We start from the raw sequence: 230686 nt of genomic DNA, 5'->3' as shown, positions 1-230686 counted from the left end.
AACTTTAAAATTTTAGCTATATTCCCATTGCACTTATCATATTTTTTTAAAAAATTATAATTTATTAATACGGGTTCTACTATAGCTTCTATTTTCTTATCAATAATACTTTTATAGTTAGTTATATCTATTTTATTTAGCTCATTAATCTCATCATTAACTCTTTTTAAATCATTAAGCGTTAATTTTTCCCAAAGCAAATTAATCCTTTAAATTTATTTATAAATTTAAGCTTCCAAAATAGCTCCATTACTAGCATTTGTTACTAACTTTTGGTATTGTCTTAACCATCTGCTTTTAACTTCTTTACCCTCATATTTCCACTCACTTTTGCGTTTTTGTAGTTCTTCAACGCTTAAATTTACATTTATAGAGTAGTTATCAACATCAATTTGTATTATATCACCATCTCTTAAAAGTCCTATTGTTCCGCCCTCAGCAGCTTCTGGACTAACATGACCTATGCAAAGTCCACGCGTAGCACCGCTAAATCTACCATCTGTTATAAGCGCAACATCAGCACCAAGTCCTCTTCCTACTATGAGACTTGTTGGACTTAACATCTCTTGCATTCCAGGTCCGCCTTTTGGTCCTTCATAGCGTATAACAACAACATCGCCTTTTTTGATTTTACCGCTACTAATGCCATTAATTGCTTCATCTTGTGAATTAAAACAAACAGCTTTTCCGCTAAATTTACGCTCTCCTATAATTCCTGCTGTTTTTATAACACAGCCTTTTTCAGCTAAATTTCCAAATAAAATAGCGAGTCCTCCAACTTTAGAGTAAGCATTTTCTGCTTTATGTATAATTTTTTCATCTAAAATCTGAGCATCACTTATGCGTTCTTGCAATGTTTCGCCACTTATAGTTAGATTATCAAGGTCTAAAAAAGGATTATTTTGCATAGAAATTTCTTTCATAATAGCGTTCATTCCACCTGCACTATGGATATCTTCCATATGCACACTTGGTAAACTTGGTGCGACTTTGGCAATGTGTTGTGTATTTTTACTAATCTCATTTATATCTTTGATATTAAGTGCACACCCAGCTTCTCTAGAAATGGCAAGCATATGAAGTATGGTATTTGAGCTTCCACCCATCGCCATATCTATAACCATCGCATTTTTGATAGATTTTTTGTTTAAAATATTTCGTATTTTAAATCTCTCATTTGTTGCGATTTCACAAATCCTTTTAGCTGCTTTCCTTATAAGCTCTTCACGCTCTTTAGTAAGTGCAAGTATGGTTCCATTGCCACTAAGAGCTATACCCATAGCCTCACAAAGCGTATTCATAGAATTTGCCGTAAACATACCACTGCAACTTCCACCACTAGGACAAGATTTGCATTCTATCTCATAAAGTTCATCTTTGCTTATTTTATTTGTCTCATAAGCACCAACACCTTCAAAAGCTGAGTTTAAATCAAGGGCATTGCCTTTACTATCATGCCCTGCTTTCATTGGTCCGCCACTTACAAAAATAGTTGGCACATTTACCCTTAAAGCACCCATTATCATTCCAGGGACAATTTTATCGCAGTTTGGTATACATATCATTGCATCAAGCTTGTGAGCATTCATAACTGTTTCTATGGAATTTGCTATGATTTCACGACTTGGAAGCGAGTAAAGCATACCATCATGTCCCATAGCTATGCCATCATCAACGCCAATTGTGTTAAACTCAAAAGGCACACAACCATTTTTACGAATTTCATCTTTTATAATCTGGGAGTATTTGTTTAAGAAAAAATGTCCTGGAATTATCTCTATAAAACTATTTGCAACCCCAATAAACGGCTTGTTAAAATCATCATCTTTTAATCCAGTTGCCCTTAGCAAACTTCTGTGTGGAACTTTGATATAGCCTTTTTTTATCTCATCACTTCTCATAAATTCTCCTAAATTTATAAATCTTTTTTATATTCTTTATAAATGCAATCTTCAAAAATAAACTTATGTTCATCAGGAATTGCATCAAACAAGGCATTTGCTAAATTTCTAATCTCCCAAAGAGCTGATTTTGAACTTCTAAGTGAGATAAAGTTTTGCAAACTTCTAGCATTTACACTCCAACTAAGCTCAGTTTTATAGCATTCTGGAAGTGCAAATTTAGCTATATCTAAGCTAATGTTTTTCCCAAGCAACAAACGCATATTTTCTAAAGCTTTTATACTAGCTTTATCAACCATCTCATTTCCAGTTAAAACTATATATCTACTGGCATTTTGGAAGTCATTTTCTTTAAATTCACTCTCATTTTTTAACTCTTTTAATGTATAACGAGTGGATTTTACACTAAGACTTGCCATTCTATGGCGTGCAAGCTCTTGTAAGCAAGCCCTTGAAATTCCTTTTATATAAAAATTATAATACAAATGTTCAAGTGTTGAAGCATGCTTAAATTTATTGCCAACCCTATCTATAAGCTCTTTATCCTTATCGCCGCCATTATCTCCCTTATCAAAACTTTGCCAACAAGTCCTTATGGCATTTGAACATACCCAAAGAGGTGTAAAATTTAAAAGTTTAACATTCATAATATTTTCCATAATGATTGAAATTCAAACTATAACTTTATCACAAATTTACTTTATTTTACATAGATTATTAAATTTAAGTTTATTTTATTATAATTTTATACAATTTGTTTTGATTTTTTAAAAGGATAAAAATGATTTTTGGAAAAATTGATTATCTAAATTTACTACCTTTTCATGTATTTTTAAAACGCTCAAATCTACAAAATTCCTTTAAAAAAAGCATTGAATTTAAAAAAGATGTTCCAAGTAAACTAAACAGAGCTCTTTATAGAAAAAAGATTGATTCTGCGGTTATTTCAAGCATAGAAAGTAGAAGAAAAAAATATAAAAAACTAGATATGGGAATCATTGCTAAAAAACAAGTTATAAGTGTTTTAGTGCGTAAAAACTCAAACTTTTTGCTAGATCCTGCTTCAATGACATCAAATATGCTAAGCAAAGTTTTAGGTTTAAAGGGCGAAGTTATCATAGGCGATAATGCCCTAAAAGCTTATCTAAAAGATGGAAAAGAAAGCTTTTATGATATGGGCGAAATTTGGAATAAAAGAATGAATTTACCATTTGTATTTGCTAGATTTTGTTATACCAAAAACGGAAAGTTGTATAGAAATTTAGTTAAAAAATTCCTATCACAAAAGATAAAAATCCCTCAATACATACTGAAAAATTACTCTAAAAGCAGAGCGATTTCATCAAATGATATAAAGTGGTATTTAAATTACATAACATATAAAATAAATAAAAAAGAAAAAATAGCCCTAAAGATATTTTTACAAAAAGCAAGAATAATGAATTTCAATCCAAATCAAAATGTAAAATAAAGAGTTATTTTTATAAATTTTTATAACAAAAATATCAAATCTAATGCTTTTATGATTTTTAAAAAATTTAAAACAATAAAATTTAGAATAATCCTAGTTACTTTTAAAATATATCAAAATAGATATGAAAACTATAATTATAAAGATTAAAGAAAAAATCGATTTTGAAGATGGTTTTAACGGCAAAATATCATAGATGAAACTTATAAATTCTAAAATGCTCTAAAAATGATAGCTTTGAGATCACAAAAAGAAATTATAGAAATTGTTTTAGCAAGTATCGCACATATAGACTAAACTCAAAAGGAATACAATAAAAATGCCTCACAAAAAATAAAGTTGTGAATATCTACTTGATAATAGTGGCAAAAAAGATAATAACTATTATATTAGAAAAATTTCAAGCTACGATATGCTACAAAAAGCTTGTGGTTTAAAATTTAAATTTTATATACTATGTTAAAAACTTTATAGTTTTAAATTGACAAGCTATAAATTTGTACTATATAATTAAATAAAATTATAAAAATATTATAAAAATTTTATTAATATTTAAACTATGCTGGCAATGATTTTTGCTATAATTTTTCTTAAGCTGTCATAATAATGTAAAAAGATAGCGATAAAAATTTGAACTAATTCAAAATAAACAAAGGAGTATCATGGGATCTACAGAATATGTTAATAGAGTGTTGAAAAACATTAAAAAAATTTCACCTCGCCAACCAGTATTTTATCAAGCCGCAACTGAGGTTTTAAACAACCTTAAACCACTTTTTGATCGCGAAAGTAAGTATCAAAAACATGCTATTTTAGAGCGTATTATAATGCCTGAAAAAACTACTATTTTTAGAACTGTATATATCAACGATGCTGGAAAAGCCTGTGTTCATTTTGGATATAGAGTTGAGTTTAACTCAGCCATAGGACCATATAAAGGTGGACTTAGATTTCACCCTACTGTAAATTTAGATGTTTTAAAATTTTTAGGATTTGAGCAGATTTTTAAAAACTCACTAACTGGCTTAAATATAGGTGGTGCAAAAGGTGGTGCAAACTTTGATCCTAAAGGCAAAAGCGATGGAGAGATTATGAGATTTTGTCAATCTTTTATGAATGAACTTGCAAAGCTAATAGGTGATGTCAAAGATGTTCCAGCTGGAGATATAGGCGTTGGTGGGCGAGAAATAGGCTATATGTATGGTCAATACAAAAAACTAACAAGCAGATTTGATGGTGCATTAACAGGCAAAGGACTTAGCTGGGGAGGAAGCTTAGCAAGAACAGAAGCTACTGGATATGGCTGTGTATATTTTGCAGATGAAATGCTAAAAACAAAAAAACAAGAGCTAAAAGACAAAAAATGTGTAGTAAGTGGTGCTGGAAATGTCGCTATTTACACAGTTGAAAAACTATATCAATATGGTGCATTACCTCTAACAGTAAGCGATTCTACCGGATATGTATATGATAAAGATGGCATAGATTTAGATTTACTTAAAAAACTAAAAGAAGTTGATAGAGTTAGTTTAAAAGAGTATGTTAAAGAGAAAAAACAAGCGAAATTTGTACCTGTTTCGGATTATAAAGCTGGTAGAAACGGAGTTTGGGATATACCTTGCTATGCTGCGTTTCCAAGCGCAACACAAAATGAGTTAAATTTAGAAGACGCAAAAACTCTTTATAATAACGGATGTCGTTTAGTATGCGAGGGAGCAAATATGCCTAGCAATCTAGAGGCTATAGAGTTTTTCCTAAGCAAAAAAGACTTTTGTTTTGGTCCAGGTAAAGCAGCAAATGCTGGCGGTGTTGCCACAAGTGCTCTTGAAATGGCTCAAAATGCTAGTATGTCAAGCTGGAGCTTTGAAGAAGTTGATAACAAACTAAAAAATATTATGAAACACATATTTGATATCAGTTATGAGACATCAAAAGAGTTTAATGAGCCTGGAAATATAGTTCTTGGAGCAAATATAGCTGGATTTAGAAAAGTTGCAGATGCAATGATTGATCAAGGTTATGTGTAATAGATATTTGGCTAGGATTATAACTAGCCAAATGCATTATTTATAAAATATCACACTACCCATATTTTAGGGTAATATTAAATACCACAATAAAAACCACATATTATTTATATGCTATCAAAATGTTTCTAGGAATTAATAAAATTCATATTATTAAATATTTAAGGAGATTTCTATGAAAAAATATGTTTTACTCAGCTTTGCACTTACTAGTTTTTGCTTTGGCTTAGAGTTTAGTTCGTTTGAATCTAATTTGGAATTAATAAGAAATTTGATTTTCCGTTTCATCCAAGCATAGGCTATGGAAGCGGTGCATTTCATAAAGATAGTGATGATAAAATGTAATTTATGCCATAACTGACAGAGGAATAAATATTGATTGCAAAGAAACAAAAAATATTTTAAAAGATGAGTTTTGCAAAAAAGGCAAAGTTTTTCCTTATCCAGAATTTACACCAAGTATTTATAAACTTAAAATAAAAGATGATGGCATAGAAATTTTAGAAACAATTACATTAAAAACAAGTAACGGTAAAAATATAAGCGGCGTGTCAAATCCACAACAGAAAAAGCTACTCAATGGATAAAAAAGAATTAGCTTATGATGTAAATGGCATAGATAGCAAAGCTTTGGCTATCTCTAATGATGAGTACAGATGAATATGGTCCAAGTATTTGTTACTGATTTAAATTGTATCATTAAAGAAAGATGGGTCCCAAAAGGCGTTGCTAAAAATTTAGATGAAGCTGATTATAAAGTAGTAGAAAACTTTCCACAAAAACTCAGACAAAGGCAACTAAATAGGGGCTTTAAAGCCATTTCTTTAAGTAAAGATGACAAATTTGCTTATACTATTTTACAAAGTCCATTTATGTCATAGATAGAAGTAGCAGAGAAGTTTTACAAACTTTAAACTATCCACTTGATGATGTTAATAGCTTTAAACTTGATAGCAAAAAGAAAAAAGAAAGCAAATGATGTAAAAGTAAGCGAAATGGCTACTTTACCAAATGGTGATTTGGTAGTATTAAAGCGAGTTAGTAAAACAACTAAATTTTATAAAATAAATCCTAAAAATCTGCAAAACAACACTCTTAAAAAAACTTATTTTTAGCACAGATGATTATAAAGGTTTTCCAAGCAAAATTGAAAGTATAGCTGTGATTAATGAAAACGAGTGGATTTTGATAAATGATAATAATTTTGGCATTACAGGCGATAAAACAAAAATCATAAAAGTTAAATTTTAACTCAAAAACCCTTAAATTTGGGCTTTAAGTTTAGATAAATTTATTTTTTTGAAACCAAGATAGTGCATAAAAGTATCAAAAATACGCCAATATAATCTAGTAAAACAAACTTTACACCAAACCAAAAATACGAAAAAATCATAGCTGAAATTGGCTCAATAGAAGCTATCATACTTGCTTTTGTTGGACCTATTATATCAACTCCTCTCATATAAAACGAAAAAGCTAAAATAGTTCCAAAAAATATAACCCCACAAACTCCCAAAAAGCTGTAAATATCAGTTATTTGCAAAACTTTATATGAGTTACTTGCAACAAAAAATATAATTCCACTAATGAGTAATCCCCAAGAAAGCGTTATCAAAGTTCCATATTTTTTATTTATATTTATTGGACTTATACTATATATAACAACACAAAGTGCAGATATCATGCCTATTGTAAAAGGATATATATCTATTATTAATTTATCTAAATTTCCATGTGTTGCGATAAGAAAAAGCCCTATACTAGCACAAATTAGTGCAAAAAATTCTTTTATACTTGGAAGTTTTTTATACCATAAACACGCTAAAATCATTATCATTGCAGGTGCGGTGTATTGAAGTATGGTAGCTATGGCTACATTTGAATGTTTTATGGTCTCATAATATGTATATTGACACAACATCAAGCCAAAAAACGAATAAATCATAAGTTGAAATAAAGAGCTTTTGTTTGTAAAAATTTTAAAAATATCTCTTTTTTGCTTGATTATCATCAAAACAAAAAGACAAATTCCAGCACCAAGCAGTCTTACTCCTGTTAGCCAAACTGGATCTACATTTTTATACATAAAAAGATACTGACCACAAGCCCCAGAAAATCCCCAAAATATTCCGCCAAAAAAAGCGTAAAAAACGCCACTAATATATAAATTTTGCATCCAAAAATTATACCCAAATTTATAAAATATCTATGTAATTAACAGCTTATTAATGTTTTTTTTGATATCATAAATTTATAATTTTAATAAGCAAATAAAGGTAGATTTTGAACCTAAATATCATAAAAAAAATTATTAATAACGAAGCAACTGGTGGCATTTTGATAATAATAGCTACAATTTTAGCTCTAATTTTTCAAAATACAATTTTATCAAGTTTTTATAGTGATTTTTTAAGATTAAAATCTGGCATCGTAATAGGTGATTATAAGATAATAAAACCTATAATTTTATGGGTAAATGATGGATTGATGGCGATTTTTTTCTTCTACATTGGGCTTGAGGTTAAAAGAGAAATTTTAGTTGGAGAACTTAGCACTCCATCAAAAGTTGCACTTCCAGTAATTGGCGGAATCGGTGGCGTTATAATTCCTGCTATGATATTTATTTTACTAAATTTAGGCGATAGTTTTGCCATAAAAGGCTGGGCGATACCAATAGTTAGCGACACAGCATTTGCTATAGGTATTTTGCTACTTTTAAAATCAAAATTTCCACCAGCATTAAAGACTTTTTTGCTACTTCTTGCCATTATAGATGATGTTATTGCTGTTGTTATAATTGCGGTTTTTTACACTTCAGAGCTTTCTACTTTGGCACTTGTGTTAGCAACTATAACAACTTGTTTTCTTGCGTATTTTAACTTTAAAAGAGCAAATTCGCCACTTCCTTATATCATACTTGGGTTATTATTATGGTTATTTTTCTTAGAATCAGGTGTTCACTCTACAGTAGCTGGCGTAATTACAGCTTTTTTTATACCGCTACAAACCAAAAATAAAACTATGCTTTTAAATAAAATAGAACACACATTGCATCCTTGGGTTACATTTTTTATCATGCCTATATTTGCATTTGTAAATGCTGGAATTGCACTAAATTTAGAAGCATTTAAATCACTCTTACACCCTGTTCCAATAGGTATAATAATTGGTCTTTTAGTAGGAAAACCTCTTGGAATTTTTGTATTTAGCTATGCGGCTATAAAATTTAAAATTACAAATTTACCAAAAGATACAAATTATGGTCAGTTTTTTGGACTTTGTGTATTAACAGCAATTGGTGCAAGTATGAGTCTTTTTATCTCATCAATCGCCTACGAACATAGCGATATATACAATTATGCAGATAAATTAGCCATATTAATAGCATCGTTTATAGCTGCTATTGCTGGTTACTTGATAATAAAAGCAAATGCCACAAAAGAGATGTATAATTGATAGATATAAATAGCGTAAAAATAGAAAAAAGTTGGAAAAATGTCTTAAAAGATGAGTTTTTATCTCCGTATTTTGAGCAATTAAAACTAAAGCTAATCGATGCTAAAAAGCGTGGTGAAGTATACCCGCCAGGCTCACTTATGTTTAATGCTTTTAACTTAACCCCATTTGATGATGTTTTGGTTGTAATACTAGGGCAAGATCCTTATCATGGAAAAAATCAAGCTATGGGGCTAAGTTTTTCTGTACCAAATGGCATAAAGATTCCACCATCTTTACAAAACATATATAAAGAAATTTACAGCGACTTGAACATAAAAGAACCAAATAGTGGCGATTTAACATACTGGGCAAAGCAAGGTGTTTTATTATTAAATACAACTTTAAGCGTTCAAGCAAACATGGCAAACTCACATAGTTCTTTTGGTTGGCAACGATTTAGCGATGCTGTGATAAAGCAAATAAGTGCTAAAAAGAAAAATGTTGTTTTTATGCTGTGGGGAAATTTTGCAAAAGCAAAATCATCTCTCATAAATGAAAACGAACATCTTATCTTAACAGCGGCTCATCCAAGCCCTTTGGCTGGTGGGAAATTTTTTGGTTGTAAGCATTTTTCAAAAGCAAATAGTTACCTTTTAAGTCACTCAAAAAAAGCAATTGACTGGGATTTAAATAACTACAAAGACATACATTAATGGCATTTGCACTTGAATTTCGCCCAAAAACACTTGATGAAATTTGCGGACAAGAAAAGATTGTAGAAATTTTTAAAAAATTTTTAAACAATGAAAAAATACCCCACTCTATATTTTATGGCGTTGCGGGTTGCGGAAAAACCAGTTTTGCAAGAGTTATAGCAAATGAGATGCATTATGAATTTTATGAATTTGATGGTGGAAATTTAAAAATAGAAACATTTAGAACTATTTTAAAAAATCATCAAAACTCGCTTACTAAGCCACTTTTTTTCATAGATGAAATTCATCGCTTAAGTCGCACACAACAAGAAGCCCTGTTAATACCAATGGAAAGCTATCTTGCCTTAATCATTGGAGCAAGCACAGAAAATCCTTTTTTTACACTAAGTTCTGGCATTCGCAGTCGCTCCATGTTATTTGAGTTTAAAACATTAACAAGCTTAAATTTAGAAAAATTACTACAAAGAATAAAAGAAAAAGTAAAATTTAATATAAACAAAGAAGCAAAAGACTATCTTATAAAAAGTAGTGGCGGAGATGCAAGGTCTATGCTAAATTTACTTGAGTTTGGGCTTGAAATTTCAAACGACATAGAGCTACACACACTAAAAACATTAAGAGCAAATGCGATAAATGAAGGAGTTAGTAGCGATGATACGCACTACGAATTAGCAAGTGCTTTCATAAAAAGCATTAGAGGAAGCGATGTAGATGCATCACTTTACTACTTAGCAAGACTTATAAATAGTGGCGAGAGTGCCGATTTTATCGCTAGACGCTTAGCAATACTTGCAAGTGAAGATATAGGAAATGCAAATCCAAATGCACTAAATATAGCTTCATCAACTCTAAATATAGTAAAAAATATAGGTTTTCCAGAAGCTAGAATTCCACTAGCACAATGTGTGGTGTATCTAGCAAGTTCGCCAAAATCAAACTCAAGTTACACAGCGATAAATAAAGCATTGGATTATGTTAAAAACAATAAAGCCATGAAAATTCCAAAATACCTTATCAATACAAATCCAAATATAAAAAACTATCTATATCCACATGATTTCGGTGGTTGGGTAGAACAAAAATACACAGAAAAAATAGTTAAATTTTATACTTCTAGTGGGATAGGCTTTGAAAAAACACTAGATGAATGGATTAAAAAAATGAAACAAAATTCATAATATTTAAAATAAATAATAGAGCTATTTTTTAAATTTCACAAATAAAAACTAAAATGAATTTTGTGCTAAAACTATATATTTAGCACAAAATTTAAATTTATTTCTTCTTTTTAGGTCTAAAAACTTTCATTTTATTTTCATCGGTTTGTATATATGAGCCGCCTATCAAATCAATGCAGTAAGGAATGGCTGGAAATACTGGCTCTAGACACTCTTTTATAGATTTTGGATTGCCAGGTAAATTTATAATAAAGCTATTTCCTCTTATGCCAGCTGTTTGACGCGACAAAATTGCAGTTGGGACATATTTTAAACTTTCCATTCTCATTAATTCGCCAAATCCTGGCATCATTTTTTCACAAACCGCTTCAGTTGCTTCAGGAGTTACATCTCTTTTTGCTGGTCCTGTTCCGCCAGTTGTGATTATCAAATCTGCTTTAAATTCATCACTTAATGATATTAAATTTTGTTTTATAAGCTCAAAATCATCTGATATAACTCTATAATCAAATTTCATTTGGCTAACTATCCACTCCTCTAAAAGCTCTTTTATAGCCTTTCCAGATAAATCCTCATAAATGCCCTCACTTGCTCTATCGCTCATAGTTAAAATGCCTATTTTTATCATACTTTTCCTTTTATTTTATTTGTAAGTTTGTCCTAAAATCTCTTTTAACGCAGCATATTCTATACTTTCATTTTTATAAATATAAGCTCCTACCGATAAAAGCTGCTCTTTTACACCTATTAAATACTCACTTATTTCATTAAAGGCTTCATTTATGATATTTTCAACTTCTACTTGATTTGGGAAAATGCTTTGGGACATACCATATTCATAAGCTATTTTATGAGCTATTTGTTTTGCCTCTTCAAGATCATTTTTAGAATTTGAATACAAATCATTTCTATAAATTTTAAGTGCTGCCATACCAGCTAAATAAACCTTGATTTTAGCAAGTAGATGTTTTTTAGACTCAATTGAGTGTTCTACATTTATAAATTTATCTTCTAACATAGAAAATTTTTCAAATTTAAAATCAAGCCAAAAAGCACAGATTGCCTTAGCAGCCTGATAAATAGATAAAATTTCTTTTTCTTCATCACTATAGGTTATTGTTTTTCTTTTTCCATATAAAACACTTTTTTGAACAGCTTCAAAATCATCATTTGTTATTAGCCCTCCACCCATTCTAATAGCATGTATTGCAGCCTCATTTACAAGTGTTGCGATACCCGCACCGCTAAACCCTACGGTTGATTTTGCAATACTCATTATATCAACTTCACTTTGTTTATTTTTTAGATATGTTTTTAAAATAGCCGCCCTACTTTGTATATCTGGCATTGGTATAAAAATACGCCTATCAAATCTACCAGATCTAAGCAAAGCATCATCCATCATCTCTATTTTGTTTGTTGCAGCTATCACAATAACTCCAGAGCTATCTTCAAATCCATCCATTTCAGTTAAAAGCTGATTTAGCGTAGCTTCTCTTTCATCATTTCTGCCGCCACCTCTTGCTTTACCAACTGCATCAATCTCATCGATAAATATTATAGAAGGTGCGTAAGATTTAGCTTTAGCAAAAAGTTCTCTAACTCTTTTTGCACCCATTCCTACATAAATTTGAACAAAACTTGAACCACTTTGATAAAAAAATGGCACATTTGCTTCACCAGCAACAGCTTTTGCAATAAGTGTTTTTCCAACTCCAGGAGGTCCAACCATCAAAACACCCTTTGGTAAATTTATACCAAAATGTCTATATTTAGATGGATTTTTCAAAAAATCAACAATTTCACTTAACTCATTTTTTATCTCATCAATACCTGCAACATCATCAAATTTAACATTTGAAATAACAGGCGTTAAAGATGAGTTTATGATATTTTCTATATCTTCATTTTTTTGAAGAACTTCAGTTTGGGAAGTTTTTTGCTTATACTTTCTAACAATAAAAAATATTGTTATACAAAGCATAAAAAATATAACAATACCTAAAGATATATCCAAAAATTCACTGCTTTTTACCTGATCTATAGGAATTTTGCGTAGAGTTTTATTAAAATCTACCCCATTAGATAAAACTTGGTAAGCTTGGTTGTTTACAATGACTATCAAAAAATCATCTTTTATATACGCCTTTGATACAACATTTTGTTCAACCAAAGCATCAAACGCATTTAAACTTATAGTTTTTGGTGAATTTTTAAAAACAACAATACCGAAAAGTATAGCTAAAATAAACGCTAAAATGATAACTATTTTAATTTTAGTAAATTTAAAATTTGCAGTAATTTGCTTCATTTTTGATATCATATTCATCAACCTTTATCCATTTTTTAGCCAAATTTTTATTAGATTTTATACGAGACTTTATATAATATTGATCATATCCTTCGTAATAATCACCTTTTAATCTTTCAACCAATATCTCAAGTGGTTTTTTATGTTTATTTCTAAATTCTACACAATTATTCTCAGTTATTTTTTTAATAAGTTTTAAACGCTCTTTTGAAACAATGCCATTTATATTATTAGTTAAGGTTGCAGAATGCGTATTTTCACGCTTTGAATACACAAAAGCATGAAGATGAGTTAAAGGCATTTTTTTAAAATTTTCTAATGCTTCATCCCAAATTTCTTCGCTCTCTCCTGGATGCCCGACTATAAAATCTGTTCCAAGAGCAAATCCTAGCTCATTAAGCGAAGTAAAAAGCTCTAAATCGCTACTAAATTTATTTCTTCTTCTCATTATATTGAGCATTTTTTGACTAGTATGCTGAATGGCAATGTGAAGATGCCGCCCTAACCAACTCTCATTTAAAATTTCTTTAAAGCTATCATCTATTTGGCTTGGCTCTAAACTTCCAAGTCTTATACGCTTTAGACCTTTTATATTTCCAAGTTTGCCAAGAAGTTTGCCAAGAGTTGAGTTTGTATCGTTGCCATAACTTCCTATATTTGTACCAGTTAATACAAACTCACTAAAGCCATTGTCTACAAGAGATGAAACTTCATTTATAATGCCCTCTTCATTCATACTTCTTGATTTGCCCCTAACACTTGGTATTATGCAGTAACTACATCTAAAGTTACAACCTTCTTGAATCTTGATAAAAGCTTTTGTTTTGTCATTATAGGAATTTAAAGCATTTTCATCAACATTTTGTAAATTTCCAATATCATAAAAGGGGGCTTTTGAGTTTATAAATTTGTTTATATCTTTTTTTTGCGACATTCCAAAAACACCAAACAAATCGCCGTTATCATAAAGCTCTTTTCCTCTACTAATCGCACCACAGCCAGTCATTATAACTTTTTTACCAAGTGCTTTTGCATGATGGATATAGTTTCTACAATCAAAATCAGCTCCATTTGTCACAGTGCAAGAATTTACTATGATTATATCAGCGTCTTTTTCATTTTCAACAATCGCAGCATCACTAGCGTATTGCTTGATAAGTTCGCTATCATAAATATTTGTTCTGCATCCAAAAGTCTTTATATAAACTCTCAATACAACAACTCCTCGCCAATTTGTTTTGGGATATCTGGCATTTTTTTGCTTGTTTTATTCATAAAAAGTGTCTGTTTTGGATAAGTTATTTCTATATCGCTTTCCATCTTGATAGCTTCAATTATCTCAAAACTTATGGTACTTCTAAGAGAAAGAACTGTGTAAGCATTTGCCATATACCACACGCTTATATTTATACCATAAGGCTCAAAAAAACTAAAAATCCTTGGCTCTACATTTGGATTTTTTATACTATACTGGCTTCTTAATTTATTCATCTCTTTTTTTGCTATATCTGTATAACCCTTAGAGTATTTTCTAGCTATATTTTTGATAATATACATTGCTTTTTTATGATTTGATTCAAAAGTTATCATTATATCTATGCCATCCCAAACAGTTTTCATTCCATAGTGAGTATAGTTTGCTATAAGATCTGTGAAAATGTAGTTATTTGGGACAAATATTATCCTTCCTGCACGCCTTGTTTCTTTATAAGTAATAAGAGTAATATCTTCATATATTGTTATTCTAAGAAGTGATATATCGATTATGTCTCCAACTATATTTTCGCCATCTCTTCTAACTTTTATTCTATCTCCTACATGATAAGTTCCACCAAAAACCACAACTATCCATCCAAGCAAAGACATAAACATATCTTTCATGGCAATTGCAAGACCAGCTGAGGCAAAACCAAGAACAGTAACAAGATAAGTAACATTTTCTATATAAGCAAAAAGTAAAATGATGACAATAAGAGTAACATTTATAAAATTTATAATCTTATTTGCAGTATAAACTCTCTCATTTTGATCTATATATTTTTTTGCAATGTATTTAAATAAAAAAGATACAGCAATTATTATAAAAATCAAAATCGCTATACTAAAGGCGTTTGTAGCCTGTTCTTTCATATCTTTTGTTATAGAGTGTATTGTTTCATTTACCTGTTTTTCATATACATTTAAAGTTGTATACATTATGTCATTTGCTGAGTTAAACTCATTTAAATAATAATTTGTTTTTTGTATCAAATTTGAGATTTCTTTGCTTGGAGCAATATTTTCAATCTGAAGTAAAATATCTCTTTTTTCTTCAAATTTAGAAATCAAAATTTGAAGATTTGCCATTTTATTTGTATATTCTGTAAACTGTGAATTAAGTCTTTTTATAGCAGAAAAACCAGATATTATGTCAAATGGATTTTTTATACTAATGCCATCTTCTATCGGCATTGGCTGAGTCATATTTACAAATGGAGACTTTTGAAATTCTTTAAAAACCTCCATTTGTTTGTTTAGTGTAACCAGATTTTTTTCAAGTTCTGCTACAACTTTTTCATTTTTAGAATTTTTGATTTCAGATGCCAAAAGCTCTGCTTCATCTTTCATCTTTTGGTATGCATTAAAGTTTGAATACCTAATAAACCAAATATTATCTTTTAAGCTATTGTCTATGCTTTTGAGACTAGATTGTAAATTTTTTAAAGTCTCTAAAGAAGTGTTTTTATCATAAAAAGTAGTGTTAGTTTCGGAGTATACTAAGCTTATAAAAAAAATCGTAAAAAGTATTAATATCTTTTTCATTGAAATTTTTTCAAAACATCACAAACGATAACTTTATGAATATCATCGCAAATTCTAAAGCCATTTTCCTCATCAGGCAAAACAAATTTTATTTTTGAGTCTTTACTTTTTTTATCTAAGAAAAATGCCTCATAAAACTCATTTTCATCATCAACTTTGTATGTAGTTGGCAGTGAAAATTTTTCTAAAACATCTCTAATCTCATCTATATACTCCTTGCTGACAAAACCCATTTTTAAAGCTAGTTCATTTGCCATATTCATACCTATTGAAACTGCTTCGCCGTGTAAATATTTTTTGTATTTTGTTTGATTTTCTATAACATGTCCAAATGTATGACCATAGTTTAAAACAGATCTAATGCCATTTTCAAATTCATCTTTTGATACAACATTAGCTTTTAATTCTATACATTTTGAGATTATTTTGACTAAATTTTCATTTTTTAATGTATCAACATTTTTAATAAACTCAAAAAACTCTCTATCAAACATAATAGCCATTTTTATCGCTTCAGCTAGTCCCGCATAAAGCTCTCTTTTTGGTAAAGTTTGAAGAAATTTACTCTGGCAATACACAGCTAAAGGTTGATTAAAAATGCCTATTAAATTTTTACCAAATTTATTATTTATACCGGTCTTACCGCCAACACTAGCATCGACTTGGGCTAAAAGCGTAGTTGGTATGTTTATAAATTTAATGCCTCTTTCATAAATTCCAGCAGCAAATCCAGCCATATCGGTAACAACTCCACCTCCAAGAGCTATAACAATGCTATTTCTATCAAGTTTTGCTAAAAACATCTGTTCTAAAATGTGATTAATAGTATCAAAATTTTTATATTCTTCGCCATCGCTTACACAAATTACACTAAGTTCTTTACAGACTAAAATGTCTAAAATTGACTTTAAATGAAGTCCTGCTACTTTTTGATTTGTTATTACGCAAACTTTAGTATCAAATTTAAGCTCAGTTAACTCATCTATAAAAACTGTGTAATCTAGTTTTGAATCTTGCAATTTTACATTTATCTGCATTTTTCACCTTTAAATTTATTATGTCTCATTTGGAACAAAAAGCTGATAGTTGTCTTCTAACTTAAAATACACTCTATCCATATCGTTTGAAAATAGTGACATAAAATGATTTTGTAACATTTTATCGCTAAAATTTACAAATTGTAGCAAATTTTCTTTTTGTTTTAGCTTGAGTATAGGATTTGCGGAGTTATCATTTATTATTTCTACATTTTTATTAAATATTTTTGAAAGAGTTTTAAAATGTTCTATCAAGGCTTTATCTATATCTGGCTTTTGTATCTCATAATGATGAAGTTCTATTTCTAAATTTAGTTGAGAACAGATATCTAAGATAACAGATGAGTTTAATTCTATCTCTTCGCCAGTTCCCAATATAACGCCTTTTTGCAAATTTTGTGCACCAACTTTGCCAACTTTTAGTATTGGGATTCTAAGCTCAAAATACTCTTTTTTATATGATTCAAAGAATTTATTATTTGTTATGATAACGCCTATATCATGGTTAAATACATCTTGCTTTAAATTTTCCATTTTGCTACTAAAATGATCAAATTTAATATTAACTTGCGGATCATCGCATGTTTTTAATGTGTCTAATATTTTTGATGGTTTAGCATTGATAACTTTTATATAAAGTCTTTTATTTATTAAATTTTTATTAAAATACAAGCTATCTTCAAGAAGTCTTTGCATCTCATCTTCGCTCATTTTTTTCATATCAATGATAGTTAGGATATTGCTTCCAAAAGGCGAAGGAAAAAGACCTAAATTTTGTTTTATGCTTCTAAAAACTTGTCTTAAAAGCTTTGGATCCCCAACTACTAATAGCGTATCATTTGGCAAAATCATTGAAGTATAATTAACCACAAAATAACTTTGACCTCGATAAATCATACATATTTTCCAGCCTTTTTGTGCTATTGTGCTTATTCGCCTATACGCAAACGAACTTCCATAAGGTATCCTAACAGACATTATTTCACCTTCACCAAAGCCGATATTATCGGCTACAACAGGCACATCTGGCAAATAATCTAAAAATCTTGATGCTAGAATTTCTCTTGGATCAATAACTGTAAGATGATCATCAATTTCGTGTTCAAAGCCCCAAAAATCTATCAAATAAACTTCCATTTTAGGATTTATTTGTCTTATGTTATTATAAACTGCTTTTGTATCTAAAAGCTTTTTCATATTTATCATACAATGGCTAAATTCCAAATTTAAATCAAATATAGCCCTTTTTAACTTTTCTAAACTAGTTGGATCAAAACTTAGGAATTTAAAATTTTCAGATTTTGGTTTTTTTGGCAGTGTTGTATTTCGGTATGTGATGATGACAAAATTAAGTTTTGTCTCTTTTAGACTAAATACTCTTTCTAAGAAAGATTTTGCTAAAATTCCATCAGCTATGATTAAAATATTTTTCATACAAACTCCAAAGTTTAACTAAGGGATATTATATATAAAATGAAATTTAAAATAGATAAAATAGATCAAAACGCAAGGGCTTGTACGATACAAACTTCCCACTCTACGATACAAACTCCTATTTTTATGCCAGTTGGCACACTTGGGGCTGTAAAAAGTTTAGATGCAAATGATTTGTTAAATGAACTTGATGCAAAGATTATACTTGGAAATACTTATCATCTATATCTAAGACCTGGCTCAAAAATCATAAAAGAATTTGGTGGGCTGCATGGATTTACTAAATTTAATAGAAGCTTTTTAACAGATAGCGGCGGCTTTCAAGCATTTTCGCTAAGAAGCAATACAAAAAATGATGATTTAGGAATTAAATTTAAAAGTCACATAGATGGAAGTATGCATTATTTTACTCCAAAAAGTGTTCTTGATACGCAGTATGATTTCAATAGTGACATAATGATGATATTAGACGATCTTCCGGCACTTCCAGCTAGCAAAGAAAGGATAGAATTAAGCATAAAAAGAACTTTGTCATGGGCAAAAATAGCCATAGATTATCATGAGCAAAACAAGCAAAATGGTATAGGCATAAATCAAAATATATTTGGAATTATACAAGGCGGAACAGACTATGAAGCAAGAAAACTTTGTTCACAAAGCTTATGTGAAATGAACTTTGATGGACTTGCCATAGGTGGGCTTAGTGTTGGCGAAAGCAATGATGAGATGTATGATACTGTTGAAGCAATGATGCCATTTGTTGATACAAACCGCCCAAGATATCTAATGGGAGTTGGCACGCCTGAAGATATAGTTGAAAATATAGAGCGTGGTGTTGATATGTTTGATTGTGTAATGCCAACAAGAAATGCAAGAAATGGCACTCTTTTTACAACTTTTGGCAAGATAAATATAAAATCAGCCAAATTTATAAATGATCATAACCCGATAGATCCAAACTGCAACTGCTACACATGTCGTAATTTTTCAAGAGGGTATTTAAATCATCTTTTTAAATCAAGAGAGCTTACATTTTTTAGATTAGCGAGTATTCATAATTTGCATTACTATCTAAGCTTAGTAAAAGAAGCAAGAGAGGCGATTTTGCAATGTAAATTTAGTAAATTTAAAAAAGAATTTTATGCAAAAAGAGACAAAAATGAAATTTAGCTCTACACAATATTTGTATTTTGATCATTACGATATGCTTAGCATTGTTACTAGCGAAAGTAGCGTAAATTTTATCTTTGTAAAATCTCAAATTTACACAGAAGATGAGAATTTTTGCACCATTGTAGATAAAGAATTCTTTATTTTGGCTCTAAAAAATATGTAAGCACATATAAAGAAAAAAGTTCAAAATATACAAAATTTGTAGAAAATCATGAAAAAATTTTCATTGATAATTCATATGACGCCAAATTTTCACGTAAATACCATACAAAAAAGTATGAAATAACAAATTTTTTAAGAAAATTTGCTGATTTTACAGAAGCTTTGGAGCTGTGTTTTAACGAACAAAGTTTTTTAAAAAAAACAGCTAAAACCTATCATAAATGAGTTAAAAATTTACAAAGATGAGCTAAAAGATAATCTTTCAAGGCTAGATGATATCCATGCTCATATAATATCTTTAAGAAATGATAGAATCACAAAAGATATCTATATCCTAACTTTGGCATCTACTATATTTTTACCACTAAATTTAGTAACTGGATTTTTCGGTATGAATACAAAAGGAATGTTTTTTAATAAATTTGAAAATGGCACAACAATAGTTGCTTTTATTATAATTTGTATAGTAATTTTGTTAATATCAATTTGGATTATTAAAAGGCATAAAAATAACTAATAATATTCATCATTTTAAATCTGTCTATGCTATCATTTGCAAAACAAATAGTTAGATAAATTTGCTTAAATAGAGTTTATTTATGTAGTTTATTTGGTATTTACACCAAATTAATATAGCTTTAAATTTGAAGCATTATGGTGCTTTACACTATTTCTAATAAACAAACTTTTTTTGCATAGCAAACATAATAAAAAGGCTAACATAAGACACTAAAAACCATTAAAAATATATTTTTTCGTAATCAAATCCTGTAATTTCAAAGGATTATAACCAAAAAAATAATTTTATATTAATTAAAACTTAGTATTTAAAAATTCTTCAAGCTCTTGTATCTGATTTTCAACACTTGAATTTGCAGTGCCACCTACACTATTTCTAGATTCTTTTGAGTTATTTAAACTTAATGTTTTTATAGCAGTTTCATCTATATTTTCATCAACGCTTTTCAACTCTTCATAACTAAGCTCACTTAAATCCAAACCTTTACTCTCTGCTATGGCAACACATTTTCCTGTTATAAAATGGGCTTTTCTAAAAGGGATATTTTTCTGCCTAACTAAAAAATCCGCCAAATCAGTAGCAACAAGATGTCCTGTTTTGCATGCTTTTAGCATATTTTCGCTATTTATACTCATACTATCAATCATCTCATTTAGTATTATTAAACTAGTTTTAGCAGTATTTACGCTATCAAAAACACCCTCTTTATCTTCTTGCATGTCCTTATTATAAGCAAGGGGTAAAGATTTCATGGTAGTAAGAAGAGCTATTAAATTTCCATAAACTCTGCCAGTTTTACCGCGTATTAGCTCGGCTACATCTGGATTTTTTTTCTGTGGCATTATAGAGCTTCCTGTTGAAAACTTATCACTCATACTTATAAACATAAATTCTTGAGAACTCCATAAAATAAGCTCTTCGCATAATCTTGAAGTGTGAGTAAATATTAAAGATATATCAAAAAGTAGCTCAAGGGCAAAATCTCTATCACTTACACTATCCATACAATTTGATGTAACACCATCAAATCCAAGAGCCTTAGCAACTTCAAATCTATCGATTTTATGTGGTGTTCCAGCAAGTGCAGCACAGCCAAGCGGACTAAAATTATTTCTTTTAAAAGAGTCTTTTAGTCTATAAATATCTCTTTTAAACATAAAACAATACGCAAGTAAGTGATAGGCAAAAGATACAGGCTGAGCGTGTTGAAGATGAGTAAAACCGGGCATTATAGTATCTTTATGCTCTTTAGTTTTTTTAAGAAGCGTTTTAATCAAATTTAAAAGTAAATTTGAAATTTCTTTAAACTCATTTAAAACAAACATTCTAAAATCAAGCGCAACTTGGTCATTTCTGCTTCTTGCAGTGTGCAGTCTTCCGCCAAGATCTGCTCCTATAATCTCACTTAATCTTTTTTCAACAGCCATATGAATATCTTCATCTTCTATTTTAAAGACAAATTTATCACTTTGAATTTCTTTTAGAACTTCATTTAAACCATCAACTATTTTTTCACTATCATTTTTATCTAAAATGCCACATTTTCCAAGCATTGTAGCATGTGCTATAGAGCCATTTATGTCTTGCAAAAAAAGATTTTTATCGTAATTTATAGATGCATTAAATTCTTCTAATAGTTTTGAACTAGCCTCACTAAATCTACCAGACCACATTTTTTGCATAAATGCTCCTTATTACCACTCTATGTAAGTTTTGGCTTTTTTTATATCATTAAAATTTATTATAATTTCACCATTTTGAGTTTGCAAAATTATCTCATTATCTTTTATATTTAGTATTTTACCGCTTAAATTTTCATTATTTTTGCATGTTATTTTTACAAGTTCATTTATACTATTTGCAAAATTTTCTATACTTGTAAGCCTTCTTTCAAGCCCTGGACTACTAACTTCTAAAATCCAATCTCCGCCAACTGGAGGCTCTACATCAAAAATAGGCGACAAAAGCTTACTTACTTTTTCGCAATCTTCTAGATTAATGCCACCATATTTTGTTATAAAAATCCTATAAATAGTTTTTGATGGTAAGCTTTGTGTTTCTACACCATAAAATTTAACACCACATTGCTCGACCAAAGATGATAAATCAACCATTTTTCTTTAGTTCCTTTGAAATTTTATCAAACAAATCGTCCATATGATTTTGATACTCTAATCTATCGTCAAATTTAAAATGAAGTTGTGGAGCTCTAAACCAACCTTGATCTTCTAAACAATAATTTTGGATGATTTTTGAAGCTTTTTTTAAATGGTTTAAGATATAACTTTGCTCTTTTTCATCATAAAACATCTTGTCTAGATAAACAAAAGCATCATATCTTCCTTTTTTGCACTCTACATCTGTAACACAAAGACCCTTTAGCATATCATCTCCAAGAGTTGCAAAAGCTTCTGGGATAATTTGCTTTAAAACGCTTTGCGTTCTAAGTCTTTTAATTTCAGCTGAATTCATATACTAACTTGTTCCTCTATCTCTTTATAACTTTCTATATAATCACCTTGTCTTAAATCATTGTATCCATCTATACCAACGCCACACTCATAACCTTTTGCGACCTCTTTTACATCATCTTTAAAGCGTTTTAATGAACTAACATTTCCTTCATAAACAACAACACCATCTCTAATAAGTCTTATTTTTGCACCTCTATTTATAGTGCCTTCAGTTACCATACATCCAGCAATAGCTCCTACTTTTGGTACATTTATAACCTGCCTTATCTCAGCTTGTCCAAGTTGCTCTTCTCTAAGAATTGGGCTCATTAAACCACTAAGTAGCATTTTCACATCGTCAATTAAACTATATATAACATTATATGTTTTTATCTCAACGCCACGTTCTTTTGCTTGTTCTTTTATAGTTCCAGTTGGTCTTATATTAAAACCTAAAACAACACAATTTTGACTAGCACTAGCAAGACCAATATCGCTTTGAGTTATACCTCCAATACCTGAGTGAATGATATCAACTTTAACCTCTTCGTTTCTAAGCTTTTCCAAGCTTGCCTTTATAGCCTCTAAGCTACCTTGAACATCTGCTTTTATAATTATAGGTAGCGATTTTATCTCACCTTCTTTTATTTTATCAGCAAGCTCATCAATGGTAACTTTTGTAGATTTAGAAAGTTCTTTTTGTCTTAGATACTCCATTTTCTTTTGAGCATATTCTCTTGCTTCTTTTTCACTTTTAACACTTATAAGAGCTTCTCCTGCTTCAGGAACTTCGCTAAGTCCAGTTATAACACCACACTCTCCTGGTTTTATACTTTTAAGTTTAACGCCCTTATCGTCACTTAAGCTTCTTACTCTACCATAAGCAACACCTGCAACAACGGTATCTCCTAAATTTAAAGTTCCGTTTTCTACTATAATGGTTGCAACAGGACCTCTACCTTTTTGCAAAGAACTTTCAACTATCACGGCTTTTGCATCTCTATTTGGATTTGCTTTTAATTCCAAAATATCAGCTTGTAAAAGCACAACTTCAAGCAGTTCTTCTACTCCCATTCCTGTTTTTGCTGAAATTGGCACAAATTCATATTTTCCGCCCCATTCAACTGGTAATACATCAAGTTCTGCTAATCCACTTTTTACCATATCTGGATTTGCAGATTCTTTATCCATTTTATTTATAGCGATAATGATAGGCACATTTGCACTCTTTGCATGATTTATAGCCTCTATTGTTTGTGGTTTTACGCCATCATCTGCTGCAACAACTATGATTACTATATCCGTTACTTGTGCACCTCTTGCTCTCATAGCAGTAAATGCTTCATGGCCTGGGGTATCTATAAATGTTATATTTCTGCCATCTTTATTTACCATATAAGCACCAACATGCTGAGTAATACCGCCTGCTTCACCACTTGCAACACGAGAATTTCTTATATAATCAAGCAAACTTGTTTTACCATGATCAACATGACCCATTATAGTAATAACAGGAGTTCTACTTACACCATTTTCTTTATCAATTTCAACATCATCATAAGCTTTTACATAATCAAAGCCCTCTTTTGTATCAACTATATTTACCTCAACACCAAACTCATCAGCCAAAATTTCTATAGCATCATCATCCAAAAAATCATTTTTAGTTGTCATCATACCTAGCATAAAAAGCTTTGATATAATCTCACTTGGTTGTTTATTTAGTCTATCAGCAAATTCATAAACTCTAATTTCTCTAGGTATATTTATGGATGTTATTATCTCATTATTATCTTTTTTTTCTACTTTTTTATGTTTTTTTCTAGCTTTTCTTTGTATGCTCTGTTCGCCTAAAACTTTGTTAAAAGACTGCTTTAAAACATTTGTCTGTTTTTTATTTTGATGATTTACAGTTGGAGTAAATTCTTTTGTTGTAAGATCTGGTAAAATTACCATATCTTCATCTTCTAAAACAATTTCAGCCATTTCGCCAAGCAAATCAACTTTTTGAACTGATTCTTTTTTTGAAACTGCAACTTTTTTCTTTTTTTCTTTTTTCTTTTTATCTAAATTTGCATCGCTATTTGAAAATGCATTTTCTAAATTTAAATATTTTAATGCCTCTTCTTTTGTTTTAGAAATCTCTTTTGATATCTTTGTTATATCTTCTTGTTCTTCTTCTTTTTTCTTTTTTACTATTACAAGTCCTCTTCTTTTTTGTAAAGACGCACTAGCTAGCGTTTCTATAGGCTTTTGTGTATTTTGAGGAATACTTTTTTCTTTTGGTTTATCTTCTTGTGTAGGTTTTGTATTTTCTTCTTTTTTTATCTCATCTTTTTTGGTTTTTTGCGTTTTAGATGCACTTTTCTCCTTTGGCTTACTTTCTTCTTTGGAATCTTTTTTTGATTTTTTAGCAACTGCTTTTTTTTCTTTTTTAGCCAATAACTCATCTGAAATTACGCCTGTTTGAACATAAATATATATAGCTTCTGCTTCTTTTTCATTTACTGAACTATCAGCTTTTTTTACACTTGTCAAGCCCATTTCTTGAGCTTTTTTTATGATTTCAGCATTAGAACAACCAATCTCTAATGCAATTTCACTAATCTTCACACTCGCCATTTACTAGCTTCTCCTTTAAGTCCTGCTCAGTTATTTTATGTATATTTTTAATATATCTACTAAGAGGTTTTTTTATAAATTTCATATCTTTTTCTAAACAATCCACACAAATATAAAAACTTCTACCAACACCATTCCAATGCTTTATATCTTGATTTTTAGCTTCGTATCTGCAAAGCTCTTTTTGAGGAAATCTATTTTTGCATACCACACACATTCGAATTTGTAAGCACTTGTTTTTCTCTTTCACTATTATATCTTTGTTTTTCTTTTTTTTTGCTTTTTTAATTTATTATAATACCATCATTTTGAAATGAAAATATCTCAACTCTAAAATTTGGAAATTTATTTATAAAAAGTTTTTTAAATTTATTAGCGTCGTCTTTATGAACTATATTTAAAAAACTAGATCCACTTCCAGAAAGTGTGCTCATAATAGCACCATTTTCATAAGCCAAATTTCTAACTTCAAAAAGCTCCGCTAAAGCCTTCATTCTAATGTCTTCATGAAGCATATCCTTGCAGGCATAACGCAAACTATCATACTGCTTTGTAAAAAAACATGCCGTCAAAAAAGACGCGTGAGATATGTTGTTTACACACTCTAGGGTTGTATATTTTTTAGGGAGTTTTGATCTTGATTCTTTTGTGCCCATACTCTTTGATGGTATTACAACAACAGCTTTTATATCTGAACTTATATCGCATTTTTTAAAAAGCACTTTATTGTTATTTATTATAGAGCAGGTAAAACCGCCAAAAGTTGCAGGAGTTATATTGTCTGGATGGTTTTCATAAACCAAAGCTTTATTTAATATAGTATATTTATCTACTTTAAAATTTGCTATTTTATAAGCAGATGCTATAGCAGAAACTATAACTGCAGAACTACTTCCAAGTCCTCTAGAAAAAGGTATATAGTTTTTAAATTTAAATTTAAAATTTTCTCTTTTTCCAGTAAGTTCTAAGAAAATTTCATTAAAAATATTTACAAAAGTATTATTTTTTTTTAAAAAAGACTTATTGCATCCTTCTCCGCTAATAGAAATAGTTTGAACCTTAAAAGGTTTGATTTCTACTTCATTAAAAAACTCCAATGCAAGTCCTAATGTATCAAAACCTGGTCCTAAATTTGCACTAGTTGCTGGAACTAAAATTTTCAATCAAATATCCTTAAATAGGGCTAATTATATAATTTGGCAAAGTATCATCATAAATTTTTACATCTTTTAGTTTTTTTGGCAAAAAAAACCCGCCACTTTGGATTTTTTGCATATTTATTTTACCATTTTGCAAAATAAAAGACATATTTTTATTTGCTCTTATTACTCCATTATTGCTTACATCAAATCCACTAATAGCACTAAATTTGATACCTTTTATGATACAAAATGTTTTTAAAATAATATAACTTAGTTTTATGCCCATAAAACTACCTGGTCCATTTGTATATATAATATGAGTTATGTCAAATTTTTTTAAAGCTAATTGCAAAATCTCTGGCAAACAATCACCGCATTTCTTATCGCTTTTAAAATAATCTATCAAATTCCCATTTTCATATATGCCAACCAAAAAAGGTGATGAAAGGCAAATAACTAAAATTTCAACTTTTTTTATGCGAAAGCCTTTGCATACTCTACAGATTTCTCGCCATCTAGTGTTAAAATTTCATAATTTTCTTCACTGCTTAATATATCTAGCGTAAGTTTATGGTTTAATTCATGACTTCCAGCATAAGCCGTATATTTACCAATCATTGGAAGTCCAAGCAGAGCTAAATCACCAATAGCATCTAAAATTTTATGCCTTACAAACTCATTTTCAAACCTAAGTCCTTCTGGGTTTAAAATTCTATTTTCGTCTATAACTACTGCATTATCTAAACTTCCACCAAGTGCTAGATTTTTAGATCTTAGCATTTGAACATCTTTTAAAAATCCAAATGTCCTAGCTTTTGCAATCTGTTCTATAAAATTTTTTTTACTAAAATCAAATACGAAATTTTGTGTTCCTATAACAGGATTATCAAATTTAATCGTATAATCAAATTTAAAATCTTTAGATGGTTCTATTTTTACAAATTTATTACCCATTCTAACTTCAACTGGCTTTTTTATGGATAAAATTTTCTTCTTTTTATCAAGCTTTCTAATCCCAGCCTCATCTAAAAGCATACAAAATGCCATAGCACTGCCATCCATTACAGGAACTTCGTTTGCATCTAAAACAACTCTAATATTGTCTATCCCATAAGCACTAATTGCACTCATTAAATGTTCTATAGTTGAAACATAACCATCTTTTGAACCAAGGACAGTTGCCATTTGTGTATTTATAACATTTTTTGGTTCAGCTTTAAAACTAATACCTAAATCACTTCTATAAAATACAACACCCATGTCTGATTCAAGAGGTTCTAAGATTAATTTTATAGGCTCACCTTTATGTAAGCCTATACCAACACCCTCTATCCTTTTTCCTATTGTAATTTGATTCAAAACTATATCCTTAATATCTACTAATAAATCAGATTATTTTTTATCTACCATAGCTTTTTTAGCACTATTTAAAATATCATAAACATTTTCTTTCATCCATTTTTTATCCATCCACTCTTCAGGTCTTACTTCTATTCCTTGAACAATCATACCAAAATGAAGATGGTCCCCAAGTGCAAGACCAGTAATTCCAGTATTTGCAATATTTTGTTTTTTTATAAAAACATCCCCTAGTGATACATTGATACTTGAGCAGTGTCCATATAAACTATATAGACCAAAACCATGGTATAAAATCAAATTTAATCCATATATCCCATTTTCATTTGCAAAAACAACTTGACTTGGATTATTTGATGTTATCTGTGCTTGTGCCACGCTAGCAAAATCTATTCCCATATGCCAAGATTCGCTAATTGTGTTTTTTTTATCACCATAATAGTAAAATCTATGATCACCGAAACTAGCTACAGCCATTCCATTGTTTAAAGGAAAAAATGGAGATATATCAAAATTTTCCAACATTCCATCTGGAACCTTTGAAGTTATTTCTCTTATTTTATCCTCATTACCTATCCTAAGTGTCTCATTTACAAATTTAAATTTCTCAAGCCTAGAAAGAGAAGAAGGATCTTGTGCGTATATATTTGCAAGATCTTCTATTTTACCATCTAAAAAATTATCTTTAAGCTCTATTGATGATTCTTTATAAACTCTATTTTTTAAAAAATATCTAATCCTTGCCTTGCTTATATTTCCGGCATAATCCTCAGCTACTACATCAGCACTAAAGTTTTGCTCACTTACTGGCCAAGCAACTAAAGCAGCATAATACCCTTCTTTATAAAAAGGCGTTGCTATAAATTCTTTTCCATAATTAGTCTGTATATAAACTCTTTTTAGTTGTTCATCATTTGCCCTAAATACTACAGTTGCTGCACCACCTTTTGCTATAGAATATGATTGATTGATAACATAAATTTCTGGTCTTTTTGTATCAACGCTAACGGTTGCTTTTTTTATAGTGCTATTGCCTGTTAGTTTCCAATAGCTTTTATCAACGGCTTCAACAACTAATGTATATTCATTTTTAGAAGCAAAAAATCCTGTTTTAGGAAATACAATATCAAGTTTTGCATTTTTTTGAGGAATTTCAAAAGTTTCATTTGCAATAGTAACGCTTTTTGTTCCATCACTTAAACTAACTCTTATAAATTTAATACCACTATCATCGCTAACTTCTATAGGAAGTGGATTTTTCAAATTCCAATAAATCTTGTTATCTAGCTTTACCTCAGGTGAATTTCTTTCAAACATAGGAGTTTTGAGAAGATAAACACAACCAATTCCAACTATAACAAAAATTATAAGAAATATTATACCGCCAAAACTTCTACCGTTTCTTGCCATTAAAAACCTTTAAAAATATATTAAGTCTTGATTTTAACTAAATTTCTATAAATTTTTTGTAAATTTATAATTTAAATTTAAAGAATTTCCCTTATTTTTCTAGCCTCGCTCATCCAATTTCTAAGCTCATCCCATTTTTTGTGTTTAATTAAATTTTCACATATGTCAAGCTCTTTTCTAAACATATTAATAGCAAAAAGTATATTTTCGCTATTTTGTTTAAATATATCACTCCACATTTCAGGAGAGCTTTTTGCTGTTCTTATCATATCGCTAAAGCTACCACCTCTTAGAGCTAAAATGTGTTTGATATCTTCTTCTTTCATAACACTATTTGCCAAAGAAAAACTTATAACATGAGTTATGTGAGATATAATTGCTGCGTGATGGTCATGTTCAGTTGCACTCATAAAAACTATTTTCATACCGATATGTGAAGCAATTTCAACTATTCTTCTTCTATGAATTTCAGAGTTTTGCTCCATATCACAAAGAACCATCACAGCATCTTTAAATAAATCATCTTTTGCAGCCATTGGTCCAGAAAATTCTGTTCCTGACATTGGATGAGCTGCAACAAAATTTTTTCTGATAGCTCTTGGAACATTTGATAAAATTTCAACTTTTGTGCTTCCAAGCTCTACAATTGTTAAATTTTCATCTATGTCACCAAAACTCTGGGTTATTTTTATGATAGCCTCTACAGGAACGGCTAAAAAAATGATATCGCATTTTTTTTTCATATCCTCTATATCCATAATGGAGCCAACTAAACCTAAATTTAAAGCATCTTCTTCATTTTGCTTATTTATGTCATATCCAACAATGCTTGAAACTATTTTAGTTTTTTTCAAACACAACCCCATAGAACCACCTATTAATCCAAGTCCAACAATTCCTACTCTCATACTTTTCCTTAAAATTAATAAAAAAACAAAATTATTATGGTATTATATCACTTTTTAATACTAGTATTTTAGGTAAAATTTAATGAAAAAACAAGTTATTTTAGCTTTATTAACAACTTATAGTTGTGTTTATGGTGTAGAAATAAAATCTATAAATTTTGAAGGTTTGGTTCAACTATCGCCTACAGTTGCAACTCAAATAGCAGGTCTTGGTATAGGTGAAGAACTAACTCCGCAAAAATCAGATAGGGCTATTAAAAAATTATTTGAGCAAAATTATTTCAATGATATTTATATTGACAATAAAGATGGTCATATAACTTTTATCGTAAAAGAAAGACCAAGTATTGCCAAACTAGACATAGAAGGTGTTGTTACAAACGATAAAAAAACTATAGAATCTCTCATAGGAATCAAACAAGGTCAAATTTATGACACATTTGGTATGGAAAAAGCAAAAGAGAGAATCAGACAATTTTATGAAGTAAAAGGTTTTTTTGATACCGTTGTAGTAGTAGATACAAAGCCAATAGCAGAAGGATCTAGCGGTCTTCATGTAACCATGAAAGTAAATAGAGGAGAAAAAATAATCATCCAAAATGTAAATTTGGTTGGCGCAAAAGAACTTGATTATTCAGATATAGAGCCAGCTGTTGCAAATAAACAAAAAGAGATATTAGGCTGGATGTGGGGATTTAATGATGGTGGTGCTAAAATTTTTGAACTTGCAAATGATCCTGCAAAAATACTAGATGAATATTTTAAAAAAGGCTACCTAGATGCAACAGTTTCAACGCCATATTTTAATGCATTTATGGATAACTACACAGCAGAACTTACATACTATATAACAGAGGGTGAAAGATATAAAATTTCAGATATTACTTTAGAAATCCCGGATTTTGTGGGCGTAGATGCAGATGAAATAAAAGATAATTTTAAGCTTGAAGTTGGCGACACGATGAATTCTCAAAAATTAAGATTTGATACTAAAAAAATAGAAGATGCCGTCGCAAACAAAGGATATGCATATGTAAGAGTTATACCACAAACAGATAAAAATCAAGATAATCACACAGTTGCTATACATTATAAAGTTATACCTGGAAATCAAGTTTATATAAGAAATGTTCATATCGCTGGAAATGAAAAAACAGCAGATAAAGTTATAAGAAGAGAGCTTTATCTAACAGAAGGAAATTTATACAATAGACAAGATATGTTTGATTCTAGGAATGCACTAAAAAGAACGAGTTATTTTGATGAAGCTCAAATAAAAGAAGAGAGAGTAAATGACAATCAAGTAGATTTGCTTGTAGATGTAAAAGAGGCACCTACTGGATCAATTACCGGCGGTATCGGATATGGAAGTAGTGATGGCTTGCTATTAAGTGCAAGTTTATCTGATACGAATGTGTTTGGAACAGGATTAAAAGGTGTTATAGGTATAGATAAAAGTGATGATGAGCTAAGTGGAAGGATAGGTTTAACAAATCCAAGACTATTTGATTCAAGATATAGCCTAAGCGGCATGGTATATGCTAATAACTACGATTGGGATACATACGAAGAAGATGCATATGGATTTACAACTTCTATAGGAAGACAACTAGGAAGATATACAAATGTATCTTTGGCTTATGTTATAGAGCAAAGCGACATTAAAAAACTAAGTGATTCCCTTATAAGAACTGGCTATAAAACAGGTAAAAATTTAAAAAGTGCATTTATACCATCTATATCTTTTGATAACACAGATGATTACTATTTGCCAAGAAACGGAATCATAGCTTCTACTTCTCTTGAAGTGGCAGGAGCTGGCGGAGATTCTGAATTTTTTAAAAATAGAACCAAATTTAATATTTATCAAGGGTTAGCAGATTATATCGGATATGATTTAATCCTAAGATACAAATCTGAGTTTCAAAAAGCTTGGGATAATGGTTACTTGCCGATTAACGAAAGAATATATCTAGGAGGTATGAGGTCAATTAGAGGATTTGATTCAAGAAGTGTATCTCCTAAAAATATTTATGGAGATGAAATAGGTGGCGAAATATCATTTAATAACTCTGTAGAATTAAGTTTTCCTTTAATAGATAGAATCAAAATGAGAGGTTTGGTATTTTTTGATTATGGTATGATAGGTGAGGGTAACAATATCGATCAAATCAAAAGATATAGCACAGGTGCTGGTATAGAATGGAATACACCCATTGGTCCGCTTCAGCTTATATTTACAAAACCTCTCAATGATAAAGCAGGAGATGATACAAATACATTTGAATTTATGATTGGAAGTAGATTTTAGTATAAAAAAATGGTAAAGATTTTAACTCTTTACCTTCTTAAGAGAAAAAGTAAAAAAACAAATTGATGCTACAATTATGATACTAGCTCCGCTTGTAAGATTGTATTTAAAACTAAAAAATAATCCAATTATACAAAAAATAGCCGATAAAACAGAAGATATAAGCATCATATCTCCAAGCCTTTTTGCAAAATTTTGAGCGATAAAAGGCGGAATAGTAAGAAGGGCGATTATGAGTATAAGCCCAACAACTCTTATAGTTGCAACTATACATAATGCTATCATGCAAATAAGCAAATAATAAAATACATTTACATTAACGCCTCTTAATTTTGCAAATTCTCTATCAAAACTTATAGCACCAAATTGCCTATAAAACAGACAAACAAGAGCTATACAAACCAAATTTATAACACCAATAAAAACAAGATCATAGTTGCTAACTGCCAAAATAGAACCAAAAAGGTAACTCATTAAATCAGTATTATATCCTGGAGTTAAATCTATAAAAATGATACCAATAGCCATACCAAATGCCCATATGGCACCTATGACTGAGTCTATTTTGCCACTATCTTTTAGGGTAATTGTAGCTATGATTATGGCTAATAATAAAGAAAAAAACCCGGCTCCCAAAAGCGGTTCAAGAGAGAAAAAAAATGCAAGTCCTATGCCACCATATGCCCCATGTGCAATTCCACCTGCTATAAAAGACATATTATTTACAACAATCAAAGAGCCTATTATCCCACACGCAATGCTTACTAAAAGTCCAGCCATAATGGCGTTTTGAACAAAGCTCATATTTAAAATTTCTACCATTATCCCTCTTTTGTATGAAAATCACAACCGCAACTATTTAAAGCCAACTCAACATCGCAAAAATGCTGATGATTTTTAGTTAAATGTGATATAAGCTCTTGTTTAGAAAATTCTAAAGGTATATCATGAAGATATAAATTTTTACTCACATAAGCAACTTGTGAAGCATAAGAAAGGGCTAAATTTAAATCATGGCTTATTAAAATCACACCAATTCCATTTGAGTTTATGTCTTTTAAAAGCTCATAAATATCCGTTTGTCCTTTTGTATCTATACTAGCAGTTGGTTCATCTAGCATTAAAATTTTAGCTTTCGCACAAAGAGCTCTTGCTATATAAACTCTTTGCCTTTGCCCAACACTCAAATCGCCTATCTTAGTAAAACTAAACTTATCCATAGATACTTTTTCAAGTGCTTTTATAGCAAGATTTTTTTGTTCTTTTGTATAAAATCCAAATATTTTTTTATCTATAACACCCATCAATACGACATCTATAACACGCATTGGAAAATTTAAATTCATAAGAAAAGTTTGAGGTACATATCCGATATCTTTTGTTATATCTTTTGGAAATTTATCAAAAATTCTGATTTCTCCCATACTAGGTTTTAAAAGTCCAAGCATTAGTTTTAAAAGAGTTGTTTTGCCACCGCCATTTGGACCAATAATTACTAAAAAATCTTTTATATCATATGTTAGGTTTATATCTTGCAATACTATTTGCTCATCATAAGAAAAACTTAAATTTTCTATCCTAATGTCATTCATCACAATACACTTATCTTATTTGAAATATACAGCATAAAAACTCCAAAAAATAACATGATAAAAATTGCCAAAAGCTCAGCATAAATTTTTAAATTTTTAAATTTAGCAAACGCATTTACCCCAGAACCAAAAATAGCAGAGATAAATATTACACTACTCATTCCAAGTGCCATAAAAACAGCACTTGCAATAGCCACAAAATAGCTTCCTAGTTCAAAGGCAAGTATAAAAACAAGCACAGTCCCAGGACAAGGAACAAGTGCCGCACAAGCAGCTACAAGCCACTCTGAATATGTTTTTGGCTGCATTTGTAAAGATTTGCAAGCCATACAACCACAACCTTTTTGATGCCATTTGAATTTTGGCTTTTGTTTTTTTAAACTCTTTAATTTTTTATAAAGCATATAAACCGCAATACAAATTATCATTATAGCAGAAATTTTAGTAGTTATAGAAGATATATTTTTTGTATAAATCATACTAAATTTAGATAAGATAAAAAACATAAGAAACACAAGTAAAAATGCTCCAACAACATGCAAAAAACCTACTTTTAAAGAGAAATTTAGTGCTTTTATATGACTACCGCCATTTGCAGTAAAATAAGCGCTTGTTAGCATTTTGCCATGTCCTGGTCCAGCAGCATGGAAAAAACCATATATAAAAGAAAAAAGTAAAATAGCACTCATAGTAAAAATCGAAAAATGCTCTTTATTTTGCTTCAATAAATCTTTTAAATCATCTAAAAAACTAATACTAATTTTATTTAATTCACTTATTTTTTGCATATCAATCTTATCGATTTCATGATATTTATTAGCACTTTTATCTAACAGTGAGTTAAGAGTTGGTTTTTGGGCATGGATAATGGCTTTTTTTTGTGAAGTCATCTCATAATACACAGTATTTAAATTTACATTATCTACTAAAAATACATTATCATAAAGCTCAAATGAATCTAAATGCGAAATTTTAAAATTAAAATATCCCATTTTATCATGGATATTTAATACCAAAACTCTACTAAATTTTATATCTAAATTTATATTTAAAATTAGATTAAACTTAAGTCTATTACCTTCATAATAAACCTTATGACTAACCTCTTTAAATTTAAGCTCAGAGCTTTTTTGCCCTTCATCATAAAACGATAAATGAGTAAGATAATTTAAAGGTTTTAGATATTTTATAAGAGCGTTTTCTATCTCTTTTAACTCTTTTTTATCTAGTTTTAAATCCGAATTTATGTCATAATCGTATTTAGTAAGATCAGAAAAATTTTCAGAAAAAGTCCAAATAAGTTCTAAATTTTCTATGATATCTTTTTTAGTTTTAAACTTAACTTCTATATGAGCAGTTGGGGTGTAAAGAGCACAAAGAGCACACCCAAATGCACTAATATTAAAAACATTTAGTAACAAAAGGGTGTAAAAAAACTTTTTTATCATAAACTTTTAGCAAATACTATAGCTGTTTGTTTCATACTCTCTTCCCAATTTTGTGGAAGTTGATCTATCTCAACTACACTAGCGTTTGTCTCTTTTGCTATTAAATTTGCAGATTTTTTAGAAAACTGCGGTGCAACAAATATAACTTTGATATTTTCTTCTTTAACTTCTTTTATAAGCTCTTTTAAATCAGCTATTTTTGGCTCTTTTCCCTCAATCTCTATAGGAATTTGCACTAAATTATATCTTTTTGCAAAATATCCCCAAGATGGATGATAGACTATAAAAGATCTATTTTTAACATTTTTTAGTTCGTTTTCTATAAATTTATCCAAATTATCAAGATTTGCAATAAATTTATCTAAATTTTTGCTATACAAATCTTTGTTTTCAGGAAAAGCTTTAATAAGAGCATCTGCTATGGTTTTAGCTTGAGTTTTTACAAGAATAGGGTCAAGCCATATATGCGGATCTAATCCATCGTGATGATGGTGATGGTGTTCTTCATGTGCTTCGTGATCGTCATGCTTATGATCTGCTTCGTGGTCATGGTCTTCATGCTTTTCATCATGATGTGCTTCGTGATCATGATGTTCATGTCCGTGAGACGCCATTTGAATTTTTTCTATACCATCAGAAGTATTTACTATAATCAAATTTGGATAAGATTTTTTAAATCTATCAAGCCAAGTATGCTCAAAATCAATGCCTACTGCAAAATACAAAGTGCTTTTTTCAAGATTTTTCATCTGTGCTGGTTTTGGTTCATAAGTGTGCGGATCTGCACCTTTTCCTACCATAACATTTACATCTATAGTATTACCTGCAATTTGTTCTACAAAGTATTTAGTTGGCAATATACTTGCAGTTACTATAGGTTTTGCAAGCAAAAAACTGGCACCAAATAGCAAAAACATCAACGCTTTTTTCATCTGTTCTCCTTAAAAATTTTCCTAAAAGTCTAACAAAATGCAACTTAGTTGCAACTTAAATTTTATATATTTGTAAATTTGAAAATCATTATTATATATTTATAAATTTTAATTTTATTATATTATTAGATTTTTAAGATATCATTTCAAAAAAAGAGTATGAAATGGACGCAAAAAAACTTTTAGAAGACAATAAAATAAAAGCAACACCGCTAAGAGAAAAGATTATTAAAATTTTAAACTCAAGTAAAGCTCCTCTTAGTTATGACGAAATTTTATCGCAAATAAATGCAAACAAAACTACATTTTATCGCAATATGGAGCTTTTTGAATCTAGTGATATAGTAATAAAAACAGAAAATAATCATAAAAGCTATTATGAGTTAGCAAACGAGGCAAAAGCATATTTTTTTTGCGATATTTGTAAACAAATTACAAACATTGAAGTTCCAGCTATAAGCGATGTAAATAAGGTAAAAAGCGTCATCATAAAAGGAATTTGTAAAAATTGCAATCTTTAATATAAATTTTTAATCTAAAGTGATAAAATGTATCAATCTTAAATCACAAAGGAGATAAAATGGCTGCAAGTGAAACAAATATTGAATCATTAAAAAAAGAAGTTGATGATTTAAAAAAAGAGTTAAAAGATGTTACTAAAACATTAAAAGAAACAGTTGAAAATTTCGCAAAAAATGCAAAAGATAGCTTTTTGGATGAATCTAAAATGGACGAAATCAAAAAAACATTAGAAGACTTAAAATCAAAAGGAAAAGATGGCATTGAAAACATCAACGATACAATAAAATCAGACCCTATAAAAAGTGTTGCCGTAACTTTTGGCGTTGGCTTACTTTTAGGCTGGATACTTAAGAAATAATGGCAAGTATATCTGAGTTTATCATTTCGTTTTGCGAATTAGTTGAAGCACAAACAGATGAGATAAGATATTCCTTTGAAAAAAGTGCCAAAAATATTATAGTATATGTTTTTTTGACACTTTTATCTTTAATAGGATTTATATTTTTAATAATTGGAATAGACTTGTTATTACAAACTTTTGTTGGGATGGTTTATTCTAAATTTATAACCGCTATAATATCATTTGCCTTTACTTTTATACTTTACAAAGTTTTAATATGCAAACACAAATAAAACAACAAAAACTTAAAAATGTTATTTCTATGCTAAACAACGAAACAACACCTATCAAAAAATTAACGCTAAAAGAAGCAAAGATTAAACTCTTAAAAAGTGATTTTACAACAGATATTAGCAACGAACTCAAACTTATAAATGAAGGTAATCTCAGTGCTGCTTTGGTATGTTTTTTAGATAGAAATTTCATCTTTCCAACTCTTTTAAAATTTATAAATAAAATTTCTAAAAAATAGTCTAATCTTTATTGCTTAACAATATCGATATAAATTTAGTTTTTTTATTGCTATCCATCGCTATTTTAAGACTCATTGTAAGAGGAACTGCTAGAAACATTCCCCCTATTCCAAGCACAAAACCCCAAAATATCAAACTCAAAATAACTACAAGTGTAGAAAGCCCAAGTTTATCACCAAGAAATTTAGGCTCTATAAAATTTCCTATACTGATATTTATAACAAGATAAAAAATACTTACCCAAAGTGCATTTATGTATCCATTTAAAAGCAATGCTATTAAAATAGCTGGAATAGAAGCTATTATAGAACCTATCGTAGGAATATAGTTAAGCAAAAATGCGACCATCCCCCAAATAGGTGCATATGGGACATTTAAATAAATAAGAACAATCCAAACAAGCACACCAGTAGCAAGCGAAGATATAGTTTTTATAGCAAGATACCTTTTTAAGTCAGATATAAATCTATCTACCATAATCTTATTTTGAGAATTTAAATTTGAAAAATAAATAACCTTTTGCTTAAAAATATTTGTCTCTATTATCATAAAAACAAAAAGTAAAAGCACTATAAAAGTCTTACTTATAAGAGTAGAAGACCATTTTAAAGCACCACTTGTTGCTAAAAATATATTATTTGGATTGATATAAGAAAAAAGAGATTCATTAAAGCTTATATAATCCGTAAATGAACTAAATTTTAGTATCAAATCACTATAAAAACTCATAAATTTAGATTGCAAATCTGGTAAATTTGTTAAAAAATTTGTCATATTTTTAGCAACTACATTTCCAATTATAAAAAATAATCCAAAAAAACACAACAACACAATAATAAGAGATATAGCACGAGGGATTTTAAGTTTTTGCATATAAGTTATAATAGGAGATATTAATACAGCTAAAAATATAGCTAATAAAAACGGTATTACTATATCTTTAGCAAAATAAAGACCTGTCATTATAATAACAAAAGATGCCAAATTTATAAGCAGTATCGAATTTCTCACTTAAAGTTTATCCTAATAAAATAAGTTTTAAGCCGATATTATACTCAAAAAATTTTAACATTAATGGCATTTTATGATACAATATTAAAGAAATTTAGGAGTTATATTAATGAGTAAAAAACAGGAAAAAAAAGATATATACACTAAAAACATAGAAGCACTGCTTAAAGTAAATCCAAAATTAGCGGTAAATATTTTTAAAATCAAAACAAATGAAAAATTTGAAGTATTTGCAGGATCTGATCCGATTAACATAAACATAGTAGAAAAATCAGGCGAAGGCTTTTTATATATTCATGCAGTTGATGATGTAGAGGCTAAATTAAATGATATAGAAAATAAATACTCAAGATATCCAAGCTTGTTTTTTTATGGTATTGGAAATGGAGTATTGTATAAAGCACTTCTTACAAATGTAGCTCATAAAGTTATTGTTATTTTTGAGCCTCAAATAGAATTATTATATATTGCACTTAGTTTGATCGATTTTTCAAAAGATATAAAAGAAAAAAGACTTAGGCTTTTTAATGCTATGGATGTTAGTTACTACGAACTATATGAATTGGCAAAAGATGAAAATATAAATCCTTATGTAAAACTTTACAATATAGACATACATTCAAAATATTATGACAAATTTAAAGACAACATTGTATCGCTAAATCAAAATATGTCAAATGCTATAAAACAGATGGTTTTATCGCACGGAAACGATACAAGAGATGCTCTTGTTGGTATAGCTCATCACATACAAAATACACCCGATATGCTAAAAAGTATACCATTTAAGTCTATAATTAAAAAAAGAAGCAAAAAAAGAAAAACAGCAGTTATCGTATCAACTGGACCATCTCTTACAAAACAGCTTGATTTGCTAAAAGAATACGCTCCATATGTAACTATCATAAGTATTGATGCGTCTTTACCGATACTTCAAAAGCACGGCATTAAACCAGATTATGTTGCTTCAATAGAAAGAGTTGAATATACATCAAGATTCTTTTTAAATTTAGATAAAGAGCTTTTAAAAGATACCATTTTTATGCTACCCTCATTGACGCACAAACAAAGCATTGTAAATTTAAAAGATTTTCAAAAATCTATAATTATGCGCCCTTTTAACTTTACAAGAGCTTTTGAGATGGATGATTTTGGTTATGTTGGTATTGGAATGTCTGCTGCAAATAGTGCTTATGAGATAGCTGCTTTTTTAAAGCATGAAAATATTTTATTAATCGGGCAGGATTTAGCATTTTCAGATGACGGCAAATCGCATGCGGCAAATCATATTTATGGTGAAAATGAAAAAAAAGTGGATAATAACTCCATTATGACACTTAGATATGGTGGAGTTGGTCTTATAGCTACAACATGGATTTGGAATCTGTTTAGAGGAGCTTTTGAAGTTGCTATAGAGGAAGCAAAACACTTAAAAATAAATACTTATAATTGTACTCAAGGTGGATCTAGGATAAATGGAAGTATAGAAATGCCATTTAAAGAAGCGTTAGAAAAATTTGCAGACAAAAATCCAAAGCATTTAGAAAAAGTAGAGCCATTTGATGATGAAACAATCAAACTAAATGCGAAAAAAATAGAAAAAACATACAAAGAACTAAAAAAATATATCTTAGATTTAATAGCAAAAATAGAAAAATTATTTCTTGAAATTGCACCAAAAATAGACAACTTTGAGCTTTTGTATTTAGAAGAGAAAAAAAATGAGATAGATTATGATGAAATTGCAAATATGATAAAAGAAATAGATATTATAAAAGATGAAGTCGAAAGCAAAAAATTTACAAAATACTGCGTAGATGCCACTCAAGCCTATATATACACACAAGAGCTAAATTTAGCAAAATTAGCCGTAGCAATAACAACTACAGATGGTGAAAAACGAGATAAAATGCTAAAATGGGTTATAGCACATAAATACTGGTTATTTACATTAGCGGGTGGATTACAATCACAAATTAATGCTATGGAAACAACAGAAGAAATTATGCTTGATTTTTTTAAAAGTTTAAATAAATAGCTTGGTAAATTTAAAAGAGCTATAAGCTCTTTTAAATTTAGTTATTTTTATGATTTAAGATATTTATATCTTCTTTATCTTTAAGTTCAAATCCACCACCAAATGCCTTATACACTCCAACCATACTATTTAACACATCCTGCTTTGATTTAACAAGTGAAAGTTTTGCATTAAGGAGATATCTTTGTGCATCTAAAAGTTCTAAATAATCGCTATATCCAGAATTAAATCTAGTTTCAGCAAGATCATAAATCTTTGTCTGAGAATCAACAAGCTCTTTTAAACTATCTTGTTTTTTAAGAGAATTTTCTCTATTGTTTAATGCATCTCTAACTTCGCCAAAAGCCTCTTTAACAGTCTTATCATACATTATCAAACTAGCATTTTGTTCAAGATTAGCAAGTTCAACTTTTTTAGAAGTTCTACCAAAGTCTATAAGCGGTCCTATCAAACTACCGCCTATATTCCAAGTATTTGCATTACTAACAAACAATCTATCAAATTCGCCACTACTATAACCAAACATTCCAGTTAATGAAATTTGTGGAAAATACTCTGCCTTTCTAACACCTATTAAAAAATTTGTTGATTTTAAAATTTCTAAAGAGCTCGCAACATCTGGTCTTTTAAGTAAAATATCTGAACTAATTCCTGCTGGTAAATCAACATTAGCGTTTTCAACAATAGAACTTAAAGATGTATCAACATTTATATCATTATGCAAAATTTCTTCGTAATTTTTTCCTGTAAGTATTAAAAGAGCAGTATTTGCTTTAGATAAAAGATCTGAAATTTCAGCAAGTTGGGATTTTGCTAAATCTACTTGTGATTTTGCTTGATAATACACAATCTTGCTTATAGAACCTGCTTTTAGTTGATTTTGCCTAAATTCCATGCTGTTTATATAACTTTTTAAAGTATCTTGCAAGATACTCTCTTGAGCTTTTAGTGATAATAGTAAAAAATAAGAATAAGCAACATTTGAAGCTATACTAAGCCTAGCACTCTCATAATCATATATGCTAGATTTATACATAGATTTAGCAGCACCTACACTATTTCTAACTCTTCCCCACAAATCGATCTCGTAATTTAACATAGCACCAATACTATAAACCCCGTGAGAGTTTAAATCTACAGCCTTAGGAAAGTTGTTTTGCCTAACGGCACTACCGCTAATATTTACATTTGGAAGATACTCTAGTTCTTGTAAGCCCAAAGCAACCCTAGAACTTTCTATGGAATTTAAAGCTAAATTTAAATCAGAGTTATGCATTAATGCACTATCAACCAAAGAATTTAAAGTTTTAGAATTAAAAATCTCCCACCATTTATCACTTATATTTACGCTTGCTATACTAGCATTAAAATCAGGTGATTTTTGTATAGGAATGTCTGGCTTAAAAGAACATCCTGATATAAAAATAGTGATAAAAATAACAAATACAATTCTAAACATTTGATGATCCTTTATTTTCTAGCAATACTTTTTCATCATTTAATAAATTTGAACTGTTTTTATTTATATCATCGCTATCATTTTTACCAAATTTACGATCTAACCAAGAATTAAAACTCTCAAAAATATAAAAAAACATTGGTATAAAAAATATTGCTATTGTTGAAGCTGCTATCATTCCACCAACAACACCAGTTCCAAGAGCATGTCTTGAAGCCGAGCCAGCACCTGAACTTAATACCATTGGCAAAACCCCCAAAGTAAAAGCTAAGGATGTCATAACAATAGGTCTAAATCTTATCTTTGATGCGTTTATAGAAGCTTCAAAAATGCTTTTTCCATTTCTATGTTCTTCCATAGCAAACTCGACTATAAGTATAGCATTTTTAGCCGCAAGTCCTATTAGTAACAAAAGTCCTATTTGAAAATAAACATCATTATTTTGTCCACCAAAATATGAAAATAACAAAGCACCAAAAACCGAGAAAGGAACTGCGGTTATTACAGCAGCTGGCATAAGCCATCTTTCATACTGGGCTGCAAGTATGAGATAAACAAATATAAGACCAAAAATAAAAGCAACTGTTCCAGTTCCGCTAGATTGAACTTCTTGATAAGCACTACCAGACCAACCTATAGTATATTCGTTATCAAACATATCATTAAATACTTCGTTTATAGCCTTAATAGCCTGACCGGATGTATAACCAGTATTTGGCTCACCCATAATCTTTGCAGCTCTAAATCCGTTAAATCTATCAACATTATCAGGACCTAAAATTCTTTTTAAACTAACAACATTATCTAATGGAATCATATCTCCATTGATATTTCTAACATAAAGCATTCTAAAATCATCAGGATTATTTCTAAATTCACTTTTTGCTCTTAAATTTACTTTAAATGTTTTTCCCATCAAGTTAAAATCATTTACATAATAAGTCCCGATATTTGCATTTATAGTCAAAAATAGATCTTGTATATCAATTCCAAGCATTTTAACTTTATCCCTATCAAGAGTTAATTCATATTGAGGAAAATTTGTATCTAAAGTTGTTCTTACCATTTTTAACTCAGGTCTTTGATTTGCAGCTTGTGCCAATTTTTGCATATCAACTTCAATCTCATTATAGTCTTTGCCACTGTTTGACTGAGCATACATTTCAAAACCACCGGTAACAGAAAGTCCCATAATCGGAGGTGGATTCATAATAAAAGTCATTGAATTTTTATCTGAATACAACATTTTATTGTATTTATCGGCTAGATAAAATGACGAAGATTCCGGAGTAGTTCTTTGTGACCAATCAATGAAATTTATAAACATTACCGCAGCATTTTCTCTTAATGATCCAGAAAAAAGATCATATCCCATCATAGCACTTATATATTTTACATTTTCATCTTGCGACAAAACTTTTGATATATTATCAACATTTTGGGAAGTTCTTGCTAAGGTTGAAGCTGGTGGTAGCGTTGTTACCGCAATTATAGAACCCTTATCTTCCATAGGAACAAGTCCTCCTGGAACCACTTTCATAAGATGATAAATACTAAAGAGCATAATTGCAATAAAAATAAGAGAAGGTATGATATGTCTTAATATTTTTGCAACACCTGCTGTAAATATATTTGTAGAAAAATCAAAAAAGTCATTAAATTTTTTAACTATCCAAAAATTTTCTTCTCTTTTTTTAGTAAGTATTGTGGCACAAAGTGCTGGAGTTAGCGTTAGTGCAACAAGACCTGATATACACACAGAAACAACTAGAGTTAATGCAAATTGCTTTTGTATAATTCCAACAAACCCCTCCATAAAAGCAACAGGAACAAATACAGCAGAAAGCACAAGAACTATGGAAACAACTGGTGCAAACATCTGCCCCATAGCTTTTTCAGTAGCCTCAACTACGCTAAGTTCTGGCTCTTCTTCTAAAATTCTCTCAACATTTTCTATAACTATAATCGCATCATCTACAACAATACCAATTGCCAAAATAAGAGCAAAAAGCGTAATCATATTTATAGAAAATCCCATTAAATATATACCGCCAAAAGCCCCTATTATCGATACTGGAACAGCAAGCATTGGTATCAAAGTAGCTCTTACATTGCCTAGGAAAAAATACATTACAACAATAACAAGAATAAGTGCTTCTATAAATGTTTTTACTACTTCATTTATAGAAACTTGTATAAAATCTGTTGTATTATAAGGTATGTTATAAGTTAAAGTCCCTGGAAAAGATTTTGAAAGTCTTTCAAGTTCAGCTTTAACAGCTTGAGATGTAGCAAGTGCGTTTGCATCATTTTGTAAAAATATCAAAATAGGAGCAGCAGGAACACCATTCATTTTTCCTTCAAAAGTATAGTTTTGAGCTCCAAATTCAATATCTGCTAAATCTTTTAATCTAAGCATAGAACCATCATTATCGCTTCTTATGATAATATTTTCAAATTCTTTTATACTTTTTAATCTTCCTTCTGGTTTGATTGATAAAACATAAGGATTATCAGTGCTAAGCGGAGCTTCGCCAAGCTTACCTGCTGCAAATTGTGAATTTTGTTCTCTTATAGAATTTATTATATCTGTAGTGGTTATAGCATATTTTTGCATTAAATCAGGTTTTAGCCAAATTCTTATAGAATAATCTTTTTCGCCTATAACAACAGCTTCTCCAACACCTGGAACTCTTTTTAAAGATTCTACTATATTTATAGTTGCATAGTTGTTTATCTCAACTATATCCATATCTTTATTTGGATCAAAAACAGTAATAACACTAAGAATCGAAGTACTTCTCTCAAAAGCAGTTATTCCGTTTCTTTTTACCTCTTGAGGAAGTTGTGCTTCAGCTGATCTAACTCTATTATTTACATTTACTGTTGCTTCTTGAGGATCTGTGCCTATTTTAAAATAAACACTTAATTTCATAACTCCACTAGAACTAGATGTGCTTTGCATATATATCATATTTTCAACACCATTTATAGCATCTTCTAGTGGTGCAGCAACAGTGTCTGCTATCGTTTGTGCATCAGCACCTGGATAAACAGCATGAACAACTATTTGAGGCGGTGTAAGTTGTGGGTATTCTTCAACAGGAAGTGCTTTTAGACTTATAATACCGGCTATTACAATTACTATGGATATTACGCAAGCAAACACCGGCCTGTGTATGAAAAATTTAGAAAACATTACTTATTCTCCTTAGCCTCGACAACACTTGCACCAACACTTATTTTTTTGAAATTATCGATTATAATTTTGTCTCCATCATTCAAACCATCTCTAATAATTACTTCATTTGAATTTTGTGAAACCATTTTGACATAAGATTTTGAAACTTTATCTTTTTTGATTATATAAACATAAGGTCCTATTTCGTCTTGTTGTAATGCGATTGATGGAATTTTATATCCGTTTTTTTCATAAAAACCTTCCATTTTTATTCTTCCATAAGATCCTGGTAAAAGATTGCTTTGGTTATTATCAAATTCCGCTTTTGCAGATATTGTACCGGTTTTATTATCTACAACTTTGTCAATAAAAGTTACTTTTCCACTATAAATATTATCGCCAACTTTTAAATTTGCCTTATTTCCAACTTGTTGCCATTGCTTTGAATCTAAATTTTGATTTATATTTAAGCTATCTATTTCTGAAATAGCAAAATCAACATCTATTGGATTTAGCTTTGTAAGACGAACCAAATTTGCGCTACTTAAATTTACATAACTTCCAACATCAACCAATGGATCTCCAAGTATACCATCAAAAGGTGCCCTAACTTCTGTATAGCTCAAATCAATATCTGCATTTTTCAAATTTGCTTTTGCACTTTGAATTTGTGCTTTTGTTATACCATATGTAGAAATCGCAGCGTCGAATTCTTTTTGACTTATTGCATTGTTGTTTTTTAGATTTTTTGCACGATTATACTCAAGCTCAGCCCTTTTAAAATCAGCATTTGCAACCTCTAAAGAAGCCTGGGCGCTAAGCTTTGCTGCTTCATATTTATCTGGTTCTATTAAAAAAAGCTTATCACCTTTTTTTACTTTATCACCAGCTTTAAAGTATTGTTCTTGCAAAGTTCCTGAGACTTTTGCAACCACCATAACATCTTGCTTGCTAGTAATCCTAGCAGGAAATTCAAATGATATTGGGATATTATCACTTTTAGCTGTATATATGCTAACTTCCATAGGTGGTATAGATTGCTTTTGTTTATCTTGTTTTGGCTGCTCTTTTTCACACCCTATAACAAAAAAAGCAAAAACAAATAACAAAATAAATTTAATGTTCTTACTCATTTATCTTCCTTAAAATATAGTGTAATTTGTATTACAAAATTGTTTGAATTCTATCTTAATTCATTAAACAAATGAATAATCAAAATGAAAAATTAGCTGTTATAAATAAAAAAAGCCACCCATAAAGAGTGGCTTTGTGGATTAGTATCACTAACTTTTGTTATTGTAGTAATCTTAAAACATTTTGTTGAACAGCATTTGCTTGACTCATTGCATAACTTCCTGATTGTGCTAAGATATTAAATTTAGAGAACTCAGCACTCTCGCTAGCAAAGTCAACATCTCTGATTTGAGATTCAGCTGATTTAACATTTACTTGAGTTACTGAAATGTTATTTACAGTTGATGTTATTTGATTTTGAACAGAACCAAGGTCGGCCCTAATAGAATCAAGGTTTTTAGTTGCAGTTTCAGCTATACTCATAACAGCCATTGCACCTTTTAAGGTTGTAACACCTGCTGTTTTAGCAGTACTTATGGATTCAACGTTTGCATTTGCATTAAAGCCCATTGCTGAAGCAACATCTTTTTCTATAACACCCTTAATCTCTCTTAGAGATACAGTTTTTTGTGCTACTTTTGCCGGATCTTCATAACCTATCTTACCATTTGCTCCACCAGAAACTATAATATCATTTCCTGAAAGTCTAGTAAGTGAAAGTCTTCCGTAATTTTCTGCAGCGATATCTCCCATCTCAGTAGCAGCATTTTCTACTTTTATACCTCTACCATCTCTTGAGGTTAAATTTAAATTACCTCTACTATCAACGCTTGCTTCAACACCAGTTGTATCTTTAACAGCATTTATTGCAGCAACTAAAGCATTTGTTGAGTCGTTTGCTTTAAAATCAACTTTACCAATTGTAACACCATTTATTTTAAAAGCTGAAGTTGTAGAGCCTTCTTTTATAGCCTCTTTACCAGTTGTTTGAACATTATAAGTTGCACGGATACCTGTTTTATCAGAAACTTTGTTGATATTTTCAGCAAGTACCCCTATACCTGTTCCAACACTTGTTGAGATAACAGCACTTTCTATCTCGTAGTCATTTACACCATCTGTATTTATAAACTTAATTTTAACTTCACTAGAAGCTGTAATGCTAGCACCTGTTTCAAATCTAGTTAAACCTATTTTATTTGATGTTGTAGCTCCAATTGTAGCTTTAACACTCTCATTTGAGTAAGCACCCACTTGAAACTCTTTGTTTATAAATGTTCCAGAAAGTAACTTTTGTCCATTAAAGCTTGTTGTATTTCCTATGCTATCAAGTGATTCCATAAGACGAACAATATCGTTTTGTATAGCACGACGAGACTCAGTTGTTTGACCATCTTGTGCTGCTTGAACCGCTTTAGCTTTGATAGTATCAAGAATTTTAAGTTGCTCATCCATAGCTTTATCAGCAATCTTAATGATACCAATAGCATCATTACCATTTGCAATAGCTTGACCAAGTGAACTTGCTTGTGAGCGTAAGCTATCTGCTATTGCAAGACCAGAAGCATCATCTGCTGCAGTTTGAATTCTAAGACCAGAACTTAATCTACCTAAAGAGTTGTCTAAACTTCTATTGTTTACAACAGAAGTAGTGTGAGCGTTCATTGCCGCAATGTTAGTGTTAATACGAAATCCCATTTTAAATCCTTTTAAATGTATTTAGTAACTTTCTTGTTACTTGAAAACCATATCGGCAGATAAAAAAAAATGTTTAGCCATTTTCATAATAAATTTTAAAAATATATTTTATTGTAGGAATTTTGGAGTAAAATGATAATTATTTTTTTCTTTTACTATAAATTCTATAAGAACTTATAGTAAAAACTAATATAAATATGATTAAAAAAAGGGCAAAACCTAAAATATCATTTGTATTGTATAAATTTATGCATTTATACAATACAAAAAAAGAAGCTAATAAAAATATATAATTTTTTATTATATATCCTGATTTTCTATAGCCATAGCTTGATGATGAGCTATGAGAGGATCTATAATCTCATCAAAAAGCCCTGCAGCCATTATAGCATCTAGTCTATAAAGTGTTAAATTTATGCGGTGATCTGAAATGCGATTTTGAGGATAATTATAAGTTCTAATCCTACCACTTCTATCGCCTGTGCCAACTTGATCTTTTCTTTTTGCTCTTTCTTCTTCTAGTCTTGCTTGCTCTTGCATATCATAAAGCCTTGCTCTTAAAACCTTTAGTGCAGCGTCTTTATTTTTGTGTTGAGATTTTCCATCTTGATTTACAACAACAAGTCCTGTTGGGATGTGCGTCACGCGAACGGCTGAATCAGTTGTATTAACAGATTGTCCACCATGACCAGAACTTCTCATAACATCTATTTTTAAATCATTTGGATTTATTTGTATATCGCTATCCTCAGCCTCTGGCATAACAGCGACTGTTATGGCACTTGTATGAACCCTGCCTTGACTTTCAGTTTGTGGAACCCTTTGAACTCTATGTGTTCCACCTTCAAATTTAAGTCTAGAGTAAGCACCTTTACCTTTTACTAGCAAAATAATCTCTTTATATCCACCTACACTGCCCTCGCTAAGACTAACTATCTCAAATTTATATCCTCTAACCTCAGTATAACGCATATAAGCATTAGCAAGATCCCCAGCAAATAAAGCGGCTTCATCTCCACCAGTTCCAGCACGAATTTCTAAAAATATATTTTTATCATCATTTGGATCTTTTGGGATAAGTAAAATTTTGATATCTTCTTCTAGCTTAGTTTTTTTCGCTTCAAGCTCTTTTAACTCTTCTTTGGCAAGTTCGCCAAGCTCACTATCATCAAGTATAGCTTTATTATTTTCTATATCATCTAAAACCTTGAAGTACTCTAAACTAGCGTTTCTTATAGGCTCTATATCGCTTTGTTCTTTTGAAAGAGATGTCATTTTGTCTATATCTTGCAAAATTTCTTTTGAGCAAAGCAAAGAACTTAGCTCATCATAACGAGCTACAAAAGGTTTTAGCTTATCTATAAACATTTAGTTATTATGCAGCTTGATCTATTTTATTTATAAGTTTTGCAAGTCTGCTTACGCGCCTTGAAGCAGTTTCTTTCTTTAAAAATCCTTTGCTTACAAAACTATGAAAGCTTTTGTTTGCAATTTTAAATGCAGCTAATGCCGCCTCTTTATCGCCACTCTCAGCAGCTGCTCTAACATCTCTTGTGATGTTTTTTAATCTTGTGCGATAAAATCTATTTCTCTCAGTTTTTTTAAGAGTTTGTCTAGCTCTTTTTTCTGATGATTTATGGTTTGCCATTTTTTTACCTTTATTATCTTTTAGTTTTTGTATTTTAAACTTGTGATATTACTATAAATATTCTTAAATATTACTAAATTTAAGTAAAAATTAATAATATTTTAATTTTTTATTTTTGTGTTAGTTTATCTTAGATACAATTATCAAATTAGTTTAATTTTTCTAAGGAATATTTAATGAAACTTTTTGGAACAGATGGCGTTAGAGGTAAGGCAGGAGAAAAACTTAGTGCCCATTTTTCTATGCGTTTAGCAATGGCAGCTGGAATTTATTTTAGAAAATATTCACACTCAAACACAATTCTTTTAGGAAAAGATACTAGAAGAAGTGGATATATGATAGAAAATGCTATCGTTGCAGGACTAACTTCTGTTGGTTACAATGTTTTACAAATAGGTCCAATGCCAACACCAGCAATTGCTTTTTTAACTGAAGATATGAGATGTGATGCGGGAATCATGATATCAGCTTCACACAATCCATATTATGATAATGGTATTAAATTTTTTGATAATGAAGGTAACAAGCTAGATGAAAATATAGAAGAAGAGATTGAAAATATATTTTTCAACGATGAGATTATAAATGAGTCTCAAAAAACACTTATGTCTATTGGGTCATGTAAAAGAATAGACGATGTTATCGGAAGATATATAGTTCAGATAAAAAACTCTTTCCCAAAAGAACTTACAATGTATGGAAAAAGAGTTGTCTTAGATGTAGCAAACGGAGCAGCTTACAAGGTCGCACCAACAGTATTTAAAGAGCTTGGTGCCGAAGTTATCGTTATAAACAATTCTCCAGATGGTAGAAATATAAATGAAAAATGCGGTGCACTTTTTCCAGAAAATTTAGCAAACGAAGTTGTTAGGTTAAGAGCCGATGTTGGCTTTGCTTATGATGGAGATGCAGATAGACTTGTGGTTGTAAATGAAAAAGGAGAAGTTGCTCACGGAGATGCACTTCTTGGTGTTTTAGCTATAGATCTTTATAACTCAAAAAAACTCAAAAACAGCTCAGTTGTGGCTACTGTTATGAGTAATGCAGCCCTTGAAGATTATCTTAAAAAGCATAAAATAAAACTTTTAAGAGCAAATGTTGGTGATAAATATGTTTTAGAGCAAATGAGAGCAAATGATTTAAATTTTGGTGGTGAACAAAGTGGCCATATAATATTTGGTGATTATGCAAAAACTGGAGATGGAGTTATATCTTCTTTGAAATTCGCAGCATGTATGGTAAAAAGCGGTAAAAATGCAAGTGAAATTTTAGATGAGATAAAACCTTATCCACAAAAACTTGTTAATCTAAAAATAACAGAAAAAAAACCCCTTGATGAGATAGAAGGCATAAAAGAGCTTGAAAACTCTCTTGCAAAAGATGGGATACGCTCACTATTTAGATATTCAGGAACAGAAAATCTAATAAGACTTCTTTTAGAAGGCAAAAACGAAACATTAGTAAGCAAAAGAATGGAAGAGGTTGAGAAATTCTTTTTAAAAGTATTAAATGTGTAAGGCGATATTTAAATTTGGACTATTTTTCTTAGTTATACTTTTATTGGATCAATTTATAAAACAGATTTTTATCAATGGTTTTAGATGGAATGGTGAATTTTTTTCGCTCATTCTTACATACAATAAAGGTGTAGCATTTTCGATGTTTGCATTTTTAGAAGAAAATTTAAAATATATACAAATTTGCATAATTACTTTACTTTTGGTATATTTTATATATCAAAAAAAATTTTTTATGCAATTTCCAGCTCTTATAGGCATTTTAATAGGAGCTGGAAGCTCAAATTTGCTTGATAGATTTATACATGGTGGCGTTGTGGATTATGTATTTTGGCATAAGTGGTTTGAGTTTGCTGTGTTTAATTTCGCAGATGTTATGATAAATATATCAGTTGGATTAATTTTATTAATTGAGATTTTTAGCAAAAAAAAGGATAAAAATTGCAAAAAAATATCTATATAGCTTATATTTTATGGTTTTTTTCATCGCCAATTGGCGGAGGTCTTCATAGAATTTATTGTGGTAAATTTATGAGTGGATTTTTACAAATCGGACTTTATTGGCTTGCATATATATGTTTTGTAACCATAATTGGTATGATTATAGCCTTACCTGTTTGGATTATCTGGGGGCTTTGGTGGCTAAGTGATGTTTATTTTACCGGTGTTTTAGTAGAAGAGAGTGCAATTTTAAATAGTATTAACAAAAACTTATCACAAGAAGAAACTATAAAAAATATTGAAACTTTGTATGAGCTTTATCAAAAAGGAGCAATAAGCAAAGAAGAGTATGAAGCAAGAAAAGAAATTTTAATGAGATAAAAGGAGAAAAATGAGTTACGAATGGATTAAATGGTGGCATTTTGCAGCGTTTATATCGTGGATGGCAATGCTTTTTTATCAACCAAGGCTTTTTGTTTACCATGCAGAAAATATAGACAACAAAGACTATATAAAAGTTCTTAAAAAACAAGAAAAAATGCTATTTCATGGCATCGGCTGGATAGCAATGATTGTAACATACATAAGTGCTATTGCAATCATAGTTCTTTATAAGCCTGATTTGATGAGTCTTGGATACTTTCATATAAAATTAACTTGTGGTGTTGTAATGACTGCGTATCATTTAAGTTTGTGGTATTTTATGATAAAATTTGACAAAAATGAGTGCAAGCTATCTGGTAAGTTTTTTAGAGCATACAACGAAGTCCCAACTATAATAATGTTTATAATTCTTTGGGCTATGCTTGTAAAACCTTATGAAATGTAGTGCGAGTTATCAAAACGAAATTTTAGAAAAATTAAACAAATTTAGAGATAAAAAGTATTTGGAATTTTCAAAAAAGTTAATTCCAAATGCTAACGCTAGTATACTTGGTGTTAAAATTCCTTACATAAAAAAAATAGCAAAAGAAATTTCAAAAAACTACAATTCAGAAATGTTTTTATCACTTTATGAACCAAAATTTCACGAAGAGTATCTACTAAAAGCTATATTTTTAAATTTACAAAAAGATATAAATTTAGAAATTTTATATGCAAAAAAATTTATAAAAACTATACCAAACTGGGCTGTATGTGATACTTTTTGTATCAAAAAGAATAAAAATTTAGAAATTTATTATGAGCTTATGAATTCTTTTTATGATGCAAAAAGTGAATTTGAAATCAGATTTTATTATGTATTTTTTATGAAAAATTTTTTAAATTTAAATAGTTTGAATGAAATTTTTACGAAAATTACACAAGAAAAAAGTGATTTTTACTATGTTAAAATGGCTATATCTTGGCTACTTTGCGAAAGCTATATAATAGATAAAATAAAAACAGAAGATTTTATACATAATAAACTTGAAGATGAATTTATAAAATCTAAAGCTATCTCAAAGATAAAAGATAGCTTTAGAACCAGATAGATTAGCAATTGCCTTTTTTAGCTTGCCTGGTGGACAGAACTTACCATTGCCATTATGATGACCATCATCTATTATAACTTTATTATCGTCTAATATCACTCTACTTGGTGTTTTGGCACTTATTGTACATCCTATCACAAAAACAGCAATTAAAAAACATATAATACTATCTTTCAACTTTTCTCCTTAAAATATTATGGTAACTATATTTACATAAACTTATACATTATTTATAAAATTAAATAAAAATAATAATATTAAATTTAAATATCTTACAATATAATCACAATAATCACAAAAAATCATCAAAAAGGAGAAGATATGCCTGAAGAAATTTCTCAACAAAAACCATCTTTGGCTAAACAATATGGACTTATATTTGCCATTTTATCAATGTTTATCATATGGATGTTACCAAATCCATCTGATTTACCAATTGCTGGACAAAGAATGATAGGAATTTTAGTATTTGCGATTATTGTTTGGATGAGTGAATGCATGAGTTATCCTGTCAGTGCTTTTGTCATTTTAAGCCTTATGGCATTTGGCTTAGGTGTTGCACCAAGTATAGAAAATCCACAAATTATGATGGGGACATCAAAAGCTATAAAAATAGCGCTTTCAGGATTTTCAAATTCATCATGGGCTTTAGTTATGGCAGCACTTTTCTTGTCAGCTGCAATGATTATAACAGGTCTTGATAAGAGAATAGCTCTTTTTGTTATGTCTAAAATAGGCACAAAAGCTAAACATATGGTTGTAGGAGTAATTTTAGTAGGTTGTATATTAAGCTTTTTTGTCCCAAGCACAACCGCTAGAGTTTCTTGTGTTGTTCCTATTGTTATAGGCATAATAAGAGCTTTTGGTGTCAAAGCAGGATCCACATTTGCTGCAATTATGATGATAGCTGTTGCACAAGCAGATAGTTTATGGAATGTTGGCGTAAAAACTGCAGCAGCACAAAATATGGTAATGATTGGATTTGTAAAAGATATTTTAAAAACAGATATAAGCTGGTTTGAATGGTTTATAGCTGCGGCTCCTTTTTCTGCTGTTATGTCTATAATACTATACATTACACTTATAAAAATTTTACCACCAGAAATAGATGAAATACCAGGTGGGCAAACTGCTATAAAAAAAATGAAAGAAGAGATGGGACCTATAAGTATAAATGAAAAAAAACTTATGGTTATTTCATGTATATTACTCTTTTTTTGGGCTACGGAAAAAACTTTACATCCTTTTGATACCGCATCAGTTACAATAGCTGGTATTGCTATAATGTTTTTACCAAAAATCGGCGTTATGGACTGGAAAAATGCTGTAGGAAAAATAAACTGGGGAACAATCATACTTTTTGGTGTTGGCATAAGCCTTGGAACAGCACTTTTACAAACAAAAGCTGCAGTGTGGCTAGCAAACTATTTTGTAAGTATATTTGGCTTAAATTCAATGTCAGCACTTATGCTAGTGGCAATCTTGGGCTTTTTCTTAATCATTATACATCTTGGTTTTGCTTCTGCAACTGCTCTTGCAGCGGCAATGATACCTATAATCATATCTGTGTTACAAAATGTTGAAACACCTGATATAAATGTTTTAGGTCTTACAATGATATTACAATATGTAATATGCTTTGGTTTTATACTGCCTGTAAATGCGCCACAAAACATGATAGCTTACTCAACGGGATATTTTAGTGTAAAACAATTTGTCATAACAGGAATTCCACTATGTATAATAGCCTACTTAATGATTTTATTATTTAGTGCAACATATTGGGCTTGGTTAGGATATGTATAAAATAAATTATATTTAGAATATAAAAAGTGTTGCTAATAATTTATAATATTTCAACACTTTAATTTTAATTTATAAAAAAGATGATTTTATAAATTTAACTTTTTAAATTTTGAATATATGTTGCAGATATTTTGCTGATTTTATAAATATAAAAAAAATAGAATAATAAATTTAATATGTTTATTAAATTTAAAAATACTGGAAATTTATCTAAAAATTCCCAGTATTTTAGAACTCATTTTTTTAAGAGATGATTTATTTTGTGATTTTTCTAAAAGATAATTTGCAATTTCTTTTCTTCCAAACATAATAGCGAAAGCATAAGGTGTCATTCCCATACCACAGTTTTCATCTATATTTGCACCTTTTTCTACAAGCAGTCTTACTATATCTAAATAACCCTTAAAACAAACTCCTGCAAGCGGAGTTTGTCCACGATCATTTTTCTCATCAACTAAAGCATCATTTTCTAAAAGCATTTTACAAGTTTGCAAACTACCATTATAAGCTGCAATCATCAAAAGAGTATTACCTTTGTTATCTTTTAAATTTACATTTAAACCAGATTTAATCATACTTTCTAATGTTTCTACTTCATCTTTTCTAGCAAAATCCATTGCCATAAGGCAAAGTTCATTAAACCTTGCCTCTTCTTCTTTTGTTATTTGCATTTTTTATTAAGTGCCTCTATAACACCTTTTGCATAAGCTGTGTCTATTTTTTCAAAGTGCTTTAAAGCTCTTTGTTTTACTTCATCACTAACTCCATCCATACTATCTGCAATATTGTTAAAAAGTTGAGATTTTTGAGAATCATTCATTAAGTCAAACAAAGCTTTTGGTTGTGAGTAGTAATCCTCATCATCATAACCAAATCTCTGTGCTGCACCATCAAGCTCTAAATCTGGCTCTAAAAAACTTTTATCCTCAGCTGGGCCATTATAACTATTTGGTTCATAGTATTTTTTACTCTCAACATTATACATTCCATTATTCATAGATCCGCCAACTGTATAAGTATTTACATCGACTATCGGGCGATTTACTGGAAGTTGTGCATAGTGTGTTCCAACTCTATATCTATGTGCATCTGCATAACTAAATATCCTAGCTTGAAGCATTTTATCTGGGCTAAATCCAATTCCTGGAACTATGTTTGATGGACTAAAAGTAGCTTGTTCTATCTCATTAAAATAATTTTGAGGATTTTTGTTTAACTCAAAATAACCGACATCTATAAGAGGATAATCTTTATGCGACCAAACTTTAGTTAAATCAAAAGGATTAAATCCGCAATTTTTTGCATCTTTTTCACTCATAATTTGAATTTTGAAATTCCATCTTGGAAAATCGCCTTTTTCAATACTTTGATATAAATCCCTAATATTACTTTCTCTATCTTTTGCAATTACTTCAGCAGCCTCTTTATTTGTTAAATTTTTTATACCTTGTGCAGTTTTAAAGTGAAATTTAACCCAAAATCTCTCATTTTTTGAATTTATAAAACTATAAGTATGGCTTCCAAAACCATGCATATGGCGAAAACTTGCAGGAATTCCTCTATCGCTCATAAGAATTGTTACTTGATGCAAACTTTCTGGTACCAAAGTCCAAAAATCCCAAGCAGCATCATTTGAACGAAGATGAGTAGATGGATCTCTTTTTTGCGTATGTATAAAATCAGGAAATTTATAAGCATCGCGAATAAAAAATACAGGGGTGTTGTTTCCTACTAAATCCCAATTTCCTTCTTTTGTATAAAATTTCATTGCAAAGCCTCTAACATCTCTTTCGGCATCTGCTGCACCAGCTTCCCCTGCAACAGTTGAAAAACGAATAAGCATTTTAGTCTTTTCGCCTTTTTGCAAACAGCTTGCTTTAGTATACTTTGATATATCTTGTGTTATAACAAGTTCTCCATAAGCGCCAGCTCCTTTTGCATGCACTGTTCTCTCAGGTATTCTCTCCCTATTTTGATGTGCAAGTTTTTCTATAAGTTGGTAATCTTGCATTAAAAGAGGTCCATTTTTACCTGCTGTTATGCTATTTTGATTATCGGCTATAATGTTGCCGGCTGTTGTAGTTAATTTGTTCATATTATTCCTTTAAATTTTAAATTAAATAATAAAAATTATTATTTATGTAATTATATACAACTATAGTAAATAAAATATATATGAAAAATTTATGCATGTATTAATAAATTTAAAATTTGCTATTTTTTAAAATTTTTATAATTTGTAAAAGTTTTGCAAATACACTTTTATACTCTTTAATACATGAATCGTCTGTAATTAAACTTTGATAAATTCTAGATTCAAAATAATCTTTAGCAGTAAAAATATATAAAAAATTTTATTTTTAAAAAAATCATACCAACTGATGAAATTAAAATTTCTCTGATTTTTATAAAATTAACCACAATGCTACTATCTAAAATATATCTTGATCGTATTTGATCGTTTGTATAAACATCAAAAATATCTTCAAATATAGCATCATCCATATAAGCTCTTTTGCGCAAAAACTTCATTTGAGGCATTTTTTTATCTTTTTATCTGTATAAAACATTAAAATCATTTGTAAAATTAGCTACAAAAATATCCAAAAAACATTTTCTACAACACCATGCTCTTTGTTTTTTAGTAGCCCCAATATCACTAAATTTAACTTCAATCGCTTCAACTGGTTTAAAAACAGCTATTTTTATCAGCGAACACACCAATCATACATTTTTAAAACACCCGATTTTGCGAATTTTAAAACGCATAACATATCCGTTTGCAGATGGACTTTCAGTTTTGAGTCAATTTGATCTAAATTTTTACAAATTTGTCAAAAATCGTCAAATAATCCGAAATTCGATCTTTATATCAAAAAGGAAAATCTCATTTTAGCGGCTGGAAGATTGGAAGATTATAAAGGTTTTGATATTTTTATAAAAGCAATCGCCAAAATAGATCCTAAAATTTTAAAAAACTATAAAATCGTAATTGCTGGCGATGGAAATCAAAGAGAAATTTTGGAAAATTTAGCAAAAAATTTAGAATTAAATATCGAATTTTTAGGCTTTATAAAAGATATACAAACAGTTTATCAAAAGGCAAAAATCGTCGTCGTAACAAGCAGAGCCGAGGGATTTTGTAATATTTTGATGGAGAGCATATTTTTCGATATCGCACGAATCTCAACAGATTGCAACGCAGGTCCAATTGAGCTTATAAAAGATAATTTTGACGGATTTTTATGTAGAGTTGATTATGTTCAACAGATTGCCGATAAGATAGAAATTTTAATAAAAGATGAAAATTTAAGGCAAAAATTTATAAAAAATGCAAATTTAAGACGCAAAAATTTTACTCCTCAAGCAGTTTCGCAAAAATGGATAAATTTTATAAAGGATAGCATTTGAAACCCTTAATAAGCATAATAGTGCCAGTTTATAATGTCGAAAAATTTTTAAAAACCTCTCTTAAAAGCCTGATAAATCAAACCTATAAAAATATCGAAATTTTAGTGGTAAATGATGGAAGTAGCGATAAAAGTGGTGAAATTTGTGATGAATTTGCTAAAAAAGATAGCAGGATAAGAGTTTTTCATCAAAAAAATTGTGGACAAGCAGCTGCAAGAAATTTAGCACTAAATCACGCAAAAGGCGAATTTTACAGCTTTGTAGATAGTGATGACTGGGTTGAGACTAATTATATCCAAACTCTATATGAACTTTGCGATAGTTTTAAAACTGATATTTCGATGGTTGGATTATATCAAAACAAAGACGGCTCACAAAAGGTGCTTTGTTGCGATGAGACGCGAATTTTTAGCCAAAAAGAGGTTTTTGATAAAATTTGTTTTAGCGAAGATGGTTTTGGCTGTTTTTTTCCAAAAATGCTATTAAAAAGTGAATTTATGATCAAATTTCCGCAAAATCAACCATACGAAGATATAGCGATCTATCACAAAGTCATATCAAAAGCAGAATTTATCGCGCTTAGCAAAGAGCCAAAATATCACTACAGAATTCACCAAAACTCCACAACAAACTCAAATTTTAATCCAAAACAGCTTTTTCATATCAAAAATGCGACCAAATTTAGAAATTTTATAATCAAAAAATATCCAGATCTAAAACCGTGTGCAAACTATTTTTTATGTAACGCGATGGCTATGCAAAATAATGAACGGATACTGCAACAAGCTAAAGAAGAAATTGAAATAAAACCAGATCCAAGAGTACCTTATGGAAAAGGTAAAACTACATCAAACCCAGAAGCATTTAAATTCTAAAAAAGGGGTAATTATGTATAATAAAAATAAAATTTTAATAGGAGAATACAATGAAAAAGTTATTTGTAAGCAGTTTATTAAGCTTAGGCTTATTAGTCTTTTTAACTGGTTGTGGGGAAGAAGCAAAAACCAAGGAATATTACTCTCAACATTTAGAAGAAGCCAAGGCAAGAGTTGCAGAGTGCAAGAAGCTGGAGAAATTCAATGAAACTGAACAAATCGATTGTGCAAATGCAAATAAGGCGCTATTTTTACGCAACGATCATATCAACAATCCATACGATACAAATAAAACTTGGTCGCCAACATTCTAATAATAAGATAAGAATATTATTTATCTTATTTATTTTATTTACACTTAATTCTGAAGCGCTGGCTATAGATAATAGCCAGTCAATTTTAAATACTCTTCAAATTGGATTAAAAGGCTGGATTCCAATTATAAAATCAGCTTGCTTGTATGTTTTTTGGACTCTTGTAACAATTGACTTAGTTTGGACTTTTGGAATGCAAGCACTTCGAGGATTTGAGATTGGAGAATATTTAGCAACTCTTATTAAAAAAGTTATTTTTATTGGTGTTATGCTATTTCTATTTAATGTTGATTATTGGCTTAAATTAATATTTGATAGCTTTTCACAACTTGCAACCAATGTTAGTGGCAGTATTAGAATTGGTCCAGACAATATAATATCTAGTGCTTTCAAAATAGTTTCTTCATTATTAAAAACTTTAGATTTTGATATAGCTCTTAGTCTTCTTAAAATTTTTGCTGGATTAATTATTTTAATTGCATTTGTTTTAATGGCAATCGATTTGCTTATAGTATATCTTAAATTTTACATTATGAACATTATAATTTTCTTTGCTTTGGCGTTAGGTGGTTTAGAGAAATTTAAAGAAATAGGTTTAAATCCGGTAATAACAGCAATAAAAGTTGGAATTGAATTATTTATGATTCAAGCTTTAATGGGATTATGTATTATAACTATAAACAATAACTTTAATACTCTAACAAAATATGAAGTAGATCTTATATTGCAAATATTTGTTATGGCTTTAATATTTTGCATGATTACAAAAATGATACCTGGACTTATCGAAGCAGTTTTTAATGGAACAGTAGGAGATAGTGCTGGAGCAAGTGCTGGATTTAGAGCAGTAGCAACTATGGCAGCTGGTGCAGTAGCAACTGGAGTTGGCGGATCTATTGGCGTAACTAGAGCCATGAATGCAGCTAAAGAAGCTCACTTAGCAGAGGGTGGAAAAGGTGGAATGAATCTCGTAAGAGGAGTTGCAAAACATCTTGCTACAACAAGCGGAGAGCACTTAAAAGATAATTTTAGACATGGAAGAATGCCAAATGATATAGCAAATAGGCTGCAAGAAAAAGTAAAATCATCGACTAATTCAAATTTGAGTGGTGGAATTAGTGGTAACTCAAAAATACCAAATGAACCTTATATCTCTGGTGTAAATAGTGATACTAAATAACAAAGGAAAATATGAATGGGCATTTTTAAGCAAAAAATGACAAATAAGCAAGAAAGCGTTAATAATCCATATTTAAACGCTAAAAGGGAATGGTTAGAAAGATATGGCGATTATATATCACATGCTAGAAATTGGCAAATAGTAGCTATACTTAGTATTATAGTAACGATAATTTCTGTTTCTTATATTGGCTATATTGGCTCTCAAAACAAATTAATACCTTATATAGTAGAAGTAGATAAACTTGGTAATACAGCAAATGTTGGAATGGTTAAAAATGTAGATATTAAAAATCCAAATGTAATCAAATATAGTCTAAATACTTTTATTTATTCTTGGCGTTCAATTTGGGGAAATCCAGAAATTCAAAGGAAATTTATTTTTGACGCATATAAATACATAGAACCAGGTTCAAAAGCATTTTTATTCTTAAATGATAGTTATGCAAAAGCAAATCCATTTGAACAAGCCACAAAACAAAATGTTAGAATAAAAGTAGATAGTATAGTATTGCAAACAAATGATACATGGCAAATACAATGGAGAGAAACAACAACAAATTTAGCTGAAGAACAGATATCTGATGTAGTTTATAGAGGATTTTTTAAAGTAAAACAAATTATACCTACAAAAGAGGAGGATATTTTAAAAAATCCTCTTGGTATATTTATTACTGATTTTAATTTCGCAAAAATTTTATAAAACAAAAGGAATAATTATATGAAAAAATTAATATTAATACCAGCGATTTTAAGTGCTACTATAGCATTTGGATTAAATGAAAGTGAAAGAGATTTTGCAAATCTAACCGAAAAAGAAAGAAAAGATCTTGCTATAGCTCAAAAATGGATAGATGAAAAAACAACAACCATACCTGGAGCAAATGGGGAAGTAGTCTTTTTATTTGGTAAATCTATGCCCAGCATAATTACAGCACCTTTAAGACTTACAAATATAGCTCTTGAACCAGGAGAAGAAATTAAAGATATACAAATAGGAGATAGTATTAGATGGATAGTATCTCTTAGCATGAGCGGAAAAGATCCTATTACTTCACATATAATTATTAAACCTACTGAAAAAAATTTGCAAACCACATTAAATATTATGACTGATAAAAGGGTATATAAATTAAATTTAGTTTCAGAAGATAAAAAATTTATGCCTGGAGTTGCTTTCATTTATCCTGCCTTTTAACTTCAAGATATTATATCAGATTATTAGCAATTATAAGTTTAATTTTATTTAATTACCTATAATTACTAATAATAACTTATAATTACTCATTTTATAGATTTTTTACCAAAATTAAGATATAATTAAATAAAAGATAAAAAGGATTAAAAATGCAAGTTTTAATAAACATTGAAAATGCCAATAAAAATATAATAAATGCTTTAAAGGCTGTTTTAAAGACTCAACCAGAATTAAAATTTAAAATAAAAGAACAAAAACAAAGCTGGGATGATGAGTGTAAAGAGCTTATAGAAGATTATAAAGCAAATAAAATAAAATCATACAAAGATGCCAAAAAAATGCACCAGGATATTTTAAATGGCTAAATATGAAATAATCCATTCAAAAAGCTATAAAAAAGCGATTAAAAAGATAGATAAATCACTTTTACCAGAAATTGAATATGTTATTGACAAATTAGCAAATGATGAGATTTTAGAAACCAAATTTAAAGATCATCAACTAAAAGGAGAATACAAAGATTTTAGAGAATGTCATATTAAGCCTAATTTATTGTTGGTATATAAAAAAGACAAAAATTTATTAATACTAATCGCTTTTAAACTAGGTTCTCATAGTGAGATTTTTAAATGAAAAAAGGTGAAGCTAAAATTGAATTTTTTTCAAATTTAAATTACTTAAAAAAAGAATTTGAATCAGGATTAGTAGTATCAAAATTTCTTTATGAAAAAGCAAAAACTAGTAAAAATTTTAAAATGTCTTATAAGCAATTTAATAAATATTTTAACGAAGTATTTAAAAATATTAACAATAAAACAAAAACAATTAAAACTCCAAAAAATAATAATGAAATAATAAAAGTTAAGATAGAAAACGAACCAATAAAACTACAAATAAAAACTAATAACAAAAAAATATTTGATAGTAAATATGGAAAAAAATTTAATAATGATGATATTTTATGAATTTTATAATTATTTCAATTAATTTATTTTTTTGAAATTATAGTGAAATATCGTAAAATTTTATTGTAATCTTAAATTAAATTTACTACTTTAAGATTTCTAAACTTAAATTTCATAATTAAAAATAATAGAAACACCCAAATAATAATAAAAATTAGAAAAAATGTAATACTTAAAAATAAAGCTTGATTTAATAAAACAATTTTTTACAACTTTGATTGTAATATTTGCAGGTATATTTGGTTTTTTATTTTTAAATTTTGATAAAAATTCTGCATTTTTAAATTTATGTTCTGTTATTGGTATAATTTTTGTTGGTGCTATCTTTGGCATATTACTAAAAATGGCTATTGATATTTTAAAAGAGATGAAAGGCTTACTATGAGTTTATATATTGCTATATTTGCTATGATTTGTTTAGCTGCAATGATTGGTATTGCAGGTTATAAGATTTCTAAAATTTAACTATTTAAAATATAGGAAAATATTGATCAATTCCTTTTCCCTAATTGATGAGAGCTTTTGCACGGAGTATAAGGACGATGTGCAAAAGCAACAAACCCGTACACACGCCCCGGTTCGGATTGTATATATAGAGTTTGAAAAAAAACTCAAAGCAAAAATTTTCTTGTTTCTAATGTTTCTAATATAAAAATGTTTCATAATGTTTAGGAGCTTTCTAATTCAGATTTTAAGGGATAAAAAATCTATAAAAAGGAGTTTTTATAAATGAAATTTCACCTTAAAAGTAGTTTTTATGACAAACTCCTTTTTATGAGTTATATTTTTTAAGGAATTTTAAAACAGGATAAAAATCAAACAAAAATCGCTATATTTGATATTTTCCTTAATAGATATTTTAAAAAATCTTTAAAAAAAATAGTATAATTTAATTTAAGCAAATTATTTTTTTTTGTAAAATTATTAAATTTATCTCAAGGGGGGGGGTTATGAAGAATTTAAAATTTTTGGCTGTTTTGCTTGTTTCTCCGCTTTTTGCCGGAACTTATAACACGCATACGCAGGATTCAGATGCGACTTATATTCAAAATCACACAACAAGTTTGAGTGATATGTTTTTAATCAACGTTGCAACCACAAACACTAATACAAGTGCGATTGGAAATATTTTTAATGTAACAGGCACAAAAGATCAAAAAATAGATCTTAGTTTAAACATTTTAGGTAATGTAAGAAATTTCAAAAACAACATTCAGAATAATCAGCTTAATATAGATTATGCAAATATAAGCTATCAACAATCTCTTGGAAATATCTTTGATATTCAAAAATTTACCTCAATCACTGGCAATACTTTAAATTTTACAAATTCATCATTTGCGAAAAATTCAAAACATAAAAATATAAATAATATCGTTTTAGCCGGAGTTGGCAACACTATAGAGAACAATACGGTAAATATATCAAATTCAACAGATTTAGGCAATGTAAGAAGTTTGGTTCTTAATGTAACAAAGGCTTTAAGTAGTGAGATCGGCACTATAGAAAATAATGTTATAAATATAGAATCATCAACGCTTCAAAATGTAGAAAATATAAATCTAAGAGTAAATCAAAACAGTAAGGTTTACTCAAAAAATATACAAGGAAATGTTGTTAATATCAAAGATGATACCACAATCAAAGGAGATGTAAACAATATCATATTTCACATGAAACAGCAGAGTAAATTTACAAATATATTAAATAATAAGATAAATATCGAAGGTTCAAATATAAAAATCGGTAATATCTCAACCATAGCCATGAAAAATGATAACCAGGACGAAGGATATAACTATACTCTTAGCACAAATAGCAATAGTAATATATCAGGCAATAGTATCTATATGAAGTTAGGTAAAAATATTGAAACTAAAAATATTTTCGGTCACGATGTGGTTATTACAAATCATAACACTGGGTTAGCAGAAAATATAAAAACTGCAAATATTTATGCCAGTGTTGTAAATATTTCTAATATAAAAGATTCAACTTTTGGAGCCATAAATGCAAACAGTCGTGTAAATATAATAAATAATAATAACTTGAAATTTGATGGCAATATAAAATCAGCTACAAATAATATAGAAATAAGCTCAAATGATATAACTGCAAAAAATATAAGTGCTCCAAATGGTTATTTTTCATTTGCCGGTAGAAATTTGAGTGCAGACTCGATCTCGGTCAAAAATCAAGCAGAATTTAGAGACTCAAGTATGGGTATCGGCAAAATAGATATAAAAGGCGATTTGAAAGCCGGCAGTTTTTTATTGCAACCAAATCAAGACGCTTCAAATGATGCTATGATGAAAGTAGGCGGGACATTATCGGCTGGTAGTTATGAATTTGTTTTAAGTAATGTCAAAAACGGCGATGTGATTGTAGAGGCCGCTAATAGCAAACTAAAAGGCAAAGATATAGAAGTTAGCTTTACAAATCAAAATTTTAGCGATATAAATGATAAGGTGATTTTGTTTAAGGGTAAAAACGATTTAACAGCAGGAAGCTCTCTTGGTTCAAACTATAAAACTGCCAAAGGCGTGGGCAATGTAAATGTAAAAAGCAAATTAAGTGCGATCTATACAGATCAAATTTATGGGCTTGATAGTGATGGCAACTTTATTTTAGGTTTTAAAAATAAGCAAGCTACGACAAATCCTCAAATAGTGTCGATTTTAACGCCACTAATTGCAAATTTGGAGCTTTCAAATAGATTAAACGATCAAATCTCAAACGAACTTACAAATTTAAATGGCATATTTTATGATAATAATATAAGTAGCGACGATATCGTAACTTTTGCGAATTTAGAGGGCTTTATATCAGATTATGATGATGTCGATCTCAAAGGCTACTCAGCAATCGCGGGAGTTACACAAAGAGATGATGATTTGGTTTATGGAGCTTTTATGGAGTATGGCAAAGGGCAGTTTGATGGAAGTTTAAATAAAACCGAATATGATGGAGATTTATACTCTGTGGGTCTTGGAATTTTGGGCAAAATTTATATGAAAGATAACTTCTACATCGATGCATATGCAAAAATCGGACAATTCAGAGATGAATTTGAAAGCACATATATAAATAATTTTAAACTTTCAAACACATATAAAGGTTTTGGAGCAGCTGTTGGTTACTATAAAAATTTTGAAAATCTATCACTTGATAGCAAAATAGGTTATACCTACTCGTATGCTTCTGGCAAATCTATAGAATTAGAGGGAAAAAATGGTTCAAAAGAGGTTGTGAATTTTGGCTCTTTAAAATCAAATAGAGTTAAATTTGATAACAGATTTTTATTCGGTTCGATTTTTAGACCATATTTAAACGCAAATATCGAGTATGAATTCAGTGGCGAAAACGGATTTCACACGATTCAACTTCCAAATGGCGAAAGTATGAATTTCGATGGATTTTCTGCTGGAGCAGGTTTGTGATTTAGCTATACTCCTAGCAAAAATTTAGTAATAAACCTCGAAGTAAATCAAATTTTTGGCACAAGAGAAGAGACAAACGCAAGATTAGTAAGCGAATATAAATTTTAAAATTATGTGCCGTTTTAACGGCACAAATTCTTTTAAACCCATCAATATAAATTTCTATAAATAAACTTTTAAATGGTGTTTAAGATTTTTAATTTTTTTAACTATAAAATTTAGCAGCTTTTTATATATGTAATTACGGATGACTTTTAAATTCGCCAAAAAGGCTCATAAATTTGCCAAGTTAAAGACAACGAAAATTTGAACTATTAATAAAAAATTTATGCTTAAACAAGATTTGATGGCTCGTAAAATCTCTATTAAATTTATTAAAATTTACAAGAAAAAATCCGATTAAGCCCTACTTTTTTACTCATCGATATCTCATTTATATAAAATCTAAACTATATTTTTGGAAAATTCTATCCTCTCTTTTTCCAAAATTTCGAGGATTTTAATCATAATCTTCTATTTTATAAGCTCAAATTCCGACAAAACAACTTTTTGCATAGCATGAAATTTAACTAAAATTCCTTGCTCACTAAAATCGCTTAAAACAACGATTATGTCATCTTTATAACCGATCAAATCATCCACGCTTACATAAAGTCTCTACTTTTCATCAGATTTTTTAACAGCTGCGATATCTTGGCGGTTTATCAAAAGTTTATATAAACTCATTTGAAAAGATCTTTTGGGTTTATATTTGATTTTATATTTCGTCTTCTTCAAAAATTCTTTCTTTTGAAAATTAAATAAATTTGCAATTATATTAGTTAGAAACATTTCGCAAGCATTATTATAGACCATAACAGCAAAGTTACAAGCTCTTCTTACTGCACTTATCTGTTTTTGTATATCATCAAGAGAGTGCTGTAAGCTTAAAATATTCTCATTTGATTTTATTTGTGGATAATTTTCTAATGCTGCTTTTATACTACATAAAAATCGCGAAAGCTCGTTGTTAAGAGCAAATTTATCTAAATCATTTTTTGCATCGCCACACATTGTTCTAAGTGTAGTTATCTTACTAAAAAGATCTTTTTCGTGCCCCATTATTTTACTAGTACTTGCTACTAAATTTGGAATCAAATCATATCGTCTTTTTAAATAAACATCTACACTTGAATATATATTACTTAATTTGCCTTGGCAATAAAAGAGTTATATATAACCACAAAAATATAAAATAAAAACTACAATTACAATTAATACTATAAGTAAACACTTATTTGCAACCTCTTTTAGATTAGATTTTTTGTATTTACCTAAAATCTAAAAATTTATATGTAAACTTATATGATTATAACCATAAAAAACATTTATTAAAATTAAATTTATTTTAATTTATGCTTTTTACAATCTTTGTAAACTTGTAGTTTTAAAAAACATAATTCTAAATTTGGACTAAAACAATAGCTTAATTAAAATCTAACTTTTTGTTTTAGACATTCTTTTTCTAGCAATTGGATCAAGATATCTTTTTCTAACGCGTATATTTAGCGGAGTTACCTCAACAAGCTCATCTTCTTCTATCCATTCTAACGCTCTTTCTAAAGAAAGTATTCTAGGTGGAACAAGTTTTATAGCATCATCACTTCCGCTTGCTCTAACATTGGTTAAATTTTTACCTTTTATTGGATTAACATCTAGATCATTTGGGCGGCTATGCTCGCCTATAATCATTCCAACATAAACTTTTGTTTGAGGACCAACAAAAAGAATTCCTCTTTCTTGTAAATTCCAAAGCGAATAAGCTAGGGCAACTCCACTTTCCATACTCACTAAAGCCCCATTTCCTCTTTGTTCTACACTTCCTATAACAGGGCGAAATTCCAAAAAGCTATGATTCATAACGCCCTCGCCTCTAGTATCTGTTAAAAACTGACTTCTAAAACCTATAAGAGAGCGTGCAGGAATTTCAAACTCTATCCTTGTTTGACCATCTCCTGTTGGGCTCATACTTACCATTTCGGCTTTTTTTCTTCCAAGTTTTTCTATAGTAACTCCAGTACAATCATCTGGCACATCAACAACTAAAAGCTCAAAAGGTTCACACTTAACACCTTCTATATCTTTTACTATAACCTCAGGTCTGCCAAGACAAAACTCAAACCCTTCTCTTCGCATATTTTCTGCTAATATTGTGATTTGAAGCTCGCCCCTTCCGCTAACTTTAAATTTACCCTCTCCAACATTTTCATATCTCATGGCGATATTTGTCTTCATCTCACTTGCTAAGCGTTCATCAATTTTATTTGAAGTTACAAATTTACCTTCTGTTCCTGCAAGAGGGCTATCATTTACACTAAAAATAACACTAAGGGTTGGCTCTTCTATATGAAGTGCATCAAGTGGCATAGGATTATTTGGATCAACAATACTATCTCCAACATCTAAAGCCTCAAATCCTGCAATAGCTACTATATCTCCAACACTTGCTTCATTTATCTCTTGTCTTTGAAGACCCAAAAATCCTATAAGTTTGCTAATGCGACCATTTACTTTTGTTCCATCTGCTTTCATAAGCATAACTGAAGCGTTTTTCTTAATCGTTCCATTAAACATTCTAGCAATACCAATTTTGCCAACATAATTATCGTAATCAAGCGTGAAAACTTGAAGTTGCAAAGGTGAATCTTTACTTCCAGCAGGAGTTGGAACATGATTTATAATAGTTTCAAAAAGTGGAATCATATCAGTATTTGTATCTTCTAAATTGTATCTTGCAAAACCATTTTTTGCAGCTGCATAAATAACAGGAAAATCAAGCTGTTCGTCATTTGCATCTAGTGCAACAAAAAGATCAAAAATCTCATTTATAACTCTTTCTGGATCAGCTGCTGGTTTATCAACTTTGTTTATGACAACAATCGGTCTTAAACCAAAGCCTAAAGCTTTTTTAAGAACAAATTTAGTCTGTGGCATTACGCCTTCTTGTGCGTCAACTAGCAACAAAACACCGTCTACCATTCTTAAAACACGCTCAACTTCGCCACCGAAATCAGCGTGTCCTGGAGTGTCTATAATGTTTATTTTATAATCTTTATAATGAATTGCCGTATTTTTAGAAAGAATTGTAATACCTCTTTCTCTTTCTATATCGTTACTATCCATAACTCTTTCACCAACTGTTTCGTGGCTGCTAAAAGTTCCTGATTGTTTTAATAACTCATCGACCATAGTTGTTTTACCATGATCAACATGAGCAATAACGGCTATATTTCTTATATTTTCCAAATTTTTCTCCATAATTTTTAAACTAATTTATGATTTTATCTAAATTTTGCTTTAAAAAATAAAAATTTATAAATTTAAATTTATGGAACGAAATTTGCATGGTTTTAATTAAAAATAATTTTAGGAATAAATATGCAAACGCTTTTAGATATTATAAACGATAATTTTAGTCCAAATATAGCCAAAAAAACTCAGAAAAATGACGGAGAAGGAAAAAGTGATATTTTTTTGAAATTACTAAACTCATTAAACACAGAAAATACAGACAAACCACAGATATCTGATATTTTAAATTTAAAAGAAATAAATAATATTAATAATGAAATAGATTTAAATATAACCAAAAAAGTGGATCCTAAAAATCTATTTGAAGCGTCAAATTTTTTACAAATTTTAAGTTTATTGGAAGTTTTAAATGGTGGAAAAATAAATAAATTTCCTATCTTAAATTCCAAAATGACAGAATTTTTCTCAGTAGAAAAAAATGTATTAGAGATAAAAAGTGCTAAAAATATATTAGAACTTGTTAAAATTTCAAAAAAATTTGATCTTGGTTTGGAAAAAATCAGCATTACAAAAGATTTAACTAACAAATTTGAAAAAGAATTTAAAGAACTAGCCAAAAAAAACTTTTTTAAAATAGAAAATAATCTCAAATTTGACGAGATAACAAAATCTAAAATAAACCAAATGGCAAAAATAGACCCTAAAAAAGATGACGCAAATTTACCAAAACTTCTTGCAAATTTGGATAATAAAAATACAAAATCTGAAATTACTACAGATAAAATTATTAAATCAAAAAATGAAAATGATTTAAATATAGAAAACAAAATCATTGATAAAAAAACGGATTTAAATTTACAAAATCAAAAAAGTACGAATGAGAAAATATTGCAATCACTACAAAAAGAAAATGAAGTAAACTCTGATTTAAACATACAAACTACAAAAAATACAAATGAGAAAAAACAAGAAATAACAAATGAAAAAATACAACAATTGCCACAAAAGGAAAATGAAATAAAATCACAAAATAAAATAGATAAAAAAATGCCTTTTGAAGAAATTCTTAAAGATAAAAATTTAAATAATGAGTCTAAATTTGATAAAATTGTAAAATCAGATGAAATTATAAATAAAATATCTCAAAAAATACCTGAAAATACTCACAAAATAGAAATCCCACAAGATAAAAATATAGACAAAAAACCACAAGAAAACAACCAAATAAAACAAAATATACAAAAAGAAGATATGTTAAAAACAGCATTAAATCCATCTATGCAAACAGACAAAGAACAAAATAAAAAAGACGATAATCAACAAAGTCAAAATAAAAATAGCAGTGATGAATTAAATCTCATAGTAAAAGATATAGTCAAAAATGCACAAAACCAGATGAAAAACATAGAAGTTAAAAGAACATTTGAAAGTTTTGCAACGACACTAAAAGATCAAATTGAAAACTACAAACCACCTATTATGCGTGTAAATATGGTTTTAAATCCAGAAAAACTTGGTGAAGTTGAAATCACAATCATTAATCGCGGAAACAATCTGCATATAAATTTTAACTCAACATCCCAAGCCATGAGCTTATTTTTGCAAAATCAAGCAGAATTTAAAGCAAGTCTAGTAAACATGGGATTTAGTGAATTGCAAATGAATTTTAGTGATCAAAATCAAAACAAAAATCAAGAGCAAAGCTCTAAGAAATTTAGATATACAAAAAATGATAATGAACTTCAAGATGAAGAGATGGAACACAATTTGCTAGAAATTGTAGTACCTAGATATATATAAAGGATCAAAAAAATGGCCATAGATACAAGCAATATGTTCACACAAGATAAAGTTGCAGCCCAAAAGGCACAAGAAGCTTCCGAAAAGGCTGGAGTTAGCAATCCAAAAGCAGCACTTGATAAAGATGCATTTATGAAGCTTTTACTTACCGAGCTTAAATATCAAGATCCAACAAGTCCTATGGATACAGCAAAAATGCTTGAGCAAACTAGTCAACTAGCAACACTTGAAACGCAAGAAAATACAAATAAAATGATGAAAGATTTAGCAGCACAGATGAAAGCTATGATGAGCATGAATTCCTTTGCAGCTCTAGGAACTATGGCACATACTGCATCTGATGCTGTTGTGAAAGATACAATGGGAAGTGATATTAATTTTTCTATATATTTTCCAGATGTAGCAAAAAGTGGAGTGTATGAAATTTATGATTCAACTGGCTCAAAACTTATAAATTCTATAAGCTTTGGTAATGCTCCAAAAGGAACTCATGAAGTTACTTGGGATGGTAAAGATGATGATGGAAACGAGGCTCCACTAGGTGCATATAGAGTAAAAGCAAAATATATAACTGAATCTGGTGAACAAAAAGAAACAAGTGTTGGAACCTATCCGGTAGAAGCAATTAGATTTATAGACGGAAAAGCAGAGGTAAAAATAGGCGGGAAATTTATTGATATTTCAAAAATAAGCGAATTTTATAAAGGTTAGAAATGTTAAGATCTCTTTATAATGGAGTAAGTGGCATAAGAACTCATGGAGTTGGCATAGATGTAACAGCTGATAATATATCAAATATAAACAATATTGGCTTTAGAGGTTCTCGCCCTGAGTTTAAAAGCATATTTTATCAAACATCAATAGAATCTGGCTATCCATTTAGATCAAATCAAATTGGACTTGGTGCGACCATGCAAACAACTGCACTTGATATGTCTCAAGGCTCTTTGATGAACACAGAAAGGAGTTTTGATCTTGCCATAGCTGGAAATGGATATTTTGGAATCCAAGGTAGAAATGGAGATATTTTTTATACAAGAAATGGTGCTTTTGATGTAGATAAAGATGGAAATTTAGTTACAAATAATGGCGAATTTGTAATAGGAACAGTAGCAAATTTCACACAAACAGCACTCAGTGAAACGGCCAAAGAAGCTTTTGGTCAAATTTATAATCAAACTCAAACACCTATTTTAGACGCATACACAGCAGATCAAAAAACAAGCCTAACTTTAGGCACAGAAAACGCACAAAAACCTATAAAACTTCCAAAATATATGTATCTTCCACCAGTTGCCACAAGTTATGTAAATTTTAAAGGCACTCTTGATAGTAGAGATAAATTTAAAGATAGTGTAATTACACTAACAAATAACAATGAAAAACAAAATTTAAATAACGATGGAACCATAAATTTAAGCGGATTTATAAATGATAATAGAATAAAACCAGGAGATAATATTCAAATAACCATAAAAGATAAAAATTCAAACTCACAAACAATAAATGCATTAGTAAAAAACGATGGAAGTTGGAGTGTGGAAAATTTAGCATTAAATAACGATATAGATAAAACACTTCCACTTGATATAAGCATAAATACAACTATAAAAGAACAAGAGCCAAACATAGTTAAATTTAATACAGATGTGATATCTCCAAATGGTGATAAAAATAGACTTGAGCTGGAATTTACAAAACAATATCCAAACCCAACCGAAGGGCATATTTGGCAAGTAAAAGCAAGTCTTTTTTCGCCAAATAATACGCTTTTAAGCTCGTCAAATGGCGAATTAATCTTTGATGGCAAAGGTATGCTAAAAAGCTCATCTTTAGGAACTCTAGATAATAATGGGGCTTTGCTAAATGTAAATTTTGGAATTCCTGGAAATAACAGTGCATCAAATGTAATCTTTGGCGGAATGGTATCAAGAGAAGAAAAAAGCAAGATAACAGATATCCAAAAAGATGGTTCATATGAAGGTCTTTTTGAAGAGTATCATGTAGGCGATAATGGCTCAGTTTATGCTAGATTTAGCAACTCAGTAAATGTAGAAGTAGCAAAAATTCCAATCTTTCATTTTCAAAATGAGCAAGGTTTACACAAAGTTGGTGGAAATTTATTTACAAAAACTTCAAATTCTGGTGAGCCAATATTTTACAAAGATTCAAAAGGAAATTTAGTTTATGGTGCACAGATAAAATCAAACTTCTTGGAGCAATCAAATGTAGATTTAGGCGAACAGTTAACCGAGTTAATAGTATTTCAAAAAGGTTTTGATGCTAGTTCAAAAAGTATAACAACAAGCAATGAAATGTTAAAAACCGCTATAGGGCTTAAAAAATAAACTTTTTTACTCCACATCAAGAGTAAAAAAGTTGCTTATAAAACCATTATTTCCAAGTCTATCATACTGGTTTATAGCAGCTTCCATATTGTTAATGCTATGATAAAGCATGGCAAGCGGAATGCGGTTTTCTGGATCATTTGGATTAGTTATCCTAGCAAGTTCAAGCATAGCAATCGCATTTTCATACTGACTTGCCCCAACACTCGCAACAGCTGCATAAAATACCAAAGAAGCATCTGTTATAGCGTAAGTATCTATTAATCTATTGTAAATCACATATGCTTCATCAAAATTATTAGCATAAATATCTACATAAGCTAAAGTTTCAAGTAAATTTACAAATTTATCACTATTTGCTGAAACCATAACTAAATTTTTAAGATTTGAGCGTACTTTGTGGATAAAACCTGAAATTTGAAGTAGTTTTATAAACTGCTCTTTTACTATATAAGGTCCATAATAAAAAGAATCTAGATTAAATTGATTATTTTGCATTGCTATTTGAGCGTTTTTGGCATAAGATTTTATATCTAGATTATGATTCTTTGCTACGAAATTTATAAGATTTGCCATTATATCATTTGGCAAAATTGTATTTAATTCACTAGATTTTTTTATAAACAAATCTTCATTTTGTGCAAGATTTGCCGTCATTGTCTCAAAAAATACATTTAGAGCTGATCGTTTTTTAGGTATTTCAGACCAACTAATAAGTGCATTTAAATTATCTAAACTAAGATGCAAAAGTGCTGGTGAGATATCATCTGGACTTAGTTTATCATCATCTCGTATGCCTTCACTAACCTCACTTAAGAGCTTTGGAACTTTTTCTTTTAATATATCATTGCATATTATAGCAAGTGCTCCAGAAATATGATTGTTTGGATTTAAGTGATAACTACTTGTAAAATATTTCGCCGCATTTTTAAAATCTTGAAGTTTTGCATAACTTAATGCCAAATTGTAATGAACTATTGCATGTTGTGGATAAACTTTTAAAAGATCTTTAAACTCTTTATTTGCTTCTCTTAGTTTATTATCTATTGCTTTTGCTATGCTTGATGAAAGTTTGGCATTAACTTTTGAAAGAGTAGTTGAATTTCCTAGATAATCTTGAGCTCCTTCTATGTTATCTAGAGATAAATTTATAGCACCTTTTCTAGCAAAATCCAAGGCTTGATTAACATCAAAAACCTGATATGGAACAAAATAAAATATCATTTCATATCTTTTTATTTTATTTTCAAACATATCTTTTTCAAAACTATTTTGAGCTATATTAATATCAAATAATTTTGTATTTAATCCGATACTAACATTATAAATTTTATTTGGCAAATTTTCATCAATGTGTGTAAGCTCTTTTAAAAGATTTGCCGCATCTTTATAAAAACCGGTTTTTATGTTTAATATCGACAAAGCAGTTGAAATTTTACTTCTATTTGGCTCGCTTATTTGAGCTCTTTTCAAATAATCCTTAGCTTCACTAAATTTTCCTATTTTTGCATACAAAAGCCCTATAGTAAAATTTGAGCTAAACTCATTTTGATTTTGAAGATAATAAATTGCCTCTTCTTCTTTTCCTAAAAATGTTAAAATTTTTGCCTTTAAATAGTTAAATTTACTTTTATACTGGTAATTTTGCGTATGATTAAGAACCTTTAAAGCCTCATAATAAAATCCATTATAATAATGCACTAAAGCAATATAATAGTTAAAAAGCGGAGAATCTGCTTCATTTACCAAAAAAGAATGGGCTAAATTTAAAAAATAATCAAATGAATCAGCATTCCCAAGCTCAAGCGAACAAGCAGCTGCATTTAATGCACTTACGGTTGCATTATCCATATCATTTATAGCTTTTCTAAAAGACTCTATTGCTAATTCGCAATTATTTTGCCTCATTTGCGAGACACCAAGATTGTAATTTGATATTGATTCATTATAAGTTGATATGTCTTTATAAATTTGAAGAGCTTGTATTTTATCTCCTTTTTCATAAAGAGAGTTCGCTTTTTTTATCATATCATCTATTTTATTTGGTGCAAATTTAGCAGTATTATATATAGGCTGTTCTATCTTGTTTTCTACGATTTTAGGCTCTAATTTGTCTTCAGTTTTTGAAAAAATAAAAAATAAAATAACACAAACAATAACAACTAACAATAAAACAGAAACTACTATACCAATAATCAAAAATTTTTTTTGGCTTTTAATAACCTTTGGCGTATCTTCTTGCTTTGGCTCTTCTTTATTTTTATCTATCTCATCAAGAGGCGTTAATTCATCACCTGTTTCAAGAATTACGATATTTTCTTCATCAGCCATAAAATACCTACATATATTTTCGTAAAACTTCTGGAATTTCTATGCTTCCATCTGATTTTTGATAATTTTCCATTATTGCAATTAGCGTTCTACCAACAGCCAAAGATGAGCCATTTAGTGTATTTACTAAAATATTTTTTTTACCATCTTTATAACGAATTTTTGCTCTTCTTGCTTGAAAATCTCTAGTATTTGATATAGAACTTATCTCTCTATATTTGTTTTGTCCTGGAAGCCAAACTTCTAAATCAATTGTCTTTGCTGCGCTAAAGCCAAGATCGCCACTACAAAGCATCATATGCCTGTGAGGAAGACCAAGTGATGTTAAAAGATCACTTGCGCAACTTATCATTTCTTCTAATACAGCCTCGCTCTCATCTGGTTTTGTTATGCTAACAAGCTCTACTTTTTCAAATTGATGCTGTCTTATCATGCCTCTTGTGTCTCTACCAGCTGAGCCTGCTTCTTTTCTGAAACAATGACTATAACAAGTCATTTTTATAGGCAGTTTTTCAATATCTAAAATTTCATCATTGTATAAATTTGTAACAGGAACTTCGCTTGTTGGTATCAAATAAAGCTCCTCATCCCTTGCTTTATATAAATCATCTTCAAATTTAGGAAGTTGTCCTGTGCCATATAAAATTTCAGGTCTTACTAAAAATGGAACATTTACAAGCTCAAAACCTCTTGAAGTATTAAAATCTATCATATAATTTACTAGTGCTCTATTTAATCTTGCACCATCGCCTTTTAACACAGTAAAACGACTTCCGCCAAGCTTTGCCCCTCGCTCAAAATCTAACCAACCAAGTTTCTCACCAAGCTCAAAATGTTCTTTTGGCTCAAAATCAAATTTTCTTGGCTCCAAAACTTTTTTTAACTCCACATTATCGTTTTCATCTTCGCCAAAAGGCACATCATCATCTATAATATTTGGTATGTTTGATGATATTTCATCAAGTTTAAGCTCTAAATCTCTAATTAAATTCTCGCTATCTTGAACTTTTATTTTATTTTTAGCAAGCTCTTCTTTTAAAGCTCTTACATCTTCGCCATTTTTAGCCTTTATTCCAAGTTCTTTGCTTTTTGAATTTTGAAGTGCTTGAAAAGATTCTAGATCCTGTCTTTTAATTTTAAGTTTATTGTATAAGTCAAGCAAATTTTTTAACATTTGTGGATTTGTTTTTTTTGCTTTTAGTTTTTTTGTAAATTCATCGAAATTTGTCTCAATGAGTCTTAAATTTATCATTTTTTCTCCTAAATATTTTGCAGATTATATCGCTTTTCATCTAAAATTCAAAAATTTATATAATTTGATATGATTAAAGTTCGCTAAGTTCTTTTGCTATCTTTAAAGATTTTTTGAAAAGTTTGCTTTGCTCTTCTTCATCAAGATTTCCAAATATTATTTGATTTCTTATAAAAGCAAGGTCAAATTGTTTAAAAATTTTATCTTGCTCTTTTAACTCTTTTGTAAATTTACCGTTTATCTTTTTAATCTCATCATTTTTTTTATCCATATCATCTAACATTTTAGTAAAATCATCATTTTCCTTTACGATTTCTCCAAGTTTGCTAGCTTGATTTGGATTAACTAAACTATTTTTTACTACCATCATCTTATGCTCCTAAATTTTTATAAATTTAAAGCAAAAGACATTCCAAATTTAGCTTCCAAAACTTCCAGACGAAGTGCCTGTTTTGCTTCCCCCGCTAAAAAATCCGCTTTTTTTAGATGTTGAACTTTTTGAAGATGTAGCTTTTGCTTTATTGAAGCTATCTACACTTCTTGAATATGTGCTTGGATTTTTATAAGCTGTTTGTCTATGATTATTATAAGCAGTATTGTTAAAAAGCTTACTGCCTATCCAGCTTCCTATAATGGCTCCAGCTGCACTTGCAAGTATTGCCTCTCCTAGAGATAACCCGCCGCTACTAAGTTGTGCATTTTGATTGGTTAGCGGGCTAGTTCCAGCATCAATTTTGGCATTTTCTTCAGCCATCAAAACATCCATCTCTTCTTTTGTTAAAACTCTTTCTGTTCCATTTATATCTTTTAGGACAATTCTTGTTTCTTTGCTGGGAAATTCTTCTTGAATTTTGTATTTTCCAGGAGTAGTTTCTTCTATGATTACAAAGGCACCTTGTTGTGTTTCTTGTGTTATCATTTCTTCATTATTGTTACTATTTCCACATCCATTAAGACCTGTTATAAGCATAGCTCCAAGTCCACCAACTGCTGCATAATTTGCTATTTTTCTAAATTTTTTCACTTTATTTCCTAAATTTATTTAATTTTTTTATCTCTTCTTATATACACAATGCCATTTTTTAGCTGAATTTTCTTAGATGTGTCTATTTTTGATAAAATTATCTTCTTGAGTTTTTTTTCATCTTTTAAACTAAGATTATTTATCATACAATATGTGCTAAATTTAATCCATTTTTTCTCATCACTGACATCATCATTTCTACTCATATTTTGCGTAGAGCTTTCATTGTACTCAGTGATTTCAACATCAATTGGTGCTAAATATTCTCCATTTTGTTTTGATATCAAAGGTTTTTCAAGAAGAGATAAAAAATATCTTAGTTTATCATCTTTTTCTTTATAAATTTGTTTTATTTCTTCTTTATTTTGGATTAAAATTTGCTCTTTTTGTTCATAAAGCTCATCTTTTTGTTTGTGTAATTTTGCATTTTCATCTTTAAGCTCATCTATTTGGTTAAGCAAATAATCTGTAAAAATATCGTTTGAAGGAAGTTTTTTAGTCTGTTTTGTTGATGATTTTTTAGTTTTTTTTGAGTCATCAGAATCAATTATGATAAATTTCTGTCCATTTTCTTCTACAAATTCTAAAGTGCCTCTTCTAATTCTATTGTAGATAGCTTCTTTTGTAATACCAAGATGAGTAGCCGCATCTGCAACACAGAATTTTTGCATGAAGTTTCCCCAATCTATGTTAATTGGTCGCTTTTAGCGACCAATTTTGGCTTAGAGTTTTGATTCATAGCGTCTAAGCATATAAAGACGCTTAAGCATTTTTTTGCGAGCTGAAATCTTCTGTTTTTTTCTTATTTCAGTCATAGGTTCAAAAAATCTTCTAGCTCTTACTTCAGTAACAACTAAGTTTCTATCAACTTGTTTTTTGAATCTTCTATAGGCTTCATCAAAAGACTCATTTGGATGTACCTTAACTCCTGGCACTTCCATCACCACCTTTCGTAAAATTTCAAGTTTTGATTATATCTAAAAATAGTTTAAAAAAGCAAATTTATGGCGAAAATAATCTGTTTATGATAAATTCAATAGCCATTTACAACAAAACTGTATTATTACTCTCACACACAATTAATGAAACCTCCTTTTTAAAAACCATAAGAAAATTTATTCTTATGGTTTTTTACTTAATTAAATTAATTAAACTTTTCTTTGATATAATACTTAAATAACAAAGGAATAAAATGAAATTAACTCATTTAGATAAAAATAATAGACCAAAAATGGTAGATGTTAGCTCTAAAGATATAACAGCACGCATAGCAAAGGCAAGTGGAATTATAAAAATGTCTAAGGATGCATTTGAAATGATTAAAACAAACTCGGCAAAAAAAGGTCCTGTTTTGCAAACAGCAATAGTTGCTGCTATAATGGGAGCTAAACAAACTTCAAATCTTATACCAATGTGTCATCCATTAAATATAACTGGCATAGACACACATATAGAAGAACTTGATGGCGATTTTGGTTATAAGCTTTTTGTTAGTGTTAAACTAAATGGAAAAACAGGTGTTGAGATGGAAGCATTAACAGGTGTTAGCATCGGGCTTTTAACAATTTATGATATGATAAAAGCAGTTGATAAAAATATGCTTATAAGTGAAATTTGTTTAGAAAGTAAAAGCGGTGGAAAAAGTGGCGAGTATGTGCGAAAATAAACCTAAAATCAACTATCCGTGTTTTTGGAAATACAAGCTTATAATATCAAAAGATGAAAAAATTGAAAACATAGTAGCTTTGGTAACTAAACAAAAAGAATATAAACTTGAGTTTTCAAATTTAAGTAGCAACGGAAATTACCAAAGCCACAATCTAAGCGTTTTTATTTTAAATGACAAAGAGAGATTGGATATATTTAACAAATTAAAAAGTAAATGCAAATTTGTTTTGTAAAGGAAAGATATGCAAAAAGATATATTTTTAAATTTTATAGATAAACACAAAAATGATGAGGATTTTAATCTGCGTTTGAATGATAGTGTATTTGATATGTATAAAGATGAGTTTTTAGGAGAAATTCAAAAAGAAGAAAAAATAATATATATTTTTTCTCAACTTTGCGAAGAATTAAAAAGTAAAAATTTACTAAATCATGAAACTTTATCTTCAATTATGGATGGTCTTTTTAGAGCTAGTGTATATGAAAAAGAGCAGTATTTTCACAAACTTATATATGAAAATGATCAGATAAAAAAGCAAATTTACGCACAAGGCAGAGATATACGAAACTCTCTTGTTGATATTTATAAAAATATAGAAAATCAGTTTAAAAAAAGCAATAGTCCTTATAAAGATATGATTTTAGATGTTATTGATGAAAGATTAATAGGCGGATTAGAAATTTTAGGAATATTAAAAGAAACTTCAGAATCAGCATTTTTAACAACAATCGAAAATGGTGAAGATGTTGAAGATACAGCATATGAAATAAGTAAAAACATATCTTATCTAACAATAAAAGAAGGTAAATTTGAAAAAGAAAGAATTTTAAATATATCAAAAGTTATCGTAAAAGCAGCTATTGAAGTGGCAAATGAAAGCAAAATTTACGCTAGCTCACTTATAAAAGGCGTGATAAATGGAAACAAAGATGGAATTTTTAAATCTATAGAAAAACTAAATGATGATATAAAATTTGTTCCAAAAGAGATAAATCAAAATCTTTTAGAAACTACAAAAGAACTTCAAAATATCGAAAATGACTTTATAGAGCTTTTAAAAAATATATCTTTAGAATGCGACGAGCCTTCAAAATCGATTATAGAAGATATATTGCAAAATAGTTTAGATAGTTATCTAGCTAAATTTATAAGGCTTACAAATGACACAAAACAGCTTATAATCTCTAAAATGGAAGATATAAAAGAAAATGAAAATATAGAAGAATTTGCTAAAAAAGCAAATGAAAAAATGCACTCTTTAAAGCAAGAATTTAGTAAAAAAAGTTTGAAAATATTTAAAAATTTAGAAGCACAAAAGCAAGAATTAGATAAATTTGAGATAGAAAACGCGAAAAAAGAGATTACATTAGAAGCAAAAAAGCTTGGAAACAAAGTATACGACGGTGCAAAATCGCTTATAAATCATACAAAAGAGAGTTTTAAAAGAAAATGAAAAAAATTATAGCTTGTATAGACAGCAGTTCGCTTAATAAAAATGTATGTGAAAGTGCTATCAATATAGCCAAAATCTTAAATTTAAAAATTTATTTTTTAAATGTTAATGAAGTTTTGCAAGATTATGCAACATCTTTTGCAATGATGGGAGTTATGGATCCAACTCATCAATATCACATAGATTATGAGATTATAAAAGAGTTAAATGAAAGCAAAGACAGAGCAGCTGAGTTAAAAAACATTTTAGGTCTATACAATAAATTTGCACTAAATAGCGGTCTTGATTCTCAAATCATACAAGAAGAAGGCGATTTGGTTGTAAAAATACAATCTCTTTGTGATAATGAAAGCATACTTGTAATAGGAAATAGTGCAAGCTCTAATCAAATAAGCAGAAATTTATTTGACATTATAAAATATGCGAAATCTCCTATTTTCACTCTAAGCTCAAACATACAAAAAGTTGATAAAATCCTAGTAGCTTATGATGGATCTAATGCAAGTGATAAAATACTTGATTTTGTTTGCAAAAACTTCAAAAATGCAGAAAAAATCATATTAAATTTAAACGAAAGCAAAGAAAAATCCGATCAAATTTTATCTAAAACAAAAGAAACTTATAGTGATGAAAATCTCAAATTTATAAGTATTCACGGAAGTATCGATGAGATGCTTGATTTTGCAAATAAAAATGAGATAGATTTGATAGCTTGTGGGGCATTTAACTCAAATCCTATAAAAAGATTTTTCTTTGGAAGCTTTTCTGCAGAATTAATAGAAGAATCAAAATTACCAATAGTAACAATTTCATAGAAAATAAATAAGGAAAAATAATGGCTTTAGTAAGCGTAGAACAAGCAATTGATGATTTAAAACAAGGAAAAATGCTTGTAATGGTTGATGATGAAGATAGGGAAAATGAAGGGGATATAATTTTTGCTGCTACCTTTAGTGATACACAAAAAGTAAATTTTACTATAACACACGCAAAAGGAGTGCTTTGTACACCAATAAGCGAACAAATAGCAAAAAAATTTGATCTTGCACCTATGGTTAGTTCAAATACATCTTCACATGAAACAGCTTTTACTGTTACTATAGATGCAAAAGAAGCAACAACTGGTGTTAGTGCTTATGAGAGAGATATGACAATAAAACTTATGTGCTCACCCACTGCAACTGCTGATGATTTTGTGCGTCCTGGGCATATTTTTCCACTAATTGCAAAAAATGGCGGTGTTTTAGTTAGAACAGGTCACACTGAGGGTTGTGTGGATTTATGTAAATTAGCCGGACTTATGGAAGTTGCAATATGCTGCGAAATCGTAAAAGATGATGGAAGCATGGCCAGAAGAGATGATTTAGAGCTTTTTTGCGAAAAATTTGGACTACATATGGTCGCGATATCTGATATAGTAAAATACAGACTCCAAAATGAAACCCTAATAAACATAGAAAAATCTTCTAACATTAAATTAGCAGGTTATGAAGCAGTTCAATATGAGATAAAAGATCATCTAGATAGAACTCATTTTGCCTTTATTTTTGGAAATATTTCTAAAAGAAGCGTTGTAAAATTTGAAAAAATATCATCAAATATAGATTTTATGACAAATAAAAAATATGACGACCTTATGAAAAGTTTAGAAATTCTTAACGAAAAAAATGGCATTTTGATATTTTTAGATGATGGTAATGATAGTAAAAATTTAATAAAAAACTATGGTATAGGAGCTCAAATTCTAAAACATTTTGGCATAACACAAATTGATATGATTAGCTCAAGCTCTAAAAAAGAATTTGTAGGTATAAAGGGCTTTAACCTAGACATAGTTTCATATATCAATTAAATTTACTCTCCAAATCTAGTAAAAATTTTTTTATTTCTATGCCGTCAGAATATCCCCCAATTGAGTTTTTGCAAACTATTCTGTGGCATGGAATTATGATTGGAATTTTATTTTTTGAGTTTGCGTTTCCAACAGCCCTGTAAGATTTTGGAAAATTTATCATTTTTGCTATATCTCCATAAGTTGCTGTTTTGCCATATTTTATGCAAAGCAAAGCCTCATAAACGCTTCTTTGAAATTGTGTTGCAACTATATGTAAATTTACGCTAAATTCTCTCAAATTTCCGCTAAAATATTCGTTAAGTTCTTTTATACATTTTTTTATATGAGTATTTTTTGTATCTAAATTTATAAAATTGTTTGTGAAATTTATCTCACAAATTCCTATTTCATCAGCCATAATTTCTAAATTTCCAATAGGTGTCTTCATATAAGATTTTTGCATGCTAAATCCTTTTTTATAAATTTAGTAAATTTTATATTTAAATGAGTTAAAATTACTAATTAAATTTAAAAAGAAGCAAACAATGGAATTTGAAATTTGGCAATTTGGTGTATTTTTTATAGCTGCATTTTTGGGCGGTTTTGTGGATGCTATAGCAGGAGGTGGCGGGCTTATTTGTTTGCCAGCTCTTTTAGCTATGAATGTTCCCCCACATATTGCACTTGCTACAAATAAACTGCAAGGAAGTTTTGGAACTTTTACAGCTGCTGCAAATTTTTGGGCAAAAGGCTATATAGATAAAAAAGAGATAATAACTGGGATAATTTTTACTTTTATAGGTGCGTGTAGTGGAACAATGCTTGTGCTTTTTATAGACGCGAAATTTTTAAACTACATAATCCCCTTTTTGCTAATTGGTATTTTTATCTATACGATTTTTTCGCCAAATTTAGGCGAAAAAGACACAAAAGCTAGAATGTCTCCAAAGCCTTTTTATATAGTTTTTGGACTGATTTTGGGATTTTATGATGGCTTTTTTGGACCTGGGGCTGGATCATTTTGGACATTTGCATTAGTTGGTATTCTTGGACTTTATATGAAAAAAGCCGTTGCACACACTAAGGTTTTGAATTTCGTCTCAAATTTCGTCTCTTTAGTTGTTTTTATATTTGGTGGACAAATTCTTTGGCTTGTGGGCTTTATAATGGCATTAGGTCAAATTTTAGGCGGATATTTTGGCTCAAATTTTGTTATTAAAAAAGATGTAAAATGGGTAAAGACAATATTTTTAATCATAGTTGCTTTAACCATTTTAAAAATTATTTATGGATTTATATTTTAAATCTTTTTAGCATAAGCAAAAACCCTAAATGAATTTAGTATGGCAAGTATCGTAACTCCAACATCTGCAAATATTGCAGCCCACATAGATGCAAAACCAAAAATAGCCAAAACAAGCACAAATATCTTTATGCCTATACTAAAAATGATATTTTCATAGGCTATATTTATAGTTTTTTTAGATATTTGCAAGGCTGTTTTTAGTTTATTTAAACTACTATCAAGCAAAACTATATCTCCAGCTTCTATTGCAGCACTACTTCCAAAAATGGCTATACCGACATCAGCTCTTGCTAAAACAGGGGCATCATTTATGCCATCTCCTATATAACAGATAGTTTCATTTTTTGCTTTTTTATCCATCAAGCTTTCTAAAATTTCAACTTTTTTCATCGGCGTTAGCTCTGCAAAAACATGGTCTATCCCAAGTTTTGTTGCTATAAGTTTTGCTGAGTTTTCTTTATCTCCTGTTAGCATAAATGTTTTTATTTTTTTACTTTTGAGATATTTTATAGTTGTTATAGCATCATATCTTATCTCATCTTTAAATGTAATGTATCCTGCAAATTCTCTATTTATTGCTATAAAAGTAGAAGTTTTATCAAGCTTTGGAAGCGCAAAATCTTTTAGTAAATTTGCATTTCCAATCAAAACACTACTTCCTTTTATATCAGCCTTTATGCCAAATCCTGGAATCTCTTCTAAATTACTAACTAAATTTTCATCTAAATTTATATCCAAACTTTTTGTATATTTTATAAGCGAAATACCGATAGGATGAGATGAGTAAAGTTGTGATAAAGCTGCAAACTCAATTACATCGTCTTTACTAAATTTACCAACACTTACTACCTCATCAACCATAAATTCGCCTTTTGTAAGCGTTCCTGTTTTATCAAAAACAAAAGTTTTTGCCTTTGAAAGCACATCTAAAAAATTACTTCCTTTTACCAAAATTCCTTTTTTACTTGATGCCCCTATACCTCCAAAAAAACTAAGAGGTACAGATATCACAAGAGCGCAAGGACAAGAAACTACTAGAAATATTAACGCTCTATAAAACCATTCTTTAATCTCACCGGTGAAAAATGGCGGGATAATAGTTATAAATATTGCTACAAAAACTACAATGGGCGTATAAACTCTAGCAAATTTGGTTATAAATTTTTCTTGTTTTGATTTTTTTGTTGTAGCATCTTCTACAAGCTCTAAAATTTGGGCTATAGTTGAGTTTTCAAAGTTTTTTGTAACCTTAACTTCCAAAAGCCCATTTATATTTACATATCCACTTGTTATTTCATCACCAGTTTTAAGTTCTTTTGGAATGGGTTCTCCTGTGATAGCTGCAGTGTTTAAAGATGAATTACCACTTATTATAATGCCATCAATTGGCACTTTTTCTCCTGGTTTTATGAGTATAATATCGCCTATATTAATAAAATTTGGATCAACTTTTTTATGCTCGCCATTATCTAGTTTTAAATTTGCATATTCTGGCATAAGTTTCATCGCATCTTTTAGAGAATTTCTTGATTTATTTAATGAGTAGCGTTCAAAAGTTGCACCTATCTTATAAAATAACATTACACCAACCGCTTCTAACTGCTCTCCTATGAAAAAAGCTCCAAGAGATGCTATACTCATCAAAAAATTCTCATCTAAAAAAGATTTTTTTGTTAATGTTTTAATGCCATTTAAAAGAACATCGTATCCTATAATAATATACGAAATTGCCAAAAAACTAGTTTTTAAAATATTATTTTCTATAAAAAATGAAACAATAACTATAAAAATACAAATAAAAATAAAACTTATATCTTTTTTCATCTTATAAAATTTCCATAATAGTATTTGGCTCTATTTTCGAAATGATACTTTGACATCTGTTTAAAATTTCATCTTCCATACTTTCATCATAATTTAGTTTCATTTTAGTTGTTATGAAATTTATACTAACACTTTGGACGCCATTTATTTTTGATATTTGTTCTTCCATTTTAGAAGCACAGTTAGAGCATTCTAAATTTTTAAGTGTGAATTTTTTACACATTTTTTACCCTTTATTCGTTTATATGAATTAAGCTTTGATTTAAAATAGTGCTTATATGCTCATCTCTTAGACTATAATATATAACTTTACCATCTCGTCTATTTTTAACAAATCCGCCTTGCTTAAGCACCCTCAACTGATGAGATATACTTGAATTACTCATATTTAAAAGGTATGCTATATCACAAACACACATTTCATTTTGACTTAAAGCCCAAAGTATTCGCACCCTTGTGCTATCTGAAAAAATTTTAAAAAAATCCGCCAAACACTCTAAACTATCGTCCTTTGGCATATTTTCCATTACATTTTTGACTATATCTTGATGTATTATACTAACTTCGCAAAAATCCATATACACCTTCCTAATTAAATAAATTTAATATAAATGTATTTATATATGAATATATGTTCATATATAAAATAATTTAAAATTATACTTTTTTTGAAAACGATTGTCAAGTAAAATGGGTATTTTTAATTTAATTTTTTAGATTAAGCATTAATATTTATAATATTTTAAAAAGCTTGTGTTAAAATTAAAATATTACAAATAAAGGATAAAAAATGGACTTCTTTACTCGCTACAATGAAGAAAAAAGCAAAAGAAATGAGATGGGAATTCCCCCTTTAGCCCTAAGTGCGTCTGATACAAAAGAAATTTGTGAACTAATAAAAAGCGGTTATTCAAAAAGCGATGAACTTATAAATCTACTAAAAAACCGCGTAAATCCAGGAGTAGATGACGCTGCTAAAATCAAAGCTGAATTTCTAAACGAGATTATAAATCATGATTTATCGATAAACGGTATAGATAAATTTCAAGCCATAGATATGTTAAAAACGATGCTTGGCGGATATAGTGTTATTGTTTTGATATCTTGTTTAGAAAATAAGGATGAAAAAGTTGCTAAACAGGCTGCAAATGCACTTAAAAATACAATTTTTGTTCATGATTATTTTAACGACATCTTAAAATTATCCAAAACAAACAAATACGCCAAAGATATTTTAGAATCATGGGCAAATGCAGAGTGGTTTAAATCAAAAAATGATATACCGCAAAAAATACAAGCAGTGGTATTTAAAGTTGATGGAGAGACAAATACAGATGATTTAAGTCCAGCAAGTGAAGCTTTTAGCCGTAGTGACATACCGCTTCATGCTCTAGCAATGCTACAAAAAAAAGTTTTAGACGGCATAAAACAGATAAATAAACTCAAAGAAACTAAAAAGCAAGTAGTTTATGTTGGAGATGTTGTAGGAACAGGAAGTAGTAGAAAAAGTGCGATTAATTCTATACAGTGGCATATAGGAACGCAAATAGATGGTGTGCCAAACAAAAAAACAGGCGGAATCATAATAGGTTCAACCATTGCTCCGATATTTTTTAATACAGCACAAGATAGCGGCGCCTTGCCAATTATAGCAAATGTTGATGAGTTAAAAACAGGAGATGAGATAGAAATTTATCCTTATAAAGGAGAAATTGTAAAAAATGGTAAAGTTGTAAGCAAATTTGAACTTATCCCAAATACAATAAAAGATGAAGTTAAAGCAGGCGGGAGAATACCTTTAATCATCGCAAAATCGCTATGCTACAAAGCTAGAAAAGCTTTAAATTTAGAATATGAAGAAGATATTTTTATAAAACCAGATCAACCAAAAAGTGATGAAAATTACGGCTATACTCTTGCTCAAAAAATAGTAGGTCGTGCTTGTGGATTAAAAGGCGTAAGAGCTGGAATGTATGTAGAACCACAAACATTAACGGTTGGTTCACAAGATACAACTGGACCTATGACAAGAGATGAGATAAAAGAGCTTGCAAGTCTTGGATTTAATGCTGATTTTGTACTTCAAAGCTTCTGTCATACAGCAGCTTATCCAAAACCAAGTGATGCACTAACTCATAAAACATTACCAAATTTTATGAGTTCAAGAGGTGGTGTTGCGTTAAAACCAGGAGATGGAGTAATTCACTCGTGGTTAAATAGAATGGTTTTACCAGACACTGTAGGAACAGGCGGTGATAGCCATACGAGATTTCCTATAGGCATAAGTTTTCCTGCGGGAAGCGGACTTGTAGCATTTGCTGCGGTTTTAGGAATAATGCCTTTAAATATGCCTCAATCTGTTCTAGTTAAATTTATAGGAAAAATGCAACCTGGTATAACACTAAGAGATCTTGTAAATGCTATACCATATTATGCTATAAAACAAGGGCTTTTGACAGTATCTAAAAAAAATAAAAAAAATATATTTGCAGGTAAAATTTTAGAAATACAAGGACTTGAGAATTTAAAAGTTGAACAAGCTTTTGAGTTAAGTGATGCAAGTGCTGAAAGAAGTGCTGCAGCTTGCACTGTTGCACTCAATAAAGAGCCAGTAATTGAATATCTAAAATCAAATATAGTTTTAATAGATGCGATGATAAAAGCTGGTTATGAAAACAAAGAAACTTTAGAACGCAGAAAAGAAAATATGCAAAAATGGCTTGATAATCCAGAACTTTTAAAAGCAGATAAAGACGCAAAATATGCTCAAATCATAGAGATAAATATGGATGAAATAACTGAGCCAATTTTAGCTTGTCCAAATGATCCTGATGATGTTGCAACACTTAGTGAAATTTTAGCTGATCCAAAAAGACCAAAGCATATTGATGAAGTTTTTGTTGGAAGCTGTATGACAAATATCGGTCATTACAGGGCTTTAGGGGAAATTTTAAAAGGCGAGGGACAGATACCTACTAGACTTTGGGTTGTTCCTCCAACTAAAATGGATCAAGAAAAATTAAAAGCAGAGGGTTATTTTAGCCTTTTTGGTACAGCTGGAGCTAGAATAGAAGTTGCTGGATGTTCGCTTTGTATGGGAAATCAAGCACGAGTAAAAGATAATGCGATAGTATTTTCAACATCTACTAGAAACTTTGATAACAGAATGGGAATGGGGGCACAAGTTTATTTAGGAAGCGCCGAACTTGCAGCAATGTGTGCAATACTAGGAAGACTGCCGAGCAAAGAAGAATATCTAAATATGGTTCCAAAAAAATTAGAAGGAAAAGAAGACGAAATTTACAAATATCTAAATTTCAATGAGTTAGAAAATTTTAGTTTATAAATAAATTTGAGAGATTAACTTCTCTCAAATTTACACAAGCTCATTTAACACTTTCATTGCATGATCTTTGGCTTTTACATTTTTATATACTTTTATTATGTTTCCATTTTTATCGATTACAAAAGTTGATCTTACTATGCCAAGATACTCTTTACCATAGTTTTTCTTAACTTGCCAAACTCCATAAAGTTTTGCAACTTCTTTATTTGGATCGCTAAGTAAAATATGGCTTAAATTGTGTTTTTGTATAAAATTTGCATGTGATTTTACACTATCTGGACTAACACCGATAATAACTGTATTTTTTTTCATAAACTCATCATAATTTTGACTAAACTCACACGCCTCAGTTGTGCATCCTGGAGTATTATCTTTTGGATAAAAATACAAAACTACATTTTTGCCTATAAAATCTCCTAATGAGACTTTTACACCATCAGCATTTTCTAACTCAAATTTTGGAGCTTTGTCTCCCTCTTTTAGCGTTATTTTTCTTTCTATATCATCTTTTAAAAAATCACCCATATTAGTCCTTTGACTCTAAATCTTTAGCACCAAAATAAAAACTATCTTTTGGTAAATCCTCAAAAAGCACTACAATTCTTTCTGGATTTTTTCCTAAATTTCTAACCATAACATCCATAATCTCTTTAGCAACTTTGTCTTTTGTCTCTTTATCTGGAAGCGGACTTGCTAGTTTTACATTTATTATTGGCATTTTTTCTCCTTGATTTAAATTATCTTAAAAGCTGAATATTTGCTTTTGATCTTAATTTGTCAAAATACTCATTTATAGCGTTTTTTTGCTCAATTTCAGCCATTTGGCTTAAAATTTGCTTTTTAACTCTATTAAATTCTATAGCTCTTGCTCCATTTTTTGATGTTATAAAATACATTTCATACTCATTGCCAGATTGTAAAATAGGAGTAAATTCATTCGATGGTGTATTTTGAAACAAATACAACTGTTTTTGTGTCAAATCAACGGTATTTATACTCATTTTTTCACTCTTAATGCCTTCTTGTATTTTTGCAAGAGATTGTTTGGTTTCATTAAGTAAATTTTTATCTTTTGAGCTATATCTTATAACATCTATACTATCAAATATAGTAAATAACTCTTGATTATTATTATAATATTTTTGGGCGCTTTCTTCACTAACATTTTGTCTCATAGAGTAAAATACAGAGCCATATAATTTTTCCTGTTTTAAGGCATCACTTGTTTGTTCTTTAAATTTATCATAATTTATTCCTCTTGAGGCTAAAATAGACTTAAACTCATCTAAGCTAACTCCATTTTGAGCTACGATTTGAGAAATTTTCTGTTCTACTTCATAATTTGTAGTAGTTATATTTAAAGATTTTATTTGTGCATCTTTTAACTTTTCTTTTATAAGAACTTCTAATGCTACGCTTTGGTCACTTTTTAGCTCTCTAGCTGCAACACTAACTTCATTTAAAGTAATTGGTTCATTTTCTACGATTGCAGCTATACCATTAATCATCTCTGCGTTTAAAAGATTAATAAGCAAGAGAAATGTAAATAATTTTTTCATGAAAAACCTTTATTTAAGCATTTACAAAATATAATACGAGAAAAGATTATATCATTTTTTTATTAAATTTACATGGAGAATTATAATGATAGTTACCCGTTTTGCACCATCACCTACTGGATATTTGCATGTAGGAGGACTTAGAACAGCACTTTATAACTATCTTTTTGCAAGAGCAAATAGCGGAAAATTTGTTTTACGCATAGAAGATACTGATTTAAAGAGAAATTCAATTGAGGCAGCACAGGCTATAGAAGAAGCTTTTAAGTGGTGTAAGCTTGACTATGATGGAGAGATTATATATCAAAGTAGCAGATTTGATTTATACAAAGAATATGTTCAAAAACTTCTTGATGAAGGAAAAGCTTATAAATGCTATATGAGTAAAGTTGAGCTAGATGAGTTAAGGGCGTCCCAGGAAGCTAGAAAAGAACGCCCAAGATACGATGGAAGATATAGAGATTTTAAAGGCACACCACCAGCTGGTATAGAACCAGTTATACGCATAAAAGCGCCTACTAGCGGAACTATAGAATTTAGAGACGGCATAAAAGGTGATATTAAATTTAACTGCGAAGATATGCTTGATGATTTTATCATTGCAAGAAGTGATGGGACACCTACTTATAATTTTACAGTGGTTATAGATGACGCACTTATGGGCATAACTCATGTTATAAGGGGTGATGATCATCTTTCAAATACACCAAAACAAATTGTATTGTATCAAGCTCTTGGTTTTGCAATACCTGAGTTTTTTCATGTTGCTATGATAAATGGAAGTGATGGCAAAAAACTCTCAAAAAGACACGGAGCAACCGATGTTATGGAGTATAAAGAGCTTGGTTATTTGCCTGATGCACTTTTAAATTTCTTAGTTAGACTTGGTTGGAGCCATGGCGATGATGAGATTTTTAGCTTAGAAGATATGAAAAAATACTTTAGCCCATATGATATCAATAAATCAGCAAGCACTTATAATCTTAGCAAACTTGATTGGCTAAATGCTCATTACATAAAAACATTAAGTTTTGATAGATTAAACAGCGAAATTAAGCAATTTGGATTAAATTTTAAAGACATACAAAAAGGTGAACTGCTTTTAGAAAGCTTGAGATCAAGAGCAAAAACACTAATAGAGCTTAAAAATAGCGCGCTTTCTATCATCAACCGCCCAACAAGCTACGATGAAAAAGCCATAAATAAATTTATAAATGAAAAATCTGTAAATTTACTAGAGAAATTTGAAAATATATTAAACAACAATCTTGAAACCGCAGCAGAATTTGAAGAGATAACAAAAGAGTTCTTAAAACAAAACAACTCTACCTTAAAAGATTTGGCACAACCGCTTAGGATAGCAATAACCGGAACTAGTGTCAGCCCTTCTATATTTGAAGTACTGGAAATATTAGGATCAATGGAAGCAAAAGAAAGAATAAAAATGTTAATAAAATTTTTATAATAGATATTAATATTTATTATCAATAATTAAATTTATTTATGATAAAATCATCAAATAAATTTAATTTTGGATTGCTTTTTGAAAAAATACTACATTTTAAATTTGATTTTAATATCAATTTTATCAATAATCTATAGTGCTTTTGGAATATTTGTATTGTTTTTTATAAACAAATATATATTAAATTTAGAAAAAGCAAATAGCTTTATTTTGTTTATCTTTATAATTCTTTTATTTTCTTTTTTTATTTTTTCACATATATTTAAATTTGTCGTTGCAAATATTGGAAATAAATTTATTTATGAGCTTAGAAAAAGATTTGTTTTAAGGGTATTAAATAGCACTTTTATGACCATTATAGATACAACAAAAGCAAAAATTTTAGCTTGTGTTAGCAAAGATATAAACAATATATCAAATGGACTTATGCGAATTTCAGATTTACTTCAAAGTGGATTACTGATATTTTTTTGTATATTTTATTTTTTTTATCTTTCAAATATCATTGCTATTTTTATAGTAATATGGTTTCTTATTATGGGTTTTGTAGTAAATATTTTTATAAAAAAAACATACAAAAACTATAAAAAATCTAGACAAAAAGACGATGTTTTGTATAAAGATTATGAAACAATGATTGATGCTTTCAAAGAGTTAAGTATAAATAAAACAAGATTTGATAACTTTTTTGAGAATTTTTGCAATAATGCATTATCTCAAAAAAATTCAAATATTAAAGCAGAAATTTCACAAAACATATCAAGTAATTTTTTAAATGTAATGATGCTTGGAGGAGTGGGGTTTATTATGTATTTTTCATTGACTCTTAACATAAGCGACTTTAAAACAGCAACAACTATATGTTTTGGTATGCTATTTTTAAGAACCCCTTTTATAATTTTTATATCTTCTATTCCTTCGATACTTCTTGCAAAGATATCATTTAAAAAAATAAAAGATATGAAATTAATAAATTTTAATGATATAAATTTTAATTCAAATTATAATAAATTAAAATATAACAATATAAAATTAAAAAATATAAATTTTTCATATATGGATAAAAAAATTTTAAAAAATATAAACCTAGAAATAAAAAAAGGCGAAACAGTATTTATCATAGGTAAAAATGGCTCAGGAAAATCAACACTTTTTCTTATATTGTGCGGCATTCTAAATCCAAATAGCGGAGATATTTGGCTTGATGATATGCTTTTAAATAATGAAAATTTAAATAGATTCCAAAATACAATAAGTGCTGTTTTTAGCGATTTTTATCTATTTAAAAATATATTAAATGATGGTGGAATTGAATTTTGGAGCGATATTTTAAAAATAAAAGACAAAGTTAATATCCAGCAAAAAACCATAACAACTAATAATTTATCAACAGGACAGAAAAAAAGAGCAGCTTTACTAGAAAATTTAGCCGCAAATAAGGACTTTTTGATGTTAGACGAATTTGCAGCAGACCAAGATCCTGAATTTAGAGAGTATTTTTATACATCAATATTGCCACTTTTAAAAAGCAAAGGAATTAGCGTATTTGCAATAAGTCATGACGATAAATACTTTAAAATGGCCGATAAAATATATAAAATGGAAAATGGAAATTTAACTAGAATAAATATATAATAATTTTGGCTATAAAAATAGTCAAAAAATAAGTTAAAATCTAGCTTTTAAATTCTCAAAATTTTTAACTTGATCTTCTAAAAGTTCTTGTTTTTCATTTCTGCTTAAATAAAATTTAAAAATAGTCTCATTTTTATCATTGTAAAAATGCACACTATTTCCCAAAAGTCCCATAAATTTAGTAGTTACAAAGCCTATTTTTTTCACACTATCTTGATTTAAATGTCCACCTAGAAACCCGTTTTTTCCACAAAAATTTATGTACCCTTTAGCTTTTTTAATTAAACCAATACAACATTTAAACTCTATAATAAACTCAAGACTATTTTTACAAAACAAAAGCTCTCCCCACGAAGACATTTCATTTAAAATTTCATCTAAATGGACAGCATCAACTTCTTTAAACTCACTCTCATCTTTTAGCTTTAAAACCTCATATTCAGGTATGTTTAGAGTTGAAGCGATTGAATGAACACTATTTTTGCCATCTTTTAACATTTCTAAGATTTTCTCGTTTGTATGTTTCATATTTTTCCTTTCTTAATAGTAAATTGATAATAAATATTATATTCAATTTTTGTTAAAATTTTGATAAATTTAGATTATTTTTAGTATTTGAATAATATAATATTAACTTTCATTATCATTATTAATTAAAAGCGAGGTATCTATGTTAGAACTAATGAAGGTCGGTGGCATTTTTATGTGGCCAATATTTTGCTTAGCAGTATTTGCTTTAGCAATTGTGCTTGAAAAAATTTATTTTTACACATTTATTAATTCGGATTTATCATATAAATTTAAATATAAGTTATCAAATTTAATATCAAATAAAAGCATAAATGAGATTACTGAGTATTGTCAAAATTTCAAAAATCCCGTAGCAAAAACAACTATATCTATACTTCAAAATTATCCAAATTCATTAAATGAACTTGAATACAACATAGAAGTTAGTCAAAAAACTTGGAGCGAACAATTTGAAAAAGGTGGCTGGATTTTAGGACTTTGTGTAGGTGCAGCACCACAACTTGGGCTTCTTGGAACTGTGGTTGGAATGATAAAGTCTTTTGGTGCATTGAGTACACAAAATAACGCTATACAAGTAGCAAATGGGATAAGTGAAGCACTTTATACCACAGCATTTGGACTTTTAGTAGCAATTCCAGCACTTATGATTCACATAGCTATCAATAAAAAGAATGACAAAATTTTAGATGATATGGAAAAAATTTCTATGCTTATTTATAAAAGATTTAAAAATGAAATATGTAAGTAAATTTAAAAATAGGCGTAGAAGAAGACAGTATTATAGTATATCTATGATAAATTTAATAGATGTAATTTTTATGTTGCTTATATTTTTTATGATAACTACAACTTTTAGTAAAACTGAAAATTTTCCTATAAATTTACCAAAAAGTAGTGTAGATTTTAGTGCTAATAAACCACAAAGTATAACATTATTTTATTTTATAAATGGAAATATTTCTATAAATTTTGATAATAAAAATACTACTTTTTTAAATTTAGATGACTTTAAAAATAATATCAAAAGCTTAAATTTAGCAAATTTTAATGAAATTCATTTAAGTGCTGATAATGGCTTGGATTATGGAAATATTATAAACTTAATATCAATATTAAAAGAAAATGATGTTTCAAAAATTAACTTAGACATAGAAAAAATTCATTAAAAAGGAAAGTTATGTATAAAATCGGGATTTTAAGTTTAGCTACTGCAGGAGTTTTATTTGCAAATAGCACAAAACTTGAAACAAGTGTTATATCTACAACAGGTTTTGAAGAGACTTTAGAAAATGAGGTTAGAAATTTAAACATAATCACAAGAGATGATATTGAAAAAAGAAGTTATAAAAACTTAAAAGAAATTTTAAGAAATACGCCCGGTTTATATGTTGGTAAAAAAGTATTTGGCGATACTATTGATATGCGTGGACAAGGAGATAAAGCAAATACCAATGTTCAAATTATGATAAATGGCGTTTCTATGAATACAACCGATAGTTCTCATACATCTATGCCATTTGATGCTATAAACATAGACGACATTGAGCGTATCGAGATTGTTCCTGGTGGCGGATCTGTGCTTTATGGTAGTGGAACACAAGGTGGAATTATAAATATAATTACAAAAAGCAATTGCAAAGAGTTTTATGCAAACATTACATCAAGATACCAAAGTGCTGGGTCTATAAATGGTCGTTTTAATGTTGGTGGAATGGTTGGAGAGAATTTATTTTTAAAAGCTGGATTTTTTAAAGATAACAACAAAGGATATAGATACGGAGAAAAAAATGATGGAACCTACGGAAGCTTTGGAGCACAATATCAGATAAATGATTATCAAAATATAGGTTTAAATTTCTCTCATTATAGCGGAGAAAGAAAAACAGCTGGTGGGGTAAGCAAAAAAGAGCTTGACGAAAATAGAAGATCTACAGATGGGGATTATAAAACTACTGATGTTAAACTTACAAATTTAAACTTGGATTATAATATTAAATTTAACGAAAATTGGCAGTTTAACACAACACCTTTTTACCAAAAAACTAAATTTTCATCAAAAAATAATTCTTCTATTTTTGAAGATAAAAAAACTGGTTTAAGAAATAAAATAAAATATAATTATGATCTTGGAAATTTAATATTTGGATATGATTATATTTATAATAAAGGTAAAAATAACGGATCGTTTGATTTTTTAATGCCCAACAAACCACCAAAACCTACAATGCGTTTTGTAAATATTAGCAATGGTTCTACTAAAAAAACCACAAATTCATTTTATCTACAAAATAAATTTGACTTTACAGATACTTTTTCTTTAACCAGTGGTTATAGATATGATTATGCAAAATATGAAATAGGAAAAAACACATTTACAAAAATTGGACCAGCTAGTATGTTCAATAAAATAAAAGGCAAACTAAATATTTTTGATTTAGAAAAAAGTGAAAATAATTATGCTTTTGAAATAATTCCAAATTTTAAATACTCAGATACTGGAAATATCTATTTTAAATTTGAAAGAGGCTTTACAAGTCCATCAGCAAACAAAATGCAAAATAAAGACAAAATTTTAGGATATTATCCAAGCAATATAAACTCAGAGACATTTAACACTTATGAACTTGGTATGAAAGATTTAATTTTTGGACAATTTTTCCAAGCAGCTATTTTTTATACTAAGAGCAAAGATGAGATTGCAACTACTGGGCAACCACCACATTACTGGGAACAACACAATATCGGAGAGACACAAAAATGGGGTATTGAATTAGCTCTAGGGCAAACCTTTATGGATGATAGATTGAATTTTTCCGAGAGTTTTTCATATATAGATACAGAGGTTAAAAAATCAGGAAGTAGTGATTTTATAGTAGGAGAAGTTGTTCCTAATGTGCCAAAATACAAACTAACTATAAGTGCAGATTATGATATAACAAAAAATTTTGGAATTTTTGCAGATAGTAGTTTTTATGGAGATCAAAAAAATAGTGATTATCAAAAAATATCTTCTTATAATGTAACTGGCGTAGGCGCAAGATATAAATACAAAAATTTAAGTGTAACTGCTGGTGTTGACAATATTTTTGATAAAGAGTATTATGCATCAGTTTCAGGTAAAGATGATAAAGCAAGTTATGTAGTTGGCGATGGCAGAACTGCTTATATAGAGTTTAAATATGACTTCTAAACTTTTTGTATTAAGTTTTTTTACTATTATTGTAGCTACTATTTTAGTTTGCATAGGAAGTGCGGATATTGGCTTAAAAGATATTTTCGCACTTTTTAATGGGGATTTATGCCAAACAAAAAAGGTAATTTTACTAGAAATTAGAATCCCAAGAGTTATAATGGCATTTTTAATCGGTATGCTTTTAGCAAGTAGTGGATTAGTAACTCAAAGCGTGTTTTTAAACCCGCTCGCAGACCCTTATATCATAGGAATCGCTTCAGCTGCAACCTTTGGTGCTGTTGTGGCGTATTTTTTAAAACTACCTGATATTTATTATGCTATATTTGCTTTTATCTGTTCGGCTGTGCTATCTTTTGTAATTTTTAATCTTTATAAAAAAGCTAAAAACTTGGCTACCCTTTTAATAATTGGCATTGCATTTTCATCATTTCTAGGAGCTTTTACTTCTTTTGCTACATATCTCATAGGCGAAGAAAGTTTTAAGATAGTTGCATGGATGATGGGGTATTTAGGCTCTGCTTCATGGAGTAAAATTTATATGATAATTCTTCCTTTAATTATAACTTTTATATATTTTTATAGCAAAAAATATGAGTTAAATGTAATGCTAAGTGGCGATGAAGAGGCAAAAAGCTTGGGGGTAAATGTTGAAAAAGTCAAAAAAAGACTTCTAATAATCTCATCACTAGCGGTTAGTTTTAGTGTCGCTTTTGCCGGTATGATAGGCTTTGTTGGACTTATCATCCCTCATACTTTAAGAATGCTTTTAAGATCATCAAATAATGCTGTTTTAATACCAATGAGCGGTGTTGTTGGCGGTCTATTTTTACTAATTTGCGATGGTGTTGGTAAAAGCATTTTAGCACCAACTGAGATACCAATAGGAGTTGTAACTGCGTTTTTTGGAGCACCTTTTTTTCTTTATTTGGCTTTAAAAGGTAGGCGTTTATGAGTTTAGATATAAAAAATTTAAGCTTTAAATTTGATAAATTTGAAATTTTAAAAGATATAAATTTAGACATAAAAAAGTCAAAATTTGTAGGAATTTTAGGTCCAAATGGGTGCGGGAAAAGCACACTTTTAAAAAACATATTAAAAATTTATGAACCAAATTCAGGAATTATATCCTTTGAAAACAAAAAAATGAGCGATTATACTTTAAAAGAGCTTTCAAAACTCATAGGCTTTGTGCCACAAAAATCAGCACTTTCTATGCCACTTTGTGTTAAGGATGTAGTTTTAATGGGAAGGTATTCACATTTAAAAAGTAGCTTTAATGGCTATGAAAAAAGTGATTATTTAGCTGTAGATGAAATTTTAGAAAAACTTGACTTAATTCATTTTAAAAATAGAGTTGCACTCTCTTTAAGCGGAGGTGAGTTTCAACGCGTGATTTTAGCTAGAGCTTTGGTTGGTGAACCGAAAATTTTACTTTTAGATGAGCCAACTTCTGCGCTAGATCTGAATTTTAGTGTAAATATGCTCAAAATTTGCAAAAATTTAGTTGCTGATTTGGGGATTTTAGGCATTATCGTAATACATGATTTAAATCTAGCTTCTCAAATTTGCGATGAAGTTTTTATGTTAAAAGATGGGGTGATTGCTTATAAAGGAACACCAAAAGAATTATTTAAAAAAGAAATTTTAAAAGAGATTTATGATTTAGAGTGTGAGATTTTAGAGTTTAAAAATAGAGCAGTTGTAGTAACTATATAAAAATTAAAGGGGGTAAGAGTGAAAAAAATTTTAGTTTTATGTTTAGTAAATTTTTGTTTTGCCAAGGGGATTGTAGTTTTAAATCCAGCTTGTGTTGAGATTTTTTATATGCTAGGAAGTCAAAACTATATATCAGCCATTGCTAAAACCCAAAGTAGCGATATTTGGCCAAAAGAACAAGTTGATGCTTTGCCAAGTGTTGGGACATACATAAAGCCAAATTTAGAAAAAATCATAGAGCTAGATCCTGATCTTGTCATAACTAGTTTTCATTCAACTGAAATACTAGATGATTTAAAGCGATTTAATATAAATTACACTGAAATCAAATCAGAAAGATTAAGCGATATTTATAAAAATATAGAAACAATTGCAAATTTAACCAACAAAAAAGATGAAGGTAAAAAGCTAGTTAGCGAGTTAAAGCAGCGTTTAAATGCTCTTGATTTATCAAAAATTCAAGGTAAAAAGGCGATATTTTTTTATATGGGAACAAATTTAATGTCTTTTGGAAAAGATACACTGGTTGGAGATATTTTTGAGTTTATGAAATTAGATAATATTGCTACAAAATTAAGTGGTAAAACTCCTATATTAACAAGTGAGTATCTGCTAGAACAAGATCCTGATTTTATACTATTTGTCGGTAAAAACATTGAAGATTTAATCAGACAAAACCCAGTTTTAAAACATACAAAAGCTTACAAAAATAACAAAGTTTTAAATATAAAATCATCATCTTTGCTTAGAGGAACTCCTAGAATTGTTTATGAGATAGAAAAACTACATGAAGAATTGATAAAATGAGATTTTTTATTCTATCTTTGCTTATAAATTTAGTACTTTTATTTGTACCAAATTTAACTCTTAAAGCAAAAAACGAAGAAGTTAGCAAAAAAATAGAAATAGTTTTAAATGAAAATAATATAGCTTTAGATGACACAAAAAAAGCTGAAACTATTAAAAGTGTAGAAGTAATAAAAGAAAAAGAAATTAAAAAGATTGTAAAACCAAAACAAGAAACTTTAAAAACTAAAAAAGTAAGTAAAAAAAATGATAAAAAACCAAATTTAAAAAACCAACCATTAAAAAAGTCGCCACAAATAGATCAGACATCGTTAATTAATCAAACATCACCAATCAATCAATCATCATTAAAAGACATACAAAAAGACACAAGTAAGTCCACTTCTTTGCAAAATTTAAATAATTCAAAAGAAAATTATGACTTTTGTAAAGAAAATATAGGCTTTAAAGTTTTAAATACAAAAGAGGCATATGACTTTCCAAAAAAGGCGAAAATGCTAAGACTAAAAGGAAATTTTGAAGTTGAAGTTAGCTTTAAAATAATAAATAGTGGTATAAAAATCATAAATATAAAAGGTTCTATAAATGAAATATTTAAAACAGAAGCCAAAAAATTAACACAAAATTTAAACATAGAGGTATTAGATAAAAGAGTTAGTGAGTGCTTAATTATAAAGCCTTTTTTGTTTATTTCAAATTAAGGAAAATTTATGTTTAACAAAAGAATAAAAGGTCATCATAGAGGCAAATTTGGAAAACCTATTATGGCTGATGAAAAAGAATTTGAGAATTTTTTAAACACACAATCAAAAGATGAAAATGCGATTTTATACTTTCACATACCTTTTTGTGATAATATCTGTTCATTTTGTAATTTAAATCGTAGCAAACTTGATGGAGAGCTTGAAGAATACACCGAATTTTTGATAAATAGTATAAAACACTATGCCAAGTTTCCTTATATAAAAGGTAAAAATTTTAAAAGCATCTATTTTGGAGGCGGAACTCCAACTATACTTAAAGAATCCCAATTAGAGAGAGTTTTAATAGCTATAAACACAAATTTCCATATTGATAAAAACGCCGAGTTTAGTAGCGAGAGCACTCTTCATAATCTAAACTTAAATAAATTAAAACTAATGCAAAATTTTGGCATAAATCGTTATAGCATTGGCATTCAAACATTTAGCAATAAAGGGCGAAAACTTTTAAACAGGGTTGGAGATAAAAATAGTGCTATAAAAAAGCTAAGTCAGATAAAGCAGAATTTTAGCGGTCTAGTTTGCACTGATATAATTTATAATTATCCAAATCAAAGTCTAGAAGATGTAATAGAAGATGCCAAAATTTTAAAAGATTTAGAAATTGATAGCTCTAGTTTTTACTCGCTTCAATTTCACGAAGGTTCAGCATTTTTAAAACAAAATGATCCAAATTATTACCACCTAGAAACAGATAAAATGCTTCATAATGCATTTTTAGAAGAGATGTTAAAGGGTGATTATGAAGTGCTTGAATATACAAAAATTAATAAAATCAACCGCGATAGATACCTATATATCAGACTTTCACACAAAGGTGTAGATATTTTGCCAATTGGAATTGGAGCTGGTGGAAGACTTGGAAATTATAGTATTTTTAATATGAAAAAAGATATAAAAATGATTTCAAAGACAAATGAAGTTGAACTAAATTTTGCTAAATTTTCGGCACTTTTTCAATATGACAATATAAATTTAAACCTAATAAAAAGTTATTTAGATGATGAAACTTTTGAAAAAGAGTTTAATTTTTTTAAAGAGTGTGAAAGTTTTGGGTATTTAAAAATAGATGAAGGATATTTGAAATTTAATATTGATGGGATATTTTGGGGAAACACAATAGCATCAAAAGCAATAGGAATAGCAAATGAATATTTTAAAAATTATGAAAACAAAGGAAAAATATGAGAAATTTAGTAATTTATGCATCAAAAACCGGCAACACAAAAAAAGTTGCAATGACCATAGCAAATAACCTTGGTTACGAGTTAAGAAGTGTTGATGAGATTGAAAATTTAAATGGAGTTAATAACATTATCTTTGGATTTTACATAGATAAAGGCGATATGAGTGATAATGCTAGACGTGTGGCTTTAATGATTCAAAACCGAAAAATTGGACTTTTTATGACTTTAGGTGCAAGTGCTAATAGTGATCACGCAAAAGAGTGCTTTTCAAAAGCAAAAGATGAGTTTATCAAAAATGGCTGTAAGATTGGCGGAGAATTTTTTTGTCAAGGTGCGATTGATCCTGAATTGATATCTTGGATGAGAGCAAATTTAGGAGATAAAATTACCCCTCAAAAAGAAGAAGGCTGGAAAAATGCTGCAACTCATCCAGATAAAGAGGATTTAAAAAATGCAGTTCTAGCCTTTATGGATTTTAACTAATTAATTATCTTTTATAACTATGTGGATTTGTGGAACCCGCTTGTTTTATCACCTTTAATCCCTCTAAATCATACGCAGCACCAAATCCCTTAACATATCTACCTTTACTTAAAAGCTCAAACTCAACTACACAAAAATCACTCATATTTCTTATAAAAGATATAGATGCATCATCTGGATATAAATCAACAAATTTATCAAATATTTTATCTTTTATATCTTGTTCATAATGAAATTTAGGCGTTGTGCAAAAAGTAGCTCTTAATCTTGCAAAAATACTAAATGCGTCTTTTTCATCTTGTATAAACATTAAAGATACATTTTTATCTCTACTAATGCTTTTAAAATGTGGCGCTATTTTTGAAATAGTAATAAAAATTTTATTATTCTCTCTAACAAATGGAGCATAAGAACTTACCGAAGCCCCATCATCATAACTAGAAATTATAACTGTTTTTTTACTATCTATAAATTTTATTAAAGATTCCTCAATTTTAGAAAAATCTTTTGTAGTTTTTATATTTGGACAAAGTTTAATAATAGCATCTTCGTATTCTAAAGGATCTTTAATATTTTTTTCAAATGGAATTTGTATAACATTATTTTGACACTCTATAAAAATACCATTTTCATCTATATTAGATAGTTTGACATCAACTTTTGTTTCAACATTGCTATATTTTTTATACAAAGCAGCGATGATATCCGAATGTTTTTCATTCATGTATTTTAAAAAATTTTCTTTCATTTTTTTCCTTTTTAAGATTTTATTTTTTTGTATTTTTTTATGTTAAATTCTATGGGTATTTCAAATCTTACAGTCTGATTTTTCAAAAACTCTTTTGGCGGTTTCGGAAAAGGTGAAGCTCTATCAAAAAGTTCTAAGGCTTCTTTATTTAATATATCATATTTACAAGGATTTGAAATCAACTTATCAACAACATTGCCATTTTCATCTAATGTTACTTTAACTATTATAACGCCTTCTTGCTTGTCTATAAGAGCTTGATTTGGATATCGTTTAAATTTATTTAACCTAGAAAAAATCAACCCTTGCCAAGATATTTGTGTTGATTTTAAATTTGATGAACCAGGTAGTGGCGTTGTTACATTTTTGCCACTACCTTTTATAGGTGCAGTTGCTATATTATCTTGTGAGCTAGAATTTACTGGCGAATTAGTATTATTTTGTGGGATTTCTTTTTTAGCAAAATTACTATTTTGCTTCTGTTTTTCTTCTTGGTTTTTATTATTTTTTTTAGATAATTTCATTTCGGAGTCTTGCAAAACATTGGATTTTATCTTTTCTGGCTCTTTTTTCTTCTTGTTTTTTTGTATATTTTTTTCATTTTTATGTTCTTTTTGTTCTGTTTTTTCTTCTGTTTTTTGACCTTTGATTAAATTTAGCGAAGTTTGTTTAAGTTCACCTATTGGTAAATTTGATACTATCATTATTGATTCAAATTTATCCCCTTGTTTTGCGTTTAAAGAATCTGATAAAATAATATCTTTGTTATAAAAAATAATCCAAAATATAAAAAAATGGATACAGCAAGATATAAAAAAACCAAGTATCCATAATCTAATGCTACTCATTTGCCGATTTATCAATTCCTGATGTTAAAGCTATTTTAGAATAATTCGCATTTTTTACATTTTCTATAGTTCTCATCAAAATTTCATAAGATACACTTTTATCAATATGAAAATAAACTATATCATTTTTATTGTTATTAGTTTTTTGATCAAGAAAAGATATCAAATTTTCACTATTTGCTAATTTATTTCCAACATATATTTCATGCTTATCATTTATATAAATAATGGTAGGGTCTTTTTCATCGCTAGTTGATTTACTTGCAACACTTGGCAACTCAACCTTAACAGACGCAGTAGCAAGCGGTGCAACTACCATAAAAATAATCAATAAAACAAGCATAACATCTATAAACGGGGTTACATTTATCTCACTTAACTCTTTATCTTTTTCATATGTCAGCATGGCTATCCTTTTTAGAAATTTCTCTATTGCTTATAATATATAAATCGCTAACTAAGTATGAAATTTTTTCTGAAAATCTTGATGATAACTTTGTAAAATAATTATAAAATAAAACAGCCGGTATAGCAGCAATAAGCCCTAGAGCTGTTGCAAAAAGTGCTTCTGCAATACCTGGAGCTACAACACTCAAACTAACATTATCACTAGCTGCTATTGAAGTAAAGCTATTCATTATTCCCCAAACTGTACCAAATAGACCTATAAATGGCGAAACTGCTCCTATACTAGCAAGAAAAGAAATGCCATATTTTATAATACTTGTAAATTTATTTATCTGAATTTCTAATCTAAATTTTATACGATTCTTAAGATCTTTATCTACAACTTTGCTTTTTAAAATCTCATCTTTTACTTCATTTATCATTAACAAAAGATAGCTTTTTTTATATAAAATTATTTCATCATCCAAGCTTTGTACTTCTTTTAAAAATCTTTCATCTTTTTTAATTCTTCTAAAAGCACAAAAAAATGCGATAAATTTTACTATAAATACACACCATGTTAAAACAGAAAAAAATACTAATATATACATAACAACTTTAACTACTATATGAGCATTTTCATACAAAGACATTATTGATAATTCTGATGAATGATTATTTTTAATAGTATTTGAGTTTAAAATACTATTATTAACATCAACAACTAATCTTTCATCACAAAAACTTATGTTAAAAATCAAAAAAAGTATTATAAAAATTTTAAATATTCTCATAACTAAAACCTATATGAAACACTTGCTAAAAATGTTCTACCTCTAGCTTTATTTGGAAATAGATATATATCGTTGTCATTTTTATCTAAAAGTTCTGGCTCAGCTGAATTGTAAGCATTTAAAGCATCCATGTAATTTTTATCTGTTAAGTTTTGCACTTCAAATTTAAATGTAAATTTATCATTTGGCTTGTAAATAGCATACAGATCATAAACCGTAGGTATGCTTGGAAGCTCTTGGGACTTTCTCTGGGATAATGAATCATCTTTATCAACTCTTGCACTACTATTTCTATCAACTCTCTTTGCTTTTCCTGTGTATTTAGCTATTACACCTATATTTAATTTTTTATTAAAAAATCTTGTTCCCAAATCAATCGTCGCATAATCCCTTGGAAGTTCGGTTATTTTTCCCAAACCAAACATATCATTTCCATATGTTTCATTGATTGGTTGGTTTGATTTTTGATGAGAATAACTTGCTATTATATATAATATATTCATATCATAATTTAACTCTACTTCATAACCTTTAAATTCTACTTCATCGTAGTGATTTAGATGAAGCGTCCATCTATTTGCTTTATCATCCTCAAAAGATCTATTGTATATAAAGTCATCTACTTTGGTATTATAATAAAGGGCTTTTAATCCAAAATTATCATCTTGAAAAAATAAACCATCCTTATGGCTATTAAATCCTATTTGCCAAGTTTTAGCCTTTTCTGGTTTTAAAAAAGGATTTACACCATCACCAAACGCATCAGCAAAAAACATCTCTTGTGGCGTTGGGGGTCTTGTTGATTTAGAATAGCTTAAAAATGGACTAAAAAGATCGTGTAAAGCAAGTGAGCCGATTAAAGAATAATTAAACTCAGTGCCATCTTTATCTATATCAACTGCTCCTTTTGGAAAACATTTTGGATTACGATAGCACTCTGGTTTATGCCCATTTAAATTCCATCTATATAAATTTAAATTTGATGATAAAGTAAAAATATCATATTTAAACTCATTATCTAAATATAATGTTGTATTTTTCCCTTTTCCTCTTGGCTGAAAAGGTGTTGCTTCAGCAGACCAATTAGCACTTTCTCCGCCATCTTCTAGATTATTTTTATACTCATTATTTAAGTAGTTTAATCCAAATTTAGATCTTGCGTCTATATCTGCAATTTTATATAAAAATGTGTTTGACATATCAAAAGTAAAAGCTTTATTGTTTGCAACTAAATTTCCATCTTTTGTTAAATGCGGATTTGAATATATTGTGCCATCTTTATCATATTTTTGCTTACCATCATTATATGCAAGCAATAAATCAAAATTTATAAAATCATTATAAGGATTATAATTATAATTTAACTGATAAGAGTTATTGGTTATATCTCTTCTAGCTAGATCATTTTTATATCCCCTATATGTTAAAATAGCTTTATTTTCACTATTAGGAGAAAATTCTATTTTAGCAAGATAACCTTTTGGACGCTGCGTAAGAGATTTAGGATCAAAAGGACTTATATCTTCAATCTCTCCATCATCATCTTTATGGTTTAATTCGCTTATATTATCCCCGTTTCCAGTTTTATAGTTTTGAGAAATTTTCTTACCGCTATATCCAAATAAAAATCCAATATTTGCTTCATTTTCTAACTCTATTTTAGAAGCTAGAGCTCCCATATAATTTGGACCTACCTTATTTGAACCATAACTATATTTTCCATAAAATCCAAATATATTTCCATCTCTTACAACATCATCTACTCCTATAGTTCTAAAATTTGCAGAACCCATAAGTCCGCCTTGTCCTCCACTAAAAGTTCCTTTTTCTATATCAATACCAACTATAAAATTTTGATCAATCGGAGCTCCAAAAGAAGAAGAGCCTAGTGTTCCTTGTCCTAAATGAAATTTACCATTATCAGCTGCTGTTCCAAAAAAAGTCTGAGTTACTCCATCTATAGTTGTATTAACTCTACCAAGTCCTGTTAAACCACGCAAATTTACTTGTAATGTTCCTTGACTTTGGTCTGTATTTGTGTAACTTCCAGGCATTGATCTAACTATCGAATCAAGACTTTGAGTATTATCTGAAATATCCCCTCTTTGACTTACAGCACCAGGAGTAACAAATGGCTTAACTTCGCTACTTATCTCAGTTCCAGAAACATCTAAAGTATCAAATTTAAGCTCATTTGCATAAACATAATTTACTATAACAAAAAAGCTAAATAATTTTACAAATAATCTCATTTAACTTCCCTGCTTTCTTTATAATCATTAAAAAATATCATAAAGTCAAATTCACCATTTTTTATATCTTTGATGGTTTCATTTTCAAAACCCAAACCTACGCTTACGAAATTTTTTTTACTTTTATAATCCATTATATGCAAAGGAACTCCACTTAATTTATTTACATGATATCTACCAGCAATTAATACTATTTTATTTTTTGAATGAACCAATATATCAGCCATTCTCCTATCTTTATATTGCTGAATTTTGATAAGTTTGTTTAAAATATCTTCATCTTGTATATCATGAGTAGATTTTATGAAATCTCCTATTTTATCTTTAATCTCTTTTTTTGTTGATAAATTACCCATTAACGCCATAGCTCCTTTGTATATTGTTGAAATTTCATTTTTATTTAAATTTGCGCCCAAAATATTTGTATTTAGCAGATAAAATATGGTCTCTATAAGTGTTTTATAATCGCTATATTGCCACCTATCATCCCATATTAATGATTTTTTTAACATGCTCTTTGAAATATTTTCAAAATTGTGTTTAGCTTCATCTAAAATATCTTGATGAGATGAGCTAAACATTTCTAATGCGATATCTAAATTTAAATTATTACTAAGATCTTGTATGATTTTTGATTGCATTATATGGTGATATGTATTTATATGCTCTTCACCAAGAAGAACAATATCGTATTTTAAAAGCCTATTTGTAAAATCATCATATGTGATTTCTTCGTAATTTTTTAATGAAACAATCTTAAAATCATTAAACTTACTTGGTAAAATTTCTACTTTTTTAGCACAACCTTCTATAAATATACATAATATAAAAATACCAATGTAAGACATTAGTCTTATTAACATACTACATATAACCTTTGATAATGATAATAATAATGATATAAAATATCAAATCACGATTATATATGAATATTTATTAAATATAACTTAATATTTAATAACAAAAAATAAATGTAATCAAGAGATTTAAAAATTATAATTTATATTTTATGATATAAATTTATAATTATGAAATGATATAAAAACATAGTTTTTTGTAATTGGCATAATTATAAATGAAAAACAAGCAAGTAAATACTTTCTAAAAACTTGTTTGTTTTAAATAAAATAATTCTATAAAAATTGCTATAAATATTAAAAATGTAAGAATTACTTTTATTATAAATAGCTAATATAGGTAATAATCGCAAAAACTACCAATATTTCCATCGTCATTTCACTTGTGATAAATACAAAATACTAAATAGTGTTATTGTTATATATCACTATATGCTTGTTACGCTCTTATTTAATATTTTTTGAAAAATAAAGTTAATGTATTATCTAACTTATCATAAATCACTATTCAAGTATTTCAGCTTCATCATAAAGCTCTTTTGGTAAGCTTTTTGTCGTTTTTGCACCATGAGTTTTTAACTTTTCTATATAACTTGACATTCCGCCTCGTCCGCTTAGGGTTTTATAAATTTCATCTTTACTATTTTGAAGTGAGTTTAATCTAGTATCTAGAGTTTGAAATTTTTCGCATACAAGCACAAATTTATCGTAAATTTGACCAGCAAGTTTTAAGATATTTTCAGCTTTTTTGTCACTTTGTAAATTTAACCAACATATATATATTGTTTTTAATGCCATTAGTAAAGTAAGTGGCGTTGTTATAAAAATGCCCTTTTCATATGCATAAGTATAAAGATTATTATCTTGGGTAAGTCCAACCCTTAAAATATTATCATAAGGTATAAACATAAAAATATATGGATATGCATTGATATCATAATCTTTATACTCTTTGCTATCAAGCGTATTTATGTGATTTCTAAGGTCATTTGCAAGTTTTTTAGCATATATAATTTTTTCTTTTTCATCGTTACTTTCGCAATAATTACTATAATTTACAAGCGAAAATTTAGAGTCAATTATAGCTTTTTTATCATTATCAAAATCCACAACCAAATCAAGAAATTTCTGATTGCCATTTTCATCTTTATATCCAACTTGAGTATGATAATTCTGCCCTTTTACAAGCCCACTTGCATCTAAAATTTTTTCAAGCTGCAATTCACCTAAATTTCCTAGCATTTTTTTATCACCTTTTAATGCATTTGCAAGTGCGTCAGCTTGAGTACCAAGTTTGAGTGCTTCTTTTTGGAAATTTTCAAATATGCTCTTAAAATTCGTGTCAGTTTGAATCATCTTTTCGCGATACTCTTTAATGTTATCATTTAAAGGTTTTATAAGTTCATCAAATTTCTTTTTAGAATCTTCGCTTAGTTCTTTTATATTTGCATTTTTTATATTTTCAAAATTTGCTTTTATGCCTTGTTCTAGAAAATTTTTCATATTCTCAACTTGTGTTTTAAAGCTAAGCTCTAGTTTTTCTTTGTCGTTTTTCATACTTTCTTTAAGTTCATTTATCTCATCTACCTTAGTTTTTATAGATAAATTTAAAGCTGAATTCTCGCTATTTAATTCCATAATCTTATCTTGCAAATATGAAATTTTTGAATTTAAATTTGTATTTTGCAAAATATTCTCATCTATCTTATCTTGCAAATTTATACAATTTGTTTCACTTACTGCCAAGTTTTTTTGCAACTCATCATTTAAAATTTCTTGTTTTTGCAAATTTTTCTTTAAATCATCTATAATTTGCATTCTTTCATCTATATTTTCTTTGGCATTATTTATCTCATTTTCTAGTCTTATTTGCATATTTTTAAATTTGATAAAATACATTACACAAAAAACTAGCGACAATATTAACAGCCCAAATACACATAAAATTGCAATTTCATACTCTTCTTTACTCATAATATCCCTTAATTCAATTTATATACAATTATAACAACTTTATCCATTTATTTATTTAAATTGTATATAATAACAACATTAGTTATTATAAATATAATATTTTAAATAGTAATAATTCTTATTTAAGAATTTATATGTTATGATTACTAAAATTAAACGAGAAGGAGACAATATGTCAAAAGTTATCGAGCAATTAAATCAAATACAAGCGGATGCAAATATTCTCTACATACAGTTTCACAATTATCATTGGAATGTAAAAGGATTACAATTTGTATCAATTCACAATTACACAGAAGAAGCTTATGAGGAAATGAGTACACTTTTTGATGATGCAGCTGAAAGAGCTATACAACTTGGAGGAAAAGCCATAGTTTGCCCAAAAACTTTAATGGAAACATCAAAAGTTGAACCTTTAAAATCAGATACTTTCTGCCCAAAAGATGTAGTAGAAGGTATGAAAAAATCTTATGAGTATCTACTAAAAGCATTTAAAAAGCTAAGAGAAGTGGCTGATGAGAAAGATGATTCTACAACAGTAGCATTTGCAGAAGATCACATAGCTGGTATAGAAAAAAGAATTTGGATGCTAAATGCTATGTTAGGGTAATTTAAGGGGCAAAAGCCCCTCTTTCATTGTTACAAACTCGCACTAAATTGCCAAAATGGCATTATTTCACATTTTATGCCCTCTATCTCCAATAAACCTTGATTTGACATAGAAATAACTATAAGTTTTATTATGTTTAAATATTTAAGTTTATTTATAAGTTTTTTAAATTTTAAAAATATCAAATCACTTGGTCTAAAAGGTATGCACAATATTCCTAAATTTAAATCAGGTATAAAAAAATCGATATCATTTTCATAAAAAAACTCTTTTTTAAGTTTTAAAAGCTCACAATAAACTATATTTGAAAAAATAATTTGAAAATTTTTATTAACATTAAGGGCGGAAATAATCGCAAAATCGCTCATATAAATTTTCTTTGCACCATTTGGCTGATTTATTTTAGGAAGTAAATTTATATATTTTTCATTTTCAAATTTAAAAATAGTCTCATAAACCCTATCTTTTGATATTTTCATACCCTTTTTTAAAAATTTATAAATACTATTTGCACTAAAAGTTTTATTTGTAAGCTCACAGCACTGTTTTAAAATTTCTATCTGAGTTTTGTCTAAATTAGATTTCAAGATATTTTGTAAAAATATAGTCATATCATTGATATCACAAAACACGCTACCAGCGCCATTTCCGTAATTTATAAAACTACTAAACATAGTTCTAATGTCAAATTTTTTCTTATAAAAAACCATAAATTCTTCAAAATCAAGATTATTTACATAAATTTCATCATAATTTTCGAATTTAAGTTCGTTATTTTTGGTCGCACAACCTACTTTTAAATTTACAAAATCAAGATCAAAATCGCTGTTTATGCCATCTAAAGCAATAGCTTTTAGTCTTTTATGAGTAAGTATAAAATTGCTTAAATTTTCTTTGATATATTTTTCATCACATCTAATATCATCAAAATTTACATATAAAATTTCATCATCATTTCCATTTCTTAAAAGCCACTCTTTTAAAAGAGTTGTTTTACCAGAATTTATAGCACCTTTTAAAATAAATTTATCACTACCAATACTAATTTTTCTATCGTAAAATTTAGATATTTTAGGAGGATTTTGATAAAACATATCCAATATATCCAAATTTAATCCTTTTTGTTTTTTAATTCTTCAAACACATGAATGAATGAATAAACCTCATCTACATTATCTACATGAGTAGAATACCACATTATGTGTTTTAGTTCATTTGTTGTATTTACAACACCACTTAAAATAACTTTACATTGTATCACATTTACTCTTATTGTTGAACCTTTAACCACATTATCCGTATAAAATTCTTTTTTTAATTTAAGTAAAATTGAGTTATTTTCATAAATACTGCAAGAATTAGCATTTTTGGGTATTAAAAAAGTTCTTATCTTATTTACTCCAGAAACACTTTTTGCAATATCTATAGCTTTTTGTTCATCATTTTTGGTATTTATCTCCCCTATCAACAAAACTTCGCCATAAAAACTTTCTACATCTATGTCATAATTGCTTAGAGTTTTATGGGCTAAAATTTGTGATTGGATATTTGTTTTTATGATTTTATCTTTTGTTTGTATGTAGATATCTCTGCTATCTTGTGACGAAGAATATAGATCAAAAACACTAAGTATATTTAAAGCAGGCGGCAAAGTTGAACAAGCACAAATAAAAAAAGGCACCAAAAATAAAATCATGTATCTCATAATCTGCCCCAAAAACCATTTACTAACTTTACTAAAATCAAACTAAAATTTATATAAAATCTGATATAATTCCAATTTATGGAAGGTAAAGCATTCTGGTGAATCTCGCGGACTTCAAATCCGAGGACGGGGCAGTTGACTGTTTCGTGGGGAGTTCGATTCTCTCACCTTCTCGCCAACTTTGATTTAAATAATATTTAGTAAAGTAAATTTAAGATAAAATAGCTCACTGTATTAATCAAAAATAAATTTGAAAGCGAAAAATGGTTTTATCAACAAAAGCTATTAGAAATATATATTTAAACAACATAATATATACAATTGTGGTTTTATTATTTTTTGCTTTTAGCATTATCTTTAAAATTAATGAAATATCTAAAGAGATTAGTTTTTCTTTGGAAAAAAGCGACTCTTTGATTGCTTTTTTTATTCAAAACACTATAAAAGATATACAAAATTCACAATTAAATGATATTAATACAAGTTTTTTATTTCAGAAAATACCGTATTTAAGAGCTGTATATAATCTAGATAAACAAGGAAATGTGCTTAATATCGACAAATCAACCAATGAAGCTGAATATGTTACAAATTTCTCAGGGTATATTTTGCAAAATCCAAATCAAGAATCTATTTTTCACATAAGCAAAACCAAAATATATAAAAATAAAGATAAGTCCATATTTTTTATAATAAAAAATATGGATGGATATCTTGCTGGAGAATTTAATTTAGAAAAATTATATGAATATTTTAATGAAAATAAAATTTTAGATAAAAACACTATTTTATTAAATTCAAGCGGAAATGCTATCTTTAAAGAAGATATAAAAACAATGAATTATCGCAGTATTTACGAATATTTAGGCAGTTTAACAAAAATAAACTCATTTGGCATAAATTTAAATACAAAAAAAGATTTAATAATCTACAAAATTACAAAAAATCCAAAATATCACTTTATTTTACTATATAATTTTAATTTATTTAATGCATTGTCTCCATCTGTTTTTATAGTTATTCTTATGATAAGCTTTTTTATACTTATGTTTATAGCTATGAAGCTTACTATAAAATCTCTTGAAACAAATTTGCTCTTGCCTATAAAAAATCTTAAAAATATGATAAAAAACATAAGAAATTTTAACATAAAAAAAGAAGATATCATAAGTTACAAATCTAAAAATGAAGACTTCAATGAAATTTTAGACGACATATCATATATGTATAAAAAATATAAAGATATAAGACATTTTTTAAAAGACGCATATTATAAAGATAACTATATATTTAACCAAAGCTCTTTGATTATATTAATGATAAATGCATATGATGGAAGTATAATTGATGCTAGCAAGGGTGCCATTAAATTTTACAAATATAAAAAAGAAGCTCTTTTAAACAAAACTATCTTTGATATAGATATAACTCCTGAAAATAAATTTGAACTAGAAAAACTTAGATATCCATATAAAAAAATACACATTTTTAAAGCTAAACATATACTCTGTGATATGAGTATAAAAGATGTTTTAGTCGAGACAAGTTATACAAAAATACAAAATAAAATGTATCAAATAGTAATCGCAAGAGACATAACATACGAAACAAATTTGATAAAAGGCATAAAACAAGAACATCAAATTTTAGATATATCACCATTTACCGTATTTTATTTTAGCGATAGAGGCCTTAAAAAAGTTAATTTTGTTTCATATACTGTAAGTAGAATTTTGGGCTATGAGCAAGAAGAGATAATGAATGAAAATTTTGATATTTACACAATATTACATCCAGATGATGTAAGCAAACTCATAAGTATTTTTAAAACAAATATGAGATTAACTCATATAAATAGTGTAAATACTCAGTTTGAACAACCTTGCAGGGTTCTTCATAAAAATGGAACATACACTTGGTTTAATTTATTTTTTAGAATCATAAAAAACAAAAAACAATCTATACAAACTATCATATATGCTATTAATTATGCAGATATTTTAAAACAAAAAAATAATTTTGAACACCAAATACAAAAATACAAAAATCTAATATTGTCTTGCAACATAATAACTTTTGAAATAAATTTAAAAACAAATATTATTTCATTTAGCGAAAATCTATCTACAAAATTCGATTTAAATACAAAAGATAAAGTTATAAGTATGAATATTAATTCATTTAAAAAACTCGTTAATGAAGATGATTTTAAAAAACTAGATTATTCTATAAGCGAACATGCAAACAATAAAAAAGACTTTTTTAAAGAAGAGATTAGAGTTATAGGAAAAGATGGCAAAGAAATTTGGGTTTTATTAAGAGGTAAAATTATCACAAGAGATCAAAATAAAGAGCCTTTGATTATTTATGGTGGACTCATGGATATAGATTTTCAAAAGAAACTTACAAATTTGTCAATCTTACATAAAGAAGTATTTTTAAATTCCTCTCAAAGTATGATTATAACAGATGAGAAAAGCAACATAATAGAAACAAACAAGGCTTTTGATAATTTTTTTGGATATCAAAATATAATAGGACAAAATTTAAAAATTTTAAAATCTGCTAAAAACGATATCAAAAAATACAAAAAAGTGCTAGATTATATAAGGCATACTGATTATTATAGGGATATTTTATGGATAAAAGCAGCCGATGATAGTTCTATTTTATCTATGTTTAGCGTAACTAAGATAAAAGATGAGGTTGGTAATATAAAAAATTATGTTATAAGTTTTCACACTATAAGTGAAAATACCAAATAGTAAATTCAGCCTTTTATTTGTTAATTAATAGTATCATAACATTTTAAAATGGAGATAATATGAGTGATATGAAATCTAAAATTTATGAACACGAAATACCAAAAGGAAGTAGACTTTATTTTGGAAAAAGTGCCTCACTAAAAAGAAAAATAGAACATATTGCTAGCAATCTTTTAAGCAAAGAAGGTTTTAGCGAGATACTAACTCCGTATTTTTCATATCATCAAGATCTTAGTATTGAAAACTCATCGCTTATACGTTTTAGCGACATACAAAACAATGAAATAAGTCTTAGAGCTGATAGCACCATAGATGTTGCAAGAATAGTCCAAAGAAGACTAAAAGATACTAAACAAAACAGATGGTTTTATATACAACCTGTTTTTAAATATCCAAGCATAGAAATTTATCAAATAGGTGCTGAAATTTTTGGGCAAAATGATTTAAATATAGGCGTAGAAATAGCTATTAATTTATTTAAAGAATTTGATCTTAAACCGTATTTACAGATAAGCAATATGGAAATTCCAAAACTTGTTTGTTCTCTTTTAAATTTAGATATAAGTATTTTTGAAAAAGCTGAAGTTGAGAAAATTTACTCACAAAAACAGCCATGGTTAGAAAAACTTTGTTTGCTAAGCAAAGCTGAAAATATAACTAATCTTATAAAAGAAATTCCAAATGAATTAAAAGAACCTTTAGAAGAGATAAAAGAGCTTGCCCTTGGCTCTAAGTATGAAAATATATGCGTAGCACCACTTTATTTTTCTTCTATGAGATATTATGATAAACTATTCTTTAGATTTTTACACAACAATAAATATTTAAGTAGCGGTGGAAGTTATGAGATAGGTGGCATAAAGTCTTGTGGTTTTTGTATTTTTACAGATGTGATGATTGAAAATTTAATTGAAACAAAAGGATTTTAAATTGAATAAAGCTGATTTAATAGTAGGTGTCCAATGGGGCGATGAGGGAAAAGGTAAAATAGTCGATATGCTTTCACAAAACTATGATGTAGTTTGTAGAGCAAATGGTGGGCATAATGCTGGACATACAATATGGGTTGATGGGATTAAATACTCAATGCACCTAATACCAAGCGGTATTTTACACAAAAATATTATAAACATTATAGGTGCTGGCGTTGTTGTAAATCCAAAAGCACTCATAGAAGAAATGGCTCAGTTTTCAAATTTAGAAAATAGGTTTTTTATAAGTGAGAGATCTCATCTTAATCTAACTCATCACTCTTTGATAGATAGATCAAAAGAAAACCTAAAAGGGGATAAAGCTATAGGAACTACAGGTAAAGGCATAGGACCAGCATATTCTGATAAAATAAGCAGAAGCGGACATAGAGCACTTGAACTAAAAGATCCTAAAAAACTAGCAAAAGACTTATATACCGAATTTAAAGAAAATGCATATTTTTATGATGCACTAAATATAAATTTACCTAACGAAGATGAAATTTTTAAAGAAATAGAAGAATACAGCAAAGCACTTTCGCCTTATATAATTGATACAACAAAATTACTTTGGGAATTAATGGATCAAAATAAAAAAGTTCTCATCGAAGGTGCACAAGGAACTATGCTTGATATAGATCATGGAACATATCCTTATGTTACAAGCTCAAATACCATAAGTTCTGGCTCTTGTACTGGTTTGGGACTAAATCCAAAAACACTAAATAAAGTTATAGGTATCATTAAAGCTTACACAACAAGAGTTGGCAATGGCTCATTTCCAACCGAAGATTTAAGTAGTAGTGGTGAAACAATGTGTGAAGTTGGTAAAGAGTATGGAACAACAACAGGCAGAAAAAGAAGATGTGGTTGGTTTGACGCTGTGTCTGTAAAATACGCATCAAGATTAAATGGCGTAGATGAATACGCTCTAATGAAACTAGATGTTTTAGACGGGTTTGAAAAGATTAAAATTTGTAAAGCATACAAATATAAAGGCAAGATAATAGACTATGTTCCATCTGATTTACAAAATGTAGAACCTATTTATGAAGAAGTCGATGGCTGGAAAAGTGTTGCTAGAATTAGAAAATATGATGATTTAGAGCAAAATGCAAAAAACTATATCAAACGCATAGAAGAACTTTGCGGTGTTAAAATAGGCATAATATCGACTAGTCCAGATAGGAATGATACTATAATATTATGAGAGATACTAAATTTAGCCAAATTTTAAAAGTAAAAAAACAAGCACTAGAAAAAATCGAAATAGACCTTACCAAAAGACGAAACAAACTCTCAGTGTTAAAAAACGAAATAAATGATCTAATAAAACAAATTTCAGATCACGAATTTCCTAAAAAAGGTAATAGTATAGAACTTAATTCAAATTTGGCTATATTAAACACTTATAAAAATCAAAAACAAAATTTAAACGAAAAGATAAATTTAACAAACAAGGAAATTATGCACTTTGAACATCTTTACAAAAAAGCTTATTTGGATTATGAAAAGATAAAATATCTTGAAGAAGAAGAAATCAAAAAATCCATACTAAAAGCTAAAAAACAAGAGCAAATAATGTTAGATGAGATAGCAACTCAAAGATTTGCATACTCAAAAGAAAATCTATGAAAAATATAATAATTTTATTAATATTGATATTTTTGAATCTACAAGCACAAAATAGTAATTCAATTGATTGCACAACACTGTTTGAAGCTAGAAAATCAGAACTTATCAAAGAACTTGAAAAAATAGACGAAGCAAAACAAGCTCTAGAAGCTTACAAGGCATCTTTAAATTCTCTTAATGAACAAAAAAAATCTTTACTAGATAAACAAGAAGCTGATATTAACGCAACAATGACAAAAGTAGAAAATACAAAAAAAGAGATACAAGTAATTGTCCAAAAAAATGAAGAAATTTTAAAAGAACTGAAAAATATGACAACCGATAAAGTCTCAGAAGCTTATTCTAAAATGAAAGATCAAGCAGCAGCTGATGTTTTAACACAAATGGGTGCTATAAAAGCAGCAACTATTATGTATGCCCTTCCACCTAAAAAAATTTCAACAGTGATGGCAAAAATGGATCCTAAAATTGCATCAGAAATAACACTGATTTTACAAAAAGGCCCGCCATTTGAAAATAATAAAACCATTTTATACAATGAAAAATAACTAGATATGAAATACTTTTACTCATCTTTTATAATTACTGCCATTGGTCTTATTTTGTCTTATTATATAGGTGGATTTAGTGCTATTTATATCTGTTTTTTACTGGGTATTTTAGAAGTGAGTCTTAGTTTTGATAATGCTGTTGTAAACGCAAAAGTGCTAAAAAATATGTCCCCTGTTTGGCAACAAAGATTTATAATTTGGGGAATTCCTATAGCTGTTTTTGGAATGAGATTTATTTTTCCAATTCTAATAGTATCTATTGCTGCTAAAATAGGAATGATTGAAACATTTATGCTCGCACTAAATAATCCTGATAAATACCATGAAATACTCTCAAATCATAAAAACGAAATTTATATCTTTGGTGGCGGATTTTTACTTATGGTTTTTAATGAATTTTTCTTTGATGATGCTAAAGATACCCATTGGATTAAACATCTAGAAAACAACCCGTTAACTAAATTTACATCTAGTATCCAGAGCATAAGCGTGATTATAGCCATCGCAGTTGGAATTCTTATAACTTGGATTACAGAAAATTCAACATATGCTATTGCTTATTTTAGTGCTATTTTGTTACATATAATTATAAGTAGTTTTAATGAAAAATTTAGTTCAGGTGGTGTCAGAAGCGGACTTATGGGATTTTTATATCTTGAAACTCTAGATGCTAGTTTTAGTTTTGATGGAGTAATTGGGGCTTTTGCACTAAGTGAAAATATATTTATCATAATGATTGGACTTGGCATAGGAGCTATGTTTGTAAGAAGTATAACGATATATTTGGTTAAGAAAAAAACATTAGATTCATTTATATACCTTGAACACGGTGCACACTATGCGATACTTTGCCTAGCACTCATAATGTTTTTTAAAGTTTTTCACGAAGTAAGTGAAATTGTAACTGGAACCATAGGCTTTGCATTTATATTAGCTGCGTTTATTGGTTCTGTGCTTTATAATAAAAAAAATATATGATTTGCGGTATAGATGAAGCTGGCAGAGGTGCATTAGCCGGCGAACTTGTGATTGCAGCTTGTGTTTTACATAGTGACATACAAGGGCTTACTGATTCAAAAAAATTAACTCCCAAAAAAAGAGAAGAGTTGTTTAAAAAAATTATTAAAAACAGCGAATATCTTATAGTGTATTTTAATGCTAAATTTATTGATGATTTTGGACTTAGTGAGTGTTTAAAAAGAGCTTTAGTAGTTTTTAGAGATAAATTTAAAGATTGCGATATTATTTATGATGGAAATTTAAATTACGGAGTTAGTGGCATAAAAACTATAGTAAAAGCCGATCTTAAGATAAAAGAGGTTTCAGCCGCAAGCATTTTAGCAAAGGTTAGCAGGGATAGACAAATGATACTTTTTGATAAAATTTATCCAAACTACGGATATAAAAAACATAAAGGGTATGGCACAAACTCACATTTGCAAGCTATCTTAAAATACGGAGAGTGTGAGATAAGTAGAAAAACATTTAAAATAAAGAAATTTATACAACCAACTCTATTTTAAATTCATAAATTTTAACATTTTTTTACCTAATTTAAGCTACAATACATCTAAAAAAGGCTTAATAATGCGTATCAAAGAACCACACACACCTTATATATCAAGAAAAATATCACTAGATCTTTTAAATTCAAAAATGGTAACTATAAATGGCGGAACCGAGCGTATAGAACAGATTGCAACGCAGATATTAAATGCAGATATTGCAAAAGAAAGAGCACTAGAAGAAAGAGTTAATGAACTTTTAGCACAAAACGAAAGCGAAATGGATGAAAGAAATATAGATAGAAAAAGTATGTTTTGGCTTGTTAAGAAAAAACTTGCAGATGAATATGATGTAACTTTATCTTACGATGATAGATATAGCAATGTTTCAAGGGAAATTTTAGAAACATTATGGAAAAAAGGCGTTATTGATTATAATGTTTCTGAAAACAAGATAAAAAATATTATTTATAGTTCTATTGAAGCTTATATAAAAAGTTATGACGATGTAGAAAATGAAGTTTTAAAAAAGATAGAAAATTATAAAAAGAAGTTAATACCAGGAACCGATGAGTATGACTTGGTATTTGAAAAATTATACAAAGAAGAGCTAAGTAAAAAAGGATTTTATTAATGGATGCATATATCTATCTTGAAAATGGCGTCTACTTAAAAGCAAAAGCATTTGGAAAAAGCGGGACCGTTTGTGGTGAAATGGTTTTTAACACTTCTATGAGTGGTTATGAAGAGATAATGAGCGATCCAAGCTATGCTGGTCAATTCATAGTTTTTACAATGCCAGAAATTGGCATAGTTGGTATAAATGAAGATGATATGGAGAGTTCAAAAATTTATGCAAGTGGCGTTATTATGCGTAAATTTAACAACACGCCATCAAATTTCAGATCACAAAAAACACTAGAAAAATTTTTTGAAGAACAAAACAAGATAGGAGTTTATGACATAGATACAAGATATCTTACTAGTATTTTAAGAGATAATGGGAGTTTAAATGCTATTATTTCTACAACTATAAGTGATAAAGAAGAGCTAAAAAAAGAACTTTTAGCCTCGGCAAAGATAGATGAAATTAACTATGTAAAGCTAGTTAGCACAAAAAACTCATATTATCATAACCAAGCCGCTTGGAATCATGATAAAAAAAGCTTTAATGCCTTAAATTCAGAAGGTAAAAAAGTAGCAGTTATCGACTATGGCTGTAAAAAAAATATACTAAATGAGCTTTGTGAGGTTGGTATAGAAGTAGAAGTTTATCCACATGATGTAAAAGCCGGAATTTTGATAGATAAATTTAAAAAAGGCGAAATTCAAGGCGTATTTTTAAGTAACGGACCAGGTGAGCCAAAAATGCTAAAAGATGAAATAGCTCAAATCAAAGAGCTTATAAAAGCAAATATTCCTATGTTTGGAATTTGCCTTGGACACCAACTTTTAAGCAATGCTCATGGGTATGAAACTTATAAACTTAAATTTGGACAACACGGTGCAAATCACCCTGTTATAAATTTACAAACAAAAAGTATAGAGATTACAACACAAAATCATAACTATAATGTTCCTGAAAGCATTAGCGAGATAGCTCAAATTACACATAGAAATCTTTTTGATGGAACCATAGAGGGCGTGAGATACAATAGCGGAAAAATCTTCTCAGTTCAACACCACCCTGAGGCTAGTAGTGGACCAAATGAAAGCAAGTATATATTTAAAGAGTTTTTGGATATTTTATGAGTGTTTTTGAACTCATAAATGTAGCTATGATATCTTTTACTGCAAGTTTTGGGCATTGTCTTGGGATGTGTGGGGGATTTGTTATAGCTTACAATATGAAGCTAAATAATATCAATGAGTCAAAAAGACCATTATATGTTTTTACTTATCATTTTTATAGAATTTTAGCTTATGTCCTGATTGGTACGTGCTTTGGAGCATTTGGATCACTTTTTGCACTTTCTTTAAAAACTAGAGCATATTTGTATTTTGCTCTTGGAATGTTTTTGGTTTTAATAGGTGTAAGTTTATTAAAAAGAGGAAAACTGCTTAAAATGCTAGAAAATGATAAAATTTTTACATCTGTGTTTAAAACTAAAATAAAAAACTATATGGGTCTCTCATCACTAAAAGCATTTGGAGTGCTTGGATTTTTAAACGGACTTATACCTTGTGGAATAGTGTATTTTTTTGCAGCAATGGCGATAAGTAGTGGAAATATTATAAATTCGATTTTAATAATGCTTGTTTTTGGAATTTGCACATTACCAGCACTATTTGGTTTTTCTTTTCTATCTAGAGTAATTAGTGATAATTTTAAAACAGCAATGCACTATATCAGCTGCATTTTGATGATAATGTTTGGACTTTATCTATCTTATACTGGATTTATAGCTGTCAATGCTTAATGTAAATTTAAAACTTAAACAATACCAAGATGCTATAGATGAGAGCAATATTGTATCAAAAACAGATGTCAATGGCATTATAACTTTTGCTAATGATGAGTTTTGTAAGATAAGTGGATATAGCAAAGATGAATTAATAGGTAAAAATCATAATATCATTAGACATCCGGATGTAGAAAAATCGGTATTTGAAAATCTTTGGCGAACTATTTTATCAAAAAAAGTATATAAAGGTATCATAAAAAATAGAGCAAAAAACGGACATGAGTTTTACCTAAATGCAACGATAATACCCATACTAGATACAAATGGGGATATAGAGGAATTTGTTGCTATTAGACATGATGTAACTGATGTTATACTTCTTAATCAAAAATTATTAGAAACTCAAACTCAGTTAAAAAACCTAAACGATAGCCTAGAACAAAGAGTGGCAGAGCAAACAAAAGAGCTTTTAAATATCAATAAAAACTTGCAAAATATCATAGATCAAGAAGTTAGAAAAAATGAAGAAAAAAGCAAATTTATATTTCAACAATCCCGCCTTGTATCAATGGGCGAAATGATAGGAAATATAGCTCATCAATGGCGACAACCCTTAAACGAATTAAGCATAAATTTATTTACTTTAAAAGAAAATGTATCAAATAGTAACAAATTTGAGCAAATTTATAATTATTCAAAAACTATAATAAAAAGTATGTCAAAAACGATAGATGATTTTATGAATTTTTTTAAAGCGGATAAAAAAAGAGAGGTATTTTTGTTAAAAGAATCTATAGATCACGCACTATTTATAACAAAAAGAACTTTAACAAATGAAAATATTCAAATCAAAATATCAAATTTAGAAGATGCTTATATATTAGGTTATAAAAGCGAACTTACACAAGTTATTTTAAATTTGATAAACAATTCAAAAGATGTTCTTAAAAATTTAAATAAGTCTGAAAAAATTATAGAAATAAAACTAAATACAAATGAAAATGATATAATACTTAAAATAATTGATAATGGTGGCGGAATAAAAGAAGAGCTGCTAAGTAAAATTTTTGAACCATATTTTACAACAAAACATCCAAGTTCAGGAACTGGTCTTGGGCTTTATATGAGTAAAATGATTATAGATGGTATGGGCGGTAGCATAAAAGCTACAAATGTTGATAATGGTGCTTGTTTTGAAATAAAATTAAAAAAGGGAAATTTATGAACACAGAATTATTAAAAGATCTCACTTTACTATTTGTAGAAGATGAAGATGATATAAGAAAATCTATGCAATATGCCATTGGTGATAAATTTCGCGATATTATAATGGCGCAAAATGGCGATGAAGGGCTCAAGAAATTTAAAAAATATAATCCAAATATAGTTGTTACTGATATAACAATGCCAATAATGGATGGTCTTAGCATGACTAAAGAGATCAAAAAAATATCAAAAGATATACCAGTAATAGTTCTTAGTGCATATAGCGACAAAGAAAAACTTATAAAAGCAATTGATTTTGGAGTAGATAAATATCTAATAAAACCTATCGATATGGAAGAATTTTTAAATGCAATCAGTCATATAGCACTAGATAAAATAGAAGCTTTAAATATCATAGAAATTGGCAATGGATATAATTTTCACACCATAAAAAGAGTTTTAATAAAAGATGATGTTGAAATACCACTAACAAAAAAAGAGCTTGCATTTATATCACTTCTAATCAAAAGACTTGGAACTGTAGTTTTACACGAGGATATAAAGAAAAATGTTTGGGCTAGCCAAAAAGTAAGCGATGCTGCAATTAGAACTTTTATCAAAAGAATTAGAGATAAAGTTGGAAATGATCTTATAAAAAATGTTTCTGGCTTTGGATATAAAATGGATTATAAATAAAAAGTTATATTTTATTTTAACTATTTAACAAAATATAAATAATTTAAGTTTATTTGTATTTTTTTTAATATATAATTACCAAAATATGTTATAAAAATGTAACATAAAATTATAAGGAGGATTTTCATGCAGCCAAAATTTGCATTGAATTACGATTATACAGTCGCTAAAATGTTCCTAATTTCTACGATAGTATTTGGTATTATAGGCATGTTGATTGGTGTTATTATATCTTTTCAACTAGCTTATCCAGATCTTAACTATCTAGCAAGCGAATATGGAACATTTAGTCGTTTAAGACCACTTCACACAAATGGAGTTGTTTACGGATTTATGTTATCTGGTATCTTTTCTACTTGGTACTATTTGGGTCAAAGAGTTCTTAAGGTATCTATGAATGAATCTCCGTTTTTGATGTTTATAGGAAAACTACATTTTATACTTTATGTAGTGGTTATACTTCTTGCTGTAGTTTCTCTTTTTGCTGGAGTTACAACATCAAAAGAGTATGCAGAACTTGAATGGCCAATAGATATATTAGTTGTTCTTGTTTGGGTATTGTGGGGTATAAGCATATTTGGGCTTATTGGTATAAGAAGAGAAAAAACACTTTATATATCAATATGGTATTATATAGCTACTTTCCTTGGCGTTGCAATGCTTTATCTTTTTAACAATATGGAAATTCCTACAAGACTCCTTACAGGAATGGGAAGCTGGTTGCATTCAGTTTCTATGTATGCTGGAACAAATGATGCATTAGTTCAATGGTGGTGGGGGCACAATGCTGTTGCATTTGTTTTCACTGTTGCAATTATAGCTCAAATTTACTATTTCTTGCCAAAAGAAAGCGGTCAACCTATATTTAGTTATAAACTATCATTATTTTCATTTTGGGGATTAATGTTTGTATATTTATGGGCAGGCGGACACCACCTTATATACTCAACCGTTCCAGATTGGATGCAAACAATGGGATCAATTTTTTCTGTTGTTCTTATACTTCCATCTTGGGGTTCAGCTATAAATATACTTCTTACAATGAAAGGCGAATGGAGTCAATTAAGACAAAATCCTTTAATCAAATTTATGATGCTTGCTGCAACATTTTATATGTTCTCAACTCTTGAAGGTCCAATACTTTCTATAAAATCAGTAAATGCACTAGCTCACTTTACAGACTGGATTCCAGGACATGTTCATGATGGAACACTTGGTTGGGTTGGATTTATGACAATGGCGGCACTTTACCATATGACTCCAAGAATATTCAAAAGAGAAATTTACTCAAAATCTTTAATGGAAGCACAATTTTGGATTCAAACAACAGGTATAGTTTTATGGTTCAGTTCAATGTGGATAGCAGGAATAACACAAGGAATGATGTGGAGAGCTACAGATGAGTTTGGAAATTTAGCATACTCATTTATAGACACAGTTACTGTTTTGGTGCCATATTATTGGATAAGAGCTATTGGTGGACTTCTTTATTTTATAGGATTTTTCATGTTTACATACAACATCATAAAATCAGTTTCATCAGATAAAGAATTAGCAAGCGAACCACGCAATGCTTCGCCTATGGCTGCATAAGGAGTTAAACATGTTTAATTGGTTAGAAAAACATCCATTTTTCTTTGCTGTTGCTGTTTTTGTAGTAATAGCTTATGCTGGTATAGTAGAAATTTTACCTGATTTTGCAGATAGAGCAAGACCAGTTGAAGGTAGAAAACCTTATACTGTTTTGCAACTTGCAGGAAGACATATTTATATAAAAGATAGCTGTAATGCTTGCCATTCACAACTTATTAGACCATTTAAATCAGAAACTGATAGATATGGTGCTTATTCAAAAAGTGGTGAATACGCTTATGATAGACCATTTTTATGGGGATCAAAAAGAACTGGACCAGATCTTTTCAGAGTTGGAAATTATAGAACTACAGATTGGCACGAAAATCATATGAAAGATCCTACTTCAGTAGTTCCAGGCTCGTTAATGCCAGCTTATAAGCATATGTTTAGCAAAAATGCAGACATAGAAACTGCATATGCTGAAGCATTAACTGTTAAAAAAGCCTTTAATGTTCCTTACGATATGGAAGGAATGCCAAAACTTGGAACTTGGGACGAAGCTAAAGCACAAGTAAAAGCCGAGGCTGAAGCAATAGTAAATGACATGAAAGATCAAGATGTTAAAGATGCTTTTGCAAGAGGTGAGATAAGACAAATCGTAGCTCTTATTGCTTACCTTAATAGCTTAAAATAAGGTTTTGTTATGGAAATAGAGACTTTAAGAGAGTTACAAGCTTATGGATATTTCTTCTTTATAGTGTTTTTAGTTGTAGTTTTATATGGGTATTTTTACCATCTTATAAAATCTGAAAAAAAAGGAAGAAGAAACTATGAGAAATACTCTAAATTGGCACTTGATGATGAATTAAACGAAAGACCAATAGAGCCTATTTCCCAAAATCAAAACAATAACACAACAAGGAATTAAATATGAAATGGTTTAACTTAGAAGACAACATAAATTTGCTTTCTATAATTGGTGCCATAGCAATAATAATATTAACAGTATTTGTTGTTGGTTTATATATGAAGCAAATGAAAGAAAAAAGACCAGACTCTGAGCTTAGTAGTGATGAGTGGGATGGAATAGGCGAATATTTAAATCCGCTTCCATTGGGATGGGCTGTTACTTTTTTTGCACTTATTGTATGGACAATATGGTATTTTTTGGTAGGATATCCTCTAAACTCATACTCACAAATCGGTGAATATAACGAAGAAACATCTATAGCAAATGATAAATTTAAAACTAAATTTGCAAATGCTGATGAAAAAACTTTACACGCTATGGGTGAGGGAATTTTCCTTGTTCAATGCTCACCTTGTCACGGAATTCTTGGCAATGGAATGGATTCAAAAGCAATGGATCTTAGTATATGGGGTAGTGAAGAGGGTATAGTTCACAGCTTAATGAAAGGCTCTAAAGGTCTTAACTATCCGCTTGGAGAAATGCCAGCTGATCTTGTAAGCGAAGCTGACGCAAAAGCTGCAGCTGCTTATGTGGTAAAAGAAATTTCATCTATAAAATCAACTTCAGCTAGTCCTGATATAATAGCTCAAGGAAAAACTGTATTTGAAACAAATTGTGCTACTTGCCATGGAATTGATGGAAAAGGTATGGAAGGTTCTTCTCCAGATTTATCAAAATACGGCTCAAGCGAGTTTGTGATAGATGTATTACAAAGAGGTAAAAAAGGTATAATAGGAAATATGCCTGCATTTACAGATGGTAGATTAAACGAAGTGCAGAAAAAAGCTGTTAGCGAATATATACTTTCGCTTTCAAAATAAGGAGCTAAATAATGGAAAATCAAAATAGAAGTATTTTTTCAATTCACGGAATAACAGGAATGCTTATCGCAACCGTTTTGCTTCTTAGCATACTTGGTGTATTAACTTATCTTGGAATTGCTCAGCAACAAAGTGTTATGCAAAAACCATATAGTCTTGAAAAAGCTGAAAATATACAAAAATTCAGCAAAGACAGCGAAAAACATATGGTTATAAAATAAGGAGAAAAAATGTCAAGTGTATTTGAATATCTTATAGTTATAGGACTTATTGTATCAGCGGTAGTTTGTGCATGGGCAGTTCTTACTCCAAATCACCTATTTGTCGGATAAATTGTGATTAAAATATTGATAAAGAGTAGCTTTATAGTTACTCTTTTTTTTTCTACTATCTTAAATGCAGATGAATTTGTCTTAGCTAATGATGAAATTTTAAAAGCTCCTTTGGTCGAAAAAATATCATCTATTGGTAATGAAATGCTTTCAAAAAGCGGAGTGTTTGTTGGTATTGTAGCCATAGATAGCTTAAATGGAAAAAAATTAAAAGATTTAACTCTCTCCTATGCATCAAATATAAAAAAACCTTATGTTATTTTATCATTAGTAAAAAAAGATCACTTAGTTGATATTTATGAAAGTAATAAAGAACTTTTAAAAGAATTTGACAAAGAGCAAATTTTAAGTGTAATTCCAGGAAGAGGAACGATAATACCAATCCTTGCAAATACAAAAAAAGATAGTGCTCCATCTTATGATGCAGCCTTACTTAATGGATATGCAGATATTGTAGAGCAAATAGCTCAATATAGAAAAATAGAACTTAAAAATGCTATTGGAAACTCAAATAAAAATACCATAAATGTATTTAGAGCTATATTTTACTGCGGAATTTTGGTTGTAGTTTTTGCATTTTTATACTATAAATTTAGGAAAAAATATGCAAAATAAAAAAACATTTTGGCCTTACGGTATAGCACTTTCACTTTGTGCTATCATAATTGCTTGCATTATAACCATCATAATTGGCACTAAAAACCCAGTTCATATGGATAATTTTTATTTTGAAAAATATCAAAATGTTGAAAACAACTTCTTTGATATACAGCAAAAAGATAAAAAATTTAAAAGTGAATTTGATTTCAAATTAAAAGATTTAAATTTAAGAACATACAAAAACCCAAATACAAATCAAACTTTTGAGGTTTTAGATATAAAAATAAACAAAGAAAATTTATTATCTTTTAAACTAACTCCAAAATCTAATAAATCTATAAATGATATAACCATAGAAGCTTTACTAACTAAGCCAAATACCAATGATTTTAATAAAAAATTAGATATAGTGACAAAAGAAGATGAATTTGATATATCTATAAGTCCCGATAAAATAGGTCGCTGGCAACTTATGTTAAAGCTAACAAGCTCAAAAGATTCCATAAGTTTTTATAAATACGAGCTATATGCAAACTAATCTATATGTATTTTCCACAACTAGAGCTATAAGAGAATTTATAAAATCTCATCTAAAAACAAACTCTCTACTTCCAAAAGCAATCACTATAGGCGAGTTTGAAAAAAATATAGTCTTAGTAAAAAATAGAAAAAAAGCAAGCGATATAAGTGCTTTGCTTTTAATGAAAAAAGCTTGTAAAAATACACAAAATTTACATGATAAGCTTGGAATTCCAAAGGAATTTTTTGCATTTTTAAAAAATAGCGACTATATTTTTTCATTTTTTAAAGAACTTTCAAACGAAGGTGTGGAAATTTTGTCTCTACAAAATTATGATACATACGCAAATTTTGACGAGCACTTAAAAATACTAAATCAGCTTTATAAAAATTATATAAATGAGCTTGAAAAAAACGAACTATATGATGATATTACACTACCAAATTTATATGAGATAAATGAGACTTATGTAAAAAGATTTAGCCAGATTTTTATAAATATAGATGGCGTGCTAAGTAATTTTGAATGGGATTTGATTACAAAAATATCATCTTATTGCGAAATTATTATAAAACTAAAAGCAACAAATTTAAATCAAAAAACATATAAAAAAGTTGAAAAATTATACAACTTAAATTTAAAAGAAAATATGTTATATGAGATAAATTTAAACAAAAAATGTATCATAAACTCAAAAGCCTTACCAAATTTAAATCATATATATGTTAGTAAATTTGATTTATACTCTACTCAATGTGCTTTTGTTTTTGAGAGAATTTCACATCTAGTAAATATTGGAATTAACCCAAGCAATATCGCAGTCATACTTCCAGATGAAAGTTTTAGTGAAGTTTTAAAAATCCACGATAGATTTAATATGCTAAATTTCGCTATGGGATCTAGCTTTAAACATACTCTTTTTTTTCAAAAATTATCTGTTTTTATGGATATTTTAGATAGTAAATTTGATGAAAATAACATAAAATATTTTAAAGATGGTTTTGATATCAGTGATGATATTTTAAATTTAGGAAAGAGATATTTTTTAAATAGTTGCGATTATGATAATTTTGCTGATATTTTAAATTTACTATGTGAAAACTTGCAACTTGATTTTGAAAGTAAAAATTTTATAGAAAATGAGAAAATATATATAAACTCTCTGCTTAAATTTGAAAATTTAAATTTAAAAGAGATATTAGAGCTTTTAAAACTAAGATTAGCAAATAAATCTCTTAGTATAACAGGCGGTGGCGAAGTTACAGTTCAAGGGATATTAGAAAGCAGATCCATACAATACGAAGCTGTGATAGTAGTGAGTTTTAATGATCATTTGGTGCCAAAAAGAGAGATAGGAGAGTTATTTTTAAACTCTCAAATAAGGCAAAAAGCAGGTCTTGTTACATATTTTGATAGGGAAAATTTACAAAGATTTTATTATAAAGAGCTTTTTAGAAACGCAAAGCATATTTATATTTCTTACATAGAAGATGAACAAAGTATGAAATCTAGGTTTTTAGATGAACTTTCGTATCAAAATTTAGAAGTTTATACACAAAAATCTTATATAAATTCTCTTTGTTTTTTTAAACCAAATACAATAAATTTAAAAAAAGATGAGATAGCACTAAAGCATGATTTTTTTAAAAATCCACTTTCTTTTAGCAGACTTGAATGCTTTTTAGAGTGCAAAAGAATGTATTTTTACAAATACATAGAAAATTTATATCCACTAAATACTAACGAAAAACCATTTGGAACCATACTTCATAATAGTTTAAAAAATTATTATGACAAACATAAAATATTTGATAAAAATGAGTTTGAAAAGATATTTTTAAATGAATGTAAAAACAGATATAAAATACAAAAAGAGCTTATTTTACTATCTCTTGATATATTTGAAAAAAACGAAAATCAAAGATTTGATGATGGATGGAGCATATTTGCATTAGAAAAAGAATTAAACGCTAATATAAATGGAGTAAATTTAAAAGGAATCGTAGATAGAATAGATGTAAAAAACGGCAATTATGAAGTTATAGACTATAAAAGTGGAAAAATAAAAGAAAATAGCTTTCAACTAGCGTTTTACGAAATTCTAAGCGGTGCAAACGAGAGTTATTATTATGACTTAAAAGATACTTTTTCACTAATAAAACCTCAAAAAACAAAAAGCAAAGAAGAGCTAAAAGAGAAGCTAGATGAGTTAAAAACTGAATTTCAAAACCCTGTTAATTTTGAAAGAAATTTATCAAAATGCGAATATTGTCCATACACACTAATATGTAAAAAAGAGTTGATATGATAGATTTTTACGAAGCGCTTGGAGCTAGTGCTGGAAGTGGAAAAACCTTTAAACTAAGTGTTAGATACATAGCTTTGGTGTTAATGGGTAGAGATATGCGAAAAATACTAGCCATAACATTTACAAAAAAAGCAACAAATGAGATGAAAACTCGCATATCGCAAACATTTTTAAATTTACATACCAAAAAAGCTGAACTCAATGAAATTTGCAAACTTCTAAATAAAAACGAACAAGAAATCATAAATTTGCGTGATAAAACAAAAGAGAGATTTTTATCAAGTGAGTTAAGAATACAAACTTTTGATGCATTTTTTAGCTCTATTTTAAGGCTATTTTCTCTAAATTTAGGACTTATGCCAGATTTTGAAATTACAGACAGCTTATATGATGAAACTACAAATATTTTAGTGCAAAACGCAAATGATAAACTCATAAAAAAAATAGCCTCATATATACGATTTAGTGGAGATAATCAGCTAGAATTTTTTGAAATGATAAATATAATATATGAAAATTTAAACGACATAAATTTTGCAAATAATGCGAATTTTCCAAATGATCAAAAAATGTTGCAAAATTTTCAAGACCTAAAAACATATGCTATAAAGCTCAGTAGCAACACTCACTATATAAAATTATTTGATAAAAATATAAAAGATTTTATACTAAATGTTGATTTAGAAAAAAACTACTTTCAAAAAATAAAAGATGACAAGAAATTTATGGAAAAATTTGAAACTTTTATGGATAGTGCTAAAGATTATTTCAAAGAATTTGAAGCTTATAAGCTAAAAGAACTATTTGAAATTGTTAAAAAATATAAATTAGCAAGATTTGAACTAAATAAAAATAAAAATTTACTAAGTTTTACTGATATTTCAAAACTTACTTATGAGCTTACAAACACAAAAAACTACCGTGAAATGCTCTATTTTAGACTAGATTCTAAAATAACAGATATTTTGATAGATGAGTTTCAAGATACAAATGTCCTTCAATACAACATTATTAAGCCCTTAATAGAAGAGTGTATAAGCGGAATAGGACAAAATGGAATTGGAAGTTTCTTTTATGTTGGTGATATAAAGCAGAGTATTTACAGATTTCGCGGTGGAAAAAAAGAGCTTTGTGATAAACTAAAGAGTGATTATAAACAGATAAAATTTAGCAACTTAGATACAAATTATAGAAGCGATAAATATTTAGTTGAGTTTGTAAATGAAACATTTAAAAATGTTATAAAAAACTATGAAATACAAAAACCAAATAATCAAGATGATGGATATATCGAAATTTGCTCATGTGAAAAAGAAAAAATTTATGAGAAAATTTTAGATAAAGTAAATTTCTTAAAATCGCACAATATACCTGAAAATCAAATCGCTATATTATGCTGGAAAAACAATGATATAAAAAATATAAAAACTTACCTACAAAACAATGGCATAAAAGCTGTATCGCAAAGTTCTGTTTTGATAATAAATTCAAAATGTGTAAGAATTCTTATAGAATATGCCAAATTTTGTTATTTTAGCGACAACTACTATTTATATAATTTACGGGCATTTTATGATAAAGTTCCAAACAAAATTGATATAAATTTTAATTTAAATTTAAAAGATACCTTATACAAAATGGCAAAAGAGTTAAAGCTAGATTTTAGCGATAAAAATATGCTTAGATTTTTTGAAATAGCTGGAAAATATGAAAATTTTATTCAATTTATTTTAAATATAGAAAATGAAAAAGAAAAAAGCATAAACGAAGTCATAGATGGCGTAAATTTACTAAGTGTTCATAGCTCAAAAGGACTTGAGTTTAAGCATGTTATAGTTGTTGATATGATTGGCAAAGAGAGCAATTACTTACCTAAATTTTTGTTTGAATACGATATATCAAATAATAACTGGGAAATAAGGCTAAATGATAAAGTTTTTGAAAAATTAGATAGTAAATTTGTAAATTTAAAAACATTATCCAAAACGCTTGATAGCGAGGATAAAATAAATCAAATTTATGTAGCATTTACAAGAGCCAAAAATTCACTTATAATAATTGCAAAAAGCGATGCAAACGGCAAATCACCTTCACTATTTAAAAAATACATATCAAACAAACAAGAAGTAAAAATTCTTGACTTAGAAGATAAAATCATAGGAAATATGACGAAATTTGCAGATACAAAAGTAAACAAAATTCAAGAAGATGAAAAAATAAACTTTATAAACATAAACAGACAAAATCTCATAAATTTACAAGAAGAAAAAGAGTTAAATTTTAAATCAGCACTTTTTGGAACAGCACTTCATTTTATGATAGAAATGATGAATCAATTTGATGAAGAAAATTTACAAAATTCCTATATTATGCTTGAAAACAGATACGGATCACTTTTAGATGAAATTGAGCTAAAAGATATAAAAAACAGAGTAAAAATGCTTATAAAAAATGAGAAATTTTTAAATTTATTGCAAGGTTTTACGCTTTTAAAAGAGCAAGACTATACATTTGAATCTGCTTTAAAAAGAGTAGATTTACTTGCTATAAATGAAAATAGCAGAGAAATTTTAGTATTTGATTATAAAAGTTCAAAAAAATTCTTTGATGAGAATGTATCTCAAATAAAAGAGTATGTTGATAATTTAGAAAACATATATCCAAATTATAAAATAAATGGATATCTTGTTTTTTTACTTCAAAATGGTTCTCAAATAGAACTTGTATAAAATTTCTTATAAATAACTTAATTTAAGCAAAATATAAGTAATATTTAAATAAAATCACGGAATATTTTTAGGCAAAGGGTTAAATTATGACAAAGATAACTAAGCCAAGCGAAATCAAACGCGACTGGGTTGTGATTGACGCTAATGGTAAAATTTTTGGTAGATTGCTTACAGAAGTAGCTACTTTATTACGCGGAAAACATAAACCATGTTATACTCCAAATGTTGATTGTGGAGATTATGTGGTTATCATAAATGCTTCAAAGGCTATCGTAACTGGTATAAATAAAGCTGAAGACAAATTATATCACAGACATTCAGGATATTTTGGAAGTGTTAAAAGCGAAAAATTTGGTGATTTACTTGAAAAAAATCCAGTAAAATTATATAAACTTGCAGTTCGTGGAATGCTTCCAAAAACAAAATTAGGCAAAGATATGATTAAAAAACTTAAAGTTTATGAAGGAAGCGAACATCCTCATACCGCTCAAATAAAGAAAGAAGGAAAGTAATATGGCTATAGTTTACGCAACAGGAAAAAGAAAAACAGCCGTAGCTAAGGTTTGGGTAAAGCCAGGTAGCGGTAAAATATCAGTAAATGGAATGGATTTAAACACTTGGCTTGGTGGTCATGAGGCTATTAAACTTAAAGTTGTTCAACCTCTTCTTGTAACAAAACAAGAAACTTCTATGGATATTAAAGCACAAACACTTGGTGGTGGCTATAGTGCACAAGCTGAGGCTTTAAGACACGGGATTTCAAGAGCTCTTGCTTCAATGGACGCTGATTTTAGAGCTTTATTAAAACCAAAAGGTTTATTAACTAGAGATAGTCGTGTTGTTGAGCGTAAAAAATATGGTAGAAGAAAGGCTAGAAGAAGCCCGCAATTCTCAAAAAGATAATATATTTGGGGAGTTTTCTCCCCCCACTCTACTTCTTATTTTTCATTTTCTCAAATTTAAAATTTCAAAAATCAACTCATATAATAAAATTTATTAATTAGAAAAATTTTTATTTTTGGTTTACCATTATTATGTATAATATTTTTAATATTTTTAATAAGGAGAAAAAATGTTTGAGTTAAGAAAATTGCCTTTTGAACCAAAAGATATTAGTGGAGTTGTAAGCGAAGAAACCTGTTCTTTTCATTATGGAAAACATCATCAAACTTATATAAACAATCTAAATAAGCAACTAGAAAATAGTCCTTTAAAAGATGATCATTTATTAGACATCATAATGAAATCAGAAGGAGGACTTTTTAATAATGCCGCACAAGTTTACAATCATGATTTTTATTGGGATTGTATTGCTAAAAAATCATCTATGAGTAGTGAGCTAAATGAGGCTTTAGAAAAAGACTTTACAGATTTTAAATCAGAATTTATAGCTGCTGCAACTGGGCTTTTTGGCTCTGGTTGGCTCTGGTTAGTTCATAATCTAAAAAATAATAAATTAGAAATAGTCGGCACAAGCAATGCTGCTACACCTATCACAGATGGCAAAGTTCCACTTCTTGTTGTAGATGTTTGGGAACACGCTTACTATATAGATTTTAAAAATGCAAGAGCAAAATATCTTGAAGAATTTTATAACCACATAAACTGGGAATTTGTTTCAAAAGCTTATGAATGGTCTAAAAAAGAAGCTTTAGAATCAGTTCGATTTTATATAAACGAAGTTCATCCAGAAGCCAAAAAAGCTTAATCTTTATAGGCTCCAAAACGAGATAAAACTATCTCGTTTTGCTCTTTATATATTACTTTTGCTAAAAAATTCCCATCTGCTTTATTTATCTCTAAAGATATAGGAAAATCTTCTTTTAATTCATATCCTTTGTCATCTTTGCTAACCACTACAACTTCGCCCTGAGTAGCATTTTTTAAACTAGAAAATATTGTTTTAATACTGCTACTATTTATATAAATATCTTCAAATGATTCAATGCTATTTTTTATGTTAAGTAATTTTTCTTTTATAATATCTTCATATAAATTTTTCAGTGTTTCATATTGTTTTTGGGAAATTTCTTTGATATTTTGTTTGTAAATATCTTCAAGTTCATCTTGTGCATCTTGTCTATTTTGCGAATTTATGGATATCATTTTATCATATTTTTTATTTATTAAGCTACTACCTATGATAACAGCACCAAGTGTAATTACCATAGTTATGATAAACAAACCTATATGAAATCCGCCATTTTTCTGCGATAAAAGAAAACACAAAGCAAACATTATTATAAAAATAAAACCTATGGTTATAAAAAAGCTTTTTAAACTCTGTTTTTTCTTATTTTTTAAAGATAATAAATTGTTATAAAATTTAAGATTAGAGCTTTCTAAATTTGATGAATGTTCTATTTTTACTGCTTTTTTATTCTCTTCAAATTCTAAACTTTCTTTACTTTTATTTGATATAAATTTTATAAACTCATCTTTGTGTAATTTAGAATTTTCCTCATCAAACTCCATCTCATCTAAAGACTCTTTTATATAGCTTAATTGTTCAAATATGCGTTTTTTTGATTCATTTTCTATATTAAAATTAGGCTTTTCATGATCTTTTTTTATTTCATTATCAACAAAATTAATTTTGTATTCATCCATACTTGAAATAATGTCTTCTTTTTTTAACAAATCATCTCTTAACTCTGTATAATCATTAAAAAATGGATCTTTTTTTATTAGTTTAAGAGTATCTACATTAAACCTAAATGCATTTTCTAGTTCATTTTTAGCTTCATCAAATCTCTTTTTCAACACTAAAAATTTAGCCATCTCATATCTTATAAAAGCACAATTTTCATCGCTATTTTTGGCATCGCTAAGTATACTTATGCACTCATTTTGTTTCCCTGCCATTAAATAAGCTCTAGCCAAAAATGCCGCACACAATGCATAAGAGCTAATGTCATTGGATTTTTTTGCTATTGATATAGAATTTATCAAAGCTTCTTTTATTTTTATAAAAAATTTCTTTGAGTTTTTTGTCATCAAAACATACGCAAAATAAAAATTTGAAGCAAAATCAAGAGGCTTTAATTCTAAAGCGTTTTTTAAATGTTTTAAACAAGCTTCTATATTCCAAATTTCAAGGGCATTGCTTGCCTCCATTTTTTGTTCACTTAATGCCATTGCATTTGGATAATTCGTATTTTCATCACTTATTAAAACAAATTTGTCATTATTTAAAAACAGAGATTTGTCTAAAAGTTCATTTAGTTCAAATTTAGCAATCTCAAATTCGCCAATCACTCCTTTTGATATATTTTCTTGATTATAAAGATACATAACTTTAAAATTTTCTTTAGCATATTTTTGAAACTCAGGCTCCTGCTCATCCAAAAGATACTCATTTCCTAAAAATATTATAACTATTTTTGAATTATAAAATTCCGCCAACAAAAGCTTGAGTATGTTTTTAGCCTCATTTAACTCTTTTGATAAATCCAACAAAAAAACACTAAGATTTCCATTTTTTAACTCATAAAAAAGTTCATCGTCAAATTCGCCATTTTGCAAAATATAAGTAGAAAAAAATAAATTTTTAATACTATCAAATTTACTCTTAAGATAACTCACATCAAAAAATACATTACTATACAAGCAAAGTCTAAAACTATTTTCCATAAAACATCCAAGTAAAAAATTCTACGAAGTATACCAAAATTTGGTAAAATATTGTAAATTTTTTATATAAAAAAGGGGAAACAAATGAATATATGCTTTAATGGTAATTTACCTAAAATTCATAAAAATGTTTTTATAGCAAGTGGGGCTAAAATTATTGGGGATGTCCATATAGATGATGATAGCAGTGTTTGGTTTAACTGCGTTTTAAGAGGCGATGTAAATTTCATAAAAATTGGTAAAAAAACAAATATACAAGATCTTACCACAATCCATGTTTGGCATAAAGAATTTGATAAAAATGGCAACTTGATAGACGAAGGCTCTCCTGTTATTATCGGAAACGAAGTAACCATAGGGCATAATTGCGTAATACATGGGTGCAAAATACAAGATAGAGTATTAATTGGAATGAACTCTACTATAATGGATGGAGTTATTATAGGAGAAGATTGCATAGTTGGAGCTGGAAGCTTAATAACAAAAAATAAAAAATTTCCTCCTTACTCACTCATACTTGGAAATCCTGCAAAGCTTATAAGAAAACTAAGTGATGAAGAGATAAAATCTATAAAAGATTCTGCAATTTCTTATGTAAAATTTAAAAATAATTATAAAGAAAACGGGTAGATTTCTTTTAAATTTGATATAAATTTTTCTATCTGGGCATTTAAGTGCTTTAAATCTCCACTATTATCTATAACAAAATCAGCCGTTTTTCTTTTTTCTTCTATATCTATTTGTAAATTTAGTCTTTGAAGTGCAGTTTTTTCATCAATTTTATCTCTTTTTATTAACCTTTTAAGCACAGTTTGTTTTGGCGTATAAACAACTACAACTTTGTTAAAATCATAATTTTTTTTCTCATAAAAAAGCGGTATATCTACAAAATATGGAAAATTAGTTTTTTCTAGCTCATCTGCTAACTTATAAATTCTCTCTTTTATCTTTGGATGAAGTAAATTTTCTAATCTAGTAAGTTCGAATTTATCCTTAAAAACATACTCTCCAAGTTTTTTACGATTTACTTTTTTACCATCTACAAACTCTTTTCCAAAAATTTGAGCTATTTGGCTTGCTAACTCATCTAATATATTGTGACTTATCTCATCAGCATCAATTACTTTAAAACCATATAATTTTAAAATATTTGCAACACTACTTTTGCCGCTTGCAATACAGCCTGTTAAAACAATAGCATATTTATATTTCATTCTTATCCTTTACTTAGATTTTATCAACTTTTGGCTAAAATTATGCAAATTTATTAAAAGGCAAATTTATGATAAGTTATAAAGAGGCAGGGGTTGATATAGATGCCGGAAATAGCTTTGTTAATGAGATAAAACCATTTGTGAAATCAACTTTTAGAGGAAATGAGATAGGTTCAATTGGCTCATTTTCTGGTGCAGTAAGACTACCTAATGGATATAAAAATCCAGCAATTTTAGGGGCAACTGATGGCGTTGGAACAAAACTTCGCCTTGCCATAGATGCAAATATGCTTGATGGCGTTGGAATTGACCTTGTTGCAATGTGCGTAAATGATTTAATTTGCAACTTTGCTACACCGCTTTTTTTCTTAGATTACTATGCTACAGCAAAACTTGACATAGATAGTGCAAAAAAAGTTGTAAAAAGTATAAGCGAAGGTTGCAAAATAGCAAAATGCTCACTTATTGGCGGAGAGACAGCAGAAATGCCATCAATGTATCAAGACGGTGATTTTGATTTAGCTGGATTTGCAACTGGTATAGCAGAAATTGATGAGATAGATAGAAGTAAATTTGTAAAAAAAGGCGATATATTAATAGCACTTCCAAGTAGCGGACTTCACTCAAATGGTTTTAGTTTAGCAAGAAAAGTTATAAGCAAACTTGGACTTAAATTTGATGAAAAAATAGGCTCTAAAACACTCATACAAACTCTACTTGAACCAACTAGAATTTATGTAGATGAGTTTTTAAATTTAAAAGACAAAATAAATGCAATGGCGCATATAACAGGAGGTGGCTTAGTTGAAAATTTACCTAGAGTTTTTCCTGATGGTATCGGTGCTAAAATAGAAAAAAATGCCATAAAAACTCCTGAGATATTTAACATTATATCAAAATGCGTTGATGAAAAAGAGATGCAAAGAACTTTCAACAACGGCGTTGGAATGGTGTTGTGTGTTGATAAAAATAATGCTGATTTTATCCTTAGCAAAACAGATGGTTATGTCATTGGTGAGCTTTGTGATGGACAAGGCGTAAAATTAGTATAATCTATATCATAAGGGGATTTATCTACAAATCCCCTTATAAATTAACTTTTTAAATTTCCGTGCAAAAATATATTTATTTTCTTGCGAATATGCGCGTCTTTTTCACTTTTTTTTAACTTTATATTTTGATTAAAAAGAAGTTTTCTATATAAAAATGGCTCCCTTACACTAAACCAAAACGACATAGCAACGGATTCTAGGTCTTTATCTATAAATTTATCGACATGTTCTTCTTTTTTTAAAAAATCAACTAAAATTTTATTTATTAATGTTAGCTCATACTCATACATAATCTTTTTTAAATTTATATCTTTTGTAGCAGCTTCACTAAAAACTAGTCTATAGAACATAACGGATTTATCGTTTAAAACAGTATCAAGATAAACATCAGAAAATCTATATAAAAATTCTTCTATACTAAGATTTTCTTTTAAATCTATTTTTTTATCAATCTCTTTATAAAATTTCTTGATACCATTTTCTAAAATAGCCTTAAAAAGTCCTTCTTTGTTTTTGAAATACTTATAAATAGTAGAAAGCGAACCGCCGCTTTGTGAAACTATATCGCTTAAGCTTGTGTTTGCATACCCTTTTTGTAAAAAAATATCAAGAGAAGCTTTTAAAATACTATCTAGTCTTTTTTGCGTTTTTGTTGAAATTTCATCTTGTTTCATGATTTTTTTTCATTTTCTTAAATATCACTTTTTGTTTTGGATATACAAAAATTGTTTTTCTATTTACACTTATATTTCTATCATCAACAGCATAGGCATTTATAAGTATATCAAATGGAGTATCTGATCTATTGTTATTGCTTAATTCTTGATTTGTGCTTAAAACTACTATAATTTTTCTTTTAGATCCAGCTTTTATATAAATATCTTTTTTTGGTTTAGATATAGAAATCCTACTATCATTTACATCAAAATAGTATTTGTGGTCTTGTTTGCTTGTATTTTGTATGAAAAATGTATATGCATTATCTACTCGCACACCTTTGTCATTTTTATGTATATGGTAAAGCTCTGTAGTTCTATTTATATTTAAAAGCATATTTTCTTTTTTAGTACTCATAAAAGCTAAAACACACAAAACAATTGATATAACAACAATATATCCAATAGTTCTAAATCTTAAGTATTTTACTTTATTGCCGCTTTCAATAGCATTTTTGCTTGTCCAATTTATCAAACTTTTTTTACCAAATTTATCCATGATTTTAGCACAAGCATCGCTACATTCAAGGCAATTTATACACTCAAGCTGCATACCTTTTCTTATATCAATGTGTGTTGGACATATATTTACACAAGCATTACAGCCTATACATTCAGCCTCTTCTTCAAGTGGCTTATTTGATATTTTTTCCTTGCCATTATAAATAACTCCACCTCTTTTTTCATCATAAATAACTTGTATGGTATCATTATCAAACATTACAGATTGTATCCTTGCATAAGGACAAACATACACACAAAATCTCTCTTGTAAAAATACAATATCAAATATCAAAAATAGTGTTACAAAAAATATTATCCCAAAAAGTATAGCATGTTCGCTAGGATTTTTTATATAAATAAAAAAATCTTCAGGTGGTATAAAATACATCATAAAATTTGATGCGACAATTAAAGCAAAGCAAGCAAATATAAATATGGCGATAATTTGTTTTACTAAATTTAACTTAGGTTTACTTTGTTTATTTGCAGTGCTTTTTCTTATTTTTAATAATTTTGTTTGTATCACATCTCTAAAAATAACTCTAAATATAGTCTCAGGACAGCTCCAACCACACCAAACACGACCAGCCAAAGTTGTTATGAAAAATATACTTAAAAAAAGAGTTATCAAAACAAAAGGCATAAGATACATCTCTTGCATATCAAATCTCGTAAACAACAAATGTAACTCTTTTCTATCAAAACTTAATAGAAAAAAATGATTACCATCTATGTGTAAAAATGGTAAAGAAACAAACAAAATAGCTATTAAAACATATACAATATAGCGTTTTTTAGTATAATAAATCACTGCTAATCCTTATAAAATTAATATCTACAAATTTAATATATAAATATATTTTTATTATACCTAGTTTATCTTTTTTAAATATAAATTTGAAATATAAATGTATTTTATTGCTATTTTAAAAAATGGAACATATTTTGCTTTATTAATTCAAACAAAAGTTTACATTAACATTTTGTAAAAACAGTAAAAGGATTTAAAATGGGATTTCGCATTAACACGAATATAGCAGCAATGAATGCTCACACTAACAGCGTTGTAAACAATAGAAGTTTGGATAACTCTTTAGGTAGATTAAGTTCTGGTCTTAGAATTCAAACTGCAGCAGATGATGCTTCTGGTCTTGCAATAGCAGATAGCTTACGCTCACAAGCAAGTTCACTTGGTCAAGCTATTGCAAACTCAAACGATGCAATAGGTATCATAAAAGTTGCCGATAAAGCTATGGATGAGCAACTTAAAATTCTTGATACTATCAAAGCTAAAGCGGTTCAAGCAGCACAAGATGGTCAAACAACTGAGTCTCGTCGTGCTATACAAAACGATATTGTTCGTCTTATGGAATCACTTGATAGCATAGGAAATACAACAAGCTTTAATGGACAAAAGTTACTTTCTGGAACATTTATAAACAAAGAGTTTCAAGTGGGTGCTTACTCAAATGAGAGTGTTAAAGCTACAATTGGAGCTACAACATCAAATAAAATAGGTTTAACTAGATTTGAAACAGGTGCTAGCATTACAGCTTCTAGTGAAGTTAAAATTAAGTTTATAAATACAGATGGTGTAAATGACTACGAGATAGAAAGTGCTGTTATCTCAACAAGTGTTGGAACAGGTATAGGGGTACTTGCTGAAAATATAAATAAAGCAAGTGATAAAACTGGAATTCGTGCAACTTATAATGTTCAAACAACTGGTAAATCTGCAATCAAAGAGGGAGCAACAACTTCAGCTTTTAAAATAAATGGTGTTACAATTGGTAAAGTAGATTATAAAGCAAACGACTCAACAGGAGCTTTAGTTGCTGCAATAAATGCTGTTAAAGATACAACTGGTGTTGAAGCAAGCGTTGATAGTAGAGGTCACTTAAATTTAACCTCAAGAGATGGCAGGGGTATAAAAATAGAAGGTCTTGCAGGAGATGATGCCAAAACAACAGGTATTAGTGGTCAAACTGAAAATTATGGTCGCTTAAGCCTTATTAGGCTTTCAGGAAATGATATAATTGTTTCTGGTGGAAATATGGGTGGAAAAGCTGGAATAATCGGCTTTGAAAAAGCAAGTGCAACAGCACAAAAAACTGTATCTTTAAGAGAGATTAAAGGTGTTATACAAAAAGATATAGCTTCAGCAATGGGCTTTAATGCAAACTTAAATGTTGAGTTTGTATCTTCGGATAAAACAGCGGGTGTTACAACCTTGAAAGGTGCAATGGCTGTTATGAGTATAGCTGAAACTGCAACTAAAAACCTTGATGCAATTAGGGCTGATATGGGTTCTGTTCAAAATCAAATAACATCAACATTAAATAACATTTCAGTAACTCAAGTAAATGTTAAATCAGCTGAATCTCAAATCAGAGATGTTGACTTTGCTAGCGAGAGTGCGAATTTCTCTAAATTTAACATTCTTGCACAATCAGGAAGCTATGCAATGAGTCAAGCAAATGCTGTTCAACAAAATGTTTTAAAACTTTTACAATAATAATGCAAAATAAAGCCGCTTTGAGTGGCTTTATTTCTTCTAAATTTAATATTCAAATACTTTTGCTATAATCCGACAAATTTATTTAAGGTAAAAAATGTTTGTTGATAGCGTTAAATTTAAAATAAAATCTGGCAATGGCGGTTCTGGTGCATCAAGTTTTAGAAGGGAAAAATTTATTGAACTCGGCGGTCCAGATGGTGGTGATGGTGGTGATGGTGGTGATGTATACTTTTTAGTTGATAATAATACACATACTCTTGCAAAATATAAAGGAAAAAAACTTCTAAAAGCTTCAAATGGCAAAGGCGGTGAGGGTAAAAAAAGAACAGGAAAAAGAGGAGAAGATTTAATTCTAATAGTTCCGCCAGGAACCATTGTATATGATGACAATAGCGGTAAAATACTACTTGATATGCTAAACGAGGGAGAAAAAAAACTTATACTAAAAGGCGGTAAAGGCGGACTTGGCAATGTGCATTTTAAAAACTCTATAAACCAAGCCCCAACTTATGCACAACCAGGAATTCCTGGCGAAGAGCTAAATATAAGACTTGAGTTAAAATTAATTGCCGATGTAGGTTTGCTTGGCTTTCCAAATGTTGGCAAGTCTACACTAATTTCTACCATATCAAACGCAAAGCCGCAAATCGCAGATTATGAATTTACCACATTAACGCCAAAACTTGGTATGGTTGAAGTTGATGAGTATTCTAAATTTATAATAGCAGATATTCCAGGTATAATAGAAGGAGCAAGTGAGGGAAAAGGTCTTGGACTTAAGTTTTTAAAACATGTTCAAAGAACTAAAATATTGCTTTATATGATAGATAGTGCAAATTATAAAACGCTAAGCGAACAATACAATGCTTTAAAACATGAATTAGAAAAATTTTCAAAAGAACTTTATGAAAAAAAATTTGCAATTGCAATAACAAGAATCGACGCTTGTGACAATTTTGAGCAAAAATACAGAGATTTTTTAAAAGAGTTTAATTTTACCCAAAAACAAAATTTTGAGGAATTAGACAACTCAAAACCATGTTTTGTAATGCCTATATCAAGTGCCACGAATTTTAATATCAATGAACTTAAATGGGCTATAATTGAAATTTTAAAAAATAAATAATTTTATAGTTTTTATAAATTTAAAGGCAAAAAATGAAAAAAATTGTAATCAAAGTAGGATCTCATATCATTAGTGAAGTTGATCATATTAGCGAAGAAAGAGTTGAAAATTTATGCGAATTTTTAATACAATTAAGACAAAAATACGAAGTTATTTTAGTTAGCTCTGGTGCAGCAAGTGCCGGTAGAGTTAAATTACACATATCAAAAGACGGAGTTGTAGCAAAGCAAATTCTCGCAGCCATCGGACAGCCTTATTTAATGGAAATTTATAGCAAATTTCTTTCTAAACATAAAGTTTTAGCGTCGCAAATTTTATTAACAGGAATGGATTTTGATTCTAGAAAAAGAACTCTTCATGCAAAAAATGCCATAGATGGACTGCTTAAAAATAAGGTTTTACCAATTATAAATGAAAATGATGCAACAGCTATAGAAGAGATAGTTTATGGAGATAATGACAGGCTTAGTGCAAGTGTAGCAAATTACTTTGATGCTGATTTACTAGTAATTTTAAGCGATATAGATGGATATTATGACGATGATCCAAGAAAAAATGCAAACGCAAAAATTCGCCCCCTAGTAAAAGAAATAAACGAATATGAATTAAACCAAAAACCGCTCCCAGGAAGCCAAATGGGGACTGGTGGAATCACAACAAAACTAAAAGCCGCTGATTTTTTACTCAAAAATAACAAAGAAATGTTTTTGGCAAGCGGATTTGACTTAAGTGTAGCAAAGGACTTTTTACTACACAACAAACAAAGCGGTGGAACATTATTTAGCAAAAAAGATTTTTAAATTTAATCTTGCGTAATATCACAAAGTGTGGCATTTGTTGCTTTTATAAGATCATTTGGTTTAATATAAATTTGCTTACCGCGAATGCCAGCACTTACACAAATTTGCTCTTGAGATAAAATTTTCTCATCTATAAAAGTTCTAAAATGTTTTTTCATACCAAGTGGCGAACAGCCACCTCTGATATAACCAGTTATTTTTGTTATGTCTTTTAAATTTATAAGCTCACATCTCTTTGCCCCAGCAATTTTTGCTAATGCTTTTAAATTTAAACTTAAATCGCCTTGCAAACAAGCAACTATATGCTCATTATCTGCTTTGCAAACTATGGTTTTATATACTTTTTCTATACTAATGCCAGTTTTACTAGCCGTATGCACTGCATCTAAATGATTTTCATCAACACAATACTCTTTTATCTCGTAATCTATATTTAAGTTATCTAAAATTCTAGCAGCGTTTGTTTTTAAACTCATGATAAACCTTATAAAATATAATTAATAATATACTTTATTTTGTTTCAAAAAATCTCTTAAATCATCATACTCGCTATTGGTAAAATATCGCCATTTGCCCTCTTTTAACATCCCAAGCTCAATTATGCCATAGCTTACGCGTTTTAAATCCATTACTTCTAAATCAAAGCAACCAAAAAATCGCCTTAATTCTCTATTTTGACCCTCATTTATCATCACTCTAAGTTTTGTATATCCTCCACTTGAACCAAATATATCATATGCAATAAATGGCTTAAATTCCATCGATTTTATGGTAGTTTTTGCATGAGCTCCCTTTGTTGCGTCTTTTGCAAAAAAGCCATCTTTCATCGCAGTTTTAACCTCATCTGTGATTTCACCTTTAATTTTAAGATAATACTCTCGTTCCAAATCGCTGTTTGTTAATGCATTAGCGATAGCTGGTGCGTCTGTTAATAGTAAAAGTCCCTCACTTGCAAAGTCCAAGCGCCCAACGCTAACAAATTTGCTAAAACCGCTTGGTAGACTATCATAAATCTTGCGACGACCACGATCGTCTTTTTTTGTTACTAACTCGCCTTTTGGTTTGTTATAAACAATCATTGTAAAATCTTTTTTAAGCTTTACTAATCGCCCGTTTATGCATATTTTTTCTTCACCGCTAACTTCTATAAAATCATTAATAATTCTACCATTTACACTAACTTTTGAGTTTTTTATAAGTTCATCTGCTTCTCTTCTTGAATAACTTGTATTGTGAGATATAAATTTATTTAACCTCATTTTTTGCATTTTTATAATCCTAATTTTGTTAGTTCGTGAATGTGTAAAACGCCAATTGGTTTATTTGATTCATTAACAACAACTAAAAGTTGTATTTTATACTCTTCTATAATTTTTAATGCATCATAAGCAAGCATATCCGCATTTGTTATAACTTTTGGATTTTTAGTAGCGTAATTTATGGCTTTATCGTTGATATCAAAATTTTCTTTCATCAAAGCTCTACGCAAATCACCATCACTCAAAATAGCTTCTAAATTTCCATTTTTATCTGTTAGCAAAACAGAGCCAAGTTTACCATGTGTCATTGTATCTATGGCTAACTTTAAACTAATATCACTTTGTGCGATAGGCAAAGGTGCTTTTTGCATTACATCTTTTACTTTTAAAAATAGCCTTTTACCCAAACTTCCGCCAGGATGAAAATTTGCAAAATCTTCTTTTTTAAAACTATTTTTTCTCATCAAACAAACAGCCAACGCATCGCCAAGTGCAAGTGTTAGTGTCGTAGAAACCGTAGGAGCTGCCACTATTGAACACGCTTCTTTTAATATATCAATTTTGATAAATGCATCACTAAATTTACCAAGTGAACTATTTTTATCTTTTGCCATAGCTATGATTTTATTACCATATCTTTTTATGTGCGGCATTATGTTTATAAGCTCATCGCTTTCTCCACTAAATGATATGGCAAGTATGATATCGTCGCTTTGAAGCATACCAAGATCTCCATGCATGGCCTCAGTTGGGTGTAAAAAAAAGCTAGGTGTTCCTGTGCTTGCCAAAGTTGCAGCTATTTTTGCTCCTATATGCCCGCTTTTGCCAACGCCAGTAACTACAACTTTACCTTTGCAATCATTTATCAAATTTATGGCATCTTCTATATCTTTTCCAATAATATCAGCATTGCGCAAAAGTTCATTTCCTTCAAGCCTTAAAACTTCTCTTGCTATTTCTAAAATTTCACTCATTTTATGCCTTTACATCAAATAAATCACAGGAACGATGATAGGATATTTTTTAGTTTTTCTAAATATATGTTTTCTTACAACTTGACGAATCTGGTTTTCTAATATTTTTTGATCAGACATGGCCTCATCTTTGACATTGCTTAAAAATTGAATTAGCGTTTCTTCCATCTCTTTTGTTAAATTTGAGTTTTGATTGTCATTTGTAAGGCCATAGTTCATAACGCGAGTTTTTATGAGTTTTTTCTGAGATTTGTCAATTTGTGCGATAATTATCACAACGCCAGCATCTGCTAAATTTTGCCTATCCATAACAACATTATCGCTAATTTGTTTATTTATCTGATTATCTATGAAAACTTTACCGGTTTTTACGGTTTTAACACGCTTTAGATATTTTCCACATACTTCCATTTGATCGCCATCATTCATAAGATAGATATTTGCTTCATTTATACCACATGAAATAGCAGTTTCTTTATGTTTTACTATATGATTATACTCGCCATGAACTGGCAAGAAAAATTTAGGTTTTATAAGTCTTATCATAAGTTTTTGTTCTTCTTTTGCAGCGTGTCCTGAGACATGAATTTCACTAAAGTCTTGATAAGCAACGCTTGCTCCACTTTTTAAAAGATAGTTTAACACAGTTGAAACACTACTTTCATTTCCAGGAATTGCTTTAGCTGAGATGATGATTTGGTCACTTGGTTTTATCTTTATGTATTTATGCTCATCAGTAGCCATTCTATAAAGTGCGCTCATTGTCTCTCCTTGAGAGCCAGTTGTTACTATTAAAACTTCATGGTCTGGATATTTCACAACCTCATCGGCATCTATAAAATACTTTTTGTCAATTTTTATGTAATTAAGTTGCATTGCGGTAAATAAATTTCTTTCCATTGAGCGACCTATAACACAAATTTTGCGATTATATTTTAGTCCTCTTTCTATAGCTTGATAAACTCTATGTATATTTGAGCTAAATGTACTCATTATAACTCTACCTTTTGACTTACTAAAAATATCATCAAAGGTATTTCCTACACTACCTTCACTTTTTGTAAAACCCTCTTTGTGAGAATTTGTGCTATCGCTCATTAAAAGCAAAACACCTTTTTCACCATAATATGCTAACCTACTTAAATCTGTTGGATACCCATCTATTGGGGTATGATCTATTTTAAAATCGCCAGTATGTATGATAGTTCCAGCTTTTGTAGTAATTGCAAGAGCTGAAGCATCAATTATAGAGTGAGTTATATGGATAAACTCTACACTAAAATCGCCTATATCATAAATTTTACGCTTTTCAACGGGTCTAAAGTAAGATTTTTCAGCCTTTAAGCCATGTTCATCAAATTTATTTGATATCATTCCAAGCGGTAGAGGTGTAGCATATATAGGAAATTTAAATTCTTTAAAAAAGTAAGGCATAGCACCTATATGATCTTCGTGAGCGTGCGTTATAATTATACCTTTTATTTTATTTTTTATCTTTCTTATATAATCAAAATCAGGTATCAAAATATCAACACCAAGCATATTTTCATCTGGAAAACTCATTCCAACATCAACTATAATAGCACTTGTATTTGTTTCAAACACAGTCATATTTGCACCAATCTCGCCAAGTCCACCAAGCGGTGTTATACGAACGGTATTTTCTGTATTATTATAATATTTTAATGGATTTAAACGCAAATCATGTATAGCCGCATTTGCTTCAACAGCCTCGCTTATATTTACTTGCCACTCTTCATTTCCATTTAATCTTATATTAGAAGTGCTTTTTTTAGTGTGTCTTTTTTTCTTTTTTGCTGTATCGCAGGCTGTATTTTCTAAATTTTCTTTATTATTTTGACCAGCTTTTTGTGTATTTTCATTACTGCTATTGCTATTTTTTACCTGTCTTTGAAGATTTTTTTTGTGTCTTTTATATCTATTTTGTTTATTAAATTTCCTCTCTTCTTGATTAGAATTACTAGTTATTGTTTCCTTTTCTTCCATTTTCTGCCTTTAAATTTAAAAAAATTTTTTTATATAAGGTGGCATCTATTTCATGGGCTCTTGCTGTAGGTTTTATATATAAATTTAAAAAAATTTCATTTAATTTGTCTTTAGCAAATTTTGATGATAAATTTTTTATCAACATCTTGCGTGGAGACAAAAAACATATTTTTAAAAACTCTTTAAATTTAAAATAGTCCAAATCATCTAAAATTTTTTTATCTTGTTTTATAAATTTTATAACAGATGAAGTAACTTTTGGTGGCGGATTAAATGAAGTTCTTAAAACATCAAATAAAAGCTCTATATCTCCATTTAAATTTGATATGATAGATAGTGAGCTAAATTCCTTCTCGCCAACCTTGGCACAAAATTTTTCAGCAACTTCTTTTTGCACCATTACAACAAAACCTTTGCATAAAGTATCATCTATAGCATTTAAAACCATCTTAGTTGCGACATAATAAGGTAAATTTGCCACTAAAAAATATGGTTTATCACTAAGAGATGAACTCTCCCAAACCTTTAATGCATCATCACAAATTAGCTTAATCTTACCCCCAAATTTAGATTGCAAATTCTCACAAAGATCTGAATCTATCTCATAACAGGTAACATTTCCAACTTTTATAAGCTCATTTGTTAAATCACCTAAGCCAGGCCCGATTTCAACTAAGTTTTTTTCGCCATCGGGAATCGATTGGATGATTTTATTTAAAACAGTAGCATCTTTAAGAAAATTTTGTCCAAAATGTTTTTTTGCTTTAATCATTGCCAATTTTATCTTAATCTTACTTACAAATTAATTATATATATTATTTTTTAATCATAAACAAACCATCGCAGTCATCTGAGTAATATGATGGTAAAATTTTTTCTACTACAAAACCAAATTTTTCATATAATGCTATGGCGTTTTTATTGTCTTTTCTAACTTCTAATCTTAAATGGCTAAATTTAGTAAGTACAAAGTTTATAAGTGCGGTTCCTACGCCTTTTTGTCTTGCATTTTTACTAATAGCAATTGAGTAAATTCTGGGAATTTTAAGATAAGCAAAAACCAAAATATAGCCTAAAATTTCACCATTATCATCCTTTACAACATAGAAAAAATTTTTTCTTATGTGGTAGTAAAAACTTGCCTTACTAAGCTCAAATCCACTACCACCAAAAGCCTCATTTTCTATATCTAAAAGTGCGTTTATGTCTTTTGGGTTTGCTTTAATTATATTCATTTTTGATAAATTGAGTATTTTATATCAAGTTTAAAAGGTCTATAACTCATCTTAACTTTTTTAAGATTTTCAAAGCCCATATCATCGCCTACATTTATAAACTCACAATTGTATTTTTGTTTTAAAATTTTACTAAATTCTCTAAATATAAACTGCGCACATCCAAGAGTTTGGAAATTTGTCTTTTCTATGATAACACTTGCTACGCCTTCATTGATTTTTTCTCCTACGGTAAATCCATGCATTTCATCATCTATATAGATAACTATACCGATAAGTTCAAGCTCTTCATAGAAATTTAGCATTCTTTTTATGGCAGTTTTTTCTTGATAAATTCCCTCCATAAAATCATCAATCTGCTCTTTTGGCATATATTTTATACGCTCTTGAACCCAAATATTACTTAAAGATATAATGTCGTTTTTATGCTTTGCAACATCAAGCTCTTCTACTCTAAAATTTGGATATGTGTTTTTAAATTTATTTATTTCAGTTCGTTTTGTATGATACGAATTTCCTTTTAGCTCTATAAGATCATCTGTTTTATAAATATAATCAGCCAATTTTTTTTCAAATACAAAATCCTCAAACACATCAAAAATTATAGCATTAGGATCAAGCGAAGTTGCAAATTTTTCCAAAATAACCTCAGCTACATAATCAATCCTTGCGTAATGTTGCGAACTATTGTTTGCATTCATAAGTTCAAAGCAGTGTAAAATCGCATTTTTTAAATTTGAAAGCTTACCAAGTGGCGGTAAAAGCATACTAAGCTCACTTCCAGTCATTATAAAAAGACAAAAACAATCATCAATAATCGCATAAAATCCGCTAGAATTTGAAAGCCAAATATAATTTGATGCAAAAGTATAATCACTGATGTCAACTTGCTGATCAAGTCCAAGCTCTGTTAAATACTTTTGCATAATATCTTTTGAATGTATATCAAATTTATGTAACTCGTAACCATTTATATCAAATTTCATTTCTTATCCTATATGTAAATTTTCGCAATTATACTCTTAAATTTAGACTTTTTATTTAATTTTGAAAAAATAAAATTTAAGGTATAATATATTTAGCTTCAAGGTTTGAAAAAAACTAAATTTAAAGGAATATTATGCAAATTGATTGTAGAAATATGGAGTGTCCAAAGCCAGTAATTGAGACAAAAAATGCTTTAGAGAAAATGCAAATAGGCGAAAGTTTAAGTATTTTAGTAAACGATACAGCCCCACTTAATAATGTCAAAAAATTTCTAAGCAATTTTGGTATGAATCCAAGTATAAAAAACTTTGAAAGATACGATGAAATTTGCGTTATAAAAACCAAAGATATAACCGAGATAAATGATAATGAATACAACTGCGAAATGCCGTCTAAAAGATCAAAACTTGTGTATTTTAAAGATGATAAAATAGGACCTATGCCTATTGGCGAAACAGTTTTAACTACATTTTTAAGCTCACTTTTAAGCTCGCCAGTAAAACCAAAATACATAATATGCGTAAATAATTCGGTTTTAATGACCACTAATAGAGATCACTATGGATATAAACCACTTAAAGATTTAGAAAATGCTGGTGTTAAAATCATAAGTTGTGGAAGTTGTTTAAAATCACTAAATTTAGTTGATAAGCTTAGTATCGGAGAGCTTGGAAATGCTTATGAAATAGCAGTTTTACTTATGGAAAATGATGTAGTTTCGCTATGATTTATAACAATAAAAAGCTAACAAAATTTGTAAAAGCTGCTGGTTGAGCTGCCAAAATAGACCCGTCGGGTTTAAACAAATACATTGGCACTTTACTAGAAAAAAATGTAAATTTACTATCATCAATTAATAGCAACGAAGATGCAGCAATCTTTAAAATAAACGAGGAGTTGGCTCTTGTTCAAACTCTTGATTTTATAACGCCTGTGGTAGATGACCCGTTTATATATGGTCAAATCGCAGCTGCAAATTCACTAAGTGATATTTTCGCAATGGGCGGAGAAGTGATAAATGCACTAAATATTATGGGTTTTGATAGTTGTAATTTCGAAAAATCTATAATGAGTGAAATTTTACAAGGCGGCAAAAGCAAAATCAATGAATGTGGCGGAGTTTTAGTAGGCGGACATAGCATAGAAACAAAAGAGATGTATTATGGGTTAAGCGTTACAGGTAAAGTTAATCCAAAGAATTTTTGGAGCAATAGCACGGCAAAAATTGGCGATGTTTTAATTCTTACAAAACCGCTTGGCATAGGCGTTTTAAGCACTTGTATAAAAGCCGATATACTAAATTTAAAAGAAATACAAGAAGCCATATCTTATATGACTCAGCTAAATTTCTATGCCATCAGTGCATTAAAAGATATAAAAGTAAGTGCTTGTACGGATATAACTGGCTTTGGCTTGCTTGGACATCTTTTTGAGATGAGTAGAGATGATATAAGTTTTGTTTTACAAAAAGACAATATCCCGCTCATGAAATCAGCTATCAAATATGCAAATATGGGCTTTATACCAGCTGGAAGCTATAAAAATATGGAATTTGTTAAAACATATATTTATAGTAAAGACGAAGTTGATATTTTGTATTTTGATGCACAAACAAGCGGTGGCTTACTTCTTAGTATTGAGCAAAAAGACGCAAATAAAACACTTATAAATTTAAAAAATGCAGGATATGAAAAAAGTGCAATTATAGGCGAAGTTTGCGAACCAAAAGAGCAAAAAATTATAATAAAATAACTATTTATATAAAGCCAAATTTGCTTTAGAATTTAATATAAATCATTTACTAAGCTGTTTATCTTTACCAAAATTTGGGGATCTATGCCCGTGTAAAATACATTTATAACAATCCGTAGAAAATGTTATAAAATCAGTAGTTTTTGCAACATTATAAGAGTTATCTGTTACAGTATTTACAACTTGTGCCACCATAGCAGTTATAAACATTCCTATAATATTATTATTACCATTACTTGCTGATTGAATTATCTTTTCACTTCTATCCCAGAGCAAATTTCCATTGTTTAAATCTATTAATTTTACAGAAATTTCAATTGTAATTTGTGTATCAAGTAAAGCATACCTAGAACCATAATCTTTAACATCTATAAATAAAACACTATCAGCCAAGTAAATTTCTCTTAGTTTATTAAGCGGAATTTGGGCTATATCTTCGCCACTAAAAATCCCATTACTCTTAAAAGTTTCATTAACCAAAGTTACTGGAAACACATAATACCCAGCCTCACTTAATGGCAAAATAGCATTTGCTAAAATTGCCGTTGCTGCCTTTGGTTCTAGCGATTCGTTTTTTGGCATAACCACCAAAATAGACTTTGGTCTTGATTGCAAAAAATTCGAATAATCATAAATATCGGGCTCTTTTGTTGCACAACCGCTAAATAAAAACAATGTCAAAAACGATAAAAAAATTAAAAATTTAAATCTCATTTTTTATCCTTTTTAGTTTTTATAATTGATTTGGTTTTACTGCTTTTTAGAAATTCCACATACTGCCTTGATTCTTCAAAAAGCTCCGCTTCTTTGTCTAAATAAGCAAAAAACTTCTCATCATCTCCATTTTTGTGATACATTAATCCTAGATGTGCATAAAGACCTGGCGGAACTTTTTCGTTTTTTTCATAAGCTTTTTGGATATATTTTTCTAAATTATCTATCTGTTCGTTTATATCGCCTTCTTCATTAAGATAGTTATAGATGGATTCCTCATAACTCGCATCCCAATAGTATATCGGCTTTTTAGAAGCAGCACAACCTGATAAAAGTATCGCAAATATACCTAAAAACAATATTTTATAAAGTTTCATTTCCACTCTTTATTATCAAGTCCTAAAGCTAGATTATTAACAGCCTCATTTATAGAAAGGCTTAAAACCCTACCATTTAGCGTTGCATCATATCCAGCAGTTCCACCAAAACCTATAACTTCACGATTTGAAAGAGAGTATTCTCCAGCACCTTGCGTAGAATATACAATTTGAGAAGTCTTAACATCAACGATATTTAAATTTACTTTTGAATACGCAATTTGAGTTTTACCACGACCTAAAATTCCAAAAAGCTGATGATCTCCAACTGTTTTTCTACCAAACTCAACAACATCACCTGTTATAATATATCTAGCACCTTTTATATCTTGTGTTGTTTTAGAAAAACCACTTTCTTGTGCCATAGCTTTTAAATTTGTTCTGTCTAAAACATCAAATCTTCCACTTTGTTGCAAACTTGTTGCAAGTATAGTTTGAGCTTGATTTCCAAGTCTATCTTCGCCATCTGAAAATATGCCATTTTGATATGATGATTGGTTGTTAAATCTTCCTATGGATACTGATATTTTTTGACCTTGATATGCAACCTTTGATATCTCAACTTTTGGTACTTCAACCACTCTTGAGCTTTCACTAGCACAACCAACAAACACCACAGCAGTACATACTAAAATTAAAATTTTTTGTTTCATTTTTATGCCTTATAATAAAAATTTTACAAATATACCTCAAAATTTATAAAAGCAATATAAATTTGGTTATTTTTTTATAGCTTTTTGAAACTTGGCATAATACTTATTTTGTTTTGCGTCTTCAAAAGTGCCATTATAAACAACTTCTCCATTTTCAAGGATAAGAGCATTTTTACATAAAAATTTAGCTACTTCTAGGTTGTGAGTTATCAAAATATAAGAAATATTATAATTTTTTTTAAGCTCTTTTAGTAAGATAAGAAGCTTTTTTTGGTTTAAAAAATCAAGCCCACTTGTTATCTCATCAAGTATCAAAAACTTTGGTTTTACAATAAGTGTTCTTGCAAGTGCTACTCTAGCTCCCATTCCGCCACTTATCTCATAAGGTTTTTTATCCAAAATATCTTCTTTTAATCCTAAATTTTCTAATATTTTCAAAAGATTTGATTTATCAAATTTGATATTAAAATTCAAATAAACATCTTTAAAAAGTTGTATTATGCTTCTTTTTGGATTAAGCGATAAATGCGTATTTTGAAAAACATATTGTATATGACTTCTTAACTTTCTTTGTTCGCTAAATTTAAGATTAGTTATGTTTATATCATCAAGATAAATTTCGCCTTTATCGCAATTTTCAAGCATACACACCATTCTAGCAAGAGTGCTTTTTCCACTTCCACTACTTCCTAAAATAGCCAAATCCTCGCCACTTTTAATTTCAAAATTTATGTCTTTTAAAACCTCTAGCTTTTCATAATGTTCTAAAATATGCCTTTTTATGAGATAATTTTTATGTAAATTTACAACCTTTAATCTACACATTTAGTTTAACTTTCCACACAAAATTTCTTTTGTCAGCTCTTCTTTAGGGTTTGTAAATATTTCAAATTTAGAATTTGTTTCTATTATACTGCCACTATCAAACACACAAATTTCATCCGCAAGCTCATAAACAACATACGGATCGTGTGTTATGATGATGAAATTTATCTCATTTTTAAGCTCTTTTAATATATCTATGATATTTTGTGCATTAATGCTATCAAGCGAACTTGTTATTTCATCGCAAATAAGCAATTTTTGTTTCATACATAAATTTAGAGCAATTTGCACTCTTGCTAGCATTCCGCCACTTATTTGCATAGGAAAAGAATGCCATAAAAGTTCTATATCATTAAAACCAAGACGAAAAAATGTTTCAAAAGCTATTTTTTTAATTTCCTTAACATCTTTGTAGTGATTTTTTAAAGTTGTGATAAAAATATCACCTATATTATAAAGCGGATGAAAGCTTTCGCCAGCATTTTGAAAAATTAGTCCTACATCAAATTTGCGGTAATTTACAAGTTCTTTTTTACTAAATAATAGAACTTTTTTGCCAAAAATTTCAAATCTGCTTGCATTTAAAACAAACTCGTTTCCTAAAAGATTTATTAAAGTTCTTGCAAACATAGACTTACCACTACCGCTTTGCCCTATAATGCCAAGTGTTTTATCATTTTTGATATTTAAGTTTATATTTTTTAAAATATGATGATTTTTATATATTAAATTTAAATTTTCTATATTTATCAAGTATAAATCCTATCTTTTTGCTCTATGAAATTTCCTATATAAAGCACACAAATAATAAGCAAAAACAGCACAATTCCAGGATAAAATATAATCCACCAAGCTCCAACAAACATAGCATTAGTAGAATCATTTAGCATATTACCTAAACTTGCTTTGCCAACAGGAACGCCTATGCCAAAAAAACTAAGCACAGCTTCGGTTGCTATGGCATGAGCGAAATTTATACTAAAAAATACCATTAATATGCTAAATAAATTTGGTAAAATCTCTTTAAAAATAATATTCATTTTTGAACTTCCAAGAACAATTGCAGATTTTACAAACTCTTGGCTTGATATCTTTTCATACTCATTTCGCATAACTCTTGCTGTTTGCATCCATAAACTAAGCGATATTACAACAATCATATTTATAATCCCTGCATCTAAAATAGTGCTAAAAAACATTATAAAAAGCATCATTGGCATAGCCAAAAATCCATCTACGATTCTCATCATTATGTGATCTATATTTTTTGGAGAAATTGCAGCTAAAAAAGCATAAATTACCCCTATAAAACAGCTAAAAAACGCACTAAAAAAACCAACTATCAAAGAAATTCTAAGAGCATATAAAATTCTAGTTAAAATATCCCTACCTAGCATATCTGTGCCAAAAATATAAGTAGAATTTGGAGCAAGCCTAGCAGATTCAAGATTTACATAATCTGGATTAAAATGCGTAATAAACGGTGCAAATAAAGCTAAAATTGCTAATGCAATAATAATCAAAAAAGCAAAAAGAAACTTTTTCATAAGCTTTTTTGTCCTCTATTTATAATAATGCAAAGTATTTTTGCAAACAAATTGCCAAATACAGCAAAAACAGCAGTTAGCAAAATAACAGCTAAAATTACAGAATAATCTTTACTAAGTATAGAAGTTATCGCTAATTCGCCAAGTCCAGGATACAAAAAAATACTTTCTATAATGTAAGAGCCAGTTATAAGTGTAACAAAATTTGCTCCTATATAGCTAATTATAGGCACTAATGAATGTTTTAAAACGCCTTTGTAAATTTCAAATTTACCAACACCTCTTGCAAACATAGCAAATACAAAAGGTTGTTTTAATGAGATCAAAAAACTGCTTCTTACCACTCTTATATAAAGCCCAATATGAGCCACAAAAAGAACAAGAAGTGGCAAAACTATATGATAAGCCCTGCTTTTTAAGCTATCATCACCAAGTGCATGAAGACCTGAAGTTGGAAAAATTCCAAAATGCACAGAAAATACCATAATTGCTACTAAAGCTATCCAAAAAGATGGCATATAAACAAAACCAAACGATATAAAAGTTATAGCATGATCTATAAATTTATTCTCATTTAATGCACTAATTATCCCAAAAATAAGCGAAAAAATAACAAGAAGTATTAAATTTAAACCATTTAAAATGATTGTATTTAAAAATCTCTCATTAAAAAGCTCATTAATACTTCTAAAATCTATCAAAGAATAACCAAAATTTCCACATAATGCATTTTTTAACCACGAAAAATACTGAATTAAAAAAGGTCTCTCAAGACCGAGTTTGTGAGAAATTTGCTCTTTTATAGCCTCGCTTACAACCTCTGGTCTTGAAAACATTGCATAAACAGCGTCAGTTGGCAGTAAATACGCAACCAAATATATGCAAAAACTAAGACAAAAAAGTAGAAATATCGCTGAAAAAAGCTCTTTTAATATAAGACTTTTCAACTATTTAACTACTCTTTTATCCAATCTTTTACATTCCAAGCAAAACCACCACCATGATGACCCAATACATGAGGCTTTATACCTGAAATTTTAGCATTATAAACAAGCGGAAACTCAAGATAGGTTATAAATATAAATGGTGGATTTTCATAAATAGCTTCTAAAAATTTACTATAATAAACCTTTCTATCTTCTATATTAGCCAAACTTCTGGCTTTTAAAAGAGCTCCATCTACATTTTTATCATTATAATGACTATAGTTCCAACCATTTGGATCTACACTACTATCAGCAAAACTGCCAAAAATTCTATATGTATGAAAATCCGGATCAAATGGAGAACCCCAACCTATAAGAAATGTATCAACATCTGAAATTTTAAATGAGCCTTGTGGTTTTGCATGAGCTGTCGCATTTATACCAATTTTTTGAAAATCACTTGATAAAATATTTGCAAGACTTACACGCAAAGGATCTGTATTGTAAGCATATATGCCAAATTTAAGCTCTTTGCCATCTTTTTCAAAATATCCATTTTTATTTTTGCTCCATCCATTATCTTGCAAAATTTTTATAGCTTTTTTGGGATTGTATTCAAATTTAGCAACATTTTCATCATTTGCCCAGCTTTTTTCTATAGGATTATTTGCAACGCTTCCATAACCATGTAAAATATTTTTTACTATAGCTTCTTTATTTACTGCATAATTTAGAGCCTTGCGAACATTTTTATCTTTAAAAAGTTCATTTTGCATATTAAACATCAAAGCTCTATAATCCGCACTATCTTCTTTTAAGATTTTCAAATTTGGATTTTTTGAAAGCTTTATGGCCATATTTGGCTCACTTAATGCCGCGTCTAACTCGCCTTTTTGAAGTTGCATAGCCGCAACATTAAAATCAGGTACAAATTTCATATAAATATTTTTTGTTTTTGCAACGCCGCCATAATATTTATCAAAAGCTTCAAATTTAAGATATTTTCCTTTATTCCATTCTACCAATTTATAAGGTCCTGTACCAATAGGTGTATTATTGTAGTTATCTACGCTTAAATCTTTTCCATCTAAAATATGCTTTGGAAGCATACCTATACTAAGAGTTGATAAAAGCGGTTCAAAAGGTGTTTTTAGTGTAATTTTTATCTTATACGGACTTAAAACCTCGACTTTGTCTATAGGTTCGTAATTTGCTTTTGCAGGAGAACTTAATTTCTCATCAAGTGCTGTTTGTATAGTAAATTTAACATCATCTGCACTAAATTTCTCTCCATCGTGCCAATATACATCATCTCTTAGTTCAAATGTATAAACTTTTCTATCTTTACTTATCTCCCAGCTTTTTGCAAGATCTGGAATTACTTGCATATTTTCATCATGTGTTGTAAGTCCTGAAAATATAAGATCTAAAGCACTATCATGATCTTCATCAAAAAGTGGATTTATCTTAGGCGTTTCGTTTTCTACACCAATGACAATAGTATCACTTTTGGCAAAAACTAAAGTATTTATCATAAATACTGATATCAAAAAAAACAATATTTTTTTCACATCTGCTCCTTGTTAAAAAATTACAATTATTGTAACATAAATTTTATAAAAATAATACTTTAAATAATATATTTTATATAAATTTATTATTAAAATTATAAAATGCAAAACTATGATTTTTATAGCGTAATGTAACTAATTAAAATATTAAAATAATTTTTTGAAAGTCAAATTTAAATATCTGTTTTTAAATTTTAGAGCCACTGCAGGGCATAGTGGCTCTATGAAAACTCTAAAATCTACAAAAACCCATCTTTTTTGAGTTTTTCTAAAACAATGTCTCTTGTCGCATTCATTTCTCTTTCGTAGATTTTATACTCTGGATTAAAGTAGTTTAGCATATTTTTAAGCCCGTTGTGTCCAGTTTCCACATGACAACTAGCACAACCAATTTTTTTGTCTGTATTTAACAAACTCGTATAATGCTCGTGCATTTGCTTACCTTTTGGGCTAATTTCAGGCAAGTTTTGAAAATTTGCGTGGCACTTCAAACATCCATCATCAAACACAAACCTTAATCTATTTTTTCTATTTTCTAACCAATTTATTTGATCAACATCTTTAAAGAAATGTATGTATCCTTCAACTACTCCATTTTTAGCCTTTGTAAAAATGTAGTTAAAAATATTATTATGTGGCATATGACAGTCTACACACTGAGCTTTTATGCCCATTTTTCCAGCACCACCATGAACATCGTTATGATAAGAAGCAAGCATTGGTGCCATTTCATGGCAAACTATGCAAAATTTCTCCCCACTAGTTCTTGTAACGCCCTCATACATAGCGTAACAAACAACAACTCCGATTAAAAAACCAATGCAAATAAATGATAAAATTTTCTTTTTCATGGTGTAGGCCTCATCCATTGTTTAACTTCAGCCTCGTGACACTCATCACACATATTTATAGATTTTGAATGCTCCATATGACATTCATCACAATACAAATTTGGTCCATCATGAACCGAATTATGCGGATTTGCTTTCAAAGTATCCATAAATCCTGTTCTTTTAGCCATATGCTCTTTGCTTTTATGACACGATAAACAGTCCTCATCTCCTGGGTTTTTAAATTTAGCAGGATTATCTCCTTGATTTGTATGGCAGTGGATACAATCAAAATAAAGCTTTGCGTGATGTGGTTTGATTTTGTGTTTTGCTCTAAGCTCATCACTAATTTCTAAAATAGAAACAATCGCACTTTTAGATGAATTTTCTTCGCCAAGTAGTGTATTTGAAATACAGGCAAAAAATAAAAAACTAAACAAAAGTCGCATATATTTCATTGTTTTTCCTTAGAAAAGTTGCCCAAAAATTTGGGCAACTTAAAAGTTAGATATTTTCTCCAGCTATCATTCCAAAAGTTAAACAATCAGTGATTGCCACGCTTCCAAGTCTGCTAGCTCCGTGTGTTCCACCTGTAACCTCACCTGCTGCATAAAGCCCAGGTATTGGTTTTTTTGTATTAATAGAAATAACTTGTGCTTTTGTGTTTATCTTAATTCCGCCTGTTGTATGATGAAGTTTTGGAACGCCGCGCTCAGCATAAAATGGTGGTTTTGAAATATCAATTCCGCCTGTTGTTTCAACTGGTTTGCCAAATTCATCTTTTCCAGATTTAACTCCGTCGTTGTATTTTTTAACCGTTTTTTTAAGCTCATCTGCTGGAATTTTATAATGTGCCGCCAACTCATCAAGAGTTTTAAATTCCTTTAAAATTCCAGCTTTTAAAGGCTTTTCAAAATGCGATGGCAACAAACTAGGAATGCATTGCGAATCGCAGAAATTTATAGGATAAATATCTTTTTTAGCGTCAATCACCTTAAACATTGCATCGGTTCTTATTTTTCTATCAGCAAGTTCGTTCATATAGCGTTTTCCAGTTCTTGGATCAACAGAAATTCCATATCTAAATGAACCATTTACGTTAAACATTGATCCAACGCCAAATCCAGTCTCATCCGGGCAAGCCCAAGGACCATATTGTAGCCATGAAACTTGAACCGGGCAAGCACCGATATTAAGCGCTGCTATCAAGCCGCCTGCTGTTGCACCAGGATGATTTGTGGAATCAACATCTTTGCCAAGTCTAGGATCTTGAAGCTGTCTAAAAAATATATCGCGGCAAAATCCACCGCTTGCAAGAACAACGCCTCTTTTTGCTTTAAAGAATTTTCTCTCTCCGCTTTTGTTTTCTCTATCATCATCTTCAAGTTTTGAGTCAAATTTATATCCTTCTCTTACCGAAATTCCTACAACTTTGCCATCATCATCTAGCACAAAATCATCAAATTTTGTTCTTTTTTTGATTAAAACATTTGGATTTTTTTCAATGTATTCAATCATCGGCAAAACTATACCAGAGCCACTTCCATTTTCTGTTTGATATGTTCTAGGCACAGAGTGCCCACCAGCATGAGATAGTTTTTCAACATATTTTGCACCGCATTTTACAGTTAGTGCAAACACATCTTTTGCTCTATTTGCGATTACTTCAAGCAACTCTGCGTGGTTGATTTGAAGTCCAGCTTTTAAGCAATCTTTTAAAAATAACTCATTTGAGTCTTTAATGCCCTCTTTCTTTTGAGCTTCGCTATTTGGAACTGCAAAAATTCCACCATTTATAACCGAATTTCCGCCGAGTCGCCCCATTTTTTCTACAAGCAAAACCTTTAATCCTCTTTCAGCTGAAGTAATTCCAGCCGCAAGTGCTCCAAAACCTGATCCAATGATAACAACATCATATTCTTCATCAAATTTAACACTCTTTGCATCAACTGGCGCTGCCATTAAATTTGATGCACTAAGCATACCTGCACCCACTCCTAAAGCACCAAGTTTTAGTGCTTCGCGTCTTGAAATTTCTTTTTTCATTTTTGCTCCTTTGAAATAAATTAGACATATCTGCCAACAATACCAAATACTAAGCAACAATAACATTTTTGCTAATTTAATTGCATTTATAAATTTATTTCATAGTCTAATTACTTATGAAACCAACACAACAAATACAACTAAATTTAATTTATTTTAGCATTAATTCAATAAATTATAAATTAATTATAAAAATTTTTAAATAAAATAAAAAATATATAATATATTAAGCTTATTTTACAAAAATAGAAATCCTATTTTGCGATGAATACATCATAAAACTCGCCATAATTTTTGCTTATTCGTAGTTTTAAAACGATATTTAGGAGCAAAACGACTTTTATTTACCAAATCAAGAAAAGCAAGATTTGTATAATCTACAAAATTTTTTCAGTATGATAAATAAATCAAACTTTCCTTATTTCCATTTTATCTATGTAAATTCCAGCTATCATAATAAGTTTTGTTAATTTAATTTCTATATTTTATAAATAAAGTTAATTTTATTTGCAAATTTGTATGAAAAAATAAAAATTAAGCACTACCAAAGTATATAAACTTAAATATACACAAAATTATACTTTAAGGTTTGGATTATCAATGCAATAACTAACTAGATGTTGTTTTGAATTGTATGTTAAGCTTTCTACTTTTAATATAAACTCATTTTCAAAATCAAAGGCTCTATTAATAATATCTTTGCAATAAAATCAAAAATGCCTTTTAACACTATTTTAATCTATTAGAGAGTATCAGTGCCATTATACCATCTCTTTTTAACTCATCAAGTGTATGGTTTCTAGAGTTTTGTTGTATAAGCTTCAGTCCTTGTGGTCATCTATTTTTTATGGCTTGAAATTTACTATCCTCAATGTCTATTTCTAACACTTCGCCCTTTATATCTGCTAAGACTTGAGCTATTGTACAATGTCAAATAATAGAGATTGGCTTTCTTTAAGTGTAATTGTATTCATTTTACCACATTAATAATTTTGATTGGTTTTAGTAAAATAAATTAAATTTAGTCTTTTGCTTAAAATTTGCGTCTGTTAGACATAAAATTGCTAATAAAACTTAATTATCTTAAAAGATTGTATTTTTGAGATTTTTGAAAGTTTAAGAAAACCTATAAAATAGGCTTATGGTGGAGTTAAGCGGGATCGAACCGCCGACCTCTTGAATGCCATTCAAGCGCTCTCCCAGCTGAGCTATAACCCCAAAGTTAAGTAATTAAGTCCTAAATTTTAGTAAATTTTAACCCAAAAGTCAAGACTTAATATGCAAATATCAGTGCGGTATACCAACACACTTTCTTACTTTTTCCATCGTTTCGATTGCTACTTCTTTTGCTTTATCGGCTCCTACACTTAAATGATAATTAACTTCATCTGGATGAGTTAAAAAATGCTCGTATTTTTCTCTCGCTTCTTTGAAATATTCAAGAACCATATCATTTAAATACATTTTAAAATGTCCGTATCCTTCTCCGCCTTTTTCATATCTTGATTGAAGATCTTTTTGTGCATTTTCATCTAAAAACAATTTGGCAATATTATAAACATTGCAATTTTTCCAATCTTTTGCTTCTTCAAGCGAAGTACTATCTGTGACTATGGAGCTTATTTGTTTTTTTAATGTTTTGTCATCTGCAAATATGTCTATAGTATTGCCATAACTTTTACTCATTTTTGCACCATCAGTACCTGGAACTGTGGCTACATTTTCATCAATCTTAGCTTCTGGAATGACAAAAATTTCGCCATGAGCGTTATTAAATTTAATTGCTATATCGCGAGCTATTTCAACATGCTGAATTTGATCTTTTCCAACTGGAACAAAATTCGCACTATAAAGCAAAATATCAGCCGCCATTAGCACTGGATAACTAAACAATCCATGATGAGAATCAAGTCCTTTTGAAATTTTATCTTTGTATGCATGGGCTCTTTCTAAAAGCCCCATCGGTGTATACTGGCTTATAATCCAATAAAGCTCTAAAACATCTTTAACATCACTTTGAAGCCAAAATGTGCATTTTTGCGGATCAATACCAAGCGATAAAAAAGCGCAAGCAGCTTCAAAAGTGCTAGTTTTTAGCTTATATCCATCATTTACGCTAGTCATTGCATGATAATTTGCTATGAATATAAACATCTCATCATCGCTGTTGTTTTGCCTATCTATCATCGGTTTTATAGATGCAAAATAATTCCCCAAATGAAGTTTTCCAGATGGTTGAAGTCCTGTAAATGTTCTCAAATTTTATCCTTTATCAATGTTTTTATCTCTTTTGCTATCTCTTTTGGTGTTTTATTTTCTACATTAACTACAAAATCAGCTTTTGCTTCATAAAGCGGATCTCGTTCTTGATGTATCTTTTTAGCATTTTTTAAATTTAGTAAAAGCGGTCTTTTTTTAAATTTAGCACTCGCATTTTTGCTATTTTCAAGACGCTTTATAATATAATCAAATTCCGCTTTTAAATACACAACAATACCAAGCTCATTTAAATTCTCAACCTTATAAAATCCTCCGCCAGTTGAGATTATAGCATTATCTACACTATTAAGTAAAAAATTTGCCAAATTACTTTCAAGTTTTCTAAAATACTCTTCGCCAAATTTTTCAAAAATCTGTCTTATTTTCATATTTGCAATGCTTTGTATCATATCATCACAATCTAATGCAAAAAGTCCCGTTTCTTCATACAAAGCTCTAGCCACACTTCCTTTGCCAACACCCATAAATCCGATTAAAATTATATTATTTTTCTTCTTCATCTTTATTTTTATTCTTTGGAATTAAAATTACTGGAACACCAGCTAAATCAAAGTTTTCGCGTAGTTTGTTTGCAAGATATCTTTTGTAGCTAAAATGCAAAGACTTTGGTCTATTCATCACTAGAGCTATTTTTGGCGGAGCACTATCAAACTGAACTGCGTAGTAAATTTTCACTACTTTGCCTTTTTCCCTCGGAATTGGGTGCTCTTTTATGGCATTAGCTATAGCTTCGTTTAACTTGGATGTTTGAATTTTTTGTGTAAAATTTTTATAAATTTCAAGTATCAAATCATAAAGCTTGTGAACTCTTTTTCCACCAAGCGCTGAAACGCTTATAATTGGGGCATAACTTAAAAATTTAAATTTATTCCTTATCTCAGAGCTTATCTCATCAAATTCTTTCTCATTTTTATTTTCCCATTTATTTAAAACTATGATTATACCAAGCTCAAATTTAGAAGTAACGCCGGCTATGCGTTCATCCAGCTCACTTAAAGGCTCACTACTATCAAGAACTAGAAGTGCGATATCTGTATTTTCTAGTATTTTTTCAGTTCTATTTAACGCAAATTTCTCAATACCTTCTATCTTTCCACGCTTTCTAATGCCTGCAGTATCAACAAATTCAAAAACTCTATCATTATAAATATAAGTTTCATTTACAGGATCTATCGTAGTTCCAGCAACTGAGCTTACTACACTGCGAGAATCTTTCACAAGAGCATTTAAAAGGCTGCTTTTACCGACATTTACACGACCTATAATGCCTACTTTTATATTTTTTTGATTATAATCTTCATTTTTTTCTTTTAGTATTTCGCCCTCATCTGTGCAGTAATTTTCCAAAAAGTCATCAAAACTCTCTTCATCGTCAATCTTTTGAACTTTATCTAAAAGTTTGTAAAGCCACTCTTTTAACTCATCAACTCCAGCATTATGGCTAACGGATATACAAAATGTATTTACACATCCAAATGAATCAAACTCCCAACTACGCTCTTCGTCTTTTTTGCTATCAACTTTATTAACAACTAAACTTATAGGTTTATTTAACTTGCAAAGTGAGTAAAATAGCATTTTATCTTCATCTTGTGGCATAAACTTTCCATCAACCATAAATACGATAATATCTGCATTTTTTGCTTCATCTAATGTTTTTTTTGCAACATTTTTAAAAAGCTCGCTACTATCGTCTAATCCGCCAGAATCTATCAAAATGCAATTTTTATCAAAAATTTCAATTTTAGTTTTATTTGTATCCCTAGTAGTTCCGCTAATATCGCTAGTTATAGCAATTCTTTTAGAAGCTAAACGATTAAAAAGTGAGCTTTTACCGACATTTGGTCTGCCTATTAGTATGACTTTTTGCACTAAATATCCTTAAATTTAAAACTACATTATACATAAATTTAGCTAAATTTGTAAATCTTAAGTAAGATTATAATACAATAATAGCTTTATTAAAGGAAGTATATGCTACACCGTTTTTTAATGCGAAACCTTGGTGCGTATTACATGGTTTTAGCTTCATTTTATTTTGCTTTGACAGGAGCTTTTGCGAAGCTTTTAAGCTCTTCGATGAGCTCTGTTGAAGTTTCATTTTTTAGAAATATTGTCGGTCTTGCAATAATTGTTGTAACTATCTATAAATACGGAGCTCACAATAAAGGCGGAAAGCCATTTATACTTTTTTTAAGGGGATTTTTAGGCACAATCTCAATGCTTGCTTTTTTTCACAATATCGCTCATATAGGGCTTGCTGAGGCTTTTACATTTACAAAAATGTCACCGATGTTTTTAGCAATATTTGGAGTAATTCTTTTTAAAGAAAGGTTAAATTTATTATCTTGGTTTGGTATTATTTTTGGATTTATTGGCATTTTACTCATCATGCAACCAAATTTAGGGTTTAAAATGGGACACGCAATGGGGCTTATAAACGGGCTTTTAGCAGCAGTTGCTTATCTTAGTGTGCATGAATTAAGAAAATACTACGACACAAAAACCATAGTTTTATCTTTTATGCTCTCTGGCACACTAATACCGATAGTTTGTATGCTAGTAGCTCAGTTTATACAAACTCCACCATTTTTTAACTTTATGTTTGCTAAATTTATTATGCCAACGCCAAATATGTGGGTTTTCATTGTTTTAATGGGAGTTGGAGGCTTGCTTTTTCAAACTTATATGACAAAAGCATATGCTGCTTCAAGATACGCAGGAGCAGTGGCTGCTATTGGATATTGCGATGTTATTTTTACAATGATAATAGGATTTATAATGGGAGATAGTTTGCCAAATTTAATGGCATTTTTTGGTATAATAATAGTGATTATCAGTGGTGTGATAGTAGCTACACAAAAATAGGAGAATATATGATTTTAATAGCTGGACCATGCGTAATAGAAAGCAAAGAGTTAGTTTTTGAAATAGCAAAAAGATTAGAGAGTTTTGCAAAAGATGATAGGATAGATTTTTATTTTAAATCAAGTTTTGATAAGGCAAATCGCACAAGCATTAACTCATTTCGCGGACCTGGACTTGAAAAAGGTTGTGAAATTTTAGCTGAAGTTAAAGAAAAATTTGGATACAAAATTTTAACCGATATTCACGAAAGTTATCAAGCAGAACCTGTTAGCGAGGTGGCTGATATTTTACAAATTCCAGCTTTTTTATGTAGGCAAACTGATTTGTTGGTTGCAGCTGCAAAAACTTCGTCTATTGTAAATATTAAAAAAGGGCAGTTTTTAGCACCAGATCAGATGAAACATAGTGTTAAAAAGGTTTTAGAAACTAGAGGCGTTAATGAGTTTGGCTATAAAGTTGCTTTAAATAGTGGCGTTTGGCTAACTGAAAGGGGTTCAACTTTTGGATACTCAAATTTAGTTGTGGATATGAGAAGTTTGCCTATAATGAGAGAATTTGCACCAGTTATATTTGATGCAACTCACTCAGTTCAAATGCCTGGGGCTTTGAATGGAAAAAGTGGAGGAGATGCTAAATTTGTACCATATCTTGCAAGAGCGGCAGCGGCAGTTGGCGTAGATGGATTCTTTTACGAAACTCATATAAATCCGTGTGAGGCACTTTGCGATGGACCAAATATGTTAAATTTAGATGAATTTGAAAAAGTAGTTGAGCAAACTTTAAAAATACAAAAGGCTTTGTTTGAATAAAAAAGGCTTAGCTTTTGTTATAATTGGAGCGATATTTGAGTGCGGGTGGGTTTATGGACTTAAATTTGCTAATTCAAATTTAGATTATGCTTTAACAGCGTGTTTTGTTTTATCAAGCACATATTTTTTCTTAAACTCATTTAAATTTTTGCCAACAAGTTTAGCATATATTTTATATGTTGGACTTGGAACGCTTTTTGTGGTAATAGTTGAAATCATAGCAACAAAAGAGCTTGAAATTTTAAGACTAATTTGCATTGCTATGCTGATGGTTGGAATTTATGGCTTAAATAGGGCTAAGGTATGATTTATACATTATCTCTTATAATTTCAGGGGGTTTAGAAGTTTTTGGAATTTATCTAAATTCTAGATTTTCTAAATTTGATGGATTTAAGAAATTTATAGGTTTTTGGGCTATTATGCTAAATTTTGGATTATCGCTTCTATTTTTAAGATATGCTATGAAAGCGATGCCAATGAGCGTGGCATATACTATTTGGGCAGGGATTGGTGCTATTGGGGCTGTATTTATAGGCATGATTTTGGATAATGAAAAATTTACAATTCTAAAGTCATTAAGCCTTTTTTTAGTGGTAGTTAGTGTTATTTTACTAAAAATTTTATAAAGGAAAAAAATGAAAATCATAGAAGGAAAACTAAATTTAAATGGCGATGAAAAAATTGCGATAATTAACTCGAGATTTAATCACATAGTAACAGATAGATTGGTTGAGGGCGCAAAAGATGCGTTTTTAAGACACGGCGGTAATGAAGAAAATCTAAGTCTTATCTTGGTTCCTGGTGCTTTTGAAATACCAATGGTTCTTGATAGGCTTCTTAAAAGCGGTAAATTTGATGGGATTTGTTGCGTTGGAGCTGTAATTCGCGGAAGTACGCCACATTTTGATTATGTTTCAGCTGAGACAACAAAAGGAATTGCAAATATCACTTTAAAATACTCAAAGCCTGTAACTTTTGGTGTTTTAACAACTGACACTATAGAGCAAGCTATCGAGCGTGCTGGAAGCAAAGCTGGAAATAAAGGCTTTGAAGCAATGACTGGCGTAATAGAATTAATCAACCTTTATAAAAATTTTAAGGCATAAAATGGCTACAAGACATCAAGTTAGACAAGCTGTAGTTTCACTACTTTACGCAAAAGAAATGGGTAGTGAAATGGAAGAGTTTTCAAAAGAGTTTTTAGAAGAAAAAAAGATAAGAAATGATCAAAAGAAATTTACACAAAGTTTGTTTTTTGGAGTAAATGATAATTTAGACGAAATTGATAAAAAATTAGATAATCTCTTAAAACAAAGAGATATTTCTCAAATAGGCATCGTTGAAAGATCTATTTTAAGACTTGGGGCTTATGAAATTTTATTTACAGATACAGATAATGCCGTTATCATAAATGAAGCCATAGAGCTTGCAAAAGAGCTTGGAAATGATTCTGCGCCTAAGTTTATAAATGCTATTTTAGATGGTATTAAAATATGAAACTTTGCGTCGCCCTTGATATGGCAAATTTTGAAGATAACATAAATTTAGCAAAAGAGCTAAAAGGACTTGACATTTGGCTTAAAGTTGGACTTAGAAGTTATCTAAGAGACGGCGTTAAAATAATAAATGAAATAAAAAATATAAGTAATTTTAATCTGTTTTTAGATTTAAAACTCTACGATATACCAAATACTATGGCAGATGCAGCAGAAGTTATAGCAAAAAGTGGCGTGGATATGATAAACCTCCACGCAAGTGCAGGTTTAAGAGCGATGAAAATGGTTATGGATAGACTTTCAAATATTAAAAATCGCCCACTTGTTTTAGCGGTTTCTGCATTAACTAGTTTTAACGAGAGTGAATTTAACGAAATTTACAGAGACAACATACAAAACTCAGTTATTAAATTTTCTAAAATAGCACATAAAGCTGGGCTTGATGGGATGGTAAGTTCTGTTTTTGAAAGCAAAATCATAAAAGAAAATACAAGTAGTGATTTTATAACACTAACTCCAGGAATTCGCCCATTTGGCGAAAGTAGTGATGATCAACAAAGAGTTGCAAATCTCCAAATAGCAAAAGAGATGAAAAGCGATTTTATAGTAGTTGGAAGACCTATTTATGAAGCAAAAAATTCACGAGAAATTGTAGAGAAAATTTTAAAAGAGATTTAAAGAATTTACTTAATGACTAAAGAATCTATCAAAAATACTTAATCCATCTGCAATTATACTTATAATGGTTAAAATTGCTATTGAAATTGTTATTAATCTTATTTTTATATCTTGCTTATTTTGAATTTCTCTTGCTTCATTTTCTTTTTCTAATAAATTTTCAATATTTTTGCTTATTTTTGTTTGTAAATTTGCATTATCTATTTCATATTCTTTAGTTTTTAGTGCAAAAAATATTTCATAACTTTTTGAAATATCCTCAAAAGTTTTTTTAAACTCAAAATAATCCATTAGCAACATATAAATTTGATATGTTTCATCACCGATATGATTTTTATAAAGATTAAGATTAATTTGCTTTAATCTAAAATCCTTGATTTTATCTGTTAAATTTAAAAGATCTTGTTTATTTAATTCACTACTTAATTTTTTGTATTCATTTAAAAATTGCTCATTTAATTTTTTATATTCAATACAAACTATTTGTAAAAATAAAATTTTAAAAATATTTTGTGATTTTAAATTAGAATCTGTTGAAATTTCACTAAAACAGACAAAAATATTATCACTAAAACCAACCTTATAATCACATTTTGGATTTTTTCTATCAAATATATTTACAATAGTATATTTATCTAAAATAGCATTAAAATCTTTAACATTGTTTGTAAAACAAAATATATTTTTTTTATACTTATAATCAATATTATCAACACTTTTTAAAGTAAAAAATTGATTGTTGTTAAAAATAACAAATGTATCCCATACATCAATATTTGCATTAATGAGTCTACAATTATAGGTTTTATAATATTGAGATGATTTTTCCTGTTTTATCTTATCTATAATTATTTTGTCTGATTCTTTATTAGAATCAAGCAAATTTATTATAAATTTATTCATATAAAAACCTTTTGAATTTTTTAATATTTCAAAATTATATCAAAATTTATAAACTAGCCCACAAAAAATGTGGGCTAAAATTTAACCTAACTTTGTAGCGTCTATTATGTTGTGCTCTAAGCCAAGTTGCTCTTTTGAAAGCCCAAGAGCTAATCCAACAAGCTGTGAGAGATGTATAATTGGAACTCTTGCTTTTGAGTTCGTAAATTTTTGTGCACCATCTTGAAAAATGTCAAGTTGCATTTGACAAAGCGGACAAGGCGTAACTATACAATCGGCCTTGTTTATATCAGCATTATTTACAATTTCACTTGTCATTTTCTTAACTGAATTTTCAGCAGGATAACACGCATGAAAACCGCAACAATCAAGTCTTTTTTCAAAAGGAACTACACTTGCACCAAGTGCAGCGGCAACAGCTTCAAAGCTTTTTGGATTTACAGAGCTTTCTTTGCCAAAGATTTTTTGGGGTCTTAAGCTATGACATCCATAAAAAAGTGCTACTTTTAAATTTGAAAGAGGTTTAACTACTTTTGATTTTAATAAATCTAAATTTTCAGCCAAAACCCAAAGTAAACTAGTAACTTCACTCGTGCCTTTATAACTCATATTTCCAGCCGCTAAGTATTTATTGATTTCATCTTTTTTACCACTATCAAGCTCTTTTTTAGCACGAGTTAGCACAAGAAAACAGGTGCTACAAGTTGTTAAAAGTGGCATATTCATCTTTTCAGCAAGGGCTAAATTTCTGGCATTTGCAACAAGAGTAGCTTTTGGATCGACATTTTGTGCTTGCGATGCTCCACAACAGCTCCAGCCCTCTATCTCATTTAGTTTCATGCCTAAAACCGGTGCTATTGCTTCTATTGACATTTTAGATTCTTTTGCAGCTTGAGAAAGCACACATCCTGGGAAAAATGCAAATTCCATTTTCTACTCCTTACTCGCAGCTTTTGCTGCTTTTATCATTTTTTGCAAATCTTCATGGCCTTTTATCTTTTCTTCGCCAAATATAGCCATTGGATTCATTTTACCAGCACGGATTAAATCTACTGCCATACCAGTTCTTGCAACCGAGCCAACTCCTTCTGTTCTAAGTCCTAAATATATCTCGTTTAATCTTCCACTTCCTTCTACAAGATCAGTATAAAATGCTTTTGCATGAGCTGGACCTTCGCCAGAACTTAAACCACCATTTAAAGCCATAACACTAAGATGAGATATATCATCAGCAGAACTTATGCCTTTAGGACAGCGATCCGCACACTCTTGACAATGCACACAATTCCACAAGCCACCATTTACAGAAGGCTTGACATGTATCATAGAATCTTTGCTTCTTGAGTCATTTGCAGCCCTATAAGCATGAGTAAATACAAATGGCTCCATATAATCAGTTCTATCAGCACTTAATTTATTACACTCAGAAGCACAACATCCACATAAAATACAATCCCACTGCTTTAAGACTTTTTCATTATCTTCTTCGCTTTGGATACAGCCTTTTTCTTTAGAAAATTCATCTTTTGGCGTTATGGTTGGCTTTATTTTTCTTAAATTTTCTATGGATGGCTCCCAATCAACAACCAAATCGCTTATAACTTTAAAATTTGCAAGAGGAGAGATATGCAAAGTATCTGGATTGTCATATGTTTGTAGCAAATCTTTCATCTTTGTATCACAAGCAAGCACTGCATGACCATTTACCCTAACGCCACAAGCTCCACATATAGCAGCACGACAAGTAGCTGTAAAATTTAATGAAATATCTTTTGTTTCTTTTATAAATTTAAACACAGAAAGCAGAGTTTTACCAGCCATCTCATCACTAGTTAATTCATAAGTTTGAGTGTATGATTTTTTGCCATCAAAACGATCTATTATCATCTTCATAGTTATTTTCCTTCCTTAATTGGAAATTTGCTTATACTAACATCTCTCCAAGATAGTTTCATCTCATTATTTTCAAGCGTTACAAGACTATGTTTTAAGAAATTAGCGTCATCTCTTTTTGGATAATCTTCTCTTGTATGTGCACCACGACTTTCTTTGCGATTTATTGCTGCAAAACATACAGCACGAGAGAGCAAAAGCAAATTTCCAAGCTCTATATAATCAGTAATAGCTGTGTTGTAAATAGGGTTTGTATTTTGTATATGCAAAGCATCATACCTTTTTTGAAGCTCATAAATTTTCTTATACAAACTCTCCAGCTTATCGCCTGTTCTGTAAATTCCCATATTATCCCAGTTTTGCTTACCAAGCTCTTCTCTTATGGCATATAAATCATTTGGTGATCCCTCTCCATTAGCAACATTTTTTATTTTTTCACGCCATTTTTTAGCAATCTCTTCAAGCAAGCCGCTGTCTGTAAATTTGGCTTTACTTGCGTATTTGGCTGCTCCAATGCCAGAGAGCTTACCGGTTACAACAGCATCTGCTAAAGAGTTTCCACCAAGGCGGTTTGCGCCGTGTATTGATATACAAGATGCCTCTCCTGCTGCAAAAATTCCTGGCATAGTTGTAGCCATATCATCTATACTTTTAACATCAATTCCACCCATAGAGTAATGAGCCGTAGGTCTAATACCTATAGGACTATCTGTTAAATCTAAATTTTCAAACAAAAGTCCAGTATGTCTTATCTGAGGAAGTTTTTTGATGATTTTATCTTTTCTAAGGTGTCTTACATCTAGTAGCACATGGGCTTCTATGCCATCTCCATAACCTCTTCCTTCTCTAATCTCAGTTTCTATGGCTCTTGCAACTATATCTCTAGAGGCTAATTCCATTCTTTCTTTTGCATATTTTGCCATAAAGCGTTCGCCTTGATTGTTTATAAGATAACCACCCTCACCTCTTGCAGCTTCTGTAATCAAAGCACCTCCGTGCACAACACCAGTTGGGTGAAACTGAACCATTTCAGCATCTTTAAAAGCAATTCCAGCTCTTAGGGCTGCTGCTACACCATCTCCTGTTGTTGAGTATGGGTTTGAAGTTCTATTCCAAAAAATACGAGCATAACCGCCTGTTGCTATGATTATAGATTTTGCTAAAATAGGCGTAATGTCACCTGTTCGTATATTTCTAACAACTACACCTTCTGCTTTTGTATCATTTGTGGCGATATCTAAAAGCTCATAATCCATTAAAAACTTAACACCATTTGTTATTGCGTCATCCAAACAGGTATGCATAACAATATGACCTGTTTTATCGGCAGAATAATTGCACCTTTTTTTAGATGCCCCACCCATCATTCTTCTAGTAACCTTGCCATCTTTTCCTCTTGAAAAAGGCATTCCAAGATAATCTAACTCATGGATGGCCTTTCCTGCTAATTCACAAAATTTTATAACACTATCTTGATCTGATAAATATGCCCCTCCTTTTATCGTATCAAAAGAGTGAAGCTCATAAGAATCACCATTACTGGTATCAGTAACGCCGTTTATTCCACCTTCTGCCATAGAAGTTGCGTTTCTTGATGGCATTGATTTCGTAACAACAATAACGCTTAAATTTGGATTTTCAGCCTTAGCTGCAACAGCTGCTCTAAGACCAGCACCACCAGAACCAATGACAACTACATCGCAAGATGGAAGTGAGCTATTTTTTTGATCTCCATTAGATCCAAAAACATTTGTAGGAACAGTTGCAACACTAAGTGCATTTATACCTATACAAGCTGTTTGCAAAAATTCTCTTCTTGTAAAATTTTCTTTCATCTAAATTCTCCTAAATTTATAAGAAAATAAATTTGGTGTATAAAACTACACAAAGCGGGTTTTAATTTATAAATTTAAATCTATATTATAGAATTTTATAAAAATAAACTTATATTTATAAATTATTCTTATTTTTAAGAATATTATCATTATTTATGTAAAAAATATTTTAAAATTTTGATAATGCAAAGATTTTACATTTATTTGGCTCAGCGGAACTTAAACTCTAAATAATTAGCTTAAGTCACGATATTATCGATGAAAAATATACATAAGTTATGAGCTTAGAATGCAGATTTTAAAAAGTCTTTATAGCACTAAGTTTTATACAAAACTCAAAATATAAAGAAATTTTACAAAGTGCTTCAAACATAAGATAGCTTATCAAATGAGATTTTAGCGGTGAAAAGCTAAATCACATAAAGTTAGATTAAAAGATGAGTTTATAGTTGAGTTTTTGCTTTTAGGAATGGAAAAATTAATAAATGATGAGAATAAATTTGATTTAGAAATAAAGCAAAATTTTAAAGTTTTAGGCGACGCAAACTACTAAGTATAACTATAAAAAATATACTAGAAAATACACTAAAATATAATGATTTTTCAAAACAAAGTAAAATTTTGATTAAAATTTATGATAACAGGCGACGAAAAACTATCAAAGCCACTAAATTTCTACACTCAAAATTTCTTACAAGAAGTAAATTCAAAAAGATATGGCAGGGCTTAAATTTGGCAAAAAGAATTTTAGATATGCATAAATTTGAACTTTTTTATTCTTATTTAGATGAGAAAATCATTTTATTATAAATTTTTTAATTTAAGCTTTTTTAAGAACATACCCGCTACCAGAAATATTACTTAAATTTATATCATTTAACTGCTTTTTTATACGCATTATAACAGTATGAATTGTGCCTATTTTTACACTATTGCCATCATAAGCAAAATCTTCAATCATATCGTAACTAACTAAATTTTCTATATTAAAACAAAGTAGCCAAAATATAGCATTTTAAAGCTTTGAAAGATATACTTCTTCACCATTTTTATAAATTTTTTCCTTTGTAACATTAACTATAATACAATCATTTAACTTTATAACCTTGTCTTCAATCTTAAAAAGTGCCATTACAACGGCATTTTGTAAATTTTCCATCATTATGGGTTTTTTTATAAAAGATATGGCACCTTTTTTCATACTCTCAAATAAATTTTCATCAGTATCAAAAGAAGTTACAACTATAAAAGTTTGATCTGGCTTTAGCTTTAAAATCTCATTCATCATATCAAGACCATTAAAATTTGGCATATGAATATCTGTAATGATAAGATCAATGTGATTTTTTTTAAATTTTTCAAGCCCATCTAAACCATCACTAGCTGTATAAAAATTCTCACAATACCTTTTTAACCCACCACTTACAGCCATTCTTGTGAGTTCATCATCATCTACAACCATAATGCTACGATCTTTTAATACATCAAATTTATTGTTCATGCTATATCCAAATTTTGTTTTATACTAAGCTTAAAAATAGTAGGATTTTTTGGGCTAAATAGCTCTAAATCGCCACTAAGTTTATTTTGTGCTATAAGTTTTGATAAATATAAGCCTATACCACTTCCATCTTTTTTAGTGCTTTTCTTGTATTTTAAAAATATATCTTTTGGGTATTTTACCCCGCTTCCATTATCACAAATCATTATTTCAACATTATTATAAATAACATTGGCCTTTATCTCTATAAGCTTATCTGATTTTTTAGTTTTTAATGCATCTTTTGAGTTTTGAAGTAAAACAAGTAAAACTTGTTGTAAAAAACTCTCATTATTTCGCAACTCTATATTGAAATTATCCATTTTTAAATTTATATTATACCTACTAAAAGTTGTATGCAAAATATTGCTTAGACTAAGTATGCTAGTGCGAAGATCAAATGTTTTTATCTCATCATCAAATTTATAAAATTTTCTAAAACTTTCAACTGTTTTATCCATCATTTGATTTGATTTTATGCATAAATTTATACTCTCATAAAGCTCGTCATCACTAAGCTCTCCTGATTTTTTAAGATTTATACATTGCTTAAAATAAGCATTGATGAGTTTATGGGCTGTTTTAGCTGATGTGCGATGTCTGAGATTAGCTCACCTGTTTCAGACATTTTAAGCTCATGAGATAAAATAAACTCATATTCTTTTTGTTTTTTCAATATTTTTTCATGGATAAATGTATGAAGTAAATTTGAAATTGCAATCAAAAACATAAAAACTATAAGTAAAATAACTCCATTTTTAAGCAAAATTTGAAGCGGTTTTAAAACAATTTTTTGTTCATCAATACTAACCCCAATATATAAATTACCACTTTTAAGCTTTGTTATTTCAATGTGTTTTGAATCGTGCTCAAAAATACTGCCGTTAGAATTTTTTATAAAATTTAAAAAAGATTTTTTAAGCCCTGTTTGATTTGCTACATAATCTATACTAGAAATAATATCACCATCTTCATCAAAAAGATAGACATTATCTACAAATGAATGAATTTTTGATCTAATTTTTTTAAAAAAATCTTTTGAAATTATAATGCCACAAAAAACAGATACATCTTTACTGCTATATATAGGAGAACAAATATGTATAGTTTTGTTTTTTAATACATGATGGACATCAAAAACGCTTATTGTGGTTTTATTTGTATCAACCGTGTTTTTATACCAAGATCTAGTTTTAATATCTTCGGTAAGTTCTTTATCAAGATTTACAACTTTATCATCAAAAATCATCTCTTTTGAGTTTAAAAACATCTGAGAATGATCAAATATACCATTTACTTTCATAAAATATATATAATTAAGTGCTGTATCTTCATTATCAATCTTAATATATTTATTTTTCAAAAAACTTATAAATTTTATCCTAGAATCTAACCAATCATTAGCACTAAAGGCTATCTCTTTTGATATAGATGTTCTAAAATCTCTACCAACTTTAGAAACTTCATTTTTAATCTGGTAATAACTCATAATCCCTATAACACATACAAGTATAGAAAATATGATAAGTATTACATAAATTCTAACATTGTCAAAATCTTTAAAGATAGATGAATAATTATTTTTTAATTAATTTTTCCCTCATAATTAAATTGTAGCAAAAATTTTAAAATAGTTAATGGAATTTTAAATATATAAAGCTTAATCTAATATATTAAATTTTGAATAAATTTATAACTGCATTAGTCAGAATATAATATAAAAATTAAATAGAAAGTTGTTGCAAAAGACAAAAAAATAATTTAGTGCCAAAAAGGCACTAAATTTCTATCTTTTAAAAGCTTTTTCAACATTAAATGGCCATGCTTGGTAACCCATAGCATTTGTCATTTTAATCTCTATACCAGGTTTTGTTGCACCCCATTTAAACTCATTGATATGTGGACTAGGAAGCCCTGTAGGATTACCCGTTGCGATATCAAACTGCATACCAGCAACTGCTGAGTAAACCATAACTGAGTTTTTATCTGGTTGATACTCAACTAAACTTGTAACTGAGCTATACCAGTCAAATCCTCTATCTTTTCCATATTCCCAAACTTGTTCAACAGTCATTTTCTTTTGATCTATTTTATAAATTACAGCACGACTATATTTCATACTAGGAAGTGCTGGTTGCTCCATACCACGACTATCGCCGTTATCAAACGCACTTACATAGATGATATTGCCTTTGCTTTTCTCATCTATTTTAAATGCAGTGTGTTGAGTCCAAGTATAGTCAAATCCACCTTTTTCATTTTCATATCCAGGGCATTTTGCACCATCTTCACCGCAACTAATCTTTTTACCTTTGCTATCAACTGGAGTTAAAAGTTTATCTTTAAATTTATCTTTCCAGCCAACCGGATTTCCTAGTATCCATTTTACTTGTTTATCTCTACCGATTTTAATAATAGCGTTTTGGTGTCTTGATGAGATTATAATACTATCATCTTCAGCGTCATGATCAACTGAATTAACATGAGCCCAGTTTCTACCAGGTCCACTTCCTACAATGTCTCCAAATTGATCATTTGTATCCATAGCTGCTAAATCATCTTCGCTTAAAGTTTGTCCACCGGCTTTGGCATCGATATTTAGACAAACTGCACCTTGATCTAGCACTTTTAAAACATTATCTCTATATGGATCTAAAATCTCATAAAGCCTCCAATCATCTACTACTTGACCGTTTTCATCAACTTCAACGATAACATCTCTTACAGTTTTACATTTTTACCGTCATGTCTTTTTAAATTTGCGTTTGCAACTCTTAAGAAATAGTGACCATTTGGGCTATCATCCATTGAGTGCGAGAAATCAACATATCCAGCAGGAAGTTCTCTATTCCAAATTTCTCTACCCATTATGTCATATTTAGCATATCTTTGACCATATCCCCAAGTTAAAGCACCATCATCATTTTGTTTAAAGCCCATCATAACACCAGCGTTAAATGCTGATTTAAGATTGTAAATTTTGCTTGGCTCTAAATACCATCTAACTTCACCTGTTGTATCAATGATAAAATTTTGAGGATTATAGTTCCACTCTAATGCACCGCCCATAGGGTTATTCCAAACAACTTTTGTGCCTTTTCCTGTTTTTGGTTGAAAGTTATTTACAAAATATAGTCTATCTTTAAATTCAGGATCTGGAGCTTTTACAACTTCTATTTTATCAAAAAGCACACCTTTTTGTCCGCGTGATCCAGATGCATCTAAGAAAACTGGGGCTGCGTAAATTTTATAGTCTTCTTTAATTTTTTCATCTTTGCCTTTATAAATTCTAGTATATTCAACCTCTACTGTATTTACATAATCAGGATAAAGACCAAACACTGGGATACCTCCATGTGTTTTTAACTCTCCATCTGCTACTTTGTATTTAATCTCTTGACCGCCTTTTTTTGGAACAATTCTAACACTCACATCTTTTAGGTTATATCCACCATTTTTAATAACAGCCGTAAGTGGTGCTACATCATATGGATTTACAACTACTTCGCCAATTTTTCCCTGAACAGTATAGTCAGTCTTTGGACCACTTGCACCACCAATTGCTAAAGCAGATGTAGCTCCAACACCAAGAAGTATACCAGCAACAAGTGCTGAACTTAAAATTTTTCTCATTTTTTCTCCTCTTTACAAAATATTTATATGTCCTGATATTATATTTATAAATCTCACAAAACTCTCACAAAAAATAGATAATTAAAAAAATATTTAAATTTATATATAAAATGAGTAATTTTGAAAAATCAATGCAACAAAAATTTATTATAAAATCTTCAGTAATAAATATAAGTAAGATTAGAGAGTGTTATTTTAAATCAAAAAACTATTAGGCATTTGCCTAATAGTTTATCATGTTCTAAACTGAGATAGTTTATTATTTAATGTCTCTGTCATTTTATTTAAGTGTTCGCAAGCACTTGCTATCTCTTCTATACTTCTAGCATTTTTATTTGATATTTCATTAATACTTTCTATACTTTTTGTTATATCATCAATGTTTTCGCCATTTGATATATAACTAGCAACTGTTTTTTCAGAAACCTTAATAGCATTTTCCATTGCTTTTTTCATATTTAACATTTGTTGTCTTGCTTGATTTGCAATATTTGTAAGATTATCCATACCTTTTGCATTCTCATTCATTTTTTCGCTTGAATCCATAATTGATTGAACAATAACATTTATTGTAGCATTAATCTCAACTAAACTTTTTTGAGTTTTTTCAGCAAGTTTTCTAACTTCATCTGCAACAACAGCAAATCCTCTACCATGTTCACCTGCTCTAGCTGCCTCAATAGCTGCATTTAAGGCAAGTAAATTTGTCTGATCTGCGATATCATTTATAGTAATTAAAACAGATTTTACTTGCTCTGCATCTTTACACAATTGATCCATTCTTTGTGCAAGCTCAATCTCAGTTGTGGCATTTTGCTGAATTTCCTCAGTTAAAGATATAATTGAGTTATTTGTTTCTACTATATACTCATTTGCTTTTGTTAGATCTTCTTTTCCACCTCTAGCATCTTCAATTCCAGAAGATACAGTCTTATGAATATCTCCAACTTTTTGAGTTGTTTGAGATACAAAAGAAGCGGAATCTTCTATCCTTTTACCAGCTTGAAGTGATGTTGAAGATAACTCTTCTGAAATTGATGAGTTTTCGGATGATAAATGTTTTGCATCATCTATCAATTTTCTTAAATTTTCATTAGCTGTTTTTAAAAGCCCCATAGCACTATTTGGATTTTTTGTTTTCACTTCTTGGGCTAAATTTCCATTAGCAAGTTCAGAAACAGCTTTTTCAAGATCAGATGGTTTACCGCCTAAAATTCCATATGTTATCTTTGAACCAACATATACAAGAAGTCCTATACAAACAACTGTTATAACTAAAACGATGACAAATATAACTTGTAACATTTTTAAAGTAGAATTTGCTTTACTAACTTCATCTTTTGTTCTATTTTCCATAAGCACAAAAAAATCATCAAGTGGCTTCATTATTTCTGCTTTAAATTTATGATAATCTTTACTATTTACTAAATTTGATGCTAGTTTATAATCAGGCTCACCTTTTATACTAAATTTACCACTAGAATCTTCAAAAAGACCTTCAACAGCATTCATTGCTTTTGTTTCTAAAACTACCAAATTATCTGATTTTGCATTTGATTGTTTTAGTTTTTCAAATTCTTGTGGAGTAAAACCATTTTGCTCCATCAAATCATTTAAAGAGATAGTTAAATCGTATGGTCTAGGCTTAAGATTTCCACCAGCTACAAAATCCCAATATGCTCTGTGATAATCCTGTGGTCTTGATTTTTTACCATTTCTTATATCAAGTATTGCAAAGTATTGATCTTTATAAGATTTATCGCCAGTAATAGCATAAGTTCTTACCAATCTTGTTAAATCATCAGAACTTTGCCTTAGCTCATCTGCCAATTTATAAGATATAAGTTGTCTATCACCAGACGCTTTAAGATCGTTTGAAGCAACAATTAGACTATAAAAAATATATCCTAGTGCTAAAAAACCGAAATAATAGATAAAACAATTAATATCTTTTGAAACAACCTATAAAAAGAAAGCATTTAAAACTCCTCTTAAATTTTTTAATTTATAAAATTTAAACACATAATTAATAAAAATATACTTAATTATTTAATAAAAAATATTATCTTGTATGATTATCTCTACGAAAATATTCATAAAATATATTTTAAAATTATATTATTTTTTATGCTTGGCAATATTTTAGTATTTAGTAAAGATTAAAAAAATAAATAAGAACTTATATTGAAATATGAAAAATATAAATTTATAAAAAGTTTGAAATATAAAGTGCCAAAAGGCACTTTATAGTTTATTCGCCGATTAATTCTATATAGGCAAGTTGTGCAGCATCACCTCTTCTTAGACGAGTTTTTACAACTCTTGTATATCCACCAGCTCTATTTGCATATTTTGGGGCTATTTCGCTAACTAATTTTTTTGTAGCTACTTTATCTTGCAACAAAGCAAAAACAGCACGATCAGCATTAAAATCGCCTTTTCTAGCCCTTGTTATCATTTTTTCTATATAACTTTTTAGTTCCATAGCTTTAGGAAGCGTTGTCTCTATCTTTTCACAATTTATTATAGCTATTGCTAAATTTTTTAAAGTTGCTTTTCTGTGAGACGATGTTCTTCCAAGCTTTCTATAACCATGTTTATGTCTCATGTATTATCCTTCTTTTTTCTTTAAATCTTGAATTTTTTTCTTAAGCTGATCTTTGTTTCCATCAAGAACATTGCTACCTATTGCATAGCCTATTTCAGCCATTACAGCTTTAATCTCTTCAAGAGATTTTTTACCTAAATTTTTAAGATCTTTTAATTCATCTTCATCCATTAAAGCAATCTCGCCAATGAATTTTATCTCAGCTCTTTCCAAACAATTGGAACTTCTTGCACTTAAATTTAAACTTTCTATACCTTCAAAAAGTTTTGAATGTTCTGATCCATAAGGTGAACCAGCTGTTACATCTGATATATTTAAATCCAAAACTTTATTAAATATAGACATTTGTTTATACATAGATTCTAGTGAATTCTTAAATGCTTCTATCGGTGTTACTTGTCCATCTGTTGCTATAGTTAAGATAATCTTTTCAAAATCAGGATTATCCTCAACCAAAACATTTTCTATATCATAAACTGCTTTTTTTACAGGAGTAAAGAAAGCATCTATTGCTATATAATCAGACGGCATATCATCCCTTATAAGCTCACTTGGAACATATCCTATGCCTTTTTCAACTATAACACTAAATTTTAATCCAGCATCTTCATTGATAGTAGCCAGATATTCATCTTGATTTACAATCTCAACTTCATCATTGCTCAAATCAGATCCAATAATTTCTTTTGGACCACTAAAAGAATACTCAACAACGACTCTTTGAGCATCACTTTTAATCTTAAAGCGTAAATTTTTGAGATTTAGAATAAAATGAGCAACATCTTCTAGCATACCACGCATACTATCAAATTCGTGCGTTACACCTTCTATCTTTATGCCAGTTGGCGCATAACCAACTGTGCTTGTAAAAAGCAGTCTTCTTAATGGATGTGCTAAAGTTACCGCATAACCTTTTTCAAAAGGATAAGCAATAATTTTTGCAACATTTTCACTTACATTTACAACCTCTATCTCTGTTGGCATATAAGCTGTTGTGGTAATTTTTCTCATGAATTTACCTCGCTATTATTTAGAGTAAAGCTCTACTATAAATCTTTCCTCAACAGGAATAACTATCTCTTCTCTTTCTGGAATTCTAGTAAAAATACCATATTTTTTATCTTTTTCAACATCAACCCAAGCAACAATACCTGTTTGATTTGTAAGCTCAAGTGCTCTATTAACTTGTGCATTATCTTTAGTTTTTTCAGCAATCTCTATCTTTTCTCCAGGTATTACTCTATAAGATGGTATATCTAATTTTTTTCCATTAACTAATACATGTCCATGAGTTACAAGTTGTCTAGCAAATCTTCTAGTTGTTGCAAATCCCATTCTATAAACCACATTATCAAGTCTTTGCTCTAAAAGTTGAAGTAATAACGAACCAGTATTTCCTTCTCTTCTAGCTGCTTCTTTAAACAAACCTCTAAATTGTTTTTCACTGATACCATACATAAATTTAGCTTTTTGTTTTTCTCTAAGCTGTGAACCATATTCACTAACTTTAGCTCTTCTTTGTCCATGTTGACCAGGAGCATATGGTCTTTTTTCTAAAGCACTTTTCCCAGCAAGTCTTCTCTCGCCTTTCATAGACAAACTTGCACCTAATCGTCTTTCAATTTTCTCAACAGGTCCTGTATATCTTGACATAATAATTCTCCTAGTTATTTAATTATACGCGGCGGCGTTTTGGTGGTCTACAACCATTATGTGCAAGTGGAGTAATATCTTTTAAAAATGTTACTTTTATTCCCTCTATAGCACCAACGCTCTTAACTGCTGTTTCTCTTCCGCTACCAGGTCCTTGAACTTTAATTCCAACTTCTTTGATACCGTGTTCTTTTGCCTTACTCATGGCATCTTCAACTGCTTGTTGTGCAGCATAAGGAGTTGATTTTTTACTACCTTTAAAGCCTAAACCGCCAGCACTACTCCATGCAATAGCATTTCCCATTTCATCAGTTACTGTTACCATTGTATTATTAAAAGTTGCAGAAATATAAACTATACCTTTAGCAATGTTTTTCTTTGCAACTTTTTTCTTAGTTACTTTTTGTTTTGCCATATTTCAATCCTTATTTAGCCGCTGCACCGACAGTTTTACGCTTACCTTTTCTAGTTCTAGCGTTTGTCTTAGTTTTTTGACCACGAACAGGAAGACCTTTTCTATGTCTTAAACCTCTATAGTTACCTAAATCCATCAAAGCTTTTATATCCATTGCTACGCTTTTTCTAAGATCACCTTCAACCATATAGTGTTCTTGAATTTCTTTTCTTATAGCAGCAGCTTCATCTTCGCTCAAATCAGCAACTCTTTTGTCATAAGAAATTCCAACTGCATCAAGAATTTTTCTTGATGAAAAAAGACCTATACCATAAATATAGGTAAGCCCATATTCAACCCTTTTTTTCTTTGGTAAATCTACACCTGCAATACGAGCCATCTTTTATCCTTGTCTTTGCTTATGTTTTGGATTTTCACAAATTACACGAATCACGCCTTTGCGTTTAATGATCTTGCATTTGTCACACATCTTCTTTACAGAAGGACGAACTTTCATTTTAGTCTCCTAAAAAATTATTCCACTTTGTTACGCAAACTGCACTTAGGTTTAATGAAATTTCTAAGAAAGTATCAAACCAACTGTTTTTAAAATAGTGGTGATTTTAAAAACACTTCTTCCTACAGCTTAGTTGCAAAAGCTATCATTTTACTAAAATAATGCTTTAAATTTACTTATATCTATAAGTTATGCGACCCTTATCAAGACTATAAGGCGTAAGTTCAACTTTTACTCTATCTCCTGGCATAATCTTAATATAGTGCATTCTCATCTTGCCGGCAATATGACATAAAATTACATGCTTATTGTCAAGCTCAACTTTAAATGTCGCATTTGGCAATGCTTCTACGATGTTTCCATCTATTTCTATGACATCATCTTTAGCCATTACTCCCCTTTCTATAAATTTTATTGAAAGCTTTTATTTTACAAAATTTAAGATTTAAATTTACTTAAATTAAATTTAAAATAAGCTATATTTTAGTTTAGAATTTGAAATGATTTATTTTTTATCTGTGCTAGCATTATAAATCTATCATTATAATTTATAATTTCACCAAATTTTTATATAAATGCAAAAGCTATGGAAAAAATTATCAATCTTATAGCAATATTACAAAAATTAAATTTAACATACATAAGACATTCCAAAAAGCCAATTTATGAAGTTATGGCAAATATCCGTAAAAGAATTTTAATAAATGCAAATAAATTTATAAAATTTTAAAATTTAATAAAATCTACCAAATTAAAATTTGGTAGATTTGTAGAATTACGCACCTTTTGGAGCTTCAAATGCTGTAAGTTTAGGTGCTTTTTCTGTATATTTTTCTATATTTACAAGTGCGGTGTGTGAGATATTGCCATTTGCAAGTTTTGAGGTCGGTTTATCGATGGTTAAAACATTCGCACAACCATTTTTACAAATGCTTTTTTTAGTAGGATCAAGCGGATCATACCACGCACCCTCTCTTAAAACTATAACATTTTTTGCAAGGTTATCATAAATTTTAACTCCAGCTAAAACCTCGCCTCTATCATTAAATACTCTAACTAAATCACCATCTTTGATACCAAGTTCTTTTGCATCATCGCTTCTTATTAAAAGTGGTTCTCTATTTGCTACTGCATACTTATTTCTAAGGCTTGTTTGGCTAAGTTGAGAATGAAGTCTATCATTTGGATGAACACTCATCATATGAAATCTAGCTGGTTTTTTATCCATTCCAAGCCATTCTATTGGTTCAAACCAAGTTGGATGTGCCTTACAATCATCATAGCCCATTTTTTCAATATTTTGTGAATAAATTTCTATAAGACCACTTGGAGTTCCAAGAGCATTTAAAATAGGATCTTCCCTAAAATCAGCAAATCTCACCCAACTATCACTTTCCATTGTAGAATTAAATTTAATAGGTTCATTGCTCTCCCACCACTCATTAAATTCTTTTATATCTATTCCAAGATCTGGCACAGCAAGAACTTGTTTTCTAGCATTTTCATAATACTCTTTTATAAAATCAAACTCATCTTTGCCACCATCTGTATAAACCTCAGCCAAGCCGTCTGCATAAGCCTTGCAAAGATCTGTAAAAATCTGATAATCATCTTTTGAATCAGCTACTTTTTCAACAATTTGTTTCATAGGAGCTATATACATATTTGAATAATCTCCTACCATTGTAATATCATTTCTTTCATACTGAGTTGTAACAGGGAAAACTATATCAGCCATTTTTGCAGTTGGAGTCCAATACGGTTCATTTACAACTATAGTTCTTGGTTTTCTAAATGCTTTTACCAAAGTATTTGTATCTTGATGATGAACAAGAGGATTTCCACCTACCCAATAAATAAAATCAATTTTAGGATATGTTATTTTTTTACCATCATGATCAATAACTTTTCCAGGATTTAATAGAGCATCAGCTATCCTAGCGACAGGAAAAGAATAATTTGTAGCTTTTTGTAACCAACTTTGACCAGTTCCTTTTGAGTCAAAATCAGATTTTGCAAGTCCTAGAAATTTACCATTTTCATCATAATTTCCAATACTTCCAGCATTAATTCCACCAACTATACCACCTTTTGCAGTAGGAACACCACCGCCACTATAGTGATAACTTAGTCCAAACCCACCGCCAGGAAGTCCGATTTGTCCTATCATAGAAGCTAACGTTACAAGAGCCCAGTGTGGTTGTTCTCCATGATCAGCTCTTTGCATACCCCATCCACTCATTAACATTGTTTTATGTTCTTTAAATGTTTTAGCTAAATTCTCTATAACTTTTGCTTCAACTCCACATATTTTAGATGCCCATTTAGCATCTTTTACTACACCATCAATCTTACCTAAAAGATATGGCACAAATTTATCAAAACCATAAGTATAGTTTTCTATAAAATCTTTATCATAATTATTTGTAATATAAAGATAATGACACATTGCTAACATCATAGAAACATCAGTATTTGGGCGGACTGGTATCCATTTTATTTTATCGCCAAAATAGCGTCCTGTTTCATTTAGATACGGATCTATCATATAAATTTGTTTATCACTATTTTTTAAATCCTCTAGATATTTTTGTGCTTCTTCTTCGTTTGAAGTCCAAGAAATTTTAAGAGTTGAGTATGGATTTGCACCCCATAAAACAACAACTTCTGAATTTGCTAAAACATCATTCCATGAACTTTGTTGTTCATAAACTTCTATACTTCCAACAACATGAGGCATTATTATTTGGCTTGCTCCTGTTGAATAATCCCCAGTGCTTCCTACAAATCCGCCACTCATATTCATAAACCTATGAAGTAAAATTCGCGAATTATGAACATTTCCACTACTTTTCCAACCATAGCTTCCAGCAAAAACACCTTGTGCACCAAAAGCTTTTCTAGTTTTTTTAAGTTCTTTTGCAACTAATTTTATAGCATCTTCATATTTAACTTTTACAAACTCTTCTGTTCCCCTAAGTTCAGGTTTTGGACTATCTGGATTTGCTAGATAACTTTTTCTAACATAAACATGTTTTACTCGAGAATTTTCAACCAAATCTTTTGTATAATTTTGTAATGGATTTGGATATGGACTTATATTTAGAGCTGATTTTGAGCTTACAATTTTGCCATTTTTGGTTTCAACTTCTAATACACCCCAATGAGCAGCTGTTTTAACTTTGCCAGTTTTTACTAAGCTTTTATTTAAATCTTTTGCAAAAACAAAACTAGGCACCATACTTGCTCCACTAAGAGCTGCACTAAATTTTAAAAAACTTCTTCTTTGCATATTTATCCTCCTTATTTATTGGTCGTATGTTTTTGCAAATACTCAATCACAAGCCAGTGATCATCTTTTTGTATAGGGGTTCTATTTACCATAGATCTAAATAGAGATGGCCATTGATTTGCATTATATTGATTTATATCATGAAGAGCATGACACATAGAGCAGTTACTTTTATAAAGGCTAGATGCTTTTTCAAACATAGGTTTTAAATCTTTTTCAAAATCCCCTTTTGTTGTATAAGCAACAACTTTTACTTCATTCCACGCACCATCTTTGCCTGTTTTTATGATTTTAATATCAGGTTTTGATGTTTTAGAAAAAGCAAGAGCTAAAATTCTAACTCCATCGCTATGATAAATTATATTTGGACTAGATGAATTTGCGAAACCTTTAATCTCAAATTTAACTAACTTTTCGCTGTCTTCTAAGATATTAATTGCATTTGTTGGAAGAAGCCTTCCTGCAACTTTTGTATCATTTGGCGAAAGATACACTGACTTTACTTTGTTTGAATACACAGTATCTTTAGCAAATAAGCTACTAACTAACATTACTAATACAAATAAAGTTTTTTCACTAATTCTCCTTTAAAAAAATATATTAAATCATTTAGCAAATAGTATATACTAATATTACTTAAACTAATGTATAGCATAATTTTTAAATTTAGAATAAAAAATTAAGCTTTACAATATGGATAATCAAATAAAAATAGAAGATTAGTATTATAAAATACGCAAAAATCAAAGCTTTGATAATAATTTTAGTTTATTAAAGTAAAAGTATTAAAAATTAATATATCTATATGTTTATATCATAAACATTACACGATGAATTTAAAATTTCCACACCAAGAAATTTTTCATATCTCTCTTTTGGATAATGAATATGTCCGCAAAGTATAAATTTAGGTTTTATTACTCCATCTCCCAATGCGTTTGTTAAAAATTTATCTCCTAAATCTTTTGAATTATGAGTATCAAATGAACATAAAGAACCAAATGGAGGCACATGTGTTACTAAAACATCGCATTTTTTAAATTTAGAAAAATCTTCACAACCAAAAGGAACACAGCCAAATTTCAGTTTTTTAACATCCTTGATATCGTCACAATGAACTTTTTTTATGTCTTTTATCCATTTTGCATCTAAATCATGATTTCCACTACATATCAAAATAGGCTTGCTTAGTTTTTTGAAAAACTTTTTAAAAGTTTTTATTTGTAGATCTATAGATATTCTACAAGGCTCATCAAGTAAATCTCCGCTTATACACAAAGCATCGTATTTTAAATCAAGAATTTTTTCCATAAGAAATTTATCACAATGGATATCACTTGCATGCAAGATTAACATGATATAACCTCATATAAAGTTATTATAAAGCAAAATCACTCTTTTTATCAATTCCAAGCAAGAAAACTTTTACTTTTTAAGAAAAAGAAAATTTGCTTGAAATTGATAAATTTATGATTTTAGCTCATCTGCTATCAAAAATGCAAGCTCTAAAGCTTGATTTGCATTCAATCTTGGATCGCACTGGGTTTCGTATCTACTAGCTAACTCATCTTGCGTTAGCTTAAATATACCGCCCGTGCATTCTGTAACATCCTGTCCTGTCATTTCTAAATGAATTCCTCCTGGATTTATACCTTCACTTTTTGCAATTTCAAAAAATGATTTTACTTCGCTTAAAATTTTATCAAATTCCCTAGTTTTATAATTATTTGTTGTTTTTACAGTGTTTCCATGCATTGGATCAATGCTAAAAATTATATTTCTTTTCTCTTTAGCGATATTTTTAAATATCTTTGGAAGTCTATCATTTATCTTATCAGAACCCATTCTAATGATAATATTAAATTTACCAGCTTCATTTTGGGGATTTAAAATATCACTGAGTTTTAAAATATCATCACTACTTCCATCAGGTCCTATTTTTACACCAATTGGATTTTTAACACCGCTTAAAAAATGAACATGCGCATCATCTATCCCACGAGTTCTTTCTCCTATCCAAAGCATATGAGCAGAGCAGTCATAAATTTCGCCAGTTAAACTATCAACTCTAGTAAGTGCTTCTTCGTAAGGAAGCAAAAGTGCCTCATGGGATGTATATAGTATAGTTTCATTTATTGCTTGGGTATTTTTTGAATTTATTCCACAAGCTTCCATAAACTTAAGAGTTTGAGATAAATTTTCACATAAATCATGATATTTTTTATCAAGATCAGTTTTAGCTATAAAACCGACATTCCACTTTTGTATCTCGTGCAAATCTGCTAAACCACCGCGTGAAAATGCTCTAAGTAAGTTCAAAGTTGCCGCACTTTGATTATACGCATCTATCATTCTGTTTGGATTAGGAATTCTTGAAATTTCATCAAAATCAAAACCATTTATGATATCTCCTCTATAGCTTGGGAGTTTTATGCCGTTTTGTTCTTCAAAATCGCTACTTCTTGGTTTTGCAAATTGCCCAGCAACTCTACCTATCTTAACAACTGGTTTACCACCGCTATAAGTAAGAACTATAGCCATTTGCAAAATAACTTTAAACATATCTCTGATATTTACCGCACTAAAATTTAAAAAACTCTCAGCACAATCACCACCTTGAAGCAAGAAAGCATTTCCATTATTTACATATTTTAAATTTTCTTTTAAATTTCTAACCTCACCTGCAAATATTAAAGGAGGAAGGGAATTTAGCTTTTTTTCAACAGCTTTTAATTCATCTATATTGTCATATTGTGGTTGTTGAAGTGCCCTAAAATTTCTCCAACTATTCATTGTCCAACTCATAAAATTCCTTTAAAAATAATTTTTATTTATATGCTGTATTGCTCATATAAAAAAATAATAATTTATTTTTCTACTACATTTTTTAAACTTTAATATTATACTTAGTTTTTTTAAACTTTAATTTAGATTTATGAATAAAAAAGTTTAGTAATTTGATTAAAATCTTGATAAATTTAAAAAATATAGTAAATTTACAAATATATTTAATGTATTGATAAAAAAATATATTAATTTCTAATTTAATCATACATAAAGGGCTAATATGTAAAAATACATATAATATAAAAAAAAGGGGGGGGGGTGGAACCTTTAAAAAGCCTCAAATTATGGTCTCAAAAGATAGATAAATCAAAAACCATAAATTGGAATGATTTAGATGAAGAAATTTTAGAAATTTTGCAACCTCTAAAAAATAAATTTGAACAAATTTCACAAGATCTAATAAAAACCAAAGAAGATTTAGAATTTTACAAAAATGCAATTGATTATCTACCAAATCCAGTTTTCATAAAAGATAAAAATGCTAAATTTATATTTTTCAACAAAGCTTATGAAAAATTTTTTGGTATAAAAAAAGAAAATTTTATATCAAAAAGCGTTTTAGAACTTGATCATTTAGCACCTAGCGCAAAAGAGGCTTATCAAAAAGAAGATTTAAAACTTATAGAAAACGCAAGCATTCATCACTACTGCACAACATTTAAAATGAAAACAGGCGAATCAAAAATTTCGCTTTGTTGGAGTAAGGGTTTTCATATAAATAACTCTCATCAAAGAGGATTAATAGGTGAAATTGTGGATATAACAAGAGAAAAACAGATAGAAGTAGAGTTAACCCAAACTATAAACAAGTTAAAAATCACAAATAAAATAATAGAAGAAAACTCTAAATTAGATCTTCTCACTGGACTTTATAGACGCTCTATTTTAATTGATGAAATGCAATTTTTTAGCAATCTTTTTAAGGAAAAGGGTGTAGAATTTTGCGTATTGATGGCTGATTTAGACTTTTTTAAAAAAGTAAATGATACATATGGTCATAAAGTTGGCGATGAAATCCTTATAAAATTCGCAAAAATTTTAAAGAACTCTTGTCGCGAAAATGATATTTGTATAAGATACGGAGGAGAAGAATTTTTAATAATACTTCCTAGAGCTACTTTAGAAAAAGCACAAAAAGTAGCAGACAGAATTATAAAAAATACCGAAAAACAGCTATTTTTACCAAATAATAAACCAATAACTACTAGCATAGGATTAACTCAATACATGAAAGATGATGATATAGATAAATGCTTAGTAAGAGTAGATGAACTGCTTTATGAGGCTAAGAAAAAAGGCAGAAATAAAATTATAAGTAGATAGATAAAATATTTATAAATTTAGTTTAAAATTCAAAAATGAAAATACAAAACGAAACTACAAAAGGCTTTATATACGGGCTTTCTACATTTGTAATGTGGGGAGTTTTTCCTATATATTTTAAACTTCTTGAAAATATTGGTGCTGTTGAAATTTTAGCCCATAGGATAATATGGTCTTTTGTTATTTTAATAATACTTCTTAGAGTAAAAAATAGGCTTTTAAATTTAAAAATCATACTTCGTGATAAAAAAATAGTCTTAATGCTATTTTTATGTGGATTACTAATAGCAACAAACTGGGGAATTTTTATCTACGCTATAACAACAGATAGAATTTTACAAACAAGTTTAGGGTATTTTATAAATCCGCTTTTGTCTATACTCCTTGCTGCTATTTTTTTAAAAGAAAAATTATCAATAGCTGCTAAATTTTCAGTATTTTTAGTCTTTATTGCAATTTGCATACAAGTTATTGATATGGGAGAATTACCTATAATTTCCATAGCTTTACCACTTTCATTTGCAATTTATGGTTTACTTCACAAAAAAATAAGTGTTCCATCTCTTGAAGGACTTTTTGTAGAAACTATGCTAATATTTCCAATAGGTATAATTTATCTAACATATTTAGGCATAAACAATCAAAGTTCTTTTGCTTTTAATGTAAATGGAATTTTATTAATGATATGTGGCATAGTAACAATTCTACCGCTTCTTACATTCAACTCAGCCGCAATTAGATTAAAATTATCCACAATTGGTTATATGCAATACATTTCTCCAACACTAAGCATGCTAATAGCTGTTTTTTTGTATAATGAAAATCTTGGAATTAGTAAAATAATAAGCTTTAGCCTTATTTGGCTTGGACTTTTTATAGTAAGCTTTGATGGGATAAAAAGGAAAAAAGAGTGAATTTAGGACTAATGATAACAATAGCCATAATGGTTGCCATAGTTATGTATATACAGATAAATAAATTAACCAAAAAAATAGATGAAGATCCAAACGATACTAACATGTATAATAAATTCTGTGAAGCTATAAATAACGAGCTTATGGGCTTTAAAGAGCAGTTTTTAAATGATGAGAGTTTAAATTTAATAAGCAAAAGCGAATTTGATGAAAAAATAGATGATTTTATAAAAGAGCTTAAATTTATACAAACTATGAATACAAATCGTAAAGATAGTAAAATTTGGGAAAACTCGCTTTTTACTTTTTTAGATAAAATTGATAAATTTATAAGCACTAATACAAAAAATGGTGAAAAAAATGCCGATAGATTAAGAAATAATCTAATGCTAACTTACAAAAAAGAGATGTAAAAATAAAATTTATCTCAAATTTTCTTTTAATTTTTTGATACGCAAATATGAGCTTTCTATCTGTTTGCTTGAAATTTTGCCATTAATCACAGCTTTATTTATAGCACTTACCATCTCATTTGCTAAGATTTTATTATTGTGTAAATTTGAGCTTACAAATACTATATCATTTCCAGCTATTAGGGCTTTTAGAACATTTTGAGTAATATTGCCAGTTTTTAGCAAATCATCACTCATTATCACTCCATTAAACCCAAGTTCTTTCCTTAAAATACCATCTAAAATGATATCTGAAAAACAAGCTTCATTATTTGGATCTAAATTTGAAAATTTAGCACTTGAACTCATTATAATATCTATTTTTCGCTGTGATATCATATCAAAGTAAACTTTTAAATCACTATAATCATAAATTTTTGCACTATCATCGCTAGGAAAATATTTCATAACAGGAATTATATTTTTTTGAGTAAAAATATCTATAAACTCATTTGCATATGCACTAATTTGATTATTTTTTAAAATTTTATTTTTTGTATTAACATTTGGCGCTAAATTTAAATTTATACTATAGCTTTTTATATCATTAGCAATATTTGAATATAGAGTTTTTACTGGTTTTGAGTTTATAGCCATATTTTCTAGCATATCATAACCAATGTAGTTTGAGTTTAGTTTATAAATAGTTTTTTCATCTATGCCTAAAAATGGCGGAAGAGTTGTTGAAATATGTCTAATTTTGTTTATTAAAGTTAATAACTGCTCTTTGTCTTGAAAATTTTTTTCAAGTAAAATTATCCCGCCAATTCGCCCATAAGATAAATCTTTTAAAAGCTGTTTAAACTCTTTGGAATGCACACTTGTAGCGTCAAAACCCACGACAATCATTTGTCCAATCATTCGCTTTAATGATGGTTTTGTATTATTTTGATCACAAAAAGAGAGGGATAAAATAAGCAAAAATATAAAAATTATTCTCATTTTTTTCTTAACAAATCACAAAGACACTCTGTTGGACTTTTACCATTTATCATTGAAACTACTTCATTTACTATAGGTGTGTAAATACAATATTTTTGAGCTATATTTTGTATAGCTTTAGCAGTTTCAACTCCTTCTGCAACTTCATTTATCTCATTTAAAATAGTTTTTATGTCTTTTTTACAAGCTAAACCCATACCTACTCTATAATTTCTTGAAAGCACACTCGAAGCAGTTAAAAACAGATCTCCAGCTCCACTTAGTCCCATAAATGTTTCATCTTTTGCACCAAAGAATTTGCCAAATCTTGACATTTCTATTAAACCTCTTGATATAAGACTAGCTCTTGCATTATTGCCAAGTTTTAAGCCATCACAAACCCCGCTTGCTATAGCTAATACATTTTTATACGCTCCGCAAATTTCAGCACCTACTACATCATTTGATGAGTAAATTTTCATGTATTTACTTGGAAATAACTCGCCAAGTTTATTGCACAAACTTAAATTTTGTGAACTAATCACTAAAGCACAAGGAAGTTCAGCTAAAACCTCAGTAGCAAAACTAGGACCGGAAAGATATGCTAAATTTTTAGCATCCATAAAATTTTCAAAAATTTCATTTAAAAACATTCCACTACCGGCTTCTATACCTTTTGAAGCAACTAAAATTTTTTGATTTTTATTTACAAAATGAGTTTGTAAAAATTCTCTTGTGTGTTGGCTAGAAAGTGCAAAAACAAGAATCTCAGCATTTAGTGCCTCATCTATACTAACAAAATTTGAAATATCTCTAGCACTTCTTGAAGTTATAACACAATCATTTTTTTTGCTAAGTGCATTAAAAAGTGCACTTCCCCACTTTCCCGCACCTATAACTGCTATTTTCATAGTCTTTGTTTTAAAAGCTCATTAACTTTAGCTGGATTAAATGCACCTTTTCCAGCTTTCATAACTTGCCCTACAAAGAAGCCAAAAAGCTTATCTTTACCACTTTTATACTCATCAACTTTATCACTATTTTGTGCTAACACTTCATCTATGGCAGCTAAAATCGAGCTATCATCGCTAACTTGTTTTAAGCCAAGCCTATCTATGATATCATCTACATTTCCACCATTTTGCATAAGTTCATCTAGTATCTCTTTTGCGGCTTTTTGAGATATTGTGTTATCTTCTATTTTAGATAATAACTCACTCATTTTTGCACTATTAACTGGACTTGTAGCAATTGTAGCACCATTTTTAAGTCTACCAAGAAGCTCAACACTTAGCCAAGTAACACATAATTTTGGCTCATGCCCTGCTTTGATAAGATCTTCAAAATAAAGAGCCATTTCATATTCGCTTATAAGAACCTCGGCATCGCTTTCTTTTATTCCAAGCTCATTAATATATCTTTGTTTTTTCTCATCAGGAAGTTCGGGTATTTTCTTACACTCTTCTAAAATTTCATCAGGTATTATAAGTGGTAACAAGTCTGGATCTGGAAAATATCGATACTCTGCACTATCTTCTTTTGAACGCATTGATCTAGTTGTTAAATTTATGGTATCAAAAAGTCTAGTTTCTTGAACAACTTCTTTATCATAAACACCGTCTTCCCAAGCTGCTATTTGGCGATCAACTTCAAATTCTATAGCTTTTTGTATAAATCTAAACGAATTTAAGTTTTTTATCTCAACTCTGGTGTAGAATTTTTCATCGCCTTTTGGTCTAATGCTAACATTTACATCACACCTAAAACTACCTTCTTGCATATTTGCATCACTTATATTTAAAAACCTCAAAATGGAGTGCAGCTTTTTAAGATACGCAACAGCTTCATCACTACTTCTCATATCAGGCTCACTTACTATCTCAAGAAGTGGTGTTCCAGCTCTATTTAAATCAACCAAACTTCTAGAGTCTTCATGTGTATTTTTGCCAGCGTCCTCTTCAAGATGTGCCCTTGTTATGCCTATTTTCTTTGTTTCATTATTAACATTTATAAAAAGTTCGCCTTTTTCTACTATCGGAATGTTAAATTGTGAAATTTGATAAGCTTTTGGAAGATCTGGATAAAAATAGTTCTTTCTATCAAACATTGAACGCTTATTTATAGTTGCATTTATAGCCGAACCGAAACTTATAGCTTTTTTTACAGCTTCTTTATTTAAAACAGGCAATGCACCAGGAAGCCCTAAACAAACTGGACAAACATGAGTATTTGCCTCATCTCCAAAACTAGTAGAACATGAGCAGAAAATTTTTGTTTTTGTATTTAACTGACAATGAACTTCTAGTCCGATAACTGTTTCAAACATAATGATAAACCTTTGTAAATTTGTAAAGTAAAAATGATTTTACCTAAAATTTCTTTTAAATTTTATAAACTACAAAGGTTTTATGCAAAATTATATTAATGTTCGTCTATGATTACCGCACTTGCTAAATAAACATGAGTAAGTGTCATAAAAATGAATGTCTGCAAAGCACCCATAAGAAATAGAAGTGTATATGGAACAATTGGAATAATCCAAGGTGCAAGTGTTAACATAACAAGCAAAAATAAATCATCACCTTTTATATTTCCAAAAAGACGGAAAGATAAGGATATAATGCGTGAAATATGAGAAATAATTTCTATAGGAAACATAAGTGGTGCAAGATATTTTGAAGGACCAGCAAAATGCCCAAAATATTTAAAAAATCCATTTGCTTTTATGCCCTCGTAATGATAGTAAAAAAATACACACAAAGCAAGAGTCAAAGTTAGATTAAGACTTGCTGTAGGGGACTCAAATCCTGGAATTATGCCAATCATATTACTAAAAAATACAACCAAGCCTATAGTTGCTACAAGAGGCAGATACTTTCTTGATAACTCTTCATTTCCAAGAGTTTCTTTTCCCATTGTGATAACAAAACCAAGGTAAGTTTCCATTAAATTTTGAAATCCTCTAGGCACTAAATGCATAGATTTTGTCGACATTCTTGCAAGAAAAACTATAATCAAAGCTACTAAACATAGGTGAAATATATAAATAAAATTGTGATCGTGTGATATAGTCCCAGCAAATAAAAACAAATCTCTCATAAAAAAACCTCTTAATAAAAAATAATAAATTTGGGCTAATTGTAGCTAAAAATTTGTTAAATTTGTTTTAAATATTATTTGATATTCTAAATTAATAACCATTAAATTAAAATATATCAAATAAAACAACCATACTTAGCCATAATATCAAAATATAAAGAATTCAAAAGTTCCATAGGTATTATTTCAGATATATTTATATAAACAATAACCCAAGCTATGATATTTGCTACTATCATAATTAGAAAGCCAATAATTGCATAATAAAAGCTAAATTTTTGTTGTTTTACTCGCAAGACTTTATTAGCTTTTATCCCTAGTATTATGGATATAACTAATAAAAGTGGTATAAATTCGCAGATGAAGTGCATAATAGTCTTGGTGAAAGTGATATAACAAAAGTGTTGTTTGAATATTTTTGTTTTACACCAAAAAAGCTTAGTGTATTTATAAAATCAAAATTTAACCTCACAAAACTCTGTTAGAGTGTTCTTAAACTCTAACAGAGAAAAATTAGGATGTTATATTAACTTTTTTGCAGCATTTATGTATTTTAGCATTTCATCATCAGGAACCATAGAACCACCAGTAATCCAAGCTATATGTGTAGCATTTTTTAACTTTTCTTTATCATATAATTTATTTATGTGATAAATTCCTTTAACACCAGCGAGTGCTGATGGTTCTAGCTTTAAATCCTCTTTTTCATAAGCTAGATACAAAAGTTTATACATTTCATCATCACTTATAGTATAAATACCCTCTAACATAGTATCCATTATTTTTCCCACTAGCGATGAAGCTCTACCAACGGCAAGCCCATCTGCTGCTGTTTTGTTATCAAGCCCTATATCAAAGACACTTATTTCATTGTGTTTTTGAGTATGCATACCAAGAAGCATACAAGGGCTGTGCGTTGGCTCTGCAAAAAAGCAGTGAGCGTATTTGCCAAATTCCTTTTTTATACCATAAGCAACACCGCCTGGTCCACCACCAACACCGCAAGGCAGATAGACAAAAAGCGGATGGTTTTCATCTATTTTTATATCTAGTGATTTTAACTGCCCAGTGAGCCTTTTGACAGCTACCGAGTATCCCAGAAACAGACTTTTTGAGTTTTCATCATCCACAAAATAACTCTGTGGATCACCTTGTGCTTCTTTTCTACCATTTGCTACTGCTATTGAGTAATCACTTTCATACTCAACCACATTAACCCCATAACTTCTTAACATCTCCTTTTTCCACTCTCTTGCATCACTTGACATATGAACACTAGCCTTAAATCCTAGTTTTGCACTCATTATACCTATACTAAGACCTAAATTTCCAGTTGAACCAACAGCGACTTTAAATTTAGATAAAAAACTTTTTATATCATCATTTGCTATCTTTGAATAATCATCATCAATTTTTAAAAGCCCTTCTTTTAGAAGTAAATTTTCGCAGTGCTGTAAGACCTCGTAAATTCCACCTCTAGCCTTTATAGATCCACTAATTGGCAAATGACTATCTAGTTTAAAATATAGTTTTCCATAAAGTTTTGTGCTATATCTTTTTTCTAACTCATCTTGTAAATCCTTAACCGCAACAAAAGGACTTTCTAAAATGCCTCTAGTTTTTTTACTTTGTGCATAAAGCTTTTCTAAAAGAGGTGCAAATCTATCAAGCCTAGCCCTTGCATCCTATATATCACTTATACTAAATTTACTATTGTCTTGGTCTGAATTTTTTGGATTTATCCACAAAAACTCAGTTTTGTTTTTTAAATTTTGCATAACATCTTGCATTCTATCCTCCTTAAAATACAAAAGATAAAATAAAGCTAACTGCTAAACCTGTAATGGATGCTATCGTAGTAGCTGTCGTAAAATACCTTAGCATTTGCGATACACTTATACCAAGATATTCTTTTACTAACCAAAATAAGCTATCTGTAACAATTGTAGCACCTATTGCACCACTGCCTACTGCTATACACATTATTTCAGGACTTATCGAGCTACTTCCAAGAAGTGGTAAGACAATACCAGCTGCACTTAGCATAGCAACAGTTGCCGAACCTATGGCTAAGTGAAGTATCAAAGCTATGAGCCAAGCTAAAAATATAGGACTTATAGGTAAAGTAGAAAGTGTGTTTTTTAGTGCTTCTCCTATACCACTGATAACTAAAATCTCATTAAAAGCTCCACCTGCACCTATAATAAGTAGTACTCCTGCAATTGGTGAAAAAGAACTTGATGTGATATCAAATATATTATCCATATTTAAATTTCTTTTTATACCCAAAGTATAATAAGCCACAAAAACAGATATCAAAAGTGCTATTATCGGGTCACCTATAAATTTTATAATCACTGATAAACTTGAACTTTGTTCCACTAACGGTAAAAAAATAGTTTTAGAAAGCATCAAAATAAGTGGCAACAATATAGTAAATAGCGATATACCAAAACTTGGCATATCTTTTATGTCATCGGTTTTAACTAGCTTAATATCGGTATTTAAAGGAAGTTTTACAAATTTCATAAAAACTACACCACCTACAAAAGCACAAATTAAACCAGTAAAAAGTCCTAACATAATTACCATACCCATATCAGCTTTAAGCGTAGAAACTATCGCGGTAGCCGCTGGATGTGGTGGAACTATACAATGAACCGTCATCAACGAAGTAGCAAGTGAGATACCTATGGTTGCAGGATTTATTTTTAATTCTTTTGCTACAACTAAAACCAACGGAACTAAAAGCACGAAACCAACTTCAACAAATACTGGAATGCCGGCTATAAAACCAACCAAAACCATTACTAAATTCACTCTTTGTTTTCCAAGTTTGTTTAGCAAAAAGTCTGCTATTACCCTAGCGCCACCTGAAATTTCTAGCATTTTACCTAAAATAGTTCCACAACCTATAATAATAGCTAAAAAACCTAGTGTAGAGCCAACGCCTTTTTCTAAACTAGCTGTTATTACATCTAGTTTTACACCAGTAACTATGGCAACAAATGCACTTGCTAAACTAAGTGTTAAAAACGCATGAATTTTTAACTTACTTATCATAAATACAATCAAAAGTATCGCTACAATAAGTGTCAAAATTAGTCCAAAATCACTCATATCTTATCCTTTATATGCAATAGCTTCTATTTCTACTAATGCGTTTTTTGGAAGTTCTTTTACCGCAAAAGCGCTTCTAGCAGGATATGGACTAGCAAAAAAAATCAGCATATACTTCATTCATTGCATCAAAATTTTTCATATCTTGCAAAAACACAGTTGTTTTAACAACACTACTTATATCCAAATTTAGAGAAGATAGTATTTTTTTGATATTAAGAAGAGAATTTCTGGTTTGGGTTTTAATATCACCGCATATATCTCCACTCTCTAGATCAACTGGAAGCTGTCCTGAGATAAAAATAAACTCACCGCAAGTTCTGTAAGAGCCGTAAGGTAACTTATGCATTTTTTCTCCTTTCTAATAAAAAATTATTATATTTGAGAAAATATAGCATAAATAATATAAATTTTTATTGAATTTTTTAAAAAATAATAAAATATTTTCTAAATTTTATATTTTTTAATATTATTTTATTATAAATTCTTTGAAGTTTGTATTTTTTGCAAATATCTATAAACACTTGGTTCTGATAAATTTAAATATTTTGCAACCACGGGAATAGCGTTTTTAATATTAAATATACCTTTTTCATAAAGCTTACTAATGCATTGTGCTTTTTGTTTTGGTTTTAAATTTTTAGTATCACTAGATTTTATTGACAAAATATTTTCTATAATCTCATCAATGCTATCGCTTAACTGTTCTACAGCATCTTCCATAAACATTTTTGGATCTAAAAATGGATTTATATTTCCAAGAGATAAAATTTCATTTACTATTTTTGCATATTTACTACCATCATAATTAATGCAAAGCATACCTTCTAATTTATCACCATTTTTTATAAAAAATGTAGAACCACTAATTCCTAAATTTAATCTAGTGGTAGCTTTATAATTAGTTAAATAATCACATTCTAAGTATCTTTTTGATTGTATTAATTCTAAAGCAAAACCTGTCATAGGAGAATTAATACTTCTTCCACTTATATGAGAATTTCTAATAGCTACAATCTTTGACCCCTCATCACTTATGTCGTGAAGAACAATTTCATAATTTTCACCTAAAATTTCGGCTAAAAAATTTACAAATTTGATATATGTATTTTTTAAATTTTTATCCATAACCAACCTTTCTTTTTAATAAAATTATATACAAACCAGTTTTAATTTAAAAAAATCAAAGCAAAATATATTTCCATGCATTTTCATATAAAACTTGGTGCGTCATTTGAGAAAAGTATCAAATCCCCTGCTCTAGTTTTTTCACCTAAAATTTGAGTTAAATCTCTTTTATCTTTTACTAAAATAAGCTTGTTTTCATCTATAATGCTTTTAAAAATTTCAGCATTTAACTCGCCTGTTATAATGACTAAATCAAAAATTTCATCTATTTTTTTAGCTAAACTTTCATTCATCTCTTTAGTAGCTTCCACAATACCTGGTGTTACGATAACCTTTCTACCATCAAAACTTCTTACTAAATCATAACTTTTGCTCATTCCTTCAAAATTTCCATTAAAACTATCATCGATGATAAATTTGCCACCAGCCTCAATTTTTTCTAACCTATGCTCTACGCTTTTTAAATTTAAAACACTATTTTGTATAGTCTTAATATCAACTTTAAGATAGTTAGCCACATTTATACAAGCTGCTAAATTTGAAGCGTTAAACTCGCCTAAAAGCTTCGTTTCAAACTCATAATCCCTAGAATTTAACTTCATTTCAAATTTGATGCCTTCTAAATTTGAAGTAATCTTACTCAAATTTTTATCATAAATTTGAGTTTTTTCATCTTCTATCTTTTGCGTAGAACTATGTACAAAAGCAACCTTTAAATTTGGTGAATTTAAAGCTTCAAGCTTAGTATTTCTTATATTTTCTATAGTTTTAAAATACTCAATGTGTTGCTTTCCTATCTCTCCAACTATGATGATACTAGGTTTTAAAAACTGCGTGATTTGGGCGATATCACCATTTTTTCTAGCACCTGCTTCAGCTATGTAAATCTCGGTCTCAGGGCTTAAATTTTCATTTATATCTTTTACTAATCCCATTAAAGTATTTACGCTTCTTGGCGTTTTATAGCATTTAAATTCGCTTTGCAAAATTTGATATAAAAAATTTTTAATGCTAGTTTTACCATAACTTGCGGTGATTTCAATGATAGTTAAATTTGGCATACTAGCTAATTTTTCACAAGCAGATTTTATAAAAAGCTTTGAGTTAAAACTCTCAAAAATAAAACTTATCAAAAAAGATATTATTAGTGGCAAAAATATCGGTAAAATCTCGACTTTTTTGATAAGAAAAATATCTATAAAAAGCGTTACTAAACACAAAATAACAAAAAATCTTTTAACTCTTGATGTAAAAACAAGCTTTTTATCAAGTTTTTTGTGCCAAAAATACAAAGTAGGGATAAAAATTATGTAAAAATACACAGCAAAATATATGAAATTTACATAACTTAAAGCATAATAAAACAAAATAGGAACTATCAAAAAGAAAAGGTGCCAAATTGGTTTTGTAAAGTGAAAAATTACTCTTTCAAATTTATAAGAAAACCATTGAAGCGTTGTAATAAGATAAAATCCAAGCAAAAGCGTAAAAAGAAAAATTGTTATAAATATAAAAACATCCATACTTTAACCCTAAAAATGACTCTGCGTGCAATCACTCAAAACTACATTATTTATAAACTCGCCATGAAGCAAAAAGAAAAAATGATCTCCACTTAACGCAAAAAGTTCACTATTTTTAATCAAAGAATTTATCCTTTCACCGCATTTTAAAGGCGTAGTTCTATCTTCTTTTCCCCAAAATATCAATGCCCTACCCTTATAAGCACCAAAATAAGGGCTATAATCCTCATCAACAACTTTTTTTAGCGTCTCATACATCTCTTTACTCATACCAGCAACATCCTTTGAAGCAAAAAGCTTGTATAAAAATCCAAATCCAAGCATCTTAAAAAACTTAAAAATAGCTATTTTTAGTCTCACAATTATTCTTTTTTTAACCACAATACCAGCGCTGCTTAATAAAACTAGAGTATTTGGGTTTAGCAAAACGCCAACTTTTCCACCAAAAGAATGTCCTACAACTATATCTTTAGTTGAGTTTATCTCTTTTAAAAATCTAGATATAATTTTTGCATAATCTTTAGTATTTATCGCTGAATGTATAGAGCTTTTGCCAAATCCAGGCAAATCTACATAAATATGTCTAAATTCGCTAAATTTAGAACCAAATGCTTTTTTCATTATTTCTTTATTAGCACCCCAGCCGTGTAAAAAAACTATATCTTTTTGATTATTTTGATTTAAAATTTCATAGCTTATGTTATATTTTTTAAAACCAAATTTTATCTCTTTAACTGCCAATTTCATCCCTTTTTCTATTAGAGTAAATTTGTTCTAGCAAAGTAACAGCATTTTGCAGTCTTTCATACTCTTTCATACTAAGAAGCACGGCTTGAAATTTGCTATTTTTTACGATAATTACTCGCCCTAATTCTCCAGTATCGACTTTTTTCATAACTGATGCAAAATTCCTTACAACTTCTGTTGCTGTGTAAATTTCATCTTTATTAAACGACGGCATAAATCAAACCTTTACATAAAATAATATGTAAAATTTAGCAATAATTTAATTAATTTATCGTTAAAGCTTACCTTTTGCAGATGTTATAGAGTTTATAAATTTATAATCTATATCTATTTGCTTACTTTTTGGAGTATTTTTTGCCAATTTTAAAATAATATCTTCAAAATCATTAAAAAGATAATTTGCCAAACTTCCAGGGTTTGGATTTATCTCATTTAGATAAATTTTACCCTCGTAATAAAAAAAGTCGCATCTTATGAGTGCACCATCAAAAGTTGTGTTATAAATCTTATCAAAAGTAGCTTGAAATTCATTTTCAAGCTCTAATGCTATATCTGCTTTTTTGCTTCTATTTTCGTTTGAAAAACTCATATACTTTTGCTCAAAATCAAGCATCTTTTCTTTTTTAGGCTCTTCGACTATGGAATGAATGATTTTATCTTCTATTTTACAACCAGCTAGATTAAACTCTCTTACATTTTCTATAAGCGGCTCAACCAATACCTCATTATCAAACTCAAAAGCCACATCCAAAGCATACTCCAAATCACTTTTATCGTGCACCATACTTACACCTATTGAACTGCCTAATCTAAGAGGTTTTAAGATTATTGGTAGCTCAAGAGTTGGCATTTCACCTCTTTTTATAACCTCGTAAGGAAGCACATTTACGCCAACTTTATTAGCATAAAGTTTTGTTAGTTCTTTACTAAAACTAAGCACACTTGCTTCTAATCTTGGTCCTATATAATCTATTTCAAAAAAGTCAAATAAAGCCGCTATTTTACCATCTTCCCCATCACATCCGTGGATTAAATTTATAACACAAGTTATATCAAGTTTTTTACCCATTATAGACTTTGTAAAAAATCCACCATTTTTTAACTCTAATTGTTTTGCCTTTTGATACTTTTTAGAACTGAAAAAATTTGCTTTCATATCTTTTTTATCTATTAGATAAAAATTTCTAAATTTATCACAAAAAATAAATTCCAAATCTGTTTTCAATACATTTTTTAAAGCTATAGCCGAAACTATACTTATCTCATGCTCATAACTAACTCCGCCAAATATCACAGCTAATCTCATTTTACGCCTTTTCCAAGTATTTGTAGTGCTTCTTTTATAATCTCACTTGTTTCCTCGCTTTTGCACTCACTTAACACTTTTGAAATTTTATCTCTTTTAAATCCAAGTGATTCAAGAGCTTGCATAGCTTCGTTTCTTGAATTGCTACTATCTTGTTCATTATCTAAAATTATTTTCGCATCGCTTAGCTCAGCGATAATTCTTCTTGCCATCTTTGGACCAATGCCAGGAACAGATCTAAATACCTCTGCATTTCCATTCATTATCGCATTAGAAAAATCACTAACATTAAGGCTAGAACAAATTGCCATAGCAGTCGCGACACCTATTCCATTTAATTTAACAAGCATTTCAAACATTTTTTGTTCGCTAATATCCAAAAAACCATATAGCAAATTTGCATCTTCTCTAATAATTTGCGTGATTAAAAGTTCTATTTTCTGATTTTTTTCCAATTTTGCGTAAGTAAACAGCGAAACAAAAATACCATAACTAACTCCACTTCCAGTTTTTAAAACTAAAAAAGTTGGTTCTTTTTTCGTTATCACACCTTCTATGGCTTTTATCATTCTTCAAAACCTTTGTAAATATAATATTCTTCATCAATCCTCTCTTCAACTTTAAAAAGCTTAATAAGGTCATTTTTTATAGTGACATAATTTAACTTTTTAGGAGGATCTATCAAAACGAATATTATATCATTCATATCTTCCCAAGTTCCTTTAATTTTTATCTGTGCCTCAAAAATTTTATTTTGAATATTTTTTAAATTTGAATGAATCGTTTCTAAAGTATAGTTTTTATCTTTATACTCTGAAATCATATCATTATAATTTTTAATCAAGGTTTTGTATTCTTTTAACTTTAGCATGAAAACTGCTGGAATTTTATTTTTTTTCTCCATCATTTTTTTGATTTGATCTTTTATTATATTAATAGATTCTTTTGAATCATTTATAGTTGTTTTAGTCTTTTTTATCTCTTTTAGAAGTTTTTCTATATCTAAATTCAGGACTTTAATTTCTGATTGATAATTAGAAATTTGATCTAAATAAGCATGAATGGCAGTTGGATCTATTATGAGTTTGTTTGAACTTCCTATATTTTGATTAATTTCTATAAGTTTTGAAGCAGTTATGGTTACATTTGAAACAAGATTGTCTATATAAATTTCCTCTCCGCTTATTTCTCCACCAAGTGCTGAACCTATATGTATGATTTTGCCAAAAACTTTACCTTTTTCAAGGCGATTTATCTCACACTCATCACACTCTAAAGTTCCTATATGAGTTGCAATTTTTGCTTTTTTCGCCTGTATAAAAGAAGTAGAGTGAGTAACTCCTCCAACTTCTACAATATTTGCTTTTATTTTTGCTTCTTGTCCAACACTACCAGAAATGATAATTTCGCTTGTTTCTATACTTATATTTGCGCCAACTGCATCTTTATTTACATCTTTTTGAGTTACATTTAATTTTACATTATTTTCAGTTCCAACACTAACTGAACCAGTATTTTTAAAACTTAAATTTGAAACCTCTAAATCTTCTTTTATATCAAATTTACCATCTTCTTCAACGACATATCCAGACTTTTTTGCGATAAATTTTATAGAGTTATCATCTTCTTGTTTTTGTATATTTTCACTAATAGATAAATTTGGATCAAATGTGCTATTTGGTGTTTTTACTTCTATTGTTTTACCAAATACATCTCTCCCGCAAATACCCATTCGCGGCTTAATATACTCTATAATTACCTCATCTTTTGAAACACCATATAAAAATCCACGCTCAGAATAATCAATATTTCCATCTTCTTTTGTATTTACAATTTTATTTTTATAATGAAAAATAAGATCATCATCTACACTTAAAACTGGTAAAACGCCTGTAGTTATAGTAAAATTATAATCTTTATCAAGAGCATTATTTTGTCTTAAATCATCGCTTATATCTTTTAGGCTTTGAGTAAGTTCTTCTTTTCTAATGCCTATTAAAATTCTACTAGTTAGTAGCTTTTTATTTATAAATTTAAGCATTTCATCGCCAAATTCATCATAATACATAAAATCAGGCATAGCCTTAACTATACATATAACTTTAGTAAAGTTTTTATTTACAGCAAGCTTTATATCTGGAAGTTTTGGATAAATATGATTTCTTTTATCATAAAAAGCGACTCTATAGGATTGATTTAATATCAAATTTTTGTCACTAAAAAATTTATTATCATCAAAAATACCAAATTTATCAGCAGTTATAGTTTTTTGCTCTAAAGTACCAAGCTTATAAACACATACAACAGAAATCAAATCATAGTCTATATTTTTTATATCAATTTCATAATTAGAACTAAGTTTTTCTAACTCTTTTTTTATATTGTTTGTCTCTATTGTAATAGGATCTAAGAATTTATCGCTTGGCAAAATAACCTCCTATAGTTTATTTTCTATATCATGCAAAATAGCATCTAAAGCTAAACTCATAGCTTCATTTATAGCAGTTATCTCGTCTTTTTTTACACTAACCTCGACTCTTTTTATATCAGAAACCAAACTTTTTGTCTCTTTATCTACAGAATATATCATTTCAAAAATAGCAACATTTCTACTTTTGTCTATTTGAAGTACCGAAATTTCTGATTTAAATATATAAGAATCATCTTTCATAACAATTTTTGGTTCTATTTTACAACTAGAATAAAATGATTTAAATACAGCTTTTCTAACCATCTCAGTAGGTAAAGCCACAAATTTAGCACCATCGAGTTTATCAAATTTATAACCATTTTTTACATTTATAAATCTAGTATCTACATCTAAAGAAGCTTTTATAAAATCTATAAAAAGCAAATGCTTATCACTACTATTTTGACACTTTTCTTTACCACTATACTCTAATACATAATACTGCTCTTTTGGTGTATTTTCACTTAGCTTTAAACTACATCCATTTAGTAAAAAAAATAAAATGGCTAAAATAATATATCTCATAATGCGTCCTTTTAGTCTTCTTTTTGAGTATTTTTAAAAAAAAATTTATATGGATCATCTTCTAATCTAAACAACATACTTTTTATCTCTCTTAATACATCTTGAAATTCTATCATAGTATTTGTAGCTTGATTTAAAGTTGGAAATGCTATGGCTCTAAGATTATAATCATCACTTTCGATACGCTGCCTAATCAAAATTTGGTTTGTATTAAGCTGTGCTAGAGTGTGATTTATATTGTAAATCAGTCTATCTATGCTATCAACGGCTTTTGTGGCTTTTGTAAAAAAGCCATTCATAGCAGAGCTTTCATTTTCAAAATTATTTGCAATCATATCTAAAGAATTTATAATAGAATTAAATTTTTCTATGTTGTCTTTACTTCCTAAATTTGATATAGAGCTATTTAAAATTGTCAAAATAGAGTTTATTTTTTTAGCATTATCATCGTTTAAAACCAAAGATATGCTATTAAATGCGTTAATTAAATTTTCATATAACATATCAGCTTTTGAAGTGATTTTATCAATAAGACCTGGTGTTAAAGCTATTACTGCTTTTTCATCATCTTTAAAACCCTCAGCTTCATCACTGCCTTTACTTATATTTATGTATGAAATTCCAGTAATCCCTTGAGATTCCACAACTGCCGTGCTATCTTTTTTTATTGGCAATCCATCATTTACAAAAACTTCTATTTCTATCGTTGCATTTTGTAAATTGCTAAAATATATTCTTTTTACAAATCCAGCAGGAACACCAATAAATTTAACTTCACTACCATCTTTTATACCATTTGGCAAAACTTGTGTTTGTATATAATATGATCTATAAACATCCTCATTTCCTCTTGCATTCATCCATAATAAAAACATAGATATGCAAAAAACACAAACAACAAAAAATACGCCGACTATTGTATAGGAATTTTTATTTTCCATAATTTTTATCCCTCATGCTAAATAAATCCTCAAGAGGATTGTTTTTTAATTCTTTAACTTCTTCTACATTACCTTCAAAAATTATTTTTTTGTTTTCTATTATCAAAAAACGATCTAATATACCAAAAATACTATCAATATCATGTGTAACCATAACAATGGTAATACCCAGACTATCTCTAAGATCGCATATTAGTTTATCAAAACCTCTTGCACTCATTGGATCAAGTCCACTATTTGGCTCATCTAAAAAAAGTATTTGTGGACTAAGAACCAAAGCTCTTGCAAGAGATGCTCTTTTTTTCATACCACCACTTAACTGGCTTGGATAAAGTGTTGCTGTTTGTTTATCAAGTCCAACTTTTTGAAGCCAAAACATAGAAATTTCATCTATAATTTTATTTGGAATTTTACTATGTTCTCTAAGCAAAACACCAATATTATCTAATACATTCATAGAAGAATAAAGTGCGCCAAACTGAAACATTACACCACATTTTAGTTTTAGTTCCATCCTGTCATTATCATCTAACGCCCATATGTCTTTATCAAAAATCTTTACAATGCCACTTTTTGGCTCTTTTAAATAAAAAAGGGTTTTCATAAGAGTTGTTTTGCCACTTCCACTTCCGCCTAAAAAACCATAAATTTCAGATTTTTTTACACTAAAATTTACGCTATCTTGCATTATTCTTTCACCATAAGCAACTGTAAGATTTTTTGCTTCTATGATATTTTCGCTCAAATTCCAAGCTCCATAAAAACGATAGCAAAAAGTGCGTCTATTGCTATTACCCAAAATATAGCATTTACAACACTTATTGTTGTAAATTTACCGACACTTTGCGTACTTCCACTTATTTCAAAACCTCTTAAACATCCTATTATGGATATAGCTGCACCAAAAAATGGTGCTTTTATCATACCTACTAGAAAATGTTTTATCTCAACCATTTCTTTAAATCTGTCTATATAGCTTGCTATAGGTATATCTAACAAAATATTACAAACAAGCATTTGACCAAAAATACTAACAGCATCAGCAAGAAAAATAACCAGAGGTGTGGCTATTATCATCGCAATAACTCTTGGAAGTGTTAAAAAATAAAATGAATCAAAGCCCATCGTTTTCATAGCATCAATTTCTTCTGTTATTTTCATAACTCCAATTTGTGCTGTAAAGCTAGACGCACTACGACCAGCTATAACAATAGCAGCAATCATTGGACCAATTTCTCTTAAAGTAAGCATTCCCATAATTTCAACTATAAGTATAGTTGCACCAAAAGTTGAAAGCATAGTTGAGCCAAGATAAACCAAAACTATGCCTATTAAAAAGCTAGTAAGACAAACAATAAACACTGAGTTTATACCAGCTGTTTTGATATGATTTGAAATTTCTGCTGATCTAAAATTTTTTATACGAAAAAAAGCTTTTATAAATTTTACAAAAAATTCGCCTAAAAAAGAACAAACCATCATAAAATCATAATAAAAATCTATCAATTTTTTTCCAAGTTTTTCAAATACACTTTCTTTTATAACTCTTGGAATATACTTAAAATCTATCTTATCATCATTTGTAAGATTAAAAATTTTATTAAATTTATCATTTGAGTTTATAATCTTAAATTTTAATCCATTTTTTTCTTGAAAAGATTTTAAAAAAATTGCCATAGAATAATCTATATTTTGTAAATTCTGCAAATCTAGGATTATATTTTTACTTTTTTTTACAATATTTTCAAAAGTAGAAAAAACTTTCTTATTTATATTATAAGTCCAATTTCCATTTAAAAATATGATGGTGCCTTCGCTACTTTTTTTATAGGATATAAAATCGTTCATTGTAAAAACAGATGCCTTGTTTGAAGTTTACTAAGTGCCAATTTTATCATATTTTGACTTTAATAATATTAAAAACTATAAATATATTTTTATAACTTGATATAAGAATTTTTTTGATATAATGAAAAAATTTAAAAAATATTGGTGATAATTATGGATTTTATTGAAATATTTTCTAAGATAAGAAGAAAACAAGCAGCTCCAAGTGATGCTCCGAGCCATTGGGTAAAATGTGATAAATGTCACTCTTTGATGTATTACAAAGAAGTTGAAAATAAATTTAATGTTTGTCCAAAATGTGGACATCATATGAGATTAAAAGCAAAAGATCGTATAAAACTTATGTGTGATGAAGATAGTTTTGTGGAATATGACAAAGATCTCTCGCCAACTGATCCACTTAAATTTGTAGATAAAAAGTCATATAAAAAAAGAATTATAGAAAATAACGAAAAAACAGGTCTTAATAGTTCTGTTATAAGCGGAGAATGCAAGATTAATGATATAGCCGCACAAATAGTCATTTTTGATTTTTCTTTTATGGGCGGATCTTTGGGATCAGTTGAAGGAGAAAAGATAACAAGAGCTATAAAACGCTGTATAGATAAAAGACAACCACTTATCATAATCTCAGCAAGCGGTGGAGCAAGAATGCAAGAAAGCACATTTGCCCTTATGCAAATGAGTAAAACAAGTGCAGCATTAAAACTACTTGATAAAGAGAAGTTGCCATACATTTCAATACTTACAGATCCAACTATGGGCGGAGTTAGTGCATCATTTGCTTGGCTTGGCGATATTATAATTGCTGAACCAGAAGCACTTATAGGTTTTGCTGGTGGAAGAGTTATAAAGCAAACTATAGGTACTGATTTGCCAGAGGGTTTTCAAACAGCTGAGTTTTTACTAGAACATGGTCTTATAGACGCTATAGTTCAAAGAAATGACCATAAAAAATTTGTAAGTGATATGTTAAAAATATTAATGAATAATTAAGAGTTAAAAGTGGAAATTTTAGTAAATTGTATTTCTAAAAGTAACGATTTTGAAGATAATATAAAAAGATACATAAAAATGTCATCAAAATATGCAAAAATTTCCCAAAATAATATTTTTAATGATAAAATCTCAAAAGCACAATCAGATGGTGTTAAAAAAGCTAGAATTGCTTATGATGAAGCTTATCAACCATATGTGTCGAATTTCAATGTCGTTTTAGATGAAAATGGCAAAATGTTAGATAGTTTAGAATTTGCTCAAATGATAAAAAATTGTACCAAAGTATCTTTTTTTATAGGTGGAGCTTATGGATTTAGCGATGAATTTAAGAAAAAAGCACAAAAACTAATTAGTTTAAGCAGATTAACTACATCGCATGGCATTGCAAAACTTATGTTATTTGAACAAATTTTTAGAGCTCTTTGTATAAATGCAGGGCATCCATATCATAAATAAAGGTAAAAAATGAACAAAAAAGATTTAGCTACTTTTAAAAAAATGCTTACTGATGAGAAAGAAAAAATCATAGAAAGCATAAACAAATCAACTGAAGAGTTAAGCGGACTTAGAGATAGCGGTGCCAGTGATGAGTTAGATGTAGCATCTATAAATACAGATCAAATAATATCTCAAGCCATCAATGAACAACAAGCTAAAAATTTAGGCGAGATAAACTGGGCTCTTAGCAAAATAGATAATGGAAAATACGGAATTTGTGAAATGTGCGATGATGAGATAAGTATTGAGAGATTAAAGATTAAGCCACATGCTAGATTTTGCATAGTATGTAGTGAAATGCTAGAAAAAATGCCAAAACGAAAAGGATAAAAATGAAAGCGAGAAAATATATAATATATTCTATTTTATACGCAGCCATTGTTTTTGTATTAGTTTATACACTTAACAACGGCGAATACGCACTAAGTTTGATGGGCTTTAATATAAATTTATTAATAGCTACATGGTTTGTCGTGCCTTTAGCATTTTTTATACTTTTATCGATATTTCATATGGCTTACCAAAACTTTGAAATTTACTTACAAAATAGGGCATTAAAACGAGATACAAAAATTTATGATGAGATGATTAGTGAAATTATGCTTGGATTTGATAGTAATAAGGAATTTAAAACAAAAGCTTTTGATAATGCAAGTGAAGTTTTAAAATCTTTATCCCCTTGGAAAAATATAGATCATATAAGCTCTAAAAATGAGGATTTAAAAGAAATTTTTAATACAGTAAAAGACGCAAAAAATGGTATTGTGGTTGATACAAAAAAATACAAATTACCAAAAGAAAATCCACTTTATATACAAAATGAATTAAACAAAATAGCCACTTTAGCAGATTATTATTTAGATATTTTAAAATCAAATAGTGAAAATATAAATCCACTTTTTATCACAAAAGCAAAAGAAAAACTTATTTCTACTGGAAATTATGAAAATATTATGAAATTTAATGATAGCTTTACAGAAGCACAAACTCTAATTTTGATAAACAGACACATAAATCAAGATGATAAATTTGAAATAAAACAGGATGAGCTTTTAAATTTACTTAAAAAATGCGATTTAAGCGAAAACGGGTTTATTATAATTGCGCAAACCTTTCAAAGCAAAATGCCACCAGAAGCTATCATGCAAACATTTAAAAATCTATCTTCATATAATCAAAAAGCACAAAAAGCTTATCTATATATATTATATGATTTACAAATGCTTGATGAGATTAGAGAAATTATATCTAACTCAGAGGATGATGATTACTTAGAGTTTAAAACTATGCTCTTTTTAAGAGATAATGGACAAAAAGCACCATTAAAACTATTTTTTAATGATAGATTTTAATAAATCACCACTTTTCTTAGCTCCTCTTGCTGGTTATTCTGATCCGCCTTTAAGAAACGTTGTAAAACGTTTCGGGTGTGATGTAACAGTTAGTGAGATGATAAGTGCAAATGCGTTAGCTTATGAAAACGAAAAAACTCTTAAAATGCTTACACATTCGCATTTAGAAAAGCCTTTCATAGTCCAAATAGAAGCATCAAATGTTGATAGTATAAAAAATGCTGTTTGTGTTTTAAATAAATTTGATGATATTGATGGAATTGATTTAAATTGTGGTTGTCCTGCACCAAAAGTTGTAAAACAAAATGCAGGTTCAGCTCTTTTAAAAAATATATTTTTAATGCAAAAATTGATAGAAACTATAAAAAAATTATCAAACAAAACATATCTAAGCGTAAAAGTAAGAATCGGTTTTGATGAGAAAATTCCAGTAATCATAGCAAAAGCTTGTGAGGAAGCTGGTGCTGATTTTATAACAATGCATGGTAGAACAAAAACTGGTGGATTTTCATCTAGCGTTGATTATGAAGCCATAAAAGAAGCAAAAAATAGCATAAAAATACCATTAGTTGCAAACGGAAATATAGATGAAAATAACGCTAATGAAATACTAAAAATTACACAATGCAACGCACTTATGATAGGAAGAGCAAGCATAGGAAAACCTTGGATATTTCACGAGATAAAAACTGGAAAAAATATAGACAATAAACTTAAAAAAGAGATTATCTTATATCATTTTGAGCAGATGTTAGAGCATTTTGGTGAGCGTGGAGTAGGGCTTTTTAGGAAACATTTACACGAATACTCGAAAGGATTGGATGGTGCATCAAATTTTAGAAATGATATAAATTTTACTAATAATTCAAAAGATATGCAAAAATTAATAATGGAATTTTTCTAATAACATGCAAGGCTACATAATTCATACGCAAAAATTACGCGATGAAGATTTGATAGTTGATATTTTAACCAAAAACTCATTGGTTAAAACATATCGTTTTTATGGCGCAAGACACTCAAATATTATGCTTGGATATAAAATAGATTTTGAACTCATATCAAATATCAAATTTTTGCCACAACTTAGAAGCGTTATGCACCTTGGATTTAAATGGCTTTATGATAGGAATAGACTGATAATATGGCAGCAGTTTATAAATTTAGTCTACAAACATCTAAAAGATGCTCAGGATTTAGATGAAGTTTATTTTCAAACATTAGAAAATATGGCACTTAAATTTGATAAAACAAATCCAAAACGCATAGTAATCGAAGCTTATTTAGAAATTTTAGCTAATGAGGGAAGATTGCATAATGATATGATTTGTTTTATTTGTGATGAAAAAATAGAAGAAAATGTGGCTTTAGTTAGAGGATTTTTACCATCTCACAAAATGTGCTCACACGCTGATGATTTTAATGTAAATTACATAAAAGAGCTCTTTGATACAAAAAATTCATCATTTATAGATGATAATGACATAAACAGACTTTATGATATAATTTTACAAGGATTATAAATGCAAAATTTATGGGACAAAAAAGCAAAAACTTATAATAGATTTGATGGAAAATTAAGCAAATTTGGAAAAGAGCTATTTGATAAACTTGATGAGTTTAAAATAAATTTTAGTGACAAAAACATTTTAGATATTGGATGTGGAACTGGTGTGTATTCGCTGTATTTAGCCGGTATTTGTAAATTTGTAACTTGTCTTGATAGCTCTAATGAGATGTTAAAATGCCTTGAAAATGATGCAAATGAATTTAATATAAAAAACATAAAAATACTAAATTTATCTTTTGATGAGTTTTATAATGAAAAAAAATTTGATATAGCATTTTTAACAATGAGTCCATCGCTAAAAAATGAAAAAGATTTTGATAAATTTACAAATTTAGGAAAAGAAAAAATATATCTAAACTGGCAAATACCAAGATACTCATCTTTGATAGAACCATTTTTAAAAGATAGAAAAATTCTTAACTACGCAACAACAGCAAATGAACTTGAAAATTATCTAAAAAATAAAAATATCAGTTATAAAACACACATTTTCGATGAAAAAAGAGAAGTTAAAAGAGATTTTAATAGTGCTTATGAAAATATTTTATGGCATTTGCAAATAAATAAAATAGACATTGATGAACTTACAATAAAACGAAATCTACAAAAAACTTATAAAGATGATATAATTATAGAAACAATTATCTCTAAAATGAAGTTATTAGTTTTTTAATAAAAAAAGGAGATGTAGTGGCAAAACTTTTTTTATTTTTGACCATATTTTTAAATTTTATTTTTGCTAACTCATCTTTAAATATAATAACACCACAAGAATATGATAGGCAAAAAGCTGAGCTTGGAAAAATGCTATTTTTTGATAAAATGCTAAGCAAGGATAAAAATATATCTTGCGAAACTTGTCATAATTTATATTGGAATTTTAGTGGAACAAATACAGATTTAACAAAAATGGACACTCCAACCATTTTAAACTCAGCACTTAACTTTCTATTTTTCAAAGATGGAAAAGTTGATAATATATATAAACAAGTAGATATTTCCTTAACTAGCAAAAAAGAGTTAAATACACAAAAAGATATTTTAGTTAACAAAATGCGTAGCAATCCAAAATATAATGCTCTATTTTATAAAATTTATCAAAAATTAGACTATGAAACCATAGTTGATGCTTTTGTAAATTTTGAAAAAAGTTTAATAACTCCAAATAGCAAATATGATAATTATATTAGTGGAAGTAGTGAAATTTTCAGTGCAAGTGAAAAAAAAGGTTATGAAATATTTAGTTTAGTTGGATGCATTTCATGTCATGATGGTATAAATTTAGGCGGAAATTTGATAGTTCAAGACTCAGATGGATTTAAAAAAGTTCCAATGCTTAGAAATATATCAAAAACTTCACCATATTTTTATGATAAAAGAACAAGTGATTTAAAAGAAGTTTTGCGTATAAAAAATGACAAACTAATAAGTAATCTTAGTGAAAAAGAATTAGATAATTTATACGATTTTTTACTAACTTTAGATGGACAAGCAATATATACAAAGAGCGATAATGCAAAATAATAGCATAAAACTACAATATCTAATAATGTTTTTATTTATACTAGCTGTCACTTTTTTAACTTCAAATACTATAAAAGAATACAAAAAACTAAAATATATAAACAATTTTTTATTTAATATACAAAATTTAATATATGCAGATAAAAATATAGATATAAACTTAAAAAATATAAATTTTTATAAGAAATATGATGATATAGAAAGACTAATTTTTAATTTTGATACCAATTTATTGATAATCAAAAATATAGTAAAAAACAAAGATACTCAAACAGATAAACAAGTAGAAATTTATAATAAAATCAAGGAAAATTTTTTAGATAAAAAAGAAACAATTAGATATTATAACGGCAAAATGGCTTTAATCTACTCAGTAATGCTAGATATGCAAAACTATGCACAAGAAAATAATTTATCCTCTGATTTAAATTCCATATATTCAAGATTTTTAAACTTAAATTTTGATTCATATGCAGATATTGATACTTTTTTAGACTATTTAGTTAGCATAAACAAACAAAATCTTGATAAAAAAGAACTAAAATTTATAAACAGAATAAATGATTCTATTTATAACTTAATAGAAGCAAACGACTATAAATTTTTCATTTTAAATAGTGATTTAGAAAAACATTTGTTAAATTTTTTTGATTATACAACACAACAACATAAAGATATAGTAGATAATCTAGTAAAAATATTTATTACAATGATTATAATATCTTTAATGTTTATTTTTTGGAATATAAAATTACTAAATAATATAAAAAATAAAAACAAAGATATAAGTTTTCTTAAACTTGCTACTGATAATTCATTTAATTCTATTATATTTACAAACAGTAAATTAAATATAACTTATACAAATGCAGCATTTGAACAAATAAGTGGTTATAAATTAAAAGATATAATTGGTAAAAATCCATCTTTTTTAAAATATTATACTCAAAATAAAGATTATTACAAGAACTTTGAAAATGCAATTGATAAAAAATTCTATGGAAAAAAGATAACTTTATAAGTAAAACATCTGACAACAAAATAATAGTAGAAGATATAATCGTAATACCAAATATAAATGAAAATAAATTAGAAGGTTTTGTTAGTGTAAAACTTGATAAAACTAGAGAATTAAATACTATGCAAGAATTAAATATCAAAAACCAAGCATTCAAAAGACAAATTTATAAAGATCATATTACTAATATAGGAAGTTATGTAGCTTTAATAGAAAAACTAGATAATAATGAGCAAGGTACAATAATATACATGCGTATAAATAATTTCTCAAATTTAAGCTATTTTTATAAATCAAAAATTATTGATGAATTTATAATTTCTTTTGTAGATACTCTAAAATTATGCATAAAAACATATAATATAAACTGCGAAATATTTAGATCTCAACTTGATGAATTTTGCATACTTTATCATGGAAATAATATATCTTTAGATATAACTCGTATAAAAAGTTATTTTCAAACAAGTAATATAAATATAACAAATAATGAAAATACTAAAATAAATATACAAAAAATAGAACTTATTCTTGGAATTAGTTCAAATATGGATTCAAATATAAATAGACTTACTCAAGCAATATGGGCATATAAAAAAGCTAAAAAAATGGATGAAAAAATCTATTTTTACCAAGATAATGACCCTATGGAGCAACAATATTTTAAAAATTTAGATGTTATAAAACTTATACAAAATGCACTAAAAAACGATAAAATTATAGTTGAATGTCAACCTATATTTAATATAAAAACAAATAGCAAAATAGCAAATAAATATGAAATTTTAATAAGAATATTAGATGATGAAGGTAAAATTCATTATCCTAGTGAATTTTTAAATGTTGCAAAACAAATTTTACTTTATAATGCACTAACAAGCAAAGTTATAGATATAACATTTAATCTTTTAGAAAAATACCCAAATAAGCAGTTTTCTATAAATCTTTCTAGTTCTGATATGGTTAATTTAAGCATTCGTCAAACATTCATAAAAAATCTTAAAATTTGTAAAAATCCAACAAATTTATTTGTTGAGATACTTGAAAACGAAAGTATTGATAATTATGATGTTATAAATCCTTTTATAAAACACATAAAAGAATTCGGATGTAAGCTTTCTATTGATGATTTTGGAAGCGGATATTCAAACTATTATAGGATGCTTGAGTTTGATATTGATGTTTTAAAAATAGATGGTTCTATTATCAAAAGACTGCCTTTTGATAAAAACTCAAGAATAGTTATGGAAACAATAGTAAGCTTTGCTAAAAAAATGAACTATGAAATAGTAGCTGAGTTTGTAAGTGATGAAAATATACTAAATGAAGTTAAAAAATACGATGTTGATTATGCCCAAGGATTTTACCTTGGTAAGCCAATTTCACCTGATTTTATACTATTTAACTAAATATAAATTTTAACCTCACTTAAAAAAAATTCATACACTCTTTGTTGTAGTAAAGCTTCATCTTCATCCATGCTTATAAGCATTCTAAGATGTGAAAAATCTATCTTTTTTGCATATCTTTTATGATTTTTTAGCTCTTTGTCTATATCTAAAAGCAAACTATCTATAACAAAAGATTTATCATTTTTTATTTTTGTTAAATACTCTTTTATAACATTTTTTAATATCTCTATCCTAGGATTTTTTTCACCATAAATTTGAGCAGCTATATCATTTAATGTATGAATATCACCTTGAGTTATCTCTTTTTTAAAATATAACATAGCCGTAAAAATTTTTGCACGAAATTCCAAAGAGTGTGGATGATATACTAAAAGATTACGAAAAAATGTTATAAATTTAAATTTCAAAAACATTATTAATCCTATTTAAAGAAATTTTTGATATAATAATTATTCGCCTTTCCTTAGACCTGTGCAATGTTATTTTTGGAAACCGCTTCAGGGTAGGAATACAGCAGAGCAGCTAAACTTAATGTGTGCCGCAGCCATCTGAGGGAAGGTCTAATTTAAAATATCTACAAAAATTATCACAAAGTTCTAAGAAATTTACACCTTCTATCTTTGGTTTTTCTTTAAAATATTTATACATATTATAAAATCCATCTACAAGTTCTTTGCTTTTTACACCATAACTTATAGAAATTCCAGCTTCCATAAATGCTGAAAATTTATCACAATATTTTAAAGCTTTTCCATCAATTGCACTAAATTTATCTTCATTTACATTATCCATAGTTCCATCAAAATGTGTTGGATATTTTTCATTTATTCTATTTTCAAATTCATTTTTTATCTGCTTAGAATTCTCATTTCTAAGACCTAAAATATAAGAAAATTCATCTTTACAAATTTGTGGAACAAATGGCAAAATTTGTTCATCAATAAGCCTTATTTCATATTCGCAAATTATATCATTTAGTCCTTCAACGCCGTATTTAACAGGACTTATAATATCTCTTGTAAGACTTTCTGGCAAATCATGAAATAAAGCACAATAAAAGTTATTTTCAAGTCTTTTTCTACAAGCACCTACTTTTAATGAATAAAAATAACTTAAAATTGCAACTATAAGCATATGACCAAGAACTGCGGTTTCTGGGATACGAGGTGTTTGTGCCCAACGCTTTTGAAAACGAAGCCTGCCGCTTAAATCTATAATTTTGGCTAATTTTTGATTCATAGCGATTTTTTGAACACCAATTAACTCATAATAATAATCCTCAAGTTCTTCATCAATTTTTCTTTTAACTTCATCAATACCACTTAAAAACTGACTTGTTTGATAAACTATCCCAAATTCCCATCTAGTTGCTATGTATGATGCAGCCCTTAATATAAGCGTTTCTTTAGTATTTGAGTGTTTTGTATACTCTTTAAATCTTTGAAAAAATTTACCATCGTCTATATCGCCTATAAGTGGTTCAAGTTTTTTTAGTATCCAACTATTGACTTCGTCTTTTTTAGAACGCCAAATTTGATGAAAAACATCAGGGCGTATATCAGTAACTACAACTCGTGAAAAAAACTCGAAAATACCTGCTTCTATGATATAATTCATATCTACATTTTTTTCCATTTTTGCTATGAAATAAGCTATTATAAATTTATGAGCCTGTTTATCAAGTTCAACTAAATTTGTCATTCTTGGATAATCATTCCATCTTGATATCGATGCAGCCTTAAAAATGTGTTCTATTAGCTCAGTTTTTAACATCTAAAACTCTCTTAATTCTTCTTTTGAAATAGCAAATATATCAAATTTCTCTTTTCTAACTAAATTTGAATCAAGCTCTATAACAGTATGAACATTTCCTCTTGGATTAAAATCCCCAACAACTCTTATATATTTTGGCTCTAATAATTTATCAAGAGTATGATAAATCTCATTTATACTATCTTCATGGCTTATATTTTTATTCATAAAACTATTTATATAAAGTTTTATCGCTTTTAGTTCAATAACCTTTTTATCTGGAACATAAATAAGAAAAATCTTAGCAAAATCAGGATAACCAGAACGAGGACAAAGACAAACAAACTCAGGTAAAGTTATCCTTATAACATAGTCATTTTCCCATTTATTTGGCCAAATTTCTATATCTTTTTGTATATCAAATTCTTTTATAATTTTTTCACCATATCTCATTTTTTACCTCTATTTTAAATTTTCAGTCATTTGTGGTTTTTTTATATAAAAACCTTGTAAATAATCAATATTTTGATTTATAAGTATATCAAAACTCTCTTTTTTATCTATAAATTTAAATATAGTTTTTATATCTAAGCTTTTTGCCATATTTATATAATTTTCTAAAATTATTAGATATTTTTTATCATTTAAATTTTTTAAAAACTCAATATCAAATATCAAAAAATCTATATTTAAATATTTTAAATAAAAATAACTTGCATTATCGCCGCCAAAATGGCTTAAACAAAATCTAATACCCATTTTTTTATAATCATTTATAATCTCATTAAAACGATTTTTCTCACTATAAAAATTGTCTTCAAAAAACTCAAAAATTATATTTTTTGGATTTATAATTTTTTTATTTACAAGTTCAAAAATATAGTTTTTAAACTCTAAATTTCTTATACTTATTACTGAAATTTCAACTATATAATCAAAATCTAAATCATAATTTATATAATCTGATAAAGCTTTTACCATATTTTTATCATAATTTATCTCATAATTATATTTATTTAACAAACTTGAAATTTTGTTTTTAGAATACATTCCATAATTTTCAACAAAAAGTCTTGGTATGATTGTTACTATGTTTTTTAAATTTTTATCACTTTTTTTAGTTTCTTGAAATTTGAAATTAAATTTCAAGTTATTAATACTTTGAATTATAATATTTATATTTTCATCATATACGACTAAATTTTCTTCTTTGTTGTTATTTAAATCATAACTAAGATGATTTATCACACTTTTTAGATTATTAAAATTTAATAAATTTAATACCGAAAATTCAAATTTTATTTCAATATTTTCTATACCATCGTTTGTGATTTTTTTTTCAAAAATTCTTAGATTATGTGCTAATATAGTATCTTTTTCATCTATTATCATTAAAAAATATGAAAAATTATAAATCCCAATAACGACATTTTTGTATCCATTTTTTTCAAGAAAATTATTTAATTTTATAATAAATTTATTTGCTATTTTTTCATAATTTTCTATACCATAAGTTTGAGTTATATAACTATAATTTTTGATATCAAACATTACAACTTTCATATCTTTTTTCAAATTTTTAGATATAAGCTCATAAATTTTTTTTCTATTAAAAACATTTGTTGTAGGATCTAAAAGTGTTGTTTTTAAACTTAGATATATTAAGTATGCAGAATAATAAACATAAAAAAAAGTCAAAATGGTAAGCAAAAATATATCACTTTGGTTACCATTTGATATAAATTTAATCCAAAATATAATAATAATTATAAATGGAAGGGCAATTTTTAATGCTGAAAAAAATAAATTTGCCCTTTCTTTTTTTTGGCTATAAAGCATTAAACATCCAGTTGTTTAACATCTTTTGCGTGTTCTTCTATATAATTCCTTCTTGGTTCAACTTCATCACCCATAAAAAGATTAAAAGTTTCACTAGCACTTTGTGCATCATCAACACTTATTTTAATAAGTCTTCTATTTTCAGGATCCATTGTTGTTTCCCAAAGTTGTTCGGGATTCATTTCACCTAAACCTTTATAGCGTTGTATATAAGCACCTTTTTTGGCATTTTTTTCTACATCATCTAAAATTTCTAATATATCTTTACCTAAATTTATATCATAATCTTTAATTTTTTTATAAATTTGAGTAGAGCTAGAAAATAGCGGATTTGAAAATAGTTTATCATTTATAACAAGCTCTTGCAAACCATCTGTAGTTTGTGCATAAATTCTTATCTCATCATCTTTTATATTTGAGTTTAAAATATTATGACCATTTTTAGCAATTTCTTCACTAATAAGTTTAAAAATTTCATCATAACTTTTACCTATAATTTCATCATTTTCTATCAAAAATCTTAAAGCTTTTAAAATGTTAAATCTTTTTTCTAACTCTTTTAAATAGCTTCTATAAACTGCAACAATTTTTAAAAATTCTATTAAATCATTGTTTCCAACGCCCTCAAAACTTATGTTTTCTATACCATTTTCTATCAAAAATTCATTTAGTGCTTTTTCATCTTTTAAATAAATTTCTTTTTTACCTTTTTTATATCTATAAAGTGGCGGTTGAGCAAGATAAATATAGCCATTTTTTATAACTGGATTTAAAAATCTAAAGAAAAATGTTAAAAGAAGAGTTTGTATATGACTTCCATCAACATCAGCATCTGTCATAATTATAATCTTATGATATCTTAATTTTTCTTCATCAAATTCATTTCCTATACCACAACCTAAGGCTGTAATCATATTTTTTATCTCTTCACTTTTTAAAATTTTTTCAAGTCCTGCTTTTTCAACATTTAAAATTTTACCTCTTAAAGGTAAGATGGCTTGAAAAACTCTATTTCTACCTTGTTTTGCAGATCCTCCAGCACTATCTCCCTCAACTAAATAAAGCTCACAAATTTCAGCTTCTTTACTTTGACAATCAGCAAGTTTTCCAGGAAGTGTTCCAACAGAAAAGTTCTCTTTTTTTCTAGTTAAATCTCTTGCTCTTTTTGCAGCCTCTCTTCCTCTTGCAGCAAGTAAAGCTTTATTCATTATAGCTTTTGCTTCTATAGGATTTTCTTCAAAAAATTTACAAAGCGTATCAAAAGTTATTTTTTGAACTATTGGTTTTACATAACTTGAGCCGAGTTTTCCTTTAGTTTGACCTTCAAATTGTGGTTCAGGAACTTTTACACTAACAACAGCTATAAGACCTTCTCTGACATCTTCACCACTTATTTTTGTATCTTTTTCTCTTGCTGATGCATTTGATGAAATATAATTTGTAATAGCTCTTGTTAAACCTGCTCTAAATCCAGCCTCATGAGTTCCGCCATCTGGGGTATGGATATTATTTACAAAGCTAAGAACATTTTCTGAATAACTTTCATTATACATAAGTGCTACATCAACAACTACATCTTCTGAAAAATCACTAAAAGATAGTGCTTTGCAAACTGGATTTGTTTTGTTTAAATCATTTACAAAACTTTCTAACCCACCATCAAAATGATAACTTTCATGTTTTCCAACTCTATTATCTTTAAAATTTATAATTATTTTTGAATTTAAATATGCAAGTTCTTTAAATCTAGTTGATAAAGTATCAAAATTAAAATCAGTTATTTCAAATATTTCACTATCTGGTATAAACTCAACTGTTGTTCCAGTTTTTTTAGTCTCTCCTATAATTTCTAAATCAGTTGTAGGAATACCTTTTGAGAACTCTTGTCTGTGAATTTTTCCATTTTTATAAATTGTAACGATAAATTTAATAGAAAGTGCATTTACAACACTAACTCCAACTCCGTGTAATCCACCACTAACTTTATATGTGTTTTTATCAAATTTACCACCAGCATGAAGAACTGTTAAAACAACAGTTGCAGCTGGTATTTTTTCAGTTGGATGAATATCAACTGGAATTCCACGACCATTATCGCTGATAATAGCGTGTCCATCGGTTGTAATTTCTACATCTATTTGATCACAATAACCAGCCATTGATTCATCTATAGAGTTATCAACAACTTCGTATATAAGGTGATGAAGACCATTTATATTTGTATCACCAATATACATTCCAGGTCGTTTTCTAACTGCTTCTAAACCTTTTAAAACTTTTATATTTTCTGCACTATATTCCATATTTTCTCCGTTTTTATGATACAATTGGCATAATTACTGTTTTTAAATTTCCACAAACTACTAAAAATGCTGTTTCTTGCGAATTTAATTCTATATCAAATTCACTTTCTTCTATACTTCCTAAAAAATCTAGTAAATATCTATTTTTCAAACAAATACTTATATTTTCACTAACTCCTGTTTGAAATTCTATCGAAGTTCTAGCTTCACTATTGTCTTCTATAATACTTTCAAATACTATTTCATTTGGTGCAAAAGTAAGTTTCATCTGCTCACTAAGAATTGAAATAGTTTTCATTCCTTCTATCATCATATCACGATTTAATCTAATTCTAGTTTTTATCTCTTTTGGAACAACTCTTGCATAATCAGGGAATTTTCCATTTATAAGTTTTGTAAAAAATTCAAAATTATCAGAAACTGCTATTAATGTATTTTCATCGTAATAAATTTCTATTTTATCATAAAATAGCTTTTGAATTTCTAGTATTGCTTTTTTAGGTATTATTATAGAAAATTCTTTGTCTGTTTGTGTATCAATTCTATAAATTCCAAGTCTTCTAGTGTCAGTTCCAACTAAATTTATGTGATCATTTTTTATATCTACTAATGCACCATTTAGTTCAAATTTATGGTTATTTGTATCTACACAAGGAACTATTTTTTTAAGACTTCTACTTAGTATTGATGAATCTATTTCAAATTTATTTTTATTTTGGATATCGGGGAATTTAGGAAAATCTTCAGCTTTAAACATAGGAAGTTTATATTTTGAATTATTTTGTTTAATATATAAATAATTTTGAACAGTTTCAAGTGTAACATCTCCATCTTTTAAACTACTAATAATGCTTAGTAGTTTTCTACCATTTGCAGTTGCTTCACCTTCATCAATTATAGTTAAATTTTTTTGTTTATATGTTAATCCTATTTCATAATCAGTTGCTTTAACATTTAAAACACCATTATTTGCTGATAAAAATATATGTGAAGTTATAGAACTTATATCTTTTTTTTCAAGATATGTTTTAGTATTTGTAACTATTGATTCAAGAGAATTTTTATTTATTTTTACTCTCATCTTTTCCCCTTTTTTATATGTTTATTAGTATTATTATTAGTATTGTTTAAAAAGTGAATAGTTAAGAAACTATCCAAGTTTACGCTGTTTTTTTGTTGAATTAAAAATATTTTATTTTCACATCTTTTCACAAATTTCATTTAGTTTTCTTTAGTTAATAGTTTATTTTCTAGTTCATTTAATCTTATTTTAAAATACTCATCATTTTGTATTATCTCATTTATCTTTTTAATGTTATGACTAACTGCACTGTGATCTTTCATTCCAAAAAAACTTGCAAGTTGTGGCATAGAGTTTTGTGTATGTTTTTTTGCTAGATATATGCCTATTCTTCTTGCTTCTACTATATTTTTTTGTCTACTTTTGCTTTTAATATCACTTGGTTTTATGTTTAATTCTTTTGATATTAAATTTATAATATTTTCAAGAGTTATGTTTTCTTGTTTTTCTTTTATTTGATCACGCATAAGGTTTTTTGCAAATTCTAAATTTATATCTTGATGAAGCATTTTTGCATATGCGTTTAAATTTATTATAGCACTTTCTATTTCTCTTATATTATCACCCATATTTGTTGCTATATAATTTATTACATCGTTATTTAAAGAAATTCCATCAAATTCGCATTTTTTCTTTATTATGGCGATTTTTGTATCAAGCTCAGGCGGCGTAATATCTGCTATTAAACGAGATTCAAATCTTGATTTTAATCTATCAGTAAAATTTTTAAGCATTTTTGGTGGTCTATCTGAAGTCATTGCAATTTGACCATTTTTAGAGTGAAGTTCGTTAAAAGTGTGAAAAAATTCATCTTGAATTTGATCTGTTCTTCCTAAAAATTGAACATCATCTATGAGCAAAACATCACAATTTCTATATTTATCACGAAATTTATTCATAGTTTTATTATGAAGGTTATAAACAAAATCTGTTATAAAATTTTCACTTGTTACATATATCACTATTTTATTATTTTTTAAACAGTGATTACCGATGGATTGTAAAAGATGAGTTTTACCAAGTCCAGTTGAACCATAAATAAACAAAGGATTGCAGTTTGAATCTCCAGGGTTTTTAGAAGCTGTAATTGCACTAAAATAGGCATATTGATTTGAATTACCAATTATGAAGTTATCAAATGTAAAATTTGGATTTAGTGGTGAACTCTGTTTTTTTACATTTTTTATTTCAACTCTTTGAGTTTTTGTTACTAAATTTTTATTTGGTGTTGAGATTATAATTTTAGGTTTTTTACCTGTTTTTAACTCAAAAAGATAAGAAATTTTGTCTGTATATTTTGTTTGTATGTATTTTGAAACTAATGCATTTGGTGCCAAATAAACAATATTACCATCTATTGAAAGTTTTTCACTAAATTTAAGTTGTTTTATGTATGATTCATATTCTGATGGTAGAATTTCTTTGCCTAGTAATTCAAGAATTTCATTTTCTAACAA

General features: G+C 28.9%; 235 protein-coding genes, 2 tRNA genes, 1 other RNA gene and 6 pseudogenes (1 of these 244 cut by a window edge). 110 read left to right on the top strand and 134 right to left on the bottom strand.

Annotated elements, in window-relative coordinates; genetic code table 11:
- The 3 genes in view from CSPB_RS01195 to thyX are tightly spaced (at most 27 nt apart) and all read right to left on the bottom strand, a layout consistent with a single transcriptional unit that may run on beyond the window.
- A protein-coding gene (locus tag CSPB_RS01195; protein WP_089192833.1) for a hypothetical protein crosses the window boundary here: on the bottom strand, nucleotides 1–200 show its beginning. It extends 265 nt beyond the left edge of the window; the window shows 200 of its 465 coding nt (coding positions 1–200); the start codon lies at nucleotides 198–200; the stop codon falls past the left edge of the window.
- A 27-nt stretch (nucleotides 201–227) separates the two neighbouring features.
- Entirely contained in the window at nucleotides 228–1901 is a 1674-nt protein-coding gene (gene ilvD, locus CSPB_RS01190; protein WP_089192832.1) for a dihydroxy-acid dehydratase, read from the bottom strand.
- Nucleotides 1902–1915: 14 nt separating this feature from the next.
- Nucleotides 1916–2548: an FAD-dependent thymidylate synthase gene (gene thyX / locus CSPB_RS01185; protein WP_089192831.1), complete on the bottom strand. Its 633-nt coding sequence runs from the start codon at nucleotides 2546–2548 to the stop codon at nucleotides 1916–1918.
- 134 nt (nucleotides 2549–2682) lie between these two features.
- Between thyX and CSPB_RS01180 the strand changes: the two genes are divergently transcribed.
- From CSPB_RS01180 to CSPB_RS08570, 4 genes are all read left to right on the top strand, one after another.
- Nucleotides 2683–3372 (top strand): MqnA/MqnD/SBP family protein, encoded by a 690-nt coding sequence (locus tag CSPB_RS01180; RefSeq protein ID WP_033916948.1) that lies wholly within the window; start codon nucleotides 2683–2685, stop codon nucleotides 3370–3372.
- A 662-nt stretch (nucleotides 3373–4034) separates the two neighbouring features.
- Nucleotides 4035–5399, top strand: coding sequence for an NADP-specific glutamate dehydrogenase (gdhA, locus tag CSPB_RS01175; RefSeq protein ID WP_033916949.1), 1365 nt, complete (start codon nucleotides 4035–4037; stop codon nucleotides 5397–5399).
- Between the two features lie 656 nt (nucleotides 5400–6055).
- Nucleotides 6056–6280, top strand: coding sequence for a hypothetical protein (locus CSPB_RS01170; RefSeq protein WP_033916950.1), 225 nt, complete (start codon nucleotides 6056–6058; stop codon nucleotides 6278–6280).
- A 66-nt stretch (nucleotides 6281–6346) separates the two neighbouring features.
- On the top strand, nucleotides 6347–6514 hold the full coding sequence (locus CSPB_RS08570) for a hypothetical protein (protein ID WP_161492172.1): 168 nt from the start codon (nucleotides 6347–6349) through the stop codon (nucleotides 6512–6514).
- A 176-nt stretch (nucleotides 6515–6690) separates the two neighbouring features.
- Here the strand turns inward: CSPB_RS08570 and CSPB_RS01160 are convergent, their stop codons facing one another.
- Nucleotides 6691–7575 carry a DMT family transporter gene (locus CSPB_RS01160; protein WP_089192829.1) on the bottom strand — a complete coding sequence of 295 codons (885 nt, stop codon included), beginning with the start codon at nucleotides 7573–7575 and terminating at the stop codon, nucleotides 6691–6693.
- A gap of 107 nt (nucleotides 7576–7682) precedes the next feature.
- Between CSPB_RS01160 and nhaA the strand changes: the two genes are divergently transcribed.
- From nhaA to CSPB_RS01145, 3 genes are read left to right on the top strand one after another with little or no spacing between them, the layout of a single operon-like run.
- A complete protein-coding gene (nhaA, locus tag CSPB_RS01155) occupies nucleotides 7683–8855 on the top strand; it encodes a Na+/H+ antiporter NhaA (RefSeq protein ID WP_193625333.1) in 1173 nt (390 codons plus the stop codon).
- A complete protein-coding gene (gene ung, locus CSPB_RS01150) occupies nucleotides 8852–9550 on the top strand; it encodes a uracil-DNA glycosylase (protein WP_089192828.1) in 699 nt (232 codons plus the stop codon). The genes nhaA and ung overlap by 4 nt, the downstream gene beginning before the upstream one ends.
- Nucleotides 9550–10731, top strand: coding sequence for a replication-associated recombination protein A (locus CSPB_RS01145; protein ID WP_089192827.1), 1182 nt, complete (start codon nucleotides 9550–9552; stop codon nucleotides 10729–10731). The genes ung and CSPB_RS01145 overlap by 1 nt, the downstream gene beginning before the upstream one ends.
- Nucleotides 10732–10828: 97 nt before the next feature.
- Here CSPB_RS01145 and mog read toward each other — a convergent pair whose 3' ends face one another.
- Genes mog through CSPB_RS01115 form a run of 6 tightly spaced genes read right to left on the bottom strand, consistent with a single transcriptional unit; the run spans nucleotide 10829 to nucleotide 18315 of the window.
- Entirely contained in the window at nucleotides 10829–11359 is a 531-nt protein-coding gene (mog, locus tag CSPB_RS01140; RefSeq protein WP_089192826.1) for a molybdopterin adenylyltransferase, read from the bottom strand.
- 15 nt (nucleotides 11360–11374) lie between these two features.
- Complete coding sequence (locus tag CSPB_RS01135; RefSeq protein ID WP_418219546.1) at nucleotides 11375–13054, bottom strand: AAA family ATPase; 1680 nt, start codon at nucleotides 13052–13054, stop codon at nucleotides 11375–11377.
- On the bottom strand, nucleotides 13017–14255 hold the full coding sequence (gene mtaB / locus CSPB_RS01130) for a tRNA (N(6)-L-threonylcarbamoyladenosine(37)-C(2))-methylthiotransferase MtaB (protein WP_089192825.1): 1239 nt from the start codon (nucleotides 14253–14255) through the stop codon (nucleotides 13017–13019). The genes CSPB_RS01135 and mtaB overlap by 38 nt, the downstream gene beginning before the upstream one ends.
- Nucleotides 14252–15844, bottom strand: coding sequence for a mechanosensitive ion channel family protein (locus CSPB_RS01125; protein WP_089192824.1), 1593 nt, complete (start codon nucleotides 15842–15844; stop codon nucleotides 14252–14254). Before CSPB_RS01125 ends, mtaB begins: the two co-directional genes overlap by 4 nt.
- Nucleotides 15841–16881: a 3-dehydroquinate synthase gene (aroB, locus tag CSPB_RS01120; protein WP_089192823.1), complete on the bottom strand. Its 1041-nt coding sequence runs from the start codon at nucleotides 16879–16881 to the stop codon at nucleotides 15841–15843. Before aroB ends, CSPB_RS01125 begins: the two co-directional genes overlap by 4 nt.
- 18 nt (nucleotides 16882–16899) lie before the next feature.
- A complete protein-coding gene (locus CSPB_RS01115) occupies nucleotides 16900–18315 on the bottom strand; it encodes a COG3400 family protein (RefSeq protein ID WP_089192822.1) in 1416 nt (471 codons plus the stop codon).
- A gap of 39 nt (nucleotides 18316–18354) precedes the next feature.
- Between CSPB_RS01115 and tgt the strand changes: the two genes are divergently transcribed.
- The 3 genes and pseudogenes from tgt to CSPB_RS08995 form a co-directional block, all read left to right on the top strand.
- A complete protein-coding gene (tgt, locus tag CSPB_RS01110) occupies nucleotides 18355–19485 on the top strand; it encodes a tRNA guanosine(34) transglycosylase Tgt (RefSeq protein WP_089192821.1) in 1131 nt (376 codons plus the stop codon).
- Nucleotides 19475–19651 (top strand): hypothetical protein, encoded by a 177-nt coding sequence (locus CSPB_RS08565; RefSeq protein WP_161492171.1) that lies wholly within the window; start codon nucleotides 19475–19477, stop codon nucleotides 19649–19651. The genes tgt and CSPB_RS08565 overlap by 11 nt, the downstream gene beginning before the upstream one ends.
- A 210-nt stretch (nucleotides 19652–19861) precedes the next feature.
- A pseudogene (locus CSPB_RS08995) lies at nucleotides 19862–20167 on the top strand (CorA family divalent cation transporter); the annotation flags it as partial.
- Between the two features lie 296 nt (nucleotides 20168–20463).
- Here CSPB_RS08995 and argH read toward each other — a convergent pair.
- The 10 genes from argH to CSPB_RS01050 form a co-directional block, all read right to left on the bottom strand.
- Complete coding sequence (gene argH, locus CSPB_RS01095) at nucleotides 20464–21852, bottom strand: argininosuccinate lyase (RefSeq protein ID WP_089192818.1); 1389 nt, start codon at nucleotides 21850–21852, stop codon at nucleotides 20464–20466.
- Nucleotides 21853–21864: 12 nt separating this feature from the next.
- A complete protein-coding gene (rimP, locus tag CSPB_RS01090) occupies nucleotides 21865–22284 on the bottom strand; it encodes a ribosome maturation factor RimP (RefSeq protein ID WP_089192817.1) in 420 nt (139 codons plus the stop codon).
- Nucleotides 22277–22642 (bottom strand): 30S ribosome-binding factor RbfA, encoded by a 366-nt coding sequence (rbfA, locus tag CSPB_RS01085; protein ID WP_089192816.1) that lies wholly within the window; start codon nucleotides 22640–22642, stop codon nucleotides 22277–22279. Before rbfA ends, rimP begins: the two co-directional genes overlap by 8 nt.
- Nucleotides 22639–25245 carry a translation initiation factor IF-2 gene (gene infB / locus CSPB_RS01080; RefSeq protein WP_089192815.1) on the bottom strand — a complete coding sequence of 869 codons (2607 nt, stop codon included), beginning with the start codon at nucleotides 25243–25245 and terminating at the stop codon, nucleotides 22639–22641. The genes rbfA and infB overlap by 4 nt, the downstream gene beginning before the upstream one ends.
- On the bottom strand, nucleotides 25226–25495 hold the full coding sequence (locus CSPB_RS01075) for a DUF448 domain-containing protein (RefSeq protein WP_235606486.1): 270 nt from the start codon (nucleotides 25493–25495) through the stop codon (nucleotides 25226–25228). Before CSPB_RS01075 ends, infB begins: the two co-directional genes overlap by 20 nt.
- 34 nt (nucleotides 25496–25529) lie before the next feature.
- A complete protein-coding gene (thrB, locus tag CSPB_RS01070; protein WP_089192813.1) occupies nucleotides 25530–26408 on the bottom strand; it encodes a homoserine kinase in 879 nt (292 codons plus the stop codon).
- Between the two features lie 10 nt (nucleotides 26409–26418).
- Nucleotides 26419–26793, bottom strand: coding sequence for a glycoprotease (locus CSPB_RS01065; RefSeq protein ID WP_227484206.1), 375 nt, complete (start codon nucleotides 26791–26793; stop codon nucleotides 26419–26421).
- A 68-nt stretch (nucleotides 26794–26861) separates the two neighbouring features.
- A complete protein-coding gene (gene lpxC / locus CSPB_RS01060) occupies nucleotides 26862–27746 on the bottom strand; it encodes a UDP-3-O-acyl-N-acetylglucosamine deacetylase (protein ID WP_033916970.1) in 885 nt (294 codons plus the stop codon).
- 33 nt (nucleotides 27747–27779) lie between these two features.
- Nucleotides 27780–29156 (bottom strand): peptidoglycan metallopeptidase Pgp6, encoded by a 1377-nt coding sequence (gene pgp6 / locus CSPB_RS01055; protein WP_089192812.1) that lies wholly within the window; start codon nucleotides 29154–29156, stop codon nucleotides 27780–27782.
- A gap of 77 nt (nucleotides 29157–29233) precedes the next feature.
- Nucleotides 29234–30064, bottom strand: coding sequence for a prephenate dehydrogenase (locus tag CSPB_RS01050; protein ID WP_089192811.1), 831 nt, complete (start codon nucleotides 30062–30064; stop codon nucleotides 29234–29236).
- A gap of 82 nt (nucleotides 30065–30146) precedes the next feature.
- On the opposite strand from CSPB_RS01050, the gene bamA reads away from it, so the two are divergent.
- The gene (gene bamA / locus CSPB_RS01045) at nucleotides 30147–32375 is read left to right on the top strand and encodes an outer membrane protein assembly factor BamA (RefSeq protein WP_089192810.1); all 2229 of its coding nucleotides are present in this window, start codon (nucleotides 30147–30149) and stop codon (nucleotides 32373–32375) included.
- A 21-nt stretch (nucleotides 32376–32396) separates the two neighbouring features.
- Here the strand turns inward: bamA and CSPB_RS01040 are convergent, their stop codons facing one another.
- Genes CSPB_RS01040 through CSPB_RS01025 form a run of 4 tightly spaced genes read right to left on the bottom strand, consistent with a single transcriptional unit; the run spans nucleotide 32397 to nucleotide 36347 of the window.
- Nucleotides 32397–33197, bottom strand: coding sequence for a metal ABC transporter permease (locus tag CSPB_RS01040; protein ID WP_089192809.1), 801 nt, complete (start codon nucleotides 33195–33197; stop codon nucleotides 32397–32399).
- A complete protein-coding gene (locus CSPB_RS01035; RefSeq protein WP_089192808.1) occupies nucleotides 33197–33967 on the bottom strand; it encodes a metal ABC transporter ATP-binding protein in 771 nt (256 codons plus the stop codon). Before CSPB_RS01035 ends, CSPB_RS01040 begins: the two co-directional genes overlap by 1 nt.
- Nucleotides 33967–35415 carry a HoxN/HupN/NixA family nickel/cobalt transporter gene (locus tag CSPB_RS01030; protein WP_089192807.1) on the bottom strand — a complete coding sequence of 483 codons (1449 nt, stop codon included), beginning with the start codon at nucleotides 35413–35415 and terminating at the stop codon, nucleotides 33967–33969. Before CSPB_RS01030 ends, CSPB_RS01035 begins: the two co-directional genes overlap by 1 nt.
- Nucleotides 35412–36347: a metal ABC transporter solute-binding protein, Zn/Mn family gene (locus tag CSPB_RS01025; RefSeq protein ID WP_089192806.1), complete on the bottom strand. Its 936-nt coding sequence runs from the start codon at nucleotides 36345–36347 to the stop codon at nucleotides 35412–35414. Before CSPB_RS01025 ends, CSPB_RS01030 begins: the two co-directional genes overlap by 4 nt.
- A gap of 164 nt (nucleotides 36348–36511) precedes the next feature.
- Here CSPB_RS01025 and CSPB_RS01020 point away from each other — a divergent pair, with 164 nt between their 5' ends.
- From CSPB_RS01020 to CSPB_RS01005, 4 genes are read left to right on the top strand one after another with little or no spacing between them, the layout of a single operon-like run.
- Nucleotides 36512–36868, top strand: coding sequence for a Fur family transcriptional regulator (locus tag CSPB_RS01020; RefSeq protein WP_089192805.1), 357 nt, complete (start codon nucleotides 36512–36514; stop codon nucleotides 36866–36868).
- A 59-nt stretch (nucleotides 36869–36927) separates the two neighbouring features.
- Complete coding sequence (locus CSPB_RS01015; protein WP_033916979.1) at nucleotides 36928–37227, top strand: ElaB/YgaM/YqjD family protein; 300 nt, start codon at nucleotides 36928–36930, stop codon at nucleotides 37225–37227.
- A complete protein-coding gene (locus tag CSPB_RS01010; RefSeq protein ID WP_033916980.1) occupies nucleotides 37227–37502 on the top strand; it encodes a hypothetical protein in 276 nt (91 codons plus the stop codon). The genes CSPB_RS01015 and CSPB_RS01010 overlap by 1 nt, the downstream gene beginning before the upstream one ends.
- Nucleotides 37487–37741, top strand: coding sequence for a hypothetical protein (locus CSPB_RS01005; RefSeq protein ID WP_089192804.1), 255 nt, complete (start codon nucleotides 37487–37489; stop codon nucleotides 37739–37741). The genes CSPB_RS01010 and CSPB_RS01005 overlap by 16 nt, the downstream gene beginning before the upstream one ends.
- A 1-nt stretch (nucleotide 37742) precedes the next feature.
- Here CSPB_RS01005 and CSPB_RS01000 read toward each other — a convergent pair whose 3' ends face one another.
- A complete protein-coding gene (locus CSPB_RS01000; protein WP_089192803.1) occupies nucleotides 37743–38753 on the bottom strand; it encodes an AI-2E family transporter in 1011 nt (336 codons plus the stop codon).
- A 109-nt stretch (nucleotides 38754–38862) separates the two neighbouring features.
- Between CSPB_RS01000 and CSPB_RS00995 the strand changes: the two genes are divergently transcribed.
- Entirely contained in the window at nucleotides 38863–40791 is a 1929-nt protein-coding gene (locus CSPB_RS00995) for a motility associated factor glycosyltransferase family protein (protein WP_089192802.1), read from the top strand.
- Nucleotides 40792–40828: 37 nt separating this feature from the next.
- Here the strand turns inward: CSPB_RS00995 and CSPB_RS00990 are convergent, their stop codons facing one another.
- From CSPB_RS00990 to rpsT, 6 genes are all read right to left on the bottom strand, one after another.
- A complete protein-coding gene (locus tag CSPB_RS00990; RefSeq protein WP_089192801.1) occupies nucleotides 40829–42250 on the bottom strand; it encodes an efflux transporter outer membrane subunit in 1422 nt (473 codons plus the stop codon).
- Entirely contained in the window at nucleotides 42243–45449 is a 3207-nt protein-coding gene (locus tag CSPB_RS00985) for an efflux RND transporter permease subunit (protein ID WP_089192800.1), read from the bottom strand. The genes CSPB_RS00990 and CSPB_RS00985 overlap by 8 nt, the downstream gene beginning before the upstream one ends.
- Nucleotides 45449–46564, bottom strand: coding sequence for an efflux RND transporter periplasmic adaptor subunit (locus CSPB_RS00980; protein ID WP_089192799.1), 1116 nt, complete (start codon nucleotides 46562–46564; stop codon nucleotides 45449–45451). The genes CSPB_RS00985 and CSPB_RS00980 overlap by 1 nt, the downstream gene beginning before the upstream one ends.
- Before the next feature lie 160 nt (nucleotides 46565–46724).
- Nucleotides 46725–48203 (bottom strand): flagellin B, encoded by a 1479-nt coding sequence (locus CSPB_RS00975; protein WP_089192798.1) that lies wholly within the window; start codon nucleotides 48201–48203, stop codon nucleotides 46725–46727.
- A 300-nt stretch (nucleotides 48204–48503) separates the two neighbouring features.
- Nucleotides 48504–49571: a peptide chain release factor 1 gene (prfA, locus tag CSPB_RS00970; RefSeq protein ID WP_089192797.1), complete on the bottom strand. Its 1068-nt coding sequence runs from the start codon at nucleotides 49569–49571 to the stop codon at nucleotides 48504–48506.
- A gap of 7 nt (nucleotides 49572–49578) precedes the next feature.
- Nucleotides 49579–49851 carry a 30S ribosomal protein S20 gene (gene rpsT / locus CSPB_RS00965; RefSeq protein ID WP_033916991.1) on the bottom strand — a complete coding sequence of 91 codons (273 nt, stop codon included), beginning with the start codon at nucleotides 49849–49851 and terminating at the stop codon, nucleotides 49579–49581.
- A 176-nt stretch (nucleotides 49852–50027) separates the two neighbouring features.
- Between rpsT and glmM the strand changes: the two genes are divergently transcribed.
- From glmM to CSPB_RS00940, 5 genes are read left to right on the top strand one after another with little or no spacing between them, the layout of a single operon-like run.
- The gene (glmM, locus tag CSPB_RS00960) at nucleotides 50028–51368 is read left to right on the top strand and encodes a phosphoglucosamine mutase (RefSeq protein WP_089192796.1); all 1341 of its coding nucleotides are present in this window, start codon (nucleotides 50028–50030) and stop codon (nucleotides 51366–51368) included.
- The gene (gene lspA / locus CSPB_RS00955; RefSeq protein ID WP_089192795.1) at nucleotides 51361–51831 is read left to right on the top strand and encodes a signal peptidase II; all 471 of its coding nucleotides are present in this window, start codon (nucleotides 51361–51363) and stop codon (nucleotides 51829–51831) included. Before glmM ends, lspA begins: the two co-directional genes overlap by 8 nt.
- The gene (locus CSPB_RS00950) at nucleotides 51810–52190 is read left to right on the top strand and encodes an SHOCT domain-containing protein (protein ID WP_033916994.1); all 381 of its coding nucleotides are present in this window, start codon (nucleotides 51810–51812) and stop codon (nucleotides 52188–52190) included. The genes lspA and CSPB_RS00950 overlap by 22 nt, the downstream gene beginning before the upstream one ends.
- A 10-nt stretch (nucleotides 52191–52200) precedes the next feature.
- Nucleotides 52201–52638, top strand: a complete 438-nt coding sequence (locus tag CSPB_RS00945; RefSeq protein WP_033916995.1) for a CopD family protein — start codon at nucleotides 52201–52203, stop codon at nucleotides 52636–52638.
- Nucleotides 52628–53284, top strand: coding sequence for a DNA alkylation repair protein (locus CSPB_RS00940; protein WP_089192794.1), 657 nt, complete (start codon nucleotides 52628–52630; stop codon nucleotides 53282–53284). The genes CSPB_RS00945 and CSPB_RS00940 overlap by 11 nt, the downstream gene beginning before the upstream one ends.
- Here the strand turns inward: CSPB_RS00940 and CSPB_RS00935 are convergent.
- Nucleotides 53252–53461: a hypothetical protein gene (locus CSPB_RS00935; RefSeq protein ID WP_089192793.1), complete on the bottom strand. Its 210-nt coding sequence runs from the start codon at nucleotides 53459–53461 to the stop codon at nucleotides 53252–53254. The genes CSPB_RS00940 and CSPB_RS00935 overlap by 33 nt on opposite strands.
- Nucleotides 53462–53605: 144 nt before the next feature.
- On the opposite strand from CSPB_RS00935, the gene CSPB_RS00930 reads away from it, so the two are divergent.
- The gene (locus CSPB_RS00930; protein WP_089192792.1) at nucleotides 53606–55090 is read left to right on the top strand and encodes a DASS family sodium-coupled anion symporter; all 1485 of its coding nucleotides are present in this window, start codon (nucleotides 53606–53608) and stop codon (nucleotides 55088–55090) included.
- 206 nt (nucleotides 55091–55296) lie between these two features.
- Here the strand turns inward: CSPB_RS00930 and CSPB_RS00925 are convergent, their stop codons facing one another.
- The 4 genes from CSPB_RS00925 to CSPB_RS08560 form a co-directional block, all read right to left on the bottom strand.
- Nucleotides 55297–55761 carry an ankyrin repeat domain-containing protein gene (locus CSPB_RS00925; RefSeq protein ID WP_089192791.1) on the bottom strand — a complete coding sequence of 155 codons (465 nt, stop codon included), beginning with the start codon at nucleotides 55759–55761 and terminating at the stop codon, nucleotides 55297–55299.
- A complete protein-coding gene (locus CSPB_RS00920) occupies nucleotides 55752–57185 on the bottom strand; it encodes a catalase (protein ID WP_089192790.1) in 1434 nt (477 codons plus the stop codon). Before CSPB_RS00920 ends, CSPB_RS00925 begins: the two co-directional genes overlap by 10 nt.
- Nucleotides 57186–57418: 233 nt before the next feature.
- On the bottom strand, nucleotides 57419–57622 hold the full coding sequence (locus CSPB_RS00915; RefSeq protein ID WP_195180761.1) for a DUF3137 domain-containing protein: 204 nt from the start codon (nucleotides 57620–57622) through the stop codon (nucleotides 57419–57421).
- 21 nt (nucleotides 57623–57643) lie between these two features.
- Nucleotides 57644–57811 (bottom strand): hypothetical protein, encoded by a 168-nt coding sequence (locus tag CSPB_RS08560; RefSeq protein WP_161492169.1) that lies wholly within the window; start codon nucleotides 57809–57811, stop codon nucleotides 57644–57646.
- A gap of 108 nt (nucleotides 57812–57919) precedes the next feature.
- On the opposite strand from CSPB_RS08560, the gene CSPB_RS00910 reads away from it, so the two are divergent.
- The 11 genes from CSPB_RS00910 to CSPB_RS00865 all read left to right on the top strand — a co-directional run bounded on the left by CSPB_RS00910 (nucleotide 57920) and on the right by CSPB_RS00865 (nucleotide 66472).
- Nucleotides 57920–58501, top strand: coding sequence for a glycosyltransferase (locus CSPB_RS00910; RefSeq protein WP_089192788.1), 582 nt, complete (start codon nucleotides 57920–57922; stop codon nucleotides 58499–58501).
- Nucleotides 58498–59376 carry a glycosyltransferase family 2 protein gene (locus CSPB_RS00905; RefSeq protein ID WP_089192787.1) on the top strand — a complete coding sequence of 293 codons (879 nt, stop codon included), beginning with the start codon at nucleotides 58498–58500 and terminating at the stop codon, nucleotides 59374–59376. The genes CSPB_RS00910 and CSPB_RS00905 overlap by 4 nt, the downstream gene beginning before the upstream one ends.
- A gap of 50 nt (nucleotides 59377–59426) precedes the next feature.
- Nucleotides 59427–59690 (top strand): EexN family lipoprotein, encoded by a 264-nt coding sequence (locus tag CSPB_RS00900; RefSeq protein WP_089192786.1) that lies wholly within the window; start codon nucleotides 59427–59429, stop codon nucleotides 59688–59690.
- The gene (gene trbL, locus CSPB_RS00895) at nucleotides 59581–60870 is read left to right on the top strand and encodes a P-type conjugative transfer protein TrbL (RefSeq protein ID WP_089192785.1); all 1290 of its coding nucleotides are present in this window, start codon (nucleotides 59581–59583) and stop codon (nucleotides 60868–60870) included. Before CSPB_RS00900 ends, trbL begins: the two co-directional genes overlap by 110 nt.
- A gap of 15 nt (nucleotides 60871–60885) precedes the next feature.
- Entirely contained in the window at nucleotides 60886–61572 is a 687-nt protein-coding gene (locus CSPB_RS00890) for a VirB8/TrbF family protein (protein WP_089192784.1), read from the top strand.
- An 18-nt stretch (nucleotides 61573–61590) separates the two neighbouring features.
- Complete coding sequence (locus tag CSPB_RS00885) at nucleotides 61591–62067, top strand: TrbG/VirB9 family P-type conjugative transfer protein (protein ID WP_089192783.1); 477 nt, start codon at nucleotides 61591–61593, stop codon at nucleotides 62065–62067.
- 149 nt (nucleotides 62068–62216) lie between these two features.
- Nucleotides 62217–62432, top strand: coding sequence for a hypothetical protein (locus CSPB_RS00880; protein WP_089192782.1), 216 nt, complete (start codon nucleotides 62217–62219; stop codon nucleotides 62430–62432).
- On the top strand, nucleotides 62425–62700 hold the full coding sequence (locus CSPB_RS00875; RefSeq protein WP_089192781.1) for a type II toxin-antitoxin system YafQ family toxin: 276 nt from the start codon (nucleotides 62425–62427) through the stop codon (nucleotides 62698–62700). The genes CSPB_RS00880 and CSPB_RS00875 overlap by 8 nt, the downstream gene beginning before the upstream one ends.
- Nucleotides 62697–63032, top strand: a complete 336-nt coding sequence (locus CSPB_RS00870) for a hypothetical protein (RefSeq protein ID WP_089192780.1) — start codon at nucleotides 62697–62699, stop codon at nucleotides 63030–63032. The genes CSPB_RS00875 and CSPB_RS00870 overlap by 4 nt, the downstream gene beginning before the upstream one ends.
- Nucleotides 63033–63246: 214 nt before the next feature.
- Nucleotides 63247–63417, top strand: coding sequence for a hypothetical protein (locus CSPB_RS08555; RefSeq protein WP_161492062.1), 171 nt, complete (start codon nucleotides 63247–63249; stop codon nucleotides 63415–63417).
- A gap of 565 nt (nucleotides 63418–63982) precedes the next feature.
- The gene (locus tag CSPB_RS00865) at nucleotides 63983–66472 is read left to right on the top strand and encodes an autotransporter outer membrane beta-barrel domain-containing protein (RefSeq protein ID WP_089192779.1); all 2490 of its coding nucleotides are present in this window, start codon (nucleotides 63983–63985) and stop codon (nucleotides 66470–66472) included.
- A gap of 513 nt (nucleotides 66473–66985) precedes the next feature.
- On the opposite strand, the gene CSPB_RS08895 is transcribed toward CSPB_RS00865, so the two are convergent.
- From CSPB_RS08895 to typA, 3 genes are all read right to left on the bottom strand, one after another.
- Nucleotides 66986–67114: a hypothetical protein gene (locus tag CSPB_RS08895; RefSeq protein ID WP_256363466.1), complete on the bottom strand. Its 129-nt coding sequence runs from the start codon at nucleotides 67112–67114 to the stop codon at nucleotides 66986–66988.
- Between the two features lie 15 nt (nucleotides 67115–67129).
- Entirely contained in the window at nucleotides 67130–67651 is a 522-nt protein-coding gene (locus CSPB_RS00860; protein WP_089192778.1) for a LemA family protein, read from the bottom strand.
- Nucleotides 67652–67948: 297 nt separating this feature from the next.
- Nucleotides 67949–69757, bottom strand: coding sequence for a translational GTPase TypA (gene typA, locus CSPB_RS00855; protein WP_089192777.1), 1809 nt, complete (start codon nucleotides 69755–69757; stop codon nucleotides 67949–67951).
- Between the two features lie 132 nt (nucleotides 69758–69889).
- Between typA and CSPB_RS00850 the strand changes: the two genes are divergently transcribed.
- Genes CSPB_RS00850 through CSPB_RS00840 form a run of 3 tightly spaced genes read left to right on the top strand, consistent with a single transcriptional unit; the run spans nucleotide 69890 to nucleotide 73911 of the window.
- Complete coding sequence (locus CSPB_RS00850) at nucleotides 69890–71563, top strand: flagellar hook-length control protein FliK (RefSeq protein WP_089192776.1); 1674 nt, start codon at nucleotides 69890–69892, stop codon at nucleotides 71561–71563.
- A 12-nt stretch (nucleotides 71564–71575) separates the two neighbouring features.
- Complete coding sequence (locus CSPB_RS00845; protein WP_089192775.1) at nucleotides 71576–72274, top strand: flagellar hook capping FlgD N-terminal domain-containing protein; 699 nt, start codon at nucleotides 71576–71578, stop codon at nucleotides 72272–72274.
- Between the two features lie 2 nt (nucleotides 72275–72276).
- Nucleotides 72277–73911 (top strand): flagellar hook protein FlgE, encoded by a 1635-nt coding sequence (locus tag CSPB_RS00840; protein WP_089192774.1) that lies wholly within the window; start codon nucleotides 72277–72279, stop codon nucleotides 73909–73911.
- 6 nt (nucleotides 73912–73917) lie between these two features.
- Here the strand turns inward: CSPB_RS00840 and CSPB_RS00835 are convergent, their stop codons facing one another.
- From CSPB_RS00835 to rpsU, 6 genes are all read right to left on the bottom strand, one after another.
- Nucleotides 73918–76242: a tetratricopeptide repeat protein gene (locus CSPB_RS00835; RefSeq protein WP_089192773.1), complete on the bottom strand. Its 2325-nt coding sequence runs from the start codon at nucleotides 76240–76242 to the stop codon at nucleotides 73918–73920.
- A gap of 7 nt (nucleotides 76243–76249) precedes the next feature.
- Nucleotides 76250–77494 (bottom strand): serine--tRNA ligase, encoded by a 1245-nt coding sequence (gene serS, locus CSPB_RS00830; protein ID WP_089192772.1) that lies wholly within the window; start codon nucleotides 77492–77494, stop codon nucleotides 76250–76252.
- Between the two features lie 73 nt (nucleotides 77495–77567).
- A complete protein-coding gene (locus CSPB_RS00825) occupies nucleotides 77568–77864 on the bottom strand; it encodes a hypothetical protein (RefSeq protein ID WP_089192771.1) in 297 nt (98 codons plus the stop codon).
- A gap of 48 nt (nucleotides 77865–77912) precedes the next feature.
- Nucleotides 77913–78518, bottom strand: coding sequence for a UPF0323 family lipoprotein (locus CSPB_RS00820; RefSeq protein WP_089192770.1), 606 nt, complete (start codon nucleotides 78516–78518; stop codon nucleotides 77913–77915).
- A gap of 14 nt (nucleotides 78519–78532) precedes the next feature.
- A complete protein-coding gene (locus tag CSPB_RS00815) occupies nucleotides 78533–79189 on the bottom strand; it encodes a hypothetical protein (RefSeq protein WP_089192769.1) in 657 nt (218 codons plus the stop codon).
- A 51-nt stretch (nucleotides 79190–79240) separates the two neighbouring features.
- Nucleotides 79241–79453 (bottom strand): 30S ribosomal protein S21, encoded by a 213-nt coding sequence (rpsU, locus tag CSPB_RS00810; protein WP_033917069.1) that lies wholly within the window; start codon nucleotides 79451–79453, stop codon nucleotides 79241–79243.
- Between the two features lie 257 nt (nucleotides 79454–79710).
- Between rpsU and moaC the strand changes: the two genes are divergently transcribed.
- Genes moaC through CSPB_RS00785 form a run of 5 tightly spaced genes read left to right on the top strand, consistent with a single transcriptional unit; the run spans nucleotide 79711 to nucleotide 83492 of the window.
- Nucleotides 79711–80184 carry a cyclic pyranopterin monophosphate synthase MoaC gene (gene moaC, locus CSPB_RS00805; protein WP_089192768.1) on the top strand — a complete coding sequence of 158 codons (474 nt, stop codon included), beginning with the start codon at nucleotides 79711–79713 and terminating at the stop codon, nucleotides 80182–80184.
- The gene (locus CSPB_RS00800; RefSeq protein ID WP_227484198.1) at nucleotides 80171–80419 is read left to right on the top strand and encodes an HP0495 family protein; all 249 of its coding nucleotides are present in this window, start codon (nucleotides 80171–80173) and stop codon (nucleotides 80417–80419) included. The genes moaC and CSPB_RS00800 overlap by 14 nt, the downstream gene beginning before the upstream one ends.
- Before the next feature lie 9 nt (nucleotides 80420–80428).
- Nucleotides 80429–81640 (top strand): hypothetical protein, encoded by a 1212-nt coding sequence (locus CSPB_RS00795; RefSeq protein ID WP_089192767.1) that lies wholly within the window; start codon nucleotides 80429–80431, stop codon nucleotides 81638–81640.
- The gene (locus CSPB_RS00790; protein ID WP_089192766.1) at nucleotides 81637–82455 is read left to right on the top strand and encodes a universal stress protein; all 819 of its coding nucleotides are present in this window, start codon (nucleotides 81637–81639) and stop codon (nucleotides 82453–82455) included. The genes CSPB_RS00795 and CSPB_RS00790 overlap by 4 nt, the downstream gene beginning before the upstream one ends.
- Nucleotides 82456–82475: 20 nt before the next feature.
- The gene (locus CSPB_RS00785) at nucleotides 82476–83492 is read left to right on the top strand and encodes a bifunctional 3,4-dihydroxy-2-butanone 4-phosphate synthase/GTP cyclohydrolase II (protein WP_089192765.1); all 1017 of its coding nucleotides are present in this window, start codon (nucleotides 82476–82478) and stop codon (nucleotides 83490–83492) included.
- On the opposite strand, the gene CSPB_RS00780 is transcribed toward CSPB_RS00785, so the two are convergent.
- Nucleotides 83485–83937 carry a methylated-DNA--[protein]-cysteine S-methyltransferase gene (locus CSPB_RS00780; protein WP_089192764.1) on the bottom strand — a complete coding sequence of 151 codons (453 nt, stop codon included), beginning with the start codon at nucleotides 83935–83937 and terminating at the stop codon, nucleotides 83485–83487. The genes CSPB_RS00785 and CSPB_RS00780 overlap by 8 nt on opposite strands.
- Before the next feature lie 82 nt (nucleotides 83938–84019).
- Between CSPB_RS00780 and CSPB_RS00775 the strand changes: the two genes are divergently transcribed.
- The gene (locus CSPB_RS00775) at nucleotides 84020–84778 is read left to right on the top strand and encodes a TSUP family transporter (RefSeq protein WP_089192763.1); all 759 of its coding nucleotides are present in this window, start codon (nucleotides 84020–84022) and stop codon (nucleotides 84776–84778) included.
- Here the strand turns inward: CSPB_RS00775 and CSPB_RS00770 are convergent.
- From CSPB_RS00770 to CSPB_RS00760, 3 genes are read right to left on the bottom strand one after another with little or no spacing between them, the layout of a single operon-like run.
- Nucleotides 84775–86604, bottom strand: coding sequence for a heavy metal translocating P-type ATPase (locus CSPB_RS00770; RefSeq protein WP_089192762.1), 1830 nt, complete (start codon nucleotides 86602–86604; stop codon nucleotides 84775–84777). The genes CSPB_RS00775 and CSPB_RS00770 overlap by 4 nt on opposite strands.
- Before the next feature lies 1 nt (nucleotide 86605).
- Complete coding sequence (locus tag CSPB_RS00765) at nucleotides 86606–86827, bottom strand: cation transporter (RefSeq protein ID WP_033917015.1); 222 nt, start codon at nucleotides 86825–86827, stop codon at nucleotides 86606–86608.
- 10 nt (nucleotides 86828–86837) lie between these two features.
- A complete protein-coding gene (locus tag CSPB_RS00760) occupies nucleotides 86838–87182 on the bottom strand; it encodes an ArsR/SmtB family transcription factor (protein ID WP_089192761.1) in 345 nt (114 codons plus the stop codon).
- 212 nt (nucleotides 87183–87394) lie between these two features.
- Here CSPB_RS00760 and CSPB_RS00755 point away from each other — a divergent pair, with 212 nt between their 5' ends.
- A complete protein-coding gene (locus CSPB_RS00755) occupies nucleotides 87395–89950 on the top strand; it encodes a bifunctional aconitate hydratase 2/2-methylisocitrate dehydratase (RefSeq protein ID WP_089192760.1) in 2556 nt (851 codons plus the stop codon).
- A gap of 30 nt (nucleotides 89951–89980) precedes the next feature.
- On the opposite strand, the gene bcp is transcribed toward CSPB_RS00755, so the two are convergent.
- From bcp to CSPB_RS00740, 3 genes are read right to left on the bottom strand one after another with little or no spacing between them, the layout of a single operon-like run.
- The gene (bcp, locus tag CSPB_RS00750; RefSeq protein WP_089192759.1) at nucleotides 89981–90475 is read right to left on the bottom strand and encodes a thioredoxin-dependent thiol peroxidase; all 495 of its coding nucleotides are present in this window, start codon (nucleotides 90473–90475) and stop codon (nucleotides 89981–89983) included.
- Between the two features lies 1 nt (nucleotide 90476).
- Nucleotides 90477–90668 (bottom strand): tautomerase family protein, encoded by a 192-nt coding sequence (locus CSPB_RS00745; protein WP_089181854.1) that lies wholly within the window; start codon nucleotides 90666–90668, stop codon nucleotides 90477–90479.
- A gap of 19 nt (nucleotides 90669–90687) precedes the next feature.
- Nucleotides 90688–91509: a peptidylprolyl isomerase gene (locus tag CSPB_RS00740; RefSeq protein ID WP_089192758.1), complete on the bottom strand. Its 822-nt coding sequence runs from the start codon at nucleotides 91507–91509 to the stop codon at nucleotides 90688–90690.
- Nucleotides 91510–91594: 85 nt separating this feature from the next.
- Here CSPB_RS00740 and gltX point away from each other — a divergent pair, with 85 nt between their 5' ends.
- The gene (gene gltX / locus CSPB_RS00735) at nucleotides 91595–92974 is read left to right on the top strand and encodes a glutamate--tRNA ligase (RefSeq protein WP_089192757.1); all 1380 of its coding nucleotides are present in this window, start codon (nucleotides 91595–91597) and stop codon (nucleotides 92972–92974) included.
- Between the two features lie 78 nt (nucleotides 92975–93052).
- The gene (locus CSPB_RS00730) at nucleotides 93053–94609 is read left to right on the top strand and encodes an ATP-binding cassette domain-containing protein (protein WP_151899131.1); all 1557 of its coding nucleotides are present in this window, start codon (nucleotides 93053–93055) and stop codon (nucleotides 94607–94609) included.
- A gap of 33 nt (nucleotides 94610–94642) precedes the next feature.
- On the opposite strand, the gene hutX is transcribed toward CSPB_RS00730, so the two are convergent.
- Nucleotides 94643–95137, bottom strand: a complete 495-nt coding sequence (hutX, locus tag CSPB_RS00725) for a heme utilization cystosolic carrier protein HutX (protein WP_089192755.1) — start codon at nucleotides 95135–95137, stop codon at nucleotides 94643–94645.
- 175 nt (nucleotides 95138–95312) lie between these two features.
- Here hutX and CSPB_RS00720 point away from each other — a divergent pair, with 175 nt between their 5' ends.
- The 9 genes from CSPB_RS00720 to CSPB_RS00680 are packed head-to-tail and all read left to right on the top strand — an operon-like array spanning nucleotide 95313 to nucleotide 103287.
- Nucleotides 95313–95888, top strand: coding sequence for a MotA/TolQ/ExbB proton channel family protein (locus tag CSPB_RS00720; RefSeq protein ID WP_161492166.1), 576 nt, complete (start codon nucleotides 95313–95315; stop codon nucleotides 95886–95888).
- A complete protein-coding gene (locus tag CSPB_RS00715; RefSeq protein WP_161492165.1) occupies nucleotides 95872–96306 on the top strand; it encodes an ExbD/TolR family protein in 435 nt (144 codons plus the stop codon). Before CSPB_RS00720 ends, CSPB_RS00715 begins: the two co-directional genes overlap by 17 nt.
- Before the next feature lie 11 nt (nucleotides 96307–96317).
- Nucleotides 96318–98330 carry a TonB-dependent receptor gene (locus tag CSPB_RS00710; protein WP_089192752.1) on the top strand — a complete coding sequence of 671 codons (2013 nt, stop codon included), beginning with the start codon at nucleotides 96318–96320 and terminating at the stop codon, nucleotides 98328–98330.
- Nucleotides 98320–99285 (top strand): FecCD family ABC transporter permease, encoded by a 966-nt coding sequence (locus tag CSPB_RS00705; protein WP_089192751.1) that lies wholly within the window; start codon nucleotides 98320–98322, stop codon nucleotides 99283–99285. The genes CSPB_RS00710 and CSPB_RS00705 overlap by 11 nt, the downstream gene beginning before the upstream one ends.
- Nucleotides 99282–100049 (top strand): ABC transporter ATP-binding protein, encoded by a 768-nt coding sequence (locus CSPB_RS00700; protein WP_089192750.1) that lies wholly within the window; start codon nucleotides 99282–99284, stop codon nucleotides 100047–100049. The genes CSPB_RS00705 and CSPB_RS00700 overlap by 4 nt, the downstream gene beginning before the upstream one ends.
- 18 nt (nucleotides 100050–100067) lie before the next feature.
- Nucleotides 100068–100856, top strand: a complete 789-nt coding sequence (locus CSPB_RS00695) for an ABC transporter substrate-binding protein (protein WP_235606483.1) — start codon at nucleotides 100068–100070, stop codon at nucleotides 100854–100856.
- A complete protein-coding gene (locus CSPB_RS00690) occupies nucleotides 100853–101557 on the top strand; it encodes a hypothetical protein (protein WP_089192749.1) in 705 nt (234 codons plus the stop codon). Before CSPB_RS00695 ends, CSPB_RS00690 begins: the two co-directional genes overlap by 4 nt.
- Before the next feature lie 9 nt (nucleotides 101558–101566).
- Nucleotides 101567–102805: a radical SAM protein gene (locus tag CSPB_RS00685; protein ID WP_089192748.1), complete on the top strand. Its 1239-nt coding sequence runs from the start codon at nucleotides 101567–101569 to the stop codon at nucleotides 102803–102805.
- Complete coding sequence (locus CSPB_RS00680; protein ID WP_089192747.1) at nucleotides 102802–103287, top strand: flavodoxin family protein; 486 nt, start codon at nucleotides 102802–102804, stop codon at nucleotides 103285–103287. The genes CSPB_RS00685 and CSPB_RS00680 overlap by 4 nt, the downstream gene beginning before the upstream one ends.
- 4 nt (nucleotides 103288–103291) lie before the next feature.
- On the opposite strand, the gene CSPB_RS00675 is transcribed toward CSPB_RS00680, so the two are convergent.
- From CSPB_RS00675 to CSPB_RS00645, 7 genes are all read right to left on the bottom strand, one after another.
- On the bottom strand, nucleotides 103292–104035 hold the full coding sequence (locus CSPB_RS00675; RefSeq protein WP_089192746.1) for a DUF2470 domain-containing protein: 744 nt from the start codon (nucleotides 104033–104035) through the stop codon (nucleotides 103292–103294).
- A gap of 11 nt (nucleotides 104036–104046) precedes the next feature.
- The gene (locus CSPB_RS00670) at nucleotides 104047–104883 is read right to left on the bottom strand and encodes an energy transducer TonB family protein (RefSeq protein ID WP_089192745.1); all 837 of its coding nucleotides are present in this window, start codon (nucleotides 104881–104883) and stop codon (nucleotides 104047–104049) included.
- Nucleotides 104876–105289, bottom strand: coding sequence for a biopolymer transporter ExbD (locus CSPB_RS00665; protein WP_033917032.1), 414 nt, complete (start codon nucleotides 105287–105289; stop codon nucleotides 104876–104878). The genes CSPB_RS00670 and CSPB_RS00665 overlap by 8 nt, the downstream gene beginning before the upstream one ends.
- Nucleotides 105276–106064 carry a MotA/TolQ/ExbB proton channel family protein gene (locus CSPB_RS00660; protein ID WP_089192744.1) on the bottom strand — a complete coding sequence of 263 codons (789 nt, stop codon included), beginning with the start codon at nucleotides 106062–106064 and terminating at the stop codon, nucleotides 105276–105278. Before CSPB_RS00660 ends, CSPB_RS00665 begins: the two co-directional genes overlap by 14 nt.
- A gap of 2 nt (nucleotides 106065–106066) precedes the next feature.
- Nucleotides 106067–108316: a TonB-dependent receptor domain-containing protein gene (locus CSPB_RS00655; RefSeq protein WP_089192743.1), complete on the bottom strand. Its 2250-nt coding sequence runs from the start codon at nucleotides 108314–108316 to the stop codon at nucleotides 106067–106069.
- Entirely contained in the window at nucleotides 108313–109179 is an 867-nt protein-coding gene (locus CSPB_RS00650) for a ChaN family lipoprotein (protein ID WP_089192742.1), read from the bottom strand. The genes CSPB_RS00655 and CSPB_RS00650 overlap by 4 nt, the downstream gene beginning before the upstream one ends.
- Nucleotides 109180–109677: 498 nt before the next feature.
- The gene (locus CSPB_RS00645) at nucleotides 109678–111147 is read right to left on the bottom strand and encodes a DNA recombination protein RmuC (protein ID WP_089192741.1); all 1470 of its coding nucleotides are present in this window, start codon (nucleotides 111145–111147) and stop codon (nucleotides 109678–109680) included.
- 172 nt (nucleotides 111148–111319) lie between these two features.
- On the opposite strand from CSPB_RS00645, the gene CSPB_RS00640 reads away from it, so the two are divergent.
- Nucleotides 111320–111757 carry a Dps family protein gene (locus CSPB_RS00640; RefSeq protein WP_089192740.1) on the top strand — a complete coding sequence of 146 codons (438 nt, stop codon included), beginning with the start codon at nucleotides 111320–111322 and terminating at the stop codon, nucleotides 111755–111757.
- A 29-nt stretch (nucleotides 111758–111786) separates the two neighbouring features.
- Here CSPB_RS00640 and CSPB_RS00635 read toward each other — a convergent pair whose 3' ends face one another.
- Both CSPB_RS00635 and CSPB_RS00630 read right to left on the bottom strand, forming a co-directional pair.
- Entirely contained in the window at nucleotides 111787–112866 is a 1080-nt protein-coding gene (locus CSPB_RS00635; protein ID WP_089192739.1) for an ATP-binding protein, read from the bottom strand.
- Nucleotides 112867–112868: 2 nt separating this feature from the next.
- Nucleotides 112869–113462 carry a BON domain-containing protein gene (locus CSPB_RS00630; RefSeq protein WP_089192738.1) on the bottom strand — a complete coding sequence of 198 codons (594 nt, stop codon included), beginning with the start codon at nucleotides 113460–113462 and terminating at the stop codon, nucleotides 112869–112871.
- Nucleotides 113463–113542: 80 nt separating this feature from the next.
- Here CSPB_RS00630 and CSPB_RS08505 point away from each other — a divergent pair.
- The 25 genes from CSPB_RS08505 (at nucleotide 113543) to CSPB_RS00505 (ending at nucleotide 136759) form a co-directional block, all read left to right on the top strand.
- Nucleotides 113543–113640: transfer RNA gene (locus CSPB_RS08505), tRNA-Sec, on the top strand.
- An 85-nt stretch (nucleotides 113641–113725) separates the two neighbouring features.
- Complete coding sequence (locus tag CSPB_RS00625; protein ID WP_089192737.1) at nucleotides 113726–116227, top strand: PAS domain S-box protein; 2502 nt, start codon at nucleotides 113726–113728, stop codon at nucleotides 116225–116227.
- Nucleotides 116228–116286: 59 nt separating this feature from the next.
- Nucleotides 116287–117156 carry an ATP phosphoribosyltransferase regulatory subunit gene (locus CSPB_RS00620; protein WP_089192736.1) on the top strand — a complete coding sequence of 290 codons (870 nt, stop codon included), beginning with the start codon at nucleotides 116287–116289 and terminating at the stop codon, nucleotides 117154–117156.
- 1 nt (nucleotide 117157) lies between these two features.
- Nucleotides 117158–118408, top strand: coding sequence for an adenylosuccinate synthase (locus CSPB_RS00615; RefSeq protein WP_089192735.1), 1251 nt, complete (start codon nucleotides 117158–117160; stop codon nucleotides 118406–118408).
- Nucleotides 118405–118833, top strand: coding sequence for a flagellar export protein FliJ (locus CSPB_RS00610; RefSeq protein ID WP_033917040.1), 429 nt, complete (start codon nucleotides 118405–118407; stop codon nucleotides 118831–118833). The genes CSPB_RS00615 and CSPB_RS00610 overlap by 4 nt, the downstream gene beginning before the upstream one ends.
- On the top strand, nucleotides 118830–119381 hold the full coding sequence (locus tag CSPB_RS00605) for a MotE family protein (RefSeq protein WP_089192734.1): 552 nt from the start codon (nucleotides 118830–118832) through the stop codon (nucleotides 119379–119381). The genes CSPB_RS00610 and CSPB_RS00605 overlap by 4 nt, the downstream gene beginning before the upstream one ends.
- Before the next feature lie 6 nt (nucleotides 119382–119387).
- On the top strand, nucleotides 119388–120362 hold the full coding sequence (locus tag CSPB_RS00600) for a DUF475 domain-containing protein (protein ID WP_089192733.1): 975 nt from the start codon (nucleotides 119388–119390) through the stop codon (nucleotides 120360–120362).
- Entirely contained in the window at nucleotides 120359–120907 is a 549-nt protein-coding gene (locus CSPB_RS00595; protein ID WP_089192732.1) for a ribonuclease HII, read from the top strand. Before CSPB_RS00600 ends, CSPB_RS00595 begins: the two co-directional genes overlap by 4 nt.
- 64 nt (nucleotides 120908–120971) lie before the next feature.
- Nucleotides 120972–121523, top strand: a complete 552-nt coding sequence (locus CSPB_RS00590; RefSeq protein WP_033917044.1) for a DUF507 family protein — start codon at nucleotides 120972–120974, stop codon at nucleotides 121521–121523.
- Nucleotides 121523–122641 (top strand): glutamine-hydrolyzing carbamoyl-phosphate synthase small subunit, encoded by a 1119-nt coding sequence (gene carA, locus CSPB_RS00585; protein WP_089192731.1) that lies wholly within the window; start codon nucleotides 121523–121525, stop codon nucleotides 122639–122641. Before CSPB_RS00590 ends, carA begins: the two co-directional genes overlap by 1 nt.
- The gene (locus CSPB_RS00580; RefSeq protein WP_089192730.1) at nucleotides 122638–123309 is read left to right on the top strand and encodes a sulfite exporter TauE/SafE family protein; all 672 of its coding nucleotides are present in this window, start codon (nucleotides 122638–122640) and stop codon (nucleotides 123307–123309) included. The genes carA and CSPB_RS00580 overlap by 4 nt, the downstream gene beginning before the upstream one ends.
- Entirely contained in the window at nucleotides 123302–124519 is a 1218-nt protein-coding gene (locus CSPB_RS00575; protein ID WP_089192729.1) for a PAS domain-containing sensor histidine kinase, read from the top strand. Before CSPB_RS00580 ends, CSPB_RS00575 begins: the two co-directional genes overlap by 8 nt.
- Complete coding sequence (locus CSPB_RS00570) at nucleotides 124516–125196, top strand: response regulator transcription factor (protein WP_089192728.1); 681 nt, start codon at nucleotides 124516–124518, stop codon at nucleotides 125194–125196. The genes CSPB_RS00575 and CSPB_RS00570 overlap by 4 nt, the downstream gene beginning before the upstream one ends.
- Before the next feature lie 126 nt (nucleotides 125197–125322).
- On the top strand, nucleotides 125323–126789 hold the full coding sequence (ccoN, locus tag CSPB_RS00565; protein ID WP_033917049.1) for a cytochrome-c oxidase, cbb3-type subunit I: 1467 nt from the start codon (nucleotides 125323–125325) through the stop codon (nucleotides 126787–126789).
- Between the two features lie 10 nt (nucleotides 126790–126799).
- Nucleotides 126800–127465: a cytochrome-c oxidase, cbb3-type subunit II gene (gene ccoO, locus CSPB_RS00560; RefSeq protein WP_033917050.1), complete on the top strand. Its 666-nt coding sequence runs from the start codon at nucleotides 126800–126802 to the stop codon at nucleotides 127463–127465.
- Between the two features lie 9 nt (nucleotides 127466–127474).
- On the top strand, nucleotides 127475–127699 hold the full coding sequence (locus CSPB_RS00555; RefSeq protein WP_089181820.1) for a cytochrome c oxidase, cbb3-type, CcoQ subunit: 225 nt from the start codon (nucleotides 127475–127477) through the stop codon (nucleotides 127697–127699).
- 2 nt (nucleotides 127700–127701) lie between these two features.
- Nucleotides 127702–128562 carry a c-type cytochrome gene (locus CSPB_RS00550; protein WP_089192727.1) on the top strand — a complete coding sequence of 287 codons (861 nt, stop codon included), beginning with the start codon at nucleotides 127702–127704 and terminating at the stop codon, nucleotides 128560–128562.
- A gap of 11 nt (nucleotides 128563–128573) precedes the next feature.
- Nucleotides 128574–128783 carry a DUF4006 family protein gene (locus CSPB_RS00545; protein ID WP_033917053.1) on the top strand — a complete coding sequence of 70 codons (210 nt, stop codon included), beginning with the start codon at nucleotides 128574–128576 and terminating at the stop codon, nucleotides 128781–128783.
- Nucleotides 128784–128897: 114 nt separating this feature from the next.
- The gene (locus CSPB_RS00535) at nucleotides 128898–129509 is read left to right on the top strand and encodes a hypothetical protein (RefSeq protein WP_089187685.1); all 612 of its coding nucleotides are present in this window, start codon (nucleotides 128898–128900) and stop codon (nucleotides 129507–129509) included.
- Nucleotides 129499–130032 carry a FixH family protein gene (locus CSPB_RS00530; protein ID WP_089192726.1) on the top strand — a complete coding sequence of 178 codons (534 nt, stop codon included), beginning with the start codon at nucleotides 129499–129501 and terminating at the stop codon, nucleotides 130030–130032. The genes CSPB_RS00535 and CSPB_RS00530 overlap by 11 nt, the downstream gene beginning before the upstream one ends.
- Nucleotides 130022–132322 carry a PD-(D/E)XK nuclease family protein gene (locus tag CSPB_RS00525; protein WP_089192725.1) on the top strand — a complete coding sequence of 767 codons (2301 nt, stop codon included), beginning with the start codon at nucleotides 130022–130024 and terminating at the stop codon, nucleotides 132320–132322. Before CSPB_RS00530 ends, CSPB_RS00525 begins: the two co-directional genes overlap by 11 nt.
- On the top strand, nucleotides 132319–135051 hold the full coding sequence (locus CSPB_RS00520) for a RecB-like helicase (protein ID WP_089192724.1): 2733 nt from the start codon (nucleotides 132319–132321) through the stop codon (nucleotides 135049–135051). The genes CSPB_RS00525 and CSPB_RS00520 overlap by 4 nt, the downstream gene beginning before the upstream one ends.
- A gap of 86 nt (nucleotides 135052–135137) precedes the next feature.
- On the top strand, nucleotides 135138–135563 hold the full coding sequence (rplM, locus tag CSPB_RS00515) for a 50S ribosomal protein L13 (protein ID WP_033917056.1): 426 nt from the start codon (nucleotides 135138–135140) through the stop codon (nucleotides 135561–135563).
- Nucleotide 135564: 1 nt separating this feature from the next.
- Nucleotides 135565–135954 carry a 30S ribosomal protein S9 gene (gene rpsI, locus CSPB_RS00510; RefSeq protein ID WP_033917057.1) on the top strand — a complete coding sequence of 130 codons (390 nt, stop codon included), beginning with the start codon at nucleotides 135565–135567 and terminating at the stop codon, nucleotides 135952–135954.
- A 169-nt stretch (nucleotides 135955–136123) separates the two neighbouring features.
- Nucleotides 136124–136759: a superoxide dismutase gene (locus CSPB_RS00505; protein WP_033917058.1), complete on the top strand. Its 636-nt coding sequence runs from the start codon at nucleotides 136124–136126 to the stop codon at nucleotides 136757–136759.
- Here CSPB_RS00505 and CSPB_RS00500 read toward each other — a convergent pair.
- Nucleotides 136756–138684 (bottom strand): tetratricopeptide repeat protein, encoded by a 1929-nt coding sequence (locus CSPB_RS00500; protein ID WP_089192723.1) that lies wholly within the window; start codon nucleotides 138682–138684, stop codon nucleotides 136756–136758. The genes CSPB_RS00505 and CSPB_RS00500 overlap by 4 nt on opposite strands.
- Before the next feature lie 84 nt (nucleotides 138685–138768).
- Here CSPB_RS00500 and CSPB_RS00495 point away from each other — a divergent pair, with 84 nt between their 5' ends.
- A complete protein-coding gene (locus tag CSPB_RS00495; protein ID WP_089192722.1) occupies nucleotides 138769–139314 on the top strand; it encodes a gamma carbonic anhydrase family protein in 546 nt (181 codons plus the stop codon).
- On the opposite strand, the gene coaE is transcribed toward CSPB_RS00495, so the two are convergent.
- Nucleotides 139296–139898 (bottom strand): dephospho-CoA kinase, encoded by a 603-nt coding sequence (coaE, locus tag CSPB_RS00490; RefSeq protein ID WP_089192721.1) that lies wholly within the window; start codon nucleotides 139896–139898, stop codon nucleotides 139296–139298. The genes CSPB_RS00495 and coaE overlap by 19 nt on opposite strands.
- Nucleotides 139899–139966: 68 nt before the next feature.
- Here coaE and purM point away from each other — a divergent pair, with 68 nt between their 5' ends.
- The gene (gene purM, locus CSPB_RS00485; RefSeq protein ID WP_089192720.1) at nucleotides 139967–140950 is read left to right on the top strand and encodes a phosphoribosylformylglycinamidine cyclo-ligase; all 984 of its coding nucleotides are present in this window, start codon (nucleotides 139967–139969) and stop codon (nucleotides 140948–140950) included.
- Nucleotides 140951–140991: 41 nt separating this feature from the next.
- On the opposite strand, the gene CSPB_RS00480 is transcribed toward purM, so the two are convergent.
- Together CSPB_RS00480 and ccoG are read right to left on the bottom strand one after the other, a co-directional pair.
- Nucleotides 140992–141624 (bottom strand): TetR/AcrR family transcriptional regulator, encoded by a 633-nt coding sequence (locus CSPB_RS00480; protein WP_089192719.1) that lies wholly within the window; start codon nucleotides 141622–141624, stop codon nucleotides 140992–140994.
- Entirely contained in the window at nucleotides 141611–142981 is a 1371-nt protein-coding gene (ccoG, locus tag CSPB_RS00475; RefSeq protein WP_089192718.1) for a cytochrome c oxidase accessory protein CcoG, read from the bottom strand. The genes CSPB_RS00480 and ccoG overlap by 14 nt, the downstream gene beginning before the upstream one ends.
- Nucleotides 142982–143179: 198 nt before the next feature.
- Here ccoG and CSPB_RS00470 point away from each other — a divergent pair, with 198 nt between their 5' ends.
- From CSPB_RS00470 to proB, 3 genes are all read left to right on the top strand, one after another.
- Complete coding sequence (locus CSPB_RS00470) at nucleotides 143180–144685, top strand: flagellin B (RefSeq protein WP_089192717.1); 1506 nt, start codon at nucleotides 143180–143182, stop codon at nucleotides 144683–144685.
- Nucleotides 144686–144782: 97 nt separating this feature from the next.
- Entirely contained in the window at nucleotides 144783–145814 is a 1032-nt protein-coding gene (obgE, locus tag CSPB_RS00465; protein WP_089192716.1) for a GTPase ObgE, read from the top strand.
- Nucleotides 145815–145846: 32 nt separating this feature from the next.
- Entirely contained in the window at nucleotides 145847–146614 is a 768-nt protein-coding gene (proB, locus tag CSPB_RS00460; protein ID WP_089192715.1) for a glutamate 5-kinase, read from the top strand.
- A gap of 2 nt (nucleotides 146615–146616) precedes the next feature.
- Here the strand turns inward: proB and ybaK are convergent, their stop codons facing one another.
- The 7 genes from ybaK to CSPB_RS00425 are packed head-to-tail and all read right to left on the bottom strand — an operon-like array spanning nucleotide 146617 to nucleotide 153075.
- Entirely contained in the window at nucleotides 146617–147090 is a 474-nt protein-coding gene (gene ybaK / locus CSPB_RS00455) for a Cys-tRNA(Pro) deacylase (RefSeq protein WP_089192714.1), read from the bottom strand.
- Nucleotides 147091–147111: 21 nt separating this feature from the next.
- Nucleotides 147112–147882: a pseudouridine synthase gene (locus CSPB_RS00450; protein ID WP_089192713.1), complete on the bottom strand. Its 771-nt coding sequence runs from the start codon at nucleotides 147880–147882 to the stop codon at nucleotides 147112–147114.
- A gap of 2 nt (nucleotides 147883–147884) precedes the next feature.
- A complete protein-coding gene (locus tag CSPB_RS00445; protein ID WP_089192712.1) occupies nucleotides 147885–148847 on the bottom strand; it encodes a KpsF/GutQ family sugar-phosphate isomerase in 963 nt (320 codons plus the stop codon).
- A 9-nt stretch (nucleotides 148848–148856) separates the two neighbouring features.
- Nucleotides 148857–150854 (bottom strand): ribonuclease J, encoded by a 1998-nt coding sequence (locus tag CSPB_RS00440; RefSeq protein ID WP_089192711.1) that lies wholly within the window; start codon nucleotides 150852–150854, stop codon nucleotides 148857–148859.
- Nucleotides 150829–151626, bottom strand: a complete 798-nt coding sequence (gene rsmA / locus CSPB_RS00435) for a 16S rRNA (adenine(1518)-N(6)/adenine(1519)-N(6))-dimethyltransferase RsmA (RefSeq protein ID WP_089193890.1) — start codon at nucleotides 151624–151626, stop codon at nucleotides 150829–150831. Before rsmA ends, CSPB_RS00440 begins: the two co-directional genes overlap by 26 nt.
- Nucleotides 151627–151669: 43 nt before the next feature.
- Nucleotides 151670–152089 (bottom strand): GNAT family N-acetyltransferase, encoded by a 420-nt coding sequence (locus tag CSPB_RS00430; protein ID WP_033917086.1) that lies wholly within the window; start codon nucleotides 152087–152089, stop codon nucleotides 151670–151672.
- Entirely contained in the window at nucleotides 152086–153075 is a 990-nt protein-coding gene (locus CSPB_RS00425) for a DUF2156 domain-containing protein (RefSeq protein WP_033917087.1), read from the bottom strand. The genes CSPB_RS00430 and CSPB_RS00425 overlap by 4 nt, the downstream gene beginning before the upstream one ends.
- 134 nt (nucleotides 153076–153209) lie before the next feature.
- On the opposite strand from CSPB_RS00425, the gene yedF reads away from it, so the two are divergent.
- Together yedF and selD are read left to right on the top strand one after the other, a co-directional pair.
- Nucleotides 153210–153803, top strand: a complete 594-nt coding sequence (yedF, locus tag CSPB_RS00420) for a sulfurtransferase-like selenium metabolism protein YedF (RefSeq protein WP_033917088.1) — start codon at nucleotides 153210–153212, stop codon at nucleotides 153801–153803.
- On the top strand, nucleotides 153800–154828 hold the full coding sequence (gene selD / locus CSPB_RS00415; protein WP_089192710.1) for a selenide, water dikinase SelD: 1029 nt from the start codon (nucleotides 153800–153802) through the stop codon (nucleotides 154826–154828). Before yedF ends, selD begins: the two co-directional genes overlap by 4 nt.
- Before the next feature lie 42 nt (nucleotides 154829–154870).
- Here the strand turns inward: selD and CSPB_RS00410 are convergent, their stop codons facing one another.
- From CSPB_RS00410 to der, 15 genes are all read right to left on the bottom strand, one after another.
- A complete protein-coding gene (locus CSPB_RS00410; protein WP_089192709.1) occupies nucleotides 154871–155542 on the bottom strand; it encodes a DUF799 domain-containing protein in 672 nt (223 codons plus the stop codon).
- Nucleotides 155539–155919: a DUF4810 domain-containing protein gene (locus tag CSPB_RS00405; protein ID WP_089192708.1), complete on the bottom strand. Its 381-nt coding sequence runs from the start codon at nucleotides 155917–155919 to the stop codon at nucleotides 155539–155541. The genes CSPB_RS00410 and CSPB_RS00405 overlap by 4 nt, the downstream gene beginning before the upstream one ends.
- Entirely contained in the window at nucleotides 155916–156572 is a 657-nt protein-coding gene (locus CSPB_RS00400) for a CsgG/HfaB family protein (RefSeq protein WP_089192707.1), read from the bottom strand. Before CSPB_RS00400 ends, CSPB_RS00405 begins: the two co-directional genes overlap by 4 nt.
- A 66-nt stretch (nucleotides 156573–156638) precedes the next feature.
- The gene (locus CSPB_RS00395; protein ID WP_033917093.1) at nucleotides 156639–157397 is read right to left on the bottom strand and encodes an ABC transporter ATP-binding protein; all 759 of its coding nucleotides are present in this window, start codon (nucleotides 157395–157397) and stop codon (nucleotides 156639–156641) included.
- Complete coding sequence (locus CSPB_RS00390) at nucleotides 157398–158150, bottom strand: ATP-binding cassette domain-containing protein (protein WP_033917094.1); 753 nt, start codon at nucleotides 158148–158150, stop codon at nucleotides 157398–157400.
- Entirely contained in the window at nucleotides 158147–158944 is a 798-nt protein-coding gene (locus CSPB_RS00385) for an ABC transporter permease (RefSeq protein ID WP_033917095.1), read from the bottom strand. Before CSPB_RS00385 ends, CSPB_RS00390 begins: the two co-directional genes overlap by 4 nt.
- Nucleotides 158941–159891 (bottom strand): ABC transporter permease, encoded by a 951-nt coding sequence (locus tag CSPB_RS00380; protein ID WP_033917096.1) that lies wholly within the window; start codon nucleotides 159889–159891, stop codon nucleotides 158941–158943. Before CSPB_RS00380 ends, CSPB_RS00385 begins: the two co-directional genes overlap by 4 nt.
- An 8-nt stretch (nucleotides 159892–159899) precedes the next feature.
- Nucleotides 159900–161405 (bottom strand): ABC transporter substrate-binding protein, encoded by a 1506-nt coding sequence (locus CSPB_RS00375; protein ID WP_193625396.1) that lies wholly within the window; start codon nucleotides 161403–161405, stop codon nucleotides 159900–159902.
- Nucleotides 161406–161680: 275 nt separating this feature from the next.
- Nucleotides 161681–162310 carry a cytochrome c3 family protein gene (locus CSPB_RS00370; RefSeq protein ID WP_089192705.1) on the bottom strand — a complete coding sequence of 210 codons (630 nt, stop codon included), beginning with the start codon at nucleotides 162308–162310 and terminating at the stop codon, nucleotides 161681–161683.
- Nucleotides 162289–162720, bottom strand: coding sequence for a cytochrome c3 family protein (locus CSPB_RS00365; RefSeq protein ID WP_404813395.1), 432 nt, complete (start codon nucleotides 162718–162720; stop codon nucleotides 162289–162291). Before CSPB_RS00365 ends, CSPB_RS00370 begins: the two co-directional genes overlap by 22 nt.
- A 55-nt stretch (nucleotides 162721–162775) precedes the next feature.
- Entirely contained in the window at nucleotides 162776–164317 is a 1542-nt protein-coding gene (locus CSPB_RS00360) for a flavocytochrome c (protein WP_089192703.1), read from the bottom strand.
- A gap of 1142 nt (nucleotides 164318–165459) precedes the next feature.
- Nucleotides 165460–165535, bottom strand: a tRNA-Ala gene (locus CSPB_RS00355).
- Nucleotides 165536–165604: 69 nt separating this feature from the next.
- Nucleotides 165605–166576: a tryptophan--tRNA ligase gene (gene trpS / locus CSPB_RS00350; protein WP_033917098.1), complete on the bottom strand. Its 972-nt coding sequence runs from the start codon at nucleotides 166574–166576 to the stop codon at nucleotides 165605–165607.
- Nucleotides 166573–167097, bottom strand: coding sequence for a shikimate kinase (locus CSPB_RS00345; protein ID WP_033917099.1), 525 nt, complete (start codon nucleotides 167095–167097; stop codon nucleotides 166573–166575). Before CSPB_RS00345 ends, trpS begins: the two co-directional genes overlap by 4 nt.
- On the bottom strand, nucleotides 167081–168469 hold the full coding sequence (der, locus tag CSPB_RS00340) for a ribosome biogenesis GTPase Der (RefSeq protein ID WP_033917100.1): 1389 nt from the start codon (nucleotides 168467–168469) through the stop codon (nucleotides 167081–167083). Before der ends, CSPB_RS00345 begins: the two co-directional genes overlap by 17 nt.
- 102 nt (nucleotides 168470–168571) lie before the next feature.
- Here der and CSPB_RS00335 point away from each other — a divergent pair, with 102 nt between their 5' ends.
- From CSPB_RS00335 to pyrF, 7 genes are read left to right on the top strand one after another with little or no spacing between them, the layout of a single operon-like run.
- Nucleotides 168572–169465 (top strand): DMT family transporter, encoded by an 894-nt coding sequence (locus CSPB_RS00335; protein WP_089192702.1) that lies wholly within the window; start codon nucleotides 168572–168574, stop codon nucleotides 169463–169465.
- 8 nt (nucleotides 169466–169473) lie between these two features.
- Entirely contained in the window at nucleotides 169474–170274 is an 801-nt protein-coding gene (gene kdsA / locus CSPB_RS00330) for a 3-deoxy-8-phosphooctulonate synthase (RefSeq protein WP_089192701.1), read from the top strand.
- Entirely contained in the window at nucleotides 170267–170581 is a 315-nt protein-coding gene (locus tag CSPB_RS00325) for a DMT family transporter (RefSeq protein ID WP_089192700.1), read from the top strand. The genes kdsA and CSPB_RS00325 overlap by 8 nt, the downstream gene beginning before the upstream one ends.
- Nucleotides 170578–170901 carry a DMT family transporter gene (locus tag CSPB_RS00320; RefSeq protein ID WP_228841935.1) on the top strand — a complete coding sequence of 108 codons (324 nt, stop codon included), beginning with the start codon at nucleotides 170578–170580 and terminating at the stop codon, nucleotides 170899–170901. The genes CSPB_RS00325 and CSPB_RS00320 overlap by 4 nt, the downstream gene beginning before the upstream one ends.
- Nucleotides 170902–170910: 9 nt before the next feature.
- Entirely contained in the window at nucleotides 170911–171381 is a 471-nt protein-coding gene (gene ribH, locus CSPB_RS00315) for a 6,7-dimethyl-8-ribityllumazine synthase (protein ID WP_033917105.1), read from the top strand.
- A gap of 1 nt (nucleotide 171382) precedes the next feature.
- Nucleotides 171383–171772, top strand: coding sequence for a transcription antitermination factor NusB (nusB, locus tag CSPB_RS00310; RefSeq protein WP_033917106.1), 390 nt, complete (start codon nucleotides 171383–171385; stop codon nucleotides 171770–171772).
- Nucleotides 171769–172449: an orotidine-5'-phosphate decarboxylase gene (gene pyrF / locus CSPB_RS00305; RefSeq protein ID WP_089192699.1), complete on the top strand. Its 681-nt coding sequence runs from the start codon at nucleotides 171769–171771 to the stop codon at nucleotides 172447–172449. Before nusB ends, pyrF begins: the two co-directional genes overlap by 4 nt.
- A 9-nt stretch (nucleotides 172450–172458) precedes the next feature.
- Here the strand turns inward: pyrF and CSPB_RS00300 are convergent, their stop codons facing one another.
- From CSPB_RS00300 to sdhA, 4 genes are all read right to left on the bottom strand, one after another.
- On the bottom strand, nucleotides 172459–173352 hold the full coding sequence (locus tag CSPB_RS00300; protein ID WP_089192698.1) for a hypothetical protein: 894 nt from the start codon (nucleotides 173350–173352) through the stop codon (nucleotides 172459–172461).
- An 81-nt stretch (nucleotides 173353–173433) separates the two neighbouring features.
- Entirely contained in the window at nucleotides 173434–174282 is an 849-nt protein-coding gene (gene sdhE, locus CSPB_RS00295) for an 8-methylmenaquinol:fumarate reductase membrane anchor subunit (RefSeq protein ID WP_089192697.1), read from the bottom strand.
- Between the two features lie 3 nt (nucleotides 174283–174285).
- On the bottom strand, nucleotides 174286–175245 hold the full coding sequence (sdhB, locus tag CSPB_RS00290; RefSeq protein ID WP_089192696.1) for an 8-methylmenaquinol:fumarate reductase iron-sulfur subunit: 960 nt from the start codon (nucleotides 175243–175245) through the stop codon (nucleotides 174286–174288).
- Between the two features lie 2 nt (nucleotides 175246–175247).
- Entirely contained in the window at nucleotides 175248–177080 is a 1833-nt protein-coding gene (gene sdhA, locus CSPB_RS00285) for an 8-methylmenaquinol:fumarate reductase flavoprotein subunit (protein ID WP_089192695.1), read from the bottom strand.
- Between the two features lie 621 nt (nucleotides 177081–177701).
- On the opposite strand from sdhA, the gene CSPB_RS08550 reads away from it, so the two are divergent.
- On the top strand, nucleotides 177702–177890 hold the full coding sequence (locus CSPB_RS08550; RefSeq protein WP_161492164.1) for a hypothetical protein: 189 nt from the start codon (nucleotides 177702–177704) through the stop codon (nucleotides 177888–177890).
- A gap of 10 nt (nucleotides 177891–177900) precedes the next feature.
- Here CSPB_RS08550 and CSPB_RS08720 read toward each other — a convergent pair whose 3' ends face one another.
- The 13 genes and pseudogenes from CSPB_RS08720 to infA form a co-directional block, all read right to left on the bottom strand.
- Entirely contained in the window at nucleotides 177901–178041 is a 141-nt protein-coding gene (locus tag CSPB_RS08720) for a hypothetical protein (RefSeq protein WP_228841936.1), read from the bottom strand.
- A 54-nt stretch (nucleotides 178042–178095) separates the two neighbouring features.
- Nucleotides 178096–178581 carry a response regulator transcription factor gene (locus tag CSPB_RS00280; RefSeq protein ID WP_228841937.1) on the bottom strand — a complete coding sequence of 162 codons (486 nt, stop codon included), beginning with the start codon at nucleotides 178579–178581 and terminating at the stop codon, nucleotides 178096–178098.
- The gene (locus CSPB_RS00275; RefSeq protein ID WP_089192694.1) at nucleotides 178578–179084 is read right to left on the bottom strand and encodes an ATP-binding protein; all 507 of its coding nucleotides are present in this window, start codon (nucleotides 179082–179084) and stop codon (nucleotides 178578–178580) included. The genes CSPB_RS00280 and CSPB_RS00275 overlap by 4 nt, the downstream gene beginning before the upstream one ends.
- A gap of 74 nt (nucleotides 179085–179158) precedes the next feature.
- Nucleotides 179159–180109 (bottom strand): cache domain-containing protein, encoded by a 951-nt coding sequence (locus tag CSPB_RS00270; RefSeq protein WP_089192693.1) that lies wholly within the window; start codon nucleotides 180107–180109, stop codon nucleotides 179159–179161.
- A 297-nt stretch (nucleotides 180110–180406) separates the two neighbouring features.
- Nucleotides 180407–182253: pseudogene (locus CSPB_RS00265) on the bottom strand (aryl-sulfate sulfotransferase).
- A 234-nt stretch (nucleotides 182254–182487) separates the two neighbouring features.
- Nucleotides 182488–183006 (bottom strand): annotated as a pseudogene (locus tag CSPB_RS09165) (methyl-accepting chemotaxis protein); the annotation flags it as partial.
- Between the two features lie 1498 nt (nucleotides 183007–184504).
- Nucleotides 184505–184861 carry a 50S ribosomal protein L17 gene (rplQ, locus tag CSPB_RS00255; protein ID WP_033917115.1) on the bottom strand — a complete coding sequence of 119 codons (357 nt, stop codon included), beginning with the start codon at nucleotides 184859–184861 and terminating at the stop codon, nucleotides 184505–184507.
- Nucleotides 184862–184864: 3 nt separating this feature from the next.
- Nucleotides 184865–185872 (bottom strand): DNA-directed RNA polymerase subunit alpha, encoded by a 1008-nt coding sequence (locus CSPB_RS00250; protein WP_089192692.1) that lies wholly within the window; start codon nucleotides 185870–185872, stop codon nucleotides 184865–184867.
- A 15-nt stretch (nucleotides 185873–185887) separates the two neighbouring features.
- The gene (gene rpsD / locus CSPB_RS00245) at nucleotides 185888–186514 is read right to left on the bottom strand and encodes a 30S ribosomal protein S4 (RefSeq protein WP_089192691.1); all 627 of its coding nucleotides are present in this window, start codon (nucleotides 186512–186514) and stop codon (nucleotides 185888–185890) included.
- 22 nt (nucleotides 186515–186536) lie between these two features.
- Complete coding sequence (gene rpsK, locus CSPB_RS00240; protein ID WP_089181758.1) at nucleotides 186537–186929, bottom strand: 30S ribosomal protein S11; 393 nt, start codon at nucleotides 186927–186929, stop codon at nucleotides 186537–186539.
- Nucleotides 186930–186939: 10 nt separating this feature from the next.
- Entirely contained in the window at nucleotides 186940–187308 is a 369-nt protein-coding gene (gene rpsM, locus CSPB_RS00235; protein ID WP_089181757.1) for a 30S ribosomal protein S13, read from the bottom strand.
- Between the two features lie 3 nt (nucleotides 187309–187311).
- Entirely contained in the window at nucleotides 187312–187425 is a 114-nt protein-coding gene (gene rpmJ / locus CSPB_RS00230; protein WP_033917120.1) for a 50S ribosomal protein L36, read from the bottom strand.
- 172 nt (nucleotides 187426–187597) lie between these two features.
- Complete coding sequence (gene infA / locus CSPB_RS00225) at nucleotides 187598–187816, bottom strand: translation initiation factor IF-1 (protein WP_033917121.1); 219 nt, start codon at nucleotides 187814–187816, stop codon at nucleotides 187598–187600.
- A 195-nt stretch (nucleotides 187817–188011) separates the two neighbouring features.
- Between infA and CSPB_RS08545 the strand changes: the two genes are divergently transcribed.
- Nucleotides 188012–188155, top strand: coding sequence for a hypothetical protein (locus tag CSPB_RS08545; RefSeq protein WP_161492163.1), 144 nt, complete (start codon nucleotides 188012–188014; stop codon nucleotides 188153–188155).
- Between the two features lie 45 nt (nucleotides 188156–188200).
- Here the strand turns inward: CSPB_RS08545 and CSPB_RS00220 are convergent, their stop codons facing one another.
- The 4 genes from CSPB_RS00220 to CSPB_RS00205 all read right to left on the bottom strand — a co-directional run bounded on the left by CSPB_RS00220 (nucleotide 188201) and on the right by CSPB_RS00205 (nucleotide 193522).
- A complete protein-coding gene (locus tag CSPB_RS00220) occupies nucleotides 188201–190717 on the bottom strand; it encodes a molybdopterin guanine dinucleotide-containing S/N-oxide reductase (RefSeq protein WP_228842455.1) in 2517 nt (838 codons plus the stop codon).
- A gap of 11 nt (nucleotides 190718–190728) precedes the next feature.
- Complete coding sequence (locus CSPB_RS00215; protein ID WP_089188834.1) at nucleotides 190729–191268, bottom strand: cytochrome C; 540 nt, start codon at nucleotides 191266–191268, stop codon at nucleotides 190729–190731.
- Between the two features lie 250 nt (nucleotides 191269–191518).
- Nucleotides 191519–192073 (bottom strand): metallophosphoesterase family protein, encoded by a 555-nt coding sequence (locus tag CSPB_RS00210; RefSeq protein WP_089188833.1) that lies wholly within the window; start codon nucleotides 192071–192073, stop codon nucleotides 191519–191521.
- A 111-nt stretch (nucleotides 192074–192184) separates the two neighbouring features.
- Entirely contained in the window at nucleotides 192185–193522 is a 1338-nt protein-coding gene (locus CSPB_RS00205) for a class II 3-deoxy-7-phosphoheptulonate synthase (RefSeq protein ID WP_089192689.1), read from the bottom strand.
- Between the two features lie 300 nt (nucleotides 193523–193822).
- Between CSPB_RS00205 and CSPB_RS00200 the strand changes: the two genes are divergently transcribed.
- Genes CSPB_RS00200 through CSPB_RS00190 form a run of 3 tightly spaced genes read left to right on the top strand, consistent with a single transcriptional unit; the run spans nucleotide 193823 to nucleotide 196214 of the window.
- Nucleotides 193823–194887: a GGDEF domain-containing protein gene (locus CSPB_RS00200; RefSeq protein ID WP_089192688.1), complete on the top strand. Its 1065-nt coding sequence runs from the start codon at nucleotides 193823–193825 to the stop codon at nucleotides 194885–194887.
- 35 nt (nucleotides 194888–194922) lie between these two features.
- The gene (gene rarD, locus CSPB_RS00195) at nucleotides 194923–195801 is read left to right on the top strand and encodes an EamA family transporter RarD (RefSeq protein ID WP_089192687.1); all 879 of its coding nucleotides are present in this window, start codon (nucleotides 194923–194925) and stop codon (nucleotides 195799–195801) included.
- Nucleotides 195798–196214: a hypothetical protein gene (locus CSPB_RS00190; protein WP_033917127.1), complete on the top strand. Its 417-nt coding sequence runs from the start codon at nucleotides 195798–195800 to the stop codon at nucleotides 196212–196214. The genes rarD and CSPB_RS00190 overlap by 4 nt, the downstream gene beginning before the upstream one ends.
- Before the next feature lie 9 nt (nucleotides 196215–196223).
- On the opposite strand, the gene CSPB_RS00185 is transcribed toward CSPB_RS00190, so the two are convergent.
- From CSPB_RS00185 to CSPB_RS00095, 18 genes and pseudogenes are all read right to left on the bottom strand, one after another.
- Nucleotides 196224–197195 carry a glycoside hydrolase family 3 N-terminal domain-containing protein gene (locus CSPB_RS00185; RefSeq protein ID WP_089192686.1) on the bottom strand — a complete coding sequence of 324 codons (972 nt, stop codon included), beginning with the start codon at nucleotides 197193–197195 and terminating at the stop codon, nucleotides 196224–196226.
- Nucleotides 197192–198085: an NAD(P)H-dependent glycerol-3-phosphate dehydrogenase gene (locus tag CSPB_RS00180; RefSeq protein ID WP_089192685.1), complete on the bottom strand. Its 894-nt coding sequence runs from the start codon at nucleotides 198083–198085 to the stop codon at nucleotides 197192–197194. Before CSPB_RS00180 ends, CSPB_RS00185 begins: the two co-directional genes overlap by 4 nt.
- Entirely contained in the window at nucleotides 198082–199500 is a 1419-nt protein-coding gene (gatB, locus tag CSPB_RS00175; protein ID WP_089192684.1) for an Asp-tRNA(Asn)/Glu-tRNA(Gln) amidotransferase subunit GatB, read from the bottom strand. Before gatB ends, CSPB_RS00180 begins: the two co-directional genes overlap by 4 nt.
- 95 nt (nucleotides 199501–199595) lie before the next feature.
- Nucleotides 199596–200273 (bottom strand): F0F1 ATP synthase subunit A, encoded by a 678-nt coding sequence (locus CSPB_RS00170; protein ID WP_089192683.1) that lies wholly within the window; start codon nucleotides 200271–200273, stop codon nucleotides 199596–199598.
- Between the two features lie 521 nt (nucleotides 200274–200794).
- Nucleotides 200795–201946: pseudogene (locus CSPB_RS00160) on the bottom strand (D-serine ammonia-lyase); the annotation flags it as partial.
- Nucleotides 201947–202073: 127 nt separating this feature from the next.
- The gene (locus CSPB_RS00155) at nucleotides 202074–203393 is read right to left on the bottom strand and encodes a GntT/GntP/DsdX family permease (RefSeq protein ID WP_089192681.1); all 1320 of its coding nucleotides are present in this window, start codon (nucleotides 203391–203393) and stop codon (nucleotides 202074–202076) included.
- 3 nt (nucleotides 203394–203396) lie between these two features.
- Nucleotides 203397–203742 (bottom strand): annotated as a pseudogene (locus CSPB_RS00150) (RidA family protein).
- A 128-nt stretch (nucleotides 203743–203870) separates the two neighbouring features.
- Complete coding sequence (locus tag CSPB_RS00145) at nucleotides 203871–204521, bottom strand: helix-turn-helix transcriptional regulator (protein ID WP_033917138.1); 651 nt, start codon at nucleotides 204519–204521, stop codon at nucleotides 203871–203873.
- 83 nt (nucleotides 204522–204604) lie between these two features.
- The gene (locus tag CSPB_RS00140) at nucleotides 204605–206044 is read right to left on the bottom strand and encodes a Mur ligase family protein (RefSeq protein ID WP_089192680.1); all 1440 of its coding nucleotides are present in this window, start codon (nucleotides 206042–206044) and stop codon (nucleotides 204605–204607) included.
- Nucleotides 206045–206053: 9 nt separating this feature from the next.
- Nucleotides 206054–206785 (bottom strand): EstV family lipase, encoded by a 732-nt coding sequence (locus CSPB_RS00135; protein WP_089192679.1) that lies wholly within the window; start codon nucleotides 206783–206785, stop codon nucleotides 206054–206056.
- Nucleotides 206775–207005 carry a type II toxin-antitoxin system Phd/YefM family antitoxin gene (locus CSPB_RS00130; RefSeq protein ID WP_089192678.1) on the bottom strand — a complete coding sequence of 77 codons (231 nt, stop codon included), beginning with the start codon at nucleotides 207003–207005 and terminating at the stop codon, nucleotides 206775–206777. Before CSPB_RS00130 ends, CSPB_RS00135 begins: the two co-directional genes overlap by 11 nt.
- Nucleotides 207006–207065: 60 nt before the next feature.
- Complete coding sequence (locus CSPB_RS00125) at nucleotides 207066–208097, bottom strand: D-alanine--D-alanine ligase (protein ID WP_089192677.1); 1032 nt, start codon at nucleotides 208095–208097, stop codon at nucleotides 207066–207068.
- Complete coding sequence (gene ruvA / locus CSPB_RS00120) at nucleotides 208094–208666, bottom strand: Holliday junction branch migration protein RuvA (protein ID WP_089192676.1); 573 nt, start codon at nucleotides 208664–208666, stop codon at nucleotides 208094–208096. Before ruvA ends, CSPB_RS00125 begins: the two co-directional genes overlap by 4 nt.
- A complete protein-coding gene (locus tag CSPB_RS00115; RefSeq protein ID WP_089192675.1) occupies nucleotides 208663–210525 on the bottom strand; it encodes a flagellar assembly protein A in 1863 nt (620 codons plus the stop codon). The genes ruvA and CSPB_RS00115 overlap by 4 nt, the downstream gene beginning before the upstream one ends.
- A gap of 9 nt (nucleotides 210526–210534) precedes the next feature.
- Entirely contained in the window at nucleotides 210535–211092 is a 558-nt protein-coding gene (locus CSPB_RS00110; protein ID WP_089192674.1) for a hypothetical protein, read from the bottom strand.
- 11 nt (nucleotides 211093–211103) lie between these two features.
- Nucleotides 211104–212033 (bottom strand): MlaD family protein, encoded by a 930-nt coding sequence (locus tag CSPB_RS00105; protein WP_089192673.1) that lies wholly within the window; start codon nucleotides 212031–212033, stop codon nucleotides 211104–211106.
- Nucleotides 212023–212721, bottom strand: coding sequence for an ABC transporter ATP-binding protein (locus tag CSPB_RS00100; RefSeq protein ID WP_089193887.1), 699 nt, complete (start codon nucleotides 212719–212721; stop codon nucleotides 212023–212025). Before CSPB_RS00100 ends, CSPB_RS00105 begins: the two co-directional genes overlap by 11 nt.
- A gap of 53 nt (nucleotides 212722–212774) precedes the next feature.
- The gene (locus tag CSPB_RS00095) at nucleotides 212775–213881 is read right to left on the bottom strand and encodes an ABC transporter permease (protein WP_089192672.1); all 1107 of its coding nucleotides are present in this window, start codon (nucleotides 213879–213881) and stop codon (nucleotides 212775–212777) included.
- Nucleotides 213882–214034: 153 nt separating this feature from the next.
- Here CSPB_RS00095 and accD point away from each other — a divergent pair, with 153 nt between their 5' ends.
- The 10 genes from accD to CSPB_RS00045 all read left to right on the top strand — a co-directional run bounded on the left by accD (nucleotide 214035) and on the right by CSPB_RS00045 (nucleotide 222251).
- Nucleotides 214035–214877 carry an acetyl-CoA carboxylase, carboxyltransferase subunit beta gene (gene accD, locus CSPB_RS00090; protein ID WP_089192671.1) on the top strand — a complete coding sequence of 281 codons (843 nt, stop codon included), beginning with the start codon at nucleotides 214035–214037 and terminating at the stop codon, nucleotides 214875–214877.
- 9 nt (nucleotides 214878–214886) lie between these two features.
- Nucleotides 214887–215336: a 23S rRNA (pseudouridine(1915)-N(3))-methyltransferase RlmH gene (locus tag CSPB_RS00085; protein ID WP_089181731.1), complete on the top strand. Its 450-nt coding sequence runs from the start codon at nucleotides 214887–214889 to the stop codon at nucleotides 215334–215336.
- Between the two features lie 9 nt (nucleotides 215337–215345).
- On the top strand, nucleotides 215346–215708 hold the full coding sequence (gene dksA, locus CSPB_RS00080; protein WP_089181730.1) for an RNA polymerase-binding protein DksA: 363 nt from the start codon (nucleotides 215346–215348) through the stop codon (nucleotides 215706–215708).
- A 2-nt stretch (nucleotides 215709–215710) separates the two neighbouring features.
- The gene (locus CSPB_RS00075) at nucleotides 215711–216730 is read left to right on the top strand and encodes a hypothetical protein (RefSeq protein ID WP_089192670.1); all 1020 of its coding nucleotides are present in this window, start codon (nucleotides 215711–215713) and stop codon (nucleotides 216728–216730) included.
- Nucleotides 216717–217634, top strand: coding sequence for a tRNA dihydrouridine synthase (locus CSPB_RS00070; RefSeq protein WP_089192669.1), 918 nt, complete (start codon nucleotides 216717–216719; stop codon nucleotides 217632–217634). The genes CSPB_RS00075 and CSPB_RS00070 overlap by 14 nt, the downstream gene beginning before the upstream one ends.
- Before the next feature lie 4 nt (nucleotides 217635–217638).
- Nucleotides 217639–218253, top strand: a complete 615-nt coding sequence (gene recO, locus CSPB_RS00065) for a recombination protein RecO (protein ID WP_089192668.1) — start codon at nucleotides 217639–217641, stop codon at nucleotides 218251–218253.
- Entirely contained in the window at nucleotides 218254–218973 is a 720-nt protein-coding gene (locus CSPB_RS00060; RefSeq protein ID WP_089192667.1) for a class I SAM-dependent methyltransferase, read from the top strand. It abuts the gene before it with no gap.
- Between the two features lie 17 nt (nucleotides 218974–218990).
- The gene (locus CSPB_RS00055; protein WP_089192666.1) at nucleotides 218991–219824 is read left to right on the top strand and encodes a cytochrome-c peroxidase; all 834 of its coding nucleotides are present in this window, start codon (nucleotides 218991–218993) and stop codon (nucleotides 219822–219824) included.
- Nucleotides 219814–220845, top strand: coding sequence for a PAS domain S-box protein (locus CSPB_RS00050; protein WP_161492162.1), 1032 nt, complete (start codon nucleotides 219814–219816; stop codon nucleotides 220843–220845). The genes CSPB_RS00055 and CSPB_RS00050 overlap by 11 nt, the downstream gene beginning before the upstream one ends.
- 119 nt (nucleotides 220846–220964) lie before the next feature.
- On the top strand, nucleotides 220965–222251 hold the full coding sequence (locus CSPB_RS00045; protein ID WP_089192664.1) for an EAL domain-containing protein: 1287 nt from the start codon (nucleotides 220965–220967) through the stop codon (nucleotides 222249–222251).
- Here CSPB_RS00045 and CSPB_RS00040 read toward each other — a convergent pair.
- Nucleotides 222248–222667 (bottom strand): hypothetical protein, encoded by a 420-nt coding sequence (locus CSPB_RS00040; protein WP_089192663.1) that lies wholly within the window; start codon nucleotides 222665–222667, stop codon nucleotides 222248–222250. The genes CSPB_RS00045 and CSPB_RS00040 overlap by 4 nt on opposite strands.
- Before the next feature lie 47 nt (nucleotides 222668–222714).
- Here CSPB_RS00040 and ffs point away from each other — a divergent pair.
- An RNA gene (ffs, locus tag CSPB_RS00035) (signal recognition particle sRNA small type) lies at nucleotides 222715–222812 on the top strand.
- A 3-nt stretch (nucleotides 222813–222815) separates the two neighbouring features.
- Here ffs and CSPB_RS00030 read toward each other — a convergent pair.
- From CSPB_RS00030 to dnaA, 6 genes and pseudogenes are all read right to left on the bottom strand, one after another.
- A pseudogene (locus CSPB_RS00030) lies at nucleotides 222816–224027 on the bottom strand (HD domain-containing protein); the annotation flags it as partial.
- Complete coding sequence (queF, locus tag CSPB_RS00025) at nucleotides 224028–224459, bottom strand: preQ(1) synthase (protein ID WP_089192662.1); 432 nt, start codon at nucleotides 224457–224459, stop codon at nucleotides 224028–224030. It lies immediately after the preceding pseudogene.
- Nucleotides 224460–224468: 9 nt separating this feature from the next.
- Entirely contained in the window at nucleotides 224469–225845 is a 1377-nt protein-coding gene (locus tag CSPB_RS00020; protein ID WP_089192661.1) for an EAL domain-containing protein, read from the bottom strand.
- Nucleotides 225845–228148, bottom strand: coding sequence for a DNA topoisomerase (ATP-hydrolyzing) subunit B (gene gyrB, locus CSPB_RS00015; RefSeq protein WP_089192660.1), 2304 nt, complete (start codon nucleotides 228146–228148; stop codon nucleotides 225845–225847). The genes CSPB_RS00020 and gyrB overlap by 1 nt, the downstream gene beginning before the upstream one ends.
- A gap of 13 nt (nucleotides 228149–228161) precedes the next feature.
- Nucleotides 228162–229229 carry a DNA polymerase III subunit beta gene (gene dnaN / locus CSPB_RS00010; RefSeq protein ID WP_089192659.1) on the bottom strand — a complete coding sequence of 356 codons (1068 nt, stop codon included), beginning with the start codon at nucleotides 229227–229229 and terminating at the stop codon, nucleotides 228162–228164.
- A gap of 140 nt (nucleotides 229230–229369) precedes the next feature.
- Complete coding sequence (gene dnaA / locus CSPB_RS00005; RefSeq protein WP_089192658.1) at nucleotides 229370–230686, bottom strand: chromosomal replication initiator protein DnaA; 1317 nt, start codon at nucleotides 230684–230686, stop codon at nucleotides 229370–229372.

Origin of the sequence: Campylobacter sputorum (genome assembly GCF_002220775.1) — a bacterium.
In the GTDB taxonomy this organism is placed as follows: Bacteria; Campylobacterota; Campylobacteria; order Campylobacterales; family Campylobacteraceae; genus Campylobacter_F; species Campylobacter_F bovis.
This window is presented reverse-complemented; position numbering and strand designations above follow the sequence as displayed.

What these genes read in the sequence shown, in the direction of transcription:
- ybaK (WP_089192714.1), bottom strand. Translation starts at nt 147,090, where the DNA reads ATGAGTTTAAAAACAAACGCTGCTAGAATTTTAGATAACTTAAATATA.
- mog (WP_089192826.1), bottom strand. Translation starts at nt 11,359, where the DNA reads ATGATAAAAATAGGCATTTTAACTATGAGCGATAGAGCAAGTGAGGGC.
- CSPB_RS00975 (WP_089192798.1), bottom strand. Translation starts at nt 48,203, where the DNA reads ATGGGATTTCGTATTAACACTAACATTGCGGCAATGAACGCTCACACT.
- CSPB_RS00320 (WP_228841935.1), top strand. Translation starts at nt 170,578, where the DNA reads ATGATTTATACATTATCTCTTATAATTTCAGGGGGTTTAGAAGTTTTT.
- gdhA (WP_033916949.1), top strand. Translation starts at nt 4,035, where the DNA reads ATGGGATCTACAGAATATGTTAATAGAGTGTTGAAAAACATTAAAAAA.
- CSPB_RS00125 (WP_089192677.1), bottom strand. Translation starts at nt 208,097, where the DNA reads ATGAGATTAGCTGTGATATTTGGCGGAGTTAGTTATGAGCATGAGATA.
- CSPB_RS01145 (WP_089192827.1), top strand. Translation starts at nt 9,550, where the DNA reads ATGGCATTTGCACTTGAATTTCGCCCAAAAACACTTGATGAAATTTGC.
- CSPB_RS00400 (WP_089192707.1), bottom strand. Translation starts at nt 156,572, where the DNA reads ATGAAACAAAAAATTTTAATTTTAGTATGTACTGCTGTGGTGTTTGTT.
- CSPB_RS00500 (WP_089192723.1), bottom strand. Translation starts at nt 138,684, where the DNA reads ATGGAAAATAGTTTTAGACTTTGCTTGTATAGTAATGTATTTTTTGAT.
- CSPB_RS00890 (WP_089192784.1), top strand. Translation starts at nt 60,886, where the DNA reads ATGGGCATTTTTAAGCAAAAAATGACAAATAAGCAAGAAAGCGTTAAT.
- CSPB_RS00470 (WP_089192717.1), top strand. Translation starts at nt 143,180, where the DNA reads ATGGGATTTCGCATTAACACGAATATAGCAGCAATGAATGCTCACACT.
- CSPB_RS00410 (WP_089192709.1), bottom strand. Translation starts at nt 155,542, where the DNA reads ATGAGATTTAAATTTTTAATTTTTTTATCGTTTTTGACATTGTTTTTA.
- nusB (WP_033917106.1), top strand. Translation starts at nt 171,383, where the DNA reads ATGGCTACAAGACATCAAGTTAGACAAGCTGTAGTTTCACTACTTTAC.
- CSPB_RS00990 (WP_089192801.1), bottom strand. Translation starts at nt 42,250, where the DNA reads ATGTTTAGAATTGTATTTGTTATTTTTATCACTATTTTTATATCAGGA.
- CSPB_RS00745 (WP_089181854.1), bottom strand. Translation starts at nt 90,668, where the DNA reads ATGCCAATAATAAATGTAAAACTAGCAAGTCCGCTTCCAGATAAAGAG.
- CSPB_RS00685 (WP_089192748.1), top strand. Translation starts at nt 101,567, where the DNA reads ATGTTTAACAAAAGAATAAAAGGTCATCATAGAGGCAAATTTGGAAAA.
- CSPB_RS00105 (WP_089192673.1), bottom strand. Translation starts at nt 212,033, where the DNA reads ATGGAAAATAAAAATTCCTATACAATAGTCGGCGTATTTTTTGTTGTT.
- CSPB_RS00915 (WP_195180761.1), bottom strand. Translation starts at nt 57,622, where the DNA reads ATGAAGTTTTTGCGCAAAAGAGCTTATATGGATGATGCTATATTTGAA.
- CSPB_RS00865 (WP_089192779.1), top strand. Translation starts at nt 63,983, where the DNA reads ATGAAGAATTTAAAATTTTTGGCTGTTTTGCTTGTTTCTCCGCTTTTT.
- CSPB_RS00040 (WP_089192663.1), bottom strand. Translation starts at nt 222,667, where the DNA reads ATGTTTTTGAAATTTAAATTTATAACATTTTTTCGTAATCTTTTAGTA.
- CSPB_RS00780 (WP_089192764.1), bottom strand. Translation starts at nt 83,937, where the DNA reads ATGCAAAAATCTTATATGAAGACACCTATTGGAAATTTAGAAATTATG.
- CSPB_RS00505 (WP_033917058.1), top strand. Translation starts at nt 136,124, where the DNA reads ATGTTTGAGTTAAGAAAATTGCCTTTTGAACCAAAAGATATTAGTGGA.
- CSPB_RS00920 (WP_089192790.1), bottom strand. Translation starts at nt 57,185, where the DNA reads ATGAACAAATTAACTACAACAGCCGGCAACATTATAGCCGATAATCAA.
- CSPB_RS00580 (WP_089192730.1), top strand. Translation starts at nt 122,638, where the DNA reads ATGAGTGTTTTTGAACTCATAAATGTAGCTATGATATCTTTTACTGCA.
- sdhE (WP_089192697.1), bottom strand. Translation starts at nt 174,282, where the DNA reads ATGGAATTTGCATTTTTCCCAGGATGTGTGCTTTCTCAAGCTGCAAAA.
- CSPB_RS00530 (WP_089192726.1), top strand. Translation starts at nt 129,499, where the DNA reads ATGCAAAATAAAAAAACATTTTGGCCTTACGGTATAGCACTTTCACTT.
- CSPB_RS00680 (WP_089192747.1), top strand. Translation starts at nt 102,802, where the DNA reads ATGAGAAATTTAGTAATTTATGCATCAAAAACCGGCAACACAAAAAAA.
- CSPB_RS00880 (WP_089192782.1), top strand. Translation starts at nt 62,217, where the DNA reads ATGCAAGTTTTAATAAACATTGAAAATGCCAATAAAAATATAATAAAT.
- CSPB_RS00250 (WP_089192692.1), bottom strand. Translation starts at nt 185,872, where the DNA reads ATGAGAAAAATTACCACAACAGCTTATATGCCAACAGAGATAGAGGTT.
- CSPB_RS00940 (WP_089192794.1), top strand. Translation starts at nt 52,628, where the DNA reads ATGAAATGTAGTGCGAGTTATCAAAACGAAATTTTAGAAAAATTAAAC.
- CSPB_RS00220 (WP_228842455.1), bottom strand. Translation starts at nt 190,717, where the DNA reads ATGCAAAGAAGAAGTTTTTTAAAATTTAGTGCAGCTCTTAGTGGAGCA.
- CSPB_RS00445 (WP_089192712.1), bottom strand. Translation starts at nt 148,847, where the DNA reads ATGAGTGAAATTTTAGAAATAGCAAGAGAAGTTTTAAGGCTTGAAGGA.
- CSPB_RS00575 (WP_089192729.1), top strand. Translation starts at nt 123,302, where the DNA reads ATGCTTAATGTAAATTTAAAACTTAAACAATACCAAGATGCTATAGAT.
- yedF (WP_033917088.1), top strand. Translation starts at nt 153,210, where the DNA reads ATGCAAATTGATTGTAGAAATATGGAGTGTCCAAAGCCAGTAATTGAG.
- CSPB_RS00885 (WP_089192783.1), top strand. Translation starts at nt 61,591, where the DNA reads ATGAAAAAATTAATATTAATACCAGCGATTTTAAGTGCTACTATAGCA.
- gyrB (WP_089192660.1), bottom strand. Translation starts at nt 228,148, where the DNA reads ATGGAATATAGTGCAGAAAATATAAAAGTTTTAAAAGGTTTAGAAGCA.
- kdsA (WP_089192701.1), top strand. Translation starts at nt 169,474, where the DNA reads ATGATTTTAATAGCTGGACCATGCGTAATAGAAAGCAAAGAGTTAGTT.
- CSPB_RS00395 (WP_033917093.1), bottom strand. Translation starts at nt 157,397, where the DNA reads ATGTGTAGATTAAAGGTTGTAAATTTACATAAAAATTATCTCATAAAA.
- rpsI (WP_033917057.1), top strand. Translation starts at nt 135,565, where the DNA reads ATGGCTATAGTTTACGCAACAGGAAAAAGAAAAACAGCCGTAGCTAAG.
- CSPB_RS00520 (WP_089192724.1), top strand. Translation starts at nt 132,319, where the DNA reads ATGATAGATTTTTACGAAGCGCTTGGAGCTAGTGCTGGAAGTGGAAAA.
- CSPB_RS01180 (WP_033916948.1), top strand. Translation starts at nt 2,683, where the DNA reads ATGATTTTTGGAAAAATTGATTATCTAAATTTACTACCTTTTCATGTA.
- CSPB_RS00205 (WP_089192689.1), bottom strand. Translation starts at nt 193,522, where the DNA reads ATGAGTTGGACAATGAATAGTTGGAGAAATTTTAGGGCACTTCAACAA.
- CSPB_RS00590 (WP_033917044.1), top strand. Translation starts at nt 120,972, where the DNA reads ATGCGTATCAAAGAACCACACACACCTTATATATCAAGAAAAATATCA.
- ilvD (WP_089192832.1), bottom strand. Translation starts at nt 1,901, where the DNA reads ATGAGAAGTGATGAGATAAAAAAAGGCTATATCAAAGTTCCACACAGA.
- CSPB_RS00145 (WP_033917138.1), bottom strand. Translation starts at nt 204,521, where the DNA reads ATGGATAAAAATTTAAAAAATACATATATCAAATTTGTAAATTTTTTA.
- CSPB_RS00645 (WP_089192741.1), bottom strand. Translation starts at nt 111,147, where the DNA reads ATGAGTAAAGAAGAGTATGAAATTGCAATTTTATGTGTATTTGGGCTG.
- CSPB_RS00705 (WP_089192751.1), top strand. Translation starts at nt 98,320, where the DNA reads ATGACTTCTAAACTTTTTGTATTAAGTTTTTTTACTATTATTGTAGCT.
- CSPB_RS08545 (WP_161492163.1), top strand. Translation starts at nt 188,012, where the DNA reads ATGGAAAAAATTATCAATCTTATAGCAATATTACAAAAATTAAATTTA.
- CSPB_RS00140 (WP_089192680.1), bottom strand. Translation starts at nt 206,044, where the DNA reads ATGGATGTTTTTATATTTATAACAATTTTTCTTTTTACGCTTTTGCTT.
- rarD (WP_089192687.1), top strand. Translation starts at nt 194,923, where the DNA reads ATGAAAATACAAAACGAAACTACAAAAGGCTTTATATACGGGCTTTCT.
- CSPB_RS00675 (WP_089192746.1), bottom strand. Translation starts at nt 104,035, where the DNA reads ATGAAAGAAAATTTTTTAAAATACATGAATGAAAAACATTCGGATATC.
- CSPB_RS00210 (WP_089188833.1), bottom strand. Translation starts at nt 192,073, where the DNA reads ATGTTAATCTTGCATGCAAGTGATATCCATTGTGATAAATTTCTTATG.
- dnaN (WP_089192659.1), bottom strand. Translation starts at nt 229,229, where the DNA reads ATGAGAGTAAAAATAAATAAAAATTCTCTTGAATCAATAGTTACAAAT.
- aroB (WP_089192823.1), bottom strand. Translation starts at nt 16,881, where the DNA reads ATGCAGATAAATGTAAAATTGCAAGATTCAAAACTAGATTACACAGTT.
- serS (WP_089192772.1), bottom strand. Translation starts at nt 77,494, where the DNA reads ATGATAAATTTAAGACTCATTGAGACAAATTTCGATGAATTTACAAAA.
- CSPB_RS00800 (WP_227484198.1), top strand. Translation starts at nt 80,171, where the DNA reads ATGTGCGAAAATAAACCTAAAATCAACTATCCGTGTTTTTGGAAATAC.
- gltX (WP_089192757.1), top strand. Translation starts at nt 91,595, where the DNA reads ATGATAGTTACCCGTTTTGCACCATCACCTACTGGATATTTGCATGTA.
- trbL (WP_089192785.1), top strand. Translation starts at nt 59,581, where the DNA reads ATGAAACTGAACAAATCGATTGTGCAAATGCAAATAAGGCGCTATTTT.
- CSPB_RS00110 (WP_089192674.1), bottom strand. Translation starts at nt 211,092, where the DNA reads ATGAGATATATTATTTTAGCCATTTTATTTTTTTTACTAAATGGATGT.
- pyrF (WP_089192699.1), top strand. Translation starts at nt 171,769, where the DNA reads ATGAAACTTTGCGTCGCCCTTGATATGGCAAATTTTGAAGATAACATA.
- CSPB_RS00605 (WP_089192734.1), top strand. Translation starts at nt 118,830, where the DNA reads ATGAAAAATATAATAATTTTATTAATATTGATATTTTTGAATCTACAA.
- CSPB_RS00130 (WP_089192678.1), bottom strand. Translation starts at nt 207,005, where the DNA reads ATGCCGTCGTTTAATAAAGATGAAATTTACACAGCAACAGAAGTTGTA.
- CSPB_RS00670 (WP_089192745.1), bottom strand. Translation starts at nt 104,883, where the DNA reads ATGAGTAGCATTAGATTATGGATACTTGGTTTTTTTATATCTTGCTGT.
- CSPB_RS01030 (WP_089192807.1), bottom strand. Translation starts at nt 35,415, where the DNA reads ATGATAAAAAAGTTTTTTTACACCCTTTTGTTACTAAATGTTTTTAAT.
- CSPB_RS00270 (WP_089192693.1), bottom strand. Translation starts at nt 180,109, where the DNA reads ATGAGTTATTACCAGATTAAAAATGAAGTTTCTAAAGTTGGTAGAGAT.
- CSPB_RS00845 (WP_089192775.1), top strand. Translation starts at nt 71,576, where the DNA reads ATGGCCATAGATACAAGCAATATGTTCACACAAGATAAAGTTGCAGCC.
- CSPB_RS00690 (WP_089192749.1), top strand. Translation starts at nt 100,853, where the DNA reads ATGAGATTTTTTATTCTATCTTTGCTTATAAATTTAGTACTTTTATTT.
- rpsT (WP_033916991.1), bottom strand. Translation starts at nt 49,851, where the DNA reads ATGGCAAACCATAAATCATCAGAAAAAAGAGCTAGACAAACTCTTAAA.
- CSPB_RS00985 (WP_089192800.1), bottom strand. Translation starts at nt 45,449, where the DNA reads ATGTTTTCTAAATTTTTCATACACAGGCCGGTGTTTGCTTGCGTAATA.
- ruvA (WP_089192676.1), bottom strand. Translation starts at nt 208,666, where the DNA reads ATGATAAAAGCCATAGAAGGTGTGATAACGAAAAAAGAACCAACTTTT.
- hutX (WP_089192755.1), bottom strand. Translation starts at nt 95,137, where the DNA reads ATGAAACATACAAACGAGAAAATCTTAGAAATGTTAAAAGATGGCAAA.
- infB (WP_089192815.1), bottom strand. Translation starts at nt 25,245, where the DNA reads ATGGCGAGTGTGAAGATTAGTGAAATTGCATTAGAGATTGGTTGTTCT.
- pgp6 (WP_089192812.1), bottom strand. Translation starts at nt 29,156, where the DNA reads ATGGCAAGAAACGGTAGAAGTTTTGGCGGTATAATATTTCTTATAATT.
- CSPB_RS00050 (WP_161492162.1), top strand. Translation starts at nt 219,814, where the DNA reads ATGCAAAATAATAGCATAAAACTACAATATCTAATAATGTTTTTATTT.
- dksA (WP_089181730.1), top strand. Translation starts at nt 215,346, where the DNA reads ATGAACAAAAAAGATTTAGCTACTTTTAAAAAAATGCTTACTGATGAG.
- CSPB_RS00770 (WP_089192762.1), bottom strand. Translation starts at nt 86,604, where the DNA reads ATGAAAAAAGATATAAGTTTTATTTTTATTTGTATTTTTATAGTTATT.
- CSPB_RS01135 (WP_418219546.1), bottom strand. Translation starts at nt 13,054, where the DNA reads ATGATATCAAAAATGAAGCAAATTACTGCAAATTTTAAATTTACTAAA.
- thyX (WP_089192831.1), bottom strand. Translation starts at nt 2,548, where the DNA reads ATGAATGTTAAACTTTTAAATTTTACACCTCTTTGGGTATGTTCAAAT.
- CSPB_RS00945 (WP_033916995.1), top strand. Translation starts at nt 52,201, where the DNA reads ATGAGTTACGAATGGATTAAATGGTGGCATTTTGCAGCGTTTATATCG.
- CSPB_RS00900 (WP_089192786.1), top strand. Translation starts at nt 59,427, where the DNA reads ATGAAAAAGTTATTTGTAAGCAGTTTATTAAGCTTAGGCTTATTAGTC.
- CSPB_RS00385 (WP_033917095.1), bottom strand. Translation starts at nt 158,944, where the DNA reads ATGAAAAAGTTTCTTTTTGCTTTTTTGATTATTATTGCATTAGCAATT.
- CSPB_RS00215 (WP_089188834.1), bottom strand. Translation starts at nt 191,268, where the DNA reads ATGTTAGTTAGTAGCTTATTTGCTAAAGATACTGTGTATTCAAACAAA.
- CSPB_RS00665 (WP_033917032.1), bottom strand. Translation starts at nt 105,289, where the DNA reads ATGCTGACATATGAAAAAGATAAAGAGTTAAGTGAGATAAATGTAACC.
- ccoO (WP_033917050.1), top strand. Translation starts at nt 126,800, where the DNA reads ATGTTTAATTGGTTAGAAAAACATCCATTTTTCTTTGCTGTTGCTGTT.
- CSPB_RS00610 (WP_033917040.1), top strand. Translation starts at nt 118,405, where the DNA reads ATGAGAGATACTAAATTTAGCCAAATTTTAAAAGTAAAAAAACAAGCA.
- CSPB_RS00365 (WP_404813395.1), bottom strand. Translation starts at nt 162,720, where the DNA reads ATGCGACTTTTGTTTAGTTTTTTATTTTTTGCCTGTATTTCAAATACA.
- CSPB_RS00775 (WP_089192763.1), top strand. Translation starts at nt 84,020, where the DNA reads ATGGAATTTGAAATTTGGCAATTTGGTGTATTTTTTATAGCTGCATTT.
- CSPB_RS01025 (WP_089192806.1), bottom strand. Translation starts at nt 36,347, where the DNA reads ATGAAAAAAGCGTTGATGTTTTTGCTATTTGGTGCCAGTTTTTTGCTT.
- CSPB_RS00070 (WP_089192669.1), top strand. Translation starts at nt 216,717, where the DNA reads ATGATAGATTTTAATAAATCACCACTTTTCTTAGCTCCTCTTGCTGGT.
- tgt (WP_089192821.1), top strand. Translation starts at nt 18,355, where the DNA reads ATGAAATTTAAAATAGATAAAATAGATCAAAACGCAAGGGCTTGTACG.
- argH (WP_089192818.1), bottom strand. Translation starts at nt 21,852, where the DNA reads ATGCAAAAAATGTGGTCTGGTAGATTTAGTGAGGCTAGTTCAAAACTA.
- queF (WP_089192662.1), bottom strand. Translation starts at nt 224,459, where the DNA reads ATGAGATATGGTGAAAAAATTATAAAAGAATTTGATATACAAAAAGAT.
- CSPB_RS00700 (WP_089192750.1), top strand. Translation starts at nt 99,282, where the DNA reads ATGAGTTTAGATATAAAAAATTTAAGCTTTAAATTTGATAAATTTGAA.
- CSPB_RS00595 (WP_089192732.1), top strand. Translation starts at nt 120,359, where the DNA reads ATGATTTGCGGTATAGATGAAGCTGGCAGAGGTGCATTAGCCGGCGAA.
- CSPB_RS00630 (WP_089192738.1), bottom strand. Translation starts at nt 113,462, where the DNA reads ATGAGATACATGATTTTATTTTTGGTGCCTTTTTTTATTTGTGCTTGT.
- CSPB_RS00060 (WP_089192667.1), top strand. Translation starts at nt 218,254, where the DNA reads ATGCAAAATTTATGGGACAAAAAAGCAAAAACTTATAATAGATTTGAT.
- CSPB_RS00640 (WP_089192740.1), top strand. Translation starts at nt 111,320, where the DNA reads ATGTCAAAAGTTATCGAGCAATTAAATCAAATACAAGCGGATGCAAAT.
- coaE (WP_089192721.1), bottom strand. Translation starts at nt 139,898, where the DNA reads ATGAAATATAAATATGCTATTGTTTTAACAGGCTGTATTGCAAGCGGC.
- CSPB_RS00020 (WP_089192661.1), bottom strand. Translation starts at nt 225,845, where the DNA reads ATGCTTTATAGCCAAAAAAAAGAAAGGGCAAATTTATTTTTTTCAGCA.
- CSPB_RS00660 (WP_089192744.1), bottom strand. Translation starts at nt 106,064, where the DNA reads ATGAGAATATTTAAAATTTTTATAATACTTTTTTTGATTTTTAACATA.
- CSPB_RS01040 (WP_089192809.1), bottom strand. Translation starts at nt 33,197, where the DNA reads ATGGTAGAAATTTTAAATATGAGCTTTGTTCAAAACGCCATTATGGCT.
- CSPB_RS00545 (WP_033917053.1), top strand. Translation starts at nt 128,574, where the DNA reads ATGGAAAATCAAAATAGAAGTATTTTTTCAATTCACGGAATAACAGGA.
- rpsD (WP_089192691.1), bottom strand. Translation starts at nt 186,514, where the DNA reads ATGTCAAGATATACAGGACCTGTTGAGAAAATTGAAAGACGATTAGGT.
- CSPB_RS00790 (WP_089192766.1), top strand. Translation starts at nt 81,637, where the DNA reads ATGAAAAAAATTATAGCTTGTATAGACAGCAGTTCGCTTAATAAAAAT.
- CSPB_RS00450 (WP_089192713.1), bottom strand. Translation starts at nt 147,882, where the DNA reads ATGCAAAAAATGAGGTTAAATAAATTTATATCTCACAATACAAGTTAT.
- CSPB_RS00185 (WP_089192686.1), bottom strand. Translation starts at nt 197,195, where the DNA reads ATGAGAATAATTTTTATATTTTTGCTTATTTTATCCCTCTCTTTTTGT.
- CSPB_RS00710 (WP_089192752.1), top strand. Translation starts at nt 96,318, where the DNA reads ATGTATAAAATCGGGATTTTAAGTTTAGCTACTGCAGGAGTTTTATTT.
- sdhB (WP_089192696.1), bottom strand. Translation starts at nt 175,245, where the DNA reads ATGAAGATGATAATAGATCGTTTTGATGGCAAAAAATCATACACTCAA.
- carA (WP_089192731.1), top strand. Translation starts at nt 121,523, where the DNA reads ATGGATGCATATATCTATCTTGAAAATGGCGTCTACTTAAAAGCAAAA.
- CSPB_RS00760 (WP_089192761.1), bottom strand. Translation starts at nt 87,182, where the DNA reads ATGGATTTTTGCGAAGTTAGTATAATACATCAAGATATAGTCAAAAAT.
- CSPB_RS00840 (WP_089192774.1), top strand. Translation starts at nt 72,277, where the DNA reads ATGTTAAGATCTCTTTATAATGGAGTAAGTGGCATAAGAACTCATGGA.
- CSPB_RS00430 (WP_033917086.1), bottom strand. Translation starts at nt 152,089, where the DNA reads ATGAATATAATTAAAGCAAACCCAAAAGACATAAACGCACTTTTAGAT.
- moaC (WP_089192768.1), top strand. Translation starts at nt 79,711, where the DNA reads ATGAAATTAACTCATTTAGATAAAAATAATAGACCAAAAATGGTAGAT.
- CSPB_RS01050 (WP_089192811.1), bottom strand. Translation starts at nt 30,064, where the DNA reads ATGAGAGTAGGAATTGTTGGACTTGGATTAATAGGTGGTTCTATGGGG.
- CSPB_RS00785 (WP_089192765.1), top strand. Translation starts at nt 82,476, where the DNA reads ATGGCTTTAGTAAGCGTAGAACAAGCAATTGATGATTTAAAACAAGGA.
- infA (WP_033917121.1), bottom strand. Translation starts at nt 187,816, where the DNA reads ATGGCTAAAGATGATGTCATAGAAATAGATGGAAACATCGTAGAAGCA.
- CSPB_RS01035 (WP_089192808.1), bottom strand. Translation starts at nt 33,967, where the DNA reads ATGAATGACATTAGGATAGAAAATTTAAGTTTTTCTTATGATGAGCAA.
- sdhA (WP_089192695.1), bottom strand. Translation starts at nt 177,080, where the DNA reads ATGAAAGAAAATTTTACAAGAAGAGAATTTTTGCAAACAGCTTGTATA.
- CSPB_RS00765 (WP_033917015.1), bottom strand. Translation starts at nt 86,827, where the DNA reads ATGTGTAAAAAATTCACACTTAAAAATTTAGAATGCTCTAACTGTGCT.
- CSPB_RS01115 (WP_089192822.1), bottom strand. Translation starts at nt 18,315, where the DNA reads ATGAAAAATATTTTAATCATAGCTGATGGAATTTTAGCAAAATCTTTC.
- CSPB_RS00075 (WP_089192670.1), top strand. Translation starts at nt 215,711, where the DNA reads ATGAAAGCGAGAAAATATATAATATATTCTATTTTATACGCAGCCATT.
- CSPB_RS00100 (WP_089193887.1), bottom strand. Translation starts at nt 212,721, where the DNA reads ATGCAAGATAGCGTAAATTTTAGTGTAAAAAAATCTGAAATTTATGGT.
- CSPB_RS00425 (WP_033917087.1), bottom strand. Translation starts at nt 153,075, where the DNA reads ATGAAATTTGATATAAATGGTTACGAGTTACATAAATTTGATATACAT.
- accD (WP_089192671.1), top strand. Translation starts at nt 214,035, where the DNA reads ATGGATTTTATTGAAATATTTTCTAAGATAAGAAGAAAACAAGCAGCT.
- CSPB_RS01005 (WP_089192804.1), top strand. Translation starts at nt 37,487, where the DNA reads ATGCAAACACAAATAAAACAACAAAAACTTAAAAATGTTATTTCTATG.
- CSPB_RS00525 (WP_089192725.1), top strand. Translation starts at nt 130,022, where the DNA reads ATGCAAACTAATCTATATGTATTTTCCACAACTAGAGCTATAAGAGAA.
- rplQ (WP_033917115.1), bottom strand. Translation starts at nt 184,861, where the DNA reads ATGAGACATAAACATGGTTATAGAAAGCTTGGAAGAACATCGTCTCAC.
- recO (WP_089192668.1), top strand. Translation starts at nt 217,639, where the DNA reads ATGCAAGGCTACATAATTCATACGCAAAAATTACGCGATGAAGATTTG.
- purM (WP_089192720.1), top strand. Translation starts at nt 139,967, where the DNA reads ATGATAAGTTATAAAGAGGCAGGGGTTGATATAGATGCCGGAAATAGC.
- CSPB_RS00815 (WP_089192769.1), bottom strand. Translation starts at nt 79,189, where the DNA reads ATGCAAAAATTCTGTGTTGCAGATGCGGCTACTCATCTTGGTATTACA.
- ribH (WP_033917105.1), top strand. Translation starts at nt 170,911, where the DNA reads ATGAAAATCATAGAAGGAAAACTAAATTTAAATGGCGATGAAAAAATT.
- CSPB_RS00375 (WP_193625396.1), bottom strand. Translation starts at nt 161,405, where the DNA reads ATGATAAATACTTTAGTTTTTGCCAAAAGTGATACTATTGTCATTGGT.
- CSPB_RS00370 (WP_089192705.1), bottom strand. Translation starts at nt 162,310, where the DNA reads ATGGATGAGGCCTACACCATGAAAAAGAAAATTTTATCATTTATTTGC.
- CSPB_RS00480 (WP_089192719.1), bottom strand. Translation starts at nt 141,624, where the DNA reads ATGAAACAAGATGAAATTTCAACAAAAACGCAAAAAAGACTAGATAGT.
- bcp (WP_089192759.1), bottom strand. Translation starts at nt 90,475, where the DNA reads ATGGGTGATTTTTTAAAAGATGATATAGAAAGAAAAATAACGCTAAAA.
- CSPB_RS00715 (WP_161492165.1), top strand. Translation starts at nt 95,872, where the DNA reads ATGAAATATGTAAGTAAATTTAAAAATAGGCGTAGAAGAAGACAGTAT.
- lspA (WP_089192795.1), top strand. Translation starts at nt 51,361, where the DNA reads ATGTGTAAGGCGATATTTAAATTTGGACTATTTTTCTTAGTTATACTT.
- CSPB_RS00825 (WP_089192771.1), bottom strand. Translation starts at nt 77,864, where the DNA reads ATGATGGTAGTAAAAAATAGTTTAGTTAATCCAAATCAAGCTAGCAAA.
- CSPB_RS00755 (WP_089192760.1), top strand. Translation starts at nt 87,395, where the DNA reads ATGGACTTCTTTACTCGCTACAATGAAGAAAAAAGCAAAAGAAATGAG.
- CSPB_RS00600 (WP_089192733.1), top strand. Translation starts at nt 119,388, where the DNA reads ATGAAATACTTTTACTCATCTTTTATAATTACTGCCATTGGTCTTATT.
- CSPB_RS01170 (WP_033916950.1), top strand. Translation starts at nt 6,056, where the DNA reads ATGAATATGGTCCAAGTATTTGTTACTGATTTAAATTGTATCATTAAA.
- CSPB_RS00155 (WP_089192681.1), bottom strand. Translation starts at nt 203,393, where the DNA reads ATGAGTGATTTTGGACTAATTTTGACACTTATTGTAGCGATACTTTTG.
- prfA (WP_089192797.1), bottom strand. Translation starts at nt 49,571, where the DNA reads ATGTTTATAGATAAGCTAAAACCTTTTGTAGCTCGTTATGATGAGCTA.
- CSPB_RS00045 (WP_089192664.1), top strand. Translation starts at nt 220,965, where the DNA reads ATGCAAGAATTAAATATCAAAAACCAAGCATTCAAAAGACAAATTTAT.
- CSPB_RS00625 (WP_089192737.1), top strand. Translation starts at nt 113,726, where the DNA reads ATGGTTTTATCAACAAAAGCTATTAGAAATATATATTTAAACAACATA.
- CSPB_RS00275 (WP_089192694.1), bottom strand. Translation starts at nt 179,084, where the DNA reads ATGATGGATAAAACAGTTGAAAGTTTTAGAAAATTTTATAAATTTGAT.
- CSPB_RS00555 (WP_089181820.1), top strand. Translation starts at nt 127,475, where the DNA reads ATGGAAATAGAGACTTTAAGAGAGTTACAAGCTTATGGATATTTCTTC.
- CSPB_RS00795 (WP_089192767.1), top strand. Translation starts at nt 80,429, where the DNA reads ATGCAAAAAGATATATTTTTAAATTTTATAGATAAACACAAAAATGAT.
- obgE (WP_089192716.1), top strand. Translation starts at nt 144,783, where the DNA reads ATGTTTGTTGATAGCGTTAAATTTAAAATAAAATCTGGCAATGGCGGT.
- CSPB_RS00720 (WP_161492166.1), top strand. Translation starts at nt 95,313, where the DNA reads ATGTGGCCAATATTTTGCTTAGCAGTATTTGCTTTAGCAATTGTGCTT.
- CSPB_RS00550 (WP_089192727.1), top strand. Translation starts at nt 127,702, where the DNA reads ATGAAATGGTTTAACTTAGAAGACAACATAAATTTGCTTTCTATAATT.
- CSPB_RS00440 (WP_089192711.1), bottom strand. Translation starts at nt 150,854, where the DNA reads ATGGAAGAAAAGGAAACAATAACTAGTAATTCTAATCAAGAAGAGAGG.
- CSPB_RS00180 (WP_089192685.1), bottom strand. Translation starts at nt 198,085, where the DNA reads ATGAAAATAGCAGTTATAGGTGCGGGAAAGTGGGGAAGTGCACTTTTT.
- ccoN (WP_033917049.1), top strand. Translation starts at nt 125,323, where the DNA reads ATGCAGCCAAAATTTGCATTGAATTACGATTATACAGTCGCTAAAATG.
- CSPB_RS00875 (WP_089192781.1), top strand. Translation starts at nt 62,425, where the DNA reads ATGGCTAAATATGAAATAATCCATTCAAAAAGCTATAAAAAAGCGATT.
- CSPB_RS00850 (WP_089192776.1), top strand. Translation starts at nt 69,890, where the DNA reads ATGCAAACGCTTTTAGATATTATAAACGATAATTTTAGTCCAAATATA.
- CSPB_RS00280 (WP_228841937.1), bottom strand. Translation starts at nt 178,581, where the DNA reads ATGAACAATAAATTTGATGTATTAAAAGATCGTAGCATTATGGTTGTA.
- CSPB_RS01020 (WP_089192805.1), top strand. Translation starts at nt 36,512, where the DNA reads ATGGACGCAAAAAAACTTTTAGAAGACAATAAAATAAAAGCAACACCG.
- CSPB_RS01125 (WP_089192824.1), bottom strand. Translation starts at nt 15,844, where the DNA reads ATGAAAAAGATATTAATACTTTTTACGATTTTTTTTATAAGCTTAGTA.
- rbfA (WP_089192816.1), bottom strand. Translation starts at nt 22,642, where the DNA reads ATGAATTCAGCTGAAATTAAAAGACTTAGAACGCAAAGCGTTTTAAAG.
- CSPB_RS00170 (WP_089192683.1), bottom strand. Translation starts at nt 200,273, where the DNA reads ATGAGAGATTTGTTTTTATTTGCTGGGACTATATCACACGATCACAAT.
- CSPB_RS00620 (WP_089192736.1), top strand. Translation starts at nt 116,287, where the DNA reads ATGAGTGATATGAAATCTAAAATTTATGAACACGAAATACCAAAAGGA.
- CSPB_RS00095 (WP_089192672.1), bottom strand. Translation starts at nt 213,881, where the DNA reads ATGAACGATTTTATATCCTATAAAAAAAGTAGCGAAGGCACCATCATA.
- gatB (WP_089192684.1), bottom strand. Translation starts at nt 199,500, where the DNA reads ATGTTTGAAACAGTTATCGGACTAGAAGTTCATTGTCAGTTAAATACA.
- CSPB_RS00300 (WP_089192698.1), bottom strand. Translation starts at nt 173,352, where the DNA reads ATGAATAAATTTATAATAAATTTGCTTGATTCTAATAAAGAATCAGAC.
- rimP (WP_089192817.1), bottom strand. Translation starts at nt 22,284, where the DNA reads ATGGTTGATTTATCATCTTTGGTCGAGCAATGTGGTGTTAAATTTTAT.
- CSPB_RS00650 (WP_089192742.1), bottom strand. Translation starts at nt 109,179, where the DNA reads ATGTTAATAAGACTAATGTCTTACATTGGTATTTTTATATTATGTATA.
- glmM (WP_089192796.1), top strand. Translation starts at nt 50,028, where the DNA reads ATGAAACTTTTTGGAACAGATGGCGTTAGAGGTAAGGCAGGAGAAAAA.
- CSPB_RS00360 (WP_089192703.1), bottom strand. Translation starts at nt 164,317, where the DNA reads ATGAAAAAAGAAATTTCAAGACGCGAAGCACTAAAACTTGGTGCTTTA.
- rsmA (WP_089193890.1), bottom strand. Translation starts at nt 151,626, where the DNA reads ATGATTAAAGCAAAAAAACATTTTGGACAAAATTTTCTTAAAGATGCT.
- rpmJ (WP_033917120.1), bottom strand. Translation starts at nt 187,425, where the DNA reads ATGAAAGTTCGTCCTTCTGTAAAGAAGATGTGTGACAAATGCAAGATC.
- CSPB_RS00740 (WP_089192758.1), bottom strand. Translation starts at nt 91,509, where the DNA reads ATGAAAAAATTATTTACATTTCTCTTGCTTATTAATCTTTTAAACGCA.
- CSPB_RS00870 (WP_089192780.1), top strand. Translation starts at nt 62,697, where the DNA reads ATGAAAAAAGGTGAAGCTAAAATTGAATTTTTTTCAAATTTAAATTAC.
- CSPB_RS08565 (WP_161492171.1), top strand. Translation starts at nt 19,475, where the DNA reads ATGAAATTTAGCTCTACACAATATTTGTATTTTGATCATTACGATATG.
- CSPB_RS00345 (WP_033917099.1), bottom strand. Translation starts at nt 167,097, where the DNA reads ATGAAGAAGAAAAATAATATAATTTTAATCGGATTTATGGGTGTTGGC.
- CSPB_RS00995 (WP_089192802.1), top strand. Translation starts at nt 38,863, where the DNA reads ATGAGTAAAAAACAGGAAAAAAAAGATATATACACTAAAAACATAGAA.
- CSPB_RS00495 (WP_089192722.1), top strand. Translation starts at nt 138,769, where the DNA reads ATGAATATATGCTTTAATGGTAATTTACCTAAAATTCATAAAAATGTT.
- rpsM (WP_089181757.1), bottom strand. Translation starts at nt 187,308, where the DNA reads ATGGCTCGTATTGCAGGTGTAGATTTACCAAAGAAAAAAAGGGTTGAA.
- CSPB_RS08720 (WP_228841936.1), bottom strand. Translation starts at nt 178,041, where the DNA reads ATGATTGAAGATTTTGCTTATGATGGCAATAGTGTAAAAATAGGCACA.
- CSPB_RS00335 (WP_089192702.1), top strand. Translation starts at nt 168,572, where the DNA reads ATGCTACACCGTTTTTTAATGCGAAACCTTGGTGCGTATTACATGGTT.
- bamA (WP_089192810.1), top strand. Translation starts at nt 30,147, where the DNA reads ATGAAAAAACAAGTTATTTTAGCTTTATTAACAACTTATAGTTGTGTT.
- CSPB_RS00655 (WP_089192743.1), bottom strand. Translation starts at nt 108,316, where the DNA reads ATGAGATTATTTGTAAAATTATTTAGCTTTTTTGTTATAGTAAATTAT.
- CSPB_RS00980 (WP_089192799.1), bottom strand. Translation starts at nt 46,564, where the DNA reads ATGAGTAAGAACATTAAATTTATTTTGTTATTTGTTTTTGCTTTTTTT.
- rplM (WP_033917056.1), top strand. Translation starts at nt 135,138, where the DNA reads ATGACAAAGATAACTAAGCCAAGCGAAATCAAACGCGACTGGGTTGTG.
- CSPB_RS01015 (WP_033916979.1), top strand. Translation starts at nt 36,928, where the DNA reads ATGGCTGCAAGTGAAACAAATATTGAATCATTAAAAAAAGAAGTTGAT.
- rpsK (WP_089181758.1), bottom strand. Translation starts at nt 186,929, where the DNA reads ATGGCAAAACAAAAAGTAACTAAGAAAAAAGTTGCAAAGAAAAACATT.
- CSPB_RS01160 (WP_089192829.1), bottom strand. Translation starts at nt 7,575, where the DNA reads ATGCAAAATTTATATATTAGTGGCGTTTTTTACGCTTTTTTTGGCGGA.
- CSPB_RS00570 (WP_089192728.1), top strand. Translation starts at nt 124,516, where the DNA reads ATGAACACAGAATTATTAAAAGATCTCACTTTACTATTTGTAGAAGAT.
- proB (WP_089192715.1), top strand. Translation starts at nt 145,847, where the DNA reads ATGAAAAAAATTGTAATCAAAGTAGGATCTCATATCATTAGTGAAGTT.
- CSPB_RS00405 (WP_089192708.1), bottom strand. Translation starts at nt 155,919, where the DNA reads ATGAAACTTTATAAAATATTGTTTTTAGGTATATTTGCGATACTTTTA.
- CSPB_RS01010 (WP_033916980.1), top strand. Translation starts at nt 37,227, where the DNA reads ATGGCAAGTATATCTGAGTTTATCATTTCGTTTTGCGAATTAGTTGAA.
- CSPB_RS00925 (WP_089192791.1), bottom strand. Translation starts at nt 55,761, where the DNA reads ATGCAAATAACAAAAGAAGAAGAGGCAAGGTTTAATGAACTTTGCCTT.
- CSPB_RS00930 (WP_089192792.1), top strand. Translation starts at nt 53,606, where the DNA reads ATGCCTGAAGAAATTTCTCAACAAAAACCATCTTTGGCTAAACAATAT.
- CSPB_RS00835 (WP_089192773.1), bottom strand. Translation starts at nt 76,242, where the DNA reads ATGGCTGATGAAGAAAATATCGTAATTCTTGAAACAGGTGATGAATTA.